General features: G+C 61.1%; 202 protein-coding genes, 1 tRNA gene and 10 pseudogenes (2 of these 213 cut by a window edge). 106 read left to right on the forward strand and 107 right to left on the reverse strand.

The features are described from left to right. Positions 1 to 130, reverse strand: partial view of a hypothetical protein gene (locus tag ACFQS4_RS04630; RefSeq protein ID WP_497902511.1) — the beginning only. It extends 503 nt beyond the left edge of the window; only the first 130 of its 633 coding nucleotides appear in the window; it begins with the start codon at positions 128 to 130; its stop codon lies beyond the left edge, outside the window. Positions 131 to 267: 137 nt separating this feature from the next. Here ACFQS4_RS04630 and prf1 point away from each other — a divergent pair, with 137 nt between their 5' ends. Both prf1 and ACFQS4_RS04640 read left to right on the forward strand, forming a co-directional pair. Next, positions 268 to 1527, forward strand: coding sequence for a peptide chain release factor aRF-1 (gene prf1, locus ACFQS4_RS04635; protein WP_497902512.1), 1260 nt, complete (start codon positions 268 to 270; stop codon positions 1525 to 1527). Positions 1528 to 1723: 196 nt separating this feature from the next. After that, positions 1724 to 2506: a helix-turn-helix transcriptional regulator gene (locus ACFQS4_RS04640; protein ID WP_497902513.1), complete on the forward strand. Its 783-nt coding sequence runs from the start codon at positions 1724 to 1726 to the stop codon at positions 2504 to 2506. 112 nt (positions 2507 to 2618) lie between these two features. Here ACFQS4_RS04640 and ACFQS4_RS04645 read toward each other — a convergent pair whose 3' ends face one another. The 4 genes from ACFQS4_RS04645 to ACFQS4_RS04660 all read right to left on the reverse strand — a co-directional run bounded on the left by ACFQS4_RS04645 (position 2619) and on the right by ACFQS4_RS04660 (position 5695). Then, the gene (locus tag ACFQS4_RS04645; protein WP_497902514.1) at positions 2619 to 3005 is read right to left on the reverse strand and encodes a DUF6276 family protein; all 387 of its coding nucleotides are present in this window, start codon (positions 3003 to 3005) and stop codon (positions 2619 to 2621) included. 43 nt (positions 3006 to 3048) lie between these two features. Next, positions 3049 to 3765 (reverse strand): V-type ATP synthase subunit D, encoded by a 717-nt coding sequence (locus ACFQS4_RS04650; protein ID WP_254159350.1) that lies wholly within the window; start codon positions 3763 to 3765, stop codon positions 3049 to 3051. Between the two features lie 244 nt (positions 3766 to 4009). Beyond that, a complete protein-coding gene (locus ACFQS4_RS04655) occupies positions 4010 to 4405 on the reverse strand; it encodes an Hsp20/alpha crystallin family protein (RefSeq protein WP_497902515.1) in 396 nt (131 codons plus the stop codon). Between the two features lie 219 nt (positions 4406 to 4624). Next, positions 4625 to 5695: a type II glyceraldehyde-3-phosphate dehydrogenase gene (locus tag ACFQS4_RS04660; RefSeq protein ID WP_497902516.1), complete on the reverse strand. Its 1071-nt coding sequence runs from the start codon at positions 5693 to 5695 to the stop codon at positions 4625 to 4627. Between the two features lie 328 nt (positions 5696 to 6023). On the opposite strand from ACFQS4_RS04660, the gene gap reads away from it, so the two are divergent. Continuing rightward, complete coding sequence (gene gap / locus ACFQS4_RS04665) at positions 6024 to 7091, forward strand: type I glyceraldehyde-3-phosphate dehydrogenase (protein WP_497902517.1); 1068 nt, start codon at positions 6024 to 6026, stop codon at positions 7089 to 7091. Positions 7092 to 7179: 88 nt separating this feature from the next. Next, positions 7180 to 8385, forward strand: a complete 1206-nt coding sequence (locus ACFQS4_RS04670; RefSeq protein ID WP_497902518.1) for a phosphoglycerate kinase — start codon at positions 7180 to 7182, stop codon at positions 8383 to 8385. Between the two features lie 141 nt (positions 8386 to 8526). Here the strand turns inward: ACFQS4_RS04670 and ACFQS4_RS04675 are convergent, their stop codons facing one another. The 7 genes from ACFQS4_RS04675 to ACFQS4_RS04705 all read right to left on the reverse strand — a co-directional run bounded on the left by ACFQS4_RS04675 (position 8527) and on the right by ACFQS4_RS04705 (position 16761). Next, positions 8527 to 9918: a DUF7125 family protein gene (locus tag ACFQS4_RS04675; RefSeq protein ID WP_497902519.1), complete on the reverse strand. Its 1392-nt coding sequence runs from the start codon at positions 9916 to 9918 to the stop codon at positions 8527 to 8529. Positions 9919 to 10001: 83 nt separating this feature from the next. Beyond that, positions 10002 to 10595: a DUF7283 family protein gene (locus ACFQS4_RS04680; protein ID WP_497902520.1), complete on the reverse strand. Its 594-nt coding sequence runs from the start codon at positions 10593 to 10595 to the stop codon at positions 10002 to 10004. A gap of 154 nt (positions 10596 to 10749) precedes the next feature. Beyond that, the gene (locus tag ACFQS4_RS04685) at positions 10750 to 12465 is read right to left on the reverse strand and encodes a secretion system protein (protein WP_497902521.1); all 1716 of its coding nucleotides are present in this window, start codon (positions 12463 to 12465) and stop codon (positions 10750 to 10752) included. A 2-nt stretch (positions 12466 to 12467) separates the two neighbouring features. Then, positions 12468 to 14414 carry an ATPase, T2SS/T4P/T4SS family gene (locus ACFQS4_RS04690; protein ID WP_497902522.1) on the reverse strand — a complete coding sequence of 649 codons (1947 nt, stop codon included), beginning with the start codon at positions 14412 to 14414 and terminating at the stop codon, positions 12468 to 12470. Between the two features lie 31 nt (positions 14415 to 14445). Next, positions 14446 to 14907, reverse strand: coding sequence for a DUF7311 family protein (locus ACFQS4_RS04695; protein ID WP_497902523.1), 462 nt, complete (start codon positions 14905 to 14907; stop codon positions 14446 to 14448). After that, positions 14904 to 15578 carry a DUF7310 family coiled-coil domain-containing protein gene (locus ACFQS4_RS04700; protein WP_497902524.1) on the reverse strand — a complete coding sequence of 225 codons (675 nt, stop codon included), beginning with the start codon at positions 15576 to 15578 and terminating at the stop codon, positions 14904 to 14906. Before ACFQS4_RS04700 ends, ACFQS4_RS04695 begins: the two co-directional genes overlap by 4 nt. 91 nt (positions 15579 to 15669) lie before the next feature. Then, complete coding sequence (locus ACFQS4_RS04705) at positions 15670 to 16761, reverse strand: ATP-binding protein (protein WP_497902525.1); 1092 nt, start codon at positions 16759 to 16761, stop codon at positions 15670 to 15672. Positions 16762 to 16847: 86 nt separating this feature from the next. Here ACFQS4_RS04705 and ACFQS4_RS04710 point away from each other — a divergent pair, with 86 nt between their 5' ends. Genes ACFQS4_RS04710 through ACFQS4_RS04720 form a run of 3 tightly spaced genes read left to right on the forward strand, consistent with a single transcriptional unit; the run spans position 16848 to position 20641 of the window. Continuing rightward, a complete protein-coding gene (locus ACFQS4_RS04710; RefSeq protein WP_497902526.1) occupies positions 16848 to 18074 on the forward strand; it encodes a DUF8167 domain-containing protein in 1227 nt (408 codons plus the stop codon). Then, positions 18071 to 19198 carry a DUF8167 domain-containing protein gene (locus ACFQS4_RS04715; RefSeq protein ID WP_497902527.1) on the forward strand — a complete coding sequence of 376 codons (1128 nt, stop codon included), beginning with the start codon at positions 18071 to 18073 and terminating at the stop codon, positions 19196 to 19198. Before ACFQS4_RS04710 ends, ACFQS4_RS04715 begins: the two co-directional genes overlap by 4 nt. Before the next feature lie 51 nt (positions 19199 to 19249). Continuing rightward, complete coding sequence (locus ACFQS4_RS04720) at positions 19250 to 20641, forward strand: signal recognition particle protein Srp54 (RefSeq protein WP_497902528.1); 1392 nt, start codon at positions 19250 to 19252, stop codon at positions 20639 to 20641. A 157-nt stretch (positions 20642 to 20798) separates the two neighbouring features. Here the strand turns inward: ACFQS4_RS04720 and mdh are convergent, their stop codons facing one another. Further along, the gene (mdh, locus tag ACFQS4_RS04725; protein ID WP_497902529.1) at positions 20799 to 21713 is read right to left on the reverse strand and encodes a malate dehydrogenase; all 915 of its coding nucleotides are present in this window, start codon (positions 21711 to 21713) and stop codon (positions 20799 to 20801) included. Between the two features lie 158 nt (positions 21714 to 21871). Between mdh and ACFQS4_RS04730 the strand changes: the two are divergent. The 4 genes and pseudogenes from ACFQS4_RS04730 to ACFQS4_RS04745 form a co-directional block, all read left to right on the forward strand. Further along, positions 21872 to 22309: pseudogene (locus ACFQS4_RS04730) on the forward strand (TIGR00725 family protein); the annotation flags it as partial. Between the two features lie 105 nt (positions 22310 to 22414). Next, positions 22415 to 22795, forward strand: a pseudogene (locus ACFQS4_RS04735) (GNAT family N-acetyltransferase); the annotation flags it as partial. 85 nt (positions 22796 to 22880) lie between these two features. Continuing rightward, entirely contained in the window at positions 22881 to 23624 is a 744-nt protein-coding gene (locus ACFQS4_RS04740; protein ID WP_497902530.1) for an Sjogren's syndrome/scleroderma autoantigen 1 family protein, read from the forward strand. A 45-nt stretch (positions 23625 to 23669) separates the two neighbouring features. After that, on the forward strand, positions 23670 to 24488 hold the full coding sequence (locus ACFQS4_RS04745) for a glycerophosphodiester phosphodiesterase (protein ID WP_497902531.1): 819 nt from the start codon (positions 23670 to 23672) through the stop codon (positions 24486 to 24488). Between the two features lie 79 nt (positions 24489 to 24567). Here ACFQS4_RS04745 and ACFQS4_RS04750 read toward each other — a convergent pair whose 3' ends face one another. Together ACFQS4_RS04750 and ACFQS4_RS04755 are read right to left on the reverse strand one after the other, a co-directional pair. Continuing rightward, positions 24568 to 25083, reverse strand: coding sequence for a redoxin domain-containing protein (locus ACFQS4_RS04750; protein ID WP_497902532.1), 516 nt, complete (start codon positions 25081 to 25083; stop codon positions 24568 to 24570). Continuing rightward, entirely contained in the window at positions 25083 to 25388 is a 306-nt protein-coding gene (locus ACFQS4_RS04755; RefSeq protein WP_497902533.1) for a glutaredoxin family protein, read from the reverse strand. Before ACFQS4_RS04755 ends, ACFQS4_RS04750 begins: the two co-directional genes overlap by 1 nt. Positions 25389 to 25478: 90 nt before the next feature. Here ACFQS4_RS04755 and ACFQS4_RS04760 point away from each other — a divergent pair, with 90 nt between their 5' ends. Next, positions 25479 to 26957 carry a hemolysin family protein gene (locus tag ACFQS4_RS04760; RefSeq protein ID WP_497902534.1) on the forward strand — a complete coding sequence of 493 codons (1479 nt, stop codon included), beginning with the start codon at positions 25479 to 25481 and terminating at the stop codon, positions 26955 to 26957. Between the two features lie 188 nt (positions 26958 to 27145). Here the strand turns inward: ACFQS4_RS04760 and ACFQS4_RS04765 are convergent, their stop codons facing one another. The 3 genes from ACFQS4_RS04765 to ACFQS4_RS04775 form a co-directional block, all read right to left on the reverse strand. Beyond that, complete coding sequence (locus tag ACFQS4_RS04765) at positions 27146 to 27907, reverse strand: hypothetical protein (protein WP_497902535.1); 762 nt, start codon at positions 27905 to 27907, stop codon at positions 27146 to 27148. Between the two features lie 48 nt (positions 27908 to 27955). Beyond that, positions 27956 to 29149 carry an inorganic phosphate transporter gene (locus ACFQS4_RS04770; RefSeq protein ID WP_497902536.1) on the reverse strand — a complete coding sequence of 398 codons (1194 nt, stop codon included), beginning with the start codon at positions 29147 to 29149 and terminating at the stop codon, positions 27956 to 27958. Positions 29150 to 29303: 154 nt separating this feature from the next. After that, the gene (locus ACFQS4_RS04775) at positions 29304 to 30020 is read right to left on the reverse strand and encodes a DUF5828 family protein (protein ID WP_497902537.1); all 717 of its coding nucleotides are present in this window, start codon (positions 30018 to 30020) and stop codon (positions 29304 to 29306) included. Between the two features lie 248 nt (positions 30021 to 30268). On the opposite strand from ACFQS4_RS04775, the gene ACFQS4_RS04780 reads away from it, so the two are divergent. The 3 genes from ACFQS4_RS04780 to ACFQS4_RS04790 are packed head-to-tail and all read left to right on the forward strand — an operon-like array spanning position 30269 to position 32977. Beyond that, positions 30269 to 31693 carry a cytochrome ubiquinol oxidase subunit I gene (locus tag ACFQS4_RS04780; RefSeq protein ID WP_497902538.1) on the forward strand — a complete coding sequence of 475 codons (1425 nt, stop codon included), beginning with the start codon at positions 30269 to 30271 and terminating at the stop codon, positions 31691 to 31693. Next, positions 31686 to 32687: a cytochrome d ubiquinol oxidase subunit II gene (gene cydB / locus ACFQS4_RS04785; RefSeq protein WP_497902539.1), complete on the forward strand. Its 1002-nt coding sequence runs from the start codon at positions 31686 to 31688 to the stop codon at positions 32685 to 32687. Before ACFQS4_RS04780 ends, cydB begins: the two co-directional genes overlap by 8 nt. Continuing rightward, on the forward strand, positions 32687 to 32977 hold the full coding sequence (locus ACFQS4_RS04790) for a hypothetical protein (RefSeq protein ID WP_497902540.1): 291 nt from the start codon (positions 32687 to 32689) through the stop codon (positions 32975 to 32977). Before cydB ends, ACFQS4_RS04790 begins: the two co-directional genes overlap by 1 nt. 57 nt (positions 32978 to 33034) lie before the next feature. Here ACFQS4_RS04790 and ACFQS4_RS04795 read toward each other — a convergent pair whose 3' ends face one another. Both ACFQS4_RS04795 and ACFQS4_RS04800 read right to left on the reverse strand, forming a co-directional pair. Continuing rightward, a complete protein-coding gene (locus tag ACFQS4_RS04795; RefSeq protein ID WP_497902541.1) occupies positions 33035 to 34606 on the reverse strand; it encodes an Hvo_1808 family surface protein in 1572 nt (523 codons plus the stop codon). Between the two features lie 36 nt (positions 34607 to 34642). After that, entirely contained in the window at positions 34643 to 36481 is a 1839-nt protein-coding gene (locus ACFQS4_RS04800) for an Hvo_1808 family surface protein (protein ID WP_497902542.1), read from the reverse strand. 149 nt (positions 36482 to 36630) lie between these two features. On the opposite strand from ACFQS4_RS04800, the gene ACFQS4_RS04805 reads away from it, so the two are divergent. Together ACFQS4_RS04805 and ACFQS4_RS04810 are read left to right on the forward strand one after the other, a co-directional pair. Beyond that, on the forward strand, positions 36631 to 37593 hold the full coding sequence (locus ACFQS4_RS04805; RefSeq protein WP_497902543.1) for a cation diffusion facilitator family transporter: 963 nt from the start codon (positions 36631 to 36633) through the stop codon (positions 37591 to 37593). A gap of 207 nt (positions 37594 to 37800) precedes the next feature. Further along, positions 37801 to 39957: an ATP-dependent DNA helicase gene (locus ACFQS4_RS04810; RefSeq protein WP_500193748.1), complete on the forward strand. Its 2157-nt coding sequence runs from the start codon at positions 37801 to 37803 to the stop codon at positions 39955 to 39957. A 65-nt stretch (positions 39958 to 40022) separates the two neighbouring features. On the opposite strand, the gene ACFQS4_RS04815 is transcribed toward ACFQS4_RS04810, so the two are convergent. Next, positions 40023 to 40523, reverse strand: a complete 501-nt coding sequence (locus ACFQS4_RS04815) for a 2'-5' RNA ligase family protein (protein WP_497902544.1) — start codon at positions 40521 to 40523, stop codon at positions 40023 to 40025. Between the two features lie 241 nt (positions 40524 to 40764). Here ACFQS4_RS04815 and ACFQS4_RS04820 point away from each other — a divergent pair, with 241 nt between their 5' ends. From ACFQS4_RS04820 to ACFQS4_RS04870, 11 genes are all read left to right on the forward strand, one after another. Further along, on the forward strand, positions 40765 to 42147 hold the full coding sequence (locus tag ACFQS4_RS04820; RefSeq protein ID WP_497902545.1) for a helix-turn-helix transcriptional regulator: 1383 nt from the start codon (positions 40765 to 40767) through the stop codon (positions 42145 to 42147). A gap of 280 nt (positions 42148 to 42427) precedes the next feature. Continuing rightward, positions 42428 to 43666, forward strand: a complete 1239-nt coding sequence (locus ACFQS4_RS04825; protein ID WP_497902546.1) for an argininosuccinate synthase — start codon at positions 42428 to 42430, stop codon at positions 43664 to 43666. 2 nt (positions 43667 to 43668) lie between these two features. After that, positions 43669 to 45174 (forward strand): argininosuccinate lyase, encoded by a 1506-nt coding sequence (gene argH, locus ACFQS4_RS04830; protein ID WP_497902547.1) that lies wholly within the window; start codon positions 43669 to 43671, stop codon positions 45172 to 45174. Between the two features lie 209 nt (positions 45175 to 45383). After that, positions 45384 to 45548 carry a lysine biosynthesis protein LysW gene (lysW, locus tag ACFQS4_RS04835; RefSeq protein ID WP_253432542.1) on the forward strand — a complete coding sequence of 55 codons (165 nt, stop codon included), beginning with the start codon at positions 45384 to 45386 and terminating at the stop codon, positions 45546 to 45548. Continuing rightward, positions 45545 to 46453: a lysine biosynthesis protein LysX gene (gene lysX / locus ACFQS4_RS04840; protein ID WP_497902548.1), complete on the forward strand. Its 909-nt coding sequence runs from the start codon at positions 45545 to 45547 to the stop codon at positions 46451 to 46453. The genes lysW and lysX overlap by 4 nt, the downstream gene beginning before the upstream one ends. Next, entirely contained in the window at positions 46453 to 47538 is a 1086-nt protein-coding gene (gene argC, locus ACFQS4_RS04845) for an N-acetyl-gamma-glutamyl-phosphate reductase (RefSeq protein WP_497902549.1), read from the forward strand. The genes lysX and argC overlap by 1 nt, the downstream gene beginning before the upstream one ends. Before the next feature lies 1 nt (position 47539). Beyond that, positions 47540 to 48472: an acetylglutamate/acetylaminoadipate kinase gene (locus ACFQS4_RS04850; RefSeq protein WP_497902550.1), complete on the forward strand. Its 933-nt coding sequence runs from the start codon at positions 47540 to 47542 to the stop codon at positions 48470 to 48472. Next, entirely contained in the window at positions 48469 to 49620 is a 1152-nt protein-coding gene (locus ACFQS4_RS04855) for an aspartate aminotransferase family protein (RefSeq protein WP_497902551.1), read from the forward strand. Before ACFQS4_RS04850 ends, ACFQS4_RS04855 begins: the two co-directional genes overlap by 4 nt. A gap of 19 nt (positions 49621 to 49639) precedes the next feature. Continuing rightward, complete coding sequence (locus ACFQS4_RS04860; RefSeq protein ID WP_497902552.1) at positions 49640 to 50845, forward strand: [LysW]-lysine hydrolase; 1206 nt, start codon at positions 49640 to 49642, stop codon at positions 50843 to 50845. Then, a complete protein-coding gene (gene argF / locus ACFQS4_RS04865) occupies positions 50845 to 51810 on the forward strand; it encodes an ornithine carbamoyltransferase (protein WP_497902553.1) in 966 nt (321 codons plus the stop codon). The genes ACFQS4_RS04860 and argF overlap by 1 nt, the downstream gene beginning before the upstream one ends. Positions 51811 to 52337: 527 nt before the next feature. Continuing rightward, positions 52338 to 52652: a transcription factor S gene (locus tag ACFQS4_RS04870; protein WP_497902554.1), complete on the forward strand. Its 315-nt coding sequence runs from the start codon at positions 52338 to 52340 to the stop codon at positions 52650 to 52652. 80 nt (positions 52653 to 52732) lie between these two features. On the opposite strand, the gene ACFQS4_RS04875 is transcribed toward ACFQS4_RS04870, so the two are convergent. From ACFQS4_RS04875 to ACFQS4_RS04885, 3 genes are all read right to left on the reverse strand, one after another. After that, positions 52733 to 53530 (reverse strand): methyltransferase domain-containing protein, encoded by a 798-nt coding sequence (locus ACFQS4_RS04875; protein ID WP_497903148.1) that lies wholly within the window; start codon positions 53528 to 53530, stop codon positions 52733 to 52735. A 76-nt stretch (positions 53531 to 53606) separates the two neighbouring features. Then, a complete protein-coding gene (locus ACFQS4_RS04880; protein WP_497902555.1) occupies positions 53607 to 54005 on the reverse strand; it encodes a nascent polypeptide-associated complex protein in 399 nt (132 codons plus the stop codon). A 221-nt stretch (positions 54006 to 54226) separates the two neighbouring features. Further along, positions 54227 to 54733: a hypothetical protein gene (locus tag ACFQS4_RS04885; protein WP_497902556.1), complete on the reverse strand. Its 507-nt coding sequence runs from the start codon at positions 54731 to 54733 to the stop codon at positions 54227 to 54229. A gap of 182 nt (positions 54734 to 54915) precedes the next feature. Here ACFQS4_RS04885 and ACFQS4_RS04890 point away from each other — a divergent pair, with 182 nt between their 5' ends. Further along, a complete protein-coding gene (locus tag ACFQS4_RS04890) occupies positions 54916 to 55683 on the forward strand; it encodes a class I SAM-dependent methyltransferase (RefSeq protein ID WP_497902557.1) in 768 nt (255 codons plus the stop codon). A gap of 19 nt (positions 55684 to 55702) precedes the next feature. Here the strand turns inward: ACFQS4_RS04890 and ACFQS4_RS04895 are convergent, their stop codons facing one another. From ACFQS4_RS04895 to dapA, 7 genes are all read right to left on the reverse strand, one after another. Beyond that, a complete protein-coding gene (locus ACFQS4_RS04895) occupies positions 55703 to 56203 on the reverse strand; it encodes a PUA domain-containing protein (RefSeq protein ID WP_497902558.1) in 501 nt (166 codons plus the stop codon). A 93-nt stretch (positions 56204 to 56296) separates the two neighbouring features. Continuing rightward, the gene (locus tag ACFQS4_RS04900) at positions 56297 to 57430 is read right to left on the reverse strand and encodes a M20 family metallopeptidase (RefSeq protein WP_497902559.1); all 1134 of its coding nucleotides are present in this window, start codon (positions 57428 to 57430) and stop codon (positions 56297 to 56299) included. Beyond that, positions 57427 to 58308 carry a diaminopimelate epimerase gene (dapF, locus tag ACFQS4_RS04905; RefSeq protein WP_497902560.1) on the reverse strand — a complete coding sequence of 294 codons (882 nt, stop codon included), beginning with the start codon at positions 58306 to 58308 and terminating at the stop codon, positions 57427 to 57429. The genes ACFQS4_RS04900 and dapF overlap by 4 nt, the downstream gene beginning before the upstream one ends. Then, the gene (gene lysA, locus ACFQS4_RS04910; RefSeq protein ID WP_497902561.1) at positions 58305 to 59660 is read right to left on the reverse strand and encodes a diaminopimelate decarboxylase; all 1356 of its coding nucleotides are present in this window, start codon (positions 59658 to 59660) and stop codon (positions 58305 to 58307) included. Before lysA ends, dapF begins: the two co-directional genes overlap by 4 nt. Continuing rightward, a complete protein-coding gene (locus tag ACFQS4_RS04915) occupies positions 59657 to 60568 on the reverse strand; it encodes a 2,3,4,5-tetrahydropyridine-2,6-dicarboxylate N-succinyltransferase (protein WP_497902562.1) in 912 nt (303 codons plus the stop codon). Before ACFQS4_RS04915 ends, lysA begins: the two co-directional genes overlap by 4 nt. Beyond that, entirely contained in the window at positions 60565 to 61332 is a 768-nt protein-coding gene (dapB, locus tag ACFQS4_RS04920; RefSeq protein ID WP_497902563.1) for a 4-hydroxy-tetrahydrodipicolinate reductase, read from the reverse strand. The genes ACFQS4_RS04915 and dapB overlap by 4 nt, the downstream gene beginning before the upstream one ends. Then, complete coding sequence (dapA, locus tag ACFQS4_RS04925; protein ID WP_497902564.1) at positions 61332 to 62252, reverse strand: 4-hydroxy-tetrahydrodipicolinate synthase; 921 nt, start codon at positions 62250 to 62252, stop codon at positions 61332 to 61334. Before dapA ends, dapB begins: the two co-directional genes overlap by 1 nt. Positions 62253 to 62734: 482 nt before the next feature. On the opposite strand from dapA, the gene ACFQS4_RS04930 reads away from it, so the two are divergent. Next, complete coding sequence (locus ACFQS4_RS04930; protein WP_497902565.1) at positions 62735 to 63568, forward strand: M48 family metallopeptidase; 834 nt, start codon at positions 62735 to 62737, stop codon at positions 63566 to 63568. Positions 63569 to 63590: 22 nt separating this feature from the next. Here ACFQS4_RS04930 and ACFQS4_RS04935 read toward each other — a convergent pair whose 3' ends face one another. Beyond that, the gene (locus tag ACFQS4_RS04935; protein ID WP_497902566.1) at positions 63591 to 64175 is read right to left on the reverse strand and encodes a cupredoxin domain-containing protein; all 585 of its coding nucleotides are present in this window, start codon (positions 64173 to 64175) and stop codon (positions 63591 to 63593) included. 179 nt (positions 64176 to 64354) lie between these two features. Here ACFQS4_RS04935 and ACFQS4_RS04940 point away from each other — a divergent pair, with 179 nt between their 5' ends. Next, positions 64355 to 64852 (forward strand): LabA-like NYN domain-containing protein, encoded by a 498-nt coding sequence (locus tag ACFQS4_RS04940; RefSeq protein ID WP_253432602.1) that lies wholly within the window; start codon positions 64355 to 64357, stop codon positions 64850 to 64852. Positions 64853 to 65050: 198 nt separating this feature from the next. On the opposite strand, the gene ACFQS4_RS04945 is transcribed toward ACFQS4_RS04940, so the two are convergent. Both ACFQS4_RS04945 and ACFQS4_RS04950 read right to left on the reverse strand, forming a co-directional pair. Further along, entirely contained in the window at positions 65051 to 66004 is a 954-nt protein-coding gene (locus ACFQS4_RS04945; RefSeq protein ID WP_497902567.1) for an AAA family ATPase, read from the reverse strand. Between the two features lie 104 nt (positions 66005 to 66108). Next, positions 66109 to 67023 carry an AEC family transporter gene (locus ACFQS4_RS04950; protein WP_497902568.1) on the reverse strand — a complete coding sequence of 305 codons (915 nt, stop codon included), beginning with the start codon at positions 67021 to 67023 and terminating at the stop codon, positions 66109 to 66111. A gap of 246 nt (positions 67024 to 67269) precedes the next feature. Here ACFQS4_RS04950 and ACFQS4_RS04955 point away from each other — a divergent pair, with 246 nt between their 5' ends. The 7 genes from ACFQS4_RS04955 to ACFQS4_RS04985 all read left to right on the forward strand — a co-directional run bounded on the left by ACFQS4_RS04955 (position 67270) and on the right by ACFQS4_RS04985 (position 73214). Next, positions 67270 to 67956, forward strand: a complete 687-nt coding sequence (locus ACFQS4_RS04955; RefSeq protein ID WP_497902569.1) for a DUF7857 domain-containing protein — start codon at positions 67270 to 67272, stop codon at positions 67954 to 67956. Further along, a complete protein-coding gene (locus ACFQS4_RS04960) occupies positions 67953 to 68657 on the forward strand; it encodes a MinD/ParA family ATP-binding protein (protein WP_497902570.1) in 705 nt (234 codons plus the stop codon). The genes ACFQS4_RS04955 and ACFQS4_RS04960 overlap by 4 nt, the downstream gene beginning before the upstream one ends. Positions 68658 to 68705: 48 nt before the next feature. Continuing rightward, positions 68706 to 69656, forward strand: a complete 951-nt coding sequence (locus ACFQS4_RS04965; protein WP_497902571.1) for an aminopeptidase — start codon at positions 68706 to 68708, stop codon at positions 69654 to 69656. Between the two features lie 332 nt (positions 69657 to 69988). Beyond that, the gene (locus ACFQS4_RS04970) at positions 69989 to 70654 is read left to right on the forward strand and encodes an HVO_0476 family zinc finger protein (protein ID WP_497902572.1); all 666 of its coding nucleotides are present in this window, start codon (positions 69989 to 69991) and stop codon (positions 70652 to 70654) included. A gap of 77 nt (positions 70655 to 70731) precedes the next feature. Next, a complete protein-coding gene (locus ACFQS4_RS04975; protein WP_497902573.1) occupies positions 70732 to 71382 on the forward strand; it encodes a protein-L-isoaspartate(D-aspartate) O-methyltransferase in 651 nt (216 codons plus the stop codon). A gap of 81 nt (positions 71383 to 71463) precedes the next feature. Next, the gene (locus ACFQS4_RS04980; RefSeq protein WP_497902574.1) at positions 71464 to 72405 is read left to right on the forward strand and encodes a class I SAM-dependent methyltransferase; all 942 of its coding nucleotides are present in this window, start codon (positions 71464 to 71466) and stop codon (positions 72403 to 72405) included. 62 nt (positions 72406 to 72467) lie between these two features. Further along, positions 72468 to 73214 carry a protein-L-isoaspartate O-methyltransferase family protein gene (locus tag ACFQS4_RS04985; protein ID WP_497902575.1) on the forward strand — a complete coding sequence of 249 codons (747 nt, stop codon included), beginning with the start codon at positions 72468 to 72470 and terminating at the stop codon, positions 73212 to 73214. Here ACFQS4_RS04985 and ACFQS4_RS04990 read toward each other — a convergent pair. The 4 genes from ACFQS4_RS04990 to ACFQS4_RS05005 form a co-directional block, all read right to left on the reverse strand. Beyond that, entirely contained in the window at positions 73201 to 73653 is a 453-nt protein-coding gene (locus tag ACFQS4_RS04990) for a DUF7382 domain-containing protein (protein ID WP_497902576.1), read from the reverse strand. The two genes, ACFQS4_RS04985 and ACFQS4_RS04990, sit on opposite strands and share 14 nt — an antisense overlap. Before the next feature lie 197 nt (positions 73654 to 73850). Further along, positions 73851 to 75968 (reverse strand): bacterio-opsin activator domain-containing protein, encoded by a 2118-nt coding sequence (locus ACFQS4_RS04995; RefSeq protein WP_497902577.1) that lies wholly within the window; start codon positions 75966 to 75968, stop codon positions 73851 to 73853. A 152-nt stretch (positions 75969 to 76120) separates the two neighbouring features. Continuing rightward, positions 76121 to 76528 carry a group I intron-associated PD-(D/E)XK endonuclease gene (locus ACFQS4_RS05000; protein WP_497902578.1) on the reverse strand — a complete coding sequence of 136 codons (408 nt, stop codon included), beginning with the start codon at positions 76526 to 76528 and terminating at the stop codon, positions 76121 to 76123. Between the two features lie 212 nt (positions 76529 to 76740). Further along, positions 76741 to 76813, reverse strand: a tRNA-Asp gene (locus tag ACFQS4_RS05005). A 377-nt stretch (positions 76814 to 77190) separates the two neighbouring features. On the opposite strand from ACFQS4_RS05005, the gene ACFQS4_RS05010 reads away from it, so the two are divergent. The 12 genes from ACFQS4_RS05010 (at position 77191) to ACFQS4_RS05065 (ending at position 90997) form a co-directional block, all read left to right on the forward strand. Further along, positions 77191 to 77418, forward strand: coding sequence for a DNA-directed RNA polymerase subunit H (locus tag ACFQS4_RS05010; protein ID WP_254159406.1), 228 nt, complete (start codon positions 77191 to 77193; stop codon positions 77416 to 77418). Continuing rightward, positions 77419 to 78993, forward strand: coding sequence for a DNA-directed RNA polymerase subunit B'' (locus tag ACFQS4_RS05015; RefSeq protein ID WP_254159407.1), 1575 nt, complete (start codon positions 77419 to 77421; stop codon positions 78991 to 78993). It abuts the gene before it with no gap. Between the two features lie 3 nt (positions 78994 to 78996). Then, positions 78997 to 80826 carry a DNA-directed RNA polymerase subunit B gene (gene rpoB / locus ACFQS4_RS05020; protein ID WP_254159408.1) on the forward strand — a complete coding sequence of 610 codons (1830 nt, stop codon included), beginning with the start codon at positions 78997 to 78999 and terminating at the stop codon, positions 80824 to 80826. A gap of 3 nt (positions 80827 to 80829) precedes the next feature. Then, positions 80830 to 83793, forward strand: a complete 2964-nt coding sequence (locus ACFQS4_RS05025; RefSeq protein ID WP_497902579.1) for a DNA-directed RNA polymerase subunit A' — start codon at positions 80830 to 80832, stop codon at positions 83791 to 83793. After that, positions 83786 to 85012, forward strand: coding sequence for a DNA-directed RNA polymerase subunit A'' (gene rpoA2, locus ACFQS4_RS05030; RefSeq protein ID WP_497902580.1), 1227 nt, complete (start codon positions 83786 to 83788; stop codon positions 85010 to 85012). The genes ACFQS4_RS05025 and rpoA2 overlap by 8 nt, the downstream gene beginning before the upstream one ends. Before the next feature lie 74 nt (positions 85013 to 85086). Continuing rightward, positions 85087 to 85506, forward strand: a complete 420-nt coding sequence (locus tag ACFQS4_RS05035) for a NusA-like transcription termination signal-binding factor (RefSeq protein ID WP_497902581.1) — start codon at positions 85087 to 85089, stop codon at positions 85504 to 85506. Positions 85507 to 85614: 108 nt separating this feature from the next. Continuing rightward, complete coding sequence (locus ACFQS4_RS05040; protein WP_497902582.1) at positions 85615 to 86826, forward strand: alpha-hydroxy-acid oxidizing protein; 1212 nt, start codon at positions 85615 to 85617, stop codon at positions 86824 to 86826. Between the two features lie 177 nt (positions 86827 to 87003). After that, positions 87004 to 88605, forward strand: a complete 1602-nt coding sequence (locus ACFQS4_RS05045; protein ID WP_500192350.1) for a hypothetical protein — start codon at positions 87004 to 87006, stop codon at positions 88603 to 88605. 186 nt (positions 88606 to 88791) lie between these two features. Then, positions 88792 to 89220: a 30S ribosomal protein S12 gene (locus tag ACFQS4_RS05050; RefSeq protein WP_253432648.1), complete on the forward strand. Its 429-nt coding sequence runs from the start codon at positions 88792 to 88794 to the stop codon at positions 89218 to 89220. Between the two features lies 1 nt (position 89221). Beyond that, positions 89222 to 89830 carry a 30S ribosomal protein S7 gene (locus tag ACFQS4_RS05055; protein ID WP_254159414.1) on the forward strand — a complete coding sequence of 203 codons (609 nt, stop codon included), beginning with the start codon at positions 89222 to 89224 and terminating at the stop codon, positions 89828 to 89830. A gap of 366 nt (positions 89831 to 90196) precedes the next feature. Beyond that, positions 90197 to 90709, forward strand: a complete 513-nt coding sequence (locus ACFQS4_RS05060) for a HalX domain-containing protein (RefSeq protein WP_497902584.1) — start codon at positions 90197 to 90199, stop codon at positions 90707 to 90709. Between the two features lie 159 nt (positions 90710 to 90868). After that, complete coding sequence (locus ACFQS4_RS05065; RefSeq protein ID WP_497902585.1) at positions 90869 to 90997, forward strand: DUF7503 family protein; 129 nt, start codon at positions 90869 to 90871, stop codon at positions 90995 to 90997. 4 nt (positions 90998 to 91001) lie between these two features. Here ACFQS4_RS05065 and ACFQS4_RS05070 read toward each other — a convergent pair whose 3' ends face one another. From ACFQS4_RS05070 to ACFQS4_RS05080, 3 genes are all read right to left on the reverse strand, one after another. Continuing rightward, positions 91002 to 93056 carry a hypothetical protein gene (locus ACFQS4_RS05070; protein ID WP_497902586.1) on the reverse strand — a complete coding sequence of 685 codons (2055 nt, stop codon included), beginning with the start codon at positions 93054 to 93056 and terminating at the stop codon, positions 91002 to 91004. Positions 93057 to 93123: 67 nt separating this feature from the next. Further along, positions 93124 to 93864, reverse strand: a complete 741-nt coding sequence (locus ACFQS4_RS05075) for a DUF7504 family protein (protein WP_497902587.1) — start codon at positions 93862 to 93864, stop codon at positions 93124 to 93126. 135 nt (positions 93865 to 93999) lie between these two features. After that, positions 94000 to 94761, reverse strand: a complete 762-nt coding sequence (locus tag ACFQS4_RS05080) for a DUF5781 family protein (protein ID WP_497902588.1) — start codon at positions 94759 to 94761, stop codon at positions 94000 to 94002. A gap of 196 nt (positions 94762 to 94957) precedes the next feature. Between ACFQS4_RS05080 and ACFQS4_RS05085 the strand changes: the two genes are divergently transcribed. Next, positions 94958 to 97144: an elongation factor EF-2 gene (locus ACFQS4_RS05085; protein ID WP_497902589.1), complete on the forward strand. Its 2187-nt coding sequence runs from the start codon at positions 94958 to 94960 to the stop codon at positions 97142 to 97144. 74 nt (positions 97145 to 97218) lie between these two features. On the opposite strand, the gene ACFQS4_RS05090 is transcribed toward ACFQS4_RS05085, so the two are convergent. Next, positions 97219 to 97965 carry a fumarylacetoacetate hydrolase family protein gene (locus tag ACFQS4_RS05090; RefSeq protein ID WP_497902590.1) on the reverse strand — a complete coding sequence of 249 codons (747 nt, stop codon included), beginning with the start codon at positions 97963 to 97965 and terminating at the stop codon, positions 97219 to 97221. Between the two features lie 132 nt (positions 97966 to 98097). Here ACFQS4_RS05090 and ACFQS4_RS05095 point away from each other — a divergent pair, with 132 nt between their 5' ends. The 9 genes from ACFQS4_RS05095 to ACFQS4_RS05135 all read left to right on the forward strand — a co-directional run bounded on the left by ACFQS4_RS05095 (position 98098) and on the right by ACFQS4_RS05135 (position 109045). Beyond that, positions 98098 to 101166, forward strand: a complete 3069-nt coding sequence (locus ACFQS4_RS05095) for an FAD-binding and (Fe-S)-binding domain-containing protein (protein WP_497902591.1) — start codon at positions 98098 to 98100, stop codon at positions 101164 to 101166. 99 nt (positions 101167 to 101265) lie between these two features. Further along, positions 101266 to 101667: a PPOX class F420-dependent oxidoreductase gene (locus ACFQS4_RS05100; RefSeq protein ID WP_497902592.1), complete on the forward strand. Its 402-nt coding sequence runs from the start codon at positions 101266 to 101268 to the stop codon at positions 101665 to 101667. A gap of 201 nt (positions 101668 to 101868) precedes the next feature. Next, positions 101869 to 103401 (forward strand): pyridoxal phosphate-dependent decarboxylase family protein, encoded by a 1533-nt coding sequence (locus ACFQS4_RS05105; protein WP_497902593.1) that lies wholly within the window; start codon positions 101869 to 101871, stop codon positions 103399 to 103401. A gap of 91 nt (positions 103402 to 103492) precedes the next feature. After that, entirely contained in the window at positions 103493 to 104362 is an 870-nt protein-coding gene (locus ACFQS4_RS05110) for a deoxyribonuclease IV (RefSeq protein WP_497903149.1), read from the forward strand. Between the two features lie 140 nt (positions 104363 to 104502). Then, the gene (locus ACFQS4_RS05115; protein WP_497902594.1) at positions 104503 to 104832 is read left to right on the forward strand and encodes an amphi-Trp domain-containing protein; all 330 of its coding nucleotides are present in this window, start codon (positions 104503 to 104505) and stop codon (positions 104830 to 104832) included. Between the two features lie 258 nt (positions 104833 to 105090). After that, positions 105091 to 106017, forward strand: a complete 927-nt coding sequence (locus tag ACFQS4_RS05120) for a DMT family transporter (RefSeq protein WP_497902595.1) — start codon at positions 105091 to 105093, stop codon at positions 106015 to 106017. A 54-nt stretch (positions 106018 to 106071) separates the two neighbouring features. Continuing rightward, positions 106072 to 106854, forward strand: a complete 783-nt coding sequence (locus ACFQS4_RS05125) for an HFX_2341 family transcriptional regulator domain-containing protein (RefSeq protein ID WP_497902596.1) — start codon at positions 106072 to 106074, stop codon at positions 106852 to 106854. 153 nt (positions 106855 to 107007) lie between these two features. Further along, the gene (locus ACFQS4_RS05130; protein ID WP_497902597.1) at positions 107008 to 107853 is read left to right on the forward strand and encodes a hypothetical protein; all 846 of its coding nucleotides are present in this window, start codon (positions 107008 to 107010) and stop codon (positions 107851 to 107853) included. A 361-nt stretch (positions 107854 to 108214) separates the two neighbouring features. After that, positions 108215 to 109045 carry a class I SAM-dependent methyltransferase gene (locus ACFQS4_RS05135; RefSeq protein WP_497902598.1) on the forward strand — a complete coding sequence of 277 codons (831 nt, stop codon included), beginning with the start codon at positions 108215 to 108217 and terminating at the stop codon, positions 109043 to 109045. Between the two features lie 27 nt (positions 109046 to 109072). Here the strand turns inward: ACFQS4_RS05135 and ACFQS4_RS05140 are convergent, their stop codons facing one another. Continuing rightward, a complete protein-coding gene (locus ACFQS4_RS05140; RefSeq protein WP_497902599.1) occupies positions 109073 to 109429 on the reverse strand; it encodes a hypothetical protein in 357 nt (118 codons plus the stop codon). A gap of 251 nt (positions 109430 to 109680) precedes the next feature. On the opposite strand from ACFQS4_RS05140, the gene uvrA reads away from it, so the two are divergent. Beyond that, positions 109681 to 112632, forward strand: a complete 2952-nt coding sequence (gene uvrA / locus ACFQS4_RS05145) for an excinuclease ABC subunit UvrA (protein WP_497902600.1) — start codon at positions 109681 to 109683, stop codon at positions 112630 to 112632. Between the two features lie 181 nt (positions 112633 to 112813). Here the strand turns inward: uvrA and ACFQS4_RS05150 are convergent, their stop codons facing one another. The 6 genes from ACFQS4_RS05150 to ACFQS4_RS05175 all read right to left on the reverse strand — a co-directional run bounded on the left by ACFQS4_RS05150 (position 112814) and on the right by ACFQS4_RS05175 (position 118473). Beyond that, complete coding sequence (locus ACFQS4_RS05150; RefSeq protein WP_497902601.1) at positions 112814 to 113563, reverse strand: ABC transporter ATP-binding protein; 750 nt, start codon at positions 113561 to 113563, stop codon at positions 112814 to 112816. Then, on the reverse strand, positions 113560 to 114372 hold the full coding sequence (locus tag ACFQS4_RS05155) for an ABC transporter ATP-binding protein (RefSeq protein WP_497902602.1): 813 nt from the start codon (positions 114370 to 114372) through the stop codon (positions 113560 to 113562). Before ACFQS4_RS05155 ends, ACFQS4_RS05150 begins: the two co-directional genes overlap by 4 nt. Then, positions 114365 to 115546, reverse strand: coding sequence for a branched-chain amino acid ABC transporter permease (locus tag ACFQS4_RS05160; protein ID WP_497902603.1), 1182 nt, complete (start codon positions 115544 to 115546; stop codon positions 114365 to 114367). Before ACFQS4_RS05160 ends, ACFQS4_RS05155 begins: the two co-directional genes overlap by 8 nt. A 1-nt stretch (position 115547) precedes the next feature. After that, positions 115548 to 116477, reverse strand: a complete 930-nt coding sequence (locus tag ACFQS4_RS05165; RefSeq protein WP_497902604.1) for a branched-chain amino acid ABC transporter permease — start codon at positions 116475 to 116477, stop codon at positions 115548 to 115550. Positions 116478 to 116486: 9 nt separating this feature from the next. Then, positions 116487 to 117797: an ABC transporter substrate-binding protein gene (locus ACFQS4_RS05170; protein ID WP_497902605.1), complete on the reverse strand. Its 1311-nt coding sequence runs from the start codon at positions 117795 to 117797 to the stop codon at positions 116487 to 116489. 217 nt (positions 117798 to 118014) lie between these two features. Then, positions 118015 to 118473 carry a hypothetical protein gene (locus ACFQS4_RS05175; protein ID WP_497902606.1) on the reverse strand — a complete coding sequence of 153 codons (459 nt, stop codon included), beginning with the start codon at positions 118471 to 118473 and terminating at the stop codon, positions 118015 to 118017. A gap of 461 nt (positions 118474 to 118934) precedes the next feature. Between ACFQS4_RS05175 and ACFQS4_RS05180 the strand changes: the two genes are divergently transcribed. The 5 genes from ACFQS4_RS05180 to ACFQS4_RS05200 all read left to right on the forward strand — a co-directional run bounded on the left by ACFQS4_RS05180 (position 118935) and on the right by ACFQS4_RS05200 (position 123096). Further along, the gene (locus tag ACFQS4_RS05180; protein WP_497902607.1) at positions 118935 to 119870 is read left to right on the forward strand and encodes an ROK family protein; all 936 of its coding nucleotides are present in this window, start codon (positions 118935 to 118937) and stop codon (positions 119868 to 119870) included. A 127-nt stretch (positions 119871 to 119997) separates the two neighbouring features. Beyond that, on the forward strand, positions 119998 to 120756 hold the full coding sequence (locus ACFQS4_RS05185; RefSeq protein WP_497902608.1) for a proteasome assembly chaperone family protein: 759 nt from the start codon (positions 119998 to 120000) through the stop codon (positions 120754 to 120756). Between the two features lie 272 nt (positions 120757 to 121028). After that, on the forward strand, positions 121029 to 121586 hold the full coding sequence (locus ACFQS4_RS05190; RefSeq protein WP_497902609.1) for a YqaA family protein: 558 nt from the start codon (positions 121029 to 121031) through the stop codon (positions 121584 to 121586). Positions 121587 to 121628: 42 nt separating this feature from the next. Continuing rightward, entirely contained in the window at positions 121629 to 122633 is a 1005-nt protein-coding gene (locus ACFQS4_RS05195; protein WP_497902610.1) for an aldo/keto reductase, read from the forward strand. 139 nt (positions 122634 to 122772) lie between these two features. Beyond that, positions 122773 to 123096, forward strand: a complete 324-nt coding sequence (locus tag ACFQS4_RS05200) for a winged helix-turn-helix domain-containing protein (protein ID WP_497902611.1) — start codon at positions 122773 to 122775, stop codon at positions 123094 to 123096. A gap of 263 nt (positions 123097 to 123359) precedes the next feature. Here the strand turns inward: ACFQS4_RS05200 and ACFQS4_RS05205 are convergent, their stop codons facing one another. The 5 genes and pseudogenes from ACFQS4_RS05205 to ACFQS4_RS05225 form a co-directional block, all read right to left on the reverse strand. Further along, positions 123360 to 126455 (reverse strand): PAS domain S-box protein, encoded by a 3096-nt coding sequence (locus ACFQS4_RS05205; protein ID WP_497902612.1) that lies wholly within the window; start codon positions 126453 to 126455, stop codon positions 123360 to 123362. 224 nt (positions 126456 to 126679) lie between these two features. After that, positions 126680 to 127147, reverse strand: a complete 468-nt coding sequence (locus tag ACFQS4_RS05210; RefSeq protein ID WP_497902613.1) for a response regulator — start codon at positions 127145 to 127147, stop codon at positions 126680 to 126682. A gap of 117 nt (positions 127148 to 127264) precedes the next feature. Then, on the reverse strand, positions 127265 to 127984 hold the full coding sequence (locus tag ACFQS4_RS05215; protein WP_497902614.1) for a winged helix-turn-helix transcriptional regulator: 720 nt from the start codon (positions 127982 to 127984) through the stop codon (positions 127265 to 127267). Between the two features lie 741 nt (positions 127985 to 128725). Further along, positions 128726 to 129691, reverse strand: a complete 966-nt coding sequence (locus ACFQS4_RS05220; protein WP_312911656.1) for a transcription initiation factor IIB — start codon at positions 129689 to 129691, stop codon at positions 128726 to 128728. A gap of 578 nt (positions 129692 to 130269) precedes the next feature. Beyond that, positions 130270 to 130883 (reverse strand): annotated as a pseudogene (locus ACFQS4_RS05225) (transposase domain-containing protein). Positions 130884 to 131694: 811 nt separating this feature from the next. Between ACFQS4_RS05225 and ACFQS4_RS05230 the strand changes: the two are divergent. Next, positions 131695 to 132480: an SDR family NAD(P)-dependent oxidoreductase gene (locus ACFQS4_RS05230; RefSeq protein WP_497902615.1), complete on the forward strand. Its 786-nt coding sequence runs from the start codon at positions 131695 to 131697 to the stop codon at positions 132478 to 132480. A 138-nt stretch (positions 132481 to 132618) separates the two neighbouring features. Here ACFQS4_RS05230 and ACFQS4_RS05235 read toward each other — a convergent pair whose 3' ends face one another. The 4 genes from ACFQS4_RS05235 to ACFQS4_RS05250 form a co-directional block, all read right to left on the reverse strand. Next, positions 132619 to 133779, reverse strand: a complete 1161-nt coding sequence (locus ACFQS4_RS05235; RefSeq protein WP_497902616.1) for a mandelate racemase/muconate lactonizing enzyme family protein — start codon at positions 133777 to 133779, stop codon at positions 132619 to 132621. A gap of 87 nt (positions 133780 to 133866) precedes the next feature. Further along, positions 133867 to 134634, reverse strand: coding sequence for an IclR family transcriptional regulator (locus tag ACFQS4_RS05240; RefSeq protein WP_497902617.1), 768 nt, complete (start codon positions 134632 to 134634; stop codon positions 133867 to 133869). Positions 134635 to 135183: 549 nt separating this feature from the next. After that, positions 135184 to 135984 (reverse strand): creatininase family protein, encoded by an 801-nt coding sequence (locus ACFQS4_RS05245; RefSeq protein WP_497902618.1) that lies wholly within the window; start codon positions 135982 to 135984, stop codon positions 135184 to 135186. A gap of 171 nt (positions 135985 to 136155) precedes the next feature. Next, positions 136156 to 137310 (reverse strand): hypothetical protein, encoded by a 1155-nt coding sequence (locus ACFQS4_RS05250; protein ID WP_497902619.1) that lies wholly within the window; start codon positions 137308 to 137310, stop codon positions 136156 to 136158. 215 nt (positions 137311 to 137525) lie between these two features. Between ACFQS4_RS05250 and ACFQS4_RS05255 the strand changes: the two genes are divergently transcribed. The 4 genes from ACFQS4_RS05255 (at position 137526) to ACFQS4_RS05270 (ending at position 141357) form a co-directional block, all read left to right on the forward strand. Further along, positions 137526 to 138950: a type 2 periplasmic-binding domain-containing protein gene (locus tag ACFQS4_RS05255; protein ID WP_497902620.1), complete on the forward strand. Its 1425-nt coding sequence runs from the start codon at positions 137526 to 137528 to the stop codon at positions 138948 to 138950. A gap of 180 nt (positions 138951 to 139130) precedes the next feature. Beyond that, on the forward strand, positions 139131 to 140057 hold the full coding sequence (locus ACFQS4_RS05260; protein WP_497902621.1) for a carbohydrate ABC transporter permease: 927 nt from the start codon (positions 139131 to 139133) through the stop codon (positions 140055 to 140057). Continuing rightward, positions 140054 to 140887: a carbohydrate ABC transporter permease gene (locus ACFQS4_RS05265; protein ID WP_497902622.1), complete on the forward strand. Its 834-nt coding sequence runs from the start codon at positions 140054 to 140056 to the stop codon at positions 140885 to 140887. Before ACFQS4_RS05260 ends, ACFQS4_RS05265 begins: the two co-directional genes overlap by 4 nt. 257 nt (positions 140888 to 141144) lie before the next feature. After that, a complete protein-coding gene (locus ACFQS4_RS05270) occupies positions 141145 to 141357 on the forward strand; it encodes a hypothetical protein (RefSeq protein WP_497902623.1) in 213 nt (70 codons plus the stop codon). Positions 141358 to 141566: 209 nt separating this feature from the next. Here the strand turns inward: ACFQS4_RS05270 and thsA are convergent, their stop codons facing one another. Continuing rightward, on the reverse strand, positions 141567 to 143180 hold the full coding sequence (gene thsA, locus ACFQS4_RS05275) for a thermosome subunit alpha (protein WP_497902624.1): 1614 nt from the start codon (positions 143178 to 143180) through the stop codon (positions 141567 to 141569). 172 nt (positions 143181 to 143352) lie between these two features. On the opposite strand from thsA, the gene ACFQS4_RS05280 reads away from it, so the two are divergent. The 3 genes from ACFQS4_RS05280 to ACFQS4_RS05290 all read left to right on the forward strand — a co-directional run bounded on the left by ACFQS4_RS05280 (position 143353) and on the right by ACFQS4_RS05290 (position 147829). Next, positions 143353 to 144510 (forward strand): ABC transporter ATP-binding protein, encoded by a 1158-nt coding sequence (locus ACFQS4_RS05280; protein ID WP_497902625.1) that lies wholly within the window; start codon positions 143353 to 143355, stop codon positions 144508 to 144510. 409 nt (positions 144511 to 144919) lie between these two features. Next, positions 144920 to 145687, forward strand: coding sequence for an HpcH/HpaI aldolase family protein (locus ACFQS4_RS05285; protein WP_497902626.1), 768 nt, complete (start codon positions 144920 to 144922; stop codon positions 145685 to 145687). A gap of 423 nt (positions 145688 to 146110) precedes the next feature. Continuing rightward, the gene (locus ACFQS4_RS05290) at positions 146111 to 147829 is read left to right on the forward strand and encodes a sialidase family protein (protein ID WP_497902627.1); all 1719 of its coding nucleotides are present in this window, start codon (positions 146111 to 146113) and stop codon (positions 147827 to 147829) included. Between the two features lie 712 nt (positions 147830 to 148541). Here the strand turns inward: ACFQS4_RS05290 and ACFQS4_RS05295 are convergent. The 11 genes from ACFQS4_RS05295 to ACFQS4_RS05345 all read right to left on the reverse strand — a co-directional run bounded on the left by ACFQS4_RS05295 (position 148542) and on the right by ACFQS4_RS05345 (position 160297). Continuing rightward, complete coding sequence (locus tag ACFQS4_RS05295) at positions 148542 to 149738, reverse strand: phage NrS-1 polymerase family protein (protein ID WP_497903150.1); 1197 nt, start codon at positions 149736 to 149738, stop codon at positions 148542 to 148544. Positions 149739 to 149742: 4 nt separating this feature from the next. Beyond that, positions 149743 to 151878: a VirB4 family type IV secretion system protein gene (locus ACFQS4_RS05300; protein WP_497902628.1), complete on the reverse strand. Its 2136-nt coding sequence runs from the start codon at positions 151876 to 151878 to the stop codon at positions 149743 to 149745. Beyond that, positions 151875 to 152975, reverse strand: coding sequence for a TraC-like domain-containing protein (locus tag ACFQS4_RS05305; protein WP_497902629.1), 1101 nt, complete (start codon positions 152973 to 152975; stop codon positions 151875 to 151877). Before ACFQS4_RS05305 ends, ACFQS4_RS05300 begins: the two co-directional genes overlap by 4 nt. Further along, positions 152975 to 154117 carry a TrbL/VirB6 family protein gene (locus tag ACFQS4_RS05310; protein WP_497903151.1) on the reverse strand — a complete coding sequence of 381 codons (1143 nt, stop codon included), beginning with the start codon at positions 154115 to 154117 and terminating at the stop codon, positions 152975 to 152977. Before ACFQS4_RS05310 ends, ACFQS4_RS05305 begins: the two co-directional genes overlap by 1 nt. Continuing rightward, on the reverse strand, positions 154117 to 154953 hold the full coding sequence (locus ACFQS4_RS05315) for a hypothetical protein (RefSeq protein ID WP_497902630.1): 837 nt from the start codon (positions 154951 to 154953) through the stop codon (positions 154117 to 154119). Before ACFQS4_RS05315 ends, ACFQS4_RS05310 begins: the two co-directional genes overlap by 1 nt. Then, positions 154950 to 156737 (reverse strand): DUF8186 domain-containing protein, encoded by a 1788-nt coding sequence (locus ACFQS4_RS05320; protein WP_500192383.1) that lies wholly within the window; start codon positions 156735 to 156737, stop codon positions 154950 to 154952. The genes ACFQS4_RS05315 and ACFQS4_RS05320 overlap by 4 nt, the downstream gene beginning before the upstream one ends. Further along, positions 156713 to 157126 carry a DUF7985 family protein gene (locus tag ACFQS4_RS05325; RefSeq protein WP_500192385.1) on the reverse strand — a complete coding sequence of 138 codons (414 nt, stop codon included), beginning with the start codon at positions 157124 to 157126 and terminating at the stop codon, positions 156713 to 156715. Before ACFQS4_RS05325 ends, ACFQS4_RS05320 begins: the two co-directional genes overlap by 25 nt. 263 nt (positions 157127 to 157389) lie before the next feature. Then, positions 157390 to 157845, reverse strand: coding sequence for a hypothetical protein (locus ACFQS4_RS05330; RefSeq protein WP_497902633.1), 456 nt, complete (start codon positions 157843 to 157845; stop codon positions 157390 to 157392). A gap of 3 nt (positions 157846 to 157848) precedes the next feature. Next, positions 157849 to 158391: a DUF7342 family protein gene (locus ACFQS4_RS05335; protein ID WP_497902634.1), complete on the reverse strand. Its 543-nt coding sequence runs from the start codon at positions 158389 to 158391 to the stop codon at positions 157849 to 157851. 226 nt (positions 158392 to 158617) lie between these two features. Continuing rightward, positions 158618 to 159055, reverse strand: coding sequence for an SWIM zinc finger family protein (locus tag ACFQS4_RS05340; protein ID WP_497902635.1), 438 nt, complete (start codon positions 159053 to 159055; stop codon positions 158618 to 158620). A 279-nt stretch (positions 159056 to 159334) separates the two neighbouring features. Continuing rightward, a complete protein-coding gene (locus tag ACFQS4_RS05345; RefSeq protein ID WP_497902636.1) occupies positions 159335 to 160297 on the reverse strand; it encodes a transcription initiation factor IIB in 963 nt (320 codons plus the stop codon). Positions 160298 to 160429: 132 nt separating this feature from the next. Here ACFQS4_RS05345 and ACFQS4_RS05350 point away from each other — a divergent pair, with 132 nt between their 5' ends. Together ACFQS4_RS05350 and ACFQS4_RS05355 are read left to right on the forward strand one after the other, a co-directional pair. Continuing rightward, a complete protein-coding gene (locus ACFQS4_RS05350) occupies positions 160430 to 160720 on the forward strand; it encodes a hypothetical protein (protein ID WP_497903152.1) in 291 nt (96 codons plus the stop codon). 326 nt (positions 160721 to 161046) lie between these two features. Beyond that, positions 161047 to 162216 (forward strand): RNA-guided endonuclease TnpB family protein, encoded by a 1170-nt coding sequence (locus ACFQS4_RS05355; protein ID WP_497902637.1) that lies wholly within the window; start codon positions 161047 to 161049, stop codon positions 162214 to 162216. Between the two features lie 263 nt (positions 162217 to 162479). Here ACFQS4_RS05355 and ACFQS4_RS05360 read toward each other — a convergent pair whose 3' ends face one another. Next, positions 162480 to 162689 (reverse strand): hypothetical protein, encoded by a 210-nt coding sequence (locus ACFQS4_RS05360; protein WP_497902638.1) that lies wholly within the window; start codon positions 162687 to 162689, stop codon positions 162480 to 162482. Between the two features lie 811 nt (positions 162690 to 163500). On the opposite strand from ACFQS4_RS05360, the gene ACFQS4_RS05365 reads away from it, so the two are divergent. The 3 genes from ACFQS4_RS05365 to ACFQS4_RS05375 all read left to right on the forward strand — a co-directional run bounded on the left by ACFQS4_RS05365 (position 163501) and on the right by ACFQS4_RS05375 (position 165190). Continuing rightward, entirely contained in the window at positions 163501 to 164016 is a 516-nt protein-coding gene (locus ACFQS4_RS05365) for a hypothetical protein (RefSeq protein WP_497902639.1), read from the forward strand. Next, positions 164013 to 164537 carry a DUF1643 domain-containing protein gene (locus tag ACFQS4_RS05370; protein WP_497902640.1) on the forward strand — a complete coding sequence of 175 codons (525 nt, stop codon included), beginning with the start codon at positions 164013 to 164015 and terminating at the stop codon, positions 164535 to 164537. Before ACFQS4_RS05365 ends, ACFQS4_RS05370 begins: the two co-directional genes overlap by 4 nt. Before the next feature lie 263 nt (positions 164538 to 164800). Further along, positions 164801 to 165190 (forward strand): DUF7970 domain-containing protein, encoded by a 390-nt coding sequence (locus tag ACFQS4_RS05375; protein WP_497902641.1) that lies wholly within the window; start codon positions 164801 to 164803, stop codon positions 165188 to 165190. A gap of 90 nt (positions 165191 to 165280) precedes the next feature. On the opposite strand, the gene ACFQS4_RS05380 is transcribed toward ACFQS4_RS05375, so the two are convergent. After that, a complete protein-coding gene (locus ACFQS4_RS05380; RefSeq protein WP_497902642.1) occupies positions 165281 to 165688 on the reverse strand; it encodes a DUF7548 family protein in 408 nt (135 codons plus the stop codon). A gap of 847 nt (positions 165689 to 166535) precedes the next feature. Between ACFQS4_RS05380 and ACFQS4_RS05385 the strand changes: the two genes are divergently transcribed. From ACFQS4_RS05385 to ACFQS4_RS05395, 3 genes and pseudogenes are all read left to right on the forward strand, one after another. Beyond that, on the forward strand, positions 166536 to 168329 hold the full coding sequence (locus ACFQS4_RS05385; protein WP_500192395.1) for a ribosome biogenesis/translation initiation ATPase RLI: 1794 nt from the start codon (positions 166536 to 166538) through the stop codon (positions 168327 to 168329). Between the two features lie 106 nt (positions 168330 to 168435). Beyond that, positions 168436 to 168747 (forward strand): carboxypeptidase regulatory-like domain-containing protein, encoded by a 312-nt coding sequence (locus ACFQS4_RS05390; protein WP_497902643.1) that lies wholly within the window; start codon positions 168436 to 168438, stop codon positions 168745 to 168747. 524 nt (positions 168748 to 169271) lie between these two features. Continuing rightward, a pseudogene (locus ACFQS4_RS05395) lies at positions 169272 to 169352 on the forward strand (mechanosensitive ion channel family protein); the annotation flags it as partial. Positions 169353 to 169499: 147 nt separating this feature from the next. On the opposite strand, the gene ACFQS4_RS05400 reads toward ACFQS4_RS05395, so the two are convergent. The 3 genes from ACFQS4_RS05400 to ACFQS4_RS05410 form a co-directional block, all read right to left on the reverse strand. Next, the gene (locus ACFQS4_RS05400) at positions 169500 to 170561 is read right to left on the reverse strand and encodes a glutamate-cysteine ligase family protein (RefSeq protein WP_497902644.1); all 1062 of its coding nucleotides are present in this window, start codon (positions 170559 to 170561) and stop codon (positions 169500 to 169502) included. Positions 170562 to 170962: 401 nt separating this feature from the next. Beyond that, on the reverse strand, positions 170963 to 171754 hold the full coding sequence (locus ACFQS4_RS05405; protein WP_497902645.1) for a DUF4386 domain-containing protein: 792 nt from the start codon (positions 171752 to 171754) through the stop codon (positions 170963 to 170965). After that, positions 171702 to 172484, reverse strand: a complete 783-nt coding sequence (locus ACFQS4_RS05410; RefSeq protein WP_497902646.1) for a hypothetical protein — start codon at positions 172482 to 172484, stop codon at positions 171702 to 171704. The genes ACFQS4_RS05405 and ACFQS4_RS05410 overlap by 53 nt, the downstream gene beginning before the upstream one ends. 548 nt (positions 172485 to 173032) lie before the next feature. On the opposite strand from ACFQS4_RS05410, the gene pdhA reads away from it, so the two are divergent. Together pdhA and ACFQS4_RS05420 are read left to right on the forward strand one after the other, a co-directional pair. Next, positions 173033 to 174118 carry a pyruvate dehydrogenase (acetyl-transferring) E1 component subunit alpha gene (gene pdhA, locus ACFQS4_RS05415; RefSeq protein WP_497902647.1) on the forward strand — a complete coding sequence of 362 codons (1086 nt, stop codon included), beginning with the start codon at positions 173033 to 173035 and terminating at the stop codon, positions 174116 to 174118. Then, the gene (locus tag ACFQS4_RS05420; protein WP_497902648.1) at positions 174111 to 175079 is read left to right on the forward strand and encodes an alpha-ketoacid dehydrogenase subunit beta; all 969 of its coding nucleotides are present in this window, start codon (positions 174111 to 174113) and stop codon (positions 175077 to 175079) included. The genes pdhA and ACFQS4_RS05420 overlap by 8 nt, the downstream gene beginning before the upstream one ends. Before the next feature lie 232 nt (positions 175080 to 175311). Here ACFQS4_RS05420 and ACFQS4_RS05425 read toward each other — a convergent pair whose 3' ends face one another. Continuing rightward, on the reverse strand, positions 175312 to 176154 hold the full coding sequence (locus ACFQS4_RS05425) for a DNA-binding protein (protein ID WP_497902649.1): 843 nt from the start codon (positions 176152 to 176154) through the stop codon (positions 175312 to 175314). Positions 176155 to 176862: 708 nt separating this feature from the next. Here ACFQS4_RS05425 and ACFQS4_RS05430 point away from each other — a divergent pair. Together ACFQS4_RS05430 and ACFQS4_RS05435 are read left to right on the forward strand one after the other, a co-directional pair. After that, on the forward strand, positions 176863 to 177012 hold the full coding sequence (locus ACFQS4_RS05430; RefSeq protein ID WP_253438152.1) for a DUF2080 family transposase-associated protein: 150 nt from the start codon (positions 176863 to 176865) through the stop codon (positions 177010 to 177012). Between the two features lie 3 nt (positions 177013 to 177015). Next, positions 177016 to 178219 (forward strand): annotated as a pseudogene (locus ACFQS4_RS05435) (RNA-guided endonuclease InsQ/TnpB family protein). A gap of 410 nt (positions 178220 to 178629) precedes the next feature. Here the strand turns inward: ACFQS4_RS05435 and ACFQS4_RS05440 are convergent. From ACFQS4_RS05440 to ACFQS4_RS05510, 15 genes and pseudogenes are all read right to left on the reverse strand, one after another. Next, positions 178630 to 179124: a DUF8154 family protein gene (locus ACFQS4_RS05440; RefSeq protein ID WP_497902650.1), complete on the reverse strand. Its 495-nt coding sequence runs from the start codon at positions 179122 to 179124 to the stop codon at positions 178630 to 178632. Next, complete coding sequence (locus tag ACFQS4_RS05445) at positions 179117 to 179806, reverse strand: nucleotidyltransferase domain-containing protein (RefSeq protein WP_497902651.1); 690 nt, start codon at positions 179804 to 179806, stop codon at positions 179117 to 179119. The genes ACFQS4_RS05440 and ACFQS4_RS05445 overlap by 8 nt, the downstream gene beginning before the upstream one ends. A 199-nt stretch (positions 179807 to 180005) precedes the next feature. Beyond that, a pseudogene (locus ACFQS4_RS05450) lies at positions 180006 to 180236 on the reverse strand (DNA-binding protein); the annotation flags it as partial. Positions 180237 to 180428: 192 nt separating this feature from the next. Then, entirely contained in the window at positions 180429 to 180626 is a 198-nt protein-coding gene (locus ACFQS4_RS05455) for a hypothetical protein (RefSeq protein WP_497902652.1), read from the reverse strand. A gap of 28 nt (positions 180627 to 180654) precedes the next feature. Beyond that, positions 180655 to 181152, reverse strand: coding sequence for a hypothetical protein (locus ACFQS4_RS05460; protein WP_497902653.1), 498 nt, complete (start codon positions 181150 to 181152; stop codon positions 180655 to 180657). Between the two features lie 5 nt (positions 181153 to 181157). Next, positions 181158 to 181925 (reverse strand): methyltransferase domain-containing protein, encoded by a 768-nt coding sequence (locus ACFQS4_RS05465; protein ID WP_497902654.1) that lies wholly within the window; start codon positions 181923 to 181925, stop codon positions 181158 to 181160. Positions 181926 to 181939: 14 nt separating this feature from the next. Further along, positions 181940 to 182545 carry an OsmC family protein gene (locus ACFQS4_RS05470; RefSeq protein ID WP_497902655.1) on the reverse strand — a complete coding sequence of 202 codons (606 nt, stop codon included), beginning with the start codon at positions 182543 to 182545 and terminating at the stop codon, positions 181940 to 181942. 2 nt (positions 182546 to 182547) lie between these two features. After that, entirely contained in the window at positions 182548 to 182721 is a 174-nt protein-coding gene (locus tag ACFQS4_RS05475) for a DUF1059 domain-containing protein (protein ID WP_497902656.1), read from the reverse strand. Between the two features lie 265 nt (positions 182722 to 182986). Beyond that, positions 182987 to 183793, reverse strand: coding sequence for a helix-turn-helix transcriptional regulator (locus ACFQS4_RS05480; protein ID WP_497902657.1), 807 nt, complete (start codon positions 183791 to 183793; stop codon positions 182987 to 182989). 399 nt (positions 183794 to 184192) lie between these two features. Continuing rightward, complete coding sequence (locus ACFQS4_RS05485) at positions 184193 to 185461, reverse strand: RNA-guided endonuclease InsQ/TnpB family protein (protein ID WP_497902658.1); 1269 nt, start codon at positions 185459 to 185461, stop codon at positions 184193 to 184195. Positions 185462 to 185724: 263 nt separating this feature from the next. Further along, positions 185725 to 186168, reverse strand: coding sequence for a toxin-antitoxin system TumE family protein (locus tag ACFQS4_RS05490; protein ID WP_497902659.1), 444 nt, complete (start codon positions 186166 to 186168; stop codon positions 185725 to 185727). Continuing rightward, on the reverse strand, positions 186169 to 186696 hold the full coding sequence (locus tag ACFQS4_RS05495; RefSeq protein ID WP_497902660.1) for a DUF7342 family protein: 528 nt from the start codon (positions 186694 to 186696) through the stop codon (positions 186169 to 186171). A 133-nt stretch (positions 186697 to 186829) separates the two neighbouring features. Then, a complete protein-coding gene (locus tag ACFQS4_RS05500; protein WP_497902661.1) occupies positions 186830 to 187792 on the reverse strand; it encodes an ArdC-like ssDNA-binding domain-containing protein in 963 nt (320 codons plus the stop codon). A gap of 248 nt (positions 187793 to 188040) precedes the next feature. Next, a pseudogene (locus ACFQS4_RS05505) lies at positions 188041 to 188393 on the reverse strand (type II toxin-antitoxin system PemK/MazF family toxin). Further along, a complete protein-coding gene (locus ACFQS4_RS05510; protein ID WP_497902662.1) occupies positions 188390 to 188761 on the reverse strand; it encodes a MarR family transcriptional regulator in 372 nt (123 codons plus the stop codon). Before ACFQS4_RS05510 ends, ACFQS4_RS05505 begins: the two are co-directional and overlap by 4 nt. A gap of 271 nt (positions 188762 to 189032) precedes the next feature. Between ACFQS4_RS05510 and ACFQS4_RS05515 the strand changes: the two genes are divergently transcribed. Continuing rightward, positions 189033 to 189197, forward strand: coding sequence for a hypothetical protein (locus ACFQS4_RS05515; protein ID WP_497902663.1), 165 nt, complete (start codon positions 189033 to 189035; stop codon positions 189195 to 189197). Between the two features lie 259 nt (positions 189198 to 189456). Here the strand turns inward: ACFQS4_RS05515 and ACFQS4_RS05520 are convergent, their stop codons facing one another. The 3 genes from ACFQS4_RS05520 to ACFQS4_RS05530 all read right to left on the reverse strand — a co-directional run bounded on the left by ACFQS4_RS05520 (position 189457) and on the right by ACFQS4_RS05530 (position 192267). After that, on the reverse strand, positions 189457 to 189939 hold the full coding sequence (locus ACFQS4_RS05520; protein ID WP_497902664.1) for a DUF8154 family protein: 483 nt from the start codon (positions 189937 to 189939) through the stop codon (positions 189457 to 189459). Then, entirely contained in the window at positions 189936 to 190415 is a 480-nt protein-coding gene (locus ACFQS4_RS05525; protein WP_500192406.1) for a nucleotidyltransferase domain-containing protein, read from the reverse strand. Before ACFQS4_RS05525 ends, ACFQS4_RS05520 begins: the two co-directional genes overlap by 4 nt. Before the next feature lie 1213 nt (positions 190416 to 191628). Further along, complete coding sequence (locus tag ACFQS4_RS05530; RefSeq protein WP_500192408.1) at positions 191629 to 192267, reverse strand: hypothetical protein; 639 nt, start codon at positions 192265 to 192267, stop codon at positions 191629 to 191631. A gap of 81 nt (positions 192268 to 192348) precedes the next feature. Here ACFQS4_RS05530 and ACFQS4_RS05535 point away from each other — a divergent pair, with 81 nt between their 5' ends. The 6 genes and pseudogenes from ACFQS4_RS05535 to ACFQS4_RS05560 all read left to right on the forward strand — a co-directional run. After that, on the forward strand, positions 192349 to 194835 hold the full coding sequence (locus ACFQS4_RS05535; RefSeq protein ID WP_497902667.1) for an ATP-binding protein: 2487 nt from the start codon (positions 192349 to 192351) through the stop codon (positions 194833 to 194835). Between the two features lie 171 nt (positions 194836 to 195006). Continuing rightward, entirely contained in the window at positions 195007 to 195675 is a 669-nt protein-coding gene (locus ACFQS4_RS05540) for a metal-dependent transcriptional regulator (protein WP_497903154.1), read from the forward strand. Between the two features lie 130 nt (positions 195676 to 195805). Continuing rightward, entirely contained in the window at positions 195806 to 197062 is a 1257-nt protein-coding gene (locus tag ACFQS4_RS05545; RefSeq protein WP_497902668.1) for a multicopper oxidase domain-containing protein, read from the forward strand. After that, positions 197063 to 198313: a ZIP family metal transporter gene (locus tag ACFQS4_RS05550; RefSeq protein ID WP_497902669.1), complete on the forward strand. Its 1251-nt coding sequence runs from the start codon at positions 197063 to 197065 to the stop codon at positions 198311 to 198313. A gap of 115 nt (positions 198314 to 198428) precedes the next feature. Continuing rightward, complete coding sequence (locus ACFQS4_RS05555) at positions 198429 to 199082, forward strand: plastocyanin/azurin family copper-binding protein (RefSeq protein WP_497902670.1); 654 nt, start codon at positions 198429 to 198431, stop codon at positions 199080 to 199082. A 479-nt stretch (positions 199083 to 199561) separates the two neighbouring features. Next, positions 199562 to 199873, forward strand: a pseudogene (locus tag ACFQS4_RS05560) (ester cyclase); the annotation flags it as partial. Between the two features lie 247 nt (positions 199874 to 200120). On the opposite strand, the gene ACFQS4_RS05565 reads toward ACFQS4_RS05560, so the two are convergent. Both ACFQS4_RS05565 and ACFQS4_RS05570 read right to left on the reverse strand, forming a co-directional pair. Further along, positions 200121 to 200720, reverse strand: coding sequence for a nitroreductase family protein (locus ACFQS4_RS05565; protein ID WP_497902671.1), 600 nt, complete (start codon positions 200718 to 200720; stop codon positions 200121 to 200123). 508 nt (positions 200721 to 201228) lie between these two features. Beyond that, the gene (locus tag ACFQS4_RS05570; RefSeq protein WP_497902672.1) at positions 201229 to 201597 is read right to left on the reverse strand and encodes a DoxX family protein; all 369 of its coding nucleotides are present in this window, start codon (positions 201595 to 201597) and stop codon (positions 201229 to 201231) included. Between the two features lie 177 nt (positions 201598 to 201774). On the opposite strand from ACFQS4_RS05570, the gene ACFQS4_RS05575 reads away from it, so the two are divergent. After that, on the forward strand, positions 201775 to 202401 hold the full coding sequence (locus ACFQS4_RS05575) for a helix-turn-helix domain-containing protein (protein ID WP_497902673.1): 627 nt from the start codon (positions 201775 to 201777) through the stop codon (positions 202399 to 202401). Positions 202402 to 202795: 394 nt separating this feature from the next. Next, positions 202796 to 204097, forward strand: a complete 1302-nt coding sequence (locus ACFQS4_RS05580; RefSeq protein WP_497902674.1) for a hypothetical protein — start codon at positions 202796 to 202798, stop codon at positions 204095 to 204097. Positions 204098 to 204400: 303 nt separating this feature from the next. Here ACFQS4_RS05580 and ACFQS4_RS05585 read toward each other — a convergent pair whose 3' ends face one another. Then, positions 204401 to 204733, reverse strand: coding sequence for a DUF5789 family protein (locus ACFQS4_RS05585; protein WP_497902675.1), 333 nt, complete (start codon positions 204731 to 204733; stop codon positions 204401 to 204403). A 1382-nt stretch (positions 204734 to 206115) separates the two neighbouring features. Between ACFQS4_RS05585 and ACFQS4_RS05590 the strand changes: the two genes are divergently transcribed. After that, complete coding sequence (locus tag ACFQS4_RS05590) at positions 206116 to 209469, forward strand: hypothetical protein (protein WP_497902676.1); 3354 nt, start codon at positions 206116 to 206118, stop codon at positions 209467 to 209469. Positions 209470 to 209527: 58 nt separating this feature from the next. Here the strand turns inward: ACFQS4_RS05590 and ACFQS4_RS05595 are convergent. Continuing rightward, positions 209528 to 209767, reverse strand: a pseudogene (locus tag ACFQS4_RS05595) (UDP-glucose 4-epimerase); the annotation flags it as partial. Between the two features lie 313 nt (positions 209768 to 210080). Here ACFQS4_RS05595 and ACFQS4_RS05600 point away from each other — a divergent pair. Further along, positions 210081 to 212489, forward strand: a complete 2409-nt coding sequence (locus ACFQS4_RS05600) for an MFS transporter (RefSeq protein WP_497902677.1) — start codon at positions 210081 to 210083, stop codon at positions 212487 to 212489. Between the two features lie 78 nt (positions 212490 to 212567). Here the strand turns inward: ACFQS4_RS05600 and ACFQS4_RS05605 are convergent. Continuing rightward, positions 212568 to 212687: pseudogene (locus tag ACFQS4_RS05605) on the reverse strand (IS6 family transposase); the annotation flags it as partial. Positions 212688 to 212882: 195 nt separating this feature from the next. Between ACFQS4_RS05605 and ACFQS4_RS05610 the strand changes: the two are divergent. After that, entirely contained in the window at positions 212883 to 213572 is a 690-nt protein-coding gene (locus ACFQS4_RS05610) for a methyltransferase domain-containing protein (RefSeq protein ID WP_497902678.1), read from the forward strand. Between the two features lie 211 nt (positions 213573 to 213783). On the opposite strand, the gene ACFQS4_RS05615 is transcribed toward ACFQS4_RS05610, so the two are convergent. The 3 genes from ACFQS4_RS05615 to ACFQS4_RS05625 form a co-directional block, all read right to left on the reverse strand. Continuing rightward, complete coding sequence (locus tag ACFQS4_RS05615) at positions 213784 to 214047, reverse strand: hypothetical protein (RefSeq protein ID WP_497902679.1); 264 nt, start codon at positions 214045 to 214047, stop codon at positions 213784 to 213786. Positions 214048 to 214050: 3 nt separating this feature from the next. Then, a complete protein-coding gene (locus ACFQS4_RS05620; RefSeq protein WP_497902680.1) occupies positions 214051 to 214392 on the reverse strand; it encodes a hypothetical protein in 342 nt (113 codons plus the stop codon). 89 nt (positions 214393 to 214481) lie between these two features. Beyond that, entirely contained in the window at positions 214482 to 214895 is a 414-nt protein-coding gene (locus tag ACFQS4_RS05625; protein WP_497902681.1) for a hypothetical protein, read from the reverse strand. Positions 214896 to 215136: 241 nt separating this feature from the next. Between ACFQS4_RS05625 and ACFQS4_RS05630 the strand changes: the two genes are divergently transcribed. From ACFQS4_RS05630 to ACFQS4_RS05645, 4 genes are all read left to right on the forward strand, one after another. Beyond that, entirely contained in the window at positions 215137 to 216330 is a 1194-nt protein-coding gene (locus tag ACFQS4_RS05630) for a glycosyltransferase family 4 protein (RefSeq protein WP_497902682.1), read from the forward strand. A gap of 258 nt (positions 216331 to 216588) precedes the next feature. Then, positions 216589 to 217710 (forward strand): non-hydrolyzing UDP-N-acetylglucosamine 2-epimerase, encoded by a 1122-nt coding sequence (gene wecB / locus ACFQS4_RS05635; RefSeq protein WP_497902683.1) that lies wholly within the window; start codon positions 216589 to 216591, stop codon positions 217708 to 217710. Positions 217711 to 217715: 5 nt separating this feature from the next. Beyond that, on the forward strand, positions 217716 to 218846 hold the full coding sequence (locus ACFQS4_RS05640; RefSeq protein WP_497902684.1) for a glycosyltransferase family 4 protein: 1131 nt from the start codon (positions 217716 to 217718) through the stop codon (positions 218844 to 218846). A 569-nt stretch (positions 218847 to 219415) separates the two neighbouring features. Beyond that, positions 219416 to 220102 (forward strand): O-antigen ligase family protein, encoded by a 687-nt coding sequence (locus tag ACFQS4_RS05645; protein WP_497902685.1) that lies wholly within the window; start codon positions 219416 to 219418, stop codon positions 220100 to 220102. A gap of 631 nt (positions 220103 to 220733) precedes the next feature. On the opposite strand, the gene ACFQS4_RS05650 is transcribed toward ACFQS4_RS05645, so the two are convergent. From ACFQS4_RS05650 to wecB (ACFQS4_RS05665), 4 genes are read right to left on the reverse strand one after another with little or no spacing between them, the layout of a single operon-like run. After that, positions 220734 to 221498: a hypothetical protein gene (locus ACFQS4_RS05650; protein ID WP_497902686.1), complete on the reverse strand. Its 765-nt coding sequence runs from the start codon at positions 221496 to 221498 to the stop codon at positions 220734 to 220736. Positions 221499 to 221527: 29 nt separating this feature from the next. After that, positions 221528 to 223069, reverse strand: a complete 1542-nt coding sequence (locus tag ACFQS4_RS05655; protein ID WP_497902687.1) for an alkaline phosphatase family protein — start codon at positions 223067 to 223069, stop codon at positions 221528 to 221530. Beyond that, a complete protein-coding gene (locus ACFQS4_RS05660) occupies positions 223044 to 224570 on the reverse strand; it encodes a flippase (protein ID WP_497902688.1) in 1527 nt (508 codons plus the stop codon). Before ACFQS4_RS05660 ends, ACFQS4_RS05655 begins: the two co-directional genes overlap by 26 nt. Further along, a complete protein-coding gene (gene wecB, locus ACFQS4_RS05665; RefSeq protein ID WP_497902689.1) occupies positions 224563 to 225708 on the reverse strand; it encodes a non-hydrolyzing UDP-N-acetylglucosamine 2-epimerase in 1146 nt (381 codons plus the stop codon). Before wecB (ACFQS4_RS05665) ends, ACFQS4_RS05660 begins: the two co-directional genes overlap by 8 nt. A 149-nt stretch (positions 225709 to 225857) precedes the next feature. Between wecB (ACFQS4_RS05665) and ACFQS4_RS05670 the strand changes: the two genes are divergently transcribed. Genes ACFQS4_RS05670 through ACFQS4_RS05685 form a run of 4 tightly spaced genes read left to right on the forward strand, consistent with a single transcriptional unit; the run spans position 225858 to position 229827 of the window. Continuing rightward, the gene (locus ACFQS4_RS05670; RefSeq protein ID WP_497902690.1) at positions 225858 to 226406 is read left to right on the forward strand and encodes an acyltransferase; all 549 of its coding nucleotides are present in this window, start codon (positions 225858 to 225860) and stop codon (positions 226404 to 226406) included. Beyond that, positions 226403 to 227476, forward strand: a complete 1074-nt coding sequence (locus tag ACFQS4_RS05675) for a DegT/DnrJ/EryC1/StrS family aminotransferase (RefSeq protein ID WP_497902691.1) — start codon at positions 226403 to 226405, stop codon at positions 227474 to 227476. Before ACFQS4_RS05670 ends, ACFQS4_RS05675 begins: the two co-directional genes overlap by 4 nt. Continuing rightward, positions 227466 to 228443: a Gfo/Idh/MocA family oxidoreductase gene (locus ACFQS4_RS05680; protein ID WP_497902692.1), complete on the forward strand. Its 978-nt coding sequence runs from the start codon at positions 227466 to 227468 to the stop codon at positions 228441 to 228443. Before ACFQS4_RS05675 ends, ACFQS4_RS05680 begins: the two co-directional genes overlap by 11 nt. Further along, complete coding sequence (locus ACFQS4_RS05685; RefSeq protein ID WP_497902693.1) at positions 228436 to 229827, forward strand: nucleotide sugar dehydrogenase; 1392 nt, start codon at positions 228436 to 228438, stop codon at positions 229825 to 229827. The genes ACFQS4_RS05680 and ACFQS4_RS05685 overlap by 8 nt, the downstream gene beginning before the upstream one ends. A 3-nt stretch (positions 229828 to 229830) precedes the next feature. Here the strand turns inward: ACFQS4_RS05685 and ACFQS4_RS05690 are convergent, their stop codons facing one another. Further along, positions 229831 to 230686, reverse strand: the 3' portion of a protein-coding gene (locus ACFQS4_RS05690; protein WP_497902694.1) for a glycosyltransferase family 4 protein. Its footprint extends 395 nt past the window's final position; the window shows 856 of its 1251 coding nt (coding positions 396-1251); its start codon lies off the right edge, out of view — the gene reads right to left on this strand; its stop codon occupies positions 229831 to 229833.

Consider the following 230686-nt stretch of genomic DNA (forward strand, 5'->3'; position numbering starts at 1 on the left):
GCTCGACTAGCGCGAGTTCGCGCTCGGTGTTCTTTGTTCGAGCGCTCGGTGTCGATCCAATCTCGCCAAGACAGCCAGCAGTTCCGACGAGGAGGGCGGCGGACCCAGCGAGGAGGGCACGGCGGTGCATGCCTGTAGTGACAATACGCCTGAACGTAATCCTTCGGGTGGCGCCGCTTGCTTCTGGTAGCAGCGCCGATAGCCGGTGACACCGCGTCCCACGACGTGTCAAAGGGTACTTACCTGCGGCTCCGTTCTAGAGAGACAATGAGTCAGGAGGGAGAGCAGGCCAGTTCCGACCGGAAGAAGTACGAGTTCCGGAAGGTCATCGAGGACCTCGACAACTACGAGGGGTCGGGCACCCAGCTCGTGACGATCTACGTCCCCGAGGACCGCCAGGTCAGCGACGTCGTCGCCCACGTCACCCAGGAGCACAGCGAGGCGGCGAACATCAAGTCCAAGCAGACGCGGACGAACGTCCAGGACGCCCTCAAGAGCATCAAGGACCGACTCCGCTACTACGACACGTACCCGCCAGAGAACGGCATGGTGCTGTTCTCGGGTGCCGTCGACTCCGGCGGTGGCCAGACCGAGATGATCACGCGCGTCCTCGAGAGCCCACCGGATCCCGTCGAGTCCTTCCGCTATCACTGCGACTCGAACTTCCTGACAGACCCGCTTGAGTACATGCTCGAGGACCACGGCCTCTACGGGCTGATCGTCCTCGACCGCCGGGAGGCCAACGTCGGCTGGCTCAAGGGCAAACGCATCGAACCCGTCAAGTCCGCCTCCTCGCTCGTCCCCGGTAAGCAACGGAAAGGTGGCCAGTCCGCCCAGCGATTCGCCCGCCTGCGCCTCGAGGCCATCGACAACTTCTACCAGGAAGTCGCGGGGATGGCCAACGACCTGTTCGTCCCCAAGCGTCACGAACTCGACGGTGTCCTGGTCGGCGGTCCCTCCCCGACGAAAGACGAGTTCCTCGACGGCGACTACCTCCACCACGAGATTCAGGATACGGTACTCGGAAAGTTCGACGTCTCCTACACCGACGAGTCCGGCCTGAAGGACCTGGTCGACAACGCCTCCGACGCCCTGGCCGACGCCGAGGTGATGAAGGACAAGAAGCACATGGAACGCTTCTTCAAGGAACTCCACAGTGGGGAACTCGCCACCTACGGGTTCGACCAGACCCGACGCAACCTCGTGATGGGGTCGGTCGAGACCCTCCTGATCAGCGAGGACCTCCGAAAAGACGTCGTCACCTTCGACTGCGAGGCCTGTGGCAACACCGACTACGACCTGATCGATCGGCGGAAGGCCACGCCATCCCACGAGTGCAGCGAGTGTGGCACCGCGATCGAGGCCACGGACGAGGACCGCGAGGACGCCATCGAGCACCTCATCACCATCGCCGAACAGCGTGGCACCGAGACCAAGTTCATCTCGAGTGACTTCGAGAAGGGCGAACAACTCTACAACGCCTTCGGTGGCATTGCGGGCATCCTCCGGTACGATACGGGCATCTAGGCGGCCCAAGCAGCTTGGGCATCCAGGCGGCTACAGCGATCCGACCTTCCTGTCGACTCCTCGAGTGGCGGTAGCTCTCTCGACCCGTTGTCCAGTTGGAACGACGAATCACGAGTTTCGAGTCACGAGTCGTGAACCGCAAGTCGTGAACGACCGAGAGACTTTTTACCGCGAGTAGAGGAGTCGATGACGAACGATGACCGAACCGTCGCCCGCCGACCAGCTCGAGGTGGTGTCCCGCCGTCACCCACTGCTGGCAGCACTCGAGACGGGGCCGCGGGCGAAAGGCGACCTCCTCGACGCCGTCGACTGCTCGTCGTCGACGCTCGACCGCGCCATTCGCGAACTCGAGACCTGCCACTTCCTCGAGCGTCGCGACGGGTCGGTACGGCTGACCACTGCGGGTCGACTCGCCCTCGAGGAGTACTGTCGGAGCCAGCGAGCCCTCGAATCCATCACGGCGGCCAGTCACGTCCTGCAGTTCGCCCCGCCCGACGCGCCGCTGTCGATGGCGGTTCTGGATGGGGCGACGATCCACGAACCCAGTTCGTACGCGCCGAACGCGCCGGTCGAACGGATCGCCGACTGCATGCGAGACGCCGACCACGTTTGGGCACTCGGCGCCACCGAACGCACGCCGCAGTTTCGTCGCATCCTCAGCGAGCAAACGACCGACGGCGACCTCTCGGTCGAGGTCGTTCTGACGGACGACCTCCTGTCGTTTCTCCTCGAGACCTCCACTGATGCCCTCGAACGCTTCCTCGAGGTGGATGCGTTCGAAGCGGCGACGACCGAGGAGATCCCGTACGGACTGGCGGTACTCGAGACGCCGACGAAGACGTACACGTTCGTCACTCTCACGAACGAGGGTGACGTCCAGGGGGTCATCGAGAATGACTCGCGGGCGGCCTACGAGTGGGGGCGCGATGTGTTTCGACAGGTTCGCTCTGCGGCGACGGTGCTACAGCCGCCGGAGTAGACTGTGCACGAGTTCCAGAACCAAGTGACGTCGCTCGAGTAGCCCTGTAGCCACTGTAGCCTCGAGCCCTTTTGGCCCCTGAGCCCGGTGGCTCGTAACGCCGATCGCTCGATCAGTACAGCAGCTGTTCGAGCTGATGACGCCGGCGCTCGAGGTCGACCGCTGGCTCGACCGACGGCTCCGCGAGCACCCGATCGATGGCGAGTAGCGGGTCGGCCCCGTGGCGCTCGACCGTCTCAAGGGCGCCCTCGAGTTTCGTGCGATTCGTCGCCAGCGAGTCACAGAGTCCGATCGCGAGCGCCAGTGCGATTCCCGCGTTGCCTGACGGAAACGACGTACTCACGTGCGAGAAGTCGGGATCGCCCGCCCCAGAACTGGCGGGCTCGACGCGAAGGCAGTGCGGGCAGATTGCCGCCGCGTCGGCTTCCTCGGGAGCGTACGCTCGAAGCGAGGGCGAAACCACGAAGGCGATTGGGTCGACGTCACAGGAGCAGTTCATCGAGATAAATGCGTATCGACGGTCTTCGGGACGGTACTGGGATTCAGTTGGTGCCGGGAACGCCGCTCGCAGTCGCGGGTTCGCGCTCCTCGGCGTCGCGTTGGGTGCGGGCGAGTTCCTTCTCTTCGTCCTCCTCGGCTTCCTTCTTCTCCTTGATCTTCTTGAGCCGGAAAATCTCCTCGCGTTCTTGCTCCTCGAGTTTCTGCTCGATGTACTCCTTGTTCTCGTAGAGGTCGGGCAGGAGTTTGAACTCGAGAGCGTTGACGCGCCGTTTGGTGGTCTCGATCTCCCGCAGCATCTTCTTCATCGCCGTCTCGACCTCGGCGGCGAGGATGATGCTCTGGAGGAGGTCCTCGTAGGCTTCGGCGGCCTCGTCGATGCGCGCGGAGGTGCCCATGATTCCGTAGCCACGCTGGTCGAGGCTCTTCGTGACCTTCGAGGACTCGATCTGGGGGACGACGACGCCCATGATGTTCTTCGACTCGGTCGTGATCTCGGGGTGTTCCTGCAGGGCGGCGGCCGCGCCGCGAACGGCGACGTCGCCTTCCATCGCACGCGCCATGTTGATCGTCTTCTGGGCGCGCTCGTAGTCCTCCGAGAGCTCGCCGCGGACGTCCTGGGCCTGGTCCAGGATGTCCATGAACTCCATGATCAGCCCGTCGCGTTTCTTCTCGAGCGTCCCGTGCCCGCGCTCGGAGAGGTCGATGCGATCCTCAATCTGCATCAACTCTTTCCGGGTGGGTTTGACGTCCTTGGCCATCTTGTGGGTGGGTTGCGCGCGCAGTCGGATAACTGTTTACAGTTGCAGCCAACAGCCAGACGGTCGCTGCATGTGTCTGTGCGATCGTACTCGACGGGTGCCGGTGGCTGTGGTGACCGCTGGCGACCTGGCGACCGCTGGTAACCGTCGGTGACCGCTGATAGGGGGTCAAGGGGAGGAGGTAGGCATAATCGCACAGGTGCGAGGAAAAACCGACTGCGTACCGAGACCGCTTGCGATACCGCTACTCGAGGCTGATGTCCGAGGACTGCTCGGCGGGCTCGAAGATGACCTCGAGCACCCCGTTGTTGTAGGTCGCCGAGGCCGTGTGTTCGTTGACCCGGCGGGGAAGGGAGACGCGCTCGTCGTACTCGCGGTGGTCGCTCCGGGCAGAGATGGTGAGCGTCTTGCCGTCGCACTCGAGTTCGATGTTCTGCTTTTCGACGCCGGGGAGGTCGGCGATGACGCGGACCTCCTCCTCGGTGTCGTGAACGTCGACGTGGGTGTCGGCGCCGAAGCCGGCGTCGGTGTCCGTCCGCGACTCGAAGCCGACGTCTCCGCCGGCCATCATGTCGTTCATCATCCGTTCAATCTCCCGAAAGAGGTCGTCAAAGGGTTCGTCGCGGTCGTCTCGGCGCATGAGGGACTCTAGAAGTGGCAGGTCCAAAAAGGTATTCCTCGAGGCGAGATCCTGAGAACGGGACCGACATGCTCGAGTGAGGGCGACTTTGCTGTCGCTGGTGAACTCGGTGTGAAACGGAGTGGTAGCAGATGGAACGAGGATTGGCAGTCGCCTGCAGTCAACCGTCGATCATCAGTCGTCGGTTCAGCCGTTGCCGTCGGCTACAGTCGTCAGCCGTCAGTCGTCGGCCGTCTGCGTATCGAGACGCTTCACCGGTCGGTCGCGAAGGCCTCCGAAGCCGATGCCGAGCGTCTCGTTCGTCAGCGACCGGCTTTCTGGACCCGAGAGGTGACCGGAGATTGCGCGCAGGGCGTCGACGTTCTCGGGAACAACGTCGGACTCCTGGTGGATCGCCTGCATACAGTAGAGGTCCGGGCCCTGGAGCGTGACCGACTCCTCCCAGATGCAGTTCTCCCAGATGTCGCCGCGGGGTCGACCGGCGTCGGCCGCCATGTCCTTGAGCGTCCCGGCGCCGTCGATGCGGGCGTACTCGGGGACCATGATGGTGCGCTCCTGGGCCGCGAGCAGGTCGCGCACGTCGTCTTCGCTCGCAGGCGGGTTCTCGAGGGTGACGTTGATGGCGTGAACGTGCATCATTGTCGTCGGCACCTTCAGGCCGATGGTGTCGATGTCGAGTTTCGGGAAGAGCGTCTGCACGTCGGGACCGTGGTGGGAGGGGATGGAGACGGGGTCGGGGACGGCGTCGTTGATCGGGCCGCGTCCGGTCTGGTTCGGGTCGCCGCCGCGTCGAACCAGCGTCGCCCGTACCTTCTCGATGCCGTAGGCCTCCTCGAGCGGGGCGACGAGCCGGGAGAGCCCGGTCGTGTTACAGGAGACGACGCGGACGTAGTCGGCGTCTTCGGCCTCGTCGTAGTTCACGCGGGCGTTGAAGCTCACTTCAGCGACGGTGGCGTCCTCGCCGCCCTGGAAGATCGCGGGCGTGTCGTAGCGCTCGTAGAGCGAGCGGTTTTCGGCACCGATCCCGGAGGGCGTTGCGTCGACGACGACGTCGCTTTCCTCGACGAGTTCGTCGACCGTGCCGGCGACGTCGACGCCGATCTCGCGGAACTCCTCGATCCGCGTTTCGTCGACCACGTAGAGGGGATAGCCGGCCTCGACGGCGCCGATGGCGACGTAATCGGGGCTAACCTTGGCGACGCCACAGAGTTCCATGTCGGGCTGCGCCGAGACGGCGTCCGCGACGCGTTTCCCGATGGTTCCATATCCGTTGATTCCGACGCGGAGCATACGAGGTCCACTCCACCGGCGACGGGTATAATTGTTTCGGACAGACTGATAGATGTTAACTCGTAATTGAGTACTCGAGAGAATAATCGGCATACTGCGTCGGGTTGGTAACGGGGCACACGGCCGAGCACATATCTTTTAATTTTTTCATAAACGGGGTTTAGCGGGTCCTATATCGACCCACCACCACGTTACTCTCGCGGGACAGAACGTTCGAAAACCCATGGTGCTAATTATGGTCTGCCTGCTAGTATCTGTCCTAAGGCACGTTGGACAGTGTCCAGAACCAGGGCAACTACTTTAACCCTGGACAGCTTAGTACTCAGATATGAGTGAACATTCATTCGCCGAAGACACTTCCACGGAGGGCGTCGTTCGCGTCGGCCTCAACGGATTCGGCCGCATCGGCCGGAACGTCCTGCGCGCGTCCCTCGAGTACGACGGAATCGAGATCGTCGCCATCAACGACGTGATGGACAACGACGACATGGAGTACCTGCTCCGGTACGACTCCGTCCATGGTCGCCTCGACGACGTCGAGCGCGACGGTGACACCCTGTTCGTCGGCGGCCAGGAGATTCGACTGCTCAACGAGCGCGACCCCACCGAGTTACCGTGGGAGGAGTTCGACGTCGACGTCGCCTTCGAGGCGACCGGCCTGTTTCGATCCCACGACGACGCTGCCATGCACCTCGAGGCTGGCGCCGACAAGGTCATCATCTCTGCGCCGCCGAAGGGCGAGAAGGACGTCTCGATGTTCGTCTACGGCGTCAACCACGACGAGTACGAGGGCGAGGACATCATCTCGAACGCCTCCTGTACCACGAACAGCGTCGCCCCCGTCGCCAAGGTCCTCGACGAGGAGTTCGGCATCGCCTCGGGCCTGCTCACCACGGTCCACGCCTACACCGGCACCCAGTCGCTCGTCGACGGCCCCGAATCGAAGCGCCGCCGCGGTCGCGCCGCCGCCGAGAACATCATTCCCACGACGACCGGCGCCGCCATCGCCACCACCGAAGTCCTCCCCGAACTCGAGGGCAAACTCGACGGCATGGCGATTCGCGTCCCCGTCCCCAACGGCTCGATCACCGACCTGACGGTCGACCTCGAGGCCGACGTCACGAAAGACGACCTCGAGGCTGCCATTCGCGAGGCCGCCGACGGCGAGCTCGCTGGCGTGCTCGGCTACACCGACGAGGAAATCGTCTCCCGGGACATCGTCGGCCTCCCGTTCTCCTCGTACGTCGACCTCGAGTCCGCGATGGTGCTCGAGGACGGTCTCGTGAAGATTCTCACGTGGTACGACAACGAGTACGGCTTCTCGAACCGCATGCTCGACCTCGCGACGTACGTGATCGCCGAGGACGAAGCCGAGGCGGAAGCCCCGACGCAGTAGCCACACTCGAGTCGTCGTTCACGACGGTCCGGACGAAACACCTGGCAATTCCGTCCCTTTTAAGCGATCGCGTGACGCGCGTACGGATATGTTCGACACCATCGACGACCTCGAGTCAGGCCAACGACTGCTCGTCCGCGTCGACCTCAACGCGCCCGTCGAGGACGGTCGCGCCCAGGACAACCGCCGGTTCGCTCGCCACGCCGAGTCGATCCGCACCCTGCTCGAGGACGACCACGCCGTCGTCGTCATGGCGCACCAGGGCCGGCCCGGTCGGGACACGTTCATCTCGCTCGAGAGTCACGCCGAAATCCTCGCCGACCACCTCGATCGGCCCGTCGACTTCGTCGCCGACACCTACGGCGAGGCGGCCCTCGAGGCCATCGACGACCTCGAGACCGGCGACGTTCTGGTGCTCGAGAACGTCCGCATGTGCGAGGACGAACTCCCCGAGAAGGACCCCGAGGAACACGCCGACAGCGAGTTCGTGCGAACCCTCGCTCCGCACTTCGATGCCTACGTCAACGACGCCTACTCGGCGGCCCACCGCGCCCACGCCTCCCTCGTCGGCTTCCCCCTCGTGATGGACGCCTACGCGGGGCCGGTGATGGACGCCGAGTACACCGCTAACTCCGCCATCCAAGACCGCGAGTTCGACGGCCCCGTGACGATGGTGCTGGGCGGAACCAAGGCCGAGGACCTGATCCCGGTCATCGAGCAGGTCGACGAGACGGTCGACCGCTTCTGCCTGGGCGGCATCGTCGGCGAGCTCTTCCTCCGGGCCGTGGGCCACGACGTGGGCTACGACGTCGATAGCACCGAGTTCTTCGACCACCAGTGGGACGACCAGGCCGACACCATCGAGCGCATCCTCGAGACCTACGGCGACCGCCTGACCCTCGCGACGGACCTCGCCTACGAGGGCGACGACGGCGACCGCGCCGAAGTCGACGTCGAGGGTCTCGAGAAGGACACCTCCTACCTCGACGTGGGCAGCGACACCGCCGACACGTACGCCGGTCTCGTCCGGGACTCCGAGGCGGTCTTCGTCAAGGGCGCACTGGGCGTCTTCGAGGACGAGCGCTTCGCGGACGGCACCGTCGAGGTCCTCCGCGCCATCGCCGAAACCGACTGCTTCTCGGTCGTCGGCGGCGGCGACACTTCACGGGCTATCAAAATGTACGGGCTCGACGAGGCTAACTTCTCTCACGTCTCCATCGCGGGCGGCGCCTACGTTCGGGCGCTCACGGGTGACACGCTGGTCGGCGTCGAGGTGCTCGAACGGGAGGCCTGATTCTGTACTCCGACCGACGACACCGCTTGTACCGATACATACCGCTTGTACCCGACCAGCACCGCCTGGAATCGCCGATACCGCCTGAACTCGACCGACGACACCGGCACCGCTCGAGTCACCGGATCACCCGTCCTCGAGTCAGTTCGACTCGACAGGTTCACCCTCGTTTCCAGCCGGCGTCGGCTCTTCGAGCGACCCCCGTTCACCGGTGGCGGGTTCGGGAATCGTACGCCCGAAGCGACACTTGCTGACCCGTACCCGTGGATCGGTTCCTACGGCACCACCACGATTCGGCGACGGGACCTCGAGCACCACGTCTGAAACCTGTACCGTCAGCCGCCGGTTCCGTGGCTCGTGGCCGTCACGAAGACCGTACAGGACGACCACGCTCTCTGTCTCGACCACTCGTTCGGCAACCGACGAGAGGAACTCGCGGTAGGGCCGTCGGTCCGCTTGCTCGAGGGCGTCCACGACGTCGACGATCACCGTCGCCCCCTCCGGTAGTTTCTCCAGCAACTCGAGGACCCGGTCCAGGTCGCCCTCGGCTTCGACGTGCTCGCCCACGAGCGAACGAATCGTCGGCGTTCCGGTCCGGCGAGGCGTCGCCTGAATCGCCCGCTCGAGTTGCGCCTTCGAACGATCCGTCGCGAGGTACAGCGTGCCGCGAACGGCGGTAACCCCGTAGAGGAGGTGTTCGACCTGACTCGCAGGCGGCGCCGTCAGCGTCACGACCGATCCGGCCGGAACGCCACCGCCGAGCGCACGGTCGACCCCGTCGACGCCGAACGAGAGTCGTCCACGGTCGGCGTTTCCAGCAGTCGTCACCCCGACTCGCTCGAGTCGGTCGGCGACGCGGTCGAACGCGTCGGTGGCCGCATCCGCGGTCAACGGTGAGGACGCCTCCACCTCGGGAATGGCCCCCAGCGCTTCGACGCCGAGACGGGCCTCGAGCCCCGACGGAACGGCGTCACACCGGGTGCAGACGACGCCCAGGATCGGAACGTCGAGTCGACGAGCGACGTCGACGGTCGTCTCCGCCGCGACGACGCTTCGCTCGGTCCCCGTCGTCACCACGACGACGCCGTCGGCCGCCGACAGCGGATCGACCAGTTCGGGACCGGCGCCCGACGGACAGTCGACGAACACCGTTCCCGACCCGCCGCCGTCCAGGCGGCCGATCGCTGACTCGAGGTCGACGGCCGCATCCGTCGGCGGCGCCGAGACGATACCGACGTTTCCCGCGCGCGGACTTCGCTGGGCGACGGTGAATGGGGCTGTATTCGCGCTTCCGTCCCCGTCCACATCCGGCCTCGCATCTGCATTCGCACCTGGCTCCCCATCGTTGGCACAGACGGCCTCGAGCGTCGGCATTCGGTCGGTTCCCGCCATCACGTGCAGGTTCGGAAGCTGCCTGTCGGCGTCGACGGCGAGGGCGGTCGCCCCCGTCCGTCCCACCGCCTCGGCCAGCCCGAGGGTCGTCGTCGTCTTTCCACAGCCACCCTTCACGCCGGCGATCGCAACGATCGTCATGCCGGGGTTGGCCGCGTCATGGGTCTTGAATGTACGGACGACGGTCGGGACCACCGGTGGAACCACGGGCGCCTCGAGAGCGCTCACGCAGCGACCAGCACGACGTAGAACTCCCCGCTGGAGCGATCGTACTGAACGCCCTGCCACTCCGAGGTCACCGCCTCCGGCCCGTCGACCGGGCCGACTGAGACCCGGTCGAGGATCTCGAGCAGTCGCGAGTCAAGGGTGACTCGCCTCACGACCACGTCTCCGGTCGCCGGTCGCCACTCCGGCGACGCGCTGGCGGCGTCGTCGACGGCCTCGAGAAAGCGATACTCGGGAGGGACGTACGGTTCGTCGTACTCGTTTTCGTACGCCGCTCCGTAGGTAACGTTCTCGAGACCCCGGACGCCGCTCGCGGGGACCACCGTGCCGAACGACACCGTCGCGTGGCTCGTTCCGTGGCGGTTGCGCAACTCGATCGTTCGCGCGGTCACTCGAACCTCGTCGCCGTCGTGGGCGTACGAACCACTCGCCTGGTAGGGGCTCGCGGCGATCCGGTCGATCGCGTTCGCCGCGCCGTTCGCGTCCGGCGGCGGTCCCGTCGGAACGGCGAGGGCCACGCCGGCGACCGCGAGGCTCACGAGTGCGACGGCCATCCAGACGTACCAGGCATCGAGGGGTGCATCCCAGTCCATGCCGGCGTTCGTCCCTCCTTCGTACGTAAACGCATTCACGGCTGCGGGGGACACCCGTTCTTCGAGCCACTCGACGAGTCACTCGCTCGAGGCACCCGTTTCTCGAGATGCCTGCTCGAGTCGCCCGTCCGCGGCATTCGCTCGAGACACCGGATCAGTGAATCATCGCCCCGACCAGCCAGACCGTCGCAACGTACACCGGCGTGGCGATCACGAGCGATCGGCCCGCGTAGTACCCGATCAGTGCCCGGTCGAGACCGTGACGGAGCGCCAGCGACAGCGGCGTCAACACGAGACAGAGCGTCAGGACGTAGACACCGACGACGACCCCCAGATCCTCGACCGCCAGCATCGACTCGGCCAGGTCGTCGCCCTCGAGAACGTGCTCGGCCATCAACCCGGCCAGCGCGACCGTCGACCCGGCGACCAGCGGTCCGAAGAACGACGCCGTGTTCTCGAGGGTGCCCGTCACCGCCGCTAGCTGGCGACGGGTCTCCCGCTCGAGTTCCTGAAGTTCCTCAAGGTGGTCGGCCATCGCGACGACCGCACGCCCGGCGGGTCGGCCCTCTTCGGCGGCAATGGCGAGCAGGCGCGCCATGCTCCGGGCTCGAGGGCTGGGAATCGCTCGGAGAGCACCATACTCGCCGAGAAACGCCGCCTCGACCGAGAGCTGCAATCGACGCTGGACGCCCGCCGCGCGCTCGAACACGTCACCAGTTTCGGCCGGAACCCGGTCGGCGGCGAGCGCGACCGCGGACTCCACGGCGTGGCCGTCCGACACCTGCCGACCGACCAGGTAGAGCGCGTCCACGAGGTGAGCTTCGACGTCGCGGACGTGATTTCGGACGGCCAGGATCGGGTGGAAGAGCGCGAGGAGTGCGACGCCGCCACCGACGCCGAGTCCGGCTATCGGGGCGAGATACGACGGACCGAACAGGAAAGTGACGACGAACGCCACCGCCCCGGCGGCGACGCCCCAGGTGAATCGAAGCCACAGCCGATCCGGAACGTCCGGGTGGTCGGGCGGCACCGTCGGCGGCGGGAACGCGACCGGCCGTCGCGTGAGCAACCAGACGCTCGCCGCGAGGAGGCCGACGGGGAGCAACAAGTTGTAGACCGCGACGAACGGCCAGATGGTCACGGCGTAGCCGACGATGGCCGCGGCGGGGACGAGCGCGACCAGCGCCAGCGGGAGCAAGACGCCGAACGCGTACAGTGCGGTCGTCGGGCCGCGAATCGCGTTCGTGAACTCGGCCATCTGTTCGCGCGTCCCGGTCAGGATGGCGGCGAGTGCACGGTCGAGCGTCCGTCCGCGCTCGCCGTCGGGCGCGTCCTGGGCCGTCGCGAGCAGGTATGCCGATCGGCGAAGCGCCGGAAATCGCGTCGTCCACTCCTCGGCGAACGTCAACAGCCCGGACCGGGGGTGCCCGCTGGCTCGAGCGACGTGTCTCGACAGGCTGGACGAGAGCGGCCCGCGTCCGGTGTCGGCGGCGAAGCGGACGGCGCTCTCGACGGAGGGCTGGATCTGCATGCGAAGCACGGCCCGTCCGATCAGCGACGGCGTCTCTCCGAGCGCCTCTGTCCGCGCGATGGCGGCGCGAACGGCCGGCGCCGTGTGTACCCCGTGGACGACGCTCAGCGCCGCAGCGAGTATCACGACTGGGACCGCGAACGTGGGGAGTTGCGTGAGAAACAACGCGAGGAGAACGCAGGCGGTGACCACGCCGGCGACGTAGCCCGCCCGAACGACGGTCTCCGGGCTGTGCGGTGACTCGAGGAACGACAGCGCGTCGGCCAGGTCGTCTCCGTAGGTGACGGGGTACGGATACCACCGCGCGAGCGCGACGATCAGCGCGTCGACTCGCCCCATCGTTACGGCCTCGAGCGACGTGCGTGCAGTCGGTCCGTCGCGTAGGCGGCCGTGACGTCCGCGGGACTCGTCCGTCCTTCGGCGGCGAGCGTTCGCAGTCGTCGCGTTCGCTCGTCGATCGCCGCCCGGACGTCAGCGTAGGTTTCGGTCGGTCCGGCGAGTCGGTCGACGAGGTGACTCTCCCCACGGTCGATGCGACCGGTCGCACGCGCGTGCTCGCCGTCGAGTTCGTACAGCGGTTCGAACCGCACCTCCGTCCCGGAGCCGACGACCTCCTCGACGCGGGCGAGGCGACGACGTTTCCCCGACGGCGTCCGGTAGGCTTGGACCGTGACGACCAGATCCGTCGCGGCGAACGAGGAGGGCTCGACGCCGAGGTCGGAGACGACGCGCTCGTAGACGTCCGCCGCGCCGTCACCGTGGATGGTTCCGAGCACGGCGTTCGCGTTCGCCCCGACGCGCATCGCCTCGTACAGCACGCGGGCCTCCTCGCCACGAATCTCGCCGACGACGAGCGCCCCGTCGCCGAGGCGGAGCGCAGTCCGGAGCGCCGCCGCAGGGGTAATCTCCGGTCCGTCCCCTCGGCCCGTTCGGAGCGCCTGGACGTCCCGGTCGACCGACTGGAGGGAGCGAACCGGCAGTTCGGGCGTGTCCTCGATTACGACCGTCCGCGTGTCGGGGGCCAGTTCGTACAGCAACGTTCCCAGCAGCGTCGTCTTCCCCGCGCCTCGAGTGCCAGCGATCAACGCCGCCGCGTTGCGTTCGACGGCGACCGAGAGAAACGCCGCCGCCTCCGGGATCACGGTCCCGTTCTCGACGAGTCCCGGAACGGTGAACCGATCGTCGGCCCGCTCGCGGAACGCGAACGCGACGCCCCGGGATACCGGTTCGTTCACGCCGGCGATACGGACGCCCACGCCGTTCTCGAGGTCGACGGTGGCGTCGACCGTCGGGTTCGCCCTCGAGAAGGCCCGTCCGCTCGTGCGCCGAACGCGCGAGGCGAGCGCCGCGGCTCCCGCTGGCACGAGCGAGAGGTTCGTCGCCATGGTCTCCCCGTCACAGACGACCCGCAGGGGGTTCTCCTCGACTGGCGCCGTCACGTACACGTCGCTGATCCGGGAATCCGCGAACAGGTCCTCGAGTACGCCGTAGCCGGCAGTGTGTCTCTCAAGAATCGAGGCCAGGAATGGATCGGCAACTCCCTCCGAACACCGCTCGATCGCGCGCTCGGGAGCGCGGTCGCCGTCGACGGTCCCCTCGGCGATGGCCTCGTACCCCTCGACGAGGAGCGCCATTGCTGAGGCCGGGAGGGTCGTTTCGACCACCTCGAGGGCGTACAGGGGCACGCTGTCGTTTCGATCGTAGATTCGCGCCTCACTTCCGGTCTCGAGAGACCGAACGTCCCGTAGCCGGCACCCTTCGCCGAGCGTCGGGTCGACGGTGTAGTGGCCGAACGAGACGCCCACCGACGGAACGAACCCATCCTCGTACGTGTCGACGTTCCGCGCCGACTCGAGCAACCCGGAACTCGCCCCGAGGTCGGCGACCGGTCCAGTACGAGTTTGGAGTTCGGCCGCGACAGCCAGCGGGTCCGTTCGCACGGTCTCAGCGAGATGGTGGTCCCGCGTGTCGGCAGCCCGAGCGAACCGACCGGCTCCCGACAGCAACGCCGAAACCTCCGATCCGTACCGATAGACGTTCCCACCGGATCGGACGACCACCGAGTCGGCCGCTCGCGTCTCGAGGCGCTCGATCACCGTACGCCGACACGCGGGGGCACTCGCGAGTCTGCCGTCGCAGTCGCAGTTGGTGGCGTCGGCGGTGAGCGTGTCGCCGTCGAACGCGAGCGAGCACCGACAGCCCCCGGTCGCTGTCTCGTCGGATTCACCAGCCGAACCGAAGCCGACTGCCTCGAGCGCGGCCTCGAGTACCGATCCATCCCGTGTCATACCGGCGGTTGCCGCGCAATCCGACTTAAACTCACACACGAGTGGCGACGATGACCGGTTGTCCGCAGTCGTCGGTCTCGAGCGTCAGCCGAAGGGTTCGCTCGCCGGTTCCCTGGAGCCTCACCGGGCGATTCGAGCCAGCCGCATCGGCGACGATTGGGACGTCGATGACGTGCGTTCGCACCGCTCTGTCCTCGAATCGGTACCGGGCCACGCTCGAGTCCCGGTCCAGTCGCTCTATTTCGAACGCCGACAACGGATGTGCCGCCGCCGCGTCCGGCGGAAGCGCGACCGTGACCGTTCGTTGCGGCGACGGGTGTCCTGGTGGCGGAACTTCTTCCTCGCGTGCGAGCGAACTCGCTGCCTCGGTGAGATCGGTCAATGCAGTCCTGGCGTGTCGGTCGGTGTTCTCGGCGGCAGCGTGCTCGAGCGCGGGCACCGCCATCGCCAGCAGTGCGACGGCGAGCAACGCGGCCAGGACGACGCGGATCACGGGAGGTGCGCGGCGAGGCGCTCGAGGACGGTCGGCGAGTTCGAACTCGAGTCGCCGCCGTGCTCGTGTTTGCGTTCGCGTTCACGTTCGCCGTCGTACTCGTCCCCTCTGTCCCCCGCCCCGTCTGCCGGCGTCGTCGATTCCGCGTCCGTACCGTCACCCTCGAATATCGCTGCGACGGTTCGGTCAGCCGCCGCCGGGTCGCTGAGTCCGTCACTCGTTTCGCTCGCGTCGACCGACCGGGGAGCGCCGCGGGAATCGGGCACACCCGTTCGTTCCTCGAGTCCACTCCCTCGTTCGCTCACGGGCGCCGCGCTACCGGAGACGCACTCCTCCCCTGGCTGATCGGGTTCCGGCGGCGACGCCTCGATCCGCGTCTCGAGGTCGTCTAGCCGGCGCTCGAGCCGATCGACGGCCGCCAGTGCGACGTTCGCTCGTCGCTCGACGTCGTCGTTGACGTGGCGGACGTTGTCGACGAATCCGCTCGTCGCTTGCACCGAGCCCTCGACCTCGGCGATTCGCCGGTCGTGGGCCTCGAGTCGGTCTTCGAACTCCGCGACGTCCGTGCCGAGTGCGGCGACCTCGGCGAGGTCGTCGAACGGCCGTTCGTCCTCGAGCAGCGCCCGTTCTACGCCGGCCAGTCGTCGCTCGAGTCGCTCGGTGTCGGTCATGCCGCCGTTGGTCCGGGTATCGTACTTAAACTCTCGGCCTCGAGGCAACTTGCCGTCAATAATATAAAATATATAGTTAACACTATGGAATTTATATCATTTCGCTCGCGCGGGGACTGTCCCCACCGTGGGGCGTCTCCCGGCGACGAACCTGTGCGACGTGTATCGTCTCCGTCGCGTCGTCGATCACGACGACTTCTCCCGGTCGCTCGGGCAGCCGATCGGCCAGCGATCCGCTCACGTACGCCGGCCGTGCCGTCTCGAGCGCCTCGAGGTCGGCCCTCGCCGTCAATCGATGGGAGACGACGATATCGGACTGGGAGATGCCCACGGCGGGAACGGCGCTCGGACGCTGGGTGGCCGCCACGAGACTGACCCCGGGGGCTCGACCGCGAGTGAGGATTGTCTCGAGGGCGGGCCGGGCGACGCCGTCGAAGAACGTGTGGGCCTCGTCGAGCAGCAGCCAGGGCAAGCGATCGATCGTCCCGTCGACCCGGGCCCGATAGAGCGCCTCGGCGACGCCCCTGACCACGGCGTTCATCGGCGCATCGGCCAGTCCGGAGACGTCGAGAACGGTCGCGTCCGGGCCCGCCAGATCGGCAGCAGTGAGTCCATCGGCATCGAAGACGCCCCAGGCGTCGGCGAGCTCGAGGTGGTTGCTCGCCGCCCGTCTGTCGGCCCGCGGGGTGTCCGCGGCTTCGATCCGCTCGGCCATCGCCTCGAGCGTCGATTCGCGCTGGGCCGCTCGCCAGAGGAGGCTGCCGGCGCCGCTTTCGGGCGAGAGGCCGACGAGGGCACACCACGATTTCGGGTCGAGCGACGACGGATCGACGGTCGGCCGGTCGACGACGGTGGCCGGAACGGGCGCACCGTCTGCAGGGTCCGCGAGCGATCCAAAGACGCCCATCGGGTCGACGACCACTGGCGAGACGCCGCGAGCGCGGGCGAGTTCCTCGGCGACGACGCCGAGCGTGTAGGACTTGCCGTAGCCGCGTTTGCCGACGATGGACACCGCGTGTGGGCCGTCGAGGTCCAAGGACAGCGCCGCGCCGGGGCTCCCATCGCGGGCGCGGTACGTGCCGAAGTTCGCGGTTGGCCGGCTGCCGCCGTTATCATCGTCGCCGTGGCCGCCGTCGCCCCTATCGCCGCCCCTTCCATCGTCGCGTCCGATAACGAACGTCACGGCCCGTTGTGGGCTCGCCCTCCGATATAAACTCTCGCCTGCCGGCCGTCGAGAGTATAAGTCGGATGGCGCAGCAAACGGCGGCCATGTCGATTCCAGTCGATGCCCTCGCGGGTCTCGCCTACGGTCTGTTGATCGGACTCGCCGTCGCCCCCGTCTTCGCGGTGGCTGCTACTTGCTACCGATCTGCGTTCGACAGCACGCTCTCGCGAGCGGCGGTCGTCGTAACCGCTTTCCTCGCTACGCTCGCCGTCTCCTGGCACCTGGACCTCCTCGAGGCGGCCGGTGGCGGCGGTTTCAGGCTCGTCCTCTCGGCGACCGTCGCCGTGGTACTGGGGGTCTACGCCGCGACCGTCGCCGACCGATTCGCGGCGACGGTTCCGCGATGGACGACCCGCTCGCTCGTCCGCGAACCGACACTCTCGAGCGACGCCCTCGACGACGTCGACGCGACGGGGCAAGTTACCGTCATCGCGATGAACGTCGCAGGCCTCGAGGGCTACCCACCGCTCGACCGCCAGCGACGCCGCCGACTCGAGGCCGGTTCCTGGCGACTGCCGGCGGATCTACCGCTTCCGGCGCTCGAGTCGCGCCTCGAGGATCGGTTGCGGACGGCCTACGAATTGACGGCCGTTCGCGTTTCGATCGACGCTCGCGGCCGGGCGTCTGTCGGCGCAGCATCACCCAGAAATGGCGTCTCGAATCGGCTTCGACCGGGGTTTCGTGCCGTGTCTCTCACGGCCCGCATCCCGGACGGACTCGCGGCGGGTGACCGGGTGCGCGTCGAGACGGAATCGGCGTCCGTGCTCGGGTCGGTCGTCGACGTACCCTGCCTCGACGACGGACTCGAATCGACGCGCGCGACGGCGTCCGATGGCGTCGCCAGCGTGACGGTTGCCGTTCGGACGAGCGACGCTGGAGACGCCCTTGCGACAGACCGGGCACGTCTCGTCGTCGTCCCGGACGGACGCTCCCAGGCGTTCGAAACCTGGTCGCTCCTGGAGCGAGCGGGCACCGGCGCTCGACGGGTGGTCCTCGACGCCGACCTGCTCGCCGAACTCGACGCCGCAGACGACGTCAGGCCGTTCGCGGCACGTCTCGAGGGCGACGACGGTGCGACGTGGCAGTTCGAGCCCGATTGCTCGGCACTCGCACCGTGCGACGAGGTGTTCGTCGTGGGCGACGAACGCCGGGTGAACGCGCTCTCCCCGTCGGCGCTCTCGGCGGTCGATGAGGACAATCACCGGTCTCGACAGTGCGGTCGAAACGAATCGAACCCACCAACCGGGGGTTTCGCGGAGGCGGTCCAGTGACGCTCGCCTTCCCCTCGAGCGCGCCGCTCGCACTGGTCTCCCAGTGGACGCACACTGCGGTGCTGTCCGTCCTCGGGTTCGCCGTCCTGGCCGGCGTCGTGGCGATGGGCGCCGCGTTCGTCACTCGCTGGGCGACGGGCCGGGCGCTGTCGACGGGCGCGGCGATCGTCGCGGGCTCGGCCGTCCCGGCGTCCGTCCTCCTCGTCCAGGCGGTCGTCCGCGGTGCGTTCGTCGAGCCGGCACCGCTGGTCGGGTACGCCAGTAGCAGCTACTTACTCGGCGTGTTCGCGGGCACCCTGCTCGTCACCGCTGGCGGCCGTTCCGTCGGCGACCATCTCGCCTGTGCGGTGTTCGACATTCGCCGAGTCGAGGGTGATAGTATCGCGGCGGGACTCGTCCGTTCGGCGGGAGTAACCGCCTCGCTGACGCTTCCCGACACGATTGGCGACCTCGAGGGGTACCGTCCCGTCCCCGAGGGGACGAAACGCCGGCTGGCCGATCGACGACTGACCGTTCCTCGCGACCTCTCGGAATCGGGGCTCGAGCGACGGCTTCGCGACCGACTCGAGGCGGATTTCGACGTCGACCGAACGGTACTCGAGGTGGGGCCGCACGGGTCGATCGACTCGCTTGCCGTCGGTCGTCTCCACTCGGGCCGAAGTCCGACGATCCCGCCGGGGATGGAGGCGATCGCGATCGACAGCGACGTTCCCGACGCGGCGAGCGACGGCGATCCGCTCGAGATCCGGGACGAAGACGGCCGCCTCGTCGCGACGGGCGTCCTGTGCGGGGTCGATGGCCCGACTGCGACGGTCTTCGCCGAGGTCGGTGTGACGGCGGAGCTCGAGGACGAGCACCGCTACCGGCTCGCTATCCGGGCCGCGGAACCCGGCGACGGACGAGAACTGGTTCGGCGTATTCAGCGTGCACCGGAGATGATTTCGACGCGAACGGTCGAGGTCGGGGGCGATCTCGAGGGCGAGTTCGTCGAGTGGGTTCCGGGAACCGTTCTTGTGATCGAACGCGACGGCGGCCTCCATTCGTTCCCGGCAGGTCGCGAACCTATTCGCGCGGGCGACCGGGTTCACGTCTTTGGTGCGCCTGACGAACTGGCGGCGCTGTGACTGGGGTCAACGGACAAGACTTTAACCGCATCGTCGCCTATCAGCATGCAAATGGTACTCGACGATCTCGGAAGTTCCCTCCGAGGCACCCTCGACAAACTCCGCGGCAAGTCGCGCATCTCCGAGGAGGACGTCGAGGAGGTCGTCAAGGAGATCCAGCGGTCGCTGCTGTCGGCCGACGTCGATGTCTCCCTCGTGATGGAGCTTTCGGACAACATCAAGACCCGCGCGCTCGAGGAGGAGCCACCCGCGGGGACGCCCGCTCGCGACTTCGTCCTCCGCATCGTCTACGAGGAACTGGTCGATCTCATCGGCGAGTCGACTGACCTCCCGCTCGAGGAACAGACCATCCTGCTGGCGGGGCTCCAGGGGTCGGGGAAGACGACCACGTCCGCGAAGATGGCGTGGTGGTTCTCGACGAAGGGGCTCCGGCCCGCCGTGATCCAGACCGACACGTTCCGGCCCGGTGCCTACGAACAGGCCAAAGAGATGTGCCGGCGCGCGGAGGTCGACTTCTACGGCGACCCCGACGGCGACGACCCGGTCCAGATCGCGCGCGACGGCCTCGAGGCGACGAGCGAGGCAGACGTCCACATCGTCGACACGGCGGGTCGCCACGCCCTGGAGGACGACCTGATCGACGAGATCGAGGACATCGAGGACGTGGTCGACCCCGATGTCGGCCTGCTAGTGCTCGACGCGGCGATCGGTCAGGGCGCGAAAGACCAGGCCCAGCAGTTCGACGAGTCCGTGGGCATCGACGGCGTCGTCATCACCAAACTCGACGGGACGGCGAAGGGTGGTGGCGCGCTGACGGCGGTCGATCAGACCGACTCCTCCATCGCCTTCCTCGGGACCGGCGAGGAGGTCCAGGACATCGAGCGCTTCGAGCCCAACGGGTTCATCTCCCGACTTCTGGGGATGGGCGACCTCGCCCAGCTCGCCGAGCGCGTCGAGCGCGCGATGGAGCATACCGGCGAAGAGGAAGACGACTGGGACCCCGAGGATATGCTCCAGGGGCAGTTCACCCTCAACGACATGCAAAAGCAGATGGAGGCGATGAACAACATGGGGCCCCTCGATCAGGTGCTCGACATGATTCCCGGCTTCGGCGGCGGGATCAAGGACCAGTTGCCCGACGACGCGATGGACGTCACTCAGGACCGGATGCGGACGTTCGAGGTCATCATGGACTCGATGACCGACGCCGAGAAGGAGTACCCGCGGGCGATCGGTGCCGACCAGATTCGCCGGATCGCTCGCGGTTCCGGGACCTCGGAGGAGAGCGTTCGGGAACTCCTCCAGCAGTTCAAGATGATGGAACGCACCCTCAAGCAGTTCCAGGGGATGGGATCGGACAAGGAGATGCAGCGGATGATGCAGCAGATGCAACAGCAGGGCGGCGGCGGAATGGGCGGGATGGGTGGCGGCGGCCCGTTCTGAGACGCCAGTTGCGATTTCTCGAGGACGGCTAGTTCGGCTCTCGCGGAGACGCTGATCGTTCCCTTCTTTCGCTCCTCGAGTCGGATTCCACTCCTGTCGCTATCAGCTATCTAATCCAAACTCGAGATTCGCCGTCAGAACGCGATTCGAGCCCGTTTCAGGCGACCTTCCCGTACTGATCGGTGAGCTTCTCGGCAGCCTCCCCCAGCTGTTCGCGCTCGTAGGCCGAGAGGTCCCACTCGACGATCTCTTCGACGCCGTTCGAGCCGAGCTTCACGGGGACGCCGAAGGCGGTGTCTTCGTGGCCGAACTCGCCCTCGAGGACGACGCTGGCGGGCAGCACTTCGCCGGTGTCACGGAGGACGGCCTCGACCATGTGGGCGACGCCGGCGGCGGGACCCCACTCGGTGGCGCCTTTCTTCTCGATGACGTTCATCGCGGAGGTCTGGAGTTCGTTCAGGATCTCCTCCTTCTCGTCGTCGTCGAAGGTGCGGTCCTCGCCGTCGACGCGTACTTTCGAAAACACGGGAACCTGCGCGTCGCCGTGTTCGCCGAGAATCGTCGCCTGGACGTTCTGGACGGGGACGTCGTAGCGCTGGGAGAGGACGTACCGGAACCGGGCAGAGTCGAGGCGGCCGCCGAAGCCGATCACCTGCTCCCGGCGTCGGTCACCCGTCTCGTAGAGGTGCCGGTTCAGCAGGTCGACCGGGTTCGAGGTGGTGATCGTCACGAAGTCGTCGTTGTGCTCGGCGAGCGAGGAGCCGATGTCCTCCATGATCGGGGCGTTGTCCCCTGCGAGGTCGATCCGGGTCTGGCCCGGTTGGCGCGGAATCCCGGCCGTGATGACGACGACGTCCGACCCTGCGGTGTCCTCGTAACCACCCTGGCGGACGACCGTGTTCGAGTCGTAGGCGACGCCGTGGTTGACGTCGGCCGCCTGGCCGACCGTGTCGTCTTCCTTGTCCGGAATATCGACGAAGACGAGTTCGTCAGCGATCCCGCGCAGTGCGATGTTGTAGCCCGCCGCGGCCCCGACGGTGCCGGCCGCGCCGACCACGCTCACTTTTGTCATACCACGTTCACCGTCTCCTGCCAGGGCGTTAAATCCGTCGGAAAGACGGGTTCGCAGCACGGTCCGGGCGATAAGACGATCCGTAGGTGGACGCGATCGAGTCACCCGTCTCGACGGGAACCGAACCAGCCTTGGTCGCTCGAACCCCTCCCTCGAGCATGCGCGTCAGCGTCGTCGGCGGCGGGTCGATCACGGACGAGGAGACCGAGCGAGCGGCCGTGGTCGGTCGCGAACTGGGCCGACGCGGGCACACGGTCGTCTGCGGCGGCCGGGGCGGGACGATGGAGGCAGTCTGCCGCGGGGCACGCAAGGCCGGCGGCGAGACGATTGGCATCCTGCCCTCGAGCGAGCGCGCGGACGCAAATCCGCACGTCGAGACGGTGATCGCGACTGGAATGGGTCACGCCCGGAACGCGCTCGTTCCGCTGAACGGGGACGCGGTTGTCGCGCTCTCTGGCGGCCCCGGAACCCTCTCGGAGATCGGTTTCGCCCTCGTATACGGTCGCCCGGTCGTGGGACTGGAGACCCACGACGTTCCTGGCCTCGAGACCGTCGAGTCGCCGAAGGCGGCCGTCGACGCCGTCGAACGAGCGGTGCTCGGCGAGACGACTGACTCGGCGGCCGAAGGAGTCGAGAGGGACGAAGGGCCCGAGGGAGTCGAAGCCGACCTCCCGGGGCCGTACACCCTCGTCCCCCGGCCGCCGAGCCCCGAAGCGTTCGTCGCCCTCCGGGAAGCCGCGGACATGGCCCCGCGGTCGCTCGAGGCGGTCGAGCGCGGACTCCCGAATTCGGTGTTCGCGGTGCACGTGATCCACGACCCCTCGGGCGAACCAGTCGGCATGGGACGCATCGTTGGCGACGACGGGGCGGTTTATCACATTTCAGACATGGCCGTCCACCCGGACCACCAGGGACGGGGACTCGGCACACACATCATGGACCGACTGTGGGCCTACATTGAGGAGACGGCACCCGAGTCGGCTTACGTCAACCTGATGGCCGATATCGACGGGTTCTACGAGCGATTCGGTTTCGAGGAAACCCGTCCGGCCTCGAAGGGAATGTATCGCCGGGTCGAGTGAGTGGGCAGGCAGAGCCAGCCTCGAGTCCGGTGCCAGCCCGCGTCAGTCCGTAGCTTTTTCGACGTTTGCCCCCCATACACCGGATATGAGCGACTTCGACAAGGAAGCCGAACGCGAGAAGCTTCGAAAGAAGTACGAGCGCGACGAGGCCGACCGCGAGGCGACCCAGCGGATGAGCGACCTCCTGCTCAAGGGAGCGACGATGACCAACACCCACTGTGACGTCTGCGGCGACCCCCTCTTTCGCTACCAGGGGACGACCTTCTGCCCGAGCTGCCACGGCGGACCGGAGGGCGTCGAGGCGTCGGTCGACGACGGTGCTGGCGACGAGGATCCCGCTACGGCAGGGGGGTCGTCCAGGGGGACGAGAGTGGACGAGCACCCCTCGAGCGAGAGCGAGGCACCTGCTGAGGAGACGGAAGCCGCGAACGACCCCGAGCACGCGGCCTCGAGCGTCGGTGCTGCCGACGCCGACGTAGACCGATTGGCGGCGACGCCCGAAACCCGCGCCACGTCCAGTACGGTGAACGAGGGGCCGGGATCGGGGACCCCTCGAGAGACGTCCGATACCTCCGGGCCCGCTGATGCTCCCGATACCCCCGACACCCCCGGAACCAGCCGAGCGCCGTCGGCCGTTCCATCGAGCGGTTCTAGCTCCGGGTCGAGTGTCAACGTCGGCAGCGACCTCGAGGCCGGAACCGACGCGCTCGTGACTGCGCTCGAGCGATTCTCGCGGGCGGCCGCTGAGGCCGACGATCCGCGGTACGCGAAGGCGTGTCTCGAGGCGGCCCACGAGGCGGCAGCGACGCTGGTGACGCTTCGCGAGTAGTTCGGACTCGGAACCTACAACTCACCGCCGGCCATCCTGCCAGCCATGCCCGAGCCAGCGGTCATCGCCCACCGCGGATTCGCCGGAATCACCCCCGAGAACACGATCGAGGCGGCTCGAGTCGCCAGCGAGCACCCCTCGACGGACATGATCGAGATCGACGTCCAGCCCGCCGCCTGCGGGACGCCGGTCGTGATTCACGACGATCGACTCGAGGGAACCCGCGACGGGCGTCCGCTCACCGATTCCGAGGGGCTGGTGTGGGAGACTAGCCTCGAGGACCTCTCGAACGCCCGGATTCTGGGGACAGATGAGACGGTCCCGACGCTCGAGACGTTCCTCGAGGTCGTCGACCCCGGCGTCGGCGTCAACGTCGAACTCAAGAATCCGGGGACGCCGTCGATCCGTCCGGGGGAGTCGCTGTCACCGAGTGTGCGCGCCGAACGCCGGGAGATCTGGGAGCCGTTCGTCGAGCGCGTCGTCGATGTCTGTGACAGCTTCGACGGCGATGTGCTCTTCTCGTCGTTCTGTGCTGGCGCGCTCGCGGCTACCCGGAACGTCGCACCCGAGTATCCCATCGGAACGCTCGTTGCGGACGACCTCGAGACGGGGCTCGGGATCGCTCGCGAGTACGACAGCGAGGCGATCCATCCGCCGCGAAACGCGGTTGCCGGGACGGCGCTCTCGACGGAACCGTACGCCGGCGTCTCGGAAGCGCCGACAGTCGACCTGCTCGATGTCGCTCGCGACGAGGGACGAGCGATCAACGTCTGGACGGTCGACACCTGGGTCCAGTTCGACCAGTTACGAGCGGTCGGTGTCGACGGGATCATCGTGGACTATCCGGGTCTCGACTCGCGGTGAGCGGGTGCAGGAGCAGAAACAGGAGCAGGAGCGGACGCTCGAGCGTTCGTGCCAGCCCGGTTTCTAAGACGCCTGTCGGCTACTCGAGCCCAAGCGTCTCCTCGAGCGCGTCGTAGTCGGGGAACTCCGGCCACTCGGTGGCGACCCACGACCCCGTCACCGTCAGGCCCGCGTCCACGGCGAAGAAGGCGACTCGCGGCTCGCTGAGGCCAGCCATGCCGTCCAGGTCGTGGGCGATTCCGTAGTCTTCGGCGACGTCGTTGCCCGGATCGGCGACGATTTCGAACGGCAGGTCGCGCTCCCTGAGAAAGGAAGCGACGCCGTAGGGATTTGCGGTGGAGACGCCGACGACGCGGGCGCGCTCGTTCCAGCCTCGTTCGGCGAGTTCCGTCCAGACGTACTGGGCGACGAACGAGCCGATCATGGGGGTGAACACTAGGATAAGGCCGTTGCCGTCCTCGGCGGCCGCGAGGTCGGCCAGCGACCGATCCTCCCAGAACTCCCTCGAGACGAGCGGTCGGGTGAACTCCGGCGCCGTCGTTCCCGTTTCGGGGTGATCGGTCGGCCCGAGGTCGACGACGTCGAAGTCGACCACTAGTCGTCACCCCGGTCTCCCGCAGCGCCCGCAGCACCTGCAGCGCCGTCGCCGTAAACCGAATCCAGGTAGTCGACGATGTTCGCACTCTCGGCCATCGTGACCCCGGTTTCCTCGTCGATGAGGACGGGAACCGACCGGACCCCGGCCTCGCGCTTGACCGCGTTCCGGTGCGAGTGCATCGGTTCGACGAAGCGCGATCGGTACTCGAGGCCGTACGCCTGGAGCCGCGAGACGACTCGCTCGCAGTAGGGACACCCTTGCAGTCGGTACAGCGTCCGCGGCGAGTCGGTCGGTGCTGACATAACTCCCGATTGGGAGACGAGTGCAAAAACGGTGTCGGGGCTCAAAAGGGTAAAACGTTAATCAGTCCGGTGATAACAGACAGGGAGTTAATGGTGTATTCGCTGTTCGAAGCGGTCGTGTTCGCGTACACGGTCCCAGGACTGGGGCTGGAGATGGACGAATCGATCGTGACGATCCTCGGTGCGGTCACCGTGATCTTGCTCATCGGGCTCTCCGCCTTCTTCTCCTCCTCAGAGATCGCGATGTTCTCCCTGCCGAAACACCGCGTCGAGGGGATGGTCGAGGAGGGCGTTCCCGGCGCAGAGCGCGTCCAGGCGCTCAAATCGGACCCGCATCGGTTGCTCGTAACTATTCTGGTCGGCAACAACGTGGCCAATATCGCCATGTCCTCTATCGCGACGGCCGTCCTGTCCATCCACTTCGGTGGCCTCGTGGGCGTGTTGATCGCGACGTTCGGTATCACTGCCATCGTCCTCCTGTTCGGGGAAAGCGCCCCCAAGTCCTACGCTGTCGAGCACACCGAGACCTGGTCCGTTCGAACGGCGAAACCGCTCAAGGCGACCGAGTACCTGCTCTATCCGCTCGTCGTCCTCTTCGATTACCTCACCCGCCAGATCAACCGCCTGACCGGCTCGGCGACCGGCGCCATCGAGACGCCCTACGTCACCCGCGACGAGATTCAGGAGATGATCGAATCTGGCGAGCGCGAGGGCGTCTTAGAGGAGGAAGAACACGAGATGCTCACTCGCATCTTCCGGTTCAACAACACCATCGTCAAGGAGGTGATGACGCCCCGACTCGACATGACGGCTGTACCGCGAGACGCCGGCATCGACGAGGCCATCGAGACCAGCATCCAGAGCGGCCACGCCCGGATCCCGGTCTACGAGGGCAGCCTAGACAACGTTCAGGGCGTCGTTCACATCCGGGACCTCGTCCGGGATCTGAACTACGGCGAGTCGACGGACCTCACGATGGACGACGTTATTCGCCCGACGTTGCACGTCCCGGAGTCGAAGAACGTCGACGAACTGCTGGGCGAGATGCGCGAAAACCGGATGCACATGGCCATCGTCATCGACGAGTTCGGCACCACCGAGGGACTGGTGACGATGGAGGACATGGTCGAAGAGATCGTCGGCGAGATCCTCGAGGGTGGCGAGGAGGAGCCGGTCGAGGAGGTCGACGAGGACACCGTCGTCGTCCGCGGCGAGGTCAACATCGAGGAGGTCAACGAGGCCCTCGGCATCGAACTCCCGGAGGGCGAGGAGTTCGAGACCATCGCGGGGTTCATCTTCAACCGTGCCGGGCGACTGGTCGAGGAGGGCGAAACCATCATGTACGACGACGACGGCGGCGTCGAGATTACCGTCGAAGAGGTCGAAAACACCCGGATCATGAAGGCCCGACTCGAGAAACTGGGCCTCGAAGAGGACGGAGAAACGGTCGATGTGGAAGGGGACGAGGGTACGCCTCGCGACGACAGTGACGGCGACGACAGAAACGGAAATGGGAACGAGAACGGAGACGCGGACACGGACGAGAGCGTACCAATCGAAGACGAGTGACCGGTCCGACCGACGGACCCGACCCGCGAAGCGGCCTGTTCTGTCGTGGGGAAGCAGATTCGAACGCCGAAACGTGGGGAGGCACACTCGAGCGTCGTGCGGAGGCGCACTCGAACGCCAAAATGACGAGTCCCACTCGAGCGCCGGGACGTTGAGGAGAGACGCCCGAACACCGAAACGATCTCGCGCTACCGTGACCGCCCGACCAGCCCCTCGAGTTCCCGCGCCACGACCGGCGGAACGACCAGTCGCCGCGGGCCGGGCACGTACTGGCCGCCGGGGGTAGCGTACTCGAGGGTGACGATCGCGGTGTCACCTACTGTTCGCACGGACGCACCCTCGAGGTGCTCGAGGGCGATCCGTTCTTCGGGGTCGTGGAGGTAGATAACGCCCTCGTCGGCGTCGATGGTCCCCACGGAGCGCAGGAATGAGGAGCCGACGAGTGCGATCAGTGCGAGCGGGAGCGTGAACGCGGCGAGAAACGTGAACGGGCCGGCCCCGACGGCGAGTACGTCGCCCTGGGAGACGAGACGGCCGGCGAGCATCAACGCGCCGACGACGCCGACCATGGCGAGCGTGCCGAGGGCCGCGTCCATCGCTCGCTGGAGGCCACGCTCGTCGGAGGTCGACACCGGAAGCGGGAGGCCTGCGGAGAGTCGCTCGAGGTGAGCCTGCGTGTGGGTGCTGGCGGCGAGGGCGAGAATCGACGCGGCGACGCCGAGGAGGGCGGCGACGAGGACGGCCTGTGCGCTCGTCAGCTCGAATCCGGTACCGGCGACGGTCGTCGACAGGATGGTCGACCCGGCCTGTCCGAGCAGGTCGAATACCCGCCAGACGGCGACGATCGAGATGACGGCGAAGAACGTCCCGACGCCGAACGCCCAGAGCGCTCGCACCGCGCGCGAGGTCGTCGCGTCCCGCCGCCACTGGATCGGCTGGGCGTCTGCCATACTCGACGTCGGGCCCGGGCGACCAAAATCCGTTCGATCCGCGGCCGGTTACAGGATGACCCAGTCGACGAGTCGAAAGCCCGCGTACGAGAGGACGATCGACCCGGCCAGCGAGAGCACCCACGCCAGCACGGTCAATCCCATCTTTCGGGCGCTCACCCCGCCACCGTCGGCGCTCGAGGCGGCGTAGCCACTGCCGATGATGGCGCTGACGATAATCTCGTTGAACGAGACGGGGATGCCGTAGAGCACGGCCGTCTGGGCGATGGCGAACGAGGGGATGAGCGCGGCGATCGACCGGCGGGGCCCGAGCGAGGAGTAGTCCTGCGAAATCGCCTTGATCATCCGCGGAGCGCCCGTCCAGGAGCCGACTAGGAGGCCGACGCCGCCCCCGACCAGCAGCGCCGTGAGGGGAATCTCGAGGTCGCCCGAGAGGGGGAGCAGGGGGCCGATGGCGAGGCCGACCTGACTGCCGCCCGCCGAAAATGCGACCAGTCCCCCGAGGACGAGCAGGAAGTGTCGCTCGCCGCGTTCGATCGCCTCGCGCGTGTCGATCCAGAAGAGGAGCGCCCAGAAGAGAGCGACGAGGGCAGTCACGGCAATGGGTCCGGCGAGCGCGGGGCCGGGAACGGCGTCACCCGCTGCGAGCGCCAGCGACGCGCTCTCGCCAGCCCCACCGAGGGCGGCGAACTCGATGTTCGCGAGGAGAACACCGACGACGCCGGCGAGACCGACGATGAGCGTTCGCTCGGAGACGGGTTCGTCCCGGAGCAATCGGGCGATCAGGTACGCGATCCCGCCGCCGACGAAGGGCGTGAGCAGCCACAGCGCGGCGATCTCCTGATATTTGGGCCAGGCCGGCGCCCCGCCCATCGCGAGACCGACGCCGATGATCGATCCCGTCACCGTGAACGCCGTCGCTATTGGGTAGCCCGCGAAGACGCCAATGGCGACCAGGACGGCGGCGATCGACAGCCCGATGGTCGCGGCGGCCGGCGAGAGGACGACGCCGTCGATGAGTTCCGCACCGACCGCCTCGGAGACGTTCGCTCCCTGCAAGACGGCACCGGCGAACCCGAGTATTCCGACCAGAAATCCCGCGCGCATCACCGAGATGGCGTTCGCACCAACGGCCGGGGCGAACGGGGTGGAGCCGCTCGAGCCAGCACCGATCGCCCAGGCCATGAAGAGGCTAGCGAGGGCGGCGAGGGCGAAGGTCAGGAGGGTCGCGATCTCGACCATTCGTTCGCTATTCGGCCAACCGGTACAAGTGTGTGCCGACCCAGCGGCGTCGCCGGACGCGGCTCGAGGCCGTTCGTGGGCACCTCGTGGTCGGTCAGCGATCGCTACTTATCGGATAATTGCCGGATGGTGGAGGGGAGGGAATGCGCCGCCGTCAGTTCGTCGTCGACCGCGACCCGTCGCTGGGCTCCGGTGGCGGCTCGACGCCCTCGACGGCCTCGGCTCGTTCCGTGTCCTTCTCGGTTTCGACGTGCCAGCGGTCGACCTCGTCCTCGTACTCGGCGAGTCGCTCCGAGACGTCAGACTTGAGGACGTCGTCGTTGACGTTCACCTCGAAGACGAACCGATCGGCATTGCCCCGGCCACTCTGCTGGATGTTCGCACTGACGAGTTCGTTGTCGAAGTAGTACGGCGCGAGCTGGGTCATCACCTTCTGGTAGACGGTGTCCTCGACCCGTCGAATCGCCTTTCGACCGGCGGTGTCGGCTGCGCGCGCGACGTAATCGACTGACTCCCGCCAGCTATCGACGGCCTCGTCGGCCTCGTCGGCCTCGAGGGCCTCGTAGGAGGCGGACAGCTTCTCGCCGGCCGTTTTCAGGTCCTCGTCGGGATTTTTGCCCGCCTTTTCGCCCTTGCCCTCCTCGACGCTGGCCTGCTCAGCCGTCTTCTCGCTGACCTCGGTCTCGAGGCGCTCGTGGGCCTTGGGTCGCCACTCGTCCCATTCGTTGAACGCGCGCGCGAACCGCACGCCAGCGTCGAGGTCGGGATCGTCGACGCCCGTTTCGCGGAGCGCCTGGGTGATTCGCTCGCCGTGCTCGACGACGTCGCCCCAGTCACCACGGACTTTGAATCCCGAAATACTCTCTTCCATTCGGTCGAGCGGTCCTATGTCCCGCTCGGTTATAAACTTCGCCGCCGGCTAGTGTGGGGTCTTCACGCAGCCCCGCCGACGCCTCCATCCCGGCGCTCGTTTCCTTCCTGTAAGACGCACGATGTTCCGACCACAAACGATAGGGGGACGTTGCCCATATCTCCACCAATGGGCTCGGTTTTACACCCGGCCGACGGCTCGGTCGTAGTGTGCGACGAACCGGACAGTGACGACGGGTACGTCCCGCGATGATCGACCCGGTCCTCGCGAGTCGGCTCCAGTTCGCCCTCACGACCATCGTCCACATCATCTTTCCCGTGATGAGTATGGGCCTCGCGCCATTTCTCGTCTACTTCACGTGGAAGGACATTCGAACCGGCGAGGCCATCTACGAGCAGTTGCGCCGGTTCTGGACGAAGATCTTCGCCGTGAGTTTCGTCGTCGGGACAGTGACGGGAATCGTCCTCGAGTTCGAGTTCGGCACCAACTTCGCGGCGTTCTCGACGACCGCCGGCGAACTGTTCGGCGGCCCGCTCGCGCTCGAGGGAATGATGGCGTTCATGCTCGAAGCGACGTTCCTCGGCGTCTTCGTCTTCGGCCGCGAGCGAGTCGGTGACGCGCTGTACATGGTCTCGGCGGTGGCCGTCGGCCTCGGGACGTGGCTGTCTGCCGTCTGGATTCTGATCGCGAACTCCTGGATGCAGACGCCGCGGGGCTACGAACTGGTCACGGAGAACGACCAGGTGATCGTCACCCTAGTCGACCCGATCGCCGCCTACGCCAACCCCCGGTTCCCGTGGATGTTCGTTCACATGCAAAACGCGGCGGTGGAGTCGGTCGCGCTGTTCATGGCCGGCCTCGGGGCGTACTTCGTCTTTCGCCATCACGTGTGGGACTACCCCGTCGAGAACGTCGAGTTCTGGGAGACGACGCTCAAGTTTGGCCTGATCGCACTGATCGTCACCGCGCCGCTGCAGGTGATCCACGGCGACCTCTACGCCCGCCACGTCTTCGAGACCCAGCCCCAGAAGTTCGCCGCGATGGAGGCCGTCTGGGAGACCGACACCTACGTCCCCGAGTACCTCGTCGCGTTCCCGACGAGTCTCACTGACCTGCTCGATCCGCGCGCGAAGAGCGTGTTCGGCATCGGCATCCCGGGCGGGGCGTCGTGGCTCGCCAGCGGTGGCGACCCGCAGGCGACGATTCAGGGCCTCGAGGAGTTCGACGGTCCCCAACCGCCCGTCGCGATCGTCTTCTGGGCGTTTCGTATCATGGTCGCGCTCGGTTTCTGGTTCATCCTGCTGGCCGTCTGGGGCGGCTACCGCTGGTGGCGCGGCGAACTCCTCGAGGACGACCTGCTCCACAAAGCGTTGATGCTCTCGGCGCCGCTCGGGATCGTCGCGGTCGAACTGGGCTGGATCGTCACCGAGGTCGGCCGCCAGCCCTGGGTCATCCAGGACGTCATGCGAACGAGCGACGGCGTCTCGCCGGGACTTACTGGGGCCGAAGCGACGCTGACGCTCGCCGGGTTCGCCGTCGTCTACCTCGGCTTGCTCACGCTCTACGCGTACGTCGTCGCCAGGATCGTTCGCGCCGGGCCGCCGGACGTCGACGGATCCGCCGCTCGAGACGCGCCCGAGACGCCGACATCCGAGGTGAGCGTCGATGACTGACGTCGACGCGCTCGCGGCTGAACCGCTGTTCGGACTCCCACTCGCGGACCTCTGGTTCGGCCTCCTGTTTTTCATCCTCGGGACGTTCCTGTTTCTCGACGGGTTCGACTTCGGCGCCGGCGCGCTGTTCGCGACGCGGGAGGACGATGAGGAGCGCGAACAGCTTCTCGCCGCGATCGGACCGTTCTGGGACGGCAACGAGGTGTGGCTCGTCGTGTTCGGCGGGGCCATGTTCGCGGCGTTCCCGTCCGTCTACGCCAACCTGTTCAGCCGCCACTACCTCCTGATGTTCGCTATCCTGGGCGCGCTCATCGTTCGCGGACTCTCCCCCGAGATGTACGAACAGCGCCACGACGAGACGTGGCAGACCTGGTGGGGGCGGGCGTTCGTCGTCGGCAGCCTCACGGCGCCGTTCTTCCTGGGGATGTTTACGGCGAACTGGCTGCTGGGTGCGACGACGATCGTCACGCTGCCGGGGATTATCGTCGGACTCGCCCTCGTCGCGCTGACCGTCGTCGACGGTGCGGCGTTCCTCCGGCTGAAGACGCGAGGAGACCTGCGCGACGACCTCCGGACTGACGGCTACCGAGCGCTCGGCGCGTACCTCGTCCTGATCGTGGCGACGATTGGCTCCGTCTACGCCGCGGCGCCCGACCTCCGACCAGGCCTGTTCTCCGCGCCGGTGGTCGCGCTCGTCGTCGTGACGCTCGCCCTCGCCGGCGTGTACGCGCTGGCGACGCGGGAGGACCGCTACTACCTCGCCTTTGGCGCCGCCGCGGGGCTCGTCTTCGCCCTGGTCGGCATCGTCGCTGGCCTGATGTATCCGGAAATCGACCGGGCTGGCAGCCTGACGGTCGAGTCGGCCATCGTCTCGACGCTCCCGCTCAACCTCATGTCGATCGGGGCGGCGATCTTGCTCCCGCTGATCTTCGTCTACTTCGTCGTCCTCTACTCCACGTTCAGCGGACCGATCGAAGCGGGTGAATCCTACTGATGAGGAGGGGTCACAACGATCGACGATCGAGCGACCGTCCTGACAGCCGACCGGAATCGGAGTCGCGAGCGCTCGAGTCGTCACCACCACGGCTGGGCTCTCGAGTGCTCCTGACATGGATCGAACTCACCGTCGTCGGCATCACCGGCGGCATTCTCGGTGCTACCGTCGGCGGGCCACCCGGCTTCGTGATCTACCTGACGACGACACTGCTCACCGTCGCCATTATCTTTCACAACGTGAACGAACTCATCAAGGCGTGGCTCCGGAGCGAGCGCGGGGCGCACTAGCTGGTTCTTTTCCAGGCTGAACCGCCGGTCCGGGCGGATTCGGGATCAGTCTCAGACTCAAACTCGGGCCGAAACCGTCCCGACCGCTGCCGGCACCTCGAGCGCGTTTCCACCCATGGCTATCGACGTCGTCGCCTGCGATTTTTCGAGCGGGCGAATCCCCTCGAGCCCCTCGACCGTCGGCGCACCGACGAGTTCGACGCGGCTTCCGTCGACGACGAGCCGATAGGCCCCGGCGAAGGGTTCGTCGTCATCGATTCGGTACGTCGTGCTCTCGGCGTCGACGTCCTCGGCACCCCGGTTCTCGAGCAGGCGCTCGTAAGCGCTGGCGAAGCGGTCGGCGTCCGCCGGCGTGCGGAACTCGAGGGCCCAGACGTGGCCGGTGGCTCCGTCTCCGTCCTCGTCGTCGCCATCGCCGTCCCCGTCCTCGGTCGAGCCGTCGTCTGTTGCCTCGTAGGCGACGAACGTATCGCCGGCCCACCCCGCGGTGGCGGGATGTGAGTAGTTGTACGGCGACAACTCGCGTTCCTCGTCGAGCAGCGAGTGATCCAGAGCCCCGTTGGCCCACAGCGCCCCGAAGAGGGTCGCCTCGCCGACGGTCTCGGTTCGAATGTCGCCGTTGTCGTCGGTGATTGGCGACCACGCGGGGCTCGATCGGTCGTCCACCGCGACGTCGACCGGCCGGCCGTCGGGGTAGCGCTCGGGGTGGACGAGCTGGCTGGTGCTCGTCGGGCGATCGGCGAAGGCGGCGTCGACGGCGTCCCAGCCACCGGCGTCGTAGATCGACTGGACGAACGTCGGTCCCTCGGCGTAGGGTGCATAAATCGAGAGGTAGAGCCCGACGTTCAGCGGCTGGCTCGTTTCGCTGGTACCATCACCGTCGTCATCGTCGTCATTCGATGGTTCGTCACCGCTCTCTGATCCATCGCCTCCCTCGAGACCGCTGTCGTTCGTTTCCGGGAGACATTCCCACGCCGAATCGTCGCGACACCGCTGCTCGTAGCGGTGGGCGAGCAACGCCGCTTCGCCTTCGATGAGCCCGTTTTCCGCGCGGCGTGCGTCGATGGTCGTCCCCTGGCGCTCGAGGCCGAACTGCTGGTCCTGGAGGGCGTGGGCGAGTTCGTGAACGAGCGTGGTACGGTCGATTCGGAGGCGGTCGGCGTCGGGGTCGTCGGTGACGACGACGATTCGCCCGTCGACGTAGAAGCCCAGCACAGAATCGCCGTACAGCGAGTCGAACGCCTCGTTGGCGTCGGTCTCGCCGTCGACGACGAACGCGGCGCGCCAGAGTTCGTTCGTGAACGCGTCGGCGGGCTCGCTCTCGCCGTACCACTCGCGAAGTTCCTCGCGGGACCACACCTCGACCTCGACGTCCTCGGTGTACCGGAGGCCGCGAAGCTCCTCGAGGCGAGCCATCGCGCGGTAGGTGACGGCCTCGAGTTCGTCCCGACTCAGCCGGGCGGGGTCGTCGACCTCGAGCGTGCTCGTCGCGTTGTAGCCGTAGATCGTTCCCAGATCCCGATCGGCGGAGGCGGGCGCGTCGCTCGGCGTCGTCAAGGGGGCCGCACAGCCGGCGAGGACGACGAAGAGGGTGATGGTAACGAGAACGAGGTGGCCGCGCGTTCGCATTTGGTCTTTCGAGGGGAGCCAGCGAGTAAGGCGTTCCTATCGATTCCGACGGACGCGGGCCAGGCCTGCGAACGAGAGGAGCAGGGCGCTCACGGCGGCACCGATCCCGAATCCGGGAATGCTGTCGTCGGTCGACTCATCGTCGCTCGAGTCGTCACCGTCCGCGTCGCTCTCGGAGCCGTTCGAGTCGTTCGAGTCGCCGGTCTCGCTGTCGCCGTCCACGAGCGGGCTCTCGCCGTCCTCGAGCACCTCGACGTCGCCGTGGACGGCCGTCAGGTCGTCGACGGTGGGGGCGGTGACGATCCATAGTCGCTCGTCCTCGGGGTAGATCGTCAGCGCCATGTCGAACTCGGAGCCGTCGTCGAACGTGTAGGTGTGGGCGGTGCCGTCGACGCGCTCGCCGCCCCGGACCTCGATCAGTCGCTCGTAGGTCTCGACGAAGGTGGCGGCCTCGTCGGCGTCTTCCCACTCCAGGGCCCAGACGGTCGCCGTCTCGCCCTCACCGTTCTCGTAGGCGTACAGTTTGTCGCCCTGCCAGCCGTTCGTGGGCTCGAGGTCGTAGTTCAGGGGATCGGTGGTGTCGATGTCGCCGTTCCCGTCGAGGTTCAGCATCGACTCCATGGGGACGACCGGGGACACGGCCGGATCGTAGGTCGTGTCCATGAACATCGCCGAGAGCCCCGCCTGGCCGATCACGTTGTAGTTCGGCCCCTCCTCGAACGTGAGTCGCTCCCAGTCGTCGCTCGAGCGGTCGGATACCTCGAGGTCGTTCGCGTCGAACTCGCCGTAGCGCTCGGGATAGATCACCTCGACGGCGGAGTCCGGCATGTCGTCGTAGAGGGCGTTGACGGCGTCCCAGCCGCCCTCGTCGTACACCGACTGGACAAACGAGGGGCCGTCGCTGTAGGGCTGGAACTGCATGAAGTACAGGCCCCAGTTGGGCGGCACCTGCCCCTGCTCACCCTCGCCACCGTCGCCGCCGTCGTCGAGGATACAGGGCTCGTTCCACTGGTCGTTCTCGCAGTACGCGAGGTACTGTTGTTCCATCCGGTGGGTGTCGCCCTCGATGACGCCCAGGATGGCGTTGTCGCGGTCAGTCGTGTTGCGGACGTACTCCTCGAGCGGGAAGTGCTGGTCTTGGAGGGCGTGGCCGAGTTCGTGGGCCAGGATGGCCTCGTCGAGTTGCAGTTGCTCGCTGTTCTCGGAGATCACCACGATCTCGTCGTTCACGTAGTCGTAGTAGCCGCCGACGGTCGCGCTCCGGTCCGCCTGGCGCACGTCGACCGCGTCTTCGTCGCTGCCGATGAGCAGCAGGGTCTCGAACTGGGCGTTGTCGAACTGCCGGGTTCGCTGGTCGACGTCCTCGTACTGGCCGGCGCTCTCCTCGGCGAACGTCTCGCGGTCGACGATTTCGACCGGCGGCAGCGTCTCGAAGGAGAGACACCGGAGCGCCTCGATTCGAGCGGCCGTCCGGGCGCTGACCTTCTCGAGTTCAACCTGGGTCAGGCCGTCAGAGGCGTCGACCTCGAGTGGCTGGTTGTACCAGTAACCGTCGAACCAGCCGACGGTGTCGTTTCCGCCCGCGGGTGCATCGAAGTCTTCCGGCGGATCCGCGGCGCACGCCTGGACGAGGTCGCCGTCGTCCTGGGCGAGATCGAGGGTCAAGGCCGTCTGCCCCTCGAGTGACGTCCTGTTCGCCGTTGGTCCCTCGAGTACTGCCTCGCTCGCCGTCTCCCCTTCGAGCGTCGTTCCGTCGATCCCGTTGGCGTCCGCAGCGGGGGCGACCGCGCCGACGGTCCCAGCGACGGTCCCCGAGAGGACGATCAGCGCGACGAACGCGGCGACGACCGCAACCCGTGTGTTCCCGATTCCCATTGTGCTCTCTCGGGGCAACGGGCGGATAAAAGTGTCTGTCCATTTTCGGGACGTGGCTCGAAGGAGCGTCCCGGTGACGGGCGTTCGAAACCGCTCGACTCGATTCGACTGGCATACTTCTTTGGTGACCTGTCTCGAAGGAGGAACCGATGGCCAGTAGCACTAAAGTCGTGCTCGCCGCGCTGTTCGCGAACGGGGCGATCGCCGTCCTCAAATTCATCGGCTTCACGCTCACTGGGAGCCCCGCGATGCTCTCGGAGACCTATCACTCGATTTCCGACACCGGAAACCAGGTCTTCTTGCTGATCGGCATCCGCTACGGCGCCCAGGAAGCGAACCGGTCGCACCCGTTCGGCCACGGCAAGGCGCAGTTCTTCTACAGCTTTCTCGTGAGCATCATGCTCTTCGGCATCGCCGGCTGGGAGAGCGCGAAACACGGCTACCAGGCGCTGCGGGCGGGCGAGGTCCACCGGGCGAGCGAACCCGTACCGATACTCGGCGCCTCGGTCGACCCCATCTACGTCAACTACGCGGTCCTGGTCGGGGCGATCGTCTTCGAGACCTACGCACTCTGGAAGGCCTACCAGGGCATCACCGCCCAGATGGACGAACACGGCTGGGAAACCTTACGTGAGGCCTTCCGCAAGACCAGCGACGTGACGACGCTGACTGCTCTCACCGAGGATGCCATCGCCCTCGCCGGCGCCGGCATCGCCCTCTTCGGGATCTACCTCTCGAGAACGTTCGAGAACCCGATCTACGACGCGGGCGCGGCTCTCGTCATCGGTATCTTGCTCATGGGATTCGCGGTCGCGCTGGCCTGGGAGAACAAGCGGCTCATCCTCGGCGAGAGCCTCCCCGAACCCGACGAGGACGAACTTCGCGACATCGTCGCTGGCTGGGACGGTGTCGTCAGTCTGGTCGACTTCCGTACGGTCTACTTCGGTCCCGAGGAACTGCTGGTCACCGCCGACGTCGCGTTCGATCCGACTCTCGATACGGAAACCATCGACGACCGGATTACCGACATCGAGGACGCCCTGCGCGAACACGACGGTCAGATCCAGCGCGTCTACATCGAACCCGAGATGGCGGGACCCGGGTCGGCCTGACTGGGCCCGAATCGTCCTGACTGGACTCGTGTCACCCTGACCGTACTCGAGTCGGGCTGACCGAACTCGTGTTACCCTGACCGCGCTCGAGTCCACTAACTGCACTCGAACCGATTGGACTGCTCGACCGAACGAACTCACGGGCGAGACGAACCCTTTTATCGGATGAGTGCCCAATCATCACTCGTGCCAGGAGTGGGCGAGTACCTGCGCTTTTTCCCGTACGAGGAGCCCTACGAGAACCAGCGCGAGGCAATGGACCGCATCTACAACACCCTCGTGCGTGGGCAGAACGTCCTCTTCGAGGGCGCCTGCGGGACCGGCAAGACCCTCTCGGCGCTCGTGCCCGCTCTCGAGGTGGCTCGCGAGCAGGACAAGACGGTCGTCATCACGACGAACGTCCACCAGCAGATGCGCCAGTTCGTCGCCGAGGCCCGGGCGATCACTCGCGAGGAGTCCACCCGCGCGGTGGTCTTCAAGGGAAAGTCCTCGATGTGTCACATCGACGTCGGCTACGAGGAGTGCCAGACCCTGCGGGACAACACCCGCGCGCTCGTCGAGGCCGAGAGCGACCACGCCCAGCTCGAGCGGCGCCAGCGCGACCTATTGGCCGAGAGCCAGGCGGGCAGCGAGTCCGCTGCGGACGCTCGCGCGGCCGTGATGGACGAACTCGAGAACCTCGAGGAACAGATCGAGGATCTGGGAGAGGCCAACGTCTGTGACCACTACCGCAACAACCTGCTCGATACCGAGGCAACCGACGAGTTCTTCGGCTGGCTGTTCGAGGACGTCCGCACGCCCGACGAGATCTACGAGTACGCCGACGAGCGCGAGCTCTGTGGTTACGAACTGCTGAAGGAGGGCCTCGAGGGGGTCGACCTCGTGGTCTGTAACTACCACCACCTGCTCGACCCGATGATCCGCGAGCAGTTCTTCCGCTGGCTCGGGCGCGATCCGGATGACGTCATCGCCGTCTTCGACGAGGCGCACAACGTCGAGGACGCCGCGCGCGACCACGCCAGCCGCGCCTGCTCGGAGCGAACCTTCGACAGCGCGCTGGACGAACTCGCCGAGACGGACGACCCGCGAGCCGACGACGCCGCGAACGTGCTCGAGGCGTTTCGCGACGCACTGGTCGAGACCTACGAGGACAGCTTCGGCTTCGGCCAGCGCGAGTCGGTCGGCAACAACTGGGAGGACGTCCCGATCAGCAACGAGGGCCGCCGGGACGACCTCACGCTCGCCTTCCTGCAGGCATATTCGGGCCAGGGAATCGAGGGCGACCTCGAGGCCGCGCGCAAACTCGGCCAGCAACTCGACGAGGAGTACGAGGAGGCCTACCGCGAGGGCGAGACCGCGACCCGAACCGAGTGCCAGACCCTCGAGGCGGCCGGATTCGTCGCGGCCTGGATGGACGAGGGGACTGACCAGGGGCTGTACCCCGTCGTCTCCGTCCGCCGGGACGCGGGCACCGACGAGGTCTACGGCCAGGCGGAACTGTACAGCTGTCTCCCCCGCCACGTCACCGGACAGCTCTTCGAGGCCGTCTCCGGGACAGTCCTGATGAGCGCGACCATCCAGCCCTTCGAGGTCACCGAGGACGTCCTCGGCCTCGAGGAGTGCGTGACGATGGCCTACGGACTGCAGTTCCCGGAGGATCGCCGACGAACCTACGCCGTCGAGACGCCCGCGCTGTTCGCCTCCGCCCGCGACGACCCCGAGGTCCAGACCGAGGTCGAGGAGGCCATCTACGACGCCGTCCGGATGACGCCGGGCAACACGCTCGCGTTCTTTCCGAACTACGGCGAAGCCGCCCGATACGCCGAGCGCCTCGAGTCACGGACCGACGCGACGGTCTACCTGGACGAGCCTGGCGTCGGCGCCGAGGAACTTCGCCAGCAATTCGTCGCCGACGAGCACGCCGTCTGCTGTACCTCGCTCTGGGGGACCCTCGCCGAGGGCGTGAGCTTCGACGGCGACGACGCCCACACGGTGCTGGTCGTCGGCGTCCCCTACCCGCACCTCGACGACCGCGCCGAGGCGGTCCAGGAGGCCTACGATGTCGCCTTCGAGGGGACCGACACGGGGTGGCGCTACGCCGTCGAGATCCCCACTGTTCGGAAGACCCGGCAGGCACTCGGGCGGGTGATCCGCTCGCCCGAGGACGTCGGCGTCCGCGCCCTCCTCGACCGACGCTACTCGAGACGCGCCAAATCCGACCTGGGAACCTACAGCGTCAACGGTACGTTCCCGCACGAGGAACGAGAAGAACTGCTGGACCTTGACCCCGAGAAGCTCAAGTTCGCGATGATGAACTTCTACGGCGACCACGATCGGTACGCGGGGGAGCCACCGGCGCCCTGAGCGGGTCGCGGGCTCCCACGGCCTTTCGCAGTTTTTCGTGCTCTCTCGCGGGTTCAGGACCGTACTCAAGCTGGCAACGAAATCCGACTCACGGGCAGGCGATACTGGCCGTCGAAGAACTCGAGTTCGCTCACGGTCCACGTCACCTGGTCAATCTCGCGGTCGGCGAGTCGGCGGGCCGTCTCGAGATCGCCGCCCCGGGCCAGCGTCACGTGTGGAACGTAGTCAGGTCCCTCGAGTCCCTCCACGGGGTCGAATACCTCGGCGAGGTCGCGGTGAATCTGCTCGAGGCCGGGGCTCTCGACGGCGAGGTAGACCACAGGCGCCGAGCCGAGCGGCGGCTCCGCGAAGTAGTCGATGCCGGTGATCGCGGCCTCGACCGCGGGGGCGCCCTCGAGGGCGCGGTGAGCGCGGTGCTGGAGGCGGTCGACCTGGGGGGCGTCGCCGAGGCGTTTGAGCAGGAGGGAGTGGTCGTCCCGCACGGTGTCGAAGCCGACCAGCGACGGATAGAGGTCGGCCGCGAGCGCCCGAACGCGGCCGGGAACGGGGACGTTGACGCTGTACACTGGTCTGGGGTACTCTCCGGGGCGGTATGAGCGTGGCGGTGTTCGGTGGACGATCGCTCAAAACTATACTTTGTATAGCAGGTGCTCGAGAGGAGAGGGGGGATGGGATCGAACGTTCCACACCGATCGCGAGTCTACCGTGGAAAACGTCGAGAGAATGAGGAGAAGAGCGCCGCTCGAGTGGGCGCAACCGGTTCCGGGTCGGAAAGACCTATTTGTCCGGCCCTGCCAATGGTGAACGATGGATGCGAGGGAGCACCGGGCGCTCCTCGGAGTGCTCGTCGTGCTCGGGTGTCTGTGCGCGGGATTTCCATCGATCGCTGTCGCCGACGGCGGCGACCTCGAGGCCGAAGCGGGTGCACGTCTCGGCCTGGACGGTTCGACTGACGCCGGGATGACAGCTGGATCGGTGAGCGATGCGACCGTTCTAACGGAACCGTCGGTGGAGTCACTCGAGAGTACTGCGCTCCAGGAGGACTCCAACGAGACGGACGACGCGAACGATACCGGAGACGCCAACGAGAGCGACGATACGGGTGGAAACGCGGCCAACGAGACTGACGGTACCACGGCCAACGAGACGGGTAACGAGAGCGTGATTACGGGAGCGACGCCGCCCGGCTACGATGAACTCACGATTGAGGTGACGGTCCACGAGAACGGATCGGCCACCTGGACCCTCGAGTACCGGTACCGACTCGACGGCGATGAAAACGCCACCGACCGCTGGGAGTCGGTCCGGTCGACGCTCGAGGCGGAAAACGAGACGTACCTCGAGAACGTCGAGACCAACTGGTCAGAGCGGGTCGACGCCGCCGCCACGGAGACGGGCCGGGACATGACTGCCAGCGGCTACCGCGTCTCGCTCGAGGAGACGTCGACGCCTCAGGAAACCGGCTACGTCCGCGTCCAGTTCCTGTGGGAGGAGTTCGCGAGCGTCGAACTCAACCACCGGATCAGGATCGGCGACGCCTTCGGGCATCTCGAACTCGACGACCGTACGCAGTTGATCGTCACCTGGCCGGCGGACTTCAGTGCCCAGACGATCGAACCGTTCCCCAACGATCGGCGCGAGCAGGCGGCGATCTGGAACGGCGACGAGACGGATTTCCTTGAGGACGAGCCATTTATCGAACTCATGGTGCAGACCTCGGAGTCGTCACCGCCCGAACCGGACGACCAGTCGTCTCTCCCGCTGTCCTGGCTGGCGGCCCTCGGACTCCTCGTCCTCGCGATCGTGGCTGTGGTGGGTTGGCTCACCCTGCGGAACGGTGATTCCACTGACTTCCCGATCGGGTCCTGGAAGGAGCAACCCGAACCGGAACCGTCCGAACCGGAGTCGACGCCTCGACGCCAGCAGCCGACGCCGCCGGACGCGTTACTGAGCAACGAAGAACGCGTCGTTCGCCTGCTCGAGCAACACGGCGGCCGAATGAAACAACAGGAGGTGGTTTCCACGCTCGAGTGGACCGAGGCGAAGACCAGTCAGGTCGTCAGCGGCCTCCGCGAGGAGGGGACGATCGAGGCGTTCCGGATCGGTCGGGAGAACGTGTTGACGCTCGCCGACGAGGCCGAGTCGGCCAACGGCGTCGCCGCGAACGGATCGGACACCGGCGAAACGTAACATTTGCCCACCCAGTAGCCTTTAATAGCTCGAGTATCGTACGTTCGTCCAGATGAGCGCAGTCGCCACTACCGTTCTCGCTGTCCTCGGTAGCGCGAGCGCCGTCGCCCCGCGACGACGACCGGGCCTCTAGGCCCACTACTACTTCATCCCCAGATTTCGGTATTGCTCAACGTTGCAGGATTTCCTGTTTTTCCCGGTTAGCGTCCGCTCCACTCTTAATTTACAATATTTAAACCAACGAATTTAAGTCCCGTAGCCGATTGTACTCGAGTACGATATGACACGCGTTGCACTCGCGTTCTCGGGCGGACTGGACACGACCATCTGCGTCCCGCTGCTCGAGGAAGAATACGGATACGACGACGTCATCGGCGTCACGGTCGACGTCGGTCAGCCCACTTCGGAGTTCGCCGAAGCCAAAGAAACCGCCGAAGCCCTCGGTCTCGAGCACTACGTCGTCGACGCGCGAGCGGAATTCGCCCAGCTCTGTCTCGATGGCGTTCGCGCGAACGCGACCTACCAGGGCTACCCGCTCGGAACCGCACTCGCTCGCCCCGTGATCGCCTCGAAAATCCTCGAGGTCGCCGAGGAACACGGCTGTACGGGCATCGCTCACGGCTGTACCGGTAAGGGCAACGACCAGCTCCGGTTCGAGGCCATCTGGCGCGACTCGGACCTCGAGGTCATCGCGCCTATCCGCGAACTCGGGCTCACGCGCACGTGGGAACAGGAGTACGCCGCTGAGAAGGGCCTGCCCGTCGAGGGCGGCAACGAGGGCGACTGGTCGATCGACACAAACCTCTGGAGTCGCTCGGTCGAGGGCGACAAACTCGAGGACCCCAGCTACGTCCCACCCGAAGACATCTACGAGTGGACCCAGGAACCCACCGGTGAGACCGAACTGATCGAGATCGAGTTCGAGGAAGGCTACCCCGTCGCCGTCGATGGCGAGGCGATGGACCCCGTAGCCCTCATCGAGCACCTCAACGAGGTCGCCGGCGCCCACGGCGTCGGTCGCACGGACGTGATGGAAGACCGCATGCTCGGACTCAAGGTCAGGGAGAACTACGAGCACCCCGCGGCGACGACGCTGCTCAACGCCCACGAGTCGCTCGAGGGTCTCGTCCTGACCCAGGAGGAGCGTCAGTTCAAACGGCAAGTCGACCAACAATGGGCCCAGAAGGGCTACGAGGGCCTGGTCGACGCCCCGCTCGTGAGCGCGCTCGAGGGCTTCATCGCCGAGACGCAGAAGCGCGTCACGGGCACGGTGACGATCAAGTTCGAGGGCGGCCAGGCTCGCGCGGTCGCCCGCGACAGCGAGTACGCGGCGTACTCGGCGGCCCACGCCTCCTTCGACACCGAGACCGTCGGCAAGATCGACCAGGAGGACGCGACGGGCGTCGCGAAGTACCACGGGTTCCAGCGCCGCCTGGCCAACAAGTCGCTCGAAGGCGAGGGCGAGGGTGAGAGCCTCGAGATGGCGACCGACGGCGGGGCCGAGACGACCGACGAGTGAACATGTCCGGAGAGGATTCCCTGCAGGACGACACTGACGCGCCCCGCTCGAGTTCGACCGACGAGAGCGACGCCGACAGCGTCGTCCGCCGCGACCGCTTCAGCGGCGGCCCCGCGCGAGGGTTCCTCTCCTCACTGGCAGCCGACGAGCGCATTTTCGAAGCGGACCTCGCGGTCGACCGCGCCCACGTCGTGATGCTCGCCGAGTGCGGGATAATCGAGGACGACACCGCGGCCGACATTCTACGCGCGCTCGACGCCATCGAGGTCGACGGGCACGCGAGCCTCCCCGACGGCGAGGACGTCCACGAGGCCATCGAGACGGCCGTCATCGACGAGGTTGGAGCCGACGGTGGGAAGATGCACACCGCCCGTAGCCGTAACGACGAGGTCGCGGCGTGCATCCGGTACCGCCTCCGCGAGGACGTCCTCGAGGCGCTCGAGGCGACGCTCGCGCTGCGCGAGGCGCTCGCAGCGGTCGCGAGCGAGCACGTCGAGACGACGATGCCCGGCTACACCCACCTCCAGCCCGCCCAGCCGACGACGGTCGCCCACTGGGCGCTGTCCTACGAGGGGACGATTCGCCGTGACACCGAACGCCTGCTCGAGGCCTACGCGCGGATCAACGTCTCGCCGCTGGGCGGGGCCGCGTTCGCGGGGACGACCTTCGATATCGACCGCGAGCGGACGGCCGAGTTGCTCGGGTTCGACGGCGTGATCGAGAATTCGATGGACGCGTCCTCGAGCCGGGACTTCCTGCTCGAAACCGTCCAGGCGCTGTCGACGCTGTCGACGACGCTGTCGGGGTTGGCCGAGGACGTGATCCTCTTCGCCAACCGCGGCTTCGTCGACCTCTCGGACGATTATTCCTCGACGTCGTCGATCATGCCTCAGAAGAAGAACCCGGACACGCTCGAACTCGTCCGCGCGGTCGCGGGCGACGCGGCCGCCGGGGTGCAGGGCCTGACGACGACGCTCAAGGGACTCCCACGCGCGTACAACCGCGATCTCCAGCGGGCTACCCCGCACGCGTGGTCGACGGTCGACGCCGTGCTCGAGGCGACGCGCGTAGGGGCCGGCGCGGTCGCCACCGCGGACTGGAACGAGGACGCCCTCGCCGCGGAGGCGGGAGCCGGCTTCTCGACGGCGACCGGCGTCGCGGACCTGCTGGCCGCGAAGGGGGTGCCATTCCGGACGGCCCACGAGATCGTGGCCGTCGCCGCCGAGAACGGGGCCGACTACGGCGCGATCGAGGCGGCCGCCGGGGACGTGCTGGGCGAACCCCTGGACACCTACGCCGATTCGGCCGAGGTCCAGTCGGCGCTCGACCCCGCGGCGAGCGTGGCCAGTCGCGACTCGACGGGTGGGCCAGCGCCCGACGCCGTCGAGTCCCAGCTCGAGTCCGCTCGCGACGCGCTCGAGAGCCACGAGGCGGCCGTAGGCGACCTCGCGACTGCTCTCGAGATCGCCCACGACGAGCTACGGTCCGAGGTGATGACGTATGCGTGAGCGTCGCCCCCTCCGACCTGTCTCGGCGGTGCGGTCGCCGCGATCGCCGCCGCCGTCCCCGCCAGGGGACACTATACTATTTCGATGACATTCGAAACAAGATTTGCGGGAAAACAGTATTTTGATACCGTTAGACGGAAGTATAGTAGTATATTTTCCCTGATAGGTTCGAAGGGTTTAAGGTACGTCGTCTCCGAGAGGGGAGTACAATGACAGAATGCGTCGAGTGTGGGGCGGATCTGACCCTGCACGACGATCTGGAAGTCGGAGAAATCGTCGACTGTACCACCTGCGGAGCCGAACTCGAAGTCATCGACACCGAGCCGCCAGTCCTCGAGCGAGCCCCCGAGCTCGAAGAGGACTGGGGTGAGTGACCTTGCACGTAGGAATCCTCTACTCCCGGATCCGCAAGGACGAGAAGCTCCTCCTCAACGAGCTTCGCGAGCGCGGCCACGCAGTCGAAAAGATCGACGTGCGCAAGGAAACCTTCGACGTCGCCGAGGCCAGCGAGACGTTCGCCGACCTCGACCTCGTCGTCGACCGCTGTCTCGCCACCAGCAGGAGCCTCTACGCCACGCGCTTCTGTGAGGCCTACGGGGTCCCCGTGGTCAACAGCAACGAGACGGCCGAAATTTGCGCCGACAAGGTGAAGAACAGCCTCGCGCTCGAGTCCGCGGGCGTCCCCACGCCCGCAACGAAGGTGGCGTTCACCAAAGAGAGCGCCCTCGAGGCCATCGAGAGCTTCGGCTACCCCTGCGTCCTCAAGCCCGTCGTGGGTTCGTGGGGGCGCCTGATGGCCAAGATAGATTCGAAAAGCGCCGCGGAGGCGATCCTCGAGCACAAGGCGACCCTGGGCCACTACGAGCACAAGGTGTTCTACGTCCAGGAGTTCGTCGAGAAACCGGGCCGGGACATGCGCGTCCTGGCCGTCGACGGCGAACCCGTGGCGGCGATGGCTCGCTCCTCGGACCACTGGCTCACCAACGCGGCCAAGGGCGCCACGACCGAGCCCTTCGAGCTGGACGACGAAGCGCTCGATCTGGTCGAAAAGGCGAGCGACGCCGTCGGCGGCGGCTTGCTCGGAATCGACCTCATGGAAACAGGTGATTCGTACACCGTCCACGAGGTCAACCACACCGTCGAGTTCAAGGCGCTCAACGACGCCGTCGACGTGGACGTTCCCGGGACCGTGGTCGACTGGCTCGAGGCGAAAGCCGAGGCCGAGGCCACGACCGACGAGGACGGGGCGAACGACGCCGAACTCGAGGTGACGCTCTGATGGCGACGGGCGCACAAGCTGCGGACGACGCGACCGCGATCGACGCCGAGACCGTCACCGCCTCCGTCGTCGGTGGTACCGGCTTCACGGGCGGGGAACTCCTCCGCCTGCTCGCCGGCCACCCCACCTTCGAGATCCAGCAGGCCACGAGCCGCTCTGCGGCGGGAAAGAGCGTCGGCTCGAAGCACCCGCCCCTGCGCGGGAGCGACCTGCGCTTCAGCGACCCCGAGGACCTCGAGTCCGTCGACGTGCTCTTCACGGCGACGCCACATGGCGTCTCGATGGACCAGATCGACGAGTTCTTCGACGTCGCGGACACCGTCGTCGACCTCTCGGCGGACTTCCGTCTCGAGAGCGAGGAGCAGTACGACGAGTGGTACGACGGGCACACGAGTCCGGAGTACCTCGAGCGCGCGGAGTACGCCCTCCCCGAGATCAACCGCGAGAACCTCACTGGCGCGGACCTGATCGCCGGCGGGGGCTGTAACGCCACCGCCACGATCCTGGGACTGTACCCCCTGTTCGAGCACGGCATCCTCGAGGGAGGAGAGCAGGTCGTCGTCGACGTAAAAGTCGGCTCCTCAGAGGGCGGCGCCGGCGGTGGCGAGGCCTCCTCCCACCCCGAACGTTCGGGCGTCGTCCGCCCCTACGCGCCGACGGGTCACCGCCACGAGGCCGAGATCGAGCAGTTCCTCGGCACCTCGGTGGCGTTCACCTGCCACGCGGTGGACATGGTTCGCGGCGCGAGCGCGACGAGTCACGTCTTCCCCTCGGGCCCGGTTTCGAAGGGCGACCTCTGGACAGCCTACCGCGAAACGTACGAGGACGAACCGTTCGTCCGCATGGCCGCCGGCGGCTCGGGCGTCTACCGCTACCCCGAACCCAAAGCGGTCGCGGGGACGAACATCGCCGAGGTCGGCTTCGAACTCGACCCCTCGAACAAACGGATCGTGGTCTTCTCGGCTATCGACAACATGATGAAGGGCTCGGCTGGCCAGGCCGTCCACGCCGCGAATATCGCGCTGGGGCTCGAGGAAACCGCGGGGCTCGAGTTTACGGGATTGCATCCCGTGGGGGCGCCCTGAGATGGCCGTCGTAGTCAAGATCGGCGGCGCTCGCGCCGTCGACCCTACGGGAGCCCTGGCGGACGTGGCTCACCTCACAGCCAACGGCGAACAGGTCGTCGTCGTTCACGGCGGCTCGACGGCGGTCGACGAGACCCTCGAGGACCTCGGCGAGGAACCGACCTACGTCGAGACCCCCGGCGGCGTCGTCGGACGCTTTACCGACGAGCGTACCATGGACGTGTTCAAGATGGTCATGCCCGGGAAGCTCAACACCGACCTCGTCGAGGCCCTGCAGAACGAGGGTGTCGACGCGGTCGGCCTCTCGGGCGTCGACGGCCAGTTGCTGTCCGGGAAACGGAAGTCGGCCGTCCGCGTCCAGGAGGACGGCAAGAAGATGATCAAGCGCGGCGACCACTCCGGGACCATCGAGGACGTCAATGCGGACCTCCTCGAGACCCTGCTCGCGGGCGGGTACGTCCCCGTCGTGGGCGGACCCGTCCTCGGTGCCGAGAAGGACGGCGGCTACACCGCGGTCAACGCCGACGCCGACCGCACGGCAGCGGCCGTCGCGGGGGCGCTCAAGGCCGACCTCGTGCTCCTGACGGACGTCTCGGGGATCTACGCCGACCCCGAAGATGAGTCGACGAAGATCGACGAAGCGACGGACGAAGATTCGTTCGCGGCCGTCCAGGACGCCGCCGAGGGCTTCATGACGAAGAAGGTAATGGCCGCGAAAGAGGCCCTCGAGACCGGCGCGAGTTCGGTCGTCGTCGCGGACGCGAACGTGAACGACCCCGTCTCGAACGCGCTCACGGGTCACGGATCGACGATCACCCCTGGAGCGCTGGGGCTGGGGCTCGACGGCGGCGCAGACGGTGGCGACACGGACGATAGCGAAACTGACGATACCGACGCGGACGAGAAGGCGGCGCTCGAGGTGACCAACCAATGAGTGGGTTCGTCTTCTCCGAAAAGCCAATCTCGATCGCCTCGGGCGAAGGCGCGTTCCTCACGAGCGAGGACGGCACCGAGTACCTCGACCTCGGTGCGAGCTACGCCTGCACGCCGACGGGACACTGTCACCCGCAGGTAGTCGAGTCGATTCAGGAGCAGGCGGGCGAGTTACTCTACGTCCAGGGTTCGTACCCGGTCAAGTCCCGGACCGACCTCCACACCAGGCTGGCCGCGCTCGCCCCCGGCGACCTCGAGAACGTCTGGCTCTGTAATTCGGGCACCGAGGCTAACGAGGCGGCGCTGAAGTTCGCCCGGAGCGCGACCGGCGGGACGAAAATCGTCGCCGCCAAGCGCGCCTTCCACGGCCGGACGGCGGGAACGCTCTCGGCGACGTGGAAACCGAAGTACAAGAAGCCCTTCGAACCGCTGCTCCAGGACGTCGAGTTCGTCACCTTCGGTGACAATGCGGAACTCGAGGCGGCCGTCGACGACGACACCGCCGCGGTGATCCTCGAGCCGATCCAGGGCGAGGGCGGCATCCACCCCGCGCCGGCGGGCTACCTCGAGGCGGCCCGCGAGGTCACCGAGGCGACGGGGACAGCGCTGATCTTCGACGAGATCCAGACGGGACTCGGCCGGACCGGGACGGCGTGGGCCTGTCAGAACGAGGCCGTCGGGGGGCCCGTCGAGCCCGACATTCTCACGACCGCAAAGGGGCTCGCCAGCGGGCTCCCGATCGGGGCGACGCTGTGTGCCGACTGGATCGCCGAGGACGCCGGTCCACACGGCTCGACGTTCTCCGGGAATCCGCTCGTCTGTGCGGCCGCGAACGCCACGATCGACGTCCTCGTTGACGAGGATTTGTCGACCAACGCCGTGGAGGTTGGTGACTACCTGCAGAGCGAACTCGAGGCCTCGGACGTTCCCTTCCGAGACGTCCGCGGCGAGGGCCTGATGCTCGGCCTCGAGGTGAAACGTGGGGCCAACCGCGTGCTGCGCGACCTCGCCCTCGAGCACCAGATACTCGCCTTGCCAGCGGGCCGAAGCGTCGTTCGGTTGCTCCCGCCGCTGGTTCTCGAGCGCGAGCACGCCGACGACGTCGTCGACGCACTGGCGGAAATTCTCACACCCACGGCAGAGCAATGACTCGAGACATGGAAGAACAATGACGCAGGCCACACCAGAGAGGGACACGAACGAAGTGGACGAAGCCGACGAGGGCGCGACCACTCCCGTCGACGAGGCCCACGAGGTCGACGGAACCGAGACGAGCACCGACTTCGACTCGAGCGCGGTCACTCGAGCGGCGGCTCGCGAACTGCTGATCGACCTCGTCTCGACCCCCTCACCGTCGGGTGAGGAGGACGAGGCCGCCGCGGTGCTCGTCGACTTCTTCGAAGCCCACGACCGGGAGGTCTGGATCGACGAGGTCGGCAACGTACGGGCGCCGGCCGACGACGCGGTCCTCCTGACCTCCCACGTCGACACCGTCCCGGGAGAGATTCCGGTTCGGGTCGAATCGGCGAGCGATGAGGACGTAGATGCCGACGTCGCGACCGCGGGCGAGGACGTCCTCTGGGGCCGTGGCAGCGTCGACGCCACCGGCCCGTTGGCCGCGATGGCCGTCGCCGCCGTCACCACCGGCGTCTCCTTCGTCGGCGTCGTCGGCGAGGAGACGGACTCGCGGGGTGCGCGCTACCTCGTCGCCAATCGAGAGGCTCCCGATGCCGTGATCAACGGCGAGCCTTCCGGGGTCGACGGCATCACGCTGGGCTATCGCGGCTTCCTGGCCGGCACCTACGTCGCCACCAGCGAGTCCGGTCACACCTCCCGGCCCGAACCCAACGCCATCCAGCAGGCGACCCGCTGGTGGTCGGCCGTCGAGGACGCCTTCGAGTCCGACGATTACGAACCGGTGTTCGAGCAGGTGACCGCCAAACCCGTCTCGCTCGAGGGCGGCACCACCGAAGACGGTCTCTCCGTCGAGGCGACCCTCGAGGCACAACTCCGCATCCCGCCGAGTCTCGACGCCGACAGCGTCAGGGAGACCGCAGAGGCCGCCCTCGAGGTCGGCACCGTCTCCTGGAAGGAGCCGATCCCGCCGGTGATGGAGAGTCCACGCACCGAAATCGCACGGGCGTTCCGCGTCGCGATCCGGCAGGAAGGCGGCGAGCCGAGACTCCTCCGGAAGACCGGAACGAGCGACATGAATCTCTACGCCGGCGCGTGGGACTGCCCGATGGTCACCTACGGTCCCGGCGACTCGGACCTCGATCACGCCCCCGACGAACGGCTCTCGCTCGCAGATTACGAGCGCTCGATCGCGGTCCTCGAACGCGTCGGGAACACGCTCCGGGGGGAGGACGCGTGATGACGGGCGACTCGAGTCGTCCCGCCCACGCGAGTCGCACGGCGGCCGGAAGCGAGGGCGACGTGCGCCACCTGCTCGACGTGGACGACCTCTCTCGGGAGGAGCTGTTTACCGTCCTGGACCGGGCGGCCGACTACAAGCTCGCCCAGGCGCGCGGCGAGGGCCACGCCGACTTACCGGGGAAAACGCTGGGCATGCTCTTTCAGAAGCCCAGCACCCGGACGCGCGTCTCCTTCGAGACGGGGATGACCCACCTCGGCGGTCACGCCATCTTCCTCGGAGCCGACGACATCCAGCTGGGTCGGGGCGAACCACTCAAAGACACGTCGAGGACCCTCTCGCGGTACGTCGACGCGGTGATGGCCCGGGTGTTCAAACACGAGAATATTCGGGTGATGGCCGAGTACGCGGACGTCCCAATCGTCAACGGGCTGACCGACGACGCCCACCCGTGCCAGACGCTGGCGGATCTCCTGACGATCCGGGAACGCTTCGCCGACCTCGATTCCGTCTCGGCGACCTGGATCGGCGACGGCAACAACGTCGCCCAGTCGTTCGTCCTCGGCTGTGCACTCGCGGGAATCGACCTCACGGTGGCGACGCCCGAGGATCACGGCATCGACGAGGCCGTCCTCGAGCGGGCGGCCGATCTCGGGACGGCGCCGACGGTTACGCACGATCCCGTCGAGGCGGTGACGGACGCGAACGTCGTCTACACCGACGTCTGGGTCAGCATGGGTCAGGAGGACGAACGCGAGATTCGCCTCCGGGCGTTCGAGGGGTTCCAGGTCAACCAGGAACTGCTCGAGCACGCGCCCGAAGCGGCCGTGATGCACTGTCTGCCGGCCCACCGCGGCGAGGAGATCACCGACGCCGTCGTCGAGAGCGAGCGCTCGATCGTGTTCGATCAGGCGGAAAATCGGCTCCACGCCCAGAAGGCGGTGTTGAGCTGGTTGCTCGAGTAACTCGAGCGGTGCAGTCTCTTTTCCATCCGCGCTCGAACGGTGCGAGGCTGCAGTCGACTGTTGGTGGACGAACCCCTGTGCGACCAGCAGCGGGCGGAAAACGAGAGGTGGAGACGTTTCAACGCCCGTCGGACCGTGTTCAGGATCGGATTGAGGCGGCCTCCCGTCGTTCCTCGAGACGGAAAATCCCATGTTTTTATATGGAAGAACCTGCTATCCCGAGTCAGCAGCACGTTAGACAGGCTGCTGCGCACCGCGGATGCCGTGTGTATGGGGTGCCCGGCAGACGCGGGCGAGCGATGGGGGGAAACCATCCACCACCAACCGATCCACTGGGGGGATCGCCTGTTTCCGTTTTTTGCGGTCGTGATGGAACGGCGAGCACGATGCTCGAGCGTCTCGACGCCTCAATCGCCCTCGAGGCCCTTCACCGCTCGGTTTCGGTTTCCGTTCCTCGAGTCTCTCGATTTCCCGCCGTCCGCGGCGGAACGCGCCATTAATGTGTCTCGACTCCCGTAGCCGGATACATGGAATTCTGCGACGAATGTGGCTCGATGATGAAGGCGGACGATGGCTACTGGGTCTGTGGAAATGACGAGTGCGGCGCCAAGAAACCGAAAGGCAACAGCGACGAGTACGTGGTCACCGAAGACCAGGAGGCCACCGAGGTGATCGAGTCCTCCGACGAGACGTCGCTCCCGAAGACCGAGGCCCGGTGCCCCGAGTGTGGTCACGACCAGGCGTACTGGTACCTCCAGCAGACGCGCTCGGCGGACGAGTCCGAGACCAGGTTCTTCATCTGCGCAGAGTGCGAGTACAAGTGGCGCGAAGACGACAACTGATTCTCGCGGAATCGATCACTCGAGTTCGTCGTTGACGCCCGTAGCGAGCGAACTCGATAGTTAATCACTCGACAAATAGATCACTCGAGTCGAGCCACGAGCAGGTACCCGGTGTGGCCGACGGGAGCGGTCGATGGCCGCGATCCCCGGTCGTCGAAAGTCATCTCCCGCTGAATGGTTTCGCGGGTGACGACACTCGAGAGTCCGGCATTGCGGGCGGCCTCACTGGTCTCGCGCGCCGTCTCGACGAACGGGCTGTAGACGGCCACGAACCCGCCCTCGACGAGGAGGTCGGGCGTGTGCTCGACGATGGTCGGCGCGTCGCCGGTATCGAGCGTGATCACGTCGAAGCCGGGACCCGCGGCGAGGGTTTCGAGGTCGTCTCGAAGATCGCCCGTTCGAACCTCGACGTCGCTCGAGACGCCACCGAGGGCCATGTTCTCCCGCGCGACCTCGGCGAACTCGGGGTCGCGCTCGTAACTCACCACGGTCGCCCCGGCGCGGGCCATCGAAGCCGCGAGGACGCCGGTGCCGGTACCGGTGTCGAGCACGCGGTCGCCGACGCCGACGCCGGTCTCGCCGAGTACGAGGCCGACGTCGCGGGGCACCATCGGGGCGCCGGTGCGCTCGAAGTGATGGAAGAGGTCGGGGCCGCGGAGCTTTCGGACGCGAAACTCGGTGCCGAGGTGGGTCTCGAGGACCTGCCCTGGTTCGACGTCGGCAGGGACCTCGAGGACACCGAGGTCGGAGCCGAACTCCTCGCTGGGCTGGACGAGGTGTTCACGGTCCTCGTGGACGAGCAGGACTGGCGGTCGGTCGGTGGGTTCCGCTTCGGTTTCGCCTTCGGCTACCGGTTCGCCCGCGTCGCTCGCGTTCACGTCTGCGTTCGTGTCTCGCTCGACAGTTCCACTCTCGTCTCCGTCGTCAGGTAATCCCGTCACGCGAGTACCGGGCTCACTCGAGGCGTTCGACTGCGGCCGCGAGGTCGCCGTCCTCGGCCTCGAGGGCCTCGCGGGCCGCGTCGTCGCTGACGCCGGTACGAGCGGCGACGATTTCGACGTCGGAGTCGGGGATGGCCGACCCGGTATCGGCGCCGGATTCGTCGGTGTCCGCGTCGGCGCCGCCAGCGTCGCCGGCGCTCCCGCGCTCGCGCTCCTCGGGCGTCCCGATGACCTGGTAGGTCTCTTGGCCGCGGGCGTCCATCTTCGTGACATCCGCGTCGGTGAAGACGAGGTCGTGGTCGGCCGTCCGGATGATGACCTCCTCGGCGTCGAGTTCGTCGACGTCGATCCCCATCTGTTTCATCATCTGTTCCATCTTCCGTGGATTGAGTCCGCCGCCACCTCCAAACATACTCGAGACGTGGCCAGCCGCGGGCAAAAACCCACCGGAACCGTCTCTCGCGTCTCTCGCGTCTCTCGCGTCCCTCGCGTCCCGCAACGTTCTTTGGGGCCTTCGCGGCCTCCGCGTCTGTTGAACCCTCGTGCCCTTCGCGTCCGTTGTACCCCGCGTCCCTCGGGCCCGCTGCGTCTCTGTTGGCATCTCGACTCGAGCGACGAAACTTGAGATACGACTCACCGGAAACTTCCGGACTCCTGGGAATCGCCGCTCTCGAGGCCGTCACGTCCGCGCCAGCTCCACAGCCCGAGAACCATCATCGTGACCCCGAGGATCGCGATCACCGCCCAGACGCCGATCTGGGTCGCCGTCAGCGCCGATCCGGTAAACAGGGTGGTCGCCTGAAGCAAGAACGCGACGAGCAACAGCAGGCCGAACAGCGAGGCGATGGCGACGCCGATCCCCTCCCGGATCGCCCATTGAAGCTCTTCGGCGTCGCGGTCGGCCGTCTCGGTGTGGTCACGCGATCGAATTTCCTCGTCGGCGTCGACGTAGCCGGGCGTCGCCCATGGCGTCTCGAGGTAGCCGATCACGTACGAGAGCGTGGCGCCGGCGACCATCACGATGGCGAAGGTAACCACTCCGGCGACGAGCGTCGGTGGGGCGAACAAGAGCGTGATCACGGCAGCGGCGACGACCGCCCCGCCGAGCATGACCAGGAATCGTCGGAGTCGTGGAAGCATACTGCATCTATGTCATCGAGTAACATAGGCCTATCACCGGTCAGTATACTGGCTCGGGTCGAGACCGACGTACGACCTCGACCGCGCGACTCGGGGACTCGAGAGGACGGCGGCTTCGAGCGCGCGACAACGCTGACGGACGGTCGACACCTATACGGCTCTCGTCGACCGATAGCGAGCCAATGACCGACGAGCACGAGGGAAAACGGGAGACGGCCGCCGCGTTCGACGCGGCGAGCGACCACTACCTCGACAGCGACGTCCATCGCCACGGCGCCGACCTCGAGCGACTGACGTCGTGGTGTGCGGATGCGACGCGTGCCCTGGACGTCGCGACGGGCGCGGGCCACACCGCTGGTGCCGTCGCCGTTCGAGGTGTTCCGACCGTCGTCGCGGCCGACGCCGCCCCGTCTATGGTCGAAACCGCCGTCGACGCCTTCGGCGGCCTCGAGGGGGCCGTCGTCGACGCCGAGCGCCTTCCGTTCGCCCGCGACGCGTTCGACGCCGCCACCTGTCGGATCGCCGCCCATCACTTCCCGAATCCGACGGCGTTCGTGAACGAGGCGTCCCGCGTGCTCGAGTCAGGTGGAACGCTCGCACTCGAGGATAACGTAGCGCCCCCGGACCCGACGCTGGGCGAGTTCATCAACCGCGTCGAACGGCTCCGTGATCCGACCCACGTCGAGTCATACACGGTCGAGCAGTGGCACGAGTGGCTCCGAGAAGCGGGGTTCGCGCTCGAGGAAACAGTTCAGTTGCGAAAGCAACTCGAGTTCGAATCCTGGGCCGACGGCCAGTCCTGTACCGGCGAGGAGCGAAAACGGGTCGAACGAACGCTACGGGAGGCCACCGACGAGGCGGCCGAGACGTTCGACATTCGGGTCGAAGACGGTCGCGTCGTCTCGTTCGCGCCGTGCAAGGCGCTGATTCGGGCGCGTCGGCTCGAGTGAAACGGGCGAAATTACTTACCTAGTCGTCCGTCCGACTCGCTCCGCTCCGAACGTTGACGGCCATCCCCGACTCGAAGTCGAGGATCGACTCGCCGTCGAGTTCCGCTCGACCGACCGCGAGCAGGTCGCCCCGCTCGTGGGCGACGAGCACCTCGTCGCCCGGCCGAATCTCGGGCCCCGCCTCGAGGACGAACTTCGAGAAGACGTTCTTACCGTCGCGAACGAACGGTTCGCTCTCGTCGTCGACGACGACGCGGTACGCCGGCGGCTCGAGCGCGTCGTGGAGGCGGCGTCCGCCCTGGAGGCCGAGGGTGAAGCGGCCGTCGGTGCCGAAGGAGACGATTCGCCCACGGTCAGCGTGAATCTGCTGGGGGCGACCGGACGTCGTTCGTTCGATGCGCCGATCCTCGTTGGGCGGGAACAGCGCCGCGCCGGCGCCGGCCCCGAACTGGTAGTCTGCGATGGTCCGCAGGTCGGCGTCCTCGTCTCTCCCCCTCTCGTCGACTGCGTGCCCGCTCATTCTTGTTCTCTACCGCCCGTTCGCGCGGACTCGAGGAAAGGGCTTCGGAACCCGCCCTGCCTCACGGATTGGCACTTGCCCGGTGCTCTCCACTCACGGCGACTCGAGCACTCGCTGCACGGCCTCTGCCCCTGCTCGAACGGCGGCCGTTTCGACGTACTCTCGTGGGGAGTGAGCGACGGCGCCGTCCTCGTCCGCTAGCACCCCTGGTCCGAAGACGACGGTGGGTGCGTAGGCGGCAAAGTAGGAGGCCTCGGTGGCGGCCGTGAACGGGCGCACGTCGCCCCCGCTCGCCGCTGCGAGGGCGTCGACGACCGGCGCCTCGGTATCGGTCGCCCAGGCCTCGAGGAACGGCGTCGGCCGCTCGGTGAAGGCGAAGTCGACGCCAACGTCGGCGGGAACGGCCGCCTCGAGGTGGGCCACCAGCGCTCGCTCGAATCCCTCGGTGGTTTCGGGTGGAACGCTCCGCCGATCGACCGTGAGTCGAACTGAATCAGGCACCTGATTGGTCGCGTCGCCGCCCTCGACGACCGTCGGCGTGAGCGTCGCGGCCCCGAGGTCGGGGTGGGCGGGCGGTGCGTCCTCGCAGTCGTCGAACGTCTCGAACGCCCCCAGAACCTGCTCGAGGGCGGCCACTGCGTTGACGCCCGACTGCGGTTCGGCGGCGTGAGCGTTCGCCCCCGAGAGTTCGATCGTCCCCTCGAAGCGCCCCTTCGCGGCGGTGCAGACGTCGAGGCCGGTCGGCTCGCCGACGATGACGGCGTCGGCGTCCCGAATAGGCGAGTTGGGCCGGGAGACGAGGGCGTGGGCGCCCGTCGAGAGGAGTTCCTCGTCGGGGGTGATCGCGAGCGTCACTCGACTCGCTGTATCGGCCTCGAGAAACGCCGCGAGCAGCGCGGCGACCTGTCCCTTCGCGTCGCAGGATCCACGGCCGCGGATTTCGCCGTCTCCGACCTCGAGCGGGACGTGGGGCGAGACGGTGTCGATGTGCGTGTTGAGGAGGTAGTGTGAGGTGCTAGATTCGTCGTCGTTCTCGAGACCGCCACTCGAGCCCCGCGTCGCCAGCACGTTCCCCGCCTCGTCGACCGTCGCCTCGACCCCGTGGTCCTCGAGGGTCTCGACCAGAAAGGCTCGCATCTCCGCGACCCCGGCGTCGGGGTGGGAAGGGATTTCGACCGCGGCCTCGAGGAACGAGATTGGGTCGAATCCCTCCGAATCCCCCGTCACGGGTCGAACGACGAGAAGTGAGTCGTCTGTACCTCGCCGTCGAACTCGTGTTCGACCGGGCCGACCAGGGTCGCGGTGTCGCCGTCGAAGACGACCTCGAGGTCGCCGCCCGGCGGGCTAACGGAAATCGAGTTGCCGTCGACGAGCCCCAGTCGGCGGGCGGCCGCGGCGATGGCCACCGCACCGGTTCCGCAGGCGTCGGTTTCGCCCTCGACGCCGCGTTCGAAGGTTCGCTGGCGGAAGCCGTCTGCACCTGGGCTCGCGAGGTTCACGTTCGTCCCCAGCGGGAACGCATCGGCGTGACGAACCGGCTTCGCGACAGCCTTGAGGTCGACCGCGTCCACGTCGTCGACGAACGCGACGGCGTGGGGGACGCCCGTGTTGACGACCGTGACCTCGAGTCCCTCGATGGGTTCCTCGATCACGGGCTCGTCCGCGAGTACGGGGATCGACTTCGGGTCGAAGGTCGGTTCGCCCATTTCGACGGCGATCCGGTCGTCCTGATCCTCATCGCCGCTCCCGTTGCTCCCGTCGCTCTCCACGCGATAGGCGTGGCGCGTGCCGGCCTGAGTATCGATCATGACCTCGTCGCTCCCGGTGCGCTCCATCGCCCACCGACCGGCGCAGCGGGCACCGTTGCCACACATCGGCGCCGTCCCGCCGTCAGGCTGGACGAGCGTCATAATTACCCGCGGCGGGTTGTACCGGTCCTCGAGCGCCAGGAACAGGATGCCGTCGGCGCCGACGCCGGACTCGCGGTCGCACTCGCGACTGGCGAGGCCTCGCCGGTCGGGGACGTATGTCTCGGCGTCGATCACGAGGAAGTCGTTGCCGGTCCCGTGGTACTTCTCGAAGTGGACGTCGGCGAAGGCGCTCATCGGGACACCTCCCGCGGTGGGCCGCGGTTCGGTTCGTCGCTATCGCTCCCGCCGTCTCCACTTCCAGCCGCCCGCTCTAGTCGAAGCACGTCCTCGAGCGTCTCGCGGAGCCTCGAGAGCGTCGCCGCCCCGTCGGGCTCGAGGACGACCGAGGCGGGCCGCGGGCGCGAGTTGTACGTACTCGCCATCTCGTAGCCGTAGGCGCCGGCGTTGCCGATCGCGAGGAGGTCGCCACGGGCCGTCTCCGGGAGCGAACGATCCGTACAGAAGACGTCCGAACTCTCGCAGATGGGACCCGTCACCGTTTGCGGATTTTCTGGACGGTCGACGGCGTCGGCCTCGAGGCTCCGGATCGGGTGGTACGAGCCGTACATCGCCGGTCGAGCCAGCGTCGTCATACCCGCGTCGACGCCCACGACGGTCGTCTCCGGGGTGTCCTTGACCGTGTTTACCCGCGTCAGGAGCACCCCGGCGTCGGCCACCAGGTACCGGCCGGGTTCGATCGTCAGTCGGGCGTCGACCGCTCCCAGCGCGTCACGCGTGGCTTCGGCGACCGCCTCGAGGTCGAGCGGCGCCTCGTCCTCGCGGTAGGGGACGCCGAAGCCGCCGCCGACGTCGACGAACTCGAGGCCCGCCTGCGCGTCGGGAGCGGCGGCCAACGCCTCGTTCAGCTCTCGCGCGAGGTCGCCCATCCGGGAGACGAACTCGCGGTGAGCGTCCAGGTCGTCGCTCGAGACGCCGGAGCCGACGTGAGCGTGAATACCGACGACGTCGAACCCGCGTTCGGCGGCGTTGACGGCCGTCTCGACCGCTCGATCGGCGGGAACGCCGAACTTCGCGTCCGCGCCCGTCCGGACCTTCTCGTGGTGGCCCGCGCCGATGCCGGGGTTGACGCGCAGGCAGAGGCGGCCGTCGTAGCCGCGTTCCTCGAGCCTGTCGATGGTATCTTCGGCGCCGGCGGTGATCGTCAGGTTCGGGTGTTCGTCGGCCGCCTCGACGGCGACGTCCAGGTCGGCCGCGGGCGGGTTGACCGCCGTGTAGTGGACCCGCTCGCCCGGCGCGCCCGCCTCGAGCGCCCGGACGAGTTCGCCGGCGGAGGCGCACTCGATGCCCGCGCCAGCCTCGAGCAGCGTCTCCAGGACGCTGTCGAGCGCGTTCGCCTTCGCCGCGAACATGATCTCGCTCTCGGGGAACGCGGTCTCGAGTCGCTCGTAGTTCTCGCGGACGCGCTCGAGGTCGAGGACGTACAGCGGCGTCCCGTAGTCGTCGGCCAGGTTCCGCAGGTGGCTCGCGCTCCAGTCGCCGAGGCGGCGTACTGGCGGGTTCGGTACCCCCGATTCGGCGGCGCTCATCGGTCCCGTAACACCTCCTCGCGCTCGGAGCGCTCGAGTGTCCGGTCCTCGAGGGCGGTCGCGACGACGGCAGGCTTGTAGGCGCCGCCCTCGAACAGGTCGTGGTCGCTGATCGAGGACTCGACGAACCGGGTGAAGGCGCGGCGCTCGGCGGGCAACTCGCCGTAGATGACCTCCTCCTCGACGAGGTCGTAGACCGGGATCCGCGGCGTGAGCAGCGTGTTCTCGCCGACGACGGAGTTCTCGCCGACGACGAATCCCGACGTCACGCGACAGCCCGCGCCCAGCGAGACGCCGTCTTCGATCACGACTGGCGCGCTCTCGACGGGCTCGAGGACGCCGCCGATCAGCGTGTTGGCGCCGAGCTTGACGTTCGCGCCGATCTGGGCGCACGAACCCACCGTATCGCAGGAGTCGACGAGCGTTCCGTCCCCGACGTGGGCGCCGACGTTGACGAACGCCGGGCTCATCAGGATGCAGTCGGAGCCGACGTGAGCGCCCCGCCGAACGACCGTGCCGTCGGGCGTGTTTCGAGAGCCGCGCTCGCCGAAGTCGCTCGAGTCCGCGAGCGGGAGCACGTCGTTGTAGGTGACGCCGCCGTACTCGCGGGCGCGGGTCTCGCGCAGGCCGAAGTTGAGCAGGATGCCCTGCTTGACCCAGGCGTTGGCCTCCCACGCCCCATCTTCACCACGGGGTTCGGCCGCGCGGACGTCGCCCGCCTCGAGCGCGTCGAGGAACGTCTCGAGCGTCGCGAGATCGTCTTCGGTCGCCGACTCGGCGTCGACGTCGTTCGCCTCGTAGCGGTTCCACAGGTCGGTGATCGCGGACTCGAGTGCGCTCGCGTCCGCGTCCGCGTTTCCGTTCGAATTCGCGTTCCCGTTCGTACTGCCGTCGGTCGATGGGTTCATGCTGAAAGTACCTCCGCAAAGTCGTATCGGCCGGGTTCCTGGTCGGCCAGCCAGACCGCCGCATCGACGGCGCCGGCGGCGAAGACGCCCCGGTCCTCGGCGCGGTGGGTGAGTCGTAGTTCCTCGTGGTTGCCGGCGAGGACGACCTCGTGCTCCCCCGTTACGTTCCCGGCTCGTAGGGCGTGGACGCCGATCTCGCCCGGCGTTCGTGGCTGTTCGCCCTCGCGGCCGTGCACTCGATTACCGAAGTCGCCAGCCGCTTCGATCTCCTCGAGCAGCCGGTTGGCCGTCCCGCTCGGGGCGTCGCGCTTGCCGTTGTGGTGGGTCTCGACGAGTTCGACGTCGTAGCCGGGCAGGCTCGCGACGGCGTCTCTGACGAGCGCGAGCAGCGCCTGGACGCCGCGAGCGAAGTTTGGGCTGTGGAGCAGCGCGGTTTCGTCGCCGTAGGCCTCGAGCTGGGACGTCTCGTCGTCGGAAAACCCCGTCGTCCCCGTGACGAACGGGACGCCCGCCTCGGCGCAGGCGGCGGCGTACTCGAGTGCCGACTCCGGACCCGTAAAGTCGATTACGACGTCCGGGTCGCGCTCCTCGAGCAGGAGGTTGATCTCGAGAGCCGACTCGATCTCGATCCCCTCGAGGCGCTCGACGTCGGTGCTCCGGTTGACCGCGAAGGCGACCTCGCAGTCGTCGCGGGCCGTGAGCACGCTGAGGACGCGTCGCCCCATCCGGCCGGCCGCGCCCGTGACGCCGACCCGGACGCTCATCACTCGGCCTCCGCCCGGGAGGTGGGCCGGTTCTCGAGGTCTTCGAGGACGGCCTCGAGGTCGTCGCGGTACTCGTCCTGGAGGCGGGTGAGCGGCGGGCGTAGCCTTGCGGGGCCGTACCCGCGGATGGCCATCGCCTCCTTGACCGGGATGGGGTTCGTCTCGACGAAGAGTTCGCGCATCAGCGGCCCGAGTTCGTGGTGGATGGCCCGGGCGCGCTCGTAGTCGCCCTCGAGGGCGGCCCCGACCATCGCGACGGTTCGTTCGGGTTCGATGTTGGCAACGACGCTGATGCCACCGCGCCCGCCGATCGAGAGCATCGGGAGGGTGAGCGCGTCGTCGCCCGAGAGCACCGAGAAGTCCGAGTCGGCGGTCCGCTCGACGATCTCGCCGATGACGCCGAGGTCGCCCTCGGCGGCCTTGTAGCCGCCGATGTTCGGGTGGTCGGCCAGTTCGACGACCGTGTCTGGTTCGATCGTCCGGCCCGTTCGCGAGGGCACGTTGTAGACGATCTGGGGTACGTCGACCGCGTCCGCGATGGTTCGGTAGTGCTCGAGCAGGCCGCGCTGTTCGGGCTTGTTGTAGTACGGCGAGATCAGGAGGAGGCCGTCGGCGCCGGCGTCGGCCGCGCGCTCGGAGAGTTCGAGCGCCTCGCGCGTGTTGTTCGAACCGGTTCCCGCGATCACGGGCACGTCGTCGACGGCGTCGATCACCGCCTCGAGCACGCGAACGTGCTCGTCGTGGGTCAGGGTGGCGGACTCGCCGGTGGAGCCGACGGGGACGAGGCCGTCGACGCCCGCGGTCTCGAGGCGCTGGGCGTCCGCGCGGAGTGTCTCGTAGTCGATTCGCTCGTCGGCGTCGAAGGGCGTGCACATTGCCGGGAAGACGCCCGTGAAGTCGATGTCGTTATCGTGTGTCATTGGTGTGGGTGTGGGTTTGTGGGCCGTGGACCGTGGGTTCTGCACTCGAGAGCGGCGCGAAACGACCGAGCTGCCCTCTGAAGCGTGAATTATTAGACCGTGCGTTCGATCCGAAACGTGCCCGAAACGAGGGTGCTAATCTCGCAGTGAGCACTCTTACGCACGTTTTTTCGATTTTGTGGGGCGAAAACGAGGAGTCGCGTCGCTCCGGGCCGACGAACGGGCCTCGACCGCGAGCGTGACGCGACGCATACGAGACACACGGCAGTCGAGGAACTTATCGGTTGCGCCTCTCATCAAATCTGCCTGGCGTGTTATCACGCGACGGATTTCAGCGTCGGTCACGCGGGTTGACGGCTCGAGTGGGGGTTCTAGTGGATCGCCCGATCGATTGGGCAGCAGCCCGAGTTTCGGGCAAAAACCGGCTCGAGGCCGTGACTTCCCGCGATATTTATACGTCAGAAACGCTAACTGGAGCGCGTATGAACGACTTTGGATTGAAAGTCCGGATGGCAATCGTCGGTTCGATCCTGTTCGGCTTCTACCTGCTCGGGGGGCTCGTCTTCGCCGCCGCCTTCGGCGCGCCGCTGTACCTCGTCCTGGGCGTCGGGATCATCGTCGTCCCGGCGATTCAGTACAAACTCGGGCGATGGATGGCCGTCAGGAGCGTCGGCGCCGAGGACATGCCCGAATCCGGGCAGTACCAGGAGATCCACCACATGACCGAAACGCTCTGCGATCGGATGGGCCTCGAGACCAAACCCCGGCTCATGGTCGCCGACATGGGCGTCCCCAATGCGTTCGCCACCGGCCGCAAGGGCGCCGGCATCGTCGTCGTCTCGACCGAACTCATCCGCTTACTCGAGCGCGACGAACTCGAGGGCGTCATCGCCCACGAACTCGCCCACATCAACAACCGCGACGTGATCACGATGGTGCTCGGCCAGTCGATCGGCATGATCGTCAGCTACGCCGTCTTCTTCGTCGTCCGCGGCCTGGGCGAGAACAACATCGGGAGCTTCGTCCTCGCGTACGTCGCCTCCATCGCGGCGAACTTCCTGGTCATGCTGTTCGTCATGGCGATTAGCCGCTACCGTGAGTACGTCGCCGACGCCGACGCCCGCGAGGCCATCGGCGCCGGCGACCCGCTGGCTCGAGCCCTCGAGAAGATTTCCCGGGGCGCCGAGGGGCGCGAGTCGAGAATCGACGACAGCGTTAGCGCGCTGTGCATCCTGAACACCGACCGGAGCCTCCTCCAGCAGGTGCTCTCGACGCACCCGCCGACGGAGAAACGCATCGCGCGACTCCGGAATTGATCACGCACCGGATTCGATCTTCTTACCCGCCCGACTCGACCTGAATCTCGCCGATCATCGTCCCGATGTGCACTTCACAGACGTACTGGGTCATCTCCGACGTGGCCTGGAGCGTCAGCGTCTGGGTTTCGCCCTCCTCCTCGATAATCTCGGTCTGGTAGTCCTCGACGACCTCGTCGTTGTCGTCCCAGATCACGATGTTGTGTGGCTGGCCGTCGGCGTTCTCCCAAGTGATGTCGTACTCCTGGCCCTCGGTCAGGATGAGCGTCGGGTTAGTCTCACCCTCGATTGGCGCCGGTTCGACGCCCTCCCACCCCTCGGTGACCCCGTCGAGGACGATTTCGTCGACGCCCTCCCACTCGCTGGAGCCACCCGCGGCGGTTTCGTTGTCGTCTCCGGTCTCGTTGCCGGCCTCAGTCTCGTTATCCGTTCCGCCAGCACCGGTCTCGTTTTCGTCGCCACCACCCGTTGTCTCGTTGTCACCGCCGGTGGTGTTGTTCTCCCCCGGTCCTCCCCCTTCCGTGCAGCCCGCGAGCAGTGCCAGGGTGACACCGGCACCCGCGGCGGAGAGCACTCGCCGTCGTGATACTGAATTGTCTCTTTCCATGGGACTCCCTTCACCCGTGAGACGGATAAGCCAATACCAGTCACTCGCATGGTTCGCGATCAGCGAAAGGACCGAATTTGGCCGCCTCGAGTCGATTTGGCCCCATTTTCCCTACCGGCGTTCTTTTCACGACATTGGAGATGGAAGCGGTTTTCACGGTGGCCCGCACAGGACACCGTATGACAGACGTTCATCCGGGCCAGCGCGTCGCGGTTCTGGTCGACGCGCAGAATCTGTATCACACCGCCCAGAGCATCTACAGTCGAAACATCGACTACTCTGAACTCCTCGAGGAGGCCGTCGACGGCCGTCAACTCACACGTGCGATCGCCTACGTCATCCGGGCCGATTCACCCGAGGAGGAGAGTTTCTTCGAGGCGCTGTACGACATCGGCTTCGAGCCCAAGATCAAGGACATCAAGCGCTTCTCGGACGGGACGAAGAAGGCCGACTGGGACGTTGGGATGAGCCTCGACGCCGTCACTCTCGCCAACCACGTCGACACGATGATCCTCTGTACCGGCGACGGCGACTTCTCGAGGCTGTGCTCGCACCTGCGCCACGAGGGCGTCAAGGTCGAGGTGATGGCGTTCGAATCCTCGACTGCCGAGGAACTCGTCGAGGCAGCCGACGACTTCGAGGACCTGGGTGAGCGCCACGAGACGTACCTCCTCTAACGCGCGTTGGCTTTCTCGCTCTCCGGCTTTCTCGATCGCTCTCGAGTGTCCGTCTTCGTCGTGTCTATCTTCGCCGTGTTCGTTCACTTCTTCCCGGGTCTGTCGCTCCCACAACCTTTGGTACATTAAGTATAGTATGTCTCGACGGCGGACTCGAGCTACCGTCTCGGTCCAGAAATCGCTCGAGCTCCTCGCCCCTCACTCGCCCATCGACGGCACCTGAACGCCGTTGAGCGCGCTGTCGATCACCGTTGCCCGATCGACGCCGCGAACGTCCGCTTGGGTCGTCAGCACCAGTCGATGGTCGAGGACCGGGTGAACGACCGCGTGAACGTCCTCCGGGGCGACGTAGTCCCGCCCGGCGAGCACTGCTCGCGCCCGACTGGCCTCGAACAGTCGCTGGATGCCCCGCGGCGAGACGCCGACCTGGACGCGGTCGTCGGTACGGGTCGCCCGGCAGACGTCGATCAGGTACGCCCGTACGGCGGGCTCGACGGTCACCGTCTCGGGAACGTCCTGTAGCGCCAGCACCGCCTCGCGGTCGACGACGCTATCGACCGTGGGCGTCCTGGACTGGCGACTCGCCCGGCGGTCGATCAGCGTCAATTCGCCGTCGCGGTCGGGGTACCCCATCGACGTCTTGACCATGAACCGGTCGATTTGGGCCTCCGGGAGCGGGAACGTCCCCTCCTGCTCGACGGGGTTCTGGGTCGCGATGACGAAAAACGGCTCCGGCAGGTCGTACGTGTCTCCGGCTACCGACACCTGTCCTTCGCCCATCGCCTCGAGTAGGGCGGCCTGGGTCTTCGGCGGCGCACGGTTGATCTCGTCGGCCAGGACGACGTTCGCGAATATCGGGCCGCGTTCGAACTCGAAGGTCGCGTCGTGTTCGTTGTAGATGTGCGTTCCCGTGATGTCCGCCGGGAGCAGGTCAGGCGTGAACTGGACGCGGGTGAACTCGAGGTCGAGCGCCGTCGCAATCGTCTGGGCGGTCAGCGTCTTCCCCGTGCCGGGGACGTCCTCGAGCAGGACGTGGCCCTGCGCGAGGATGGCGGTCAGTATGGTCTCGAGTCGCCCGGACTCGCCGACGACGGCGGTCTGGATCTCCGCGAGGGTGGCCTCGCCGGTTCGCGCGGCCTCGGGAACGTTCATGTCTGCTGTCACCGCGGGAGCACTATATACGGTTCGGCCGTTTCGTCGCGCCGTCTTCCGAATCGCCGCTGACTCACTCGCCGCCGACTCACGCGCCGACGCGTTCACGCGCCGCTGACGAGCGCGATCACGACGAACAGCGTCAGCACGGACGCCACCGTCGTCACGAAGACGTTGAGCGAGGCGAACCGTTCGTCGCCGCCGAGTTCGCTCGAGAAGACGTACGTCGAGACGGCCGTTGGCATCGCCAGCATGACGACCGCGGCGGTGAACGTCGCGTCGTCGACCGCGAGTGCGGAGAAAATCGCCCAGGCGACGGCGGGCATGACCGCGACCTTCATCGCGGTCACGGCGCCCGTCGCGACGGGATCGAGTTCGGGTAGATCGAACTCGAGGGAGGCACCGACGCAGACGAGTGCGAGCGGAAGCGCCAGGGTGGCTAGGACGTCAAGGCTAGTGACGAACGGCCCCGGAACCGATAGGCCGACCGAGCCGACGACCATGCCGGCGACCAGCGCGAGCAAGACGGGGTTCTTGAGGAGGCGAACCAACTGGCGTCTCGCGCTCGTTTCGGCCCCGTTGAACGCCACGAGAATCGTGATCGTCAGGGGTGCCTGGAGGAGCGTCGCGATGCCGAGAATCACGCTCGCGATCGCGGTTACGCTCGCATCGAAAGTCGCCGCGACGAGCGGAATCCCCAGGTAGCCCAGGTTCGAGTGGTACGACTGGACGACGGCGACGCTCCGCCGGGCGCTCGAGTCGCGATTGCGGTGGACGGCCCACGCCAGCGCCGCCGTGGTCGCCAGGACGGCGACGATGCCGACGAAGAGAGCCGGCGAGAGCAGCGACGCGATCGCCTGGTCGTAGGTGGCGACGAAGATCAGGGCCGGCAGGGCGACGTAGTAGGTGGCGGCGTTCAGTCGCGTCGTCCGCGTCGCGTCGAGGATTCCGGCCGATCGGAGCCCGGCCCCGGCGAGCACGACGGCGAGCAACGCCAGCAACCGGAGCAGAACCTCCATGCCCGTCCCCAGTGGACTCACGGATTTGATCGTTCGGATCTCGGTCGCAGTCGCTTCGAGTCCACTTCTTCGAGTCCACTTCTTCGAGTCCGCTTCCTCGAAGTTCGCTGCTTCGCACTCGCCAGCCTCATCGTTCGCTGATCCATCGTCGACGCCAGTCTCGAGCGCCGTGCCGTCGGGAAGCCACCGTATCGTCGGGAAGCTACCGTGCTCGAGTTTAAATACCAGTGGGCGCCAGGAGCGACCATGGTCGAGGTTGAGGCGACGGCGACGACCGTCTCCGGGGTGGCGTTCGTCTGTGCGACGGTGTGGAACACGTACTCGACGCCCCAGCGCGTCCGCGTGCGAAGTACCGTGCCCGGGCCGACGTGGGCACCGCGAGACGGCGAGGGGGCGACGGCTGAGTGGTCGAACGACGAGTGGACGGCCCGTCTCGAGCCCGGCCGTCGCCGGGGGTTCGGATTCGCGACGCCGGTGTCCGAGGCGGTTGACGACGCGGCGGCGGCAGAGCGGGCGCTGGTATCCGACGGATCCGCCGATCCTACGGGCGCTCGAACCGATGCTCGAACTGCCGATACCTCTGACGTTCGAACCGACGCTCGAACCGAACTCGAGGCAGCACTCGAGTCACCAGTTGAACTCGTATCGACCGAACGGGCGGACAGCGGGGACGAACCGGCCCGACCGGACGATGTCCTGGCGTCGCTCGCGCCGTGGGCGCCGGTCGGTGCGGTTCTGGACGGTGGCTCCTACTGGGATTCCGATGCCACGCGCGATTCGGATCGTGATCCCGAACCCGGCCACGATACTGGTTCTCCCCCCGTGCCCGCGGACCGTTCTCGAGTCACCAACTCCACTCGAGCCCATCACTCCTCTGGAGTCGCCCACTCATCTCGAGTTACCCACCCTCCTCGAGACCTCCCAGAGCGATGATCGTTGCCGTCGCCGGCGGAAAAGGCGGCGTCGGCAAGTCGACGATGGCGCTAAATCTCGGCGCCGAACTCGGAGCGGTCGTCGTCGACGCGGACCTCGCCGCCGCCGACCTCCCGGCCGGATCCGGACGCGGTCCGGACCTCCACGACGTCCTCGTCGGCCGGGCGACGCCCCTGGACGCCGTCGATTCGACCGGTCCCGTCCGGCTCCTCCCCTGCGGTCGAACCCTCGAGGGCGCTCGAGCGTCGGACCTCGCCGAACTCCCGCGCGTCGTGGACGCACTCGACCGACGCTACGGCCGCGTCGTCGTCGACTGCCCGGCCGGACTGGCCCGCGACGTGGGAGTACAACTCGCCAGCGCGGACGCGGCGGTGCTCGTCACGACGCCGTCTAAGGTCGCCATCCACGACGCGTACCGAACCCGCCAGCTCACACTGGCGCTCGAGACGCCGCTCGCGGCGGTCGTGGTCAACCGATCGCGTTCCCGTCGCGACGAACGCCTACTCGATCCAGTCGAGCGCCACTTCGGGGCACCTGCGGTGCGGGTCGAAACGCGACCCGCAGTTGCCGAGGCGCAGTCGATGGGCCGCCCGCTTCGCACAGTTGCGCCCGCGTGCCCCGCGCTCGACGCGCTCGAGACACTCTCGCGGGTGATCGAACGCCGTGCTCGTCGATATTCCGAACACGTCGAAACCCTGTAATTTTTGCCGTCCGGAACACCTTTCCGAACCGTCCGTCGATCTGTATCCATGACGGATCTTCGATCACCTGCCGAGACTGCCGTTCGACAGTGCCTGGCCCTCGAGTCCGACGAATCGTGCGTCGTCGTTACTGACGACAAGCGGGTCGAGATCGGGGCGGCCCTCTACGAGGTGGCGAGCGAGGTCACCGACGACGCGGTGATCGTGCGCTACCCACCGGGGGAGACCCACGGCGGCGAGCCACCGTCGCCGGTCGCGGCGGCGATGGCAGACGCGGACGTCGTCCTCGCGCCGACGAGCAAGAGCCTGAGCCACACCCGTGCGCGAACGGAGGCCAACGAGGCCGATGCTCGCGTCGCGACCCTTCCCGGAATCACCGAGGACGTCTTCACCACTGGCCTGGACGCCGACTACGAGGCGATCGCGGCTCACTGCGCGGACGTTCGCGAACAGGTCGACGGCGCCGACGAGGTTCGCGTGACGACGCCTATCGGCACCGACGTCACGTTCGGCATCGGCGACCGGCAGTTCCTCTCGGACACCGGCATCGTCCACGAACCCGGCCGGATGTCGAACCTCCCTGCCGGCGAGGTGTTCGTCAGCCCCGAGACCGCCGACGGGACCTTCGTCGTCGACGGGACCATGATGCCCCACGGGTTGCTCGAGCCAGGTCAGACGCTCGAGTTCGAGGTCGAAGACGGCCTCATCACCCGGATTTCGGATCCGGAGATCCGCGAGACGGTCGAGACGGCGGCCGAGGAGGTCGGCGACGCAGCGTACAACCTCGCGGAGCTGGGCATCGGGACGAACGTCGCGGTGACGACACTGGTCGGGAGCGTCCTGCTGGACGAGAAGGCGGCCGGGACGGTCCACATCGCGATCGGCGACGATGCGGGGATCGGCGGCGACGTCGAGGCACCGATTCACCTGGATGGGATTCTCCGCGAGCCGACGGTGTACGCCGACGGCGAGGAAGTGAGGCAGCCGACGGGCGAGTAGTCGTTCTGGGGCGTCTCCGTAGCCGTTATCGGATTTCGTCTCGAGGGATCATTTTCCTGCGGACTCGTCGCTCGAGCCAGGGTCTCGCTCGAGAGCAGTCACGACTCGCATGCCTCATTCTCCTCCTCCATAGCCGCCTCCCCCTCCCCAGCCGCTTCGCTCGCCGCTGACTCGCGAATCCCTCGCACGAGGTCGACCCGCGGCTCACCGCCGGTTCGCCGCGGCCCGGCGCGCGCCACGGCAGGTGGTCGCAGGGCTGAAGCGGTGGATCCACCTCGAGCGCCCGACCCGCTTCAATCGTCTTTTACGCCCGGAGCCTGTAGAGGCGTGCTATGAGCGATACCCACGCCCAGGACCAGGACCGCATCCCGACGCCCTGTCCGTCGTGTTCACCCGACCTCGAGACGGTCCACGAGGTGCTCTCGCCCGGCGGCGGCAGCCTCACCGTCCGCTGTGGCGAGTGCGGCCACGTCCACAAGATCCAGCCCGAGCCCGACCGCGAGGTGACCCTCGACGTCGTCGTCTCCCAGGACGGCGAGTCCTTCACCGCGAACGTGACCACGCCCGAGGACGAGACCGTCGAGGTGGGCGACGAGTTCCTCCTCGAGACCGATGACGTGCTCGCGACCGTCCGGGTCACGAGCGTCGAACTCGAGGGAGACAAACGCGTCGAGTCGGCCCCGGCCGACGAGGCTGCGACCGTCTGGACCCGCGAGGTCGACAACGTCTCGGTCAATGTCACGATCCACCCCCAGGACGGCCGGCGAGAGGATAGCCGGAGTCTCACCGTCTACGTCCCCGGAGACTACGAGTTCACCGTCGGGGAGACCGACTCCTTCGGCGACGACGAGTTCGAAATCGACGCGTTCGTCGTCCGCGGCGACGCCGAGGGCTATCACCGGGATCGCTTCGAGGAGCCCGGCGACATGGCCTTCGCGAAGGACGTCAAGCGGGTCTACGCCTACGACGAGACGAGCACAGCCTGGTCGGCCTGGTAGGCGGCTTCTGCTCGCGACCACAATCACGAACGCTCACGCTCGCGATAACGACTCCGACCCTGATCGAGAACGAAATCATGACCGACGACGCTCCCCGAGACCGACGCGACGAACGCGAACGACTCGCCGAGACCGTCGCCGCTCGTAACGGGCTCGACGACCGCGTCAAGTCGGCGCTCGAGGCCGTCCCTCGGCACGCGTTCGTCCCCGACGACCGGCAGACGAACGCCTACGTCGATCGCCCGCTACCCATCGGCAACGGCCAGACGATCAGCGCCCCGCACATGGTCGCCGTCATGGCCGACGAACTCGCCCTCGAGTCCGGCGACGCCGTCCTCGAGATCGGCACGGGGTGTGGCTACCACGCCGCGGTCACCGCCGAACTGGTCGGCGCCGACAACGTCTACAGCGTCGAGTACGATCCCGAACTCGCCGATGACGCACGGGGGCGTCTCGCCGACCTCGGCTACGAGGGCGTCGACGTTCGGACCGGCGACGGGCGCGACGGGTGGCCCGAGAACGCCCCCTACGACGCGGCCTACCTGACCTGCGCGGCTCGCGCGTTCCCCGACCCGGTGGTCGAGCAGGTCCGCCCAGGCGGCCGACTGCTCGCTCCGCTCGAGGGCGGGTTGGGCTCGCAGACGTTGACGTTCGCCCGTAAGCGCGAGAACGGCCCCCTCGAGCGCGAGGAACGCGGGGCGGTGCGGTTCGTTCGGATGCGTGGTTGAGACAGGCGGCGAGCGACCGGGGCAACGAACGAGTACGCGTGCTTTTTCGACCCCGCGGACCATCGACGACCAGAGACGACTATGTCACAGTCACGCGCGACGCCATCGTTCGAACTCTGCTTACTCCTGCGCGCCGCCCGCGAAACCGGCGCGCTCGAGGCGCTGATGACCACCGCGGAAACGCCGACCGACCTGGCGAGCGAAACCGACCTGACCGAACGCGCAGCCGAGACGCTCGTCGACGTCCTCGAGGCCGAGGGATTCCTCAAGGACGTCGGGGGCGCGTACGAACCCACGAACCGCTCGCTCGGCTTCCTGGCGAAGGCGGACGTCCGATCCATCGGGTCACTTCCCGCGACGCTGGACCGACTGGACCGCGGCCTCGAGGCCGACTGGCTCCTGACCGACGACCGGCCGACCGAGACGGACACCGAGCGGCGAAACCGCCTCGGGAGGGCAGCGGCCGCGGTCGAGGCGACAACCCGCGCGCTCGTCACCGCGGCGATTCGCGTCGCTCCCGAGGCCCGGCGCGTCCTGGAGGTCGGCGGTGCGCCGGGAACCCACGCCGTCGAGTTCGCCCGCCGCGGGGTCGACGTCACGCTGTACGATGAGTCGAAAGCCGTCGCCGACTCGCAGGCTATCCTCGCCCACGAATCGGTGGACGTGCTCGAGGGAAACGTCCCCGATGGGTTGTCGGAAACGCTCGAGGGAATTGACGGATTCGACCTGATCGTTGCTGTCGATCAGCTGTCGCGACTCGGTCCAGCGGCGAACGAAACCCTCGTCGACGCCGCGGTGGACGCTCTCGCTCCCGGCAGCTGGCTCGTCGTCGCGGAACGACTCGAGGGGCCGGCAGCGACGCGGTCCGCCGTGGAAACCCTGCTCGAGACGCCGGCGGGACGCGTCTACGCGACCGATCGGTATCGCGAGTGGTTCGAGCGAGCGGGCCTCGAGCGGTGGACCGTGGAGTCGGTTCCCGGTACGGCGTACATTGTGGTCGCTGGGCGGCGCTCGCTCGCCTGACGTGACACCGAGTTGCCCACAGCAAGCGAGTCGTTGATTACCGTCGCGGCGATACCGTTTCTATGGACCCGGCGGTACTGCGCGAGGACATGGTCGACGGCCTCGTCCACGAGTCGAAAGGCGTCCTCACGGACGAGTCGCTCGCCGTCGCCATGCGCGACGTCCCGCGCCACGAGTTCGTCGAGGACGAGTCGGCAGCCTACGCCGATCGTGCCCACGAGTGTCACGGAACGCGCGTGCTGTCCCCCAGCACGGTCGCGCGATTACTCGAGGCGCTCGCTCCCCGACGCGACGACTCCGTCCTCGTCGTCGGGGCTGGCGTCGGTTACACCGCCGCCGTTCTGGCGGAACTCGTCGGGGAGACCAACGTCCACGCCGTCGACATCGCCCGCCCGATGGTGTACGAGGCACGCGCGAACCTCGAGCGAGCAGGGTACGGCGGCGTCCTCGTCGACTGTCGAGACGGGGCCCGCGGATTGCCGGCGTACGCCCCCTTCGATCGGATTTTACTCGAGGCGGCGACCGTTTCGCCCCCCAGGGAACTACTCGAGCAGTGTCGCGAGGGCGGCCGGATCGTGTATCCGCGGGGCGCTCAGCCCCAGCGCCTCGAGGCGCGTCGGCCCGACGGCACGACCGAGCGATTCGGCGCCGTCTCGTTCGAACCGCTGCTCGTCGACGGCGAGCAGGTCGGGGCCGTCGAGCGCAACCGGACGGCTCGAGAGGACGTCGAACACGCGACGCGCCGGGCCCAGTCCCGAAGGGGCTGGGAACGAGAGTGGATCGAGTGGGATAGCCTCAGTTCTCGATGACGACGATTTCGGTGTTCGACTGATCGTCGACGTAGTCGGTGTTCATCGGTGGGACAACGTCGACCTGGAGCGTCCCGGTTCGCTGGCCCTGCCTGAGCGTCGGATCGAGTCGCAGGGTGACCGTACCGTCGCTTCCGGTCTCTCCCTTGACGGCCGAATCCAGCCAGGCGTCGTCGCTCATCACAATGACGGTTGCGTCTTCGACGGTGTTGCCGTCGTCACCGAGGACGGTGAGATCGACGCTCGTCGTTTTCCCGGCGTCGACCGTCACGGGATCGATCTTGACGTCCGTTTCCGTCTCGGCCAGCGTTCCGATTCCGCCGAGCATGCTCATCATGATCGCCAGGCTCGCGACGCCGACGACGAGCGCGATGATCAACCTGATGGGGAGTCCTTCGATCGCCCTGTCGTCCGCGCCGAACCGATGTGGTGGTCGCATGGCCGGTCTGGCCGCTCGTTCGTATATAAATTCACGGCTGAACGATCCAGTAGACACTCGAGGGTTTCGAAAAGTGGGGTGGGGGGTTAAGGGGGGGGGTGGCGACAGTCTGTCTCAGATCGCCAACTATTGATATGGACGCGGGGCCATTAAAAATAGCTTCTATCTGTTTAGACGGTTCCAAATGACGATACTAATTAATTAGAGTCAGGTCCGAACGCCAGCGTAACCAGCTTTCGCTGGGCCGCTCGCAGGTGATAGTGGTAGGTCGGCGGCGTCACGTCGAGGGCCGCGGCGAGGTCCTCGCCCGTGCTCTCTCTGGGCCACTCGAAGAACCCGCTGTAGTGGGCCGCCTGCAGCGCCTCGAACTGCTTGGCCGTCAGCGACTCCTCGAGGCGCGCGTCGAACCGGGTGCTCGAGACGCTCGCCGTCGTCTCCCGGCGAGCCGTCAGCTCCGTCTCCGGAAAGTGGTCTCGGATCGATTCGACCAATGCCCGCGTATCGATCTGGCTCGGGACCGACAGCGCGATGGTCGTTACGTCGTCGCTCGTCGTGGTCGACGTCACGTGGGCGTCGTACTCTCGCAGTATCTCGACGAACGGCGTCGGCGTGATCGTCACCTCGAATAGCGTCGACTCCTCGCCGTCGGAGACGACCGAGAGGGAGTCGACCACCGCCCATCGCTCCGATAGCTCGAGGATCTCGTCGACCGGTGGTTCCTCGATCGAGACGAACAGGACGGTCTCCTGGGCCCGGTCGATGATTCCCTCCAGGGTAATCGTCCCGGAAGCGATCGTTCCGAGCCGATTGAACAGCATCTGCGGGTCCTGACACTCGAGTTCGATCTCGAGTCGACTGTCGGTGAGCATCGCCTGGGTGCGTTCGATCGATCGAATCGCGTGGCCGATCGTCTCGCCGAGTTCGCCCAGCACCTCGCGCTCGCTCTCGCTGATCGCGTCGGCCTGGGGGGCGTGGACCACGATGGCACCGTATCGCCGCTCGGCGTCGACCAGCGGCACGGCGAGCACCGTCTGGTAGCCGTAGGTGAGCGCCGCCTTTCGCCGGTCAGCCCACGCCTCGTCGTCGAGCACGTTCTCGGCGACCTGCACCGATTCGGTCTCGAGCGCGCGCTCGATCAGGGCCGCTTCGGGCGCCGCGGGCCCGTCCTCGCGAACCCGGTCGACGTAGGTGACGTCGATTCCCTCCCAGACGGTCGGCGACGGCGTCTCCTGGCCCGCGGTGATCCACGCACAGAGGTAGCGGTCGGTTTCGGCGAGGCGCTGACAGACCGTCCGCTCGATCTCTTCGCGAGTCGAGGCCTTGGCGATCCCACGGTTGATCGCCCGAACGATCTCGTTCGTGTGATTCAGCCGGGTCAGCTCCTCGTTTTGCTCGGTGAGCGTGCGGTCGTGCTCGCGTAGTAACTGCTCGCGCTCGGCCCGGTCCAGGGCAGCCTCGGTGTTGGCCCCCAGAATGTAGAGCAACTCGCGCATCGACTCGTCGAACCGGTCGGGTCGCTCGCTCCCGGCGACGACGACCCCGTGCGTCCCGAGGGGAACGACGAGTTTACTTCGGCTCACCGTGTCGGCGACGTCCGTCACCCCTGCTGCCCGGACGTTGGGGTAGTACTGCGGTTCGCCCTCCGAGAACGCCTCCCAGATCAACCCGTCGCCACGCCCGATCGTCTCCGCGGGTGTCAGCAACTGGCGCGTCTCGGCCGTCGAGGCCGCGTGCGCGAGCGTCCCTTCGGCGGGTTCGAACCGATACGCGGAGACGATCGGCACCTCGAGGATCGCGCCCGCGGTTCCGACGGCGGCCTCGTAAATCTCGTCCTTCGTCCCCGCTCGCATCAGGTCGCGCGTGGTGTCGTGGAGCGTCGTCAGCGTCCGTTCGTACCGCCGTTCGTTCTCCCGGAGCTCGGTCTCCGTCCGGTACTGTGAGACGGCGTTCGCGACCTGGTTCGCCAGCAGGGTGAACCGGTCGCTCCCGGGCTGTTTCTGGAGATACTGGGTCACCCCGGCGGCGATCGCCTCGCTCGCGATCTCCTCGGAGCCCTTCCCGGTGAACAGGATAAAGGGCAATTCCGGATCCCGTTCCCGGACAGCTTCGAGCAACTCGAGTCCGTTCGTGCTGGGCATGTCGTAGTCGCTCACGATACACTCGATGGGGTCGGTCTCGAGGACGTCGAGGGCCGCGTCCGCGCTCGAGACGTCCGTCGCCGCGATGTCATCACGTTCGCGCTCGAGCATCGTCGTCGTCAACTCGGCGAACCTGGCGTCGTTGTCGACGACCAGAACGCGCATGGTTTCGGTCACGTCAGACCACGCTCTGCGTCTCGAGGTGACGGCTCCACAGCGCCAGCTCTAACCGGGCGACTCGTGCTGGCTCGAGGAGCGACAGTACTCATTATCGAGAAGTAAACTGGTGTGTACTAAATAATTAGCATTGGTCCCCGTCTCTGGCGGACTCACAGCCGCTTCTCGAGGCGATAGTCCGACTCCCGTTTCGTCGACGGATGCTCTATCTCGGGTTCCGTGATCCGGAGATAGGTGCTCTTCTTTCCGGCGTCTTCCATCGGGACCCAGTACAACTCGTCGGTCTCTCGGCACCGAACGGCGAACCCGTTGATCGTGTCGTCGTAGTCGACGACCGTGTCAGTTCCGTCGACCGTCGTCTTGCTGGCCGTCTTGAATCGAATGACGTCGTCTTCGATCCAGCCGGTTTTGCACTGCACCCGGAGTATGCGAGTACCAGTATCGAGCAGGAGATCGTACTTGTCGTTGTCTCCGAACGGAATCGACACCGAGTGACCCATAGTGATCAGTGCCGCCAGGATCGTCGCTTCAGTCTCGTCTCCTGTTTGCTTCGTATTCACGCGAGGTCTGGTCCCGTTTTCGTACAAAAACTCCTGGACTGTGTGAGATTTCTACGGGTAGGCCGACCGCCTCGGTTTCCTTACAGGCCGGCCCGTCGCTATACGCTCGAGGCCTGGCCGCAAAACAACCGTCTGGGTACGAGTCGATTCGTCTCGCTGTGTTTCTCGAAGCACGCCGAATCGCTCCGCTCGTCGGTTAGTTCCTCGAAAAGCGCCCGAGGCGGGATTTGAACCCGCGTCACGACCGTGACAGGGTCGTATGATGGGCCACTACACCACCCGGGCACCCTGCAACTCTTCGTTTCCCGGTCGCAGTATTAAGGCTTTCCAATCGGTGACGGTTTGGTAGGCCGGGACGCAACACGATTTCTGGATTTTCGACGCTGTTCGAACTGTTCGAGACAACCGAAACCTCGAGCCAGACTAGCTATCGAACGATGAAGCGAACTACCTGATGAACGGTTGCCAATTCTCCGCAAAGGATTTAATCGATACGTGTGGTACGTACTGGTATGTGACGCCGCCGGCGACGGGTGATGGCCGGCGGGCCGACTAGCCGTGCCTGTGGGGCAACTTAGTAACCGTTAAATGCCTTCCAGCAATACGTCCCTGTAGTATCTCGTGACAGCCGCTTCTCCCCCGGTAGGCCGGACCAACAACACATGGTAGACGTAAGCCAACACGAACTCGTGCCAGAGCACACCATCCTCGACGAGGAGGTACTCGAGGACGTGCTCGACGAGTACGACATCGACCGTACAGACTTGCCGAAGATCAAACGCACGGACAAGGCGCTGCCCGACGAAGCCGAGGTCGGGGACGTCATCAAGATCGTGCGAAACTCGCGAACGACGGATCAGGCCGTCGTCTATCGACTCGTGGTGGAATAAATGGAACTGGATCGAACACTCAGACGGGACATCTCGCGGGAGTATTTTTCGAAAGAACGACTGGCCGAGCATCACTACCGCTCGTTCAACTCCTTCCTCACTCGAGGGATGCAGGAGGTTGTCGACGAAAAGGAGACAATCGACACGGACATCGGCGACAAGGAAGGCGAGGAACCCGTCCGCGTCGATCTCGGGGACGTACGCGTCGTCACACCCCGGGTTCGCGAGGCCGACGGGTCCGAGGAACTGCTCTACCCGCAAGAGGCCCGCCTGCGCAACATCACCTACTCTGCGCCCGTCTTCATGGAGATGAGCATCGTCAAGGGCGAGGAGGGCGACGAGCGCGTCGTCGACTCGACGGAGACGAAGATTGGTCGAATGCCGATCATGGTGGGCTCCGAGAAGTGTAACATCGCGGGCTTTTCCGACCAGGAGCTCATCGAAATCGGCGAGGACCCCGCCGACCCCGGCGGCTACTTCATCGTCAACGGCTCCGAGCGCGTGTTGATGACCAGCGAGGACCTCGCGCCGAACAAGATTCTTGCCGAGTACGACACGAAGTACGGCGACGAGATCCAGGTCGCCAAAACCTTCAGTCAGCGCCGTGGCTACCGCGCACTGGTGCTCTGTGAACGGACCCGGAACGGCCTGCTCGAGGTGTCGTTCCCCTCGGTATCGGGCTCGATCAACTTCGTCACGCTCGTGCGCGCGCTGGGTCTCGAGTCCGACGAGGAGATCGTCCACAAGGTCTCGAACGACCCCGAGGTCGTCAAGTACATGCTCGAGAACCTCGAGGAGGCGGAGGTACAGACGAAAGAGGAGGCCATCGAGGCGCTGGGTAAGCGCGTCGCCTCCGGTCAGGGCAAGAACTACCAGCTCAAGCGGGCGAACTACGTGATCGACCGCTACCTCCTGCCTCACCTCCACGAGGAAGGTGTCGAGGAGGAAGACGTCCGAATCAACAAGGCCCACTACCTCTGTCGGATGGCCGAGGCGTGTTTCGAACTTGCGCTCAACCGGCGCGAATCCGACGACAAGGACCACTACGCGAACAAGCGGCTGAAAGTCAGCGGCGACCTGATGCGCGACCTGTTCCGGACGGCGCTGAACAAGCTGGCACGCGACGTGAAGTACCAGCTCGAGCGTGCGAACATGCGAAACCGGAACCTGTCGGTCAACACCGTCGTGCGCTCTGACGTCCTGACCGAGCGACTCGAGCACCCCATCGCGACGGGGAACTGGGTCGGCGGACGCTCCGGCGTCTCACAACTGGTCGACCGGACGGACTTCATGGGCGTCCTGAGCCACCTGCGCCGGCTCCGGAGCCCGCTTTCGCGCTCACAGCCGCACTTCGAGGCGCGAGACCTGCACGCGACCCAGTGGGGTCGCATCTGTCCCTCCGAGACGCCGGAGGGGCCGAACTGTGGGCTGGTGAAGAACTTCGCACAGGCGATGGAGCTCTCCCAGCACGTCGAGGACGAACAGGACCTGAAACGCGAACTGGCGTCGATGGGTGTCGAGGGCATTCCCGGCATCGAGGGCGTCGAACGAACGACAACGAGTGCAGACGACTAACACATGAGTAGCCAACAACGAGAAGCCAAGGTGTACGTCAACGGGTCGCTGGTGGGTACGCACCCGGACCCGGAGAAGCTGGCCGAACAGATTCGCGAAGCCCGACGCATCGGCGACGTCAGCGAGATGGTCAACGTCTCGGTGAAAGAGCGCACGCGCGAGGTCATCGTCAACGCCGACGCGGGCCGCGCTCGCCGTCCCCTGCTGGTCGTCGAAGACGGCGAACCCCGCATCACGGACGCCGAGATCGAAGCCCTTCGCGACGGCGATCTCGAGTTCGAGGACCTCGTCGACCACGGCTACATCGAGTTCATCGACGCCGAGGAAGAAGAGGACATCTACGTCGCTGTCGACGAGGACGACCTGAACGACGATCACACCCACCTCGAGATCGACCCCTCGCTGATCTTCGGGATCGGTGCGGGGATGATTCCCTACCCCGAGCACAACGCGAGCCCCCGGATTACGATGGGGGCGGGGATGGTCAAGCAGTCGCTGGGGCTCCCGTCGGCCAACTATCGCATTCGGCCAGATACACGCCAGCACCTGCTTCACTACCCGCAGCTGTCGATGGTCAAGACCCAGACGACCGAGCAGATCGGGTTCGACGAGCGCCCAGCCGCCCAGAACTTCGTCGTCGCCGTCATGAGCTACGAGGGGTTCAACATCGAGGACGCGCTGGTCATGAACAAGGCATCCGTCGAGCGCGCGCTCGCTCGCTCGCACTTCTTCCGGACCTACGAGGGCGAGGAGCGACGGTATCCGGGTGGCCAGGAGGACCGCTTCGAGATTCCGAGCCAGGACGTGCGCGGCGCACGCGGCGAGGAAGCCTACACCCACCTCGACGAGGACGGCCTCGTCAACCCCGAGACGAACGTCGACGAGAACTCCGTCTTGCTCGGCAAAACGAGCCCACCGCGATTCCTCGAGGAACCCGACGACATGGGCGGCCTCTCGCCACAGAAGCGCCGAGAGACCTCGGTGACGATGCGTTCGGGCGAATCCGGCGTCGTCGACACCGTCACCCTGATGGAGGGCGAGGACGGCTCGAAGCTGTCGAAGGTCTCGGTGCGTGACGAACGAATCCCCGAACTCGGAGACAAGTTCGCCAGCCGCCACGGCCAGAAGGGGGTCGTCGGTCACCTGGCGCCCCAGGAGGACATGCCCTTCACCGAGGAGGGCGTCGTTCCTGACCTGGTCGTCAACCCCCACGCCCTGCCCTCGCGGATGACCGTCGGGCACATCCTCGAGATGATCGGCGGCAAACTCGGCGCGATGGAAGGTCGTCGCGTCGACGGCACGCCGTTCCTCGGCGAGGACGAGGACCAACTTCGCGGCGGACTCGAGGAGGCCGGCTTCAACTCCGCGGGCAAGGAGGTCATGTACTCGGGCGTGACGGGCGAGAAGATCGAGGCCGAAATCTTCGTTGGCGTCATTTTCTACCAGAAGCTCTACCACATGGTCTCGAACAAACTGCACGCCCGTTCGCGCGGGCCGGTGCAGGTGCTCACCCGTCAGCCCACCGAAGGGCGCGCCCGCGAGGGTGGGCTGCGCATTGGGGAGATGGAGCGCGACGTGTTCATCGGCCACGGGGCGGCCATGACGCTCAAGGAACGGCTGCTGGACGAGTCCGACCGCGAGTTCATCCACATCTGTGGCAACTGTGGGATGAGCGCGGTCGAGAACGTTGAGCAACGTCGGGTGTACTGCCCGAACTGCGACGAGGAGACCGACATCCACGAGATCGAGATGAGCTACGCGTTCAAACTGCTTCTCGACGAGATGAAGGCCCTCGGCATCGCCCCGCGACTCGAACTGGAGGACGCCGTCTAACACATGCAACACAGCACACCCAAAGACATCGGATCGATCAACTTCGGGCTCATGGAGCCCGAAGAGTACCGGGAGATGAGCGCGACGAAGATCATCACCGCCGACACCTACGACGACGACGGCTTCCCCATCGACATGGGGCTGATGGATCCCAGACTGGGCGTCATCGACCCCGGACTCGAGTGCAAGACCTGCGGGAAGCACTCGGGGTCGTGTAACGGCCACTTCGGCCACATCGAACTCGCGGCGCCGGTGATCCACGTCGGTTTCACCAAACTCATCCGGCGACTGCTCCGGGGAACCTGCCGTGAGTGTTCGAAGCTCCTGCTCACCGAGGACGAGCGCCAGGAGTTTCGCGACCAGATCACGGAGTACCGAAAGCTGGGTCACGACCTGAACGATGTGACGAAGGCGGCGATTCGGCAGGCACGAAAGAAGGATCGGTGTCCGTTCTGTGCCGAAATCCAGTACGACATCGACCACGAGAAGCCGACCACCTACTACGAGGTCCAGCAGGTTCTCACGAGCGAGTACTCCCAGCGCATCGCCGGTGCGATGCAGGGCAACGAGGAGGAGGGCATCGACCGAACGACGCCCGACGAACTCGCAGAGAAGACCGACATCGAACTCACCCGGATCAACGAGATCCTCTCGGGTTCGTTCCGGCCACGCGAGGATCAGCGCAAGGCCATCGAGAAGGCTCTCGACATCGACCTGACCGAGGAGGACACGAACAAGCTGATGCCCTCGGACATCCGCGACTGGTTCGAGGCGATCCCGGACGAGGACCTCGAGGTGCTCGGCATCGACGCCGAGCGTTCCCGTCCCGAGTGGATGATTCTGACGGTGCTGCCGGTGCCACCGGTCACCGCTCGTCCCTCGATCACGCTGGACAACGGTCAGCGCAGCGAGGACGACCTCACCCACAAGCTGGTCGACATCATCCGGATCAACCAGCGGTTCATGGAGAACCGCGAGGCCGGTGCGCCCCAGCTGATCATCGAGGACCTGTGGGAACTGCTCCAGTACCACGTCACGACGTTCATGGACAACGAGATTTCGGGAACGCCGCCGGCGCGACACCGCTCCGGGCGGCCCCTGAAGACCCTCTCCCAGCGGCTGAAAGGGAAGGAAGGCCGGTTCCGCGGTTCGCTGTCCGGGAAGCGCGTCAACTTCTCGGCCCGGACCGTCATCTCGCCCGACCCTACCCTGAGCCTCAACGAGGTCGGCGTCCCCGACCGCGTGGCGACGGAGATGACCCAGACGATGCTCGTCACCGAGCGAAACCTCGAGGAGGCTCGACGCTACGTCGCCAACGGGCCGAACAGCCACCCCGGCGCGAACTACGTGCGACGGCCGGACGGCCGCCGGCTCAAGGTGACCGAGAAGAACTGCGAGGCGCTCGCGGGGCTGTCCGAGGAAGGTGAACTCGAGAGTTCCCAGACGATCGGCCCGGGCTGGGAGGTCAACCGACACCTGATCGACGGCGACATCGTCATCTTCAACCGCCAGCCGTCGCTCCACCGGATGTCGATCATGGCCCACGAGGTCGTGGTCATGCCGTACAAGACGTTCCGGCTCAACACCGTCGTTTGCCCGCCGTACAACGCCGACTTCGACGGCGACGAGATGAACATGCACGCCCTCCAGAACGAGGAGGCCCGCGCGGAGGCGCGCGTCCTCATGCGCGTGCAAGAGCAGATCCTGAGTCCCCGCTTCGGGAAGAACATCATCGGGGCGATTCAGGACCACATCTCCGGGACGTACTTGCTGACGAAGGACAACCCCCGGTTCAACGAGACGCAGGCGCTCGACTTGCTCCGGGCGACCCGGATCGACGAACTGCCAGACCCCAGCGGTATCGACGACGAGGACGAGCCGTTCTGGACCGGCCGGGACGTCTTCTCCGAATTGCTGCCCGACGACATGAACCTCGAGTTCACGGGAACGGTCGGCGACGACGTCGTCATCGAGGACGGCCAGCTCGTCTCCGGAACGATCGCCGAGGACGAAGTCGGCGAGTTCGGCGGCGAGATCGTCGATGCGATCACGAAGCAGTACGGGAACACGCGCTCGCGTGTCTTCATCAACGAACTCTCGACGCTCGCGATGCGGGCGATCATGCACTTCGGGTTCTCGATCGGGATCGACGACGAGACGATCCCGGCCGAGGCCGAAGCGCGAATCGACGAGACGATCGAGGAGGCCTACGATCGAGTCGCAGAACTCATCGAAGCCTACGAGCGCGGCGAACTCGAGAGCCTGCCCGGGCGGACGCTCGACGAGACGCTCGAGATGAAGATCATGCAGACGCTCTCGCGGGCGCGTGACAACGCGGGGAACATCGCCGAGGAGCATTTCGAGGGCGACAATCCCGCGGTCGTCATGGCCGAGTCCGGGGCGCGTGGGTCGATGCTCAACCTGACCCAGATGGCCGGCTGTGTCGGCCAGCAGGCAGTTCGTGGCGAGCGGATCAACCGCGGCTACGAGAACCGCACCCTGAGCCACTACCAGCAAAACGACCTCTCGGCGGAGGCTCACGGTTTCGTCGAGAGTTCCTACACGGTCGGCCTGGATCCGCGGGAGTTCTTCTTCCACGCGATGGGCGGCCGCGAGGGGCTGGTCGACACGGCAGTCCGGACCTCGAAGTCCGGTTACCTCCAGCGTCGGCTAATCAACGCGCTCTCGGAACTCGAGGCGCAGTACGACGGTACCGTCCGGGACACGGGCGACACCATCGTGCAGTTCGAGTTCGGCGAGGACGGCACCTCGCCAGTACAGGTGGCCTACGACGACGACCACGACGTCGACGTCGAGGGCATCGCCGAGACGGTGCTCGAAGAGGAGTTCGACTCCGAGGCCGACCGCAAGGCGTTCCTCTCCGGGAAGCGGATCGAGACGAACCTCTCGGAACACGCCGACAGTCGTCGAGTTGCCGAGCCCGAGGGGGTGAGCTCGGATGACTAAGACCGAGAACGTCTTCGTCCAGGACTACGACGTCGACGACGACGCCGTCGTCATCGTCGAGGATAGCGAACTCCCGCGACGGCTCAAGGATCGCGTCTACGCAGTGCTCGAGGACAAAGGAGACGTGACGATCGAGCAGGCCCAGGATATCGTCAGCGCCGTCGAGACCGAGTACGTCGAGACGCGCGTCGACCCGCTCGACCCCGTCGGGACCGTCAGCGCCCAGTCCATCGGGGAGCCCGGGACGCAGCTGACGATGAACACGTTCCACTATGCAGGGGTCGCCGAGATCGACGTCACCCAGGGACTGCCCCGACTGATCGAACTCGTCGACGCCCGGAAGACGCCGGACACGCCGACGATGCAGGTTCACCTCACAGAGGAGTACGCGACCGAACGCGAGAAAGCTCACGAAGTCGTCTGGAACATCGAGGCGACGAAGATTCTCGCGCTGGGCGACGTGTCGACGAACGTCGCCGACATGCGCGTCCAGATCGACCTGAACCAGGACACGCTCGAGGAGCGACTCATCACGGCCGAGGAGGTCGCCGAGATCATTGAGGACTCTCTGGGCGTGTCGACGACGCAGCAGGGAACCCAGATCGAGTTCGGCCCCGAGGAGCCGTCTTACCGGGACCTCCTCCAGCTGGTCGAGGAGCTTCGTGACATCACGTTCAAGGGGATCGAGGACATCTCGCGGGTCGTCATCCGCCGGGAGGACCTCGAGGTCGAGACCGACGACGGTGTCGAGGAGCGCGAGGAGTTCGTCCTCTACACCGAGGGGTCGGCCTTCGGCGACGTGCTCTCGATCGAGGGCGTCGACGCCTCGCGGACGACCTGTAACAACATCCACGAGATTCACCGCAACCTCGGCATCGAGGCCGCCCGCGAGGCGATCATCGAGGAGACGAACAACACGCTGGCCGAGCAGGGGCTCGACGACGTGAACGTTCGCCACCTGATGCTGGTCGCCGACATGATGACCAACGAGGGGACCATCGAGTCGATCGGTCGTCACGGCATCTCGGGTTCGAAGGACTCCGTACTCGCCCGCGCAGCGTTCGAGGTGACGGTCAACCACCTGCTCAACGCCGCAATCCACGGCGAGATCGACGAACTCGACGGTGTCACCGAGAACGTCATCGTCGGCAAGCCGATCAAGCTCGGTACCGGCGACGTCGACCTGCGGATGGGATCGTCGCCGAATCGGGCGGACTGACCCGAGTACCGAGTACCAGCACCGACTCCCAACTACGAACTGACCGACTACCGACTCGTTTTCTCTACACCCAGATGACCATCACCCTCGAGGACGACGCACGCCAGTTCATCGCCCGATTCGAGGACGTCTCCGGAATCTCCGGCCAGGACTGTCTCGTCTTCGAGGACCGCCTGGTAATCGTCGTCCCCCCGGGGACGATGGGGCAGGCAGTCGGCGCCCGCGGACAGCACGTCCAGCAATTCGAGCGCCGAACGGGGCGATCCGTGCGGCTGGCCGAGGGCTCGAGCGATCCCGAAGCGTTCGTGGCGAACGCGCTGGCGCCCGCGGCGGTCCGCAACGTCACGATCAGCGAGAACAACACGACGGTCGCCTACGTCGAGGTGCCCGAGGACGACCGCGGGGTTGCCATCGGCACCGACGGCCGACGAATCGAGGACGCGCGGACGCTCGCCGAGCGTCACTTTGGGATCGACGACGTGCAGTTAGCCTGAGCGTCCGCGTGATGGTGCTACGTTTCTCCTCACCTCGAGGATGCCTTGATATCGACGTTCCTCGAGAAGCCCCGAACGTATACGGTCGTTCGTGACAGATCGACGAGCATGACCGACGACGGGCCAACCTACGGACGGGAACGGTTGATCGAGATCTACACGCAGGGAATGTTCGCCGGACAGCCGCCATCGCTGCCGCCGTCCTACGAGGCGCTCGAGACGGCCGCGGAGGCGGCTCTCGAGCCGGAAGCGTTCGGCTACGTCGCGGGAAGCGCCGGGGCCGAACGAACGAAGGCGGCGAATCGGACGGCGTTCGAGCAGTGGCGGATCGTCCCGCGGATGCTCAGGGACGTCGCTACGCGGGACCTCTCGGTCGAGTTGTTCGGCGAGACGTACCCCGCGCCGGTCGCGTTGGCACCGATTGGGGTTCAGTCGATCCTCCACGAGGAGGCGGAACTCGCCTCGGCGCGGGCGGCCGCCGGTCTCGGTCTGCCGTTCGTCCAGAGCACCGCCGCCTCGGAGACGCTCGAGGACGTCGCCGTGGCAACCGGCGACGCGCCCGCGTGGTTTCAGCTGTACTGGAGTTCAGATCGCGACCTCACGGAAAGTTTCGTCTCGCGCGCGGAAATCGCGGGCTACGAGGTGCTGGTCGTCACCGTCGACACGCCGATCATCAGCTGGCGCGAGCGCGACGTCGAACAGGCGTACCTCCCCTTCCTCGACGGCGACGGCGTCGCGAACTACTTCTCGGATCCGGCGTTTCGGGACCTGCTCGCCGATCCGCCCGAGGAGAACCCCGACGCCGCGGTCATGAAATTCGTGGACGTCTTCGGCAACGCCTCGCTCACGTGGGACGACCTCGAGTGGCTCGCCGGTTTCACCGACCTGCCGGTCCTCGTCAAGGGAATCGTCCACCCGGACGACGCCATCCTGGCGCTCGAGTCCGGCGCCGACGGTGTAATCGTCTCGAACCACGGCGGTCGTCAGGTCGACAACGCGCTCCCCGCGATCGAGGCACTCCCTCGAGTGGTCGACCGACTGGCGGACAGGGGGTACGGCGACGCCCCGGTACTGTTCGACAGCGGCATCCGTCGCGGTGCGGACGCCGTCACGGCGCTCGCTCTCGGTGCCGAGCTGGTCCTGTTCGGGCGGCCCTACGTCTACGGACTCGCGGTCGACGGCGAAGACGGGGTTCGGGAAGTCTGTCGAAACTTCCTGGCGGACCTCGACCTGACACTCGGGCTGGCGGGTCACGCGTCCGTCGCGGAACTCGACCGATCGTCGATCGTCCCCGCCGGCGGTTCGTTCGAACTCGAGTGACGGCGGTGTGGTTGATTCATACGCACCCAGAGAAATTCGCCACCGGGACGATTTCGCGGGCAAATCGGGCACAACAGTAAAATACGTCCGGTCGGGTCTTTTGCCCAGGAAAGAATGTCTGTATTACAGAAATTCAAGAGAAATAGCCGATCTGTTACGATCGTAACTATCGTCACAGTGTTGCTTCTCGCGACGACGAGCGGGGCCGCGGTCAGCGCTTCATCCGTCGGAACGACTGCTGTCGCCGACTCGGGCGCGGGTGATCAGGTTCCGAACCCCATCGCGGCAGGGACCTACGAGGGACAGGAACTCGAGGCGGGCCAGTCGGTCACCTACGACGCAGAACTCTCCGAAGGCGAGTACTTCGCGGCTGTTGCTCTATTTGAAGCCGGGACGGATCTCCGAGTAACGATTCGTGACCCGAGCGGGACGGTAGTCGGCGAGACGTTCAGTGACACGGAGTACGAGGTCGCCGAACTTCTGTCGGTGGACGAGGGCGGCACCTATACCGTCGAAATCGCGAACGAAGGCTCCGCGGCAGCGACGTTTACCCTCGACGTCTACCACGACAGCGACTCCGAGACTGGCTCTGAGTCGTCGACCGCCGACGTGCCTGACCCACTCGAGGAAGGGACCTACGAGGGACAGGAACTCGAGGCGGGCCAGTCGGTCACCTACGAGGCCGAACTCACCGAGAACGATTTCATCTCGATTATGGCGGACTTCGATTCGGACGCCGACATTGCCGTGACGATCCGTGACCCGAACGGATCGGCGGTCGGCGAATCGCTCCCGCACGACGATTTCTACGCGGCGGACCTCACTAGCGCACCTACCGACGGGACGTACACGGTCGAGATCGAAAACCGAGGCGAGACGGCGGCCACGTTCGTCCTCGACGTCTACTACGACGAGTTCGAATCCGATCCGTCCAGAGTGCAAGTTCCGGATCCGCTCGAGAACGGCTATTTCCCTGGTCTCGAACTCGAGGAGGGTGAGACGGCTACCTACGATGCCGAACTGGAAACCGGCGACCTCTTCACCGTGAGCGTGCTTTCCGGCACCGACCTCGAGGTGATGGTTACCGACCCGTCCGGGTCCGCCGTAGGGACCGACGTCCGAGACGGAGACTACCGGGCCGTCAACGTGGTCGGCGCACCCACCGACGGGACGTACACAGTCGCGGTCGAAAACCGCGGCGAGACGGCGACCGAAACCGATCTCAGCGTCCTGTACGAACCAACCCCGGCCGTCCTCGAGAACGGATCGTTCGAAGGAACGGTCGACGGGATGGACTTCGACATTTTCATGATCGATCTGAACGCGGGCGACGACCTCTCGGTGACGATCACGTCCGACGACGCGGCCGATCTCGAGGTAACGCTCTTCGACTCGGCGACCGAGGAACTCGCCACCGGCGAACACGGAGACGGCACCGTTTCCCTCGACCTATCCGATGTCGAATCCAGCGACACTCATCTGTTGCAGGTGTACAACGTCGGCACGTCCGAAGTCGACTACGAACTCGAGGTTTCACACTCCGGACACGCCAACGCGACGGAGAAAGCGGAAGTGGAAGGCGAGGAAGCACGCGAAAGCGGAGACGAGACGAACGAGAGCGAGACGACCGAAAACGCCGACGGCGATGGGGACGCATCCGACCCAACCCGCCAACTTGACGACGAAATGCCGGGGATGACCGCCTCCGGCGCGTCCCTCGCCCTTCTGGTTGTCTCGTCACTGCTACTCGGACGAACCCGCGTCGGCGACGACGCCTGAACGACTCTCGAGACTGGCGTACGGAATTCTCTACGCCGCCGAGTGACCATAGACCGCGCTGAGCCCGTAACTCGAGACCACGAAACGCCCTCAGATCTCTCGATGGGGTTCGATAAAGCGCTCTCGAGGCGTTTCTCCCGGAAGCAAAAGGGGATGCTTAAGTGCCTTCGTCGGATAGCCATCGCCATGGCAAACGGCAAATACGCCGCGCGCAAACTCAAGAAGGACCGCCAGAACCAGCGGTGGTCCGACTCTGACTACGCGCGCCGAGCACGCGGCCTGCGCGAGAAATCGGACCCGCTCGAGGGTGCACCCCAGGCTCGCGGTATCGTCCTCGAAAAGGTCGGCATCGAAGCGAAACAGCCCAACTCGGCCATTCGAAAGTGCGTCCGCGTCCAGCTGATCAAGAACGGCAAGCAGGTCACGGCGTTCTGTCCCGGCGACGGGGCGATCTCGTTCATCGACGAACACGACGAGGTCACCATCGCCGGTATCGGTGGCGCGAAGGGTCGTGCCATGGGTGACCTCTCGGGCGTCAACTACAAGGTCGACAAGGTCAACGGTGTCGCCATGCTCGAACTGGTTCGCGGCAACGCGGAGAAACCGGTGCGATAACATGAGCGAGCAGGAACAACCCGAACCCGACGCGCCCGCTGGCGGCAGTGACCTCACTGCCAAGCTCTTTGGCACGTGGGACGTCTCCGAGATCGCCTACAACGACCCCTCGACCGAGCGCTACCTGTCGGTGACGCCCATCGCGCATACGGCGGGTCGCCACGCGAGCAAGCAGTTCAAGAAGTCCGAACTCTCCGTCGTCGAGCGACTGGCCAACCGCCTGATGCAGACCGAGGAGAACACGGGCAAGAAACAGCAGACGCTGAAGATCGTTCGCGACGCGTTCGAAATCGTCAACGACCGCACCGAGGAGAACCCCGTCCAGGTCCTCGTCACTGCCGTCGAGAACGCGGCGCCGCGCGAGGAGACCGTCCGTCTCAAGTACGGCGGTATCTCGGTCCCCAAGGCTGTCGACGTCGCGCCCCAGCGCCGCGTCGACCAGGCCCTGAAGTTCATCGCCGAGGGTGCGCACAGCGCCTCGTTCAAGTCGCCGACGTCGGCTTCGGAAGCGCTCGCCAGCCAGCTCATCGGCGCGTCGAACTACGACGTCCAGACGTACGCGATCAACCAGAAAGAAGAGAAAGAACGCGTTGCGGCTGCCGCGAGATAACCGCGTTTCGTTTGCGTTTTCGGCTTCGCTTTTTCTCGTTTTCTCGTTGACTCTCACACCGATCCGGCAACTCTCGAGCACACTCGACGTTCGATATCCGCCATTCTCGGGGTTCCCCTCGTGAGCGACGTTACACAGTTTCGAGGAGAAGGCCCACGACTTCAGTCGTGGGAGTAGTCACTGATCCGGCAGGACACACCGTTCGAACCAGTTTCCACGGCTACCATCCATCTCTGACCAATTTGCTTGCACTTGCAGGCAAGCCGAGTCAGATTTATAGGCCCCGCGCGTGGATTCTACGTACTAACTGTGTTGTCTATTACGTCACCTCGCGTCTTCGCCGTTCACCACGACGTTTCTCGAGTCGTGTCGGATGCTGACGCCCTCTCCGCGGTGTACGACGTTCGCTGCATCGACTTCGACCGATCGATCCTCGATCAGCTCGAGGCAGGCGACGACGTCATCCTCGTCGACTGGGAACTCGAGAGTCCGGATCCCAGAGGGGTTCTCGATGCACTCAGCCAGAACGCGCCATCGACGCCTATACTCGCGGTGGCCAGCGACGTCCCGACGGACGACCCCATCGACCGCGGCGCCGACGAGTATCTGGTGACGCCCGTCTCGGTCGAGAAACTACGGTCGACGATCGATCGACTGGTTCTCCAGCACGCCTACGAAGAGGCGATGAGCGAGTACTTTCGACTCGCGGGGGAGCGGGCGCTGCTCGAAAACGAACGCGAGGCGGGTGTCGACGTCGACGAGCGCCACGAGCAGGTACTGGCTGACTTAGACGAGTGGCGAGAGCGAGCGGATTCGATCAGAGGTGAGTTCTCGCGCGAGGGATTCGACCGGGCGCTTCGCCGGTTACTCAGTGAGTAACGAATTTTCACGGTAATTTTCGACCGAACCCGACGCCGTCTTCTTTTTCTATCCTATCTGGATGTTTAAATATTTATACTATCAGATTTTCACATGGATTCTGTGTCTGATTTATTAAAATAAATTCATTACGGGTCGGTACCATGGCTTGTATGTACTATGACGGAACTTAGCGACTACCTGAAGAACCACCCACGAATGATCGGCGTCCTGTTCACGGCCATGCTGTTGCTGGCCCAGGCAGGAACGGTTGCGGCGGGGAACAGCGGTGCTTACACCGGCCCCTGAACGTTCACAGCCCATCCATGGAGAAATCTTTACTCCATTGAATTTCGCCCTCGTATAGTATCGGTACGCCTTCTAATTCAAGAAACTCATTGAGTTCTGACTCTGTTAGTGAAAACGGTCCGGCTTTCCCTGAAGTGAGGAAATAGGAGTCGTTCGATTTGACGTATGGGACAAATATTGTTCCCTTCCGTAATTCACTCGTTTCGTAGGTGTCGAGCACAACGTCTGCTTTCGATTCAATTTTCTCTATAATACATACAATTGGAGGCCCTGTCTCTGACTGCGCTATAGATATTAACCCGTTCCCGACCATTCGGTACTGTTGTCCCACGAGGGTCTTCCTCCGTGCTACGTCGAGTGCAGCATAAAGTGGGTAGCCTCGATTTAGCACTCGAGCGATCATGCTACCCATGCGAATCGCACCGCTGTTGATTACGTCGCCGAGCGTGACAATCCCTCCGGAACTTCCGGCCTCGACCAGATGGAGCCCCTGGTCGCGTGACTGACACGCATTGAGTAAGAACGCTTTTGCACCGACTTTCTCGAGCGTCGTTCCCGACAATTTCCCGTCCGAGCACTGGAACCCCTCTCGATCGATATGGCCGATGTAATGTACGAAATCACTCTCCTTGGCCAGTAAATCTCTGAGTTCGTCTCTCGTCAGAGAATAGTACTCGACCACGTTGAACGGGAGTTCGTCGCGATTACCGTAAATCCCGTTCACTGTCTCGAGTTCATCTTTCATCTCCGAGTCGTTACAGACAACTTTGATCTCGATTGGATCCTCTCGTGGCTCTCGACCGATACTGTGAGTAAACGCGGACAGAGGCGTTGTGCTTATCAATGTGGCCGAATCATCGGTTTCCCAATGCTGTTCGATCGTTGGTATGTCCAGCCCCTGATCGTGGATATCGCGTTCCTCCGTACCCCGGGCAGTACTCACTCCTCTTGTGAACTCTTGAATCGCTTCACGCTGCACCGGGGCCTCTGGCGAAGCATGATTGGGTTGTTGTATCTGGACGATTGCGAGATCGTTCGAAATAAAGGGGAGAAACGTAATACTCTCTGACGTCGGTTTCAAATGAGCTTCGAGACGCCACTCGGGGATAACTGGTTCAATCGTCGAAAACGGCGTCGAGAGATATTCTTCAAGTTGATTGGAGAGGGGTTGTACGTACACCTGCTCTAAATCGAACGGAAGGAATGATTCGATCGCCTGTCGTTCGTGTAACGGTACAGGAGTCATCCCCTCGGTACGTACGATACAGTCGAGGAAGAAGATCTGTTTGAGTAACCGTTCGACAGTTTCTTCGAAACCACCGTCACTGGTCAGTGAATAGGATAGCCCGGCATCGGTCGTTATCCTCGATGAATCTCCGGAGATGACCTCCGCGCCGAGATAGTATGCGAGTGGAGCTATAACGTAGATGTTCTCGAGACTCGGCGGAACTTCGATCTGTATTCCAGTTTCCGGGCGGTCAAACCCGTCCGGAATCGATAACGTCTCTCCGAGTTCGAGCGCTGGTGGATGTCCTCTGAGCGTTGGATAGGATCGTTCGGGGGTGGTGGTCTTTAACGCTGACCCGAAGGCCGTAACCGCTTCCATGAGGTCTGCTGGCTCCTCTGTCGTGGTAATCGTTGCTGCAGGGCGCGTATGTGAGGAACGGGCGCCGACGATCACTCGGGTTGCATCGTCAAGAGTGATGTGTGTCTGTTGACTATCTGCGTAGATGTGCATCGAACTTTCAAAATAAAGATAGATCTTGAACGGTGTCGAGAGATCGAGGGTGTACGCCCCTTCTGGAAGCAATTGCTGTTCACCTGGACGAACCTCGTGGACCATCGCCCCCGTCTCGTCGCGGACGTATACGAGATCGTTCGTCGGTAGTGTGACGCTCTCGACTTCGATTTCGACGGCTGAATCGACCGGATACTGTAAACAATCGTCGCTAACCGGCTCAGGCGATACCGACTCGTGGGTCGTCAATCGGTAGCGATGTCGCTCTATCCGATCGATAATCTCGAGTCCGCCATCGACTGCTTCGAATGTCGGCTTCATCTCAGTAGTCTCTGAAGTCGACCCCGTCCAGGCTGGGACACCTGACCGGCGCCTCGACGCACCCTGTTCACTGGGTTATCGGCACCCAGCCGGTGGAGAGGTCGCTTTCCGTGAGCGACCATCGCTCCTGGGCGACACCGTTCCGTTCTCGAAGTTCGACGACGACGTCGAACAGGGGGGTGAGGATCGAAACGGTGCTCGCGTCGCGTTCGATCGGGAGCTGGTAGTGGGCGATGCCGCCGGCCGCTTGCGTCCGTCCGTTGAGCAAGTGGAGACACTGGAACACGGCTTCCCTGCCGTACTCCTCGAGGAACGGCACGAGCGAGTCGACGCCGACGCGAAGTTCGCCAGGTTCGAGGCCGCCGTCGCCATCGCGTTCGAATCGTTCGATGGCGCTCGAGACGGCGACGCCGATGTCACCGAGGGTTTCGGCGGTCGTCACCGGTGCTTCGGTGCCTGGTGTCGGTGGTGCTGACGGAGTCGCGCTCCCCGCCGTTTCCGCCGTTTCCATCGTATCCCCCGAGACGCTACGGGCCGTTCCCTGGTAACTGACGATTTCGGCGTTCCCGGAATCTGCGTCGTCGACCAGGCGGTCGATGTCGAACTCCGTGCCAGGCGTCGAAATCACGATGCGCTTTCGGTCTTCCTCGGGGGCCGTCCCAAGCAACCGGCGAGCGATCACCTGTCGCTGGTCGGCCTCGACGACACCGGTCACGAGGACGCTCGCCCCTCGTCGTTTCAACCGGGACAGTTCATCAGCGAATGCGCGCTCCGTCGTCCCATCACGACAATCCTTCCCCGAAAGCATCAGTAGTATGTTCCACACGTATGAAGTATCGAACATTAAACGTTTGGGTCGAGACGCCAAACGACACGCCTCGAGCGAGAAGGACGGCCAACTTCGAGCCGAAAAGACCGTCAACCGGCGGTGGTCGCCAGTCGTTTAATCCGCCGCTCGAGTCCCCTCGCCGACGTACGACCGGGTGGTCTCGACGAGCACCTGCCGGTAGGCGCTCGGATCGGGATCCTGGCTAAGTTCTCGGAATCGCCGTCGGAACGCCTCGAAGTCGATCTCCGGCGCGTCCATCGCCGCCGCGTGGGCGAGGTCGTACAGGCGGTGGTCGGCCTCGAGCAGGTCGTGTCGCTCGGCGAGTGCGAGTGCGAAGGCCGCGTTGACGGCGGTGATGTCGGGATCGGCGGCGGGGGAGAGTCGTTCGATGCCAGGGGTCGAACCCGGCGGCGTCTCCGGTCGATCACGGAGGGCAGTCGCGAGCGAGGACTCGAGGAACGCCAGCAACTTTTCGCCGGGACCGACCGAGAGCGTGATGTCGTCGGCGTAGATGTCTTTCATGTGGTTGGCGATTTGGTAGCAGTGTGAGAGCTTGTACTGCTCGACGCGTTGCCCGGCCAGCGCGAGGTAGAGGGCCTCCGCTGTCGACTGGACGTGTGAGGGGTGGTCCTGCTCGTGGCGGGCCATGTGGGCGAACTCGTGGAGCGCCAGTTCACGCGCCATCGCCGAGGACGCGGCCTGCCTTGAGATGTTGAGCACGTGTCGGTCGTCGTGATGAGCGGCCCAGGTTCGCTCGTCGGGGTCGTCACGCAGGTGGACGTAGACGGGGAGTGAGAGGTTACACTCGGTTTCGAACAGGTCCTGGGCGCTGAGAAACGGGGCGGCGGGTCCCGGTCCCTGTATGCGCAAATCCATGTGTGTCCGTAACAGGGGTCGGGCGCCTATGGCTCTTACGCCGGTGTCCGTCGGCTGAGGCTCAAGCGCCTGGCGTTGGGTGCGTGCTATTCTCTCACGCAAATTGGTCGATTCGAGTCTCGAGGCGCGTTTCGGGCCCGTTCTCGCCGAGACGAAACAGCACCCTTTTGACCCCGCTACCGGTACAGGTGGATATATGGGCCGACGCAAAAAGATCGTCCAAGAGTGTGAACGGCTGATGGACGACCCGGAGAACATCCGGAACATCGCCATCGCCGCTCACGTCGACCACGGAAAAACGACCCTCTCCGACAATCTCCTCGCGGGCGCCGGTATGATCTCCGATGATACTGCCGGCCAGCAGCTCGCGATGGACACGGAAGAAGACGAGCAGGAACGTGGGATCACCATCGACGCGGCGAACGTCTCGATGACCCACGAGTACGACGGAACCAACCACCTCATCAACCTCATCGACACACCGGGCCACGTCGACTTCGGTGGCGACGTCACCCGGGCGATGCGCGCCGTCGACGGTGCGCTCGTCGTCGTCGACGCCGTCGAGGGTGCCATGCCCCAGACCGAAACGGTCCTGCGGCAGGCCCTTCGCGAGGGTGTCAAGCCCGCGCTGTTCATCAACAAGGTCGACCGCCTGATCTCCGAACTACAGGAAGGCCCACAGGAAATGCAAGAGCGTCTCCTTTCGGTCATCCAGGACGTCAACGACCTCATCCGCGGCATGACCGAGGAGATGGACGACGTCGACGACTGGTCCGTCTCCGTCGAAGACGGCACCGTCGGCTTCGGCTCTGCCCTCTACAAGTGGGGCGTCTCGATGCCGTCGATGCAGCGCACCGGCATGGACTTCGGCGACATCATGGAACTCGAGCGCAACGACGAGCGCCAGGAACTCCACGAGCGGACGCCGCTCTCGGACGTCGTGCTCGACATGGTCTGTGAGCACTTCCCGAATCCGGTCGACGCCCAGCCCCGTCGTATCCCCCGGATCTGGCGCGGCGACAGCGAGTCCGAACTCGCCGAGACGATGCGTTTCGTCGACGAGTCCGGCGAGGTCGTCTTCATGGTCACCGACATCTCGATGGACCCCCACGCCGGCGAAATCGCTTCGGGCCGCGTCTTCTCGGGCACCCTCGAGAAGGGCCAGGAGCTGTACGTGTCGGGCACCGCTGGCAAGAACCGCGTCCAGTCCGTCGGCATCTACATGGGTGGCGAGCGCGAGGAAGTCGAGAACGTCCCTGCGGGGAACATCGCCGCCGTCACTGGCCTGCGCGACGCCATCGCCGGCTCGACCGTCTCGAGTATCGAGATGACGCCGTTCGAGTCCATCGAGCACATCTCCGAGCCCGTCATCACGAAGGCGGTCGAGGCGAAGACGATGGACGACCTGCCGAAGCTCATCGAGACGCTTCGACAGGTCTCGAAGGAAGACCCAACGATCCAGATCACGATCAACGAGGACACCGGCGAGCACCTGATCTCCGGGCAGGGTGAACTTCACCTCGAGGTCATCACCCAGCGTATCGAGGCCAACCAGGGAATTCCGGTCAACACCGGCGAACCGATCGTCGTCTACCGCGAGGCCGTCCAGCGACCGAGCGACACGGTCGAGGGCATCTCGCCAAACCGGCACAACCGTTTCTACATCTCTGCCGAGCCGCTGACCCAGGACCTGGTCGAGACGATCCAGCTCGGCGAAGCCTCGATGGACATGCCCGAACTCGAGCGCCGCGAGGCGCTCCAGGAGGCCGGCCTCGACAAGGACACCTCCCAGAACGTCGAGCACATCCACGGGACGAACATCCTCATCGACGACACGAAGGGTATCCAGCACCTGAACGAGACGATGGAGCTCGTCATCGAGGGGCTCGAGGAGGCCCTCGACAACGGGCCGCTGGCCGCCGAGCCAGTCCAGGGCACCCTGATCCGACTGCACGACGCGAAGCTCCACGAGGACACCATCCACCGCGGTCCGGCACAGGTCATCCCCGCCACGCGGGAGGCCGTCCACAAGTCGCTGATCGACGCCCACATCAAGCTGCTCGAGCCGATGCAGGACGTCCGGATCGACGTGCCCAACGAGCACATGGGCGCTGCCTCCGGCGAGATCCAGGGCCGCCGTGGCCAGGTCGACGACATGTACCAGGAGGGTGACCTCATGGTCGTCGAAGGCGTCGCGCCGGTCGAGGAGATGATCGGGTTCTCGAGCGACATCCGCTCGGCCACCGAAGGTCGTGCAGCCTGGAACACCGAGAACGCCGGATTCGACGTCATGGCCGACTCGCTCCAGCGCGAGACGATCATGGAGATCCGTGAGCGCAAGGGCATGAAGCTTGAGTTGCCGCCGTCGATCGACTACATCTAATCGCTCGGCTCCACTTTCTCTCGATTTTGCGTCCACCGAGCGGCGACTCGGTCGAATTTGCCTTCCGAATTCGGCTAGTTCTCAACCGTGTTACGCAGCGTTCCGACGCCATCGTAGGTAATCTCGACGGTGTCACCGGGCTCGAGCAGACCCGGATTCGCCGGGCTGCCGAAGGCGACCACGTCACCGGGACGGAGGGTGAACCGCTTGGAGAGGAAGGCGACGACCTCGAAGGGGTCGAACAGCATCAACTCGGTGCTCGCTTCCTGTCGACGCTCCCCGGCGACGTCGGTCCACATCTCGAGACGCGTCGGATCGACGTCGGTCACGAGCCACGGGCCCAACGGCGCCGATCCGTCGAAGACCTTTCGGGCGGTTCGACCCTGCTGGTCGAGGGCGTCGAGGTCGTTCATGATCGTGTAGCCGCGGACGACTTCGGGAACCTGTTCGGGTGCGAGGTCCCGACAGCGTCGGTCGATCACCGCCGCCAGCTCGCCCGCGTAGGTCAGTTCGTCGGTGAACTTCGGGTACGGAATCAGCTGTCCGTGTCCGAGTACGGATGTGGGGGGTTTGATGAAGAAGTCCGGTTCGTCCGGTCGCTCGTAGTTCATCTGCTCGAGTGTGTCGGCGTAGTTTCTCCCGACGCAGTACAGCGCCGAGGGCTCACACGGAGAGAGGAGGCGGCCGTCCCGGCCGACCTCGTAGGTGCCGTCGTCGGCACGAAGGACGGCGCCGTCGTAGCCGTCTTCGGGGGTTGCGGTCCCGACCTCGAGCTGGCCCGAGACGGGCCCGTCGGGCGTCGACAGTCTCGCGAGTCGCATACAGGTGACTCTCGAGGCGAGCGACGTATGTCTGCTGGTCGATTCGGACGACGTTGGCGTCGGTCCGCCGCACCTCTTCGTGAGACACTAACTGGCACAGCATATTTCACCGCCCTCCGTGTACGAGGGGGCATGGCAGTTGAGGACGTTCCACCCGTGGCTGGCGACGCCGGATCGCACCTCGAGTCGACCGGCGGGGACCACCCACCCGTCGAGGGGTACACCGCTCTCGCCCAGGCGCTCGAGACGTGCCTCGAGGGCGAGGTCGCCTTCGACGAGTACGCGCAGGTGCTGTACGCCACCGACGGGAGCATCTATCAGGCCCGACCGGCCGGCGTCGTCCACCCGACGGACGTCGATGACGTACGTGCGGCCGTCGAAACGGCTGCCGAGTTCGACGTGCCGATCCTCCCCCGTGGGGCCGGCTCGTCGCTGGCTGGCCAGGCCGTTAGTCCGGGTTGCGTCGTCCTCGATTTCACGACCCACATGGACGACGTCCTCGCAGTCGACCCCGACGACCGGCGGGCAGTCGTCCAGCCCGGGGTCGTCCAGGATCACCTCGACGCCCACCTCGAGCCTCACGGGCTCAAGTTCGCACCCGACCCGGCCTCGTCGAACCGGGCGACGATCGGCGGCGGCATCGGCAACAACTCGACGGGGGCGCATTCGGTTCGCTACGGCATCACCGACGCCTACGTCGAGGCGTGCGAGGTCGTCCTCGCTGACGGCTCGTTGCTCCACGCGCGGGAAGTCGTCATCGACGGGCCGGAGTGGGACGAAATCGTCGCGAAAGACGACCGGGAAGCCCGCATCTACGAGACGGTTCGCGGGCTGGTCGAGGACCACGAGGCCGAAATCGAGGCGCGCTACCCCGATCTCAAACGGTCGGTCAGCGGCTACAACCTCCAGAAGGTGATCTACGAGACCGACGACGGCGAGCGGGCGATCAACCTCTCGAAGCTGCTGGTGGGCGCCGAAGGCACCCTTGGAATCGTCGTCGAGGCGACCCTCTCGCTCGTGACCGTGCCCGAGGAGACGGCGCTGGTCGTGTACTCGTTTTCGGACCTGATCGACGCCCTCGCCGCCGTTCCACGCGCGCTCACCCACGACGTCAGCGCCGTCGAGTTGATGGACGACGAGGTGTTCCGCCTCGCCCGGGAGTCGGAGGGCTACGCCGATTACGCCGAGGCCATCCCCGAGGAGGCTGCCGCGGCGCTCATGCTCGAGTTCGACTCCGAACTGGTCGAGGATTTCGAGGCCGCCATCGCAAAAACGACGGCGGAGTTGGTCGACGACGTCGACGCCTTCGACGTCGTCGAGGCCTACACTGACGACATCCAGGCCGACCTCTGGAAGCTCCGGAAGGCGGCGATCCCGCTCCTGATGAGCATGGACGGCGACCCCAAGCCCTACCCGTTCATCGAGGACGCCTCCGTGCCGCCGGCCGAACTGGCCACCTACGTCCGCCGGTTCGAGGAGATTTTGCGCGACCACGGCACCTCGGCGGCGTACTTCGCCCACGCGGGCGCCGGCACCCTCCACATTCGACCCATCCTGAACCTCAAGGATGAGGCAGGTGTCGAGACGATGCAGGCCATCACCGAGGACGTGACCGATCTCGTGCTCGAGCACGGCGGCGCCTTCTCCGGGGAACACGGCGACGGGAAGGCCCGGACGGCGTTCACGCCCAAGATGTACGGCGAGGACCTGTGGGCGGCGTTCAAAGAGACGAAGACGGCCTTCGACCCGGAGTGGCGCCTCCACCCCGGCAACGTCGTCTACCGCGACGGCCCCGACGATGCCGGCCCGGATACCGAGCGGGGCGTCGGCGCCGACATGCGCGAGAACCTGCGGTACGGGCCCGCCTACCGCTCGCTCGAGCCGCGGTCGACGCTCTCGTTCGACGAGGAGGGTGGCTTCGCTCACCTCGTCGAACTGTGTAACGGCTGTGGCACCTGCCGCCAGACCGATAGCGACGTGATGTGCCCGACCTATCGCGCCTCCGGTGAGGAGATCCAGACGACGCGCGGACGGGCGAACCTGCTCCGAGCCGCCATCTCCGGCGAACTCCCCCCGGAGGAACTGTACACCGAACGGTTCCAGTCCGAGGTCCTCGACCTCTGTGTCGGCTGTAAGGGCTGCTCGAGCGACTGCCCGACGGGCGTCGACCTGGCGAAGCTCAAGGCGGCGGTCAAACACCAGTACCATCAGGACCAGGGCGCGAGCCTCCGGACAAAGCTGTTCACGAACATCGACCGGCTGGCGGCCCTTGCGAGCGCCGTCGCGCCCGTCTCGAACCGCGTGCCCGACCTGCCTGGCGTTCGACGTGCGATGGAGCGAACCCTGGGAATCTCCCGCGATCGTCACCTGCCGTCGTTCGAACGGGAGACGTTCCACGACTGGTGGGACGAACGCGGCGGTCCCGCCGTTCCGGAATCCGACGTCGAGGCCGCTGTCGTCCTCTTTCCCGACACATTCACAACTTACAGTGAACCTGGCCCCGGGAAAGCCGCGGTTCGCCTGCTCGAGGCCGCCGGCGTTCACGTTCGCGTTCCAACCGACCTCGCCCCCAGCGGCAGGGCAGCGTACTCGATGGGGCTGCTCGAGGAGGCCCGAAACCGGGCGAAACGCAACGTCCGCGCGCTGGCTCCCTACGTCGACCGCGGCTGGTCGGTCGTCTTCGTCGAGCCCTCGGACGCCGTGATGTTCCAGGACGAGTACCGGGACCTGCTCGCCGACGGTGCAGACGTCGACTCGCGGGCGCTCGAGGCCGTCTCGAGCACGGCGTTCGGCGTCCTCGAGTACGTCGACCGCACGGGTCTCGACCGAGAACTCGAGTTCGACGCGTCTGGCGAGTCGCTGACCTACCACGGCCACTGCAACCAGAAGGCGCAGGGCACCGATCACCACGCCGTGGGCGTCCTCCGACGGGCCGGCTACGCCGTCGACCCGCTCGACTCGACGTGCTGCGGGATGGCCGGGTCGTTCGGCTACGAGGCCGAGCACTACGACCTGTCGCTGGCCATCGGAGAGTTGCTCGCCGACCAGGTCGAGTCGAGTCCGGGCGACCGCGTGACGGCCACTGGCACCTCCTGTCGGAGTCAACTCGTGCAGGTGCTCGCAGGCGAGGGCGGGGACGAGGACGAGATAGAACGCCCACCCCATCCCGTAGAACTGGTCGAGCGAGCACGCCTCGAGTGACCGACTCGAGCGGTGGCGAGCAGCGGCTCCGGCCGTTTCTCGCCGCCGATTTGCGTAAGCGGGGACGCACTCTTAGTACTGGGCCGTCGAACGCCCGCTATGGCGTCGATCCCGACCGACTTCCACGACCTGTTCGAGAAGCAAACGTTCGCCCACGTCGCCACCCTGCTCCCGGACGGGGCGCCCCACGTCACGCCGGTGTGGGTCGACTACGACGCCGACGCGGATCGTCTGCTGGTGAACACCGAACGCGACCGGCGGAAGACGAAGAACGCCCGAAACGATTCGCGGATCGCGATCAGCATGACCGACCCGGACAACCCCTACCGGATGCTGTCGGTGACGGGCGAAGTCGACGAGGTCACGACGGAGGGCGCGCGCGAGCACATCGACGAACTGGCCCAGCGCTACATGGGCGAGGACGAGTACCCGAATCCGATCCAGTCCGAGCGCGTTATCATTTCGATTCGACCCGAGCACGTCAGCAGTTTCGAGGGATGAGCAGCGAGTAGCAGACGGTTAACCGGGGAGTCTCGAGTAGCGGGCGATCCGCCTCGATAGGGTAGACCGATCGACTCGAGCCCGGGTCCCTCGAGTGCGCCGCAACCGACTGACCGTGTTCGCTCACCCAGGGCCACTCGAGCGTCGGACGGCACCAAGTGCCTTGGCAAGTGTTAACCTACCACGTGTGGTTACACAGTCATGGCTACCCAGGATCGGCCGGTGGGCGACCTCGACCCCGACGAGTTCCGGGCGATCGGCTACCGGACCGTCGACCTGATCGCTGACTACTACGAACGCATCGACGATCGCCCCGTCTACGTCCAGGCCGATCCCGAGGAGGTCGTCGCGGCGTTCGACGAACCCCTTCCCGAGCACGGCGAGGATCCGGAACGTATCCTCGACGCCGTCGAGGAGTCCGTCATCCCGTACGCGACTCACAACCCCTCGCCGCGGTACTTCGGCTTCGTGATGGGGTCCGGAACGCCGCTCGCCCCGCTAGCCGACGCCATCGCGGCGACGGTCAACATGAACGTCGGCGGGTGGCATCCGGCACCGTCCGGAACCGAAATCGAACGGCGGTGCGTCCGCTGGCTGGCCGAGGCGATCGGCTACGCGCCCGACACCGGTGGCCTCCTCACCAGCGGTGGGACGATGGCCAACTTCACCGCCTTCATGACCGCACTGCGCGATCACACGGCGTACGAGACGACGGAGGCCGGGTTACAGGAGGATCGCCCGCGGTACACGCTCTACGTCGCCGACCACGAGGGTCACTCGAGCGTCGTCCGGGCCGCAGACATGCTCAACCTCGGCCGCGACGCCGTACGGCGGGTGCCGAGCCGCGACGACTTCACGATGGACGTGGACGCTTTAGAACAGCTGCTCGAGACCGATCGAGAAGCGGGGGCCGAGCCCTTCTGCGTCGTCGGCCAGGCGGGGTCGATCAACGTGAGCGCCATCGATCCCCTGGGGGACATTGCCGACGTCTGTGACGCACACGGCCTCTGGTTTCACGTCGACGGTGCGTGCGGTGCGGTGGGGGCGATGGTTCCCGAACTCGAGTCGCGATACGACGGCATGGAGCGCGCCGATTCCGTGACGCTCGACCCGCACAAGTGGCTGTTCGTTCCCTACGAGTGCGGCGCAGTACTCGTCCGCGACCAGGAGTGCCTCGCGAAGACATTCGCGATGGACGCGTCGTATCTCCGGGGGTCGGTCGCGGAGACGCCACAGGAGTTCGACTTCTACGAATTCGGCCCGCAGATGTCCCGCAGTTTCCGCGCGCTGAAGCTCTGGATGTCGATGAAGTACTACGGATTGGAGGGCTACCGGGAGCTACTGCAAACGAGCGTTCGCTGCGCCGAACACCTCGATACGCTCGTCCGCGACCACGAGGACTTCTTGGCCGTCCAGGAGCCGAACCTGTTCATCTACTCGTTCAGGTACATGCCCGACGACCTCCAGGTCGCCCTGGCCGACCCACCAGACGTGCCACTGACGCGCGTTACTCAGTACCTGGACGAACTCAACCAGGCGATCACCGACGAGGTCGTCCGGAGCGGCCTCGCGTTCCTCACGACGACGACCATTCGCGGTCGACGGGCCCTCCGCATGTCGATCTGCAGCCACCGGACGACCGAGGCGGACATCGAGACGGTGTTCGACGCGCTGGCTGAGACGGGTGCCCGAATTGACGAGGCGTGGCGCCCGAAGGCGAGTCTACCGGTCTGAGGAGTGCGTTCGGAACCCGCCCGAACGGCTCGTCTCCCTGGCCGGGTTCGAAGTACCTTTGATCCCCGGATACAGACTTCTCGATATGTCCATGCACGTCGGCGCACACGTGTCCATCTCCGGATCGCGCGTCTCTTCGGACGAGGAAACGCCACCGTACAGCGACGTCCGCAACGCCGTTCACCGACAGCTCGCCTTCGGCGGCAACTGCGGACAGATCTTCACCACTTCGCCACAGGTCTGGGCCCAGCCCGAAATTAGCGAGGAGGCCGCCGCCGGCTTCCGCGAGGAGACCGACGAGTTGCTCGAGGGCCCGTGGGTGATCCACTCGGCCTATCTGGTCAACCTCTGTACGCCCAAGGAGGGCCTCCGGGAGAAGTCGATGGCGAGCATGCAGGCCGAACTCGACGCGGCAAACCAGCTGGGCGTCCCGTACGTGAACGTCCACCTCGGGGCCCACACCGGTGCGGGCGTCGAGGGCGGCCTCGACAACGCCGCGAGCGTCATCGACGACCTCGAGGTGCCCGAGGACGTGACCATCCTGATCGAGTCCGACGCCGGCAGCGGGACCAAGCTGGGCGGGGAGTTCGAGCACCTCGCGGGCATCATCGACCGAACCGACGAGGACATCGGCATCTGTATCGACACCGCCCACACCCTCGTCGCGGGCAACGACCTCACGACGCCCGAAGCGGTCGACGAGACCGTCGAGCGATTCGACGACGTGGTCGGCCTCGAGCACCTCGAGTACATCCACCTCAACGACTCGAAACACGACGTGGGAACTCACAAGGACGAACACGCGCTCATCGGCGAGGGCTACATCGGCGAAGACGGGATGCGCGCCATCGTGAATCACCCCGACCTCCGTGACCTGCCGTTCGCGCTCGAGACGCCCACCGAGGACGGGAAAGGCTTCGCCTGGAACATCGCGAAGGTCAAGGAATTGCGCGAGACGTAGTCCCGGCCTCGACACTCGTTCGGAGTCTCGGTATCGCCCCCGTTCGGAATCTCGGTATCACCCTGTTCGACAGGACCCTCGAGGTAGAGAGGTGCCGTTGAAAACACGTCTATTTTACCAGCAGCCGTGGTGCTGTCTGTATGGCAGACGACGAACACGAACACGAAGACGAGACCGAAGCGGAATCGGAAGCCGACGAGACAGAAACCGAAGCCGACGAAACGGAACGCGAAGGCGAGCGAGTGATGAGTCGGTCTGACGGTGCGGCAATCTTGCGTGAAGTCGCTGACGGCGTCGAGAACGGGACGATCGACATCGAGGGGGAGAACGGCTTCACGGTGGACGTTCCAGAACGCTTCGAACTGGAAGTCGAGTACGAGGTCATCGACGACGAGGCCGAGTTCGAAGTCGAACTCGAGTGGCCGATGGAAGACGGCGAACCGGTGGCACCGGACGAAGAACACGAGTAACGGCGGCTGTTGCGTCGGAAGGGAGGAAGACCGCGTTCACCAATCGAGCAAGAACGGGAGAACATGGTCAGTCACTGAACGCTGCGAGAAGCAGTATGAACGCTGCAAGAGGTAGTTCCCCGTCTTCTACACGTTTCCCCGGCGTGCTCTGTAGTTCGTCAGTCTCAGTCGACTGTAACGCACAGTAACGAACAGTATCGATCAGTAACGATAGTAACGAATATACTGTTACCATCGTTGCCCGCCATCCTCCGTTCGATGCGAACTCGCGCGGATACGACGGAGACAGCAGGCGGCCTATCCGGATCGAAACGTACGCGAGCCGTCTTCGAAGCACTATTCGTGACTGTCCTCTGGTCGTCTTCGTACGTCCTCATCAAAGTCGGCCTCGAGGAGATTCCGGCGGTGACGTTCGCGGGATTGCGCTACGGCGTGGCGACGGTCGTTCTGGTTCCGCTCTTTCTCCGCGAGGGCGGGCACCGATCCGTCCGACGGCTCGAGCGGCGAGAATTCGCCGTGCTGCTCGTCCTCGGGCTGTTCATGTACGCGATCACGCAGGGGGCGCAGTTCCTCGCGCTCCAGTACCTGCGAGCGGCGACCGTTAGCCTCCTCCTGACGTTCACGCCCGCGGTGGTCGCCCTGTGTAGCGTCCCGCTGCTCGGAGAGCGCACCTCACGACGACAGTGGCTGTGGATGGCGGTTCTGTTCGTCGGCGTCGGGGTCTACTTCTACCCGTTCGACCTCGGCGTCCTCGCGCTGGTCGGCCTCGGTATCATGGCTGTCGGCCTCCTCTCGAACGCCCTCGCGTCGATCCTCGGCCGGTACGCCAACCGCGACGGAACGCTGTCGGCGCTCGGCGTAACGACGGTCAGCATGGGAGTGGGATCTACTCTGCTCCTCGGGACGGGTATCGCCGTGCAGGGCCTCCCGTCGCTGAGTATCCGGAGCTGGGCCATCGTCTTCTGGCTCGCGGTCGTCAACACGGCGTTCGCATTTACCCTCTGGAACCGGACGTTACAGACGCTCACCGCGACAGAATCGAGCGTCATCAACAACACGATGCTCGTGCAGGTAGCGCTCCTCGGCTGGATCTTCCTCGGTGAATCGCTCACGCTCACGGACGGTCTCGGCATGGCCGTCGTGATGGCAGGTGCGTTGCTCGTGCAGGTCGCCGGGCGGCGGTAGCAACGGTAACGACGGTAACGGATTCCTTTTACTATCCGCCGCACATGGCCACGTATGAGCCGCGACTCGCCGGTGACCGATCGGGTTCACGTCGTCCCGCTCGGCTTCGAGTACGCTCGCGTGAAGGAACCGATTCTGCGGTGGAAGGCCGATCGCGTCGTACCGATTGAGTATCGTGACGGTGACCGGGAGATTCCGTTCGTTCGAGCCCTCCTCGAGGATCTCGAGGCAAACGAGCGCATCACGGTCGACCGCCGATCGTGCGACATCTTCGACTTGTACGACACGCTCGGGACGATTTCGGCAGCGATCGCGGACTACGCCGACGACGACGTCTTCGTCAACCTCTCCGCCGGGAGCAAGATCACCGCTATCGCGGGCATGATCGCCTGTATGGCGACCGGTGCGCGACCGATCTACGCCCGGCCATCGTATGGCCCGGAGGCGTCGCGGATTCCCGACGAACCGCTTCACGAGGAGGTGGCGGAAATATTCGAACTACCGAGGTACCCCATCGAACGACCATCGGACGTCCACGTCGCGTTTCTGGCACACGTCGACGCGGAGACATCGGAAACGGCCAGCGGGCGCTATCGCGGGGTAAGCAAGACAGACCTGATCGACTTCGCCCTTGAATCAACGTTCCCGTTCGTCGCGCGGTCCGAGGCGACGACGCGGAAGGGATATTATCGACTGCTGGATCGACATGCCGTGAACCCTCTGCTGGAGAAGGGGTACCTCGAGGTCGAGAAGGTCGGTCGCGAGAAGTACGTTACCCTCACCGAGGACGGACGCAACGCGCTTCGGGCGTTTCGATACGCCGCTACCGACGTCTGACGCGTCACCTGATGGATCTCAGGGCTCGAGAACCGTTCGGCGCTGATTACTCGAGTGAGAGAGCACGGTGTGACTGACGGGTTTGAAACTACAGAAAATATAGTAATTAGCCACAGCGATTTTCCCCTCTGGAGTCGAGGTCGTACTCGAGTGATGGTTCCGATTCGAGCGGCGCCGAACGCGGCCGACGAGGTCACGCTCCACGTCAGGTGTTATCCCGGCCGGCGCGTGCCCCGTCCGACGACCCGCGGCTGGTTTGCCGCCCACCGGGACGCCGTCCTCGCCGTTAGCGAGGCACTCGAGACGCTAGCAGACGAAATCGAGGCGCGGACGACCCTCGAAACCGTTCACTGGCGAGTCGAACCGCGACGGCAGATCGACCTCGCGGCAGCCCTCGAGGCGGCTCGAGCCGACGACGGTTTCGACGCTTCGGACCCCGTCGCGGCGATGACCGACGCCGCGTACGGAGAACTCGAGGCTCGCGGTGAGTTGACGGGGTCGTGCTGTCACCTCCTTCTTCCGTGGCGGCCGTTCGACCGCCGACTCGGCTACGGCACGAGTCCCGCGTCGTACCGACGCCTCTGGGGAGAGTCGGGGGACGCGCTGACGGTCGCCAACGTCGGTGCGACCGAGACGTGGGACGGGCGAGCGGTCACGACGAACATCGCCGTCCACGAGGTGCTCCACACGCTGCTCTCACCGGCCGCCGATCAGGCCGTCGTTGGCGTGGGCTGCGATCACAACCTCGGCGCGGTTCGCGAACTTGAGGCGGGCGTTCGGGAGGTCTCGCCGATGGCGACAGCCTACGCGGGGGCCGGAACCGGGACCAGCGATACCCGATTTTCGGGCACTGGCTGTGGCCACCACGCCGACTTCTACCGCCACGACGGCCTCGAAGGGGTCGAGCACTGGGTTCACACGACGAGGCTCAGCGAAGGCGTCCTGGAGGGCGTCTCTCGTTACGTCGCGGAGACCTTCGGCGCCGTATACGAGGGGTGAATCGAGCGAAATTCGAACGATGACCGTACGGGCCGTCGAAGTTTGGTTCGGAACCGACCGATCAAAGTGCGTTTCCCACGGGTCTCGGTCGTCTCCTGTCAGTGTGTTTCCCGCGTTTCCGGGTCGTCGTCGCGTCGTCGCGATTTCCACCAACGTATAGCAATCGATGGGAGAAAGAGCAGTAGCCCCGCCACCAGGATAAACAGCGCCAACCCCAGGGTTTCGATCATCGTTCCTGAGTCCAGTACGACGCGACATGTCGTATGGGTTACGAATGTGTCAGCAACGGAACACCGGCTCGAGTCCCAAACCACCTGCCGAGACCAGGCCGCTTTTTACCTGCCGCTCGCAACCCCGAGGCGTGCGCGCGTTCTCCGAAGCATACCTCCGCCGGACCCGCGAGGGCATGTGGGCCGACTCCCGCGAGGCTCTCTCGAGTCTCGACCTCGATTCCTGCGAGCGCGTCCTCGACGTGGGCTGTGGCTCGGGCGAACTCACTCGCGTCCTCGCCGAGGAGGTCCCAGGGGAGGTCGTCGGGTGTGACGTCGACCGATCGCTCCTCGAGTTCGCTCGCGACCCGCCAGGTCCCGAGCAGGCGTCGGCCATCCCCGTCGTTCAGGGCGACGCCACCCGCCTCCCATTCGCCGACGACAGCTTCGACCTCGTGCTCTGTCAGGCCCTCCTGATCAACCTGCCCGACCCGGCCGCAGCCGTTCGGGAGTTCGCCCGCGTCTCGAGCGATGGCGTCGCTGCCGTCGAACCCGACAACGGCGCCGTCACCGTCGAGTCCACGGTCCCCCGAGAGGCTCCCCTCGAGCGCCGCGCTCGCCGGGCCTACCTCGGGGGCATCGAAACGGACGTGACCCTCGGAGCGGGCGCCAGCGAGGTGTTCGAGTCGGTCGGCCTCGAGGACGTCACCACCGCGCGCTACGACCACGAGCGCTCGATCGAGCCGCCCTACGACGAGCACGCGCTGACGGTCGCCCGACGGAAGGCGACGGGGGCCGGCCTGGCCGACGACCGGGCGACGATGCTCGAGAGCGACCTCACTGGCGAGGGGTACGACGACCTGCGCCGGGCGTGGCGCGAGATGGGACGGGACGTGATCGAGCAGATGCAAGCGGGCACCTACGAACGGACTGAGACGGTGCCCTTCTACGTGACGTCTGGGCGAGTGTCGGGCTTCGAGTGAAGCGAATCGATCGTCCTCACCGGGGCCTCACACGTCGGGAACCCCGGTGGCCTCGAACCCCGTCACGCCGACGATACTGAGCGCGTACAGCGCGGCGAACACGGTGAGCCACGCGAGGAGGGCAATCATCGCGGCGCCGGTCCACTGCGCCGAGTAGCGCCAGTTGATCACGCCCACGTAGGCGACGAGTGCGACGAGCGGCCCGACGAGGGGGATCCACCCGACGAGCGCCCCGGCGACGGTCCAGACGATCGCGCCGAGCAACGCGGTGACGATCGCGTGGTCGAAGTTCTTCGCGCCGACGATGATTCGTGCCCCGACGTAGATGCCCACCGCGCCGAGCAGCAGGCTGACGAGGAAGACGATGGCTGTGGCAACGACCATACGAGGTGTTCGGCACTCACACAAAGGAACACGTTGCTTGCATCTGCTTCCCAAGCGGGTGTACGCTCACCGTACCAACCGATTTGTGGCGTTCGCTTTCGACCCGGCATCGTCGGCCACCCCGGCCCCGCGTCATCTGGTATCACACCACTCGATGACCCGTTATCAGACGCGTTAAGTCGCTTCGGCTACTGGCTATGGTACATGAATCGAGCCGCCGAACGACCGCGCAAATCGAGGCGAGGTCAGCGATGAGCAAGGACCAGATCGACGTCCGTGGGGCACAGGAACACAATCTCAAGGACGTCGATGTCTCGATTCCGCGCGAATCGTTCACCGTCGTCACCGGGCTCTCCGGGTCCGGAAAGTCCTCCCTCGCATTCGACACGGTCTACGCCGAAGGCCAGCGCCGCTACATCGAGAGTCTCTCGGCGTACGCCCGCAACTTCCTCGGACAGATGGACAAACCCCAGGTCGAGACCGTCGAGGGGCTCTCGCCCGCCATCTCCATCGATCAGAAGAACGCGGCGAACAATCCCCGATCGACCGTCGGGACCGTCACCGAGTTACACGACTACCTCCGTCTGCTCTACGCCCGCGTCGGCACGCAGTACGACCCGATCACGGGCGAGGAGGTCGGCACCCAGAGCGCCCAGGACATGGTCCAGCAGGTGATGGCCCTGCCCGAGGGCACCCGTGCGAAGATCGCCGCCCCAATCGTCCGCGACCAGAAGGGGGCCTTCGAGGACCTGTTCGAGGAACTCCTGACCGAAGGGTACTCGCGAGTGGAGGTCGACGGCGAGGAGGTCGACCTCGCGACCGAGAAACCCGACCTCGACAAGAACTACGACCACACGATCGACGTGATCGTCGACCGCGTGAAGATCAGCGAGGAGGCCCGTCCCCGGATCACCGACAGCGTCGAGACGGCCCTCGAGGAGGCCGACGGCGTCCTCAAACTCATCATCCCCGATCCGAGCGACGAGATCGATCTGGGGTCGAACACCCGCTCGACGGGTGACCTGGCTGGTGAGGGCGACGACCGCCTGACCGTCGAGTTCTCGACGGCGCTGGGTAACCCGAACAGCGACTTCCAGTTCAGCGAGATCGAGACCCGTAGCTTCTCGTTCAACAGCCCCCACGGCGCCTGTCCCGAGTGTGAGGGGCTGGGCAAGACCAAGGAGGTCGACGAGGATCTGGTGATCCAGGACCCCTCGAAGTCGCTCAAACACGTCTTCGAACCCTGGAGCTACAACCGCTCGTACTACCAGACGCGACTCGACTCGGTGGCCGAGCACTTCGACGTGAGCCTCGAGACGCCGTGGGAAGAGCTCGACGCGAGCATTCGAGAGCAGTTTCTCTACGGCACGAACCGCCAGGTGGTCTTCAAACGCCGCACCAAAAACGGCATCCGGCGCAAGACCAAGCGCTTCGAGGGCGTCATCCCCAACCTCGACCGGCGCTACCTCGAGACCGACTCCGACGGCACCCGTGACCACATCGAGAAGTACATGGCCGTCACGGAGTGTCCGGCCTGCGACGGCACAAGGTTGAAAGAGCAGTCTCGCCACGTTCGCGTCGGCGGGACCTCGATCGACGAGGTCAACTGTCTGTCCATCGGCGACGCCCTCGAGCACTTCGAGGGGCTCGAGGCCGAGTTGTCGGGTCGCGATCTGACCATCGCCGAGGAGATTCTCAAGGAGATTCGCGCCCGCCTAGGCTTCATGTGCGAGGTCGGTCTCGAGTACCTCACGCTCGACCGGGAGGCCTCGACGCTTTCGGGCGGCGAGAGCCAGCGCATCCGGCTGGCGACCCAGGTCGGCTCCGGCCTCGTCGGGGTGCTCTACGTGCTCGACGAGCCCTCCATCGGTCTCCACCAGCGGGACAACGACCGCTTGCTCGACACGCTCTGTGAGCTTCGCGACATCGGCAACACGCTGCTCGTCGTCGAACACGACGAGGAGACGATGCGTCGGGCCGATCAGGTCATCGACATGGGTCCCGGGCCCGGCAAGCGCGGCGGCGAGGTCGTCGTCAACGGGCCGCTCGAGGAAGTGAAGGCCTGCGAGGAGTCGATCACGGGCGATTACCTCTCCGGGCGGAAGGGTATTCCCGTCCCCGAGGAGCGCCGCGAGCCACAGGGTGCGCTGACGATTCGCGGGGCCCGCCAGCACAACCTGGACGACGTCGACGTGGACATCCCGATGGGGTGTTTCACGGCGATCACGGGCGTCTCGGGCTCTGGAAAGTCGACCCTGATGCACAAGGTGCTCTACAAGGCGCTGGCACGGGAGATGAACGACAACACCTCCGTGATTCCGGGCGACCACGACGCCATCGAGGGGATCGAGGACATCGAGACCGTTCGGTTGATCGACCAGTCGCCCATCGGGCGTACCCCGCGCTCGAACCCGGCGACGTACACCGGCGTCTTCGACTACATCCGGGAGCTGTTCGCCCAGACCAAACTCGCCAAACAGCGCGGTTACGAGAAGGGGCGGTTCTCCTTCAACGTCAAGGAGGGCCGCTGTGCGGAGTGTGGCGGGCAGGGAACGGTCAAGATCGAGATGAACTTCCTCTCGGACGTCTACGTCCCCTGCGAGGCCTGCGGCGGCGCTCGGTACAACGACGCTACCCTCGACGTCACCTACAAGGACGCGACCATCGCGGACGTCCTCGAGATGTCCGTCGAGGAGGCCTACGACTTCTTCGAGTCCTCGAGCCAGCTGCGCCGTCGCCTCCAACTCCTGAAGGACGTCGGCCTCGATTACATGAAACTGGGCCAGCCCTCGACCACCCTCTCGGGCGGAGAGGCCCAGCGGATCAAGCTCGCCGAGGAACTGGGAAAGCGGGACACGGGCAACACCCTCTACCTGCTCGACGAGCCCACGACGGGACTGCACTCGGAAGACGAGCGCAAGCTCATCGACGTGCTCCACCGCCTGACGGACAACGACAACACCGTCGTCGTCATCGAGCACGAACTCGACCTCGTGAAGAACGCCGACCACATCGTCGACCTCGGCCCCGAGGGCGGCGAGAACGGCGGCGAGGTCGTCGCCACCGGCACCCCCGAGGCAGTCGCCAGAAGCGAGAACTCCTACACGGGGCTGTACCTCCGGGACCTGCTTCCGGGCGTGGACCTTGAGGGCCCACGCGGCGAGCGCGTCGAACCGATGACGATGCCGATGGACGACGACTGAACAGCAACGTATCGGCTTCCGTCGTCAGGTCTCCTGTTTCGGATCGCAGATCACCAGTCTCGACGAACTCGAGAGCTACGGCTGATCTGACGGGTGAGAAACGCAGTGTGAGCGCCTGCGATTGTAGGTGCGGGGCCAATCGATGTGGTCAGCCGCCCAGCGTAGCGAGGAATCGAGGAGATTAGCCGCCCAGGTAGAGCCTGCCGACCTCGTCGTCCTCGAGCAGCGCGTCGGCGCGACCCTCGAACCGGACGCTGCCCTGGTCGAGGACGTAGCCGCGGTCAGAAATTCCCAGCCCCTTCTTGGCGTTCTGTTCGACCATCAGGATCGACGTGTCCATCTCGTTGACCGTCTGGACCTCGGCGAACACGTCATCGGCCGTATTCGGCGCGAGCCCGGCAGAGGGCTCGTCGATCAACAGGACGTCGGGTTCCATCACCAGTGCTCGAGCGAGTGCGAGGATCTGGCGTTGACCGCCCGAGAGGTTCCGGGCCTTCTGCGTGCGCTTTTCCTCCAGGAGCGGGAACCGCTCGTACAGTTCGTCGAGCACCGGCCCGAGGTCGTCCTTTCGGGCGACGCCGCCCATCCGGAGGTTCTCGGCGATGGTGAGCGAGCCGAAGACGTTCTCGGTCTGGGGAACGTAGCCGATGCCCTCACGAACGATGTCTTCCGGGGCCATGCCGCCGATGTCCTCGCCGTGATAGCGGACGGAGCCCGTCCACGGCGTCAGCATCCCGAATGCCGTCTTGAGGACGGTCGACTTCCCGGCCCCGTTCGGCCCAATCAGACAGACGATCTCGTCGGTGTCGAGGTGCAATGAGCAGTCGTCGAGTACCTGCACCTCGCCGTAGCCGCTGTCGACCCCCTCGAGGCTGAGGACGGCGTTTTCGACCGCGGTCGTCCCATCCTCGAGGTCTCGAGTCGCGCTCACGCGCCACCACCGAGATAGGCGTCGATGACGCGGTCGTTCGCGCGGATCTCGTCGGGTCGGCCTTCCGTGAGGACGCTCCCCTGATCGAGGACGATGATCGGATCTGCGAGGTTCATGATGAACTCCATGTCGTGTTCGATGATCAAGAACGTGATTCCCTGGTCGTTGAGCCGCTCGATCTGGACGGCTAGCTTGTTCGCCAGCGTCGGGTTTACTCCGGCGACCGGCTCGTCGAGCAGCAATATTTCGGGCTCGGCGAGCATCGCACGAGCCAGTTCGACCAGTTTCATCTGTCCGCCCGAGAGGTCCGTCGCCGGCTGGGTCGCGAGGTGATCGATCTCGAACTCTTCGAGGATCTGCTCGACGCGCTCGAGGTTCTCACGTTCGGCCTCGCCGACCCTCGAGGGGGCGGTGAACAGCTCGAAGAACGACTCGCCGGGCTGGTTCTGAGGTCCAACGAGCATCGCCTCTCGGACGGTCATCCCCTCGACCTTGCGGGGAGTCTGGAACGTCCGGATGAGGCCGTGGGTGGCGACCTCGTAGGGTTCTAACCCGGTGACGTCGGTACCGTCGACGGTGACCGTGCCTCCCTCGGGTTCGTAGAACCCCGAGATGAGATTGAAGATGGTCGACTTGCCGGCGCCGTTCGGCCCAATGAGGCCGGTGATCGAGCCGCGTTCGACCGCGAAGCTCGCGTGGTCGGTCACCTGCAACGCGCCGAATGACTTCTGGAGGTCCTCGACGCGAAGGAGAACGTCATTTTTCGCCATGTGGGCGCTCGTTCGAGCGTTGGCTGTGGATTCACTCATCGGTTTCACCGCCGTTGGACTGTGGCACGCCGCGATCGGATCGGGACGGCGCCTCGCGACCGATTGCGCTCGGCCAGATCAACTCTCGCTGCGGCGGGAGAATTCCCTGTGGCCGGAATCGCATGACCAGGATGATCAAGAGACCGATCATCAGCAGCCGCAACGGTGCCGCGTCGAAGGGCAGCCACGAAATGTCGTTCGCGAACCGAGACCCTTCGCGGATGGCGACGACGACGAACCCGCCCAGCAAGGCCCCGCGATTCGAGCCGCTGCCGCCGAGAATAACCGCGACCCAGACGTAGAACGTCGTGATTGGGTCGAGGTCGCCCGGGTTGACGAAGAGGTTGAGGTGAGCGTAGAAGACGCCTGCAAGCGCCATGATGAGACTGCCCAGCACGAACGCCTGCATCTTGTAGCTGTACGTGTTCTTCCCGAGTGCCTTCGCCAGGTCCTCGTCGGCCCGAATCGTGCGCTGCAGTCGCCCCCACGGCGAGCGCTGGGCCCGCCGGAGGATCAAAAACGCCGCGCCCAGAAACCCCAGCAACAGCGTCACGTTGAGCAACTGGCGCCAGAACGGCGTCCCGAGGATTACAGGCGATCCCGGGACGATGGCGATCTCGAGACCGGGCATCGACTGCGGGAACTCGCCGAGGAGCGGCCACCCGTCGAAGAAACTGGGAATGCCGCGAATCCCGGCACTGCCGTTGGTCCACTGGCGTTCGTTCTGCAAGACCAGCCGGAGCACTTCCGCCAGTCCGAGCGTAGCGATAGCGAGGTAATCGGCCCGTAGACGAAGCGTCGGGATGCCGATGGCGACGGCGACAATCGCGGCCAGCACTAGGCCGATAGCGAGCCCGAAAATCGGATTGAACCCGCCGGCGATCGGCGAGTTGCTCCCGGTCATCAGCGCCGCACCGTAGGCGCCGATGCCGAAGAAGGCGGCGACACTGAAGTTGATCAGACCGGTGAACCCCCACTGGCTGTTGAGTCCCAGCGAGAGCAGCGCGTACATCCCGCCCAGTCCGAACAGGAACAGAAAGTACGAGGCGCCGAGCGCGCCGGTGAGAAGCGCGATCACCAGCCCAAACACGAGGACGCTCAACGCCATAGTGAGACGTTTTTCCGCGTTCGTCAGGTTCGACCAGTAAGCCCCGAAATCGAATCGATCGGTCACGTCAGATCCCCTCCCCGCCCGCGGTTCCGTCGCCGGCGATGCCGGTCGGACGAACGAGCAAGACGACGACCATGATCACGAACGCGACCGCGGGGCCGTAGTCGACGCCGATCGGGATACCCACGCGAGAGAGCAGCGGCGTCATCTCGACGACCATGCCGATGAGAAAGCCCCCGAGCATCGCGCCGTACACCGAACCGATCCCGCCGAGGATCACCGCGGCGAAGATAACCAGCAGAACGCTAAATCCCACCCGCGGCGTCAGGGCGTTGTAGAGCCCCAGGAACGCGCCACCCGCCCCCGCCAGTCCCGCGCCGAGGACCCACGACCACAGCTTGATTCGGTGGGTTCGGATGCCGCTGGCTCGAGCGAGGTCGGGGTTGTCGGCCATCGCCCGCATCTTGCGCCCGAGATCGGTGTACTGGAGCAGGACGTGAACGCCGACGACGAGAACGAGCGCGGAAATGACGATGGCGAGGTCGTGGGGGGTGACCAGAACGCCGTAGGAGATCAGCTCCTCGATCGGCCGCTGGGCGGGAATGTCGAACTGGTTCCGACCGGCACCGAAGCCGAGTTGGATCAGCGCCCGGTAGACGAACGCAACCCCGATCGAGGTGATGAGGAGGCCGATGGAGCCGATGTCCAGGGGCTCGTAGACGATTTTCTCGGTGATAATAGCGACGGCGGCGGCGACCGCAATGCCGACTAGCAAGGCGACGAAAAAGCCGACTGGCAGCGCGAGGACGGTTGCGCCGAGGCCACCGATCGCGCCGAAGGCGACGAACGCCGCGTACCCGCCGACCGTCATGGTATCGCCGTGGGCGAAGTTGGCGAAGCCGGCGATGGAGTAGATGATCGCGAGGCCGATGCTCCCGAGAACGATGATGCTGCTGTAGACGACGCCGTTGGCCGCAAATTCGATGACAGACATTGGATGGACCTACGACTGCCGGAACTCGATTGCCTCGTAGTCGTGGTCCTGGACTTCGAAGACGACGAGACTGCCTCGCGGATCGCCGTTCTCGTCGAAGTCGATCGGCCCGCTGACCCCCTGATAGTCGATGTCAGACGCCGACCCGCCGTCGGCCAGGATCGCGTGGGCGTCCTCGTAGGTGAACACCTCCTCGCCCTCGGGACGCGTGACGTCGCGGACGACCTCGCCGAGCGCCTCGCCGGTGAAGTCGTCGGCAGCCGCGATCGAGAGAGCGGCCGTCACGACGCAGTCGTAGGCGAAGGCCGACCAGGCCGTGGGGGCCTCGTCGTACTCCTCCTCGAAGGCCGCCGCGAAGTCCTGGTAGTTGTCCTGGTCTTCCGGGGCTGCCGGCTCGACGAGTTTCATCCCGTCCATGCTGCCTTCCGGCGTGTTCTCGATGACGGTGTCCCCGCGGTTCGAGTCGGCGCCGTAGAGCTGTGGTTCGTACCCGCTCTCGAACATATCGGTCACCATCGTCGCGAACTCCTGCTGGTAGGTGATACAGAGCCACGCCTCGGCCTCGGAGCTGTTCATCTCCGAAACCAGACTCGAGTACGACGCTTCCTCGGCGTTGTGGGCGCTCTCGTAGGCAATTTCGCCCTCGTAGGCTTCCTCGAACGCGTCGTAGAGGCTCTCGCCGAACTCGTCGTTGATGTACGTGACCGCGACCTCGTCGTAGCCGTCCTCCGCGATGATGTCCGCGAGGGCGATCGATTGCGTGCGACCGCTCGGGGACATCCGGAGCAGTCCGGGGAAATCCGTCAACCCGAGCCCAGTCGAGTTCTGGCTCAACTGGACGACCTCCGTATCCTGGATCACGCTCTCGTAAATCGACAGCGAGACGCCCGATCCGACCGCACCGATGAGAAACGGCACGTTGTCCTGGTTGACCAGCTTCTGGGCTGCCGAGACGCCGGCCTGACTCTCGCTCTCTGAGTCCTCGACGATGATCCCGAGTTCGCCGTCGCCGACCCCCACCTCGTTGACGTGCTCGAGCGCCAGATCCTTCGCGCGCTGGTTTCGTTCGCCGAAGTCGGCCAGCGAGCCGGTCAGGGAGTCGACCATCCCGATTTCGTAGACTGTCTCGTCGCCGTTCCCGTTGCCATTGCCATTGCCGTTTCCATCGTCGTCGCCATTCCCATCGCCGTTTCCGTTCCCGTTTCCATTGCCCTCTTCGTCCGTCGTACTGATACACCCGGCGACAGCTGCCAACCCTGCAGCTCCAGTGTACGTCAGCACCTTCCGACGACTCGGTCGTAACGTGTTATCCATTGCCATATCTATCGTAGTAGTTTCGAACCAGACATCTTAGCTTTGACCCCCCCGACCACAGGCAAACCAGTCAAATATCTACCCTAACCTCGTATTTCCGAATTGGACCGACGGAACTCTCTGGAGCGTTCGAGCGACACGCTGGGGTAGACGGGAACTCGGCGTCTGCGTCCAACTGAACCTGAAACGGACGTGCGTCACTGTCATCCGAGGAGGGAACCGCTCAAGCGATCGCCGCGTACACGAGCAGGCTCACGAGTCCACCGAGGATCGCCGCGCTGAGAAACAGCAACGACGGGGACGCCAGCGTCGGCCGTGCTGGCTCGTCAGTTCCCTTCCTCCGCGGTACCAGCGCGTCCCCGATCGTGTACACGCTCACCGCGCCCAGGAAGAGCGCGATTGCGCCAAAAACGCTCGCGTCGTACCGCGCGCGGACGAACGGCCGGTCGAGGGTGTGGTGAAACGCGAACAGGTCGGCCCACGCGGTATCGTGGAAGGCCCCGAGCTGGGCCTGGTACACTGGCGTGACGTGGTAGATGTCTGGACCCAGACCCCAGATGCCGCCGATGACGACCAGCCACAGCGGCCACCGTCCGTCGATGTCGTACCGGGCCGCCAGCGGCGCTGCCAGGAGGAGGACGAGCGAGGCACCGACGAGGAAGTGAACGATCGCGGGGGCCATCTCGAGGCGTGACTGTGCGGCCGTCAGCCGTAAGTACGAGCGCCGTAACGCGGAGTCATCGGGGGATTACGGACGGCTATGGTCGGTTACGCTGCTCGTTCCTGCGTTCGTTAGGATCTACGGCTTCTCGCTAATTTTGCGGACCAACGGGGTAATAACCGGTTAGAACGATCGGACAAGGAGTCGGCCTGAGCTCGAGTGAATCAATATCTTTCGCTGACCCTGGCGCTTCGCCTGTTTTCGTGCTTTCTACCCGAGTGTACCTGGCAGAGCTGCCTCGAGACTCGCAACCTCGAGTCTCGATGAGAACTGTTTCACTAACGGGTCACTAAGGAGGCTGATTCAGGCGTACAATTCCCCAATTCGATGTCTACACCGATGGTTTGGGGCACGATGCTCTCGACGCTCACGCCAGCTTAGCATCAGCATACCTTTACCCCTCTGCCGATTTTTCGAGTCCAATGAATCGGATCGCCGTCTTCGGCATTGGTAGTACGAATTTCCGTTCCGTTCTCGGCTCACCGTCAGAGGGATTCTTCGACGAGGTCGCGACCGAACCGACGCGACCATACGAACTCGAGACCCAGACGCTCGAGGCACTCGAGCGTCTGGCCGCAAAGGCGGACGGCGACCTCGACGCGGTCGGTATCGCCACGGCCGGCCTCGTCGACGACGCGGGGACGGTCTTTTCGTTCGACACGCCTGGCGGGGAGACCGTTCCGCAGGTACGACTCGGCGAGCGAATCGAGGCGTCGTTCGGCCTCCCGACGGCGGTCGCGAACGACTGCACCGCCTCGGCGCTCGGGGAGTACGCCTTCGGCGCCGGCGCAGACGGGGACTACCGCACGGTCGCCCACGTCACCTTCGGAACCGGGATCGGCGGCGGCGTCGTCGAAGACGGGCACCTGCTCCGGGGCGAACACGGCCACGCCGGCGAGGTTGGCCTGCTACCGATCGTCGCAGACGGGGACCTCGAGAGCTGTGGCGTGCGAGGGGCGTGGGAGGCGTACTGCTCCGGGCGAGGAATCGGGCAGTACGTTCGCTCTCTGCTCGCCGAGGAGTCCCGGGAGACGACGCTCGATCACGAGACCGTAACTGCCGAGGCGGTGTTCGAGGCCGTCGACGCTGGCGACCAGGTTGCCGAAGATTACCTCGACCGAATCGGTCGGCTGAACGCCGCGGGCCTCGGCGGAGTCTGTAACGCCCACGACCCGGGGCTGGTGACGGTGGGTGGCGGGGTCGCACTGAACAACGCCGAAGTCCTCTTGGAGGCCATCGAGGCCCACCTCGACGACTATCTGTTCGTCGAGCGCCCGGCGCTCGAGGTGACGCCCCTCGGAGACTTCATCGGGCTGTATGGGTCGCTGGCCCTAGCCGACCAAAACGGACGGAAGTGAGGCGGCGAACGCGTTCTCGCCGTTTTCGAACCCTATGGGGAACTGCTGGATCGAGCTTCTGGGGATTCGCCGAGAGACTAACCTCGTCCCCCACGCATATGTGTCGAGCCGATGTAGCCCGCCGGGTATGACGCCAACCCCTGACGGAGTCGAATTCCACCGGTCGTCCGACCCCGACGCGGCGCAACCGACGCTGATCGAAGGGCTGCCGGGACACGGGCTGGTCGCGTCGATCGCGGTCGATCAACTCACCGACCAGCTGGGACTCGAGCAGTACGGATCGATTCGGTCCGATTCGTTTCCGCCCGTCGCCTCGTTCGCGGACGGACTCGTCCAGGACACGGTTCGCGTCTACGGCGGGACGGATCCCGACGTCCTCACTCTGGAGAGCGACGTGCCGATCCCGGAAGAGGCGTTCGCCGACTTGAGTCAATGCGTGCTCGACGAGCTGGTCGACGACTTCAGCCGGGCGATTTTCCTCGCCGGGGCGCCCGCCCAATCCGAGGAGCAACGGGGCGAGGTCATCGGAGCCGCCACGACCGAAGCCCTGCGAGACGAACTCGAGGCGGCGGGGATCGAACTCGCCGCGGACTCCGGGGCCGTCGGTGGCGTGACCGGCGCCCTCGTCTCTGCGTGTCACCAGGCGGACGTGCCGGCAGCACTCCTGCTCGTCCGGGCGGATCCGCGGGTTCCCGACCCGGCCGCGGCGCGGTCCGTCATCGAGAACGCGCTCGAACCACTCGTCGAGTTCGACGTCGACACCGACGAACTCCGCGAGCAAGCCGAGGAGATCCAACGCCAGAAACAACAACTCGCCCAGCAGATGCAGCCCCAGGGTCAGGACCAGCAAGAAGAGCCGATGCAGGCCCGAGGAATGTTTCGGTAATCTGGCTTGCGGGACTGTCCTCGAGACGTGGCTGTCCTGTGAAGGGGTACCACCAGTTTTCCAGTCAGCGTACGATTCGCCCGCTTTCGGTTCATTCACCGTCTGTCTCCGGTGCGAAGGCATCACCGAGGACGGCGTTGCCTCGGTAGCGCCACGCGTCGAACGAGGGTTGTGAATGGTGCGCACGATTGGAGCGGAGCGCGCATCGACAGGTTCGAGTCGGTCGGATGCGAACCGAGGACAACGTACCAACGCACGTTCCACACAGCCGCATGATACACCTGACACCGTTCTTCGCAGCTGAACTGTCGCTCGCGATTGGCGGGAACCTCGAGGCGCTCGTCGAGTCGGCGACAGGCTGGCCCGGAATGGGTATTATCTTCGTCTACTCGTTTCTGATCGCGTTCGCACTTCCCGGACCGAGCGAAATCGTCCTGCTCGCGCCCCTCGATCTCGGGCTTCCCTCGTGGGTGCATCTCTCGACAATCATGCTCGTGAGCGCACTCGGAAAGGCCGCCGGAAGCGTCTTCGCCTTTCATATCGGCCAGGAGGTCAAACAATCCGGGCCGATCGTCCGCTGGGTTCGGAACTCGAGGTGGGACGTCCTGGAGTGGTCAGAGAAGCGATCCACCCAGCTCGCCCGACGATACGGGTACGCCGGTCTCGCGTTGGCGCTGTCGGTCCCGTTCTTCCCCGATACGATCTCGATTTACGCGTTCGCAGTCCTCGATAAGAACTACCTGCGATTCGCGATTGCGACGTTCGTCGGTAGTCTCGGGAGGCTTCTCGTGACCGCTGGACTCGTCGGCGGGGCATCGGTTGCGGTCTAGCCACTGGAACTCTTAACCCGCTCGCAGTGGCAGTGACACTGTATGCACTACCGACGACTCGGGACGACGGGACTGCAGGTCTCGCCGCTCTGTCTGGGCACGTGGCGCTTCGGCCAGGAATCGAACGGAGTCCTCGAGACCGACCGCAAGACGGCCCACGACCTGCTGTCGGCGTTCGCCGACCGGGGCGGGAACTTCATCGACACCGCCAACGGGTACGGCGACGGGGACTCCGAGCGCTGGATCGGTGAGTGGCTCGCTGACCGCGACCGCGAGGACTTCATCGTCGCCTCGAAGTGCTACTGGTCGACCGTCTCGCGCTTCCAGGAGAACCTCTCGAAGAAGAACGTCCGGGCGGAAGTCGAGGGCTCACTCGAGCGCCTCGGGACGGACTACCTCGACGTGCTCTACCTCCACCGGTTCGACGACGAGACGCCCATCGAGCAGACGCTTCGGGCCGTCGATGACCTCGTGAGCGACGGCAAAGTCCACTACGTCGGCCTCTCGACGGCCGATGCCTGGAAGCTCACGAAGGGGCTGTGGAAAGCCGACGTCAACAACTACGAGGCGTTCACGGTCACCCAGCCGCTCTTCCACGCGGCCTACTACGAGGACGTTGCCGAGTACCTCGACGTCTGTGCCGACCAGGATCTGGCGGTCTGTCCGTACTCGCCGCTGGCTGGGGGTTTCCTGACCGGGAAGTACGACCGCGCCGGTGAGGATACCTACGATCTCGAGGCGCCCGAGGGGACGCGCGCCCAGCTCGACGACCGCTTTCTGGACTACTACGTCTCAGAGCGCGGCTGGCACGTCCTCGAGGCAGTTCGGGAGATCGCCGACGAGTGCGACGCCTCGCCCGCCCAGGTCGCAATTCGTTGGCTGATCGACCAGCCCGACTTCGACTGCGTCCCGATTATCGGCGCGCGGACGGTCGACCAGCTCGAGGAGAACCTCGGGGCTCTCGAGGTCGACCTCTCGGACGAGCAGTTCGATCGCATCCTCGAGGCACGCTACGACGAGAACGGCAAGCTGTACAGGACCGGGTAGCGAACGGCATCGGGACGCATCTAGGTCCGAACGACGTGACGTACGGAGATTCGTGGAGAAATCCCACAACTTTCGATTCACAGCTTGCGACAGCGACGAAGATTGAAGCGAGGCGACGGTGTCGAACTACCTGTATCGCATGACTGACGACGTAGCGTGGATGGACCCGTCCGATCGCCCGATTCTGATCGAACTCGCGACGCATCTCGGGTGGGTCACTCCCGAGAGTCTCTCGCTCAATCTGCCCTACTCGGCGGCACACGTCACCGACCGATGCCGAACGTTCGAGACGCACGACCTGGTCGTCGCCCACGACGAGGCGACCGCCTATCGAATCTCGAGGCTCGGACGTCGCCTGCTCTTCGAGAACGCGTCCATCGCGGAGGTTGCAGGAGAAGGAACCGAACGGAACGAAGACGGTGCAACGACGCTCGAGTTCACCGACGAAACGCTCGAGGGGTAAACGCTCGAGGGGGTCCGACACTGGACCTCGAGAGATGGCGAGCAATGGATTTTCGTGTCGCTCTCTGACGTTTCAGTGATGAACCCAGGTATCGCGAGGCGGGCCGGTGGCCTCGCCGACCCGTCGACCGCTGTCGTCCCCTGTCGAACGGCCAATTGCGCAGCCCTCCTCGAGGTTCGATGAGTCGTAGTTAGCACCCTCTCCTTCAGCTAAATGGTGGTATTATGCATGAGGAGAAGGCAATCGGCTCATCGTTTAGACTTTCACTCCGCTGCTGGCAGCGTAAACGAGAACGTCGACCCTTCGCCGGGTTCGGACTCAACCCAGAGCTCGCCGTTGTGCCGTTCGACAATCCGTTCACAGAGTGCGAGCCCGATACCGGTTCCTGAATACTCCTCGGTACTATACCCTCGTTGGAATATCTCGAAGATACGCTCTTGTTCATCCGGCTCAATCCCCATCCCCTCGTCGCTAACTGACACCATCCATTTTTCTCCATTCCGTTCGGCCGAGATGTATACCCGTGGTGATTCGTCGCTGTACTCGATTGCGTTGCTTAGCAGGTTCTGAAACACCTGGCGCAACTGGCCGGCGTCGCCTTCAATACGGGGCAGCGACTCAGACGTGATTTCGGCATCACGCTCCTCGATTTTGACCTGCAGATTTTCGCGTGCATCCTCGAGGATCGCGTCTAACTCAACTGGCTCGAACCGATCTCCCTTCGTCTCGACCCGCGAGTACTGGAGCAGGCCCTCGATCATCTCGCGCATCCGGTCAGCGCCGTCGACGGCAAAGTCGAGAAACTCACGCCCGTCCTCGTCTATTTCATCCTTGTACCGCCGCTCGATGAGTCGCAAGTAGCTTGAAACCATTCGCAGTGGCTCTTGCAGGTCGTGAGAGGCGGCGTAGGCGAACTGTTCGAGACGTTCGTTCGACTCCTCGAGTCGGCGTTGATACTCCCTGCGTTCCGTGACGTCCTGCACTACGAGCATCCCTGCGAACACCTCGTTATCGACGTCCCTGATTGGCAAGGTGTGGGCGTACAGATGACGGTCGTGATACTCAGTCTCGAACGTTGTCGATTCGCCCTCAAAGACAGCAGTAAAGTAAGGTTCGACTTCTTCGACGAGTTCGTCCGGATAGATGTCGGAGACACTTCGTCCGATCCGGTCTTCCGGATTGACACCGGCCACACCCACGAGTTCCCCGCCAACAGCAGTATAACACAGGTCTTCATCGAACAAGCCAACCGCACCATTCGGAAAGTGTTCGACCAGCGTCCGATACCGACGTTCAGACTCCTCGAGTGCACGTTCGCGCTCTTTGCGCTCGGTAATGTCCTCTGCGATGCCCACAACGTGACTTACGTTCCCTTCCTCATTGCGGGCGGGAACGGCCCGAACGTCGAGCCATCGGACCTGGCCATCCGGACGAATGATACGGTACTCCTCGTCGAATTCTTCGCCAGGCAAAGCGGTGTACGCGTGCTCGACGCGCTGGCGATCGTTCGGATGGACTGTTTCAAGGAAGGTACGAGGATCGTCGAGCAGTGATTCGCGGTCTCGCCTGAATACCTCCTCATAAGCGGGGTTGAGATAGAGAATTTCCCGCGTATCGGCATCGGAGACCCACACCATCTCCTCGAGGTTTTCGGCGAGAGTTCGATAGCGGCGCTCACTGTCTTCGAGCTGTCGCTCGTACTCCTTGCGCTCGGTTATGTCACGGACGACACCGACGCCTCCGACCGTGCCATCCTCATATTCGAGAGGGCCAAACCTGGCTTCGACCGGGATTGAGTCCCCACTCGCGGTCAACAAATCGTACTCAATTCTTACGATGTCACGAGTTCCTTCGACTACCTCTGCGTATAACTCGCCTGCCTTCTCGTATGTATCTTTGTCGAGGATCGACGTGGCATGCTCGCCAAGTATTTCTTCCCGATCGTACCCGGTCATGTCGCAAAATGCCTGATTGACCTGCTCGAAGCATTGGTCCGAGTCGACTGCGGTAATCCCATCCCAGACCGCCTCAACCATCGTTTCGTATCGCTCCAATTCGCGTTCGCGTTCCTTGTGCTCGGTGATGTCGTGTGCTGCCCCGCGGAGCGAAACGATTTCGCCGTTGTCGGTCTCTGGCTCCCCCTGTAGCCGAAGCCAGCGTACTTCACCGTTAGGTGTCCGGATCCGCGCCTCCACGTCAAAGGGATCGCCGCTGTCAAGCGCTTCTTCGATGGCGTTCTCGACGATCGAACGGTCGTCCTCGTGGTACATATCGACGGCTTTCTCCAAGGACGGTTTCTCGTCGTGGGGTATCTCTAGCAGGTCAAAGATGTGATCGGTCCAGAAGATCTCCATCGTCTCCGGATCAATCTCCCAACCGCCGACGTCAGCGATACGCCTGGTCTTGTCGAGCAGGTCGAGCGCTCGCTGGAGTTCCTGTTCGCGTTCTTTCTGTTCGGTGATATCGGTGATCGCTCCGTTCAATCGGACCGGCTCACCGTCGTCATCGTATTCGACCTCCCCTTTGGCCATCATCCATAAGACGTCCCCGCCAGGGCCCCTGACGCGATACTCAGCCTGAAGCTCACCACTCTCCTCAACGGCTCGTTCCAGTTGTTTCCACGTTTTCTCTCTATCGTCCTCGAGTATCGGTTCGTAGAACGCTTCCATCGGAGCACCTGCCGTGATAGCCTCCGGATTCATATCATACGATTCCGTGAAATACTCGTCTGCGGTAACAACGTTTTCCTGAATATCCCACGTCCACAGTCCGATCGATGCGGCCGTGGTCGCCATCTCCAGTTGTGACTCGCGCTCGCGCAACCGTCGTTCTTTTTCCATGCGATCGATCGCAGACGCGAGCACGTTCGCGACGTTTTGGACGAAATTAGCGTCATCCTCCGTAAACGCCCGCTTTTCAGTCGTGTGCGTTCCCAGCACCCCCCACGGAGTTTCGACGGAACCGATGATGACGCTGATTCCACTGACGACATCGTGATTGATGAGTAAATCCGACCCCGAAAAGCGCTTCTCGGTGCGCAGGTCATCGACGATAACCGGCTTTTCGGAGAGGAGCGTATAGCCCGCCTGCGAGTCCAGACCAGTTGGGACAATCGCGTTCCCGACGAGACCTTCCTGCCAACCAATCCCCTGCCGTAGAAAGACTTCGTCCCCATCGGATGGCAATTCGAGAATCTTACAATAGTCTGTATCGAGCGTCTCGGCTACGGCAACCGACGCATCGTACATCAACTGATCGAGATCATCGCTTTCGAGGGCTTGTTGGCCGAGCTCGGCCACAACCTCTTGCTGACGGACACGAGCGCGGAGTTCTTCACCACCTTCGGTGGACGATCCCATTTTATCTCGGTACTGAGGGTACAACCGTAAAGGCTTCTCTATCCACTCCCTGTTCTGGACCTCTCGAGATCCTTGCCTCACTCACAATCCGAATCCTGGGTTCGAGTATCCAAAATCCACACCACCACTAGGCTCAAGCCGCTACCAATTATGGGCTGGCAACGTCTGGTACCAGTTACTGCCGATGCAGGGACGTACTGGCCACATCATTCGATCGAAGACCGTCACTCTTCCCGCTCTTCCGCCCAGCCGACTGACAGCCAGACGGATTCGAACGTGCGAACGGTGTCGATGAAGCCGTCGGGGTCGACCGGCTTCTCGAGATAGGCGTCGGCCTCAGGGACGATCGATCTCACGAAGTCGTGTTGCGCTTCTGACGTCGTCAGGACGATGACCGGAAGCCGTTCGAACTCGGAATCAGCTCTAATTTTCTGGAGGACTTCGTCGCCGTTCATTCGCGGGAGGTTCAGGTCGAGGAGGACGACGTGAGGCCGCGGCGCATCCGTGTACTCACCACGCTGGTAGAGAAAGTCGAGGGCACGAACGCCGTCGTTCACGACGTAGAGCGTGTTCGCGATCCGACCGTCCTTGAAGGCCTCTTCGGTGAGGCGAACGTCGCCGGCGTTGTCTTCGACGAGCAAGATATCTGCCGACTGATGAAAGGAGGGCAACTGATTGTTCACGATTTTCATCGCGTTATCCCTCCATGCCCGGACGTTCGAATTCGTTTGATATGGGCGTTCTGACCAATCCTTCAAACTCGACAGGTAACGGTCATTAAACGAGGTAGTGGAGGGACTGACTCTTCGTCAATCTGTCCACTGTCCCAGCTCCGACGTCGTTTCGAATTCGGCACGGGCCTCTGGTGCCAACCGTGAAAGTACCGTCGTGCTACCACGTTCCTGTTCGACCAGTCCTTTGTCCTCGAGGCGTTCCAGATGGTGTGACACCGTACTGTCAGACCGATCGACTTCCTCCGCTAGATCCGTCACGCTGATGGGTTCGAGGCGAGCAATTGTCTCGAGGATGTCTCCGGTCGGTTCGTGGGTGAGCGCGGCACGTAGCTGGTTCGTGTCGCTCCCGGTGGGATAGTACCAGAGCTTCCCGAATACCGTCACGGATGCGAGTAACTCCGCCTGTTCGAGGACCTCGAGGTGATACCGGAGCGTCGAGCGGTGAAGGTCGTGGGTCTCCCGAAGATCACCGAGGTATATTCCGGACGTCTGGTGGACCGTCTCGTAAAGTTCTTGACGGGCGTCGTGATCCAGCGGATCGGAACTCCCTGAATGGGCGTGTCCAGCCAGTAAGACGATAGACGTGACCGTGGAGGACGATATCGAGAGCGTCGTCTCGGACGACGTGCTATCGACCGTGTCGGGGGGCTCGATCAGCCCCGCATCGTTACGACTGTGTGTCGTGGGTTCGCTCGTTGATTCTCCGACGACGATCCCGGTCGCCGCGAAGCTGTTCAGGACGAGGACGATTCCGACGGCTGCGATCAGGACGGTCCGGGTTGATCTGGTGAGCATGGGTTCTGCCGTTCGATCGTGGTTGTTCGAATCGGATCTCTGGCGGTGCACACGGGCAGACCCGTGGATTTCGATCGTCCATGGACGCTGCCGGGAGGTGAGCGACTTTTACCGATACTGTGACCGGTCAATGTTGTTAGCTAAAAAAAGTACACTTACTTCTGCCGGATTTTCTGAGACGTTCTCACTCGAGGTCACGGACAAAGCTGGTGAACGTATCCGCGACCTCACGTGCTCGTTCGCCGGAGTTGTGTGTCGTAAACCCAACGATGACCGTGTCCTTCCCATCCATGTGACGAGCCCGCTCGAGTTGTTCGGTACCCTTCCAGATCCCGGAGACCTCGATCAGTCCATGCTCTCTGTGAACGTACGTTTCTCCTTGTTCAACCTCCCGATAAGAACCGGCTCTCACTGTGGATTTGGGCCTGTTTCCAGAACTACTCGCTGATGCCTTCCGTTTCGTATTATCTGCGGTTCGCCCGTTTTCACTCAGAGGGACAGAGTCTCGCGAATTGCTCATCAACGTGCGCTATTTCAAAATCATATTTAAATCCCGAGAACGATAGCACGAGGTTGAACCCACCCGCGCTCCGTTTCGCCAGATGACACGGTCTTAGTGACTGATGAAGCGATTCCAGAACCGAATCAGTACAACTGATCGATATGGACGGGGCCGCTATTCGAGGGATATTCCTAATACAGATCCGGATTCCCTCTGACGAGCAACGAGACCAGTTTTGGTTATTCGTGAATTCCCATCGCGCTAATCTGCTCCTGGTATCGATTTCGAATCGTGACCTCGGTCACCTGGGCAACGTTCGCGACTTCCCGCTGGGTCTTTTTCTTGTTACAGAGGAGCGCCGCGGCATAGATGGCGGCTGCGGCATATCCTGTCGGTGACTTCCCCGATAACATCCCCTTCTCGGCCGTGGTGTCGATAATCTCGTTGGCCTTCGATTGTACTTCTTCGGGCAACTCGAGTTCGGAACAGAAGCGAGGGACGTACTTCTTCGGATCGACGGGTTGCATCTCGAGGCCGAGTTCCTTCGAAATGTACCGATACGTGCGGCCGATCTCCATCCGGTCGACCCGCGAAACGGCGGCAATCTCGTCGAGGGATCGCGGAATCCCCTCCATCCGGCAGGCCGCATACAACGTACTCGTGGAGACGCCCTCGATGGACCGCCCGCGGATGAGGTCCTCCTCGAGCGCGCGTCGATAGAGCACACTCGCGACCTCACGGACCGAGCGCGGAACGCCCAGGGCGGAGGCCATCCGATCAGTCTCGGAGAGCGCGAACTGGAGGTTTCGCTCGCCGGCGTCCTTCGTCCGGATTCGCTCTTGCCACTTCCGCAGGCGATTCATCTGACTGCGCTTTTCCGAGGAGAGTGACCGTCCGTAGGCGTCCTGGTTCTTCCAGTCGATCGTCGTCGTGAGGCCCTTGTCGTGCATCGTCTGCGTCGTCGGCGCACCGACGCGTGACTTGCTGTCGCGCTCGGCCGCGTTGAACGCTCGCCACTCCGGCCCCCGATCGATCGTCTCCTCTTCCAGAATCAGTCCGCAGTCCTCACAGCTAATCTCGCTCCCGTCTGCGCTTCTCGACAGCGACGTCGACTCACACTCCGGGCAGGTTCGAACACCCTCTTCTCCAGTAGTTTCGCGTTCTGTCTGATTCGTGTGCTCTGTCTGGGAAGTCAGGCGTTCCATTACCTCTCATTATTCCTCGAGAGAGTTAAACACTGGGTGGACTCGAGCCCATCTTGTACGGTCGATAGTGAAGCGACTATTGGGGGCGTCTGCGGGAGATGAGGACGAAGAGGCTGCAGACGGTGCGATTACGATTACGTTCACCAACGGAACGCTCGAGAAGGGATTACCTCGAGACGGTGGCGTCGCCCTGAGGAGACTACGTGCTACGTAATATTGGTTCGTAAAAGTATGGATTAGCGTGGGAGACTCAGACCTGCCATCGCACGTGGTTTGGGTAGCGGAGTGTCGGATTCATCCCACGACTAGAGTCGTGGGCTTTCTCCTTGCTTCTGTGTAATGCCGGCGGTAAGCACTACAGAGCCGCGTCGTTCCTCGAGGTGATCGAAAAATCCCCAGTAGGCCATCGAGACGACTGGGGTGAACCATACCATACACCGACGAGTTTTCCTTGAGTGATACAGCATTTTGCGTATACCCCTCATCAGGTAATCTAACATTGACAGCACCACTAGATCCACCGAACTACTTGGAACTGTCTAGTTAAGCGCCTCAGTTAACGCCTATCCGTTAAATGACTAATACGGTCGGTGTACGTTATAGTAGTGTATAAAATACTCAAAACTGGCTCCCGACTGTCTACCCACGAATTGTGGAAACTGCCAACCGGCGTCTTCTTCGTATGAAACCACTTTTTGATCAGGTTTCTCTCGACGTAGCCGAACTGGCCACTCAAACTCAATCGGAAAGGGGAGTCAGATACCCGTAACCACCGACGAGTAACACAGCGTAGGGGGAAGGATATGTTTCTCGGCCAATCGGTGCAGGAACGCAGCGGCTAGATTGGTACCTCGCCATCCAACGATTGCGACATCGAGGGTCGACCGTGAGTCAAGGTCAATTGCAGCAGACACCCACGATCATTTGTCGTTGATCTTGACAGCGGTCTCATCAACCGCGACCCCCGAAGGCGGAGCCCTCGGCGGGACTGGAACGCTGTCAGACTGCCGATTCAGCCACTGCCAAAAGGCCTAGTGAGACCGCTCACCGCCTAGAAAGCGAAGAATTGCTTGTATCTCTCGAAGCAAACAACCGGTCGTGGGAAGGCAGACGGCGAACACTCTGGCGGGCGTCACCGTCCGTTCACGCTCCCAACATTCATCAAATTCGCTGCGTACGTCTCGCTGAGCATGTCTGCAAGCTTTAGTCCAAACTAACTCCACGTCCTGCTTGATCCTCAAACTGGTCTAACTAGCCACTGCACATATTGACGAACACTCGTTTTTAGATATTATCGTAATTATAGACATATTCGGGATCAAGGGGGCTCGAACGATTGTCCACAGATGGGTCCACGGCGCCGATCTTCAGTCTCGATTCGCGAAGTTCGGGTCACATTGCCTTCGACAAACCGGTGAACCCACTCGATGGATAATACTGGCTGTACGACGGTATTGACCCTCGACCAAGCTTTTTCCTGCAATCAGCGTCTGAGCGAACGGGAACAGAGTCGGGACGTGTGCGTTTTCTCGAGGAACTCTGCGAGAATCACGCCACCGACGACACCGCCGTTCTCGTCGGTGGCGACCGGTCGTTGCTCGATATCCGCCGAAGACGTGGGCTCGACGCCAAAGACGAACGTTACGGAACCTAAACGGTTTCGTATATGTTTCCTAACTGGTGTTAAATCCAAAAACTCTGATATCAAACTATTCTCTATTAATGGAATGAAATTGTTGGCTAGTGGTTCAGATCGATCACGTTCACAGGGAACCGATCTGTCTAAACGCAACTAAGGGGTGAGTAGCAGCTGAGTTTTCACTATTTGTAGGGTGACGTTCAGTGTCATCCAATTCGTAAACACGGTTCGATTCGCCTCGAGGCGGCGAACAGTTTGGGCTGTAATTCAGGTATCGATGCTCGGAATTAGGAGGTACTTGAACGAGCTCGAAGGCCGTTGAACAGGAGGTTTTAAACTGTCGAACCCGTTGAGTAGGACGAGTATGTGTTCGAAACGGCACGAAGGCCGAACAGTGATCGTCACGGGTGCGTCGAGCGGTATCGGACGACGGATTGCTCGTCGTTTCGGCGAAGACGGGGCAAACGTCGTCTGTGCATCTCGCAATAACGAACCGAAGCAGGGCATCCACCACGATTCCGAGGTTTCGGCACCGACCGAACGGCTGATTCGAGAGGAGACCCCGGGCGACGCCGTCTTCGTATCGACCGACGTGTCCGATCCCGTCGCAGTCGAATCACTCATCAACGAGACGCTCGAGGCGTACGGTCGACTGGACGTCCTCATCAACAATGCTGGTGTCTCGATCCTCGGTGACTCCCAGTCGACCAGTATCGACGACTGGCGAACGATGCTGGGCGTCGACCTCGATGGGACCTTTTTCTGCTGTAAGTTCGCAATTCCTCATCTGAAGGACGTGAGCGGCGACATCGTCAACATCGCCTCCGTCAACGCGACAGAGGGCGGATCCGGTCCCGCGTACGCTGCTGCGAAAGCCGGGCAGGTCAATCTCACCCGGGACTTAGCGGTCGAGTTAGGACCACACGACGTGAACGTGAACTGCGTCTCCCCCGGCTACATCAAGACCCCTATCCAGGATTATCAGGACGAGGAGAGCATCGAACGGAGTCGACAGCAGACGCTCTTACCCGAATTGGGTGAACCGGAGGAGGTCGCAGATGTCGTTGCCTTCCTCGCGAGTGACGAAGCGAGTTACATCCACGGAGCGGATCTCTACGTGGATGGCGGCTGGGCGGCCCATCGCGTCTGACGTCCTAACCCAAGGCCCCGTTCGGCCCTCGCCCCTGAAGGTAGTGTATCTGGCTATTGTCTGGTTCAGTCACGTCACCCGCTGAGTGGCTGAATTGCTATACAGCAGCGTTTCGCTGGACACGCCTCCGGGACGTCTTCACTGCCGATAGCGTTCAATCGCGTCCATGTCGACGTCAATTCCCAGACCGGGACCGTCTGGGACGGTCATGTGGCCCTCGTTGATCGTGAAGGAATCCTGAATGACGTCAGCTTCCCACCCGAAGTAGGCCGTATCACTCGGGAGGTTGATCGCCGGCGTGCTGTACACGGTGTGGAGAATCGCGGCGGTCCGGATCCCGAGATCGAACGCACAGTGGTGAGCCAGGGACATGCCACCGTCTTCCGCGATGCTGGCAAGCTCTCGAACGCCTGCGATTCCGCCCGATGGAGTGATATCGATGACGCCGACGTCGACTGCGTTCGTCTCGATCAGGTGGCGCATATTTCTGGGAACGTAGGTGTCTTCGTTGGCGGCGATCGGCTGTCGAGTGCGGTTCCGCAGGGACGCCAACGAACCGTGATTGTCGATCCGAATGGGCTGTTCGACGTACTGCAAATAGATCTCGGCGTCCTCGAGTTTGGCACAGAGCCGAACAGTATCCTCGGCGGTCCACCCTTGGTTCGGATCGATACGGAACTCTAGTTGGCCGTCTACCTCGTCGTGCATCGCTCGAATTCGCTCCACGTCCGTCCGCCAGTCGCGGCCCGCCTTCGTCTTGAGGACGTTGTAGCCCTCCTCCAGGACCTTCCGGGCGTAGCGACGGGACTCTTCGGGCGAGAAGATTCCGAGCGCGTACGCGAATTCGACGCGCCGATCGCCTTCTCCTGAGGCGACGTAATCACGGTGTTTCATTTCAGTTTGATGGTTTGCTGTCCACCCGCCGAGTAACTCGTACACCGGGCGGTCCAGCGCTTTCCCGACGATGTCCCAGCAGGCGGTCTCGACAGGCGCGAAGAACATATTCGAGTTCGTGTATTCGACGAACACCTGTCGTCGCAACTTCCCAATCTCGAAGGGCGATTGCCCAACGACGAGTGGCGCGACGCCGTCCTCGATGACGGAGATCGTGGCTGCCGGCGAGAGGAAGGCCCGGACTTCACCCCAGCCGACGTAGTCCTCGTCGGTGTCGACGCGAACGAGAATTCGATCCATCTCGGACAGCGCGCCGTGGTTCGTTCGATAGGGTGCTATCCCTCCGTCTTCTATCGGGTCCAGAGGTACCGTTACGGGGATTGCACTAACCGCTGTAATCTCCATACTTACCGATTCCCGGCCCCTGTCTTAAATTTGTGGTATGCCGTCCCGTGCTCCGATACACATCGACCAGACGCTGTCCGAGGCCGGTCAGTAGTAGACCGTCCGCAACTTTACGACGGTTGCTTTCTCCTCGAGCAGCGTGATGTACTCGGTGATCTGTGTGGCATCGAACCGGTTGACGGGGCCCGTGAGCCCGATGGAGCCGAGAATTTCGTCGTCTGGCGTGAGAATAGGAACCTCTACACCACGAATTCCTTCCCTCCGTTCTTCGTCCTCGATCGCGTAGCCCTGTTCCCTGATCTGTTTCAGCTCGCGCCGGAGTTCGTCGGGGTCGGTGATCGTGTTTGCCGTGCTTCTGGGTAACTCGCTCTCGTCGATGATCTGCTCTCGGCGCTGCTGGGGCAAGTACGCGAGCAAGCACTTCCCGAGGCCAGTCCAGTGCATCTCGGTAAATTCACCGATGGGGACGTTGTCGCTCACCGCTGACGTCCCGTCCTCGACGCTAATGAGGACCCGCTTGCCGTTTTCTTCGATACCTAGCCCGGCTCGCTCGCCGGTTTGATTGGCGAGTTCCATGAGGACCGGGCGCGCGGCACTGTACAGTTCGTACTGCCGACGGGCGTAGCCACCGTACTCAAGGAATTTGAGCCCGTTCCGGTAGGTCCGGTTTTCGCGGGTCACGAACCCCTCTTTTTCCAGGGTCTTCAGGTAGACGTGGGCGGTACTGGTCGGTAACTCGAGTAACTCTGAGAGTTCTGTCAGAGTGAGGCCCTCGTGTTCTCGGAGGGTTTCTACGATCTCGAAGGCCCGTTCGAGTGCCTGAATCGTGTTGCCGGACTCGGCCTCTCGTTGCATACTGCTTCCTCGTGGCCCACGATGATTAACGTTCCCTTCGAAAGCCCAGACATCCAATGAACGAGGATCCATCACTCCAGCTTCCATTATTGATGGAATTACAGCCCCCATCCGTACCGTTATAGGCGGCTCTCATCATCGTTCCGACTATATTGGATTCCATCGTCCGTTTCGAAGTCGATAGGATGTGCTCTCGATCGAAGAATCGACTCGTGATATTACATGCTTAGGCTTGTAATTCTAGTTGCGACTGAGTCGCCCCCTTCAGCTCGATCTCAATGCGCCAGCGTTCTCGCAAGCGGCTTGTTACCTATTGTAGGCTTCCACGCTGGATGGATCCATTTTCATATTTCCGTCCCTATTGGAATTACTCTCCTCTGGCCACCCCTTGTTCCAATATAAATGGATTAAGAGCCGAGACCACCAGCTTTGAAAGTCGACTGCGTCCACAGGTGGTATCCAGATTCCGAGAGGCTTCCAACTCGAGTGCTGTTTCGGCAAGGCTCCTTGCAGTGGACAGATCCGGCGAACGAGAGTACCTCGAGAGGGCTAGTTAGACCGATTCCGCTCGGAAATCGACGTGAAAAACGAGGCTAATTCAGTTGCAATCCCGTCCAGAAGCGTATTGCCCTTCTCTAGCGTTGCCAGGGACGGATCACCGATCGCACCACTCGCGGAATACTCCGAAAATTCACGATATACCGCGAGGGGACCGCCCTTCACCAGGTCTCGATTCCCGAGGTCGTACGGCTCGTCGAGGTACTCACCGACGCGTTCGTCACCGACGAGGTCCGGATAGAGCGCCAGCATGAGCGATGTCTCGAACTCGCCGCCGTGGGCCATTCCACCCAGATCACTCTCGCGAATCTCCGAGACGAGATCAGTTGCGACTTCGAAGTAGGTGAGGCCGTGTACCTCGACGAGGGGGTGTGTTTGGCCGACTTCGCTCACCGCCGTTTCGATGAGTGCCGTGTTCCCACCGTGGCCATTGAGAAAAACCATGGTGTCGAAGCCGTTCTCCAATCCCGTGCTCGCAATCTCCTCGAGCTGGGCCTTGAGCGTGGTGAACTCCCCAGAGAGCGTCCCTCCCAGGGAGAGGTGGTGCGGGGAGTATCCACACCAGACCGGCGGCGTCGACAGGACCGGGACGTCGTCGAGTCGCTCGAGCGCCGCCGCCAGTACTTCGGTGACGAGGATAGTGTCCGTGCCCGCGGGGAGGTGTTCGCCGTGTTGTTCGACGCTGCCGACGGGCACCACGAGAACGGAGCCGTCTCGCTGGGCGAGGTCCGTAATCTCCGGTGCCGTGTGAGTGCTGAACGAGTGACTTGCCAGTCCTGTCCGGGGGAGCATACCTGCAAATTGACCGGACGGGTCAAAAAACTGCTGCTCTCCGCAATCGGCGCGGCGTCGCGAAACCGACTACGCAAGGGGCGAGAGCCGGGTGCCGCCGAGAGCGTGACACCCTGTGCTTCGCGAAGCCGACGTCACGGCACCAGCGGTGGGCCGCCGTCCGAGCGTTCGTCAGCGGTACGGTCTCGTGGCGCGGGCGAGCCAGTCGAAGCTTCGCTCGGGCAATTGCCCGAAGTTGTAGAATGATACCCGCTCCGTCCGGGTGTTCGCGACGGCGTCCACGATCGCCGTCACCGTGTCACCGTCGTCGACGACCGGCGGTCCCGGCTGTACGCCGACGTGTATCGGAAGCTCCGGCGTCAACTCGTTCGCCACGTTCACCTGGTGGACGACGGCCGACGCCGACGACTCGTAGGCGAGCGTCGTGGCGTAATCGAGGGAGTCGGCGACCTTCGGGAGGTCGATACCGAAGAGCCACTCGTCGCCGACGTCCAGCGTCCCGATGGTGTACCCGAGCTGGGTATCGATGATCGCCCGGACAGACTCGAAGAGGTCGACGAGCGATCGTTCACGAACCGACAGGTACGCGCCGACGCGCGGGTGCGCCTCGATCCACTGCAGCGGGTCGAGCGACGGGGGCAGCGTTCCGTCGGCGATTGCGTCGATCGTCCGGACGCACGTCTCCCGCACTGCCTCGACGTCGATTCCGTCGTCCGCGGCCGCGCTTCGACACTCGTCACAGAAACACAGCCCGAGGAGGAACGTCCCGAGTTTCCCCAGTTCGACGAACACCTTGTCGTGGTGCCATCCGTGGCCGCTGCCGAAGAAGTAGTCGAACGACTCCAGTTCGATGCGCTCGAAGCTTCCTCGCGAATTCAGGTCGCGAACGAGGTTCTCGAGGTACGCGCGCACGGCGGGCTGAGACGGACAGAGCCCGAAGGGTAGCGAATCACCGTGGGGCGAGGTGATCGTGAGGTCCGGGTTCGCAAGTCCGAGCCGCGAGTTGTGACACCCGACTGTCCACGCGGTCACCGAGATCGGCGAATCCGCCAGCGCGTCGGTGATTTCGGCGAGCCAGTCGTCGTCGCCCATTCGGTCGGCCGGCACCGGCTCGAGGTCCCCGTACCCCTCGTCGGGCTGGAAGTAGGCGCTGGCCCGCGCGAAGTACGACTTGCTGGTCGGGTTCGTGGGTGAATACGAGTGAACCGCGTGGTAGTTGGTCGCGACGTTGAGTTCGTCGATTCCGGCCGAGACCAGGCGGTCCACAGCGTCGTCGACGCCCTGGTCTCGGAGGTCCCACGGATAGGCCCACATTGCAAAATCCATACGTACAGTATTCCTGGAACGCGACTAAAACGTTTCTCCTCGACCCCTCGCCGACGGGGTGCGCTCCGACGAGTCGGTGCTCGCCCACCCACTCGTTAATTCCGAGGTTCCGTCGCACTAACGATTCCAGTAACTATTTGTACCGCTCAACTAACGTGTTAACTGTAATCATGGACCGCGCAAGCAGTGATAGCCAGAAGTCCCGGCGGAGATTCATGACCATGGCCGGCGTCGGCGCCGGCAGTCTCCTCGCAGGGTGTACGTCTGACGACGGGAACGGGGATGGAAACGGTACCGGAAACGGGAACGGTGACGGTGACCGAATCGTGACGGACGCGCCGGACGCCGAGGGGCGATTCGATGGCGTTACCTTCGAGATGTGGGACTGGTTCGGCGTCAACACGGGCCAGGAACAGTTCATCAGGGACCTGGTCGCGGAGTTCGAGTCCGACACGGGCGCGACTGTCAACCTCACGTTCGACGGCGGGATCGCTGACGCCTGGCCACAGCAGATTCGAAACGGGGAGGGCCCGCACATCCACTCCTGGACGCCGGCGTTCGGCGTGAACCTGGATCCGGAGTACTACTACACGGCCGACGACCTGATGCAGGACTACTCGGACCAGTTCGACGACGACACCATCGGCGACCTGGAGTGGCAGTTCGAGGGCATGGAGTGGCTGGCGCGGGGGCTCCCGGACATCGACGTCCCTCACTTCCCCATCTTCAACAGCCCGCGCAGTCCCGTCCTGGCGCGGTACGACTTCGTCGAACAGGCGGGACTGGAGGACGATTTCCCGCCGTCGACGTTCGAGGAGGCGATCGAGTTCTCGCGCCAGCTCCAGGAGAACTCCGACGCCGAGTTCGGCTTCCAGATCCCCGGTTCCGGTGGCGACGTCCTGGGCTTCCTCTGGGGGCAGTTACCGCAGCTGGGCGACAAGGAGGAGACGTCGCTGATGAGCGAGGATTACTCCGACGTCATCGTCAACAACGACGCGTGGAGCAGTGCGATGGAACGGTTCAAGCGACTCCTCGACGAGGATGTCATTGCCCCCGACACGGCGTCGCTCGGGGGTCCCGACGTCTCCGGGCAGATCGCGACCACGAACCGCTACGGTCAGATCAACCCCGAACCGAAACACCACAAGAGCGTCGCGGGGTCGAACCCGTCGGTCCTGCAGGACGGATCGCTCCGCTGGTACCCGATGTGGGGCGAAGACAAGAGCAACCAGACGCCGTGGACCTACAACATCGTGCCCGTCGACGAGAACGACGACGAGGAACAGCGCCGCCAGGAAGCGGCTATCTTCTTCCTCGCGAACTACGTCCTCAGCGACGGCTTCCACGAGATCATGGCCCAGGAGTCCGGATTCATCCCGAGCAAGCGGGACACCTGGGACGCCGCCCAGGACAACGTCGAGTGGGAGGACGAACATCACTGGTTCGAGGCCTGTCGCACGCAGATGGAAAACGGCGGCGCGTGGTCGCTGGGGTACGGGAGTCCGGAGGTTGGCTCCGTCGCACCGGTCCTGGGTGGAGCCGGCGAGTACCTCCCGCAGTTCCTGACCGGCGACCTCACGCTCGAGGAAGCGATGGACGGGTGGTACGAGACCGCCCGAGAGGACGTCGGACTCGCGTAACCCCCAATCGTCGTTCGACCTCGAGGCCCCGACAGGAGATCGCCACGCGACAGCGTCGCCGGCTGGGAGCGCCGGTACCGCGGCCGCAGTAGTGCAACGGCAGTCCCGAATTCTTCCGTCGTCAGCCGGTTACGGCCCGAACCCAGTAGCTTTAATACGCCGGTAGCAATGGAACGACACATGAGTACAAGCCACAGCCTCGCGGTGGGGGGACTCCGTGAACGGTTTCCCGAACGGTGGAAAGTCTACCTGTTCATCCTCCCCGCATTGCTCGCCATAGTCGTCATGCTCTGGCTCCCGATTATTCGGGGCATCTACATCAGTTTCTTCGAGTGGCCGCTTCGCGTCGGCCAGGGAAGCTGGGTAGGACTGGACAACTACACGAACTTCATCGCGTCCGACGCGTTCGTGGCGTCGTTGCGGATGACGATTCTGATGGCGCTCATGGCTATTCCGCAGCTGATCGTCGGGGTGGTCGCGGCCCTCGCCGTCTACCACACCACGCGCCTCAAGGACCTCGTGAGCACGACGTTCCTGCTCCCGTTCGTCATCCCGCCTGTCGCCTCGGGGACGATCCTCTATTACTTTCTGGAGCCGAACTTCGGCCCGTTCTTCACCGTCCTCACCAACTGGGGCCTCATCGATACGCTCCCTTACTGGCGCCAGGAGACCTGGCCCGCGATTCTCGTCGTGCTGGGGAGTCTCACCTGGACGTACTGGCCGTGGGTGTTCATCATCATCCTGGCCAGGCGCCAGAGCGTCTCCGACGAGTTGTACGAATCCGCCAAAGTCTATGGGGCGAACCGCCTCCAGATGTTTCGCTACATCACGTACCCGCACCTCAAGGGTGCCATCCTGTTCGTCCTCATCTTCCGGGTCGTCCAGAACATGCTCAAGACGGCACAGACGTGGCAGCTCACGCGCGGCGGGCCCGGGTACGACACCTCGCCGCTCTCGGTCACGCTGTTCGACTTCGCCTTCACCAACCAGCAGATGGGTCGGGCCGCGGCGGTCGGCATTCTCACCGTCCTGGTGGTCATCGTGGCCGTCCTGCCGCTGATGTGGTGGTTCGAACGAACCGCGAGCGAACAGGAGGGGGTCGCATGAGCCGTCTCACCGGACGCGGCGGCCAGCAGGACCTCTCCGGAATCCTCTGGTCGGTTGCGCGCGTGCTCGTCGTCGTCGCCCTGTTTGTGGTCGCGCTGGTGCCCGCGCTGTTCGCCCTGTCGATGTCGGTCCGGAGTGCCGCGAACTTCTACAACCCGATCTGGATCCCGGAGGACCCGACGTTCGAGTGGTATCGTCAGTCCTGGCAATCCACGGCGCCGCTGCTCGAGAACAGCTACCTCAGGGCGCTCGGTTCGACGATTCTCACGCTTCTCATCACGCTCCCGGCCTCGTACGCGTTCGCGCGGCGGGACTTCGCCCACAAGTCCCTGCTCTTTTACGCCGTCGTCGGCGTGTTGCTGTTCCCCGTGATCATCGCCGCGATCCCGATCACCGTCACCTTCATCGACATCGGACTCTCGGACAACATCGTCGGTCTCTGGCTGATCGACCTGGTCTTCCTCGTCCCGTTCACGGTCTTCCTGATGCGCGATTACCTCAGCGCGCTCCCCGCAAACATCGAGGAGGCCGCCCAGGTGTACGGCTGTACGCCGTTTACGGCGTTCGTACGCGTTATCTTGCCACTGTCGGTCCCTGGTATCCTCGCTGTGAGCTTCTTCGCCTTCGTCATCAGCTGGAACGAGTTCTTCTTCGGGCTCCTGTTGACCGTCGATAGCGCGAAGCCTGCCATCGCGAGCCTGAACGAGGCCGTGAGCGCCGACGCCTCCCTCCAGCAGGGGGTCGTCATGGCCCGGACCGTGCTGATCAGCCTGCCGCCGGCGCTCATGTACCTGTTCGCCCGCAAGAGTCTCACCCAGACGTTCCAGTAACTGGGCGCCGCGTTTTTCTGGCGATTCTCATCGATCGACCGGTCGGGGAACTCACTTCGAGACCGCACACCGAATCGCAGGCTGTTCCTCGAGCGCTTGTCAGTCTCACCGCGTGGGTGATGGATCGACGCTCGGCCTCGAGAGGGTGGGCGACGTCCGGACCGCCCTCCCCTGGCAGACGATGAGGGGTCAAACGCGATTCCAGTGTCGACCGAGGAAAAATACTATAGGCACGTGCGAGTATGGGTTACTCACACATGAATTCGTCAATACCGTTCACGGATATCTTCACACAGCAGATGATGGCCACGGTCTTCGGCTTTCTGGCGGTCGGCCTCGGCCTCGTCCTCTCGTTGAACCAGGACAACCTCGTCGTCGTCGGATTCATGCTGACGTTCACCCTGCTCACCGGTATCGTCCTCGTCAACCAGGTCCGGTCGTCCATCCGCGAAGCCAGGTACGCGCACTGAGTTCGGATTCGGTCGGACCGGTCGTGGTAGCCGACCGTGAACTGTACGCCGCGTGACGTTCTAACAGGGAGACGGCTCGTCGCCTCAACTCGAGCGTAGCGCTTCGGTCACGACTCGAGAGTAAAGCCTCAGTTTACGCGAGTGCTTCGCTTTGGCGACTTCGAGCTTACGCCTGCGTCGTCGATCTCGATACGCCGAGTGCGTCGGCCCTACCGGGGCATTCCTGGGTCCGTCCCGCCGTGTTCGTCGTCGGGCAGTTTCTCGGAGAGCAACACGTCATCGACGCGCAAGAGGAATATCGCGGCCTGGGCTGCGGTTTCGATCGCCGTTCGTTTGACCCGCACCGAGTCAACGATCCCCGCGTCGACGGCGTCAGTGAGTTCGGCCTCCTGACCGTCGATTCCCACCGTCGCGTTGCCGGCGGCGTGCTCCCGACGGAGTTCGACGATCGCGTCGATTGGATCGAGTCCGGCGCTCTCCGCGATCGTCTTCGGGAGGGTCTCGAGTGCGTCAGCGAACGCGTCGACCGCGAGTTGCTCCCTGGTAGCGATCCGGTCGGCTGCTTGCCGAAGCTGACTGGCAATCTCGACCTCCATAGCACACCCGCCGGGACAGATAGCCCCTTTCTCGAGTGCGTTACTCGTGACGCTGATCGCATCGACGACTGGTCGCTTGAGTTCGTCCATCACGTGAGTTGGCCCGCCTCGCAGAAGGAGGGTTACGGTGCCCGAATCCGGACACTCCTCGACGAACACGACGTCCGTCCACGCCCGTTTTCCGACCTCGACGCGTCCGGCCGACCCCAACTTCCCCGAGTCCAGGGCATCCACTCTGGAACTGACGGTCGCACCACTTGCCCTGACGAGCCGCTCGAGCGCGTCAGTTGGGGTCTTCTGGAAGACCAGGACCCCGCGTCGAACCAGTTCCTCGACGGCCAGTGGCTCCAGTTCCCCGCCCGCAAAGACGATGTCGACGTCCAGCTCCGAGAGCCGCTCGACCCGCTCGAGAAGCGTCTCCGCTTCGTCGTCGAGGATCGCCTGTTTCGTCTCGTAGTCGCTGATCGACAGCGCGCCGTCACCTCTCTCGTCTAGTTTGAGCCCGTCTTCGAACACGGCGATCGACGCATCAGTGGCCAGCGATGCCATTCCCATCTGGGCTGGTTCCTTCTCGATGATGGTTCCCTGGATGCACTCCGAGTCGGTGACCAGGCCGCCCGGAATCCCTTCGATATCGATCGCATCGTCGACGGGATATCGTCCGTGAGACACCTGTGTGACGGCTTCGACGACGAGTTCGGCGAGATAGGCGCGATCGCCGTCGGCTCCCGTTCCCGTCATCGCCGTCTCGGCGAGTTGCGCGAGGGTCGCCTCGTCGTCGGTGGTGATCTCGAGTGCGTTCGTCTCGAGGACGTCGTAGGTCTTCGTGATAGCGCGCCGATACCCCTGAATAATCGACGTCGGATGGATTCCCTTATCGATCAACTTCTGGGCCTGGTGGAGCAACTCGCCTGCGAGCACCACGGCCGTCGTCGTGCCGTCGCCGGCCTCGTTCTTCTGTGTCTGGGCGACCTCGGCCACCAGTTTTGCCCCGGGGTGCTCGATGTCCATCTCCCGAAGGATGGTGGCTCCGTCGTTCGTGACGACGACGCCACCGAGTGAGTCCACGATCATCTTGTCCATACCGTTGGGACCGAGCGTCGTGCGGATGGCCTCGCCCAGCGCCCGTCCAGCCTGGATGTTCATCGACTGGGCGTCGGCGCCCTCGACCCGATTGTACGCTTCGTTGATCACGGCCTGGAGTTGGCCTTCTGTTCCGTGGGTCATTCAACGTTCACACGTCACGTATGGCGCGTCCTTATTTATATGGGTTGGTGCAGTCACTCTCGAACGAGACCGTTCACTTCTCTGCGGGCGGACTGGGCTTGCGCAGCGCGCGTACACGGGATCACTAATTGGGCAAGTTTATTAGTCAGAACGGAGCAAGTATGGATAGACAATGAGTAGCATTGACGACCCGGACACAGTCCGAACTGCACGAGACCCGGGGGACGGAGAGCGATCCGAATCCGCTCACGTCAAAATCGAAGACGTCAAGAAAACGTTCGACGGCGGCGAGGTCGTCGCCTGTGAGAACATCAATCTCGACATCGAGCAAGGTGAGTTCGTCGTCCTGCTGGGGCCATCGGGATGTGGGAAGACGACCACGCTCCGCTGTGTCGCCGGGCTCGAGATTCCCGATGCCGGTCGCATCGTCATCGATGGCGAGGACGTAACGGAAAAGAAACCAAAAGACCGGGACCTGGCGTTCGTCTTCCAGTCGATCGCCCTGTTTCCGCACATGAGCGTCCGTCGCAACATCCGGTTTGGCCTCGATATGAAGACGGATCTGCCTCCGGAGGAGAAGGCAGACCGCGTCGAAGAGGCCGCAGAAATACTCGGGATCAGTGAACTCCTGGATCGAAAACCAGGAGCGCTCTCCGGCGGTCAACAACAACGGGTCAGTCTCGGGCGGGCGATGGTGATTCAACCAGAGGCTTTCCTGCTGGACGAACCGTTCTCGGCTCTGGACGCAAATCTCCGCGATCAGATGCGCGTGGAGGTCCAGCGCCTCCAGTCGAAGCTCAACATCGCGATGATCTTCGTCACCCACGACCAGCAGGAGGCGATGATGTTGGCCGACAAGCTCGTCGTGATGAACGACGGTGAAATCGCCCAGGTCGGTACCCCCGACGAAATCTATCACGACCCCCAGACGCAGTTCATCGCTGAATTCATCGGATCCCCGTCGACGAATTTCTTCGATTGCGAGCTCGTGACCCGGGATGCCGGGATGACGCTGTCGAGCGACGTATTCGAGATGCCCCTCACCAACGACCAAGCGGACCGACTTCCCGCGCAGCCTGATTCCAATATGACGATGGCCGTCCGTCCGGAGGCACTCTCGATCGGTGACGAGGGGCTGTTCGACGCGACAGTGACGGTCGTCGAACCACACGGCGACAGGGTCGCTATCTACGTCGAGTGCGAGAACGGCGAGGAGGTCATCGTGCTGGTCGACGACGTGACGAAACCCGAACCTGGCGAAACCGTCTCGGTTACCGTCCCGCCGGACCAGATTAAACTGTTCGACAGCGATCGCCAGCGCCTCCTGTAACCGTTGTGACTGGCCGCAACCGGCTCGAACAGTTGCGAGGAACTGGTGGGCATCCGATCTCTGGCCACGTGCGCTTTCGGTATACGTTCTATCTCACTGCTCGTCGATACACCGTGACGAAACGGTTTCTCGCGTTCGGTGGAGCCGAACGACCACCGCGTCTGCTTACTTCGGGCTATCGGTTTCGATGACCTTGGCGGCGCGATCGGTCCTCACTATACCCCCTGAGTGTTCGATTGTCGAATGCGGCGTGGACCCGATCCTCGAGGCAGGTTCCACGAAAGCGGCTCTCGAGGCACGCGCTTGCACGTTGGTTCGGTCAGCCGCTCCGATTTCTCGGGACGCGAAGCTGCCGTCTTCGTCGCCAACATAAAGTATTATGGTAACACCTGTCAGTTATCGATCCGTGATGACTCTTAGAGAGCGATTCGATCAGCAAACGCACGTGCTCGGATCGTGGATGGTCCTCGAGGACCCATCGATTGCGGAACTGATCGCCGAGTACGGACACGACTTCATCGTCGTCGATATGGAACACTCCCCGCTCGACGTCTCCGGGGTCACCGAGATGGGGCGCGCCATGGACGCCTCCGACGGCCACGCCGAGATGATCACGCGCATCCCGTGGAACGACCACGTCGTCATCAAGCGCGTCCTGGACATGGGTGCGAGCGGCATTCTGGTCCCCTGGGTGAACACTGTCGAGGAGGCCGAAGCTGCCGTGGAGGCGACTCGGTATCCACCCGAGGGGATTCGGGGCGTCGGCCCGCTTCGCCCCGCGAAGTACGGCAAGGAGTTCGATGAGTACATGGAAGACGCGGAAGACGCGGTCGTCATCGTCCAAATCGAGACGGAAGACGCCGTCGAGAACGTCGAGGACATCGTCGCCGTGGATGGGATCGACGGCGTGTTTATCGGGCCCGGCGACCTCGCCGTCTCGCTCGGTACGTTCGGAAGCGACGAAACGCGCCGATTCGACGATGCGGTCGATCGCATCGTCACCGCCGCCCACGAAGCGGACGTCGCCGTCGGGACCGTCGTCGGAAACGTCGACGATATCGACGTGTGGCTTGACCGCGGCGTCGACTTCCTCGCTGCCGGCAGCGATATCGCCTATCTCAACTCCGCCGCGGATCGCTTCGCGCAGCGCTTCCAGGAAGCCGTCGAGGACACGTAAGCGGGCCGTCGATCCGGATTGGACGACACATCGTCTGTGTCTCAGCCAGCCCTTTCGCCGTTCTCGCAGGTTCGACCTGCCGACTCCGGCCGCGACCCGCAGATTTCGATTCTGTCTGGTGAGCGGTCTGGATACAACCAACAAAATTCTAGTTGGTATAATACTACTCCTCATCCCAAACTTTAATATCTCCACTCCTGTCCATTGTGATGCAGTATCACGTGAAGGTGAACCACTATGCCGAAAGACCACGCAGACGACCACGTCCAGACGAGTGACAACCACGGGAGTCGATTCAGAACCTCCCGACGGAGTCTGATGCAACTGATGGGCATGAGTTCCATTGGTCTCGCATCAGCTTCTGACTCGAGTACCGAGCCGCAAGCACACACCCTGAACGATTCCTCGGAGAATTCACAGGCGATGGCACCGAAGAAATGGGCACAGAATGTCGACGCACAGGGCAACGAGCTGTTAAACCTCGACGCGCTGACGACGAGCGAGAACGACCGTCTCTCGTCGTTCAGCGGGCAGAACCTCTTCGTCGAGAACGGCTACCTGGGGGCCGCCGCCGATCAGGGGCCGTGGTACGACCACGAGGTCGCGACCACGACCACGATCAAGGAGTCGCCGGTGCCGTGTTCGTCCCTCGAGGTCGTCTCGCCGGACGGAACGGAGACGATTGTCGTTGCCACCCGCGACGGTACCGACGAACACACGTACGTGGGCGAGGCCACCGTCACGTTCAAACAGAGTCGTGACCAGGGCGAGAGTTTCTCCGACATCGAGACGCTCGACCTCGGGTCGACTATCGATCCGTCGCGAACCGGCAATGGGTTGATCGCTACGGACGATACCACGCTCTATTTCTTCGACTCGCAGGTCGATCCGCGGACGAGTAGCAACGAAGCGACGGCCGTCCACCGACTTCGCTGGGACTCGCTCGCCAAAAGCTGGACCATCACCGAGAACGTTAACCGATTCAAGAACTACCGCATGCTGCCTCATTTCGTCGAGGAGGGGGTCATCAAGGTCGGCTACGTCGATTTCACGGCCAGCCCGCAGGAGATCCAGTTCGCTGAGTACGATCCGGCTAGCAATACGCTCACCGACCTGGGCATCGTAAACGACCAACCGATCCGGCCGAACGAACACGTCATCCAACCGCGGTCGGACGGCGCGCTGACTGCCATCGTCCGCTGTGAGGATCCCGACGTCGCCAGTGACGCACCCGTCCTCCAGTGGTGCCAGAGCGACGACGGCGGCGAGACCTGGTCGAATCACGGCTACATCGAACAGTCGCTCCACCCCCGAATGGACACCTACGGTGCGACCAAGGGGGGACAGATGATCGAGACCCCCTACGGGGAGCGCCTCGTCTTCCTCTACCGGAATCGCAGCCTTTCGTCGGAAGGCGGGTCGTGGTGGGACGGTAACCATCGAACTCTCCTCGGTCTGTTCAATCCCTACACGGGTACGGTCGAGCAGAACGTCCAGATCAGTACCGTCGTGAGCAACGAAGCCTCCAACGGGTCGCTCCGGCTCGTCGACGACGGTCCGTTCGGCTGGCGGTTCTACGTCGTCCACGAACAGGGCGAACTCGGTAACTCCGGGCCGGACTCTGGCAACGTCTTCCGCGACCTGACGCTGTTCCAGCCCGCCGTGGACAGGACGGCGCTCGCGGATTCTGATTCCGATGAGGACGACTCAACCCCGGCTCCCCAGCCTGACCCGGAGATCGCCGCCAACCGCGAGAACACCTGGCTGGCCGTCTCACGGGCCGGCAGCCAGGTCGGCGGACGGGCGACGCTCTCGGCGGACCAGTCGCTCGAGAGCCTCGGTCAGGAGGCCCAGGTCGAGCTAGACCACGTCGAGTTCGCCGAGGGGATCACCTTCGACCCGGACGAACACGCGTTCGTCGTCGACGAGGCCGGCATCTACGACGTCCACGCCGGCCTGACCTACACCGGGACGGTCAGCGACGCGCTGGTCCACTGCCGGATTCACCTCCCGGACCGAAACGCTATCGGGTTCTTCACTTCCGGCGAAGGCACTCCCGCCGGAATCGCCGGCGGCACGACGACTACGACCGAGCAACTCGAGGCCGGTGAGACGATCAAACTCTATGGAAAGTACGACTGACGTCACTGTGCGGGCGGCTATTGTGCAATCGAGAGCTGTTGACGGGAGCCACGCGTTCTGACGTCGTTCCTGGGTCGCTACTGGACCCTCACTTCGCGGAGGTTACGACTGGGGCAGCCGGACCCGCAAGCGTTCTAGCGACCCTACCACCGTTTCGTTCGGCGTGAAGTGATGCACTGTCGACAGTCCCTATAACCGGTTGTCCGACCTGCGGTCGGTTTGTATTGTGGACTATATACTTTTCATATGATGCGGAGACGCCCATTTCACATACATAACACAAATATTATTAACTAAAAACAAATATATATAAGGATTTATTTTAACAATATTATAAATATTGTGGATTCATTTGATATATCTGGGTAATTGGCGGTTATATACAGAAAATCGGTCAGTATACAGTCAAGGACATTAGTCGACTAAGCGCGTATTAGTATTGTTCAATAGTTGCATTATATAGCCACACCCTGGATACTGGACCGATCGCTGACTGGTTGTTTGGTTACCTCTCAACAGACTCCTCCGTGCAACCGCCGTAATCCGTAGCGTATCCTGTTCCTGGCGGGTTCACATCGGTCTGGAGAGTTGAACGTAGATTAAAGCGACCACGTGTAGGCTGGGTGGTACTCTAGGCATGGGACTTAAGCGCTGGCTGGGCGCGCCCTTTTCTCCGTTAACCATAGACGATCCACTAATAGTAACGGCGTGATCACTCATTCCGAGGGCCAACGAGTCGTCGTAACCGTCTCCAAAACGAGAGAGTGGGCGTATAATTTGATTGGCCTATTTCTTCTCCACCGTCACTCGCTTTCTTCGTCAGCACGTCCTGTCTCTCTTCGATTGCCCCCTCTAACTCACTAATGCGCTGGTTCTTTTCCTCGAGCGTCTCCTCAAGGATTCTCACTTGCTTTTCTAAAATCTCATTCTTCCGGGCGAGATAGTACATCTCTCGATCGTTCTCCCTCACTCTTGCCGGCTCAGACGTCCCTCTCGATCGATCCTTTGCCGTCGCTTCTTTTTGGGCACCTGGCTCATAGTATTCGGTCGTATGCTCGACAGCACGCTCGAGCGTCCGTTCACCGTACGTCGTGCCATCTCCATAGTGGACGGCATCCCATTTCGGTCGAACGAGCCCCGATTGGCGAAATAGTCGATCCATCTGGTTCTGATTGCCGCCAGTCCAAAACGCCAGCAAACAACACAGAGCCATATCTGCCTCTGAGTGGCTATCGTACCCGACGGTCGATCCGTTCCAAAGTCGCTCAAACTTCTCGCTGTTCGAGGCCGCTCGAGCTTTTTCGAGTAACTCCTCATCTGACAGCGTGAGGCGTGATCTTCTCCTCTCAGTCCTTGCTCTCGAGTTTTCATCTCCACTCGAGTCTCGCTCGACGTACTCACGATGGATCGTCTCGAGCTCTGTCTGGCGGTGCTCGATCGCTGTGGGCAAGCCAGGAACGCGATCTCCAGTGACGGTAAAATATCGGGCGTGATCGTAGAGTTCAATCTGCCCACGTCTGTTTCGTCCACTGGGTAACGCGCCCTCGACGAGTACGTGATATCCTGTTCCCGATGGAGAGACTTCGGTATACGAATCGAGTTGTTGCACGATCGATTTGATCACGGTATCCGGACGCCCTGTCTCGGGATCGCGACAATCATCTAGGTCGATCCCAACGAACGGGTCATTAGGGGTGAACACGAAGCCGATTCCATCTGCGGTACCGGCGTGAGAATATGCGAGGACGCTATCGAAGTCACTCCAGGTAGTGTCGTCCGTCGACGAAGCGAACGAACCTGTTTTCGGATCGATTGGCACCTTCGTGGATTTCCCGTCGCGGTCTTCGCTTCGCCAACAGAGCCACTGGTCTCGATTGCGCAACTTCTCTGGGATGGATTCTTCTATCATCTTCTCAGTCTGAAACGGCATTGTCCCGCTGACCGTCACCCATGGTGCGGTCAGCATCAAACTCCACAGTTCGTTCGCCCGCTCCTGGAAGGTCGCTTCGAGTGTGTGCCTTCGGGTCGAAGTCGATCACCGTCGCTTCGTGGTCCATCGCGCGCACTTCGATACCACGCCACTCGCCGTCCACGCCGACCAGGGCTTGTGAGTACCCAGTTCGATCGTTACCGGGGACGGCCTCCTGGACGAATCGCATCTGTGCTGTATTGAGGCCGAATTCCTCTGCCCACTCACGGTCCATTCCGTCGAGATGGTGGAATTGCTTGATCGCACACTGGTCGATGATCGCCTCCGACTCGGGGTGTTGGAAGAACTCGTCGACGGTCTGGGTGACGAGCCGAATAGACAGATTGTGGTGACGATGGTGGCGAAAGACCACCTCGAGATACTTGAGACTCGCCGCATCCTGCATGATGTATCGCGCTTCGTCGATGACGAAGACGACTTCTTTCTCGGTCTCTTTGGCGCGCTCGTATACGAGTGAGATCAGTAACTGCATGATGAGGCTCGTACTGCCACCGAGACTGCCCTCCTGTTGGGCGAGGTCGAGGTAGATCACCTTCTCATCACGAATATCGAACTCCGTCTTTCGGCCCAGGTTCTCATACCGACCCTCCTGGGAAAATGGTCGCAATTGATCGATGAGCCACGTCGCATCGGATTCGATCTTGCCTGCTTCTGCAGCCGTCCGAACAACATACTCCGATGGACTCTCGACCATCTCCTCGAGAATATCGAGGACGTCCCGCATCGTCGGGCTCTCGTTGTGGTGGGTGGCAATGTCGTCGGTGATCCCCTTTCGAGTGTACGCTCGCTCGAGTGCCGTCTCGAGCGTTGTTCGTCGGTCGTCGAGGCTAATCCCGCGAAGAGCGAAGTAATTCGCGAGAAAGCTCATCACGCTATCGAGCTTTTCGCGATACGGACTCGCGTCTTCGCCCATCGCCCGCTGGACGCGTTCCGGGGTTGGCTTGATCTCGAGTGGATTGAGTCCCATCTCTCCACCAATCGTGATTCGTTCACCACCGAGGGCGTCGGCGACGCCAGCCCAGTTATTCAACGGCTCGAGGATGATGCCGATGCGATCTTCGCTCTGCTCGATCGAGCGGATGAAGTTCTGTTTCGAACCGAACGATTTCCCGGAGCCAGGATCGCCGATCGTAAACATGGCATAGCCGTTTTCACGGGCGAACGGATCGATCACGACCGGACTCTGATTCTTCCAGTGAGTGCCGAACTCGACGCCGCCATCCTCGAGAATTGTCGCCGAATGTATCGACGCGAAGAGAGCGCCTACGGCTCCGCCCAATGCTGTTGCTTCACGACCGAAGGGATTCGATCCAACTGGGGCGGCTGCCCGAAGTGCCAGGTCCTGCTTGCAGATGGCCGTCTTTGGCGAAAGTCCGGCAGGGTCTTCCCGGAGTCGGCTCCGAACGGTTCGGACGTGCTCTCGAAGTTCATCGCGCGTTTGGGCACGGATCGTGATGAACATGCCCTGTCTGAAGACACGGCTTCCGCTCTCGACGCTCTTGTACGTCGAAACGGCTTCGGCTGCTCGTTCCTGTAAGTACGCGCCACGGACGCTCCGTTCGAGGTCAGCATCTGCTTGCAAATCGTCTGCGGCTCGCTGTAATTCGTCTCGAGCCTGTTCCTGGTTCTTGGGCGTGAGGTGGACCGTGAGATCGAATTCGACGTCGGTCAGTTCGAAGAGCTCGTTCAGATAGCCGTCTTTGGGATAATCCGGGTTGTCTGCAACGTAGAGCGTTGATGTCCATTGCTCGCCGACTCGTACCGTCCGTGTCCCCCATTCAATTGCCTCGGGAGCGATGAGGTTTTGATGCCGGTGAGCTACCTCGTCGAGAACCGTACGCTCATCCTGGGCCGCTTCGATCGTTGCCTGCACGAGAAGGTCGCCCAGTTCGACCTCGTTGACTTCCTCTGTGTGCCACCGATCCCAGCTACTCCTTACGAGAAGTGTACCCACAACGGTGAGCCCCAGATAAAGAACGATTCCTTCCTGTGTTGCTGGGTCGGGCAGTGTCTGTGCTACGTATCCGATGAGAGCGAATCGGATCAATCCGTCGCTCATTCGTCTCGCCTCTCCCGGTTGTCGATCACTGGCTGTTCGCGCATCGCGTTCTCCGGAGTGTCGTACTCGTGTTCTTCGCCGTTCCAGAAGTCCATCGCAAGGAGGAACATTTCGACCGTGCTCAACGGGCGGGCAGACCACCCTGGAGCCTTCTGCACGAACTCGGTCTGGACCGCTCGCCGCCGCGTCTCGAGTTTCTCGAACATCGCTGCTCGTAACTCGCCATCGCTCATGTTCGCTCGTCGAGTGACGAACGGATTGAACAGAAAGCCGATCACTGGAAACGAGGTGAGCTTCTCGGCTGGTGAACGCTCGTCTTGATAGCGGTCGTAGACCTCAAGTGGAGCGACTTCGACGCCCATGAAGTATCGGAGCTGCGTAGTCCCCGACAGCTCTCGCGGTCGCTTCTCACGATACTCCTCGAGCAACACCTCGAAAACCGGGTTATCTTTGACGTCTTCGTCAAGCAGTCGATCGTCGATCCGATCGATCAGGCGCTCGACGGGAAACGCCCGGGTTGTCGCGTGAAAGGTGAGTTTGAAATTGAGCTCACGATTTGCAAACTCTTCGCCGAGCCGCTGAATGTGTGCCCAGTCACCAGACATGGCGAAATCCATGTTGCCAGCATCGATCTCGAGGAATGCCTCCATCGTGCCATCAGTTCGTTCGATCGCGCCAGCACCTGGCCAGGCGCGGGCAATAGCGGTGAGGTCCTGTGTGGACTCATCGGGCTTGAACGGCGTGTAGTTGATTAGGCCGCCATCGGTGGTTGGCTCGTCAGAGTCTCGATCGACTTCGCTACTGTAGGTGAATCGCGGCCGTTTGCAATAGTAGCGATAGACGTCTCCGAGCCATACGGTCGCCGGGAGATGACCCGGTGAGGCGTAGACAATCGCGCCACCGAGGACAACTCCAAGTAAGACGAACGGAAGAATCGCCCCATCGAGCCCGGTCAAGCCTCCAAAGAGCAGACCTGCAATCGGGAAGCCAACCAAGACGTAGACGTCCCCTTCATCGATATTCAACAGTGGGATGCGACTCTCTTCGCCGAATTTATCCATAATACGGCGACTCGCGGCGTCGTGTTCTCGCGTCATTAGTAGTACCCCGGATCGTTTTCTGTACGACGATAGTCGGGGATTCCAGAATTGCCGTAGGAATCCCTCACCGTATTGTCGTTCGCTGTCTGGCTCTCGGAAGCTGCACCCGTAGCCACACTAGAAGCGGATTGAGTTCCTGACTCACCAAACCTCGAAGCCACGGTATACCCTGCCGCAGCTTTTGGCCCCCATCGTGCCGCTGCTGAGGCGGCTGCAGGCCCAGCGATTGTCCCTGCACCAACGACTGCACCAGCTGTCACCGTCGCGTTGCTCGTTGCACCGATAACTCTGGTCGTCATCGGTGCAGCGTATTTGAACAGCTTCCAGACGATGATGATCGATAGTAGTGGGAGTGTGACGGCAATGAGATAACTCAGAAAGGCGCTGTCTGGGACGAGACTCGAGTCTGCACCGTCACCGAAGAGGAGTTCATAGCCCTTGAACAGGAGCGCAACGGGGATCGGCATGATCGCCAGCGGGACGAACTTCATACAGGCCGTCCTCGCGATGTGAGAGACGACGGGCAAATTGCCAAACGCGAGTGCAATCCCGACCGGCATCGCGTAGATGAAGATGTAGAGCATGATCTCTCGAAGAAAAAACAACGCCTGAAGAATCCACATCGCTGTTGCACCGATGCCGGTCAAAAAGAGGGCGAGAAGTGGGTTCGAGATTGTGAGATCCAGCAAATTGACCATTACTGTTGTAACTGTGGCTACATCAGGAATGAGTGCAATAGTGAACCCATTGACTAGATAGAGGGCTAACACGGCAACCCAGTACCACGTCACAATTAGAAATGCGCCCGTCCAGGCGCTTCGCTTCGTTTTCCGAGCATCGTAGGCGCTCCCCATATTGAAAATTCGGATCGTGTGTCGACCTTGGACACACATTACGAGCAACAGGAGGGCAACGAGCATGATCTCGCCTATGACGAGAGCGTTATGAATGTCTACCCACGGTGTATTTGTCGGTTGACCAAACACGAACGCGCCATCAGTTTCTGGTGTTGGTGTTCCGAATACCTGTGCTGTAACCGCTCCGTAAGCGTCTGCTAGCCCTTCTTGGAACCATTCGATGAGTTTGTCGATGGCATCTTCAAACCACTTGATCCCGATATCGCTAAGGGACCATGCAATCATGATGGTACCCTCTCGATCTCGTATGCACAGCCCCGAGGTTTAGTATCTTGATACTGTATCGTGTATTCAAGTTTGATATCCTGAGAAGCGTGAACAGAGGATAACTCTACAGTGAAACGACCCTCGTACCCTGCTAAATTACATTCAGCTCCCCGAGCGGTAGGTGAGAACGGTCGTGTATTGCTGTAGATGACTATTGTCTCACCAGCTGGGATTACGACCTCGTCTGCATTACCCCCAACTTTATTGTCAGTATCGTAGATACCGCAATCCCCTGTCTCGTCATAACTTTCGTGTGTTGGGAGAGGTACGTCTCCTCGAAATCGAAGTGACGTGACTGCAGTTGATGCGGAACCCGTGTTTGTAAGATAGAGTATTGCTTTTGCTGCTATATCTAGCTCATTTGCCCCTTCATACATCTCTTCGGGATGGTTTTTGCCTAACCGAAGGTCGATCAACTCGAGATTTGGTTCGAGTTTCAAAGAGTGGGTTTCCACGACCTCATCTGCAGCGAGGCCGATCACGTCATATGTTCCTGGGGTATACTCTGTCCCGATCTCGACGGCAAGTCGAGAAACACCAGCTTCGACCGTTCGAGTCGCGAAGAGTTCTCCTGCGGGATCGACAACGTTCACCTGGTCGATTACGCCCGCTTGGAAGCGAAGAACCAGCTGCGTCTCCTCGATTCTCGAGGTAAACTCGAGGGAGTCGTTCGATTTAGTCGCTGATTCGTCGTTGTCTGAGGCGGTACAGCCAGCCAACCCTACCGATGTAGCGATGGCCAATACCCTGAGGACGTTTCGTCTACAGTATGTTTGTTGGTTGATTTTCATGGCAGCTCGTCATTGAATTTCAAGAAGGTGCCAATCCGCTTGGCGGCATAGAGGGCGACTGCAAACGGGAGGGTAAAGCGTACGAGATCGACCAGCAGCGTAAACCAGCCAGTGGGTGACGTCAGTGGATGCCAGGTGGCCGTAGCGGTATCCCCGAGATAGGCTGGTTGATGTGAGCGCCACGATCCTGGGTGGTACTCAGCCGTGTAGATTCCCGGCTTGCTTACTGTTATCTCGGCGGTTCCTGTTGCGTCCGTTTTGACACGGCGATCACCAACAGCAATGTACCCTGACCGAGCGTCCTGACCGATCAACGAGAACCGCGGATCGTCGAGGGTATCGAGCATAATCGGATCTCCGGTTGCCGTATCGCGAAGCTCGATTCGAAGCGTACTCGCGGTGTCACTCGAGTTGATAACCTCGATCGAGAGCTCACTCTCACGGATCTCACGTTGTGTACCGTTATCGGGTTCGACAATCTCTGCAGTGACACCGCGAACGATTCCCTCAACGGTGATCGAATCCGGGTCGATTTCGTCATCTCGGAGTGCGATTCCGGATGAACGGGTATACGGGCCCGAAACGACGTCAACCTCGACGTTGTCGTGCATCGAGACTGCTGGTGATTCGGTTTCTATCCCCCAGACCTCGAGCAGTGTCGGCCCATCGCGAATTGGCTCTACGCGCGGCCCGATATCGGATGGGAACGCGTGGACGTACACGGGGCGCGGTGTTTCGTTGAGCGATCGTGTGCCGTCTCGAGTCGACTCGACGAGGCGATCCCAGTTCGTGTCGCGAGCCGTATAGTATCGCCACACGCCACGGACGCCGACGTCACCGTCTTCAGAGAGGGTGTATCCGTTCCAGGGTTGTCGCTGGTAGATCGCAACGCCTTCCTCGTCATCGGGATACGATGCATAGTAGATCACCGCCTGCGGGTTGTAGACGTCAACCTCGAGTTCCTGGCTGACGGTCACGTTATCAGAGACGACCTGAGTTTCGACCTCGCTCTGGTTGCCAACCCGTGCCTCTACTTCGAGGCGTGTGTAGATGTCGGCCTCGAGTGTTAGTGTCCCCTGTCCAGAATGCTCGAAGTCGTATTCGAATACTGGATTGTGCGTCCCCTCGGCAGTCTCGACAACAGTCTCATCTAGGCGCAACCTGACTTCGTCGATACCGTGCTCTTGGATCGACCACGAAACGACCTCGGTATCCCGTAATTCAGCATCATCAAGCCGAATCCGATAATCGACGAATCCCCTCACTGTTCCCTCCGGGGCGATGTAGTGAACGGATTGCTCTGGATCGAAATGCGTCCGTGTCGATGGATGGATCGCAAACACCGTCGCGTGCGCATCGGCGATCCCGATCGAATCTGTGAGTGTGGCGTGTTCGGGATATCTCGAGGCGTCACGTCTACCTGCCTCGAGGCGGTCGTAGTCCTGGCCCGTCCAACGTGTGGCTGTATCTGGAGGGTGGGTAAACGAAATGTCCGTACAGGTGGCGAGTTCTTCTATTGCTGATGGCTCTTTGCCGTACTGAGCTTCGTACTCAGCAGGGGTTAGACACTCATCAAGGTCTTTCGACCAGAGCGTTGCTGTTTCATTGGCATCGAGGTCGTCCTCGTCCGCAGGCACTGGGGAACTCTGGCCGGCCACACTACTGGCGATGACCGCGACGGTAACGACTCCCAGCAGCACAAACGTCGATCGAACGCGACAATTCCATAGAGGGCGATCTCGTCGCCGCTGGCTCAGAATTACCACGGGACGAAATCCACACACTCAGCGAGCGGCAATCCCATCGTCGACCCAGCGACGGTGTACAGTGGACCCAGTATTGCTAGGATGAGCGCGGACTTGAGCGCCGTTCGTTTGTGCTGTTTGAGGTCCTTCTTTTGCTCGAAGTTCATCGTGAACATCTCGACGAGTGAATCTGCCTGCCAGACGACGACGAGTCCCATGAGTCCGAGGGCAGTCGTGATCTGGAAGAATCCAGAAACCATCCCGGGAAGGCCTTCAGCATCACAGATAACGCTATCTTGTGCAAGTACTGGATCGACGGCGACTACAGCCAACAACACGACGATTCCAGCGCTTGTACGCATGAATCGCCTGAGTTGACCCGGCGTCGGGTCAGATGAGGCTTCGACAGCGGTGTTACTCGAACTCATTTAGGCGCGCCTCTCAATCAGTATCCGAGGGCAGGTAACGTACGTATACGAAACGTCAGTCATTGTGTCGTCACACTCAGTCTCGCGTGATTGACTAAGTATTTTGCGGGTAAAATCTGTTGGATTAAACTACCATTTTCCAGTGAGAGTCTTTCGCACTATCAACTGGTCGTCAGCAGAAAAACGGGTTGAACGAGCACTTGAGCGTCGATTCTGCAAATCAACAGAACATGACTCTCGAGGCAAAAACACCCTACTCAGGTCTAGCTGTGAGTAGAGGACTGGTATGTCGAGAGAACTTCCTCTAGGAGTTCGTCGATAATTTCCCAGAGGATTAGGGATGGGGTATTGTGCTTGAACGTAATCCCCCATCTGTCTTCACTCGTCCCTGTTTTGTACTGGAAATGTGCTCGGCCGAGGTTAGGCTGATCCTCATCCTGATGCCAACCAGCGTGGAATCCTGTATTTGGATCGGTGTAATTCACCCGAAACCAATCATGAGGTGTCTGTCGATACCAAGCAATAATCAGTTTCGGCGGTTCTGGTCCTGTCTGTGGATCGAGGCGCGTTGGATCGAACGTTGCTTGTAGCTGTTTGGCTTGGACGTCGTCAGGAACGTACTCAACTGCCGTGATATGAGGGACACGCTCAAGGACGTCACGCTTGAGTTGTGCATACAGATTCGCGTTTGGATCGCCTCCCGGATGTTGGATGGACATTCATCAACTCCTGGCATCAGCATGTTCTGCGTTCGGAGCTAGGAAGTCCCATTCGCGGATTGCGAATCCAACGATCTGGATACGTCGTCGGAGATGTGTCCACTTCCGTGCGATTTCGCGTCGACGACCCTCCTCATCGGGATCAAGATCCTCATCAGCGAGGGTAGCTCGAAGCCTGTTCGGTGACTCAACTTCAAACTCTTCTTCCCATTCGCGAATTTGCCTTTTCATCTCGGTGAGCCGATCGGTAAGATCCTCTACTGTTCGACCTCCATCACGGAGTCGCATTGCTTCCTGCATCGCTTGCTGGCGATAGTCCGGATAGTACGTTGTGTGAGTCCCGCTATCATCTTGATGGAGGACTCCGTCGTTGACGAGTCGCCCTAGGACACGCTTGGTCGGTTCATGTGACCATTCCGCCTCTGAAGCGATCCAATTTGCTGTTTTTGGTTCTGACAACTGGCGAGCGACCATCCGTACGCGGTCTTCTCCAGTTGTCTGGCGGTCTCTGAGCCCGGTAGTAGCATCCGGCGTTTCCTCGGTCATGGTTCATACTTCGGTTGCTATCTTAATATAGGTTGAGGCTATTCGAGCTATATAGACAAATCGGCAGTGGTTCGAACTGTAGACTACTCGAGTTCGAAGACAGCAACTTCAGCTCTTCCACAATACGGACACGTGCTTTTCGCCGACTCGAGCGTCGTTCCACAGTACCGACACTCGTAGATGGTCAAAGGCCGGTGCTCTCGTCCTAGCAACCATTGGAGAACTATCATTCTGTCTCCTCCAGTGATTTTCGACCAGTTCGAACGCACTCCCAGCAGGGCAGCGAACTGAGATCAGCACAGACACACTCCGTTGGCTCGTCGTTTTCGCTCTCGTGTGCTTGCTCTGGCTCCTGGCTTTCGGCGGGGATACCACCGTCAGCAATGAGTTGTTGGTCTGTTACTGCCTGGATGAGCGGTCGTCGGATCGCGATCGAAACTCGGTGTTTACACGCCCCTTCGTAGTACTCATCAGCGGGGCACTCACAGTGTGTTGGAACCCCGTTTTCGATCGTCACTGTGTACTCGTGATCGGCTGGGGTTTCGTGACTGGCATTCCTGACGAGGACGCCTTCCGGGACGAGTGTGTATTCAAATGCTTCGTACTGGGCGCGTTTGGCCGTTCGCCGAGTAAACTCGAGTTGGGTGAGTGGATGTCTCTCCATTCGATTTTCACGCAGGACACAGTTTGATGCCCTGCACCCCCTGTGGGGCACACAAAAACAGCTACTCGAAGAAGAGCGATTCTTACACGCCAAGGCGTGTTTACTATGAGCTTCGCTTCACGTTCTTCAATGTGTCACTAAATCGTCGGATACGACCTCGAATCTTTCACTGATAGCCTGTTACAAGAGTTATTTCCCGCGAATGAAAATCAAAGAATACAACGGGAGTTCCACGGGTTACCTGACCTGTGGTCGTTTACGTCATTATCGTAGTAATCATTATCTGGAGTATGACCTTTTACCCTTTTGAGCATTAAGGACCTCGAGAAGTGCGTTTCGGTGGGTTCGGATCGTCGCTGTGGATGTGTTTGCCACGTCTGCGATCTCTCGTTGGGTGATCGGGTACCCGAGTTCTTCACCTGCTTCGTACACACAGGCTGCAGCGAGTCCCTGGGGTTGACGCCCGACCGTAACCGCAGCGTTGTCGGCGATCGTCGCAATCCTCAGTGCTTGATACCGAACCTCATCAGGCAGCTCAAGTTTACTCGAGAGTCGCGGGAGAACGTTCTGTGGACGTGGAACCACCGTTGGCAACTCGAGTGTGACATTCAGAATTGTGTATGCACGCTCGATCTGTGCTCGTGGGCACGTCGCTACGTATCGGATCTCCTCAAGCGTTCGTCCGAGACCGTTGCATCGACAGACTGCGTACACGCTCGCTGTCGCGATTGAATCAAGGGATCGGCCTCGACAGAGATCGTGACTCTGGGCACGGCGAAAGAGTGTACATGCCTGCTCAACGAGTGACATCGGAAACTCGAGAGCACTCATGAGTCGACGCACTTCTCCGAGTCCATATGCGAGATTCTGTTCGCGCTTTGATCGCCACTGACTCCGCCGGTGATGGTAGCGAAGGCGATTGAAGTGGCGACGTTTCCGTCCAGACAGTGTGTTTCCCTGGCCGTCACTATGCCAGCCAATTTCTGTCGACAGTCCTCGATCGTGACGGCCTGCAGTTAGGGGAGCTCCCGTCCGACGCCGATCTGGGTTTTCAACTGTAGCGATCCATTCTGCACTGTGATCGAGTACATCTTCGTCGACGATCAGACCACACGTTCTACAGTAGGTTTCTCGGTTCGCTGTGACGAGTTCGCTACCGCACTCTGGACACGACGTCTTTGGCTGCGTTTCTCTTTCTAACTCTCGGTCGAAGCGACTGCTGAAGGTCCTGGTTGTAGCCATCACTAACTCCGACGAGGCAACAATCTGTTTGCCCCGTCACCCCTTACGGGGACATAAACCGTCTCGAGCGATGGAACCGAGGCAACCGGAATGAGCGAAACGCCAGTATACACTGCAAACAAAGCATACGTCATGGGGACGATATCGACGCGGATTCCGGATGATCTCGAAGCGGATCTCGAAGCATATCTCGAGGAAGAACGTCTGGATCGGAGCACCGCAGTGCGAAAACTCTTCTCGGAGGGGCTCGAGAAGTGGCGTCGAGAGCAAGCACTCGAACGGCTCGCCGCTGATGAGATCACGTTCACGAAAGCCGCCCAACGTGCAGGGATGTCTGTCTGGGAGTTTGCCCAGCTCGCAAAGGATCGTGACACCACGTGGGTGTCTGGCGATCACCTGGAAGCCGACTTCGAGGAACTGTAAATCGCCTCGGGTCTTGACTCCGAGGCAGTTCACACAGAAAATGAGGGTGATTGGCCTTCTATAGACTGCAAGGCAGAGTACCACGGGTCACCCGACCCGTGGGTGAATGCCGACAGCCCCCAACCCATACATTTACTAGTACATAAGACAAGTAACTGATAATGCAAGATGCAGAACTAACCCAGACGCTCTCCTTTGGATTAACCATCCACGAAGGTAGTTCTGACAACTTGCTAGAGGGCTGTCTCGAAGCACGATGAATCAGAAACGAGGTCAACCGTCTCGACCGTGAAGGCTGGGACTGGGACGACATCCACGACACGGTAGTGGACACCGCCACCCACGTCAAAAACACCACGCAGCTCCTCGTGCAGAAAGCACTCACGGAGATTGAAACGTACTTCGACCACAAAGACAATGGCTGGGGCCGACCGTTTCCCTACATTCACGAGCCGTATCCAATGCGAATGAACCACGACGAAGGATACGCACTCACCGTGGACGACTCAGGAAACGTACGATTCCGTGTCAGTTATAAGCCATACAACTACGTCAAGGGCGCGCTTCGCGGTAGTCCCGATCACCTCGACCGTGTGAAGAAGGCACTTTCCTCGGATACGTGGCGGGTGGGAGTTGCAGAACTCGTTCAGAAACACAACGAGTGGCGACTCCACGTCACCGTCACGCACAAACAGCGCACGGTTCGGGCGCCTGAAGAGGCTGCCACAGTGGTTGGCGTAGACATCAACGAAGACTGCGTTGGACTCACCGCGATGACCCGAGACGGAGACGTGCTCGATTCACTCGTTATTGAGTATCCAGACATCAAGCGTCTTCGCCACGAATACTTCACGAAGCGTAAGCGGATGCAGAAGGTTGGGCAGACTGTGTTCGAAACCGTGGTTCGGACGGAAGAACGCGACTTCGTTCACGACCACCTCCACAAAGTATCGCGTGACGTGACTCGATGGGTTTCACAATTCACGAATCCAGTACTCGTCTTTGAAGACCTCAAAGACATGCGAGACTCCATTGACTATGGCACGCGAGTGAACCGGCGCTTGCACAGCCTTCCGTTCGCCGCACTTCGTGATATGATGACGTACAAAGCCGCTTGGGAAGCCATTCCTTCGGATGAAGTTGACCCCGAGTACACGAGCCAGCGGTGTCCACGGACGAAGTGTTTGCACACAGAGCGAGCGAATCGGCACAAGAAGCGATTCAAGTGCAACGAATGCGGGTTCCAAGACCATGCGGATAGAAAGGCAGCAGTTTGTGTGGCGCAAGAATGGTTTGACGAACAGGATGAAAATGTGCCGTCTCTCGAAACCCTTCCGCGCGTGCGGAAGGTGAGACGGGCGGCATCGGGCCTGTGTGAAGAGGCCGACTCTCACGGAGCAGTTTTTGCTTCGGGTGTTCACCGACACGGAACGTCGGCGCGAGGCAACCGCCAAGCGCGAGAGGAATTAAAGACTGTTGGGTCCACGGTGGATTAGACACAGACGCCACGGGTCACCCGACCCGTGGTACTTCACAACTTGTTGACAGCGGTATCTAGATACATGGCACACACTCCAGAACTCCCTGAAAAATACGTTTGCACGCAGTGTCAGGTAATACACGCCGGTACGGTCTCCGAACAAACTGATAACGGTCACCAGTACGATGCACCTGCAAAATGTGGATGCTGCGGTGCAACAGAGCTGGTCGCCCAAGAAAACTGGCCACATTTCAACCGGTAACCGAACGCCGACGTGGATCAGCCACGTTCTGTATCGATACTCTTTAATTCGAACCAGACCCCGATCAAAGCGACTACGAAAACGACGAATAGAATAGCCATTCCGACGTTTTGTCCCCAGCCAGTAACCTGCGGTAGGAGGAATCCACCGACCCATCCTATGAGGACGCTTCCGAGGGTGACCGATGCCATCAGGAGTATCAAAAGCCGATCGGAAAACTCACTCATACCACGCTTTTGCTTCTGACAGCGATAAACAGGCAGCCTGAATTAGCTATATAGGGGTAAGCTAGCCAGACCATTTGAATTCCTTATAATACTATGTGGGTCCGGGCAGAGAGAACTACCTTGCTGTCGGAATACGGTAATGGAGCGTGGTCACGATGAATGAGCAGTCCTCGAACGGTAGTGAACGACAAGATGAGCCGTCACCTACTCTCTGTGAAGGCTCATGCTCGACTACTATTGCCACTCGTGTGAGCAGAAATTCTCCGACGATAGCGAGAACAAGTACAATACGTACGAGTTTACACATTGCCCACGCTGCGGTAGCGCGAAGACAACACTCGCGTGTTGACATTCATCCACGACTGAAGTCGTGGGATTCCTTCCGTGGGACAGCAGGCCGTTCCTGTGTCCCCGGAAGCGATATTCCCACCGGGATGGTGGTACTCTGGTTTGTGCGCGTATGCGTCAGGCCTCAGCTGAGGCGTGGTGTGCTTGGGTATCTGCTTACACCGCACGGGACGTGCCATCGCCCTTACTCCCTATCGGGAGAGCAAGCCGTTCGCAGCGCAGGGTTGCTTTTTGTTGATGGAGACCCCGATCCAACTCCAGTTTTCGCCACGAGTCCAGCTTACTCAAACGTAAGCTGTCTGCCTGCTTAATTCTCGTGGTTGGTGTCGCGGGTTGTCGGATTCATCCCACGACTAAAGTCGTGGGCTTTCTCCTCGACTCTCTGTAACTCTACTCCGGTAGGTTCTGGCAGAACTCACCGATCACTCTACATGGGCACTGATCGTTCAGGAGGTGACGACCGATGGCCGCCACACCTCGAGAGGGCACCCGGCTCGAGGTCGACAACCCGGGCTACTGCAAGTGGTACGGAGTCGACCTCCCGTCGCTACTCCTCGACGGCCCGATCGCCGGCGACACCAACCATCTACCGGCCGAACTCTGTGGCGACTGCAAAGGCAAACAGGTCCTCACGGCGGCCGAACGTAAACGCCGCGTGGAAGCCTGTTGCCAGCTGGTTCCCGAGATCGGCCCGGCACACATCAAGGACTCGAGTATCGGTCACACGGGAGAGCGCGGGACAATATACGCCTATGGTATCTGTTTCCAAGCCTACGGCCGACGCTTCGAGGTACTCGATCGGGACAGTGACGTCATCGCCGAGTTCGCATTCAGTTACGGAATGGGATCGGAGTGGTGTGTCGATCACGACGCGATCCCGGCGGACGTTATCGAGCACGTCATGAAGATCTTGACGCCGCTCTCACTCGAGACCGATCCTCATCTCGTGTCTGAGGAAACGGACGGTGATTCACAGTGAGCGACTCACCGATCCTCCGAGACGACCGCAATGGCGCGGTTTTCAGCGACGACAGTGTCTACCGATACAGACTGTGGCGGACGTGGGACACCTCGAAGCCGACGCTGGCGTTTCTCATGCTCAACCCGAGTACGGCCGACGCGACCGAGGACGACCCGACGATTCGGCGCTGTCTCGGCTTCGCGAAAGAGTGGGACTACGGCTCACTCGCCGTCGTGAACCTGTTCGCACTTCGAAGTCCCGACCCCGCCGCCCTTCGAGAGCACGCTGATCCCGTTGGCCCGGAGAACGACGATCATCTTCAGGCCGTTTGCGAGGAGGTCGAGACGGTCGTCGCCGCGTGGGGCGCGAACGGCTCGCTCCAGGGGCGGGCCAGCGAGGTCGCCAGGCTCCTTGAGGGCAACCTCCATGCGCTCGACACGACGAAGAACGGCCATCCGGTGCATCCGTTGTATCAGCCAGCAGACGCCGAACCAGAGCTATGGAGCGCGTCCGAATTAGGAGACCAGGTAGACGACTAACAGCCACAGCTCGCTCACGTCGACACGAGTTCACGACTCACTGTGGTAATCGGCGCGTCGGTTCGAGCACGGATCACCGGCCACGGCTGACGTCACGAAACGACGTCCGGAGGCGCAAAACCGCCCACGCTCGACCCCTGGCCGCTGTAGGTTCGTTCCTATCATTTACCTGTACACCACATTGAGCTAGCATGGTCTCCTCCTATTCTGAAACGGATCAGATAACCCCAGTTGTTGAAGTCGTTCGATGGTGACGATACTGTATGTCTGATGGCCCTAATGCCCGAATTGATAACCCGGAGTGCCTTTGTGAAACGATCGATGGCATAATCAGCAACCTCGAGGACAGCGAGATTATCGATCACGAGCGGGCCTCAGAACTCCGATCTAGCCTCTATCGATCGACATTCCTGATAGAAAGGCTGAACCAACAGATCAGGACTTGGAAAATGGAGGCTGACTTGGACTTCTTCCGGCCCGAGGCGGGCTGTTTCTATTCAATACAGCAAGAGAAGATGGCCAGACGCGCACTCGAGGACCGGATCGGTGATGACCTCTACAAACTCGACGTGCGCGAAATGATCTACCTTATCGGGATGCAGAATCTCGACGATACCGAATCTATCCTCCGTGAGTGGGGCGCAAACATCTAATCCAACTCTTAAAACCTCATTGAACGGACAAGCCCGGCGATGCACCCACAGGACAACCTGCAGGGAATTCTGGAAGCAGTTTAGGCGCAGTTAGCGACTAAGACTTTGCTCGACGAACCAGAATCCAGTTAGCAAAACGCTTGTCGCTAAGATAACAAGCGCTCCTCGATGATACGTGAAGCTTTCATCTACTGGAAACTGCATAACAAGGCTGGGAGGCACTGTCCATGCCCAGATCGCCGTATTGACAACCATGGCTACGCCGGCAATGCTCAGCGCGCCGGCAATCGTCGGCGAGGAAACGACACCGAGAAGATGTCCGGACAAAACTACGATCATGAGCGCAGCGAGCAACCCTACCGTTTCCATTCTCACAGGAGCGAACTCGTAATATGTCGCAGCAGCAAGCTCATCAATAATCACGTAAGGAAGTAGGATACCGCCGCCGAGACCCAGACAAGCGACCAATCCAACTAAGCACGGCCCCCGAGAACTCATGTACTCTGAAACAAGCCCAATTGCAAAAGAAACGCACCTTGCCTATTTCGGGACGTCAGTACGAAATAAAACACAAGCAGAATGAATCGATAAATAGTATCGGCTTGAAGACGCTACCTGGTAAATTGAGAGGTAGTTGCAGGACGAAAGCTACGTGTAGATATATTCGACTTACATATGCTCTTCTCTCCTTTCTGGTCAGGCAACGGACTCATTGGCGTCTATTGATACCATTAAACATGGCGACATCGACGATAGCGAGATCAAGGTCTGCCCCATCTCCCAGCGAGACTGCTACGTCTCCCATACTAAAAATAGGCTTTGAGCGAGGAATACTATTCGCACCTTATTTCAGACGGTATACCCCGTCTCCGTTACAACTACTGGATTAGACTTCACCGTTCAACTAGGTAGTTCTCCTCTGCAGTTTCGACGATAGCATAGAGATCAATATACGGAAGATATCAACCGTCAGTAATTATTCTCAGGAGATAAATAATACTGAGAAGAAGGCGATAGCAATCGCTGACGTAAGTGTAGTTATTACGGTGAGACTGAAACCGATAATTGGCGATATAGGGACCACCGGATTATAATTCGTCAATTCCAGAGTCATTGGTTAGATTATAGAACACGCAGTTGAAGAACATATGCATCAATTCAGTACTCGATTCGTGCTCCACGCTCACCCCTGACGTTCAGCAATAAGGCATTTCGAGCATCTGATTTGCTGAAAATATGATTGGCGAAACATCACAATTGTGATGGTAATATAGGCGACGTACATCAACTGGTGAGAGGAATCTGCTGGTGAAATCCATTTGAGGCTGAGTCCATTACTTAGTCTATGGGTGACGCCCACTCGCGGACAGCACAAAAGGACGAGTACGCCGCGATCATCGATCAAGGGCAGGTCACCGACGAGGTTCGAAATATCGCCTTGAAATACGACCCCTTGAATCGGATGGGGCGCGACGGATTTCACGTCACAAAGGATGGCGAACTCCACATCGACGACGAGAAAGTGATTGAGGAACACAAAATTGTCGCAAACAAGATTCCGAACGACGCAATCAAGATTGTTCGCCTGCCCGCCGAACGCGGCGAACTGGTCCATCAATACGGTGAAAACGGGTTCCGGCTCTACGAATTGCCAGCCCCGATCGAAGACCGAGTCGTCGGTATCCTAGGCCCAAACGGGGGCGGGAAATCGACCGCGCTCCGGATCCTCAGTGGTTTGTTAAAACCGAACTTAGGGAACGCTGACGACGAGCCAGACTGGGACGATATCGTCCGTGAGTTCCGCGGGACTGCAGTCCAGAATTACCTCGAGAAGCTTCGGGACGGCGCCGTCCAGTCTGTATATAAACCACAGCGAGTCGATCGAATCCCCGAGCGCTACGATGGGACCGTTCGAGACCTCCTCAAGGAGCGTGACGAACGATCTATCCGCAACGAGGCTATCGAACGGTTGGACCTCGAGGAGATCGTTGATCGGGATCTCGATGACCTCTCAGGCGGCGAACTCCAGCGAGTCGCGATTGCAGCGACGCTCGTCGCCAACGTGGACAGCTATCTGATCGACGAACCCTCGTCATACCTCGACGCCGGCCTGCGGGTGACTGTCGCACGAGCACTCAAGGAGCTTGCAAGAGGAAAGCAGGTCCTCGTCGTCGACCATGATCTCATCACACTCGATGTCGTAGCCGACAACATTCACGTCTTTTACGGGGACCCCGGCGGGTTCGGTGTTGTCTCGCGACCGCTCTCCGCTCGACGAGGGATCAATCAGTTTCTGGATGGGCACTTACGAGGTGAAAACGTCCGCATTCGAGAAACTGCTATTGACTTCCTCAGACGATCCGACCGACGTGACATCGACGGCGCGCCGTTCCTCGAGTTTCCGACCCTCCGAAAGGAGTTCGACTCATTTACGCTTGAAGTGGAATCGGGTACTATCTTCGAGGGAGAGATCCTCGGAATTTTCGGCCGTAATGGCCTCGGAAAGAGTACGTTCGCGAGGCTGTTAGCGGGCGTCCTCGAACCGGATACCGGAGAACTAGAGACGAACGCGACAATCTCGTACAAACCGCAGTACCTTGACCCGCCCGTTGGCGGCACGGTCCGAGACCTCTTTGTCAATCATGTCGATATTTACGATCAGGAGTTCGAAACGAGGATTCAGAAGCCGTTCGATCTCGAGTCACTGTTCAAACGGGGGGTCGACGACCTCTCCGGCGGCGAACTACAGCGCATTAGCATTGCACTCGCGCTCGCCAGAGACGCGGAGATATACTTGTTAGACGAACCATCAGCGTACCTCGATGCGGAACAGCGGATGTCATTTGCTGCGACGCTCCGTCAGTTCATCGATCAGACCGGTTCACCCTGTCTCGTTATCGAGCACGACCTCCTGCTGCTGGATTATCTCTCCGATCGGGCAATGGTGTTTGAAGGCAACCCTGGGGCAAACGGCATCGGTCGATCACCCCAATCTGTCCGTCAGGGGATTAATCGATTTCTCAAGACCGTCGATGTGACATTTCGGAAGGATCCAAACACTGGGCGACCGCGTGCAAACAAGCCTGGCAGCCAGAAAGATCGAGAACAGAAGAATTTGGACGACTATTATGCCTCGTAATGCCGTCAAGAGAGGATCGGCTACGTGTAGCGCGAGAGACGCTGCACCATACCCCCCCTCAATGGACGAGCGAAGCTATTTGAACTCAACCATGTCACTGTATGGTATGCACCCCGTTCTCCCGATCACTCTCGAAACGCCGGACGAGATCTTGGTGGGCGAACCCGTCACTGTCCGTGTTCGCGATCACTGGAAAAGGCCCGTCGAGGGTGTCACCATCAGAACCAGTCGCCGGATCTTGGGACGGACTGACGACACGGGACGCTGTCGAATCGAACTTGCCGCTCCCGGATTCTGGAAACTCCTCGTCGTTAAGTCACCCGACGAACGGTTCGCGTACGAACCTTTGACGGCGCTCGTCCGAGTCCTTCCCGGCGCGTCGCCGCTCACCGACCGCGTCGCAGCCCCAGCCACGTGAAGCGGACCGAGAACCGAACGTTCGAGACGTTCACCGATCTGGTAGGGTTCTCGAGACCACGGGCGGGTGCAACTCGTATACGCAGAGGGTTGATTCCGGTGAGCCAGCCCCATCACTCAAGCCGGCTTCGAAATCGGTGGCGGGTCTGTGGCCCGACGATGAAGTATCTCGGAAAATCGGAACCGATGCGCAACGGCAACCACGACTCTGTGTTCGAGTGTTCGACGTGTGGCGAACGCCGTCTCCGTGGCTGGAACTGCTTCTACGTACTGAAACCGAGAGCGTAACCCTGTGAGCGAGCGGTGCATGAATACGACGGGCCAACAGCCTTGTCACTCATCGGTGGAGGTCAGCCCGGTCTGATACCCTCCCATGCCAGAGGATACAGACCGTTAGGCATCGAAGCGGACGAGTCGCACCATCATAACCCGGCCACTCCCCCAGGTGGCCGTTTTTGCTACCGATCCACGTGCTGAAACCTGTATTTCGAGGGTAACTAATCGTACAGGTAGGTAAGGAGAAACGCGAACGCCATCGGTGTTGGCGCCGCGTTCGGCTGGGGCGGCAAGGACTACGTCGCTGAAAACATCGAGAACTGGATGGACTAGACGAACAACGTCGTGCCGAGCGAGAACGCTCCGGCGGCCGATCGACCGACGACGACTGACCGCTCAGTCCTTCTTCGCAGTGACCGCGTTCACATTCTGGCGGCGCCAGCAGGAAGCAAAAAGATGAGTTCCACGGGGGAGAGACTAACTCCCGAGTCCGCGCACGTCCCGTTCGAGGAGGTTCGCGTACTCGAGGCGGACTCGACGAGCACGTTCATCCGAGATCATCTCATCAGCGTAGATCTGGTCGGAAATCGGATGATACCGGGTCGTATCGAAGTTCATCAGTTCTAGATACTTCCAGACTGACGTCGAGTTCAATCCTCGTTCGATCGCTGAATCACTGAGGTGCTGAAGGTTGGCATACTCCGGGATTCCAATTCGGTCGGAATCGATCCCTGGGTCACCGACTTCAACCGGTAAGTCATCGGTCAGCCGGATGAGTGGGTCCAGATCCGCAAGCAGTCGCAGGATCTGGGACGGGAGTGCCGTGTCGGGCGACCGCCACTCGACGGTCGGGGTCTTATCGCGGAGTCTGACCGGTGTCATCACGACATTTTCACGGTCGAACAACTCGCTGAACTGCTCCGGAGTGACGTCGCGCTTGAGCGCCATTGCTCGTAGTTCGTCGTAGACCTGTTGGAGTCGTGATTCCCACTCGGCCACATCGTCGGTATACTCCCATAGCACCCGGAACTTGCCGAAGTTGTAGCCCGCCTTGTACCGGTAGGCATAGGCGCGAGAGGAACACGCCAGTCGTTCGCTCTTGTAATAGGGTGACGAACAGGTGAGAGCCAGCGCCGGGTCGAGCGCCGTCAAGAGGTTCAACTGCCGGGCTACGTTCCCTTTCTCGAAGTGAATGTGGGTGCCCGCGCAGTTTTTCGCGACTTCCATGCCGTCTCCATAAATCTGTTCGAGGATCTCCCCTCGTTCCGAGGGGATTCCTGATGGATTCTCACTGAGCGGCGTTCCCAGTGGAACGAGCCTTCGGTCTGTTTCGGCTGCTTCTTCGAGGAGGCGCTCGAGGACATCCCGGAGACTGTCCGCGATGGTAGCAACTGAGTCCCCTGGCGGTGTCCGAACTTCGATGAGCGATTCAACGAATTCGGGAAGGGCATTGTCGTGTACCTCGGTGAGGTCGTGACCGTCACAGAGGTGTCCGTACTCGTCGACGACCCAAAATTCCATTTCAAGTCCGATAGTCATTCCTGATTCTAGGGCCCACACGGGGATAAACATCTCACCGACCAGTATTGTCAAATCGAAGTTCGGTATTTTATAAAGTCGGAATGGTAAGCGAGTTTCCCCCCCCCTCTTCGAACGGCGTTATATCTGGGAGGATGGTCGTCCTAATATGGCCGACCGGGAGGAATAATGTTATTTCACCAGGTAATCGACGGCAGTGAGCTAGAGTGTCCGATTGTCGATGATCCGAAGAGGAGCGCACTGTTTGGCGATTTGTCCGGCACCGAATTCCGAAAGACGGGATTTAGGTTCATTGAGGACAGAAACACTGCCTATTTCTAATGGCATTTTTGAAGTATATCTACAGGAAAACAGGCAGAGTGCCTCGGGGCTTGACCCCGAGGCGGTTCACGTTATCCATGTTACTTCGAAACCCCGGTGACCTTCGGTGCCGAGTCCCGAGAAATAACGGCGGCTGAATTGAATCCTCGAGCGATCAACCATAGTGCAAGACCAATTTCAAACATTGCGCCGGGAATGTAGAGTAGATAGAGGATCGGCCCGGTACCAGCACTGATAATCTCGACTACCATTAATACCAGTAACGCAGGGTAGCCGACCAGACCTAGGATCGAAATAAAATTTGGGACTAGCTTTGTCTGATACAATAAATAGCAGAACGGTAGGCTACCGATGCTAAGCCCTATCATCGCAATACGATAGGCGAAAAAATCTCCTTGCACAACCAACGTGCCTACTGCGTGTAGCGAGGTAGCAGCAGCGCCACTCGCTTGCATATATTCCTGACTCAATGGAATGAGCAGTAGTAGACTGATGATACCTCCAACCATAACGATCGACTCGAAAATTCTGGTCACGACGTAACCAACAGCTATCGTTTCATTGTATTGCTTTATGACTGGGTAGACGAACAAACTGATGCCCACGACGGCCGCAGAATTGATCGCCATGATGAGCGCCCCGATGGTCAATTGCATCGGATTCCCAGAAATTGCGGCCAAGGGATCTGCTGCAGTGGTGAGAGGTAATATGTGAGTCCCCTGCGGTATGCCATAGGTAAGATATCCAAGTATTATTAGCACGCCTACCATTCTCGCGTTCCACTTGTATGAATTCATTTTTAATGTTGTTTCGATGGCTTCAGTCGGCGAGTTCATGACGCCGTTGGTCGTCCGTTTGAGGGATGTCTTCATCGAGTGTGTCATTGTGGACCGGGTTCCGATGGAGGAATGCACCGACGGCGATGATCCATATTACGCCCGGTATCAACCCTGTCTGGAAGGTCATCGACAGATCTGTGTAACCATGGGCCTGGACGATTGCGAAGGAGAGTGCTCCGATGCTAGCGAGGATGCTTAGCCCACCCATCCCACTAAACCAATCCAGTCGAACTGGCGATTCGACGTTGGCAAAAAACGCCCCAGCAAAGAGCCCCGCCGCAATACCGAACATGAACCACTGAAGGCTGAAAAGACCACCTTCGATCTGCCGAACGGCGAAGGCTGACTCGTAGAGCAGTTCCTGCTGGTCCGGCCCGGCCGCTGCCCATCGATCGACCAGAATTCCGAGGGCCACGCCGTCGACTGCGGCGAAGATGGCGTACACGCCCGCACATATCACCATCGCCGCTCCAGCGAGGACTGCCCATACGCCAGCGACCCCTCTGCGCAGCCGCCAGGTCAGGGCGAGGAGGGCAGCACCCATTAACAGAATCCCGAGGAACTCCCCCAAGTGGTAGAGGGCCCAACTCGATTCGGCTGCGTAATCCGAGAAAGCTTCCTGAGTGTGATGCGGTGGCGTCCATGGGTGCAAATATGCTGACACACCATAGACCACGAGCCCTGTTATTGCTGCGATGGATCCAACTTTCGAGAAATACCGTTCAGATGGAGCAGTTGCTATCTTGTTATTTGATTTTTTCATAATGGTGAATTAGGGTTGAACTCTACAGATGATAAATCTACCTTCAGAAAAATAGACTTAACTATCAATGGAATAATAGTCGATGCCGCTGTGTTCAATATATCCAAAGTGGTCGTCATCCCCACTCTTAGTACGGCTGTTTCGCGCTTATGACGAAGTGCTAAACCTATCCTCTGAGTCGGTGACGTCGTCTCTGACAAGAACTGGGTAGTTCATTTAGCGTTTGCTGAACTCAGAGCGCAAATCTCCCATGGAGTGGTGGTTCAACCGACGGTAATGATCCTGTCATCGGACCGCGCCAGCCGACGCAAACCAATCAGGTAACTCGCTAACTCTTCCGGGGGACGAGTATCGGTAGCGTGGCGCTGCCAGTGGCCCGTTGGCCCACGAAGCGTAGATTCCCACCCATCCGAATCGACGGGAGTAACGTAGGAACCTCGAGAAGCCCACGACGTTAGTCATGGGAGTACGTCACGATAGCGCATTCACCGTTAGATGCCGTCGTACACTGGGCCGCGCATTAACTCGCTCGAGCGCATGCCTTCGGTATGCCCCAGGAAGACGTTGCTCAGTTTACTGTCCGATCTGTACAGGTCCTCGCAGAGGATGAAACAGTTGACGATGAATTGGTGCCCGAGTTGACCGACGATCAGTTGCTCGACTTGTATGAACAGATGAAACGGTCGCGCAGACTCGACGAGCGCGGAATTGCGTTGCAACGCCGGGGTGAACTCGGGACATACGCACCGGCGATCGGACAAGAGGCGGCACAGGTCGGGAGCGCATACGCCCTGGCAGATGACGATTGGCTCGTCCCATCGTTCCGCGAGCAAGCTGCGCTACTGACGCATGGAACCGGGCCCGAACAGATCCTCCAGTACGCAATGGGGATGGAGGAGGGTGCCGAAATACCGGGCGGGAAGGGCGCCCTGCCGCCAGCCATTCCTGTTGGGAGCCAGCCGCTGCACGCCGTTGGCATCGGCTGGGGGGAGGCATTGCAAGACCGCGACACGGTCGCCATTACGTACTTCGGAGATGGGGCGACCAGCGAAGGTGACGTCTACGAAGCGTTCAACTTCGCCGGCGTCTCTGACTCTCAGACGGTTTTTATCTGCCAGAACAATCGGTATGCCATCTCGACGGGGGTTGAGAAGCAAACCAAAGCAAAGACGCTGGCTCAAAAGGCAATTGCGGCAGGCATCGAGGGGATTCAAGTCGACGGCAATGACGTCCTGGGCGTCTACCGTGTCGCCAGGGAAGCGGTCGAAAAAGCCCGGAACGGTAATCCGGTCCTGATCGAGGCGTTGACGTACCGGCGCTCGATGCACACGACCTCCGATGACCCTACAGCCTACCGCGGCCACGAGGAGGAAGCGGAGTGGGAGCTTCGTGATCCCATCCTGCGGTTCCAGGTGTTCCTCGAAAATCGAGAGATTCTGGATGAGGAAACGGAGGATACGATCGACGAACGAATCGAGTCCGAACTCGCTGACGCGATCGACCAGGCAAACGAGGATCGTCAGGCAATCGACCCGGCGGATATGTTCCGCTTTGTGTACGATGACATGCCGTCTGAACTCGAACAACAGTTCGATGCCTTCGAGGAAGGTATCGGGGGTGATACGGATGACTGAACGCCTTCGAATGGTCGAGGCTGTTCGTGATACCCTGGATGCGGAGTTAGCCCGCGACGATAGCGTCGTCGTCTACGGGGAGGACGTTGGTCGGGTTGGTGGGGTATTCAGGGCGACTCAGGGTTTGATCGACGACTATCCGGATCGGGTGTTCGACACACCGGTCGCAGAGGCGGGGATTATCGGCACAGGCGTTGGACTCGCAGCCACTGGAATGAAGCCGGTCGCAGAGATCCAGTTCCAGAGTTTCCTCTATCAGGGATTTCACCAGCTAGCACAGCACGTTGCGCGTATACGAAGCCGAAGTCGGGGGACAATAACCTGTCCCATGACAATCCGAATGCCCTACGGTGGCGGGATCCGTGCATTGGAACTTCACTCGGAGAGTTACGAGGCCGGCTTTTCCCACCTCCCCGGCCTGCAGGTCGTCTTCCCGTCTTCCCCGGCCGAGACGAAGGGCCTGCTCACGTCCGCTATTCGCGACCCCGATCCGGTCATATTTATGGAACCGACGCGGCTGTACCGCTCGTTTCGTGAGGAGGTGCCTGACCAACACAAAATCCCGCTCGGTGAGGCCCGCGTCGTCGAGTTCGGCGACGACGTTACGGTGGTTGCGTGGGGTTCGATGCTCCGCAAGACGCTTGACGCCGTCAACGACGTCGAAGCAAGCGTTGAGGTGATCGACCCACGGACGCTTTACCCGCTGGACACGCAGACTATCGTCGAGTCCGTGAAGAAGACTGGCCGCTGCGTCGTCGTTCACGAGGCGCCTAAGACGGCCGGAATGGGCGGAGAGATCACGGCTCGCATCAACGAGGAGGCGTTTCTTTACCTCGAGGCGCCGGTCGAACGAGTGACCGGTTACGACGTGCCTGTGCCGCTGTTCGCCCGCGAGGACAACTACCTGCCCGATGAGGACCGCATCAGAAACGGGATAAGCCGGGCTCTCGAGTTCGGGTAGAAATGCGCAAGAATTCATCGAGAGTACAGCGAAAAGGGTTCGTTGTCTCCTTTATTCCACTCACGATACCTGTGGCTTCATCGTTTGTCTGATAGAGTTCTCATCACTGGATTCCTTTGGCGAAAGCCCGGCAGCGAAACGGCCGTTGGCCGTGAGCAGCCCGGAACGTGGAGGCGGGTGGGGCGGTGGGTAGTGGGTGATCGGGCACCAATAAAAAAGAGAACTCGTTGGGCTACTCCCACCAGGACTCGCGCTCTGGGAATCTGATTTCCGACCAGTGAGTCAGCGCGATCGAACACCGTCCATTGTACCAGTTCTTCGCCGCCGCCCTGAACCGCACCCGTTCGCCTTCTCGAACCATCGTCTGAGTGCTCTTCGTCCAGATCGTGAACTTCGTTCGACCCGTCTCGTCTTCGAGCAATCCAACCTGTTGAATCGCGGGACTTGAGGCATCCCACAGTTCCAGCACACGGCCTTCCACACTGACCTCGCCTCGCCTGATCGACTCGAGGTCTCCAATCGGTACAATCGTCCCTGCCTCGTGTTGTATCTCTTCTTTGGTGTCCATCACCGCCTCGAACATGTCTTTGCCCTCGAGAACTCGACTGGCAATCCGCTTTCCGATGACCGCTCGCGTGTACCCACCTTGGACGTCCTCTGCCAACCGCTGTGCCTGCTGATTGATCTGTCCCAGTTCTCCACGTTCGAGTTTCTCTCGAGGGTCGACTTCTTTGACCACTCGCTCACGACGTGCTGCTTCGACCACCGCTCTCGTTCGCTCCGCTCTCCCCTCCTGTCGACCGAACGCCGCCTGTACGCTGATTCGCTCGAGTTCTTCCTCTCTCGCTCGAATGCGCTCTTCCTGGGCCAGGGTGACGCCGTAGATCCGATCGTCGCTGGTGTCGACGATTCCTTCCGGATGGTTCGAATCCACCTTCGCCTGTATCTCCATCTCGATCGTTGGCCGAAATTCCGGAGTCTCATCGACGACGTCCGCTCCTTCTTGAACCGCCTCCTGTTCGTACGCCTGTTCATCGACCGAAACGACCTTACTAACCGACTTCTTAGTAGACATTGGATTCTAAGTCCAAAGGCGCTCACTCAGCGTCTTTTTCGACACCACGACTCTCCAGCCCTGGCTCTCTTCGTCGTTCAACTTTTCATCACACGCGTCTCGCTCGCGCCTTCGCACGCGCCCCCTGGGGCGCGAGCGAGACGCCCTGATGTCAGACCTAACCAGTAGCGCGCGGCGCTTCAACCGGAGCGAGCGTCCAGCGGGATATGCCCGCTCGTGTTCGGCCCGCAAGGGGCGCAACCGACGGGGATACCTGCTGGCGTCGAGGGCACATCCACTTTAGCCCGGCAGCCCGCCCGCTACTGCAGGCAGGCAGCCCGGAATGGTCGGTCGCGAGCGATGCGGAGGGTGGAAGCGACGAGCGGTGCGCGCCGTCAGGTCAAGTGTGTAACCTGATTCAGGTGCTAAGCCCCTTCTTTAAGAGCAACATAGAATACGAAGTGACCGAGTAGCACAAGAAGGGGGAATACAGCGACACACGAGTTTCTGAACTTAGTTGCTAAGTCCCCCTTCCTCAAGGACCAATGCAGGGAGTGATACGGCAGAGTAGCGCAGTAGGGAGGGATACAGCGCCCCCAGAAATTGGAAATTTCTGGTGTGCGAGCGAGACGCAGAGCGTCTCGTCAACGGCGCACATTCTCAAACACCCACGATACCCACTTCAGAGGTCTACCGCTACCTTTATGTCTATCCATAGTCTATACAATGGTGATGGATAGGTTTGAAATCGAAGGCGAGGAAGTCCTCGATGGCACGGCAAAACCGTCGGGCAATAGCGCTCACGTCATCGTTCCCAAACGCTGGCGCGGAGCCGACGTGAAAGTCGTCCGCGTCTCCAAACCTAACTCAGACGAATAGTCAATGCAGTACAACTACAAGTATCGAATTGACCCGCCAGAACCCCTCCAAGAGGAGCTTCTGTATCACGTCGATACTTGTAGACAACTGTACAACAACGTTCTCTACCTACTCAACGACGCAGACGATATCCCATCCCGCTACGAGGTGCAAGGGCAACTCCCCGACCTCAAAACGTGGTGGGACGACCTGAACAACGTTCACTCGAAAGTCCTCCAGATGGTCGTCAAGCGCGTCTACGACAACCTCTCCACGCTCAAAGCACAGAAGGAGAACGGGCGTTCCGTGGGGATGCTCAAGTGGAAACCGCCTCGGGAGTATCGGTCGCTCACCTACAACCAGTCCGGCTTCAAACTCAAGAATACGAGTGGTCGGCCCATCTTGTGGTTGAGCAAGATTGGTGAGATTCCGATTCACCTCCACCGAGACATCCCCGAGGACGCGACCATCAAACAGGTCACGGTCAAGCGAGACCACGGGTGAGTGGTACGCCACGTTCGGCATCGACGTGGAGAAAGATCCTCCCGAGAAACCTGAGACGACCGAGGAGGTCGTTGGCATCGACGTAGGGATTCTCAAGTACGCACACGATACCAAGGGATACGCTATTGAAAGTCCTGACTTGAGTGAAGAACGTGACCGACTCGACTGCGCCCAACGCAACCTCTCACGGAAAGAACACGGGTCTGCGAATTGGGAGAAACAGCGAGAGGTCGTCGCCCGGCGCCATGCTGACCTGAAACGGAAGCGTCGAGACTTCCTCCACAAGTTGTCGAACTACTACGCCCAAGAGTATGACCTCGTGGCGGTCGAGGATTTGGACGCGAAAGGGTTGGTCGAACTCCCCGGCAACTCTCGGGACCGAGTGGGGGCGGCGTGGGGAACGTTCCTACGAATGCTCGAATACAAGTGCGAGCGCGAGGGAACGCATTTCGTCGCTGTTGATCCGAAGAATACGACGAAGGAGTGCGCGTCCTGCGGTATCAAGACGGACAAACCGTTGTGGGTTCGTGAACACTCGTGTCCGGCGTGTGGGTTTGAATCGGATAGAGACGCGAATGCAGCATGGAACATCCTTTCCCGTGGCCTCGAAGACGTAGGAGTGGTTCACTCCGAATTAACGCCTGTGGAGACTGCGCTCCCTGTTGATACTTCTGTGTCTGCAAAGCGTGTCGTGGAAACAGGAAGCCCCACCCTCACAGAGTGAACGGTTCGATCGTGAACGTTTATGGGGGTAGTTCACGCCGGTTTCGCGTCTGAGCGAGCGAAGACCGAAAGCGCACTTAATACGGCAACCGAAGAGCGGGAGTGAGCGACGGTCAGAAGCGGCGAGCGGGACGTGCCGTTATTCGAGGAGGGAACAACCACCCTAGCAGCCAGCTGATTGGTCCACACGGGTGGGTCCGAAAGGGGCTGGCGCGCTCGGGGATCCCCGTCGACGCAAGCACCGCAACTTCGTGAGGACCGCAGAGAGATCTTCGCAAGTGATACGAGCGAAGGCCAGCGAGACGCATGTGTCTCACCAGTCGCGGGACTCGAACACGCTAGGAGGCTTTCACGGTAGTGTACACTCGAGTCTCCTCAGAACAACTCAGCACTCATTCTTCACCTTGATAGTCATCTCGAGGCACAGAGACACTCATAGCCCTGCGATGAGCGTCCAACAACAAACGCGTGGATCTCAGTTGCAAGTAGGAACATTTGTTCAGCACGATTCGCCCCAGCCAGCCCATCCTGATAATACGTTTTTGCTCGATGATCACGCCAGAGGTCTGCAAGATTTTCGGCAGTCGCTTCAGAGAAGACCCCGACGGAAGCCGCTTCCCGATACACACCAGAATGCGTTCCGGGCAAGTCCACAGGTTGCATCGTCCCTCGTTCCAAGAGCCGAAACTCCACAGTCCGTTCGATTGCAACAAAGGACGCCTCAATGACGAGAGTGTAATACCCCTCTTCTCGGAGCGTCTCTGCACCGGCTAGCAGTCGGCATGCTTTTCGAAGTTGGAGGAGTGCAGCGTCTTCGACATCGAGGCCGAGTTCAATCTCGGTTGGCTGGCGGTCGAATGCTGCTTGCACATCGTCGATCAGTTGATCGATCCGCGTACTACTCATCGGCGAACACCGCCTTACGCACTGCCTGGATCCGGTCATCGCCATACACCGTGATTCCTTCTTGGAAAATTTCTCGCAGTTTCGATCCGGCACGCTGTGCACTCTCTTTAGATTCGACGTATGGCTCGAAGTCAAACCGGTCTCCATCAAAACGGCGGTCACTTAGATCACTGACGACGTCAGTTACGAAACGGCGTGCGGTCGTTCGATCACCATCGACGACGACGAACAGATCGATATCACTCTGTCTGTCGGCTTCGCCACGAGCAACGCTTCCGAAGACGACGATTCCGAGAAGATCATCTACGCTGTCGGCGTCAGTCATAGCCCCATGAGTCTGTTCAATAAATGCGCGTATCGGGGCGTGGAACTCCGTCTGTTCGATAGCTAATAGCGGATCATCTTTTTGTAATCGCCGAGGATTGATAGCTACGTAATTTCGCTGGGGTGTTTCACGAACATGGACTGCACCAATTCCATCGAGTAAATCAATAGCTCTCCACACTGTGGATCGAGTAACATCGGTCGCGTTGACGAGTTCAGCTATAGTAAACTCTGTCTCGTGCGCATCAGCCAACAGACGAAGGATATCGTCAGCTGCAGCAATTCGGAAGATATCGATATCATCGGCAGGATTGACATCGATACACACCGCCATATCTTGACCCGTGATTTCAGACACTGTATGATATTGTGCAACGAGATATAAATAACTTGTTCTAGCAGATTAAGCGCTGGGTGCTGTGGTGAACGAAGTTACTGTGAAAGCCCGGCAGTGAAACGGCCGTTGGCCGTCAGCAGCCCGAACGTGGAGGTGGGCGGGGCGGTGGGTAGCGGGTGATCGGGCACAGCTAAAAAGAGAGTTCATTGGGCTACTCCCACTAGGATTCGCGCTCTGGGAATCTGATTTCCGACCACCGGATCAGCGCGATCGAACACCGTCCATTGTACTAGTTCTTGGCCTCCATACTAACCTCGCCCTTTCTAATCGACTCGAGGTTTCCAATCGGCACGATCGTCCCTGTCTCGTGTTGTATCTCTTCTTTCGTATCCATCACCGTCTCGAACATGTCTTTGCTCTCGAGAACCCGGATGTCAATCTGGTTCCCGATGGCTGGTTCAGCTTATGTTCGACGACGAGTGTTCCGCCCGGAGCTCGGTACCGTCCATAGATGTCCGTTAGCGGGTGGACGGATAATTCGTCGGCAGTGATGGTGTCCGTGAGGGTTTATCCGATCCGCTTGATCGACTCGAGGCCGGCGACTTCGGCAAGTTGTCCTCTTACAGGCGAAAGTGGGATGTAATCATAACCCCCTCTCTCCCTGCCGCCGTTTTTTCACAGTTCTGGAGCGGATGGCGCTGGCAGTTTCGAGTCCCCAGACAACGAAGGCAGCAATACCACCGAAGGCAAACAGGTAGAGAACAACGCGGAGTAAGTATTCAAGCAGTGTAACCTCAACGACAGAACCGCCATGCAAAATGATAATGGATTCGAAGATCATCTGTAATTTTGTTGTCTATCTATCGCAGTTACGTCGCGTTCAAGCCTCGATATGCCATGACGACGCCGACGACGAAGACGACCGTCGCCACGTAGATGGGGCCGAGATGCGTCATCCAATCGTGAGCAAATGCATCTGCCGTGTAGTGCATCGGCAACGCGAGCGCTAAGCCGGTGACGGCAGCGACGACTGCGGTTGCCCACGCCCAGGTGAGTCGCTGACGCACGCCGTACCACGACAGGGCGGTGACCGCAATCCCTGTCGAAATTATGAACGCGGCAGTGGCGACGTGCAGGTGGCTGATGTAGTACGCCACTGTCGGGTCCAAGTCGGCTTTCGTCATCCCGTTTAGCGTACTGACCCCGAGTTCGAAGCCAGTTCCTACGAAGTTCATCACGAGGAATACGATTCCGTATCCGATGAACGCGACGCCCGCGAGCGCCATCAACAGCGACCCGTTCCGGAGCGTTGCCTCGATTTCGACCTGTTCTTGCTGTTCGTCTGTAACCGATTGTCTTGTTGCCATTGTAATCACTTGTTGGCGCCGAGCGAGATGCTCTTCACGCCGTACTTCTGACATGCATTCGCTGCTTGATCCGAGATGAACTCATACTGAGTATTGTCCCGAACCTCCCTCACTTCAAACCTGGTCTGCTCTATGAGCTCCGTGTAACGATCGACCTGTTCGGCTCCGCCGATACAAGCTGCCCACAGGTCCTCGTTGTTCTTGATGCTCTTCGGCATCAGTTTCTCGCTGATGATATCGGAGATGGCGAGCCGTCCGCCTGGTTTGAGGATTCGATTTGCCTCCGTGAACACTCGCTGCTTTTCCGCAGAGAGATTGATGACTCCATTCGAGAGTACGACATCGAATGTCCCGTCATCGAAAGGAACGTCCTCGATGTACCCCTTCTCGAAGAATACGTTGTCCATCCCGGCCTCATCACGCAACTGCCCTGCCTTCGATAGCTGTTGGTCGGTCATATCTAACCCGGTCACACTCCCGGATTCGCCGACCTGTAACGCTGCGACGAACGCATCCGTCCCGGAACCGCTCCCAAGGTCGAGCACGTCATCTCCTTCTTCGAGAGCGGCGAGGTCGAAGTGGTATCCCACGCCCGCGAATGACTCCAGAGCCTGCGCGGGGATCTGATCGAGATCGCTCGCTGGGTAGCCGAGCCGTTCTGCCAACTCGCGCCCCATCTCGAAGTGATACTCTTCTGCCGGTTCTTCTGCAACGTCTTGATAGACGCTCTTGACTGCCTGTTCGAGTCGTTCGACGTCTAGTGATTTTGTCATTTATCTTCACCTCATCAGTCGTCGGCCGCCACTTCGGCCGGAGTATTCACCGTGAGTTGGATGTCCTGAGCGAGCGAGATGAGCGTGTAGACTGGTGCCCGCCGCGCCCATTCGTCGACCTGGTCCTTATCGAGATCCGGACTCTCGATCTCGACTTCTGCGGTTAGATTCTCGAAGACGGCATCGGCCTCTCCGAGGTCCTTGAGGCTGAAGAGGACGCGCGGATCGAACTCGGTGCGGACCCGGGTCTGGAGGTACTCGATATCGACGCCGTTTGCGACGGCGTTGATGGTGATGCCGACGTTGATACAAGAGGCGAGCGCGGAGAGTGCGGCCTCGATCGGTTCGAGTCGGTCGGTTCCGCCGACCCATCCGCCTGCGTCCAACACTTCCTTCCACGCTCCGTAGGGGATCGTGTACTCGCGAGTCTCGCTCGCGATTGTTTCACCGCCGAGTTCGTAGCTGTCTACCTTCGCCAAGCTGTGAGCGCACGTCCCCTCGTAAGTCGAGCGAGCAGCGAGTCCGAGCTGCACCTCATTGGGGTTTTCAGCCGCGAATTCGGCGAACTCTTCGAATTGTTCGATGTCGATACCGTGGTTGATCTGCGTGTCGATAGCCATATTTACACGACCTGGAGGTGCTTTTCTCGTAGTTCTTCGTCTGTGTAGTCTTGCCCGTGAACCTCTTTCATGTGGTTCCTGGCCAGTTCGGTCGCTTCGTCTTCGTTCTCTGATTGGATGATGAACCGACAATCAGCTGCTGCCGCTTCACAATCGAGTTTGTGTGCTTTTGCCATGGTGTTTCAGGTGCCTTTCGGCAAGAGTTGGTTCGCGTTCAAGCGTTAGATAGCTAACTCGTGACACACCGGTGGCAACTAGCACTGTTTCCACCGAGTCACGATCGTGCAACGATTGACTCTCGTGCAGTCGCTGAATAATTAGCAGTAGCTGGAAGGGGATTGAGTTACAAGTTGGAACGTGAGGTTTCCCAATAGATTGGTCTTAGATCATTCATTGATGGGTGCAACAGAGCCACGCACTAGGACTTGTCACACCAGAACGTCAGTCCACGACTGTTTCGAGCGGGATCGTTGGGGTCTGGCGGCGATAGTACGTGTACTTTGATTCCGCCCACTCTCGTGCTTCGTGTGAGTCGGTATCGACCAGCACACGAACCGTCACGCTGTCAGGGTCGTGACCGCATATCGCGATCCGGTGATCGAAGATACAGATTCCGTACGGCGGCAGGTCGTCGTGTAACCAGATCGTGAGATTGCCACTTGCCAGGGTTTCAGAAGACAGTTCGGGGTAAGTCGAGCGAATGTACTCGGCGACGTTTGGCGGATCGATGATCTCCGCTTGCATGCCGTCGATGACCCGCTGACAGAACTCGTCTCGACATGGCTCGAGGAGAGCGAGATCGGACCCGACGAACCGGAACTGGTCGGTTTCACCGATCAGCTTACGGAATCGGTTTATCGGACCATACGGGTTGTCGGCTTCGGCGACCGTCACGACCGCATCAGAGCACATCTCTATCGTGAATCCACTCTCTTCGCCTGGAAGCCACTGCCAGACGTCGCGGAGGTTTCGCTCGATTTCGACCCGCTCGATTAACTCTGCTACTGCGGATGCGATGAACGTACCCAGTGGTGACGCTTCGTACTGGTATCCATTTCTACGGATCCAGTTGCGCTCTTCGAACTCGCTCAGTGTCCGTCGAATCGTTGACGACGAGACTCCAGTCATCTCCCAGAGCTCTGATCGGCTCCGCGGACGGACAGTTAGAGCGATGAGCGTTGGAGCACGGTGTTCGGACCGCGCGAGATACGAAATATCGTCGATTGGTGAGCCCGTACTCAATCCCATGCTAGTCTTACACATGGTTCCGTAATAATCATTTGCACTCCTCTAGACAGAGATAGGACATCGAGCTTTGCCTATCGCTGATAATTGGCTGACAACCGTGGAACCTCTCGGATACAAAATTCTCATCTACAAGATTGATCTGAGAATTCAAATTACAATTTTGTAATCAATTCTTTTTATCCGATTAAGCAACCAACACCGGTGATGTGACCACAGGATGACCTCCTCGTGATCGAAGCACATTGAGTATTCCTACAACTGTTTGAACAATATTCACACAGGAACAGCATGAAGAACGTCTCTCGCGTCCTTTCTGGCCGTTAGATTGACATCCTCCCGCGCCTGAAGACGCGGGAATCCCGACCGCAGTTGAGATATTAGGGTTTACGAGCCCACGTGTTATCGCAGTGCAAAGCAACCGCTCTCTGTATCGAACACGAAAGTCGATGGCTGTGCCAACCAGCCGTTACTCCTATCGCCGCCATCCGTGGCGAGACTCGGAGTTACTTTCCGCCGAATGTTCTCCGCACCGTTCACGTCCGCATTGGCCACCATTCCACACTCATCGCAGACGTACAGGCCGCGTTCAACGCGGTTCGCCTTGCGCTTGCGTCCACAACACGAACACGACTTCGACGTATTACGCTCCGACACACGCTTGACCGTGATACCCTCGGCCTCGGCTTTGTATTCGAGCATCTTCGTGAACCGGTCGAACGCCCACGAGTGCAGGTCCAAGTTGCCGTGTTTGCCCCAGTCCTTCACGTCGCCATCCTCGCCTTCTCGAATGCCACCGAGGTCGCCGATGGCTATCAGTCCAACGTTCTCTTCGACACAGTGTTCGACGATGTGCTTCGAGAGCGCGTGGAAGTAGTGGATGCGCCGACTAGACTTCTTCGCGTTCAATCGCGTGGCTCGCTCGGACGCCGAATCGTCACAGCGCGCAATGTGCTTGCTGTGATAGTAGTCGTCCTGTTTCAGGCAGTTCAACGGGTACAACTCTGCGTGGCCGTCCTCGTACGCGAGGGCGGCGAAGTTTTTCACACCGAGGTCAATCCCCACGGTGTTCTCGCCGGGCGTTTCCAGAACTTCGACTGCGAGTTTGCAGACGAGGTGGAGTTCCCACTCGTCACTCGTCGTGTTCCAGACGGCACGGACTTGCCGGATGCTCCGCACCTCATCCAAGTCCACGTCGGGGCGGGTTTCAATATCGCAGAGGGTGAAGTCGGACCAGTGTTCTTTGAGGTTTTTGCCCTTCGAGAGGCGAACCCTGCCGAACTTGGTGTCGACTTTGAACCCGTTCTGCTTGAACGTGACCGTCGAGCGCGGGTGTTCGTCGTTGTGTTTGCGGTAGCCGGGCGGATTCGCTTTCGAGTCCCCGTTTCGGCGTTTTCCGTACCAGCCGTCGAACGCTTCAGCGAGTTCTTCGAGAACGCGCTGACTCGATTGCGAATGCAGATCGGCGTAGCGTTCGTGGGTCTTGAGGTAGGATTTGAGGTCGCCTTCCTCGGGGATGAGGCCGGTTTCACTCCACACGCGGTCGCAGGTCCAGCGACCGACGTTCCAGAGTTTGCTGGCGGCGAATCCGAGCGCATCGAGGTCGGACTGAACTTCTCGCTGGTTCCGAATGGAAGCAACGAGTGTTCTATCCACGACCTCTATCGCCATACATAACCAGTGTTGACAAGATTATATAATACTACCCAATTCCGTGACGCGTTGAATATCCAGCCGTACTGTTATCGGTGGTTCACGGCATCCCGCGACGGCGCGTATCCACGCCGTAAACGACGTGGTATTGCGCCTGCTCCGCGTATAACGTGGATTTCAGGGGTAATGTGGCACGATAGCGCTGCTGTTGCACATCTGTTGGGCATCCATTGATATTCAGGACCCTCCATTAGGTGTATCTCGACTGTTCTCAGCACTTGCTAGAACCACAGTGTCTCTATACGTTGCTCTATCGCCGTGAGCACTGTCGAGTATACCTCGAGTGGATGGAGTGAAGGGAGTTCGAGATTGGTGATTTCGGTGGCAGATGGCGGCTCGTGGAAGTGTAGCCGGGTGTTGTGCGTATTCGGATGCCGATCCCAGCGACACTCCCAGCGCTCTCCAGCCTCGTGTTCTTCAATGTAGTGGACCGAGAAATCACCAGTCGTGAACCACCGGATGTCGAGCCGAGCCGCTGTTACCGAGTCTGGGTACCGTCCAGCGTCGAAGAGCACATGAAGCAGTCGGGGTTCATAAGAATCCGGGTCGAACGTCGTTTCGGCGACGAGTGAATCCGACGTAAGATGTCGTTCCAACAGGCGCAATGTCTGTCGATCCGGTGGTCCTGTTGAGTGAGGCGCTGAATCCTCTGGTGGCAGACTCATCTACGCTGGAATTAGATGCCCATCGTTCTGGGAGAGCTGGCGAGCAAGTTCATACAGCCGAATATCTCGAATCACACCCTGCCACTCACTGACGGCGGTCATCCGTTCGTGGATGGTTTCGTGATCACCGTGGTCGAACACGGAGACATCCGTTGGGTCTGCCGTCCCGAACTGTGCTTCGTATTCTGCACGCTGTGCTTCAAGTGCCTCTACCCGATCAATTATCCCTTCGACCGAAAGTTCGGTTGCGATCCGACTGGCGTCTTGCCATTCGAGGTATCCCTCGTTTCGTTCGTATGTCGCCGGGCGGCTGTCTCTATTGGCTCGGGCGATGCCCATTTCCGCCAAGCGCTCGAGGTGCTTTTTCGCGGCGTTTGGAGAACAGTCCGCAAGTTCTGCAATTTCGGTGTACGCAGTCGGAGATGTAACCCCGAGGACGACGTCATAGACACGACCAAACGTGTCCGTTCCTGCTTGCCACCGTCGCTGGGTACCGTTGGACTCGGGGGCTGGATCGAACTCGGTCATACCTCCTTGTAGGTGGCCACTCTCAATATATCTTCGGATCATTCAGATATATGCAACCAGGTGTGGAATCGGCCTGCTGGGAGAGCACAATTTGCCTTGTGTCACCTATCCACTTACTCACTCACGACTGATGCTATTCGCTGATTGAGCTGTGTAGTTCACCTTTTCTTGATTCGCTCAATTCCAAATTCTTGATTATCGTACTTGCACTCGAGCGAATTCGCTCGAGACGTTCACTCACCGTTTCGGGTTCGTCGCCTTGCCACGCGGCCAGGTAAAACGCCGAGCCGCTGGTATCGAGTCCGACGTATCGGCCAACGATGTAGGCGACTGCCTCGGCTTCGACTTCGCGACTCGCGTGTTCGCTCTTGCTGAGGTCATCTGCGTGCAACAACGCATGGGCGTATTCGTGCACGAGCGTCGTCGCGAGGTCGGCAGTGTTTGTACGCTCACGCACTTTGACGGTAGGTCGCCTGTCACTGTGAAACTCACAGACCCCTTTGGCTGAGCCGAAAGGCCACGCTTCCTTAGACACGATCGTCACCTCGATATCGAGCGCCTTCCCGGCTTCATAGAGCAGGGGAACGATCTCGCGAGCATCTCCCGTTGTTTCGGTCTCGAGCGACGGAAGCGCCTCGCCTTCTGTCTGAGAAATATCGAAGACGGGAACGGGTTTGAATCCGACGAGGCCTTTCGCCCACTCCTCTGGAGGCGTTTCGGTGTACCCACACCCAGTACTCGAGTGACGTGATTTCGAGAGCCCACACGACGGGCATTTTCGAGCCGTGATTGGTGCCCAGATCCAGATCGCTCGTTCTCCTTTCTTCACCTGCCGACCGAAGTTCGTTTGCCAGCTTCGATACCCGGCGACCCGCGTCGCCGTTGGACACTGCTGGGCGATCAAGAGCGTATTCCGGTGCGAATAGTCGTGAAAGCGACTTTGTACCTCGAGCCAGTGTTTGAACTCCTCACTCGCTCGTGCTTCGCCAATTAGGTCGACGAGGTCGCTAAGCCACGATTCGATCGTCTCGTTCATCTCGTCGTGTCGAGTTTCGGTATCCTCGAACGACGCTACTGTGGGTTGTTTCGTTGCCATTGGTCGAACAGGCACACCAAATGGAGTGCCCTCACCCGTGAGGGCACCAAAAATACCTCTCTGGTATCGTTGGCCTTGTAGAACTTTTGCCGAAGAGCTGACTCAAATGGCCAACAACAACTTCCCGAAAACGTCATGGGGAAGCACATTCATTTTTTGGTCAATAATCTTCTTGAATGCTTAATGTGCAATCCACACTTCCAGGCTATTTTCCAATCTCTATCGGTCAAAACACCTTAAGTGAATCGCTACTGCAGTTCTTCGATGAGAGCAGTAACCACTTCGTTGATGAGATCGCTCTCCAGACGGCCCTGCCAAAAATCGATGTCCTCGTGGCCGATCGATTGGACACCCACGGGACGATTCGACTTTCGTTCGGTGTCCCACCCCGAAGCCAACTCGCTTCAGGGATGTCGATTAGACCATCCATCCACGATTTCGACGTTAATGTTAGAGCAATGTATTGTTCGCCGTGGAACGGGCGTCCTTCATGGTTCGAAATAACGAGCCACGGCCGGGCATCCTCTTCACCTTTGAACGGGTCATCACCGTAAACGACATCGCCACGCTCGAAGATCGGAGCAGTTCGCCCGTCGGTCACTGTTTGTTCTCCGAACTCGGGTGTGGCTCGCTGGGGGCGTGTTCTCGCCACGATTCCTTATCCTCCGCACCGAGTTGCTCGTTGAACAGGGCGGTCGCTCGCTCGTAACCACTGTATCCTTCGAGTCGGTCGTTGTCGTCGGTCACCGCCCAGTACGTCGCCTTGTGTTCGACGAGACCGCGGTCCTTCAGCCGCGAGAGTGCGGTGCTGACTGCGCCTTCGTCGAGCCCGATTTGAGAGGCAATTTCGCGCGCCTTGAACGCGCGGTCCTCGTGTGCAACGAGGAATCCGAGGACTTGGTCTGGGACAGAGAGTTCCTCGAGTTTGTCCTCACTCGTGTTCTCGAAGGTTTCTCGATCGATGGACATCGTTGAGTGGATATAGTGCACCCGCCGTTATGAGTGTTAGGAACGAAAGCTACGAAAATATCGTAAGGAGCGTAAAATGATGCAAAGAGAGTTATCACTCTCCACTACAGAGCGGTCCAAGAACCGTATTCATTGAGAGCGTGAGTCTCTACTACTCCATAACTGTGGAAATTGAGACCACCTGGTCCCCTCCTCGTTTCGACTGCTCATCGCTGGTGAATCGGGAGTATTTGTCCCAACGCTTATTCGGGTCGCTAGCCTGTTATGAACAATGGATCTATTCAGGAAGGCCGGGGAGAAGTTCGAAGAAACGAAACAGTCGTTCATGGAAGGTAAGGATACGCCGTACGTATGTCGGTCCTGTGAGGAGCCAGTGGACGATGACTACGATCACTGCCCTCACTGTGGCAAGGAGACGGTCGAACCGGTCGAGTGACCTCGGTAAGGGTATTGAATAGATCGTTTGTAATCGACCCGCTGTTATTGCAGAGAAGGCAAATGATCGATGAGATACTACGGCGTCTCACGAGAAGCCCACGCCTAAGCGAGGTGGCCGGATTACGAAGAGTCGAGGAGCAAGCCTAGTCGTTCACGGCGGGGATAAATTCGACAGTCCTTACTGGGCACATCTAGCGCAAACGCCGTCTCGTGTGAGGATGGTAGTGCAGAAAGATCGTTGGGACGTTTTCCGCCAGCTATTCACAGATACAATCCCTCGTCCGGGTTAACTGGACGATTTCCTCGTGGAGTTTCACGGCGAGTTGGTAGATGGTCCGAGCCCGATACTCCCCAGCGACACCAGTCCGATAGTAGGACTCCGACCGGTTCTCTCTCCAGAGTTCCTCGAGTCGGTCGGCGATATCCTGCGAAAAGAGCCCGGCCCGGACCCCCAGATCGTACACTTCGGTATGACGCTGACCAGCGACGTCGTATCCCTTTTCTTCGACGAAGAACTGGACCGAGCGTTCGATGGATACGAAGCAAGCTTCGATGATGATCGTGAAATGGCCGTTGCGCTCGAGCAGGAACCCCGCAGCGTCGAGAAGGCGGCATGCCTTTCGCAGTTGGAGGATAGCTGGGTCCGAAACGTGCTCGAGACCAACTTCCGGGTTTGCCGGCTTTCGCTGAAACGCGTCCTCCGCGTCACCCAGGGTCGACTCGAGTTCTTTCGACGTCACTCTTCGATCCCTCCAAAGACTTCACCCTTTACACGGCGAAACGCCTCACTCTCCGAGAGGACGATTCCCTCCTGCAAGATCGGTTGAAGATCCTCCCCTCGCCGGCGGGCGCTCTCGGGTGATTCGACAAAAACCTCGAATTCGTATCGCTGGCCGTCGATCGGTTCTGTCTCGAGTTCGCGCACGACTTCCGAGACTGCTCGACGCGCAGTCACCAATTCCTCGTCATCGCCAACGAGGACGAAGAGATCGATATCGCTCACTCGGTCGGCATCACCCCGGGCCACGCTCCCGAAGCAAAGGATTGCAGCGTCCGTCGAGAGTTCTTGGCCAACCTGGTTTACGAATCGTTTGAGTGGCTCTCTAAACTCCGCTTGTGGGATCCCGAGAAAGGGGTCATCGGCATCGAAGAGGGAACGCTCGTTAATTTGGTAGAGCGTCTTGGCGCCCGTGTCCTGCCTGATCAGCAGTCCCATCGCCTCGAGTAACGAGACTGCCTTCGTAACGCTGGGACCACCGAATCCCGTGAGTTCTTGCAGATCTCGGTTCGAGAACTTCGTGGAGGGGTTCGTCGCAGCGATCTCGAGGATGTCGTCCATAGCACCATACCGGAATACCTGTTCGTCCGGTAGTGGCAATCGTACTTTCACGCCCATATCTTATACTGTGTGTAACGCGTTACATCACATATAATGATTTCTACGCTTCAAATCGTGATCCGGCGAGCGTTGGTTGTAGTTGAACAGGTCTATCTCTCCAGAAAAAGCCGGTATGACTCGCTTCAGACGTTCTCGAGGTAGGCCCTGCGTTGTTCCTTTTCTCCCCATTCGGTTCGCTGATTGCAAGTTACGCTTATCGGCGGTAAAGACAGTCATGGGAATCCGAAATACGATTTATTACGATGTACCCCAGTTACGGGGTATTGGAGTCACTTGAGTACGGCCATCTCTCTCGCTATCTCCCGCGTATAGCGTCGAGCTTGGATGGCGGCTCCAGTAGCAATTAATGGCGATAGAAAAACACACCACGCCACCAGCATTGTCAACATCGACGAAACGAGAAATGGAGTCCGTTTCTGAAAGGGCTAGACAACGGGATCTCGAGTCGACTAGTGATGACCCCTCACAAAAGCCAGCACGTGAGAGTACTACTTCGGATTACCTTTCGAAGGCTCCACCTTCACGAACGTATCTCGAAATCCGTCCGTCGACGAACTCGTTACATTCCAAAACGGTTTCACAGGCGATGGAGTCGCTGTATAAGCGACTTCAGGACCGATCGGTCACGGGCGTATGGAATTCACTTCGTGGGCGCTCGAGTGTGCCCCTAATCGAGTGGCTTCTCATCTCCGATGGCCGATCGGATACGAGTATCCGATATCTGGTGGGAACGACAGAGGATTCCTTCCTCGACGATCTCGAGGGGATTTGCCGGACGGTCTTTCCGAACTCGTATGAACTCACGCGGGTCGAGTGGCATCCACGCGACCTCGAGGACTCGATAGAGAATTTCGACAGTACGTTGAACACAGGGCCAGATACTACTCAATCTTCGGATCTGTTCGTTGCAGGCGTTGAGTATCGCGGTCGAGCCCATTTACGTCGTGACTGGCTCATGCCGTTTAGAACGGTCGACGACCTGGTCGATACATCCATAGACAACTCTCGAGGGGAACCAAAAAGTGCTGGATCACGTCGTGTTCCACTTGCGCCGCTCGTCGAAACGCTCTGTGAGAGCGACGTACCGATCGTCTATCAGGTGGTGTGTCAGCCAGCGGGCTCGCTCCAGTCGCTTGCAGATGAGTATCGGTTCGATCTCGAGAGCGAGGTCGTTACCACCGGTGATCGAATTGCTGATTTTCTGTTTCCACAACCAGAGCCAGAAGAGCGCACTAAACCTCGAGAGGTCACACCGGCGTATCGAGGCCGTCTCGAGGCACTCGACCGTCGTGATCACAGACGCGTCTTTCAGACATCCGTCCGAGCAGTCGCACTGACTCGAGACGACTCGACGAAAGCCAGTACCACAGTCCACAATCTTTCGGGAGTACTCGGGCATCTCGGTGGGGATTTTCACGAAATTCAGGGTCACGTCATTACCGACGACGACCTCTACACGGGTCTCACCCCGCCCGGTACGCAACTGTATGAGACGCTCATCGATCGAACCTGTCCCGAGTCGACGTATGACAACTTCGAGAATCGCTTCCCCTGGACGCCGTATGAGAGTCCTGGAATCGTCGTGTCTGCCTCTGAACTCCCGCTGTTTTGTCTGGTCGATGGAGGCGGGCTTACTGCACGCGGTCAGCGAGCCATCGAGACACGACATTCAGAACGGACGGGGTTACCGCTCCCGCCAGCACACCAACTCACTCGATATACGGGGGCTGGACAGGCGCTGTGCCGTCCGTTGACCGATGATCGACAGCCAGCTGGTGAGTGTTTCGTCCTCCCGCCCGAGCTCCAGGACCGCCATCTGTTCATCGTCGGTGATACTGGCTCTGGGAAATCCGTCCTCACGACTGGGGCCATGCTGTCCAACACGACGGCCACAGCTGGCCCGGAGATCCTGTTCGACTACAAAGGCGGAGGCACGGCCGAAGAGTATCTCCAGACGCACTACGCGGCCACTGGTGGCCTCGATGCCGATACCATCCAGTACTTCGATCTCACGAAGATGCTCCCTGCGCTCTCGCTGTTCGATATCGGTCCACTCCTGGACGCGGGTCTCTCTCGAGAGGAAGCCCGATCACGGATCGCCGGCCACTACGAGGAAATTCTCGCGGGGCTCATGGGCGAAGAGCAGTATTACAGTGCTACTGAGTCGACCAAAGCCATCCGCAATCACCTGCGTGCGTTGTACGACCCCATCCATGGTTCGGATGCAATCTCACACAAAGATCTGTACAGAGCGCTTCAGCGAACGCTGAGTGACCGATCACCACCGCCAACCTCAGACGAACGACTCACGGAGTACTTCGCGGGATTGCTCGAGCGCGATCGCGACGTCTTCAATATGGTCCTCGGTGGGGGCGTTGCTCGGGTCGAGACGATTGCCACGGATGACCGACTGGCGCCGCTGTTCGATTACGTTTACGTCGAGTCTCCGGATGCTGACCACGGAGACTCAGCCCAGGACCCTGGTCACGAATTACGTTTTGACGGTGCGACACAGATCGAACCGGAAGGTAAATCTGATCGAATTCGAAACCCACACTTCGATTTTATCGATGTTATCGACGATGACTGCGTCGTCATCTTCGACTTCGGCGGTATGGAAGAGCGGGTCAAGCGAGCGCTCACGCTCGTCTTGCTCTCGAATATGTGGAGTGCGTTGAAAGCCCGCGCTGAAGCTCCGGATACACCTCCGAACCCACCGCAGGTCAACCTGTATCTCGAGGAAGCAAAAGACGTCGCGGCGACCCAATTGGTGGATACGCTGCTCTCCCAGGGTCGGTCCTTCGGCCTCTCGATCATGCTGGGTGTCCAGTTTCCGAGTCAACTCGATTCGCCCGATCCCTCGAATCAGACGTACGAAGAGGCGCTCAACGAGATCGGCACTCTCGTCGTCGGCAACGTCAGCATCGAAGACGACCTCGCGAAGACGCTGGCGACTGATGACGTCCCGCCCCGCAAGGTAGCGCGACGCCTCGCTGCGATTCGCCATGGGGAGTGGCTCATCCGCCCTGCTGCCGAATTCGGCGCCCCACCTGCACGACCGTTTCTCGGCCGTTCGTTAGCTCCACCACGCGGCCATCCAGCGAGCGATGAGCCACTGACGGGCGAGCAAAAACGAGCCTTCGACGCAGCCTTCGAGTTCATCACCCTCGAGACCTGGAGACGTTCGGGTCTCGGTCACGAATCAGAACCAACAAAGGCTGCTCACACCGGATCACCGGACGATCCTGACGGAGACGAACCAGCGCACAGTGAATCGTCGCTCCGCGTCGACTCACTCCTGCTACACACGAAGCGATTTCCTGACTGTGTCGTCTACGACGAAGCGATCGACGCACTCTGTTGTGGGTCCTGCGAGAATCGCTACGATCCCACGATTGAGGGGATGAAGCGAGCGATCGAGTGCTGTCACTCCCTCGAGGACGTCGACGCCGACGATATCCCGGTCTGTGAAATCAATCTCAAACTCACGTCAGCCGAACGCGAAGCCTCAGAGTGGAGTGATCGACAACTCCTGTTCTTACAGGCGGTCTACAACGCCCAGCAGCTGCGATACGATCCACTCGAGTACGACATCCTCTCTGATTCGATGCTCAGGCTCCAGGAGTACGTCGGCATCGACAACGACGACATCACGCCACTGCTTGAGGCAGACGTCCTTCGTCACGATACCGACCATCCACACCGACTCTATACTGTTTCATCGGACGGTCGCGACGCCATCGGGGAGAGCTATCGCCTCGGCGTCGACTATGGCCACGGCGCTGGCGACCTCGAAGAGTCCAGCCAGCACGTCTTCGGCATCGAGGTGACTCGCCAGTATCTCGAGGCGGTGTACGCCCAGAGCACTGACTCGAGCGTCACGGAGGTGATTCCATACTACGACCTCGACGACCAACATCGACTTGACCTCGCAGGTGTCGACACCGATGGCGAGATCGTCGTCACCGCCGAAGTCGAACGGATCAACAACGATTATCATAGGGCGGTTCCCAAAGACTTCGATAAGATGGCTTCGTGCGAGCCCGACGAGGCTATCTGGGTTGTTATGAAACAGGCCGATGGTCACAAGGTGCTTTCTGCGCTCAACGATCCGATCGAAGGCGAGCCTCGTGTCGAGAAAACGTACGCCAAGACGACACCACCTCAGCAATTCCGCATCGACACTCCAGGGATGACCGCTGTCTACCCTGCAGACTGGCTTCGGGAGCAGTATTAACTGGCGATTGGCGCTAAGTCCCCTTCCTCAAGGAGCAACACAGGGAGCGAGTAGGGTGGGGTAGTTCATACAGGCCGTTTTGCCGGCAGCATCTAGTGAAAGAAGGAATCCAGAACGGCGTGTTTTGAGGAGAACAATTTATAATTTAGCTCCACCTAATATTCGATGATGATCTTGAGCGACAGCATGGAGGATTATCTCAAGGCAATCTATATTCTTCAGTCGGAAACGGATGGCGCAGTCTCTACTTCTGATTTAGCGACATACCTCAGCGTAAAACCGCCAACTGCGACGAGCATGATCAAGAAATTGGCTGATCATGGTCTCGTCGAACACGAACCGTACCACGGCGTCCAACTGACGAAAACCGGTGAACCAATCGCACTCGAAGTTATTCGTCATCATCGGCTCTTGGAACGGTATCTTGCTGACCATCTCGAATACGATTGGAGTGAGGTTCACGAGGAAGCAGATCGACTCGAACACCACATCAGCGATCAGTTTGCCGAGCGACTCACCGAACTTCTCAATGAACCAACGACAGACCCACACGGCGATCCGATACCCGGGCCGGAGCTTTCGGTCCCGGATATCGATCAGTCACGCAGGCTCATAGAACATGCAGTAGGCGATCAAGTGCTGGTTACACGGGTGAGCGACCAAGACAAAGAGACGCTTTCGTATCTGACTAAAATAGGGATCAAACCCGGAATCCAGGCCACGATCATCGAAATCGCCCCGTTCGGTATGATCACGCTCCAATTGGATAATCACACAGAGTCCGTTTCGGTCCCAAAAGAGGTAGCCCGCTCAATTCGTGTCCGTCCTGTTGATGAATAAACAGCGTAGCACGCTCCTCCTGTCCTTATTAGATTAGACGAAGACTAAGTTTAGAACAGTCAAAACTAAGGGTGGATGGGTGCAATCATCTAGCAATGACCGAACCACGATTGGGGAAGTGGAGGAGCGAATGCCCTCTGTAGACTACGGGACAGCCGAAGAGATTATGCGAACACTCGAACGACGACTGGTTGAGCGACTCCAGTCAGATGTAACCGCCACGCGGCGCTCCGTCCTCGGCGGTATTGGGGTCGCTGGCAGCGCTGCGTTCGGGGTCGGTCGAAGCGAAGCGGGCAGTGGGGGGGACGATGATCACGATGAACACGGCGGACACGGAGTCGTCGGCGAATTCGAGGACACTGACTTCGACCCACACGAGTACCTCACGGCGTTCAACACGGGACGAAACGGCCAGGAGAACGTTCAACAAGATGCCTACGAGGAGGACGGACGAACTGTACGAGAGTTCGAACTCACGGCTGTCGATGTCCCGATTACCATTGCGCCCGGGATCGAGTTCGACGCGTGGGCGTTCAACGGGCAGGTTCCTGGGCCTACGCTTCGAGTCGTTGAAGGCGATCTCATCCGGGTGAAGTTCACCAATGGAAGTCGCCACGCCCATACGATCCACCCGCACCTTCGAAATCTCGATCCGACGATGGACGGTGTGCCCCAGAACGGCCCCGGGGCACTCGAACCGGGTGAATCGTTTACCTATGAATGGATCGCCCAGCCAACGGGGATGCATTTCTACCACTGCCACGCAATGCCGCTCAAAGAACACATCCACCGCGGCCTCTACGGGACGATCATCGTCGATCCAGACCCTGACCGCGTCCGTGAGAATCCACGCGAGTACGTAAACTACCACGGACCGATTACCGATGAGTACCGAGACGAACTCGTCGAAATCGCCCGTTCTCGCAATCACGAGTACGCTGAGAACGACGACGTCAACGAGATGGTGATGATGATGAACGGGTTCGACACGAACTTCGACGGCGACAACGAGGTCTACGCCGCCAACACGCAGGCGTTCGCCTACGGCGTTGGCAGTACTGACGGGAACGGCAACTGGGAAGCTGGCGAAACTAAACACCCAATTCAGATCGACCGGAACCAGCTCCAGCGAGTGTACCTCTCGAACGTCATCGAGTTCGATCCCATCAATTCGTTTCACACGCATTCGCAGTTCTTCGACTACTATGACCACGGCACGACACTCCAACCGACGCTCAAGAACGTGGATACGATCATGCAGTGCCAGGCTCAGCGTGGAATCCTCGAAATCGACTACTCCGATCACGAGCCGGGGCTATACATGTTCCACGCCCACCAGTCCGAGTTCGCTGAACTCGGCTGGATGAGCTTCTTCGAGGTGGTGTAGATGACCGACAAAAATTCGTCCAAATCGACCGATGGTGGGGTGGCGAGCGGCGAACAATCAGTACGACCCTTCGGACTTCCATCCTGGGTCGTCGCCGTGTTGCCGCTCGTCTTGCTGGCTCTCGTTATCGGCGCGTTCGTATTCACCTCCCCTCTTGCGGGTGTTCAGAGCGGTGAGCCACTTCCGGACCTGACGATTACGCACACGACGCTGCCGAGTGAGGATACCATCGTTCTACACGTAACCAACAATGGACCTGACGCAGTTACGATCTCGCAGGTTCTCATCAACGACGCGTATTGGAACTTCGAGGTTCAGGGCGCTGGCGGTGACCAGACACTCGCCCCGATGGAGAGTGCACAGGTCGTCGTGCCGTACCACTGGCAGCCCGGTTGGGATATCCACACCGCGCTCGTCGTCTCCGACGGGACGACATTTGGCCACACGATCGTCGCACCGAGTGAAACGCCGGGGCTCACCACTGACGTCCTTTGGTCGCTCGCGCTGATTGGGGTGTTCGTTGGCGTCATCCCGGTTGCACTCGGGATGCTATGGTTCCCGTTTATTCGGGCGATGAGCAATCGCTGGCTACACGCCGTGCTCACGTTCGCCGCGGGGGTACTTGCGTTCCTCGCGGTCGATGCGGGGTTCGAAGCGTTCGAACTCGCCGAGGCGATCCCCGGGGCGTACGAAGGGACTGCCCTCGTGGTCCTCGGCATCCTTGGGGCGCTTCTGCTCGTCCAGTCGGTCAGCGCCTGGCGTGAAGGGCGTGCAGCCGCAGGCGACGCACGCGCCAGTAGTGGGCTGTGGGTCGCCTACCTCGTCGCACTCGGCATCGGGCTGCACAATCTGGCTGAAGGGCTCGCTATCGGGAGTTCGTTCGCGCTCGGACGAGTCTCGCTCGGTGCGTTTCTCGTGATCGGCTTCATGTTGCACAACGTGACCGAGGGGCCAGCAGTCGTCGCACCCGTTGCTCGTGGCGAGCGTCCTAGCTGGTATCACTTTGTCGCACTCGGACTGATTGCGGGTGCGCCGGTCATCCTCGGCGGCTGGATCGGCGGCCTTGCCTACTCGCCCACGCTCGGGGCGTTCTTCCTCGCCATTGGCGTTGGGGCGATCCTCCAGGTCAATTGGGAGATTGCCGGAATGATCCGCACGCAAGGTGGACGCGTTGGGAGTGCGACGAACTTGCTGGCGTTCCTCGCCGGCCTCGGTGTGATGTACATCACCGACCTGTTCGTCGCGCTCTAGTGCAGACGCCAGATTCGAGGAGAACCAGATGACCTCCCAATTGCAACGACGGAGACAATACCAGCACGATACGCCTGGAGTTTCCGGAAAGCAGGAAAATACGTGATTTGAACGCATGAAACACAATACTCGACGTACGCAACGCCGACGGTTCCTGAAGGCGACCGTGGTAGCAACAACAGTTGTAGCTACCGCGGGATGCACAGACAATTCAGCCACACAGGAAGGCCCACCTGACGATACTGATGAATCCAACGACGAATCCCACACTCACGGTGATGGCGAAGAACACGATGAAGACGACGGCCATGATGAATCCCATGGCCATGACGAACTCCCTACAGAACCGTCCGACAGCGTTACCGTGGAGATGTATTCCGATGGTTCCGAACACCATTTCGATCCTCACCTCGTGTGGGTCAATGCCGGTGGAACCGTTACGTGGACGCTCGAAAGCGGAACTCACACGACGACTGCGTACCACGCTGACAATGACAAACCAGACCGGATACCGGATGGCGCGGAATCGTGGGATAGTGGCACGCTCAGCGAGAGCGGTACCACTTTTGAGCAGACGTTCGAAGTAGAAGGCGTCTACGACTACTATTGCATCCCGCACGAGTCGATGGGGATGCTCGGTGGCGTCGTCGTCGGAAATCCTGATACCGAGGGTGAGCCGGGGCTAGCTGTGCCACAAGAAGAATTACCGGAAACAGCACGAGAAAAGATCAGCGAGTTAAACAAGATGGCGATGGAAGTTCTCGACTGAGTTTTCTGCGCCTATCGATCCTCCAGCACCCCTCCCAAGGAGAAGACCTACGCCAAGATGACGCCGCCCCAGCAGTTCCGCCTCGACACCCCAGGGATGACCGCTGTCTACCCTGCAGACTGGCTTCGAGAACAGTACTAATCGGCTCTGTTGAAACCCTCCGCCAGTGATCTGCTTAATCAGCTGTCCTGAATACAGAGCGCGTATTCAGCAAAACGTGATTCCCATCTCATCCCCCTTGGTCTACCGCCCTTGTAATGAGTTAACATGTATCAAGGGGTGGTTCTCGAACAGCGTTCGTATCGAAGGCGGTTGGGAGCGAGAACTGTCGTGCGGACGCTACGGAGGAGGACACTATGGCAACATTGGAAGCGGAAAACAAGGAGATTGTCCGTAAATACCCGGAAGAGGTCATTAGCAAGGGGAATCTGGATCTCATCGATGAGATAATTTCAGACAATTAAGTCGAACATAATTCTGCAAGACCCGAGCCCCTTCACGGCCCGGATGCGGTCAAAGAATACGTCTCGATGCTTCGAACCGCGGTTGCGGACATCCACTGCGGGGTCGAAGACCTGATCGCCGAAGGCGATATGGTGGTCCGACGAGATCGGGCCACCGGCACCCACGAAGGCGAGTTTATGGGGGTCGAAGGGACGGGGAAGGAGGCCGTGGTAGAGGGAAACCACATCCACCGGATCGAAGACGGCCAGATCGTCGAGACGTGGGCCCAAAACGACATGCTGGGCTTCTTGCAACAGATCGGTGTCTTCGAACCGCCTGGAGAGTAACGCGATCTACCTTTCAGTATTTTTCGCCAAGTGAATCGGGAGTTCGAGAAGGTACAGCGCGATAGATCTATCCTCTATATCTCGCACGCTCCTTCTGACAGCAACTCGGGAGGTCATCGAGTCTCTACAAGATACAGGGCGCGGATCTTACAGAAACTGATAGTGGGTCGCCCACATCGCAACCTTCGTTCCCAGTCACCACCTCAACGCCATGCTGACAAGAGCCGATTTTCGTGGATAGAGGTCCTCAACGGAACGGACTGTCCCAGTCGCCACCGTGGACGAGTTCCTCGACGTTCTTCCGTTGGCGAGTATCGGCCGAACTCTCGATTTGCTCATCCATAGGATGGCCGACAACGATCGCGCCGATGGGGTCATATGCCTCAGGCACGTCGAAGGCGTCCCGCAGCGCTGGCCAGTCCTCGTCGGGGATGCCGAAAAACAGCGCGCCGAGTTCCTCGGCGACGGCGGCGTGGAGGATATTCAGTGTGGCCATCCCCGTGTCGATATACCAGTACGGCACCGGCCAGCGCGATTCCTCTCGGTCGGTCCATCCCTTGTCTGGCTCGGCGTACCGGTCGAGATAGGCGTCCTTGCAGGCGAACGGTACGACCACCAGCGGTGCCCGACGGACGTGTTCGGGCTGGGCGTTGTGTTCGTTGGTGGCCCAGAAACGCTCGCGGTCCTCGGGTGACTCCAGCGCGAGGAAGGTGAAGCCCTGACTGAATCCGGCCGAGGGACCCTGCAGACCGGCGCTGACGATCCGTTCGACCGTCTCGTCATCGATGGACTCGTCGCGGAAGTTCCGGACCATCCGACGGCGGTGGATGACCTCGTAGTAATCCATACTGGGTCAGTTCGAACTCGCCTGCTATAGTACTGCAGGATGTCGACGTGAGGGGGCAGCTGTTGCGTTTGGTCGGCATTCTACCGAGCGTACCGCCCAGTTCGTGGGCAGGCCGGCACGACCGACCTCTGACCCGTCGAGCCGCGCTCCCGGAATTGACCTCCGCGGCCTCCTCTATCCAATCGGTACACAATTGGGGCCAGGTGGCTTTCGAGCTAGCGATTTCGTCGGTTCGGTAGTTCTGCTGGGGAGTGAATGCCGAACGTACGACGGATTGCTCTCCTGCTGAACCCATCCTCTGTATCTTGCATGCTTCTCTTGACAACGACTCGGTAGCTCGTGTAGTATCTGCTGAATACAGAGCGCGTATCTTGCATCCGAAGCCATAACGAACCCACCGAGATCTACCCTCGCGTAGTTATCGAGGACGACCATCCTGCCTGAATCGTGCCTATGACTCCCGTTCCTACCGTAACCGGGGCAACTACTGTTGCTCGTACTTTGATGGCTAGAACGACGGCAGGTGAAATCTCGTCACGAGGAGGCCGACGGTGAGATAGATCGCTGGCCCGACGAATCTCCAGAACGGATCGTTAACCCGGAAGAGATGTGTCAGGATGGCTCCGGCCATCGTGGCGACGATTAACAGACCGCCGAGAACAGCGAGAATCGGCGCGAACACGAGCCCGACGAGCAAGCCGAGACCCCCAATAGCCTCGATGCCACCAGTAACGAATCGGAACCAGTTTGGATAGCTGTATCGGTCGAAATCCGCTACCACGAGGTCAATACCGATTAGCTTCGCAATGCCCGCAGCCAGCATGATGAGTCCGAGCAACCCTTGCACGAGGAAGATGGCCGTTTCAATTGTGCTCATAGTCTACTTTCCTTACGCGATTCGGACGAGTGTTCAGTCATAACGTTCCGTCCCTCTTTCCGACGAGAGGCACGGGTTTGCTACGCGTGTTGAGACGACGGATTTCTCCGTGAATATATTCGCCTTTTTAAGTCACTACGCAGTCTGTTAAGCCACTCGCCAGCCAACTCCAGTGGTATGGTCCGTGTACACCTGAAAGTCGAGATCGGGGCAGACGACGACAACTGGCTGGCTGGTGTCTCGACCGACTTCTCGGACGCCGAGTTCAAGATTCTGACGAGCCAGCCTGTAGACGATGGCGTGCTCGAGCTGATCGAAGTAACGACATCGGATGGGGACGCCATCGTTCGCCGGTTCGACGACGCGCCGGAGGTGCGCACGTACGAAGTGCTCCATTCCGACGACGGGATGGTGCTGATCCAGTTGGTGTTTCCGATGCCGGCAACGTATGAGGCGAGACGTTCGATGGAGATCCTTCCGCGATTTCCGCTCATCATCCGAGACGGATGGGCATCCGGTGTACAAACTGCTTCACAGGAGCAGTTGTCGAAGTTAACTACCGAGCTAGCAGCGGCTCACATTCCGTATGAGATACTGTCGGTAACCCAATCATACGACTCGACCGGACTTCTGACCGAGCGCCAGCGGGAGGTCATCACTGAAGCGGTTGAACGGGGCTATTACGACAGTCCCCGCGGCTGTACGCTCGTCGAACTTGCAGAGACGTTGGGGGTCAATCAATCGGCGGCTAGTGGTGTCCTCCATCGAGCTGAAGGTCGGATTATCAAGGAATTCATCTCGTAGGCGACGATAGAGGGAGACGAATCGCTCTCGTCTCATCCGATTGTCGCAGACAACCGATGACGAATTTGCCGAGAGCGACACCGCTTGCAGATACTACGTTGCTGCACTCATCCTCAGTATTCAGCACGCGCCTTCTGACAGAATCTGAGCAGGACGTTCAGCAACTGCTGGATAGTAGGCCCATTTCGTTCAGTAGCGGACTGATTCCTAACACACCGTTTCCCTAGTCAAACAGGCATCTTGTTCAACCCTTGCAAATGTTTCACGGGGTGGCGTTATGTGACTGGTTCCCATAGTAGAATAGAGGTCAACTAACCCATGGCAGACAGAACATCGCCAGACCTGCAAGTGCTCTCACTACAATCGATGTCTGGTAACCCATTGAGGAGTCATCATGCCTGACACCACACAATCCCTTATCGAACTGTTAGAGTATCCACTGCTTGAGGCCATTTTCGGGCGACGGTCCCGTCGGTTCGGTCGTGGTCTGTCGATCCCCTCGGGGCCGCTGGCGTTCGAATCGGACGCCGACCCGCTTCCATTATCCGACCTCGAGCAATCGGTCCTCGTCGCTGCCGGGATCGGGGTGAGCGGGTGGAACTACGGGATTCCGTTCGGTCCGCATCGGCCGGACGAGCACACCGATTTCTCAGTTCGGTTGACCGGTCGAACGGCACCGACGGCGGCCGGGATCGGCACACCGGTCCTGTTCTACACTGACGACGACGGCACATACCTAACGAACACCCGGAGCGTCGAACCGAGCCGACTCCGCGAGGCAATGGACCTCGAAGACGACGCCGAACGCATTATGGCAGTGGCCAGAGCGCACACTGAGAAACTCGACGACGAGCGGGTGGACATCCCCGCCGAGTCCGGCCACATCCTCGAACCGAACCACTGGTGGACCAATACGCCGGGGTCAACGCTGTTCATGCCCGTCGGCGATGCCAGCGAAGAGATGCTGGCGCTCCTCTGTCTTTTCGTCGAGAACGGCTACGTGATCATGGATGACGAGATCGGTGAACCGGCCGGCGACCTCGGGCCGTACATCGAATCGGGGTTGTTAGACGCCGATAAGGCGTTCCCGCTGTCCTTCCTCGAACGCGCCACCCTAGAACAGAACTGTGCCGAGCTGGCGTTCATGGCACACAACATGGTGCTCACGATGCAGGCGATGGGACTTGGCGGATTGTATTTCGCGGGGATCAACGAACTGAGCCTGTTCGGTGCCCCGATGCGTGACGATCTCGACGGGCTCGGGTTCCGGTTCGTCGACGATGAGGACTGGACCGCACCGAATCCAGTGGGCCTCGACGACCGGTACGAGGGCCTCTGTCCACCCTACTACTCAGACATGCACGCGGCGGTCGACGAACTCGTCGAGCGGAAGTTCGGACCGGGCGGAACCTACGACCCGGCGACGTCTGGTCCGTGGGAGGACAGCGAAGCGGTGAAACGCTCGATCGAGCCATACGGCGACGAGACGGTCGAGTGCCTCGGCGAGATCGCCCAGTACGTCTACGACAAACACGGGAAGTTCCCGGGGACGGTGCCGACGATGGTGCTGCCCGGTTGCGTCCAGGCACACCATATTGACACGGACTACTACGACGCGCATTTCAAAGCCGGTGCGTACCTCGATACCCACGCCGAGCACATGCAGCGATGGCACGAAGAGGAAAGCCCGTCTTGATCGCCTCTCACATTCGGGAACGATTACCCGGAGGACGTTATCGCAGGCATGTCTACTCTATATACAGCACGCCTGTCCTGGTGGCATTTTAGTAGGTAATTCAGACGCTGCTGAATACAGGGCACGAATGTCGCACGAGATGACAGGCGATCTACGAGAGCCGGGGATCGCTCAGTACAGGGCGAGAATGTTGTACGAGATTCAGTTCGGGTTTCGAAGGTGGTGATCGCTCAGAACAGAGGAGGTGCGTATTAGAGCCAGGAATGCCCGACTGGCGAGGCGCGGGTGATTGGGGCGTATTCATCAGCGACGTATGCGTCCCAGTATCCGGCTTCGAACGTCATCGGCGGAAACGTACGTTTGGTTGTCGGTTGGGCCAAGCACTTCATCAAGGGATTCCCACCCGTCCTGCGTTTCGATTTCATAGTCGCCGTAGGCCTCGATCAAGTCATTCGTCGTGGTTGGATAGTCATGGGTTTCAAGTGCTTCATCTAGGTCATCAAGCTGCTCAACAGTGTCGTTGGGTATCGGTTCAGCCTCATCGGCCCGGGTACGTGCTTCCTCAACTTCTCGCTCTTGCTGGCGTCGCTCTTCGTCATCTGCTTGTTTGTCTCGGCCCTGTTTGTCATCTGCCATCGCGTGCAATAGGAGATCGATTCGGATAACGGTGTGGTCGCTCATCGGTGCGACCGCCTCTACAGACCTCTCCTGGGATCGGTACATTCGTATCCATGTGTGTCCGTTGACTCTGCTCAGTGTGGATGAACTAAACAAGGTCGATGGGCTGACTATATCCTCTGTATTCAGCAGACAACTCTTGTTATCTCTGAGGGTTACAACAATACGTGCTAATCGCGTTTCAGATGCCTCATAATCGGGTTTTACGTCCGGAAGAATAGGTTTGGTCTCTCTTCGAGAGTCGATTATGAGATAGTCTAGGAAGGATTGCACGATAAGGATCTCACTCGAGCGTATGGCTTGTGACCCAATCGACGAGTAAGGGATCTCTCGAGGCGATTAGGGGGCGTTCGCGTGTGTTTTGATGATTGTCGAGGTTAGTGGACGAGCGAGTCCCGTTTCGTGATCGGTACTCGCTGCGTAGATGCAGGACTCGAGGCGTTAAACGTGCATAATCGGTTCGAGACGCGCTCTCGGGTGTGTTTTCCTTCTCGAGAACGGTCTCGGTCTCTTCGGTAATTCCAATGCGGTCTAGCACCCCAAAACCGATAGCAGGAAACCGATTATGAACTTTCGAGTCGTGTACTGGACGGCTACACGTTCGACTCGAGTGGGTGAGTGAGATCCCTGCAGAGAAGGCTCTAAACCACCGAATCCAATTTCTTGGATTGGATCTGAGACGCTCTTCATAGTGTTTCTCTTCCTGGTTACTGCCAACCCAGAAAACGCAAGACGGAAACCGATTATGAACGTTTGAGAGCGTAATTTCTTTCTCTTTTCGGGTCACTCTCTTTGTCCTGCTTGCGCCTACCTCTACCCCTGGACGCCATCTCGAGCGATAATCGCCCACCCCAGGATCTCCTCCTAGGTTCGTCTATAGGCCACCTCTACACACTTCTTCCGGACAGTTGCCGTGGTTATGACCATTGAGGCGCTCTGGCCAATACGGTGATTCACCGAGGTCCCAGAGTTTCTTTTGGACCTCCGTGGAGAGGTTCGGGTGGAAATCCATCCTCTCGTCGGTAAAGTCATACAAGCTTTTTGTGGCCGCTGTAGACGGCAACTTCCTCTTATATGCACTCCAGCAGGAGCGTCGTCACCCAGTAGTACTCGATGCTATGACCCCAGGGTGACGTCGAGTAACCCCTTGCCGTTTGCCAACCCCACCTCTGATCCATCCTTTGTGACCAAAATCAGCCTCGGTAACGACGACCGCCAGAACTAAGCATAAATGAAAGAAGAAGGGAATAATCAATGAACGAACAAAGGGAGTATGAGACGAACTGTGACTTTGGCAAACTGCGACCTGACGCCGTTTATTGCCGGTTTGGGGTGCGCCGATGACAGGTCCTCGGATGCGCCGTCGCGACATGCTCAAAGCGACCGGCGCCGGAACGGTGCTAGCGTCCTGCGTGCTCACGAGCGGAACGGCGACCGGAGAGACCGGGGCCGTCTCGCCTGAACTAGACATCTCGTTCGTGGAGGCGGATCCGGATGCGGGGTTCAACTATCCGTATTACCTCTACGCACCTGCGATTGACGACAATCATGAGCGGCCGATTCTGGTCGAACCGAACAACACTGGACGAAATACTGATGACTTCGAGGTTCATCGAGAATCGGCCGAGCGACTGATCGAGTGGCGATCGACCGCGCTCAGCGATCCGCTCGGCGTTCCGATGCTCGTCCCGGTGTTTCCTCGCCCTCGTTCGGAACCGGTCGACTGGACGCACTACGTCCACGCGCTCGACACCGAGACGATGCAGATCGAGTCCGGGGACCTCCACCGCGTCGACCTCCAACTTATCAGTATGATCGAGGACGCGAAGGCGAAACTCGCGGATCACTTGATTCCGGTCGCCGACGATATCCTCATGAACGGGTTTTCGGCGTCCGGGAACTTCGTCAACCGATTCACGGCACTGCATCCCGAACTGGTTCGATCCGTCACTGCTGGTGGGATTAATGGAACGGCGATCCTCCCACTGTCGGAAGCGAGCAACCACACGCTGAACTACCAAATCGGCATTGCCGACCTTACGTCACTCGTCGGCGAGGAGTTCGACGAAGGGGCCTGGGCGGAAACGGCCCAGTTGGTCTACATGGGTGGCGACGATGAGAACGATACGATTCCGTACGGCGACGCGTGGAACTCGAGACAGCAAGAAATCGCGCTCGACGTCTACGGCGAGCACATGCAGGAAGATCGGATGCCGTTCTGTAAGTCCGTCTACGACGAGGCCGATGCGACCGGCCGAGTGACGACGTATCCGAACGTTGGTCATCGATCGATCGACTCCGAGATCGTCGCCTTTCACCGAAAGCGCGTCGTTCCGCACTCCGTCGCGTTCTCAACCCCACCGGCTATCGGCGCGACGACCGTTCACGTGCACGCGCTGACGACCGAATCGTCGACCCACGACGTCCGCGTGTTCGACGAGACCGGGAGCGACAGTACGGTCGACCCGGCGGCACTCGAGCCTGAGGAGGAGTTACTGACGACGCTCGAGTTGACAGAGTCCCTGGTCGCGGGTGATACGATCGACGTCGCTCTATTAGAGTCCGGACAGACCGATCTCGAGCAGGCACTGGCCAGCGAGACGGCCACGGTCGTGGGTCAGGTTGAACTCGTCGAGGCGCCGGTTGCCGGCGAATCGCAGGTGACTGTCGAGTACGAACTCGCCGCGTCGTACGACCCGGTGAAGACGCCAACGCTCCGGCTCGACACCGAGCAAGGCGGGGCGTCCGTGATGCGGGCGCTGGAACCCGGTGAGGACGGGAGCGAGACGTTCGAGGTGTCCACCGACGCAAACGGCGTTCCTTTCGAACAGACCAGGGAGGTCGTAGCGAGGATCGTCGACGACGACCCCCACGGCATCGATCCGATCGCCGTCGACACGGAGACGATCGGTGTGCCGGACGACCCGGCGGTCTCGGTCGAAACGACCGCCGATCCAGCCGTCCTGAGCGGTGACGAGGTCGTTGTCGACGCACGAGTTCGAACGCTGGGCGGCGATCCGGACGATCTGGACGGGGCGCTCGTCACCTTCTCGATCGACGGTGACGTCGTGAGCGAGGAGCCGATTGCGCTCGAAATCGGCGAGTACCGGACAGTGTCTACGGTCATCGAAATAGATTCGTCCACGGACGCGGACGAACTCGCCGTCACGGCCAGCGTGGAAGGTGAATCCGACGCAGCCGCTGTGGTCATCGCGGAACGACCGGCGCTCGGCAATGGGACGAGCGAGGAGCCGTATCGGATCGAGAACGGTCGAGAACTGGCGTACGTTCACTTCGAGATGGATGCACACTACGAACTAGCGTCCGCTATCGACCTCTCGAGCTACACGAATTTCTTCTCGCTTGGTCGTTCAGCAAATTCATTTTCGGGCGTGTTCGATGGGGCCGGTAATGAGATCAGTGGGTTGACGATTGACTCGGCAGCCGACGCCGTCGGGCTGTTCAGCGAACTGCACGGCGGCGAAATCCGGAATCTCCGCCTGGTCGATGCAACCGTCACTGGCGGTGATTTCGTCGGTGGTGTCGTCGGAGTTGGCTACGGACTGGGGACGGTTTCGAAAGTGCGCGTGTCCGGAACGATTGCAGGCGAGTCGGATATCGGGGGACTCGTCGGGGGAACGATGACCGGCCCTAACGATTCGAGCGAGATCGAAATCGACCGCGTCGTTATCGATGCAACGGTCGTCGGCGACCGCAAAGTCGGCGGCCTCCTCGGACAGAGTTCGGGCGATTCGATCTCCCAATGCTATGTGCTCGGCCACCTCGAGAGTCCGTCGGCCGTCGGCGGGCTGATCGGCCACGAGGCGTTCGACGCGATGCTCGTCGAGTCGTACGCAGCGGCTACCTTCGACAGTTCAGGCGGCGGTGGCCTGATCGCGACCGGAAGCGATCCGACCATCGTCGATTCCTACTGGGATAAGGACACGACCGGACAAAATACGTCGATCGGGGGTGGTACCGGCTTGTCGACAGAAGAATTGACCGGTGAGGCCGCGGCCCATGAGTTGGATGGCTTCGACTTCGACTCGAGCTGGCCCGTGACCGACGGGTATCCGATGCTTAGCTGGGAGAGTCGTCTCAGGATCGCGGCGGTCGAAGCGCCTGCGTCGATTGAACCCGGCGATCCGTTCGTCGTCTCCGTTACCGTGACGAACGACGGCGCCACCACAGAGGACGACGCCGTCGCACTTACGTTCGACGAGGAGGTGGTCGAGTCGATCGCAGTTACCCTCGACCCTGGCTCGTCGAAGACAGTCGAGTTCGAGCTCGATACGAGCGACCTCGAGCCCGACGAGTACGACTATCTTATCGAACTGGATCAACGCGGCGTGTCGCGAACGGTCGCCCTGGTCTCCGACGACGAACCGGATGGTGAGGATGAGTCGGATGAACCGGACGAACCAGGCGACGATGACGAGACGGATGACGAGGACAAAACGGGCGACGACGAGACGGATGACGAAGACCAACGTGACGATACTGACGAGGATGACGACACCCCTGAACCGAGCAACGACTCTCCGAACGACCATTCGTCCGACTCCGGTGGTGCTGACGATCGTGAGACTGAAGACGGAATGCCCGGCTTTGGGATCGTAAGCGCGGTCGGAACCATGGGAGGACTCGGCTATCTACTCGAACGTCGCCTCGAGGACGCCGACGAAACGGAGTGACGATCGGGTTCGTTCGACGTATTATCGTTCTTCAAGACGACCGGACGAGCGGGTCGTACTACGCCCGATTCTCCCGGTACCAGTCGATGAATTTGGCGGCGCCCTGGCGAATGTCGACGCTCGGCTCGTAGCCGAGGAGTTCGTTGGCCTTCGAGATGTCGGCGTGGGTGTGCTCGGCGTCGCCCTCCCGCGGGTCAGTGAACTCGAGCTCGAGGCTGGGATCGATTTCCTCGCGGATGACTTCCGCGAGGGTGAGGACGTCAATGGTGTCCGTCGAGCCCACGTTCATGATCTCGCCGACTTCGCTGCGTCAATATTGTGCTCTTTGATCCCGGGATCGTAGTAGGGCTCGAGGTGTCGAGTACTGTGAGGCCGTGACCGCGGCCAGCCAATCCTTCGGCGATGTGGCCGCTGATGAACCCCGCTCCGCCCATAACCAGAACTTTCATCACTCGGAATGGCGAGCACGGTGATAAAACAGGAAATCGTATTCCTTCTTCCACCCCACAGGGAGCGTTACCCGAGATGGTTTTCTCGCCTCTGAGTCTTGAACCGGGGAACACCTAGGGAGAACGAAACAGTCATCACACACGACACTCACCTTTGGTCCAATGGCTGACGACGACCGCGTCGCTGTCCACGAGGCGACCACCGAATTCCTCGAGGACCGCGACGGCGGTGTGCAGGCGCTCGAGACCGTTCTCGAGGTGGATTCGCGGCTCGAGACCTGGACGTTCGAGGACGTCGACGTGGACTCTGGAACCTTCGGCGAACTGGTTTCGCGCGGGATCGTCGAGAAAACCGATGGCGAGTACCAGGTTGCCGACCGCGAGGATGTCCGGGCGGCGATCAACGGCGAGGGCGTCACAACTGGGTCCGGGCCTGCGTTGCCTGACCTCGAGGACTGGTCGCCGACGCTGGGCGTCTGGGGTGACGTCCGAGCGCTCGCGGGGCTGGTCGGCGCGCTGTGTTTCCTGTTCGCGATGCGGTTGACGCAGTATGGGTCGGTGTTCCGGGGCGAGGACGTGGTGTCGCCGGGGAACGATCCGTACTACTACCGCTACTGGATGGACGAATTGCTGTCCCAATCGACGAATCCGATGAACGTTGGCTTACTCGCCGAGATGCCCCAAGGGGCGACGAATCGACGGCCGCTCACGCACGCCCTTAACTGGTGGTTCGCGGCGTTGCTCGGTGGTGACCAGGCGGCCGCCGATACTGTGGCCGCCTGGCTCCCCGTCGTCGCGACGCTGGCGTTAGGCGTCGTGGTATACGCCCTAGCCGTCGTCGTCACACGTGACCCCCGCGTGGGCATCGCGTCGGTGGTGTTGTTGGCGGTCGCCCCCGTCCACGCAGTGTACACGCAGGTCGGCTTCCTCGAGCACCGCCTCCACCAGTACTTCTGGCTCGGCGTGACGCTGCTGGCGCTAGCGTGGCTCGCAGTGGATCTGACGCGTCGACGCGAGCGGGCAGGAACACGTGAAGCGATTCGCGGGCATCTCCGTTCGCCGATCACGTGGGTCTGGGCGCTCGTGCTGGGGTTCACGCTCGGGATTTCGGCCCACCTCTGGGGTGGCTCATCGCTGCTGTTCATGCCGCTGGCGGTCTACGTCGGCTTCCGGGCGGCACTCGATGCCCGCGACGGCGTCTCGCCGACGCTCGCCAACCTACCGTTGCTTGTTGGACTCGGGATTGGGAGCGCGCTGTCGGCGTGGCTGTACGTCTCCTGGGACTGGCAGCTGGGATTCGTCGCGCTCACCCCGGCAATGGTGTTCGGCGGCGCCCTCTGTGTGGTCTGCCTCGGTGAGCTGTGGCGAACTCTTGACCTCCACGTCGGCGGGATGGTCGCCCTCGAGGCTGCCATCACTGCGCTGGGAATCTACCTGTTCCGGCGGTTTCGGCCCGCCGACTGGGCGGACGCACAGGCTCGAGCCGACGACTTGTTGCTTCGCGAGGGGTACACGGAGTCAGTGTCGCTGTTCACGCCGGAGTACATGGTGCTCTTCGGCCCGCTGGTCCAGCTCGGGATCAGCTTCTACCTCGGGGTCGCCGTGATGGGCTGGGCGGTCTGGCTGTGCACCCGTCGGTACGAGCCGGCGTGGCTGTTGCTCACGGTGTACGCCGCCGTGTTGATGGTGCTCGCCGGCATCCAGATTCGCTTTGCCGCCCAGTTTATGATCCCCATCGCCGTGCTAGGCGGGCTGGGTTTCGTCTACCTGCTGTCGGCGATCGATCTCTCCAGACGGCCGGTGCCGTTTCGGTCGACCGAGGATCGACGAGTCGCTGCTGACGGCGGTGAGAAAATGTCGTTCCCCGAACGGCAGCAGGTGGCCTACCTCCTTGGCATTGGCTTGCTCGTCTGTGGCATGGGGCTGCTCTTCGTTCCCGGCCTGTCGGGCCAGATAACCTACAGCGAGTCCGAGTACGCAGCCGCCCAGGCCATCGACGAACACGCGACCGAGTGGAATCGCACCTATCCCGAGAACTTCGTCCTGAGCGCATGGGGTGAAAACCGTGTGTACAACTACTTCGTCAGCGGCGAAGCGGAGAGTTACAACTACGCTCGGAGGAACTATGGGGAGTTCAGTTCCAGTATCGATCCCGACGGGTACTACGGCCAATTCGAGGGGCGAGTAGGGTACATTGTGCTCGAGGCCCTCAACAGCCCGCCCGTTGCCGCGAGCGCTCAGCATCAGTTGCTTGAGGATCTCGGAACTGGAGAGGAACCGCTTGCCCACTATCAGCTGCTGTACGTGGATGACGAGCAGTCGACGGCCGCCTTCGCCGTCGTGCCGGGAGCGACGATCAATGCCACCGACGAACCAGGAGAGACGGTAACTGTACGAACTGAGGTGACCGTGAGCGGTGCGGAACTGGTCTACGAGCGTAATGTGGAGGTCGGATCGGATGGTACGCTCGAGGTCACTGTTCCCTACGCCGGAGAGTACACGGTTGGTGGTCAGGAAGTGACGGTTACGGAAGCTAACGTGCTTGAGGGGGAGACGGTTGTTGAGGAGTGATCGGTAGCGCTACAGACCTTATCGAAACAACGGCGCTGACTAGTTTAGCACCTCCACTGCTGTCTGTCCATTGAATGGCTAATGCAGTCGTTGTGTGTTGTAGTAGTGTAGGAACTGTTCACGTCAATTTCTCACGCTAGCCCGACTGCTAACCCACGAGTTATGAAAACGGTCAACCCGCACTTTCAACGTGTGAAACGTTATAGCTCGTCCCTGGGTTGGAAACAAACGTGTACGGAACTCGATTCACTGGAAACCGAGTTTACTAACACAAACTTCGATCCTTCGGGGGCCTCGAATGCTATTGCCATTCCAAATGCAGCACCACCTAAACTCCAGAAGATTAATATTGTCTTCGAATGGATTTGTCGGGAAATGAATGTAAGGTCTGCGATGGTGCGATTCAACTCTCGAGTTGACGAGATATTAGCACCCCCTGCTGAGAACCCGAGAGACATTTACAAAGAGTGGGTTGACTCAATCGACTTCGAGCGGGCGCTTCACTTCGGTTCAGGCCGTGATCGCCATGAACTGGGACAGCAACTCGAACGGAAAGGTAAAGTCGTCGCTCTCGATCCCGATACGAACGGGCTCAAGCAGAACAAAACGATGACAAAGATCACGGGCGACGGGCAGCGGCTCCCGTTTGCCGATGAGAAGTTCGACCTTGTTTTTTCTGAGTACGTGTTCGAGCATCTTCCCTACCCGAGCGCGGCGCTGGCAGAGATCGACCGCGTCCTCCGCCCTGGGGGCTCGTTCGTCGTCCTGATTCCGAATCCGAGCCACTACTACGCCAGAATTGCCGATTTGACGCCGTTCTGGTTTCATCAGCTCTGGTTCAAGTTCCAGGGGGTAGAGGACCACGAGGAAGATCGGTTTCCAACCCAGTACAAATGGGGAACCTATTCGGACATAACAAGCGTCGAAAGGTGGGAATTAGAGAGACTCACAAGCTTCCCCGGGCCGACAGGCTACACCACCATACTCCCGATTCACATCCTGTTTACTCTGTATGATCGGGTGATGGCAAACCGGCCAGAGAATCACGTTAGCTACCTCATCCAATACCGCGTTCCATCCTGATCACGAGGGTCTGTGTCACACGCTGTTCTTGATCTAAGCAACTGTAAGAATCCGGTGATCATCAGTGGCGTGATTATCGGGGCTGGACTAACAACGTCGCCATTTGTCTGAAGATATGATGAACTCGTCATCTGTGGGAACGACCATATAGGGTACGGGTTGCGTTCAAGAAACACGAACAATTCGGTCAGTTAATATTTGTGTAATCTACTCACTCAAGGGAGACGACTGTTGGGCTAATGGTCATCGTCCCTAGTGAGAGCGTGATCGTCGCCCCGATCTCGAGTGGTCGACGTTTGAACTGCAGCCCGGACCCCGTTTCTCGGGCCGCGAGTTCAATTGTCAGCACGAGATCGTTCCCACCGTCGGCACACAGCCCAGCGCCTGCTGTGCTGTCGTCCGGCGTCTCGATCGAGCGAATACATGCGTTTGTTTCCCCGTCGAACGTCTCTTCGAGTCCCGGTTTCAGCGCCACTTTTCATTCTGGCGGTAGATCCGTGCCATCGGCACGAATGAGCTGCGTGACCGGTTTCCCGCGCTCTTCGAGAGTATTGACGCGGACGATGGTTCCCGTAAACGCATAGTCGTCCGTTCGGAACCGAACGGATTCACCCACTCGGAGTGACTTGTCTGCGAACGTTTGCGTCTCGTTCTCGGCCAGCGTATCGACAGTCAATCCGGCGACGACCTCTACTCGATCGGCGTCGGCGGTCCCGTACTTGTTGACGCGCTCGATTGTGGCAACCGTGCGTCCAGCGACGACGTACTCGTCGCCCGACTTGGTCTCGTGTGCAATATCGATAGGGACCTCGGTAGTCACCGCTAACTCTCGGGTCGATCGACCGAGATTTGGCTCACCACCTACGTCGACGATAGTCGCCTCTATGGCCCGATCACCGGACTGGACTGTTATCTCGGCATCGGGAACGATTGATTGACTCCTGTGTTGGGGGTCTCTTGATATGATCGGCTATCGACTTGCGTGCGGACGATCGTTCTGATACCGTCGCCAGTGTCGGCTGGTGTGACAAACGTATCGGTAACGAAGATATCGAGTTCGCCATCGACTACTCGTTGAGCAACAACTGGTGGTTGAGTCCCGAGGTCGAGCGTCGCGTGTACGGTTTCCACCGTTGGATCGTCTGTCCAGGCGAATGCAAATACCACAACGCAGGCCAGTCCGATGGTAACTGCAATGGCGAGGGTTCCCGCCTCAATTAGTGTTAAGCCCGCGACAGCGACAGCAGTCGTAAACAGAATAACCAGTACGTCGATTACGTTGATTACCCCTCCAATTCGTCCTATTTCGTCTATGATTTCCATTGATAGCCCCCTTTTGTGATCTCGAGTCCCCCGACTCGAATTGCGTGTCTAATAGATTGAAATTCTACCAGATATATGTGTCGGCCCCGACACCATTGCGACAATTGCTTCGACTATCGATCCGTGGTCCGGCTCACGGCAAAACTCCCATTGGCTGTTCTGTTTGGATCGCTACAACTGACCACTTTCACTTGCTTGGCAACTTCGAAAAATAGATACACCTAACACTATTTTTGCCATTATGGCAGAAAACCCATCCCAGATACTCTGTCTTTTTCACCGTGGGTTCGAACTCTTCCCAAGAGGATACAAACAAATTGAGTCTTTGAGTAGTGCTGGACACGATGTAACGGTACTCTGTGCGGCCCGGAGTGACCTCCCCGAAACGGAGACCTACGAAGGCGCCGAAATACGCCGCTTTCGGACACCATGGCCAAACTTTGCACCAATAAAACCCTTCGTGATTTTATGGATTCTACTTGTATTAATCGCTAAAGGGCTATCTGAAGACGAGGTTGATTCAATTCATTGCTTTGGGATATACAGTCTCCTCTCTGGAGTAGTGCTGTCATCACTCAAAGAGACTTCTCTCACATACGATGCTTTCGAGGACTATCGATATCAATTCGAGCGTTCTGGTGCAGTACCAGTCGGAACTAAGTTCTTCGGTCGACAACTAGTTCGGTTTGAGCGTTGGCTAGCATCGTTGTCTGATGGCGTTTTTGTTGTTCCTTCAGCGGATAATGTTCTGGAACAGCGATTTGCGGATGTCGATACCAGAGTTGCTACTATTTGGAATGTACCTCGACTTCGTGAAGGGATTAATCGATCGAATTTAAAACCCAAAGGTAACGAGAGGGTTACTGTCCTATATGTCGGGGGCATCTCTGTTCATAAAGGTGCTTGCGAGATGGTAGAAGCCGCAGTACAGACGTTAGAGAAAGTAGATAAACCTACGAAATTTGTGTTCATCGGTGGGCACTCCCATGAAACGGCTCGAAAATTGAACCGATTGATTCCAGCTGCTCTGGAAGAAGATATCGAATTTCCAGGCTTTATCCCATATGATGAGGTCGAACCGTATCTGCATGTATCGGATATCGCTCTACAATTGTATCAACCGACGTTTTGGAATCGCCAGTCAAAGGCTTCCTCAAAGCTATTCCGGTATATGGCCGCCCAGATACCGGTTGTTATCAGCGATTTCCCTGGAATCGGTCACCTCATACGTGATACCGAAGCTGGGCTTGCAGTCGATCCTACTGATCCAGATGATGCAGCTAGTGCCCTCATTGAGCTTGTAGAACAGGATGAAAAGAGACAACAATTGGGACAAAACGGATATTCGGCCTTCAAAGAGAGATACAACTGGAAGTTTGAGGAACGACGCTTTCTGGAAGCTTTTGAAGCCACAATGGTTAGTACTTCCACCTAACTTCATGACTTTGCACGTAGACGAACAAGACACTGGTCTGGCTTGTTGGTCGCCGGGACTGTGGCTCAATTAGTCGCAGCGGTATCCGCTCACGCTCACAAGACTCAAATCATCCGGACACTACATCCGGAGAATGTGATGATTTCTGGCAAATAATAGCACAAAAAACACACTACCTCATTTTACACGCTCAACGAACCACTGCCTATTTGAAATAGGAAATGTTTTTAGACCTTCATTCAAAACTTCCGGTATCTGATGGCAGATTCAAAATTTCTCAGGGAGCCGGTTCCGAACAAGACGTGTATAATCGTCGGTACCCGCCCCGGAATTATAAAAATGAGTCCATTGATACAGGAGCTCTCAAACCGGCCCTGTGAGTCGTTTACTATACATGCTGGACAACATTACTCCGAGCAGTTAGACGACAATATCTTCAACGACTTGGGTCTGGACTACCCAGAACATCACATCGACGGTGTAGAATACACGGAGTTCCACGGAGAACAGACTGCACTAATGCTTGAAGGTATTGAGGAGATACTGCTCGAGGAGACGCCCGAGAACGTCCTCGTCTGTGGTGATGCGAACTTCAATCTCGCCGGCGCACTCGCGGCACGAAAGCTCGGACTAAATGTTGGCCACGTCGAGGCGGGACTGCGTAGTGACGACTGGCGGATGCCCGAAGAGCATAATCGAGTTATCATCGACCACATCTCCGAATTCCTGTTTGCGCCCACAGAGCAAGCGAAACGAAACGCCGCAGAAGACAACGTCAAAGGCAACATCTACGTGACGGGTAATACTGTTGTAGATGCAGTCCAGAGGAATATCGATATTAGCCGGAAGAAGAGCACTATTCTTGAGGATCTCGACGCCGGAGAGTTTGTTCTCTTTACAGCCCATCGTGAGGAGAACGTTGATGATCGTGAGACACTCGTCGATCTGATAGAAGTCATCCAACGCCTCACTGAATCCTACGAGGTCGAAGTAGTGTATCCGATTCATCCGCGCACTAAAAAACGTCTCCAACAATTCGAACTTGAGGAGACCACCAACGCTATAGACGGCCTTCACCTGATCGAACCAGTCGGCTATCTGGATTTCCTTCAGTTGATCGACAAGGCAGAAATTACCCTGTCCGATAGTGGTGGTGTACAAGAAGAAAGCTGTATCATTGGTACACCCTGTGTGACGTTACGAGAAAACACAGAACGTCCCGAAACTGTGGATGTTGGCTCGAACGTCATTGCAGGAACCGACCCCAACGAAGTTCTCTCCCATGTCGAAGGAATGTGGAACATACCAAATGACTGGGTAAATCCGTTCGGTGACGGAACCGCCGCAAAGCAAATTATCGATATTGTGTTGGGTGAATAGATCGAATGCCGCCCGAGACACGGGTCTGTTTCATTTACTGCTCACCGGTCGAAGCGGACAGTTCGCGATTTGCGACACTCCCCGTCAAACGGATGGCCCGAGTCTGTTCGGAGGCACCGATCTCCTTTCACGCCGTCTACAGCGGACAACTGAACGCGGATATCCTTGAGCGAGCGGGCGTCACGACCCACCGAGTTCCGGCACCATCCCATGATAATCCTTTGTTGAAGGCTCCATGGCTATACCAGACGACGAAGAAGGTTGTTCGCGATTACGACATAGATATCTTGACTAATGTCTGGTCTCACTATGAAATGGCGCCCGTAGCAATGGCGAGTGGGCCCGCCAGCGTCGCTCTCCGAATCGTTGGTGAACCGATTTCTGACCCGACTTTATCGAGTGGTCTCGGCGCCCTAAAAGGACGAATCGGCCGAGGGCTCGAGCGGCTCTCGGTTCGAGCTAGCGATGTTGCCTACTTCAATTCCCACTCCTTGAAGGCCCGGTTTGAGGCACGGGTTGCGCTTCCCCCGATCGCCCCGGTAATCTCGCAAGGGGTCGATACCAGCCGGTTTACGCCAGGGCCGGTCGAAGTCCTTGAGGAACCGTGTTTCGTTTTCGTTGGACGGCTCGATTCAAAACGGAAAGGCATCGGTCGGACCGTCCAGGCCTTTGAGCAGTTTCGCGAGCGGAACGAATCTGGAACACTTGTTCTGGCAGGTCGGGGTGAATTGCCGCCCGCTATTCAAGGGACCGTCGACACACTCCCTGACGTGGAACTTGTCGGTCACCTCCCCCACGAGGAACTCACAACACTGTACCGTGAGGCGACGGCACTACTCCTCCTATCGGAGAGTGAAGCACTGCCGAACGTCGTCCTTGAGGCGATGGCCAGTGGATTGCCGGTAATCGCGACGCCTGTCGGTGACGTGCCGAGGCTGCTGGATGAGGGCCGGGGGCGAATAGTCAATGATGCCAGTGTTGAACAGGTGGTTTCTCAGATGGAAACGATCGCCGAGGATCCGGAGTTACGTGATGAACTGATATCGAAGTCCCGGTCGTATATTGAGGCAGAACACTCCTTCCAGGCGGTGAGCAAATCATTCACGAAGCTATTTTGGGGTAAAATGGGTCAATAATGTCCACAACACAGTCGGAACAATACGATATTCAGAGTCTTATCGCTCTACTCGGGACTTCTATGTTGATATTATACACTCCCGTAATGACCTTCTCTCGATTCCTCCGAGGAGGAGAGGGCACTGCGGGTTTAAGTATCATTCAAATCGGATTCATATTGCTGTTTTTGCTAGTAGTTCTCTCATGGGCGGCAACCGGAATGATATCGCCGATTCGAATACACTGGTGGACAATCTGGATAATCGCTTTTCTTGTATACTCTTTCTTGACCATCCTCTACGTGATATATCATAACGCCGATATTATTTCCTGGATTCGACAGTGGTACGAATTTTCTCCACTCTTTTTGACGGTAGCCCTGAGTCCACAAATAAAGAATAGACACCATGTCTACTACCTATTTGGGGCCTTATTGGCCGCATCTACCTTAATTTCACTACAGGGAATATTGATAAATGTGTTGAATTATGGAGACGGTCCCTACCCTTTCGTATTCGGTCTCACAGGACTTCCGTCGACATTATATATATGGGGGACGATTATTTCCTTCTCTCTTTTAGTGCTATTTATGCACCAACGATCTAAACATCTTACTCTCGTCCTCGGCTTCGTTTTGTTAATTCATGTTACTCGGTTGTTTATTGATCTCAGGAGGCTACCGATTTTGGTTGTTTTAGCTGGATTTTTGATGGTTATGGTAGTGATTCGACGGCAAATCATAAACATCCTCTCGCGACATTTGAGACTGGGTCTTGCAGCCTCAATTGCTGGCGCGATGATAGTAGCATGGCCAGTTCTACTTTTATTGAATCGTCTCGCTCAGCGAAATCTGTTCAGAGGACTATTCGTCAGACTTGATGTTAGTAGGCAAGCGTTACAGGAACTTCATCGAAATCCTGTCATTGGTCGTGGTTATATTGCCGAATTCAAACCTAGCTATGAGGTTATAGTACAGGGACATGTTAGATCAATAGATACGGTTCACAATCTCTACGTATACGTGTTGGCTAACGCTGGGATCATCGGATTTGTTCTATTTGGATTGATACTCGTGTCGGTGTTCCGTTTGTCAATAAGAGGTGTTCAAAAACAAATGACAGCCCCCGATCGAATCTTATTCTCGGCAGCATTCGGTACTTTTTCATCAATGTTGGTTTTTTTCGTATTTTCAGTTCGAGGACACCAGACCGATACAATGCTCATTTTTTCTGTAATTACGAGTGTTCTTGCATTTTATTCGATTAATTCCAGCTGACATGAGGGGCAGAGGAGAGGCTGTATATGAGTGTATGTAAATTATCAGCCAGCAGTTGATCTACCGTCATCAACCCGCAATTCGAAAATATAGCCACCACCACCCAGTGAACGACGTCCCAAACAGTCTATAAGAGACGTTGACAAAACTCTGCCGGCTTGGTACCACTCCCAACCAACTATCCGGAACCCGTGTCGATTTGCCAGTTCCTGCATCACGTAGTGATCAAACCGCATTATGTGTTCCGGATTCGTCCGCTCTTCCTGTCCAATTAGGTACCACCATAGCATATGGAGGCATCGTGGATTCGGCGTCAATAGAATCACCCGACCATCGTCTTCCACATGTTCGCGGCATCGTTATAGGAAGGCGCCTGGGCATGAGAGGTGCTCTATTAATTGCCCGTGACGTCAAACCTCTCCTCTAGGCCGAACGACTCCATATCGCCGACGACGACACATACCTTACTTCCTGTACCCGCTCAACCTCGTTGATAAGCATATCGAGACCGACGAACCTATTGACTTGTCAACAGATAACAGCGTGTAGGAACTCTCCTGGTTTAGGGGGTTCGCCACTCTTGAGCATCGAGGTCGTGTTGACCACAGCCAATATTGAGTAAGAGTGGTCATCAATCGTTCGTCACCTCCCGCATCCAACTACTCTCGTAGTTTGCAAGCCCGTCACACAGCCGCCGGAACGTCTCGAACCCGTCAGCGATTGACATACAGGCGGGATGCGCCAGAACGGTTGCGACTCCAGTTTCCATTGCATCAATCTGTGAGAGGACTCGCTCGGCCCACTCCTCGGGATAAAACGACTTATCGGTGAACGAATTATTCCATTCCAGCTGATCGACGTATTCTTCGGTTCGAAAGGCGTGGTACATGTGTTCATGGTCGGGAAGCGTATTTACTGGGATCATCGTCAGCCCGTGCTCTCGGAACGGCTTTTGATACTTGGGAGAAACAGTGTCCGACAGGTACTCTATGCCGGCATCCGATAGGATAGGTGCCGTATTGCGGTCGTTTCGATAGGCATGGTTCCGCCAGGAGACGATATCTTTATCAAGGGTTTTGGATAGCGTAGAGAGAGCTCGCTGGACCCCGAGTTTCTGTATGAAGGCCGGGGAGTAGACGCCGAAGGCCTTGTAACAGGCGTTGTAGGGAAGCGAATCCAAGTAGGGGAGGTGGTACGCAAAGTGATTGTGCCCTCCGATTTCGACGGAATCCATTTGGGCGAGGCGTCGATACGTATCCGGTTCTTCGAGTGCTGCTCGTCCAGTCACGAACAATGTGACGTCAATGTCGTATTCCGTGGCTATTCGTGCGTACTCCATTGCAGCTTCCACTTCCGTGCCCGAGAGGTAGGACTGATCTCGGGTTTGCATCGACATGTGATGGACGTCACCGGTCAGACAGACCTTCATAGATACCCGAGATCCTGGAGTTGCTCTTCGACACCTTCACTGAGTGTCACCGCATCAGCGGTGTACGGTATGGGGTCTCGATACTTGGCTTTGCGTGTTTTCGGGACGGAGTCGTCCGCGAAGATTTCGAATTTGACAGTGCCGTCGACATCCTTCGGGACCGATTCCCCGAGGAAGTGTAGGAGTGTCGGACATAGGTCCGTGATTCGCAACGTTTCTTCGAGCTGTCCGGAATCGTCGATACCATCGCCGTATGCAGCGAATAACCCCGTACGTCGGTTTTCACCCAGCCATCGTGTCGGCCGAGAGAAGACATCTCCACCGCCGAGGCTTCCGGGCAGGTGATATCCATCGTTCGGTTCGATCACGATGGCAGGAGCGGTGTCTGTATATGGCCCCGTGTAAACGTCCTCACCTCGATGGACGGCCCGACAGACAGGGTTTCCTTCAGGGTCTGTTATATCTGCGAGTTTGCTAACCAAATTTTCGATAATTCTGCCACGTCCTGGTTCATCAGCGAGGACGTAGATTGGCCCCTGGCCGCTGGCGATAACTGACGTGCGATCCCAATCGATCATACTGTCTTTAGACGTCCGGTGAAGGGTCCCCTCTTCCGATGGGATACTGTCTTTGAATGACTGTGTAACCAGACGACGGATATCGAACGGGACCGCGTCAGCTATACGACGGAGACGTGAGCGTGTCGCTCCCACCTGGCTTAATGTACTCGATATTGAACTTTCTGATTTGAGCGCCAGGTAACCTTCGTCCTCAAGCCACTGGTTGATCCTGAACTCCCAACGGATTTCATTACAACCATGATCCGACATCAGGACAACGGTGTCTGCGAGCTCGAGAATCTCACCGATCCGGTCGTCGATTCGTTGCCATGCTCGGTACGTTGGTTTACCGTTCCAGAAGAAGTGCTGCAAAACGTTAATATAAAACGTAGTGATGTGAACGAAATCGAAACGACCGGACCTTATCGCTCGCTCGGCCACGTCGAACCGTGAATCGATTGCCTCTATATGTGCATCAACGGCCGCTTCGTAGTCACCGGTTCGTGAGTCAATCTTTTCCCTCGGTTGTACTGAGTATCCCTGTTCTCGGAGTTCTGATTCGAGTTCATCCGGTCGGGCGAACCCTTCCGATTCTGTTCCTGGTCCTCCGGCAACCATCCATCCGTCGATACTCCGAGGAGGAAACGTCGTTGGCATGTTGATAACCGCTGCCTGTCGATTGGAGTCGTTTAGATAACCCCATAGTTCGAAACTCCGATAATCGCTCGAGCGTGGCGTTCGCACCTCGTGGTGCTCTGTATCGACGATCTCCCACCAGTAAACGCCAAGTTTCCCGGGGTTTTTCCCGGTTGAGTAGCACTTCCAGTTTGGCGATGTGACCGGCGGAAGACAACTTTCGAGATCAGCGTAGACGCCAGACTCTCGAATTCGCTCAATATTCGGCAACTCCTCTTCAGCAATCCATGGTTCAAGTAGATTCCAACTTCCGCCATCAAGACCTACTACTACAACAGTCATATTGATCAAGATACTCGCTAACTCCCTTAACGATTTGTTTTACAACTTTCTTATCTTCTGGTTCTAGGCCGTCGAGCAGAACCATTACCGCGAAGGATACCAGATAGGTAAGTCCACCGATAGGAAACAGCAGTAGCCCTGGCTCTTGTACGAAGTACCTGATTGTGTATAGAATACCGCCAGTAATTCCGACCGCGAGCGTGTACCAACCGTGGCCGGGGGAAAATGGACTAATATGGTAATGTCGCCATAGAAATATGAAGGCGAGCGAATTCATTACAACTACTGAACCGGTTGTCGCTATTGCAGCCCCATTGATACCGAATAAGTGGATCAAGAAATAGTTCGCCACCGCATTAAAAACGAAAGACAGGAATGTAAATATCATGATGATTCTTGACCTACCTAGCGCCGTTAGCGCCTCATAGACCGACCCCATAATAACGTTCAGCAGTGTGCCGGCGGATAACAATACTAACGCCATACCTGCTGGTCGGTACTGGTCACCAAAGAATAGAGCAATTATGTCTCCTGGGAAGACTAATATGAATATAAATGCAGGAAATGTAAAATAAAAACTCCACCTGGCGCCAAGTCGATACGTCGATTGAAATTCGTTAAGGTCACCTGTTGAGTAAGAATCTGACAACGACGGTAGTAGAGCGGTGTTAACCGCATTAAGCCCGGTAGTGAGCGCGTAAGACAGTGTGAAGGCCGTATTGTAGATGCCTACAGCCCCAGACGTCATTAGTGCACCGATGAACACTGTATCAACTTCTCGCCTTCCCCGACCAAAGAGGCGACTCGCGAACATTGGTTTAGCGAAGTCCACGATTTCGCTGATGATATTCCGTATCTCAATTGACTGAAGTGCAGGCATTGATCGCCATAGTAACCAGATACCTACCCCCACGGCTATGCCGTAACTGATAACGTATCCAATAAGTACGCCGTACAGTTCGTAACCTAAATAGAGAACGACGATGACGAGCGCAAAACGCATTGCCTTCCAAGCGAACGTATCGACTAGCGCGATGTATTTTATCCGTTCGAATCCCCGTAGTGCCGCAGTACTCACTATCAAGGCGGTGGAGAAAGGAACCATGACTGCAAACATCTGTAGCACCGGTACGAAACTTTCCTCCCCGAATACGAAGTGATTCAATAGCGGTGCTAAAACGAAGAGTGTCAGACCAAAAACAAGTGAAATCGACATAGGTGTTATAATTCCAAAAATAACGGTTCCGTTGACCCGTCCTGTCTCGCCTCTCCCCGAAAAATATGAGATATATCGCGAGAGGGCGGCATCCATTCCAAATACCGAGACAGTAGTAAGGCCGAACAATATCGATGTACCAAGCATTACGAGACCATAATCCGTTGGTCCAAGTATTCTCGCGACCGCGATCTGAGTACCGTACTCAAATGACCGCGCGGCAATCATTCCGAATAGTATGATAAGGCTGCCGGTCGCCAGCTTTGTTCCCTTCTCTTCATTCATCAGTTTTTCGTGACTCGCCTTGGTTTCCCGCGTGATTTTTCCTGCAGCAATGGCCTCCGTAGTCCTTTCGTACTGTATCGACCTTTTGTAATGTTCGGACTATCTTCTTAGCAGCCGTCCCGTTCCCGTATGGCTGTGCATCCGACGATGACTGTGGTGGGTCTTCCAGCGCTTGTCGGATTGCATTGACGTTCGCACCAACGAGAACGTTCCCGTCCGCATCGATTGTTTCTGACCATTCGGTCTCTTCGCGTAACGTGACACAAGGGACGCCAAGGAAGAATGCTTCCTTCTGAACTCCACCCGAGTCAGTCACGATAATCTCGGCATCGGCTTGCAGTGTGAGAAAGTCGAGGTAGCCGAGTGGCTCAATGAGCGTGAATTCTTTCTCAGCCAGCCCCAAGAGATCGTATCGCTCAAGTCGGTCGAGCGTCCGAGGATGTGCCGGAAGGACGACACGGCGAGGGTCGGCCGCGAGACTGGTGAGAATTGTCTCGAGTCGGTCACCGTCGTCGGTATTACGGGGTCGATGGACCGTCGCGAGGAGATATGGTTCGTCCCCGAGGTCTATATCGTTGAAAATCGTCGACTTCGCTTTGGCTTCTTCGTGCGCCCAGAGCAAGGCGTCGTACATTACGTCGCCAACGTTGTGGACGTTCTCAGTAATGCCCTCTGACTCGAGGTGGTTCACAGCACGTTCACTCGGTGTGAACAGAAGATCCGACACGTGATCGGTCAGAATGCGATTTACCTCCTCAGGCATTTCCCGATTGAAGCTCCGGAGTCCTGCTTCGACGTGTGCCAACAGTACGTTCATCTTGGAGGCGACGATCGCTGCAGCAAGTGTCGAGTTCGTGTCCCCGTAACAGAGTACGATATCCGGGTCGTGATCGTTGACCAGCGTCTCGAGTTCGATCATCATCTGAGCTGTCTGTGTGGCATGACTGTCGGAGCCGATGCCGAGATTATAGTCTGGTTCTGGAATTCCGAGTTCGTCGAAGAACACGTCGGATAGTTCTTCGTCGTAGTGCTGTCCAGTATGGACGAGTACCTCATCGTGTTCTGGGCGAAGTTCGCGAGAGACCACAAAGGCCTTGACGAATTGTGGTCTTGCACCGACCACAGAGAGTACATTCATATCCTTAAACCTGTAAGAGCATGCTCTTATGCTGTTCGATACACCCCACCCAATCCTAATTTTTGCCTGTATCAGGGAGAAGAATGACAGAACCGGAAGATTATCGAAGGTCGCTATAATTCATGCTAACGGAAACAACCACACAGAATATGGACAATAAAGCTACGGTGGGATACGAATATGCGGAAGACTCACAGGAGCCACGTATTGGAGACGCGGCAACGATCAGAGAAGGATCGATTATCTACGATGACGTGGTCATTGGTGACCGGTTCTCCACAGGTCATTACGCACTCGTACGAGAGCTAACCGAGATTGGTGACGACGTACTCATTGGAACAAACACCGTCATAGACGGCCGATCAGTTATCGGCTCGAACGTCAGCCTGCAGACGGGCGTCTACATCCCCCCGAATACGACGATTAGTAGCCAGGTATTCATCGGTCCACATGCAGTACTGACGAATGACCAGTATCCGGTTCGACAGAATACTGAACTAGCAGGCCCAACAATTGAGGACCACGTTTCTATTGGGGCGAACACAACAATCCTCCCGAACGTCACAATTGGTGAAGGTTCGTTCGTCGCAGCTGGCTCGGTTGTCGTTGATGATGTACCGCCGCAGACGCTCGCCGTTGGAACCCCAGCAGAACATCGATCACTACCAGAAAACCTCCAAGGAGGGAACGACATTTGATCCCAATTGCAAACCCAACGATCAGCGACGAAGCAAAGGAACGTGTTCAGGCAGTTCTCGACAGTGGAATGCTCGCTGATGGGCCGGAAGTCCGAGAATTTGAGCGCGAATTTGCTGATTACTGTGGGGTTGAACACGCAGTGGGCACTGCAAACGGAACGACTGCCTTACACGCCGCTCTTGAAGCGCTCGATATTGGCGAAGGCGATCTCGTCTTGACGACTCCGTTTTCGTTTATCGCAACGGCGAACGCAATCCGATTTACCGGTGCTGAACCTGTTTTTGCAGATATCGACCCAGATACCTACAATCTCGATCCAGATTCAGTACGGAAGGTCGCATACGAGCGAGATATCGACGCGATTGTTCCAGTTCATCTCTACGGTCTCCCTGCAGAGATGAGGCCCATTTGTAAGCTTGCCACTGAACTCGACATTCCAGTAGTTGAAGACGCCGCACAGGCACATGGAGCAATGTACCAGGGCGATAGGGTTGGCTCGGTCGGAGACGTCGCCTGCTTCTCGTTCTATCCGACGAAGAATATGACGACAGGTGAAGGCGGAATGATCGTTACCGATCGGGACGATATTGCATCGTCACTTCGTCAGTTCATTAACCACGGCCGGACAGGGTCGTATGAACACGAAACGGTCGGGCACAACTTCCGTATGACCAGTATCGCAGCTGCAATTGGTCGAATACAGCTACAGCAGCTTCCGAACTTCATCGAAACGCGCAGGAAGAACGCGAAACAGCTAACTAACGGACTCGAATCGACATCACTTGAAACACCATCTGAACCGAGTCACATGAAACACGTCTACCATCAGTACACGGTCCGAAGTAACGACCGAAACGACCTCAAGTCGTATCTTTCGAGCCAAGAGATCGGTTCAGGCGTCTACTATCCAACGTGTATCCATAACCAACCGGCATATGCAGATCTGGAGGCGACGGTCCCGAACGCAGAGGCTGCTGCAGACACCGTATTCTCACTACCAGTCCACCCAGCATTATCGACGAATGATATTAAACACATAATTGATGTAATCACTAACTATGAGTCGTAAGGAAATTGACGTTGGTGTTATGGGTGTTGGCTCAATGGGCCAGCACCACGCGCGGGTATATAGTGAAATTCCGAACATAAATCTTGTCGGAATCTCTGATCTTGACGAGGATCACGCAAGCACAGTCGCCCAAAAGCATGATGCAGTGGTGATGGATAGCGACGAACTTTTGGCTACTGTCGATGCTGTCTCAGTTGTCGTTCCAACCCAATTTCACTACGAGATGGTAACGACGTGTCTCGATGCAGATGTTGCGACGTTCGTGGAAAAACCTGTCTTGGATGATCTCGATCGGGCTGAAGACCTTCGATCACGGGTTGAGTCTGTAGATATTCCCGTACAGGTTGGTCATATTGAACGATTCAATCCAGCGGTAACCGCACTAAAAGAGATTATTGATGATCTGTCAATTGTCAGTATTCGAGCTCAGCGGCTCGGCCCGTCGCCTGACCGAGAAATAAAGGATAGCGCAGTCTTGGATCTAATGATCCACGATATCGATATCGTTCTGTCCATCTTCGGAGAAAGGCCCTCCTCGGTCACAGCAAATGGTGTCAAAGAGAACCGACATGCTGCGGCACTCTTGGGATTTAGTGGGGATCGAATGGCATCACTCACTGCGAGTCGAAAGACACAGCAGAAAGTCCGGACACTCGAAATCACCGCAGAAGAATGTTTCATTGAACTTGATTACATCGATCAATCGATAGAGATCCACCGGAATTCGGTACCAGAATACATCGAAAAGAATGGGGACGTTCGGTTCAAACATGAGAGTATCATCGAACGGCCAACCATTCAAACTAACGAACCGCTACGCAAAGAACTTGAATCGTTCATCGAGGCGGCAAGGTCTAACTCAACACCAGAAGTCACCGTCCAGGATGGAATTGATGCGCTCGCAGTAGCTTTAGAGATTGAAGAAATAGCCAACTCCGAAATACAGGAGGTGAATTTTGATGAGTGAGAGCAACACGTCACAGGCCGGTGTCACGAAACTCTATGGGTCGGACAGCAATGAAACGCTTCAACGAGAGGCCTTCCTGAACGGTGAAATCCCGGTTGCTATCTACGGGTTAGGGAAAATGGGCCTTCCCCTGGCTTCAGTATTCGGTGAAACCTGTGGAAACGTCATCGGAGCAGATATTGATCCAGAGGTGGTGGCGACTATACAGAGTGGAAACAGTCATATTAAACGAGAACCCGGGCTTGGAGATCTCGTTGAGAAGCTTGTTACATCCAACGATCTCCGAGCGACTAAGGAACCCCGTGAGGCAGCACAGTCAGCATCAGTTCACGTAGTTATCGTTCCAACGCCGATCACTGATGAGAAAGAGCCCGATTTGGCTATCTTGGACGCCGTTGTTTCGGATATCGCAACGGGGCTAGACGAAGGCGATTTAGTGCTAATCGAGTGTACCGTTCCACCCAAAACGACAGAAGAGCGCGTGTTTGAACAGCTAAAATCCGAGTCATCACTCTCTGAGGGTGAGTTTGGGGTCGCGTTCTGCCCTGAGCGTACTTCCTCGGGTCGAGCCTTGAAGGATATTCGAGGTGCATATCCGAAAGTTGTTGGAGGTGTCGATGCTGAAAGTACGCGAGCAGCATCAATTATCTATAACGAAGTGAATTCTGAGGGAGTACTCGAGGTTTCAGATTCGACAACTGCTGAAGCAATAAAAGTGTTTGAAGGAGTATATCGAGACGTCAACATCGCTTTAGCGAATGAGTTGGCACAATTCACCGACGAACTTGGAATTGATGTCCGTGAAGCAATTGAGGTTGCAAATACTCAACCGTTCTGTAATATCCACGACCCTGGTCCAGGGGTGGGTGGTCATTGCATCCCGTACTATCCATACTTCCTGATCAAACCGTTTGACGCTCCTTCGCCGATCCTTTCTACTGCTCGAGCGGTGAACGATTCGATGCCGGAATTCACTGTCTCGAAAGTGTGTGAAGGACTAAAGACAGAGGGGATTGACGTTGAAAATGCCACTGTAGTAGTTCTTGGATTGACATACCGGCCTGGCGTTGAGGAAATACGAGCTTCTCCGTCGATTCCAATTTCACGAGAACTCACTCACCTTGGGGCAGAGGTCTATGGTGTTGACCCAATTCTTGAGAAATTCGAAGAGTTTGATGCACAGGAATTAGAACTTGAGGAGATTTACGACCTAGGAGCGGATGCTATAGTGCTTGTTACACCACATGAGGAGTTCGAATCGATCCGATGGAATGAACTAGAACAGCGTAAAGATGGCCCGTCAGTCGTGGTTGACGGCCGGTCAACACTTGACAATCGATTTTCAGACCTCTGGAGTTATACGATAGGTTCAGGCAGGATGTGAACACTAATTATCCACAATCTGTAATATATTGCTCTCATATTCTTTTGCTATAGAATCCCAAGAAAACTCCTCAATAACGTACTTATGACCATCTGACGCTAGCTTTTCACGGAGATCAGGGTCTTCTTGAAGCCGTTCGATGAGGTCAGCTAATTCATCAGATCCCTCAGGTTGAAAGGACAACCCAGCGTTTGCGTCTCGGAGAATTTGCTCTGCTTCACCCCTGACACCAAGCGCAATTGGAACACTGGCACCCATTGCTTCGAACATTTTCGATGGGATCGCCGTTCGGAATAGTTCCACATCCCTCAAATGAACCAGCGCTACGTCTGATAGTGTGAAGAAATCCGGCACTTGTTCCTTCGGTCTTCGTCCAACAAACATAACGTTCCCGAGGCCGCGTTTCTTTGCCTCACTTTCCAGCAAATTTGCTTCGGCACCGTCTCCGACGAGTACAAACAATACGTCCGACTTATCTTGTAACTGTTCAGCCGCATCGAGAACAACAGATAACCCGTGTGCTCGCCCGATTGTACCGACATACGAGATTACGAATGCATCGTCTAACTTCACGACGAGACCGTCCTCAATTTTGAATTCTTCCCCATCATGATCGAAATAAGAAGGCGTCACACCATTTGGGTGGAACCAAATTTTTGTAGGATCCACTCCTGCCGGTACAATTTGCGACTCAAATTTTCGTGAGACAACGACAATACGGTCTGCACGTCGATAGAGAAATCGTATTAAGACTCCAAGTGGCCATAACAAGCGCTCATCTGCATCAGTAAGAGTAGTAATGGTTTCCGGCCATAAATCTCTGATTTCGTAAACGAATTTGCTACCGTTAGCTCGTGCG

The organism is Saliphagus sp. GCM10025317, assembly GCF_042663665.1.
GTDB lineage: Archaea > Halobacteriota > Halobacteria > Halobacteriales > Natrialbaceae > Natronosalvus.

What these genes read in the sequence shown, in the direction of transcription:
- ACFQS4_RS05625 (WP_497902681.1), bottom strand. Translation starts at nt 214,895, where the DNA reads ATGGAAATCATAGACGAAATAGGACGAATTGGAGGGGTAATCAACGTA.
- ACFQS4_RS05525 (WP_500192406.1), bottom strand. Translation starts at nt 190,415, where the DNA reads ATGGGACTGCTGATCAGGCAGGACACGGGCGCCAAGACGCTCTACCAA.
- dapB (WP_497902563.1), bottom strand. Translation starts at nt 61,332, where the DNA reads ATGAGCGTCCGGGTCGGCGTCACGGGCGCGGCCGGCCGGATGGGGCGA.
- ACFQS4_RS04880 (WP_497902555.1), bottom strand. Translation starts at nt 54,005, where the DNA reads ATGTTTGGAGGTGGCGGCGGACTCAATCCACGGAAGATGGAACAGATG.
- ACFQS4_RS05240 (WP_497902617.1), bottom strand. Translation starts at nt 134,634, where the DNA reads ATGCAACGAGAGGCCGAGTCCGGCAACACGATTCAGGCACTCGAACGG.
- ACFQS4_RS05010 (WP_254159406.1), top strand. Translation starts at nt 77,191, where the DNA reads ATGGTAGACGTAAGCCAACACGAACTCGTGCCAGAGCACACCATCCTC.
- ACFQS4_RS05530 (WP_500192408.1), bottom strand. Translation starts at nt 192,267, where the DNA reads ATGTCGTGTCTCGATGGCTCGCTGACCGCGTGCAGTAAGCCCGCCTCC.
- ACFQS4_RS05285 (WP_497902626.1), top strand. Translation starts at nt 144,920, where the DNA reads ATGACTCTTAGAGAGCGATTCGATCAGCAAACGCACGTGCTCGGATCG.
- ACFQS4_RS05235 (WP_497902616.1), bottom strand. Translation starts at nt 133,779, where the DNA reads ATGGAGATTACAGCGGTTAGTGCAATCCCCGTAACGGTACCTCTGGAC.
- ACFQS4_RS05325 (WP_500192385.1), bottom strand. Translation starts at nt 157,126, where the DNA reads ATGAGTTCGAGTAACACCGCTGTCGAAGCCTCATCTGACCCGACGCCG.
- ACFQS4_RS05385 (WP_500192395.1), top strand. Translation starts at nt 166,536, where the DNA reads ATGGGTGACGCCCACTCGCGGACAGCACAAAAGGACGAGTACGCCGCG.
- dapA (WP_497902564.1), bottom strand. Translation starts at nt 62,252, where the DNA reads ATGACACACGATAACGACATCGACTTCACGGGCGTCTTCCCGGCAATG.
- ACFQS4_RS05425 (WP_497902649.1), bottom strand. Translation starts at nt 176,154, where the DNA reads ATGTCTACTAAGAAGTCGGTTAGTAAGGTCGTTTCGGTCGATGAACAG.
- ACFQS4_RS05480 (WP_497902657.1), bottom strand. Translation starts at nt 183,793, where the DNA reads ATGGGATTGAGTACGGGCTCACCAATCGACGATATTTCGTATCTCGCG.
- ACFQS4_RS05405 (WP_497902645.1), bottom strand. Translation starts at nt 171,754, where the DNA reads ATGAAGACATCCCTCAAACGGACGACCAACGGCGTCATGAACTCGCCG.
- ACFQS4_RS05315 (WP_497902630.1), bottom strand. Translation starts at nt 154,953, where the DNA reads ATGAAAATCAACCAACAAACATACTGTAGACGAAACGTCCTCAGGGTA.
- uvrA (WP_497902600.1), top strand. Translation starts at nt 109,681, where the DNA reads ATGAGCAAGGACCAGATCGACGTCCGTGGGGCACAGGAACACAATCTC.
- ACFQS4_RS05080 (WP_497902588.1), bottom strand. Translation starts at nt 94,761, where the DNA reads ATGGATTTGCGCATACAGGGACCGGGACCCGCCGCCCCGTTTCTCAGC.
- ACFQS4_RS05165 (WP_497902604.1), bottom strand. Translation starts at nt 116,477, where the DNA reads ATGTCTGTCATCGAATTTGCGGCCAACGGCGTCGTCTACAGCAGCATC.
- ACFQS4_RS05270 (WP_497902623.1), top strand. Translation starts at nt 141,145, where the DNA reads ATGAATTCGTCAATACCGTTCACGGATATCTTCACACAGCAGATGATG.
- ACFQS4_RS04680 (WP_497902520.1), bottom strand. Translation starts at nt 10,595, where the DNA reads ATGGACTGGGATGCACCCCTCGATGCCTGGTACGTCTGGATGGCCGTC.
- wecB (WP_497902689.1), bottom strand. Translation starts at nt 225,708, where the DNA reads ATGAATGTACTCTCTGTGGTCGGTGCAAGACCACAATTCGTCAAGGCC.
- ACFQS4_RS05110 (WP_497903149.1), top strand. Translation starts at nt 103,493, where the DNA reads ATGCACGTCGGCGCACACGTGTCCATCTCCGGATCGCGCGTCTCTTCG.
- ACFQS4_RS05590 (WP_497902676.1), top strand. Translation starts at nt 206,116, where the DNA reads ATGACAGGTCCTCGGATGCGCCGTCGCGACATGCTCAAAGCGACCGGC.
- ACFQS4_RS05685 (WP_497902693.1), top strand. Translation starts at nt 228,436, where the DNA reads ATGAGTGAGAGCAACACGTCACAGGCCGGTGTCACGAAACTCTATGGG.
- ACFQS4_RS05650 (WP_497902686.1), bottom strand. Translation starts at nt 221,498, where the DNA reads ATGTCGATGCAAACCCGAGATCAGTCCTACCTCTCGGGCACGGAAGTG.
- gap (WP_497902517.1), top strand. Translation starts at nt 6,024, where the DNA reads ATGAGTGAACATTCATTCGCCGAAGACACTTCCACGGAGGGCGTCGTT.
- ACFQS4_RS04945 (WP_497902567.1), bottom strand. Translation starts at nt 66,004, where the DNA reads ATGAACGTTCCCGAGGCCGCGCGAACCGGCGAGGCCACCCTCGCGGAG.
- ACFQS4_RS05670 (WP_497902690.1), top strand. Translation starts at nt 225,858, where the DNA reads ATGGACAATAAAGCTACGGTGGGATACGAATATGCGGAAGACTCACAG.
- ACFQS4_RS05440 (WP_497902650.1), bottom strand. Translation starts at nt 179,124, where the DNA reads ATGAGTAGTACGCGGATCGATCAACTGATCGACGATGTGCAAGCAGCA.
- ACFQS4_RS05510 (WP_497902662.1), bottom strand. Translation starts at nt 188,761, where the DNA reads ATGTCCATCGATCGAGAAACCTTCGAGAACACGAGTGAGGACAAACTC.
- ACFQS4_RS05175 (WP_497902606.1), bottom strand. Translation starts at nt 118,473, where the DNA reads ATGGCCCCCGCGATCGTTCACTTCCTCGTCGGTGCCTCGCTCGTCCTC.
- lysW (WP_253432542.1), top strand. Translation starts at nt 45,384, where the DNA reads ATGACAGAATGCGTCGAGTGTGGGGCGGATCTGACCCTGCACGACGAT.
- dapF (WP_497902560.1), bottom strand. Translation starts at nt 58,308, where the DNA reads ATGAGCGCCTTCGCCGACGTCCACTTCGAGAAGTACCACGGGACCGGC.
- ACFQS4_RS04690 (WP_497902522.1), bottom strand. Translation starts at nt 14,414, where the DNA reads ATGACACGGGATGGATCGGTACTCGAGGCCGCGCTCGAGGCAGTCGGC.
- ACFQS4_RS04800 (WP_497902542.1), bottom strand. Translation starts at nt 36,481, where the DNA reads ATGGGAATCGGGAACACACGGGTTGCGGTCGTCGCCGCGTTCGTCGCG.
- ACFQS4_RS05180 (WP_497902607.1), top strand. Translation starts at nt 118,935, where the DNA reads ATGAATCGGATCGCCGTCTTCGGCATTGGTAGTACGAATTTCCGTTCC.
- ACFQS4_RS05230 (WP_497902615.1), top strand. Translation starts at nt 131,695, where the DNA reads ATGTGTTCGAAACGGCACGAAGGCCGAACAGTGATCGTCACGGGTGCG.
- ACFQS4_RS05300 (WP_497902628.1), bottom strand. Translation starts at nt 151,878, where the DNA reads ATGAGCGACGGATTGATCCGATTCGCTCTCATCGGATACGTAGCACAG.
- ACFQS4_RS05295 (WP_497903150.1), bottom strand. Translation starts at nt 149,738, where the DNA reads ATGATAGAAGAATCCATCCCAGAGAAGTTGCGCAATCGAGACCAGTGG.
- argC (WP_497902549.1), top strand. Translation starts at nt 46,453, where the DNA reads ATGGCGACGGGCGCACAAGCTGCGGACGACGCGACCGCGATCGACGCC.
- ACFQS4_RS05410 (WP_497902646.1), bottom strand. Translation starts at nt 172,484, where the DNA reads ATGAAAAAATCAAATAACAAGATAGCAACTGCTCCATCTGAACGGTAT.
- ACFQS4_RS05065 (WP_497902585.1), top strand. Translation starts at nt 90,869, where the DNA reads ATGACGGAACTTAGCGACTACCTGAAGAACCACCCACGAATGATCGGC.
- rpoB (WP_254159408.1), top strand. Translation starts at nt 78,997, where the DNA reads ATGAGTAGCCAACAACGAGAAGCCAAGGTGTACGTCAACGGGTCGCTG.
- mdh (WP_497902529.1), bottom strand. Translation starts at nt 21,713, where the DNA reads ATGACAAAAGTGAGCGTGGTCGGCGCGGCCGGCACCGTCGGGGCCGCG.
- ACFQS4_RS04930 (WP_497902565.1), top strand. Translation starts at nt 62,735, where the DNA reads ATGAACGACTTTGGATTGAAAGTCCGGATGGCAATCGTCGGTTCGATC.
- ACFQS4_RS05630 (WP_497902682.1), top strand. Translation starts at nt 215,137, where the DNA reads ATGGCAGAAAACCCATCCCAGATACTCTGTCTTTTTCACCGTGGGTTC.
- ACFQS4_RS05125 (WP_497902596.1), top strand. Translation starts at nt 106,072, where the DNA reads ATGAGCCGCGACTCGCCGGTGACCGATCGGGTTCACGTCGTCCCGCTC.
- ACFQS4_RS04795 (WP_497902541.1), bottom strand. Translation starts at nt 34,606, where the DNA reads ATGCGAACGCGCGGCCACCTCGTTCTCGTTACCATCACCCTCTTCGTC.
- ACFQS4_RS05085 (WP_497902589.1), top strand. Translation starts at nt 94,958, where the DNA reads ATGGGCCGACGCAAAAAGATCGTCCAAGAGTGTGAACGGCTGATGGAC.
- ACFQS4_RS05255 (WP_497902620.1), top strand. Translation starts at nt 137,526, where the DNA reads ATGACCATGGCCGGCGTCGGCGCCGGCAGTCTCCTCGCAGGGTGTACG.
- ACFQS4_RS04720 (WP_497902528.1), top strand. Translation starts at nt 19,250, where the DNA reads ATGGTACTCGACGATCTCGGAAGTTCCCTCCGAGGCACCCTCGACAAA.
- ACFQS4_RS05075 (WP_497902587.1), bottom strand. Translation starts at nt 93,864, where the DNA reads ATGCTTTCGGGGAAGGATTGTCGTGATGGGACGACGGAGCGCGCATTC.
- ACFQS4_RS05380 (WP_497902642.1), bottom strand. Translation starts at nt 165,688, where the DNA reads ATGAGTTCTCGGGGGCCGTGCTTAGTTGGATTGGTCGCTTGTCTGGGT.
- ACFQS4_RS05455 (WP_497902652.1), bottom strand. Translation starts at nt 180,626, where the DNA reads ATGATCTTCGAATCCATTATCATTTTGCATGGCGGTTCTGTCGTTGAG.
- ACFQS4_RS05585 (WP_497902675.1), bottom strand. Translation starts at nt 204,733, where the DNA reads ATGGCAGATGACAAACAGGGCCGAGACAAACAAGCAGATGACGAAGAG.
- ACFQS4_RS04895 (WP_497902558.1), bottom strand. Translation starts at nt 56,203, where the DNA reads ATGAGCGGGCACGCAGTCGACGAGAGGGGGAGAGACGAGGACGCCGAC.
- ACFQS4_RS05100 (WP_497902592.1), top strand. Translation starts at nt 101,266, where the DNA reads ATGGCGTCGATCCCGACCGACTTCCACGACCTGTTCGAGAAGCAAACG.
- ACFQS4_RS05220 (WP_312911656.1), bottom strand. Translation starts at nt 129,691, where the DNA reads ATGGAACGCCTGACTTCCCAGACAGAGCACACGAATCAGACAGAACGC.
- ACFQS4_RS04825 (WP_497902546.1), top strand. Translation starts at nt 42,428, where the DNA reads ATGACACGCGTTGCACTCGCGTTCTCGGGCGGACTGGACACGACCATC.
- ACFQS4_RS04985 (WP_497902575.1), top strand. Translation starts at nt 72,468, where the DNA reads ATGGACCCGGCGGTACTGCGCGAGGACATGGTCGACGGCCTCGTCCAC.
- ACFQS4_RS04775 (WP_497902537.1), bottom strand. Translation starts at nt 30,020, where the DNA reads ATGGAAGAGAGTATTTCGGGATTCAAAGTCCGTGGTGACTGGGGCGAC.
- ACFQS4_RS04760 (WP_497902534.1), top strand. Translation starts at nt 25,479, where the DNA reads ATGGTGTATTCGCTGTTCGAAGCGGTCGTGTTCGCGTACACGGTCCCA.
- ACFQS4_RS05490 (WP_497902659.1), bottom strand. Translation starts at nt 186,168, where the DNA reads ATGAGTCTGCCACCAGAGGATTCAGCGCCTCACTCAACAGGACCACCG.
- ACFQS4_RS04980 (WP_497902574.1), top strand. Translation starts at nt 71,464, where the DNA reads ATGTCACAGTCACGCGCGACGCCATCGTTCGAACTCTGCTTACTCCTG.
- ACFQS4_RS04955 (WP_497902569.1), top strand. Translation starts at nt 67,270, where the DNA reads ATGGTCGAGGTTGAGGCGACGGCGACGACCGTCTCCGGGGTGGCGTTC.
- ACFQS4_RS05280 (WP_497902625.1), top strand. Translation starts at nt 143,353, where the DNA reads ATGAGTAGCATTGACGACCCGGACACAGTCCGAACTGCACGAGACCCG.
- ACFQS4_RS05345 (WP_497902636.1), bottom strand. Translation starts at nt 160,297, where the DNA reads ATGGCTACAACCAGGACCTTCAGCAGTCGCTTCGACCGAGAGTTAGAA.
- ACFQS4_RS04975 (WP_497902573.1), top strand. Translation starts at nt 70,732, where the DNA reads ATGACCGACGACGCTCCCCGAGACCGACGCGACGAACGCGAACGACTC.
- ACFQS4_RS05015 (WP_254159407.1), top strand. Translation starts at nt 77,419, where the DNA reads ATGGAACTGGATCGAACACTCAGACGGGACATCTCGCGGGAGTATTTT.
- ACFQS4_RS05640 (WP_497902684.1), top strand. Translation starts at nt 217,716, where the DNA reads ATGCCGCCCGAGACACGGGTCTGTTTCATTTACTGCTCACCGGTCGAA.
- ACFQS4_RS05475 (WP_497902656.1), bottom strand. Translation starts at nt 182,721, where the DNA reads ATGGCAAAAGCACACAAACTCGATTGTGAAGCGGCAGCAGCTGATTGT.
- ACFQS4_RS05140 (WP_497902599.1), bottom strand. Translation starts at nt 109,429, where the DNA reads ATGGTCGTTGCCACAGCCATCGTCTTCCTCGTCAGCCTGCTGCTCGGC.
- ACFQS4_RS05215 (WP_497902614.1), bottom strand. Translation starts at nt 127,984, where the DNA reads ATGCTCACCAGATCAACCCGGACCGTCCTGATCGCAGCCGTCGGAATC.
- ACFQS4_RS05545 (WP_497902668.1), top strand. Translation starts at nt 195,806, where the DNA reads ATGCCCTCTGTAGACTACGGGACAGCCGAAGAGATTATGCGAACACTC.
- ACFQS4_RS05340 (WP_497902635.1), bottom strand. Translation starts at nt 159,055, where the DNA reads ATGGAGAGACATCCACTCACCCAACTCGAGTTTACTCGGCGAACGGCC.
- ACFQS4_RS05460 (WP_497902653.1), bottom strand. Translation starts at nt 181,152, where the DNA reads ATGGCAACAAGACAATCGGTTACAGACGAACAGCAAGAACAGGTCGAA.
- ACFQS4_RS05610 (WP_497902678.1), top strand. Translation starts at nt 212,883, where the DNA reads ATGGTGCGATTCAACTCTCGAGTTGACGAGATATTAGCACCCCCTGCT.
- rpoA2 (WP_497902580.1), top strand. Translation starts at nt 83,786, where the DNA reads ATGACTAAGACCGAGAACGTCTTCGTCCAGGACTACGACGTCGACGAC.
- ACFQS4_RS05500 (WP_497902661.1), bottom strand. Translation starts at nt 187,792, where the DNA reads ATGGCAACGAAACAACCCACAGTAGCGTCGTTCGAGGATACCGAAACT.
- ACFQS4_RS04820 (WP_497902545.1), top strand. Translation starts at nt 40,765, where the DNA reads ATGGATGCGAGGGAGCACCGGGCGCTCCTCGGAGTGCTCGTCGTGCTC.
- ACFQS4_RS04960 (WP_497902570.1), top strand. Translation starts at nt 67,953, where the DNA reads ATGATCGTTGCCGTCGCCGGCGGAAAAGGCGGCGTCGGCAAGTCGACG.
- ACFQS4_RS05375 (WP_497902641.1), top strand. Translation starts at nt 164,801, where the DNA reads ATGTCTGATGGCCCTAATGCCCGAATTGATAACCCGGAGTGCCTTTGT.
- ACFQS4_RS05205 (WP_497902612.1), bottom strand. Translation starts at nt 126,455, where the DNA reads ATGGGATCGTCCACCGAAGGTGGTGAAGAACTCCGCGCTCGTGTCCGT.
- ACFQS4_RS04660 (WP_497902516.1), bottom strand. Translation starts at nt 5,695, where the DNA reads ATGCTCCGCGTCGGAATCAACGGATATGGAACCATCGGGAAACGCGTC.
- ACFQS4_RS05095 (WP_497902591.1), top strand. Translation starts at nt 98,098, where the DNA reads ATGGCAGTTGAGGACGTTCCACCCGTGGCTGGCGACGCCGGATCGCAC.
- ACFQS4_RS04755 (WP_497902533.1), bottom strand. Translation starts at nt 25,388, where the DNA reads ATGTCAGCACCGACCGACTCGCCGCGGACGCTGTACCGACTGCAAGGG.
- ACFQS4_RS05195 (WP_497902610.1), top strand. Translation starts at nt 121,629, where the DNA reads ATGCACTACCGACGACTCGGGACGACGGGACTGCAGGTCTCGCCGCTC.
- ACFQS4_RS04645 (WP_497902514.1), bottom strand. Translation starts at nt 3,005, where the DNA reads ATGAACTGCTCCTGTGACGTCGACCCAATCGCCTTCGTGGTTTCGCCC.
- ACFQS4_RS05350 (WP_497903152.1), top strand. Translation starts at nt 160,430, where the DNA reads ATGGGGACGATATCGACGCGGATTCCGGATGATCTCGAAGCGGATCTC.
- ACFQS4_RS05655 (WP_497902687.1), bottom strand. Translation starts at nt 223,069, where the DNA reads ATGACTGTTGTAGTAGTAGGTCTTGATGGCGGAAGTTGGAATCTACTT.
- lysA (WP_497902561.1), bottom strand. Translation starts at nt 59,660, where the DNA reads ATGAGCGCCGCCGAATCGGGGGTACCGAACCCGCCAGTACGCCGCCTC.
- cydB (WP_497902539.1), top strand. Translation starts at nt 31,686, where the DNA reads ATGACTGACGTCGACGCGCTCGCGGCTGAACCGCTGTTCGGACTCCCA.
- ACFQS4_RS05035 (WP_497902581.1), top strand. Translation starts at nt 85,087, where the DNA reads ATGACCATCACCCTCGAGGACGACGCACGCCAGTTCATCGCCCGATTC.
- ACFQS4_RS05600 (WP_497902677.1), top strand. Translation starts at nt 210,081, where the DNA reads ATGGCTGACGACGACCGCGTCGCTGTCCACGAGGCGACCACCGAATTC.
- ACFQS4_RS04965 (WP_497902571.1), top strand. Translation starts at nt 68,706, where the DNA reads ATGACGGATCTTCGATCACCTGCCGAGACTGCCGTTCGACAGTGCCTG.
- ACFQS4_RS05170 (WP_497902605.1), bottom strand. Translation starts at nt 117,797, where the DNA reads ATGGCAATGGATAACACGTTACGACCGAGTCGTCGGAAGGTGCTGACG.
- ACFQS4_RS05290 (WP_497902627.1), top strand. Translation starts at nt 146,111, where the DNA reads ATGGCACCGAAGAAATGGGCACAGAATGTCGACGCACAGGGCAACGAG.
- ACFQS4_RS05420 (WP_497902648.1), top strand. Translation starts at nt 174,111, where the DNA reads ATGACTGAACGCCTTCGAATGGTCGAGGCTGTTCGTGATACCCTGGAT.
- ACFQS4_RS05090 (WP_497902590.1), bottom strand. Translation starts at nt 97,965, where the DNA reads ATGCGACTCGCGAGACTGTCGACGCCCGACGGGCCCGTCTCGGGCCAG.
- ACFQS4_RS04890 (WP_497902557.1), top strand. Translation starts at nt 54,916, where the DNA reads ATGACCGACGAGCACGAGGGAAAACGGGAGACGGCCGCCGCGTTCGAC.
- ACFQS4_RS04670 (WP_497902518.1), top strand. Translation starts at nt 7,180, where the DNA reads ATGTTCGACACCATCGACGACCTCGAGTCAGGCCAACGACTGCTCGTC.
- ACFQS4_RS05660 (WP_497902688.1), bottom strand. Translation starts at nt 224,570, where the DNA reads ATGAATGAAGAGAAGGGAACAAAGCTGGCGACCGGCAGCCTTATCATA.
- ACFQS4_RS05495 (WP_497902660.1), bottom strand. Translation starts at nt 186,696, where the DNA reads ATGACCGAGTTCGATCCAGCCCCCGAGTCCAACGGTACCCAGCGACGG.
- ACFQS4_RS05335 (WP_497902634.1), bottom strand. Translation starts at nt 158,391, where the DNA reads ATGACCGAGGAAACGCCGGATGCTACTACCGGGCTCAGAGACCGCCAG.
- ACFQS4_RS05185 (WP_497902608.1), top strand. Translation starts at nt 119,998, where the DNA reads ATGACGCCAACCCCTGACGGAGTCGAATTCCACCGGTCGTCCGACCCC.
- ACFQS4_RS04805 (WP_497902543.1), top strand. Translation starts at nt 36,631, where the DNA reads ATGGCCAGTAGCACTAAAGTCGTGCTCGCCGCGCTGTTCGCGAACGGG.
- ACFQS4_RS04950 (WP_497902568.1), bottom strand. Translation starts at nt 67,023, where the DNA reads ATGGAGGTTCTGCTCCGGTTGCTGGCGTTGCTCGCCGTCGTGCTCGCC.
- ACFQS4_RS05245 (WP_497902618.1), bottom strand. Translation starts at nt 135,984, where the DNA reads ATGCTCCCCCGGACAGGACTGGCAAGTCACTCGTTCAGCACTCACACG.
- ACFQS4_RS05550 (WP_497902669.1), top strand. Translation starts at nt 197,063, where the DNA reads ATGACCGACAAAAATTCGTCCAAATCGACCGATGGTGGGGTGGCGAGC.
- ACFQS4_RS05390 (WP_497902643.1), top strand. Translation starts at nt 168,436, where the DNA reads ATGCACCCCGTTCTCCCGATCACTCTCGAAACGCCGGACGAGATCTTG.
- ACFQS4_RS05360 (WP_497902638.1), bottom strand. Translation starts at nt 162,689, where the DNA reads ATGAGTGAGTTTTCCGATCGGCTTTTGATACTCCTGATGGCATCGGTC.
- ACFQS4_RS05305 (WP_497902629.1), bottom strand. Translation starts at nt 152,975, where the DNA reads ATGACGCGAGAACACGACGCCGCGAGTCGCCGTATTATGGATAAATTC.
- ACFQS4_RS04780 (WP_497902538.1), top strand. Translation starts at nt 30,269, where the DNA reads ATGATCGACCCGGTCCTCGCGAGTCGGCTCCAGTTCGCCCTCACGACC.
- ACFQS4_RS04970 (WP_497902572.1), top strand. Translation starts at nt 69,989, where the DNA reads ATGAGCGATACCCACGCCCAGGACCAGGACCGCATCCCGACGCCCTGT.
- ACFQS4_RS05265 (WP_497902622.1), top strand. Translation starts at nt 140,054, where the DNA reads ATGAGCCGTCTCACCGGACGCGGCGGCCAGCAGGACCTCTCCGGAATC.
- ACFQS4_RS04740 (WP_497902530.1), top strand. Translation starts at nt 22,881, where the DNA reads ATGAGCGACTTCGACAAGGAAGCCGAACGCGAGAAGCTTCGAAAGAAG.
- ACFQS4_RS05470 (WP_497902655.1), bottom strand. Translation starts at nt 182,545, where the DNA reads ATGGCTATCGACACGCAGATCAACCACGGTATCGACATCGAACAATTC.
- ACFQS4_RS04770 (WP_497902536.1), bottom strand. Translation starts at nt 29,149, where the DNA reads ATGGTCGAGATCGCGACCCTCCTGACCTTCGCCCTCGCCGCCCTCGCT.
- ACFQS4_RS04935 (WP_497902566.1), bottom strand. Translation starts at nt 64,175, where the DNA reads ATGGAAAGAGACAATTCAGTATCACGACGGCGAGTGCTCTCCGCCGCG.
- argF (WP_497902553.1), top strand. Translation starts at nt 50,845, where the DNA reads ATGACGGGCGACTCGAGTCGTCCCGCCCACGCGAGTCGCACGGCGGCC.
- ACFQS4_RS04640 (WP_497902513.1), top strand. Translation starts at nt 1,724, where the DNA reads ATGACCGAACCGTCGCCCGCCGACCAGCTCGAGGTGGTGTCCCGCCGT.
- ACFQS4_RS04700 (WP_497902524.1), bottom strand. Translation starts at nt 15,578, where the DNA reads ATGACCGACACCGAGCGACTCGAGCGACGACTGGCCGGCGTAGAACGG.
- ACFQS4_RS04675 (WP_497902519.1), bottom strand. Translation starts at nt 9,918, where the DNA reads ATGACGATCGTTGCGATCGCCGGCGTGAAGGGTGGCTGTGGAAAGACG.
- wecB (WP_497902683.1), top strand. Translation starts at nt 216,589, where the DNA reads ATGGCAGATTCAAAATTTCTCAGGGAGCCGGTTCCGAACAAGACGTGT.
- ACFQS4_RS05580 (WP_497902674.1), top strand. Translation starts at nt 202,796, where the DNA reads ATGCCTGACACCACACAATCCCTTATCGAACTGTTAGAGTATCCACTG.
- ACFQS4_RS05200 (WP_497902611.1), top strand. Translation starts at nt 122,773, where the DNA reads ATGACTGACGACGTAGCGTGGATGGACCCGTCCGATCGCCCGATTCTG.
- ACFQS4_RS04860 (WP_497902552.1), top strand. Translation starts at nt 49,640, where the DNA reads ATGACGCAGGCCACACCAGAGAGGGACACGAACGAAGTGGACGAAGCC.
- ACFQS4_RS05155 (WP_497902602.1), bottom strand. Translation starts at nt 114,372, where the DNA reads ATGAGTGAATCCACAGCCAACGCTCGAACGAGCGCCCACATGGCGAAA.
- ACFQS4_RS05565 (WP_497902671.1), bottom strand. Translation starts at nt 200,720, where the DNA reads ATGGATTACTACGAGGTCATCCACCGCCGTCGGATGGTCCGGAACTTC.
- ACFQS4_RS05570 (WP_497902672.1), bottom strand. Translation starts at nt 201,597, where the DNA reads ATGAGCACAATTGAAACGGCCATCTTCCTCGTGCAAGGGTTGCTCGGA.
- ACFQS4_RS05050 (WP_253432648.1), top strand. Translation starts at nt 88,792, where the DNA reads ATGGCAAACGGCAAATACGCCGCGCGCAAACTCAAGAAGGACCGCCAG.
- ACFQS4_RS04745 (WP_497902531.1), top strand. Translation starts at nt 23,670, where the DNA reads ATGCCCGAGCCAGCGGTCATCGCCCACCGCGGATTCGCCGGAATCACC.
- ACFQS4_RS04655 (WP_497902515.1), bottom strand. Translation starts at nt 4,405, where the DNA reads ATGCGCCGAGACGACCGCGACGAACCCTTTGACGACCTCTTTCGGGAG.
- ACFQS4_RS05680 (WP_497902692.1), top strand. Translation starts at nt 227,466, where the DNA reads ATGAGTCGTAAGGAAATTGACGTTGGTGTTATGGGTGTTGGCTCAATG.
- ACFQS4_RS05250 (WP_497902619.1), bottom strand. Translation starts at nt 137,310, where the DNA reads ATGGATTTTGCAATGTGGGCCTATCCGTGGGACCTCCGAGACCAGGGC.
- ACFQS4_RS04990 (WP_497902576.1), bottom strand. Translation starts at nt 73,653, where the DNA reads ATGCGACCACCACATCGGTTCGGCGCGGACGACAGGGCGATCGAAGGA.
- ACFQS4_RS05645 (WP_497902685.1), top strand. Translation starts at nt 219,416, where the DNA reads ATGCACCAACGATCTAAACATCTTACTCTCGTCCTCGGCTTCGTTTTG.
- ACFQS4_RS05465 (WP_497902654.1), bottom strand. Translation starts at nt 181,925, where the DNA reads ATGACAAAATCACTAGACGTCGAACGACTCGAACAGGCAGTCAAGAGC.
- ACFQS4_RS05555 (WP_497902670.1), top strand. Translation starts at nt 198,429, where the DNA reads ATGAAACACAATACTCGACGTACGCAACGCCGACGGTTCCTGAAGGCG.
- ACFQS4_RS04915 (WP_497902562.1), bottom strand. Translation starts at nt 60,568, where the DNA reads ATGAACCCATCGACCGACGGCAGTACGAACGGGAACGCGAATTCGAAC.
- ACFQS4_RS05210 (WP_497902613.1), bottom strand. Translation starts at nt 127,147, where the DNA reads ATGAAAATCGTGAACAATCAGTTGCCCTCCTTTCATCAGTCGGCAGAT.
- ACFQS4_RS05120 (WP_497902595.1), top strand. Translation starts at nt 105,091, where the DNA reads ATGCGAACTCGCGCGGATACGACGGAGACAGCAGGCGGCCTATCCGGA.
- ACFQS4_RS05025 (WP_497902579.1), top strand. Translation starts at nt 80,830, where the DNA reads ATGCAACACAGCACACCCAAAGACATCGGATCGATCAACTTCGGGCTC.
- ACFQS4_RS05400 (WP_497902644.1), bottom strand. Translation starts at nt 170,561, where the DNA reads ATGACTATCGGACTTGAAATGGAATTTTGGGTCGTCGACGAGTACGGA.
- ACFQS4_RS05115 (WP_497902594.1), top strand. Translation starts at nt 104,503, where the DNA reads ATGGCAGACGACGAACACGAACACGAAGACGAGACCGAAGCGGAATCG.
- ACFQS4_RS04855 (WP_497902551.1), top strand. Translation starts at nt 48,469, where the DNA reads ATGAGTGGGTTCGTCTTCTCCGAAAAGCCAATCTCGATCGCCTCGGGC.
- ACFQS4_RS05040 (WP_497902582.1), top strand. Translation starts at nt 85,615, where the DNA reads ATGACCGACGACGGGCCAACCTACGGACGGGAACGGTTGATCGAGATC.
- ACFQS4_RS04685 (WP_497902521.1), bottom strand. Translation starts at nt 12,465, where the DNA reads ATGGGGCGAGTCGACGCGCTGATCGTCGCGCTCGCGCGGTGGTATCCG.
- ACFQS4_RS04850 (WP_497902550.1), top strand. Translation starts at nt 47,540, where the DNA reads ATGGCCGTCGTAGTCAAGATCGGCGGCGCTCGCGCCGTCGACCCTACG.
- ACFQS4_RS05575 (WP_497902673.1), top strand. Translation starts at nt 201,775, where the DNA reads ATGGTCCGTGTACACCTGAAAGTCGAGATCGGGGCAGACGACGACAAC.
- ACFQS4_RS04870 (WP_497902554.1), top strand. Translation starts at nt 52,338, where the DNA reads ATGGAATTCTGCGACGAATGTGGCTCGATGATGAAGGCGGACGATGGC.
- ACFQS4_RS05330 (WP_497902633.1), bottom strand. Translation starts at nt 157,845, where the DNA reads ATGTCCATCCAACATCCGGGAGGCGATCCAAACGCGAATCTGTATGCA.
- ACFQS4_RS04765 (WP_497902535.1), bottom strand. Translation starts at nt 27,907, where the DNA reads ATGGCAGACGCCCAGCCGATCCAGTGGCGGCGGGACGCGACGACCTCG.
- ACFQS4_RS05190 (WP_497902609.1), top strand. Translation starts at nt 121,029, where the DNA reads ATGATACACCTGACACCGTTCTTCGCAGCTGAACTGTCGCTCGCGATT.
- ACFQS4_RS05485 (WP_497902658.1), bottom strand. Translation starts at nt 185,461, where the DNA reads ATGGCGATAGAGGTCGTGGATAGAACACTCGTTGCTTCCATTCGGAAC.
- prf1 (WP_497902512.1), top strand. Translation starts at nt 268, where the DNA reads ATGAGTCAGGAGGGAGAGCAGGCCAGTTCCGACCGGAAGAAGTACGAG.
- ACFQS4_RS04940 (WP_253432602.1), top strand. Translation starts at nt 64,355, where the DNA reads ATGACAGACGTTCATCCGGGCCAGCGCGTCGCGGTTCTGGTCGACGCG.
- ACFQS4_RS05070 (WP_497902586.1), bottom strand. Translation starts at nt 93,056, where the DNA reads ATGAAGCCGACATTCGAAGCAGTCGATGGCGGACTCGAGATTATCGAT.
- ACFQS4_RS05130 (WP_497902597.1), top strand. Translation starts at nt 107,008, where the DNA reads ATGGTTCCGATTCGAGCGGCGCCGAACGCGGCCGACGAGGTCACGCTC.
- ACFQS4_RS04710 (WP_497902526.1), top strand. Translation starts at nt 16,848, where the DNA reads ATGTCGATTCCAGTCGATGCCCTCGCGGGTCTCGCCTACGGTCTGTTG.
- ACFQS4_RS04885 (WP_497902556.1), bottom strand. Translation starts at nt 54,733, where the DNA reads ATGCTTCCACGACTCCGACGATTCCTGGTCATGCTCGGCGGGGCGGTC.
- ACFQS4_RS05055 (WP_254159414.1), top strand. Translation starts at nt 89,222, where the DNA reads ATGAGCGAGCAGGAACAACCCGAACCCGACGCGCCCGCTGGCGGCAGT.
- ACFQS4_RS05260 (WP_497902621.1), top strand. Translation starts at nt 139,131, where the DNA reads ATGAGTACAAGCCACAGCCTCGCGGTGGGGGGACTCCGTGAACGGTTT.
- ACFQS4_RS05515 (WP_497902663.1), top strand. Translation starts at nt 189,033, where the DNA reads ATGGATCTATTCAGGAAGGCCGGGGAGAAGTTCGAAGAAACGAAACAG.
- ACFQS4_RS04650 (WP_254159350.1), bottom strand. Translation starts at nt 3,765, where the DNA reads ATGGCCAAGGACGTCAAACCCACCCGGAAAGAGTTGATGCAGATTGAG.
- ACFQS4_RS04790 (WP_497902540.1), top strand. Translation starts at nt 32,687, where the DNA reads ATGAGGAGGGGTCACAACGATCGACGATCGAGCGACCGTCCTGACAGC.
- ACFQS4_RS05365 (WP_497902639.1), top strand. Translation starts at nt 163,501, where the DNA reads ATGGCCGCCACACCTCGAGAGGGCACCCGGCTCGAGGTCGACAACCCG.
- thsA (WP_497902624.1), bottom strand. Translation starts at nt 143,180, where the DNA reads ATGACCCACGGAACAGAAGGCCAACTCCAGGCCGTGATCAACGAAGCG.
- argH (WP_497902547.1), top strand. Translation starts at nt 43,669, where the DNA reads ATGTCCGGAGAGGATTCCCTGCAGGACGACACTGACGCGCCCCGCTCG.
- ACFQS4_RS05105 (WP_497902593.1), top strand. Translation starts at nt 101,869, where the DNA reads ATGGCTACCCAGGATCGGCCGGTGGGCGACCTCGACCCCGACGAGTTC.
- pdhA (WP_497902647.1), top strand. Translation starts at nt 173,033, where the DNA reads ATGCCCCAGGAAGACGTTGCTCAGTTTACTGTCCGATCTGTACAGGTC.